Annotated in this window: 178 protein-coding genes, 4 tRNA genes and 1 riboswitch (1 of these 183 cut by a window edge); of the genes, 54 read left to right on the top strand and 128 right to left on the bottom strand. The window is 69.4% G+C overall.

Annotated features, from left to right (window positions below; genetic code table 11):
- From ASH02_RS27030 to ASH02_RS11430, 6 genes are all read right to left on the bottom strand, one after another.
- Positions 1-223, bottom strand: a 223-nt coding sequence (locus tag ASH02_RS27030) for a hypothetical protein (RefSeq protein WP_235539024.1), incomplete at its 3' end; no start/stop codon positions are given.
- Between the two features lie 770 nt (positions 224-993).
- Complete coding sequence (locus ASH02_RS11450; RefSeq protein ID WP_056891031.1) at positions 994-2,049, bottom strand: hypothetical protein; 1,056 nt, start codon at positions 2,047-2,049, stop codon at positions 994-996.
- A 247-nt stretch (positions 2,050-2,296) separates the two neighbouring features.
- Entirely contained in the window at positions 2,297-3,328 is a 1,032-nt protein-coding gene (locus tag ASH02_RS11445) for a hypothetical protein (RefSeq protein WP_056891030.1), read from the bottom strand.
- Between the two features lie 120 nt (positions 3,329-3,448).
- Entirely contained in the window at positions 3,449-4,537 is a 1,089-nt protein-coding gene (locus tag ASH02_RS27380; RefSeq protein WP_057294774.1) for a ferredoxin--NADP reductase, read from the bottom strand.
- Positions 4,527-4,829 (bottom strand): hypothetical protein, encoded by a 303-nt coding sequence (locus tag ASH02_RS11435; protein WP_056677774.1) that lies wholly within the window; start codon positions 4,827-4,829, stop codon positions 4,527-4,529. Before ASH02_RS11435 ends, ASH02_RS27380 begins: the two co-directional genes overlap by 11 nt.
- A complete protein-coding gene (locus ASH02_RS11430) occupies positions 4,829-5,998 on the bottom strand; it encodes a Rieske 2Fe-2S domain-containing protein (RefSeq protein WP_056891028.1) in 1,170 nt (389 codons plus the stop codon). The genes ASH02_RS11435 and ASH02_RS11430 overlap by 1 nt, the downstream gene beginning before the upstream one ends.
- A gap of 56 nt (positions 5,999-6,054) precedes the next feature.
- Here ASH02_RS11430 and ASH02_RS11425 point away from each other — a divergent pair, with 56 nt between their 5' ends.
- The 4 genes from ASH02_RS11425 to ASH02_RS11410 all read left to right on the top strand — a co-directional run bounded on the left by ASH02_RS11425 (position 6,055) and on the right by ASH02_RS11410 (position 9,473).
- Positions 6,055-7,248 (top strand): acyl-CoA dehydrogenase family protein, encoded by a 1,194-nt coding sequence (locus ASH02_RS11425; protein WP_057294773.1) that lies wholly within the window; start codon positions 6,055-6,057, stop codon positions 7,246-7,248.
- Between the two features lie 9 nt (positions 7,249-7,257).
- Positions 7,258-8,361, top strand: a complete 1,104-nt coding sequence (locus ASH02_RS11420) for an acyl-CoA dehydrogenase family protein (protein WP_056891026.1) — start codon at positions 7,258-7,260, stop codon at positions 8,359-8,361.
- Between the two features lie 83 nt (positions 8,362-8,444).
- Positions 8,445-8,822, top strand: a complete 378-nt coding sequence (locus tag ASH02_RS11415) for a YdeI/OmpD-associated family protein (RefSeq protein WP_056677762.1) — start codon at positions 8,445-8,447, stop codon at positions 8,820-8,822.
- A gap of 210 nt (positions 8,823-9,032) precedes the next feature.
- Positions 9,033-9,473: a PPOX class F420-dependent oxidoreductase gene (locus tag ASH02_RS11410; RefSeq protein ID WP_056677759.1), complete on the top strand. Its 441-nt coding sequence runs from the start codon at positions 9,033-9,035 to the stop codon at positions 9,471-9,473.
- A 16-nt stretch (positions 9,474-9,489) separates the two neighbouring features.
- Here the strand turns inward: ASH02_RS11410 and ASH02_RS11405 are convergent, their stop codons facing one another.
- Positions 9,490-10,587, bottom strand: a complete 1,098-nt coding sequence (locus ASH02_RS11405) for an NAD(P)H-dependent flavin oxidoreductase (RefSeq protein ID WP_056677756.1) — start codon at positions 10,585-10,587, stop codon at positions 9,490-9,492.
- An 8-nt stretch (positions 10,588-10,595) separates the two neighbouring features.
- A complete protein-coding gene (locus tag ASH02_RS11400; protein ID WP_056677753.1) occupies positions 10,596-12,221 on the bottom strand; it encodes an acyl-CoA synthetase in 1,626 nt (541 codons plus the stop codon).
- Positions 12,222-12,268: 47 nt separating this feature from the next.
- Between ASH02_RS11400 and ASH02_RS11395 the strand changes: the two genes are divergently transcribed.
- Positions 12,269-13,066 carry a crotonase/enoyl-CoA hydratase family protein gene (locus tag ASH02_RS11395; RefSeq protein ID WP_056677750.1) on the top strand — a complete coding sequence of 266 codons (798 nt, stop codon included), beginning with the start codon at positions 12,269-12,271 and terminating at the stop codon, positions 13,064-13,066.
- Positions 13,067-13,187: 121 nt separating this feature from the next.
- The gene (locus ASH02_RS11390; RefSeq protein ID WP_056677747.1) at positions 13,188-13,439 is read left to right on the top strand and encodes a DUF4242 domain-containing protein; all 252 of its coding nucleotides are present in this window, start codon (positions 13,188-13,190) and stop codon (positions 13,437-13,439) included.
- 129 nt (positions 13,440-13,568) lie between these two features.
- On the opposite strand, the gene fadD8 is transcribed toward ASH02_RS11390, so the two are convergent.
- Together fadD8 and ASH02_RS11380 are read right to left on the bottom strand one after the other, a co-directional pair.
- On the bottom strand, positions 13,569-15,146 hold the full coding sequence (gene fadD8, locus ASH02_RS11385; RefSeq protein ID WP_056677744.1) for a fatty-acid--CoA ligase FadD8: 1,578 nt from the start codon (positions 15,144-15,146) through the stop codon (positions 13,569-13,571).
- Positions 15,143-16,186, bottom strand: a complete 1,044-nt coding sequence (locus ASH02_RS11380; RefSeq protein WP_056677740.1) for an LLM class F420-dependent oxidoreductase — start codon at positions 16,184-16,186, stop codon at positions 15,143-15,145. Before ASH02_RS11380 ends, fadD8 begins: the two co-directional genes overlap by 4 nt.
- A gap of 60 nt (positions 16,187-16,246) precedes the next feature.
- Here ASH02_RS11380 and ASH02_RS11375 point away from each other — a divergent pair, with 60 nt between their 5' ends.
- Genes ASH02_RS11375 through map form a run of 4 tightly spaced genes read left to right on the top strand, consistent with a single transcriptional unit; the run spans position 16,247 to position 20,198 of the window.
- Positions 16,247-17,212 (top strand): Zn-ribbon domain-containing OB-fold protein, encoded by a 966-nt coding sequence (locus tag ASH02_RS11375; protein ID WP_056677737.1) that lies wholly within the window; start codon positions 16,247-16,249, stop codon positions 17,210-17,212.
- Complete coding sequence (locus ASH02_RS11370) at positions 17,209-18,264, top strand: thiolase domain-containing protein (protein ID WP_056677734.1); 1,056 nt, start codon at positions 17,209-17,211, stop codon at positions 18,262-18,264. Before ASH02_RS11375 ends, ASH02_RS11370 begins: the two co-directional genes overlap by 4 nt.
- A complete protein-coding gene (locus ASH02_RS11365; RefSeq protein WP_056677731.1) occupies positions 18,261-19,424 on the top strand; it encodes a thiolase domain-containing protein in 1,164 nt (387 codons plus the stop codon). Before ASH02_RS11370 ends, ASH02_RS11365 begins: the two co-directional genes overlap by 4 nt.
- Before the next feature lie 9 nt (positions 19,425-19,433).
- On the top strand, positions 19,434-20,198 hold the full coding sequence (gene map, locus ASH02_RS11360; RefSeq protein ID WP_056677729.1) for a type I methionyl aminopeptidase: 765 nt from the start codon (positions 19,434-19,436) through the stop codon (positions 20,196-20,198).
- A gap of 97 nt (positions 20,199-20,295) precedes the next feature.
- Here map and ASH02_RS11355 read toward each other — a convergent pair whose 3' ends face one another.
- Both ASH02_RS11355 and ASH02_RS11350 read right to left on the bottom strand, forming a co-directional pair.
- Positions 20,296-21,204: a type IV toxin-antitoxin system AbiEi family antitoxin gene (locus tag ASH02_RS11355; RefSeq protein WP_056677727.1), complete on the bottom strand. Its 909-nt coding sequence runs from the start codon at positions 21,202-21,204 to the stop codon at positions 20,296-20,298.
- A 195-nt stretch (positions 21,205-21,399) separates the two neighbouring features.
- Positions 21,400-22,656 carry a cytochrome P450 gene (locus ASH02_RS11350; RefSeq protein ID WP_321163503.1) on the bottom strand — a complete coding sequence of 419 codons (1,257 nt, stop codon included), beginning with the start codon at positions 22,654-22,656 and terminating at the stop codon, positions 21,400-21,402.
- 212 nt (positions 22,657-22,868) lie between these two features.
- Here ASH02_RS11350 and ASH02_RS11345 point away from each other — a divergent pair, with 212 nt between their 5' ends.
- Together ASH02_RS11345 and ASH02_RS11340 are read left to right on the top strand one after the other, a co-directional pair.
- Positions 22,869-24,032 (top strand): steroid 3-ketoacyl-CoA thiolase, encoded by a 1,164-nt coding sequence (locus ASH02_RS11345; protein WP_056677721.1) that lies wholly within the window; start codon positions 22,869-22,871, stop codon positions 24,030-24,032.
- A gap of 60 nt (positions 24,033-24,092) precedes the next feature.
- A complete protein-coding gene (locus tag ASH02_RS11340) occupies positions 24,093-24,533 on the top strand; it encodes a TM2 domain-containing protein (protein ID WP_056677717.1) in 441 nt (146 codons plus the stop codon).
- Between the two features lie 9 nt (positions 24,534-24,542).
- On the opposite strand, the gene ASH02_RS11335 is transcribed toward ASH02_RS11340, so the two are convergent.
- Together ASH02_RS11335 and ASH02_RS11330 are read right to left on the bottom strand one after the other, a co-directional pair.
- Positions 24,543-25,421 (bottom strand): SDR family oxidoreductase, encoded by an 879-nt coding sequence (locus ASH02_RS11335; protein ID WP_056677714.1) that lies wholly within the window; start codon positions 25,419-25,421, stop codon positions 24,543-24,545.
- Positions 25,422-25,447: 26 nt separating this feature from the next.
- Complete coding sequence (locus ASH02_RS11330; RefSeq protein ID WP_056677711.1) at positions 25,448-26,215, bottom strand: SDR family oxidoreductase; 768 nt, start codon at positions 26,213-26,215, stop codon at positions 25,448-25,450.
- A 128-nt stretch (positions 26,216-26,343) separates the two neighbouring features.
- Between ASH02_RS11330 and ASH02_RS11325 the strand changes: the two genes are divergently transcribed.
- From ASH02_RS11325 to ASH02_RS11305, 5 genes are all read left to right on the top strand, one after another.
- Positions 26,344-27,126 (top strand): enoyl-CoA hydratase family protein, encoded by a 783-nt coding sequence (locus tag ASH02_RS11325; protein ID WP_056677706.1) that lies wholly within the window; start codon positions 26,344-26,346, stop codon positions 27,124-27,126.
- Positions 27,123-28,019, top strand: a complete 897-nt coding sequence (locus ASH02_RS11320) for a CoA transferase subunit A (RefSeq protein ID WP_235530060.1) — start codon at positions 27,123-27,125, stop codon at positions 28,017-28,019. Before ASH02_RS11325 ends, ASH02_RS11320 begins: the two co-directional genes overlap by 4 nt.
- Entirely contained in the window at positions 28,016-28,789 is a 774-nt protein-coding gene (locus tag ASH02_RS11315; protein WP_056677701.1) for a CoA-transferase subunit beta, read from the top strand. The genes ASH02_RS11320 and ASH02_RS11315 overlap by 4 nt, the downstream gene beginning before the upstream one ends.
- Entirely contained in the window at positions 28,786-29,868 is a 1,083-nt protein-coding gene (locus tag ASH02_RS11310; RefSeq protein WP_056677698.1) for an NAD(P)H-dependent flavin oxidoreductase, read from the top strand. Before ASH02_RS11315 ends, ASH02_RS11310 begins: the two co-directional genes overlap by 4 nt.
- Positions 29,869-29,933: 65 nt before the next feature.
- Complete coding sequence (locus ASH02_RS11305) at positions 29,934-31,157, top strand: lipase family protein (protein ID WP_056677695.1); 1,224 nt, start codon at positions 29,934-29,936, stop codon at positions 31,155-31,157.
- Between the two features lie 56 nt (positions 31,158-31,213).
- On the opposite strand, the gene ASH02_RS11300 is transcribed toward ASH02_RS11305, so the two are convergent.
- Positions 31,214-32,200 carry a GNAT family N-acetyltransferase gene (locus ASH02_RS11300; RefSeq protein ID WP_235532499.1) on the bottom strand — a complete coding sequence of 329 codons (987 nt, stop codon included), beginning with the start codon at positions 32,198-32,200 and terminating at the stop codon, positions 31,214-31,216.
- 120 nt (positions 32,201-32,320) lie between these two features.
- Here ASH02_RS11300 and ASH02_RS11295 point away from each other — a divergent pair, with 120 nt between their 5' ends.
- Entirely contained in the window at positions 32,321-32,794 is a 474-nt protein-coding gene (locus tag ASH02_RS11295) for a hypothetical protein (protein ID WP_056677691.1), read from the top strand.
- Positions 32,795-32,806: 12 nt separating this feature from the next.
- Here ASH02_RS11295 and ASH02_RS11290 read toward each other — a convergent pair whose 3' ends face one another.
- On the bottom strand, positions 32,807-33,040 hold the full coding sequence (locus ASH02_RS11290; protein ID WP_056677688.1) for a WhiB family transcriptional regulator: 234 nt from the start codon (positions 33,038-33,040) through the stop codon (positions 32,807-32,809).
- A 172-nt stretch (positions 33,041-33,212) separates the two neighbouring features.
- On the opposite strand from ASH02_RS11290, the gene ASH02_RS11285 reads away from it, so the two are divergent.
- Both ASH02_RS11285 and ASH02_RS11280 read left to right on the top strand, forming a co-directional pair.
- A complete protein-coding gene (locus ASH02_RS11285) occupies positions 33,213-34,307 on the top strand; it encodes an HpcH/HpaI aldolase/citrate lyase family protein (RefSeq protein WP_056677685.1) in 1,095 nt (364 codons plus the stop codon).
- 1 nt (position 34,308) lies between these two features.
- Positions 34,309-35,175 carry an HpcH/HpaI aldolase/citrate lyase family protein gene (locus ASH02_RS11280; RefSeq protein ID WP_056677684.1) on the top strand — a complete coding sequence of 289 codons (867 nt, stop codon included), beginning with the start codon at positions 34,309-34,311 and terminating at the stop codon, positions 35,173-35,175.
- A 74-nt stretch (positions 35,176-35,249) separates the two neighbouring features.
- Here ASH02_RS11280 and ASH02_RS11275 read toward each other — a convergent pair whose 3' ends face one another.
- The 6 genes from ASH02_RS11275 to hsaA all read right to left on the bottom strand — a co-directional run bounded on the left by ASH02_RS11275 (position 35,250) and on the right by hsaA (position 40,228).
- Positions 35,250-36,011, bottom strand: a complete 762-nt coding sequence (locus ASH02_RS11275) for an enoyl-CoA hydratase-related protein (RefSeq protein WP_057294772.1) — start codon at positions 36,009-36,011, stop codon at positions 35,250-35,252.
- A gap of 68 nt (positions 36,012-36,079) precedes the next feature.
- A complete protein-coding gene (locus ASH02_RS11270) occupies positions 36,080-36,580 on the bottom strand; it encodes a TetR/AcrR family transcriptional regulator (protein ID WP_056677678.1) in 501 nt (166 codons plus the stop codon).
- A gap of 25 nt (positions 36,581-36,605) precedes the next feature.
- Positions 36,606-37,238, bottom strand: coding sequence for a flavin reductase family protein (locus tag ASH02_RS11265; protein ID WP_235530058.1), 633 nt, complete (start codon positions 37,236-37,238; stop codon positions 36,606-36,608).
- A gap of 16 nt (positions 37,239-37,254) precedes the next feature.
- Positions 37,255-38,157 carry an iron-dependent extradiol dioxygenase HsaC gene (hsaC, locus tag ASH02_RS11260; RefSeq protein ID WP_156388646.1) on the bottom strand — a complete coding sequence of 301 codons (903 nt, stop codon included), beginning with the start codon at positions 38,155-38,157 and terminating at the stop codon, positions 37,255-37,257.
- Complete coding sequence (hsaD, locus tag ASH02_RS11255; RefSeq protein ID WP_056677675.1) at positions 38,154-39,059, bottom strand: 4,5:9,10-diseco-3-hydroxy-5,9,17-trioxoandrosta-1(10),2-diene-4-oate hydrolase; 906 nt, start codon at positions 39,057-39,059, stop codon at positions 38,154-38,156. The genes hsaC and hsaD overlap by 4 nt, the downstream gene beginning before the upstream one ends.
- A 2-nt stretch (positions 39,060-39,061) precedes the next feature.
- Positions 39,062-40,228, bottom strand: coding sequence for a 3-hydroxy-9,10-secoandrosta-1,3,5(10)-triene-9,17-dione monooxygenase oxygenase subunit (gene hsaA, locus ASH02_RS11250; RefSeq protein ID WP_056677673.1), 1,167 nt, complete (start codon positions 40,226-40,228; stop codon positions 39,062-39,064).
- A 103-nt stretch (positions 40,229-40,331) separates the two neighbouring features.
- Here hsaA and ASH02_RS11245 point away from each other — a divergent pair, with 103 nt between their 5' ends.
- From ASH02_RS11245 to ASH02_RS11235, 3 genes are all read left to right on the top strand, one after another.
- Positions 40,332-40,685, top strand: a complete 354-nt coding sequence (locus tag ASH02_RS11245) for a GRAM domain-containing protein (protein ID WP_056677670.1) — start codon at positions 40,332-40,334, stop codon at positions 40,683-40,685.
- A gap of 99 nt (positions 40,686-40,784) precedes the next feature.
- Complete coding sequence (kstD, locus tag ASH02_RS11240) at positions 40,785-42,470, top strand: 3-oxosteroid 1-dehydrogenase (protein ID WP_056677666.1); 1,686 nt, start codon at positions 40,785-40,787, stop codon at positions 42,468-42,470.
- Positions 42,471-42,517: 47 nt separating this feature from the next.
- Positions 42,518-43,402 (top strand): MaoC/PaaZ C-terminal domain-containing protein, encoded by an 885-nt coding sequence (locus ASH02_RS11235; protein ID WP_056677664.1) that lies wholly within the window; start codon positions 42,518-42,520, stop codon positions 43,400-43,402.
- Here ASH02_RS11235 and ASH02_RS11230 read toward each other — a convergent pair.
- Positions 43,399-43,971, bottom strand: a complete 573-nt coding sequence (locus ASH02_RS11230) for a TOPRIM nucleotidyl transferase/hydrolase domain-containing protein (protein WP_056677661.1) — start codon at positions 43,969-43,971, stop codon at positions 43,399-43,401. The genes ASH02_RS11235 and ASH02_RS11230 overlap by 4 nt on opposite strands.
- Positions 43,968-44,708, bottom strand: a complete 741-nt coding sequence (locus ASH02_RS11225; RefSeq protein ID WP_082563553.1) for a class I SAM-dependent methyltransferase — start codon at positions 44,706-44,708, stop codon at positions 43,968-43,970. The genes ASH02_RS11230 and ASH02_RS11225 overlap by 4 nt, the downstream gene beginning before the upstream one ends.
- An 80-nt stretch (positions 44,709-44,788) precedes the next feature.
- Here ASH02_RS11225 and ASH02_RS11220 point away from each other — a divergent pair, with 80 nt between their 5' ends.
- Both ASH02_RS11220 and ASH02_RS11215 read left to right on the top strand, forming a co-directional pair.
- Positions 44,789-45,337 (top strand): AAA family ATPase, encoded by a 549-nt coding sequence (locus ASH02_RS11220; protein ID WP_082563552.1) that lies wholly within the window; start codon positions 44,789-44,791, stop codon positions 45,335-45,337.
- A gap of 108 nt (positions 45,338-45,445) precedes the next feature.
- Positions 45,446-46,867: an HNH endonuclease gene (locus ASH02_RS11215; protein ID WP_056677653.1), complete on the top strand. Its 1,422-nt coding sequence runs from the start codon at positions 45,446-45,448 to the stop codon at positions 46,865-46,867.
- 21 nt (positions 46,868-46,888) lie between these two features.
- On the opposite strand, the gene ASH02_RS11210 is transcribed toward ASH02_RS11215, so the two are convergent.
- The 18 genes from ASH02_RS11210 to ASH02_RS11125 form a co-directional block, all read right to left on the bottom strand.
- A complete protein-coding gene (locus ASH02_RS11210; RefSeq protein WP_056677649.1) occupies positions 46,889-47,545 on the bottom strand; it encodes a GNAT family N-acetyltransferase in 657 nt (218 codons plus the stop codon).
- A gap of 62 nt (positions 47,546-47,607) precedes the next feature.
- Positions 47,608-48,945 carry a serine hydrolase domain-containing protein gene (locus ASH02_RS11205; RefSeq protein WP_056677646.1) on the bottom strand — a complete coding sequence of 446 codons (1,338 nt, stop codon included), beginning with the start codon at positions 48,943-48,945 and terminating at the stop codon, positions 47,608-47,610.
- Positions 48,942-51,818: an aminomethyl-transferring glycine dehydrogenase gene (gcvP, locus tag ASH02_RS11200; RefSeq protein WP_057294771.1), complete on the bottom strand. Its 2,877-nt coding sequence runs from the start codon at positions 51,816-51,818 to the stop codon at positions 48,942-48,944. Before gcvP ends, ASH02_RS11205 begins: the two co-directional genes overlap by 4 nt.
- A gap of 94 nt (positions 51,819-51,912) precedes the next feature.
- Positions 51,913-52,019: riboswitch (glycine riboswitch) on the bottom strand.
- Positions 52,020-52,127: 108 nt separating this feature from the next.
- On the bottom strand, positions 52,128-52,673 hold the full coding sequence (locus tag ASH02_RS11195) for a MerR family transcriptional regulator (RefSeq protein WP_056677640.1): 546 nt from the start codon (positions 52,671-52,673) through the stop codon (positions 52,128-52,130).
- A 261-nt stretch (positions 52,674-52,934) separates the two neighbouring features.
- The gene (locus ASH02_RS11190) at positions 52,935-53,417 is read right to left on the bottom strand and encodes a bifunctional nuclease family protein (protein WP_056677637.1); all 483 of its coding nucleotides are present in this window, start codon (positions 53,415-53,417) and stop codon (positions 52,935-52,937) included.
- 57 nt (positions 53,418-53,474) lie between these two features.
- Complete coding sequence (gene ftsR, locus ASH02_RS11185; protein ID WP_056677634.1) at positions 53,475-54,167, bottom strand: transcriptional regulator FtsR; 693 nt, start codon at positions 54,165-54,167, stop codon at positions 53,475-53,477.
- Positions 54,168-54,203: 36 nt separating this feature from the next.
- The gene (locus tag ASH02_RS11180; RefSeq protein WP_056677631.1) at positions 54,204-54,728 is read right to left on the bottom strand and encodes an FHA domain-containing protein; all 525 of its coding nucleotides are present in this window, start codon (positions 54,726-54,728) and stop codon (positions 54,204-54,206) included.
- Between the two features lie 68 nt (positions 54,729-54,796).
- Positions 54,797-55,183 (bottom strand): glycine cleavage system protein GcvH, encoded by a 387-nt coding sequence (gcvH, locus tag ASH02_RS11175; RefSeq protein WP_056677629.1) that lies wholly within the window; start codon positions 55,181-55,183, stop codon positions 54,797-54,799.
- A gap of 81 nt (positions 55,184-55,264) precedes the next feature.
- Positions 55,265-56,128, bottom strand: a complete 864-nt coding sequence (locus ASH02_RS11170; RefSeq protein ID WP_235532498.1) for a DUF881 domain-containing protein — start codon at positions 56,126-56,128, stop codon at positions 55,265-55,267.
- Entirely contained in the window at positions 56,121-56,453 is a 333-nt protein-coding gene (locus ASH02_RS11165; RefSeq protein ID WP_056677626.1) for a small basic family protein, read from the bottom strand. The genes ASH02_RS11170 and ASH02_RS11165 overlap by 8 nt, the downstream gene beginning before the upstream one ends.
- Positions 56,450-57,334 (bottom strand): DUF881 domain-containing protein, encoded by an 885-nt coding sequence (locus tag ASH02_RS11160; protein ID WP_056677624.1) that lies wholly within the window; start codon positions 57,332-57,334, stop codon positions 56,450-56,452. Before ASH02_RS11160 ends, ASH02_RS11165 begins: the two co-directional genes overlap by 4 nt.
- A complete protein-coding gene (locus ASH02_RS11155; protein WP_235530117.1) occupies positions 57,327-57,872 on the bottom strand; it encodes a CDP-alcohol phosphatidyltransferase family protein in 546 nt (181 codons plus the stop codon). The genes ASH02_RS11160 and ASH02_RS11155 overlap by 8 nt, the downstream gene beginning before the upstream one ends.
- Positions 57,873-57,964: 92 nt before the next feature.
- A complete protein-coding gene (locus tag ASH02_RS11150; protein WP_056677616.1) occupies positions 57,965-59,026 on the bottom strand; it encodes a hemolysin family protein in 1,062 nt (353 codons plus the stop codon).
- Positions 59,019-60,374: a hemolysin family protein gene (locus ASH02_RS11145; RefSeq protein WP_056677612.1), complete on the bottom strand. Its 1,356-nt coding sequence runs from the start codon at positions 60,372-60,374 to the stop codon at positions 59,019-59,021. The genes ASH02_RS11150 and ASH02_RS11145 overlap by 8 nt, the downstream gene beginning before the upstream one ends.
- A gap of 139 nt (positions 60,375-60,513) precedes the next feature.
- Positions 60,514-60,897 carry a hypothetical protein gene (locus tag ASH02_RS11140; RefSeq protein ID WP_056677609.1) on the bottom strand — a complete coding sequence of 128 codons (384 nt, stop codon included), beginning with the start codon at positions 60,895-60,897 and terminating at the stop codon, positions 60,514-60,516.
- 3 nt (positions 60,898-60,900) lie between these two features.
- On the bottom strand, positions 60,901-61,377 hold the full coding sequence (locus tag ASH02_RS11135) for a hypothetical protein (protein ID WP_056677607.1): 477 nt from the start codon (positions 61,375-61,377) through the stop codon (positions 60,901-60,903).
- A gap of 47 nt (positions 61,378-61,424) precedes the next feature.
- On the bottom strand, positions 61,425-64,679 hold the full coding sequence (icmF, locus tag ASH02_RS11130; protein ID WP_056677604.1) for a fused isobutyryl-CoA mutase/GTPase IcmF: 3,255 nt from the start codon (positions 64,677-64,679) through the stop codon (positions 61,425-61,427).
- 100 nt (positions 64,680-64,779) lie between these two features.
- A complete protein-coding gene (locus ASH02_RS11125) occupies positions 64,780-65,535 on the bottom strand; it encodes a helical backbone metal receptor (RefSeq protein WP_056677601.1) in 756 nt (251 codons plus the stop codon).
- 37 nt (positions 65,536-65,572) lie between these two features.
- On the opposite strand from ASH02_RS11125, the gene ASH02_RS11120 reads away from it, so the two are divergent.
- Complete coding sequence (locus ASH02_RS11120; protein WP_056677598.1) at positions 65,573-66,835, top strand: SLC13 family permease; 1,263 nt, start codon at positions 65,573-65,575, stop codon at positions 66,833-66,835.
- 8 nt (positions 66,836-66,843) lie between these two features.
- On the opposite strand, the gene ASH02_RS11115 is transcribed toward ASH02_RS11120, so the two are convergent.
- The 3 genes from ASH02_RS11115 to ASH02_RS11105 are packed head-to-tail and all read right to left on the bottom strand — an operon-like array spanning position 66,844 to position 69,019.
- A complete protein-coding gene (locus ASH02_RS11115; protein WP_056677596.1) occupies positions 66,844-67,992 on the bottom strand; it encodes an NAD(P)/FAD-dependent oxidoreductase in 1,149 nt (382 codons plus the stop codon).
- Positions 67,989-68,597: a GTP cyclohydrolase I gene (folE, locus tag ASH02_RS11110; protein ID WP_056677594.1), complete on the bottom strand. Its 609-nt coding sequence runs from the start codon at positions 68,595-68,597 to the stop codon at positions 67,989-67,991. The genes ASH02_RS11115 and folE overlap by 4 nt, the downstream gene beginning before the upstream one ends.
- A complete protein-coding gene (locus tag ASH02_RS11105) occupies positions 68,594-69,019 on the bottom strand; it encodes a DoxX family membrane protein (protein ID WP_057294770.1) in 426 nt (141 codons plus the stop codon). Before ASH02_RS11105 ends, folE begins: the two co-directional genes overlap by 4 nt.
- 93 nt (positions 69,020-69,112) lie before the next feature.
- On the opposite strand from ASH02_RS11105, the gene ASH02_RS11100 reads away from it, so the two are divergent.
- The 3 genes from ASH02_RS11100 (at position 69,113) to ASH02_RS11090 (ending at position 71,972) form a co-directional block, all read left to right on the top strand.
- The gene (locus ASH02_RS11100) at positions 69,113-69,787 is read left to right on the top strand and encodes a helix-turn-helix transcriptional regulator (protein WP_235532497.1); all 675 of its coding nucleotides are present in this window, start codon (positions 69,113-69,115) and stop codon (positions 69,785-69,787) included.
- A gap of 70 nt (positions 69,788-69,857) precedes the next feature.
- Entirely contained in the window at positions 69,858-70,400 is a 543-nt protein-coding gene (locus ASH02_RS11095) for a DUF4232 domain-containing protein (RefSeq protein ID WP_057294769.1), read from the top strand.
- A gap of 54 nt (positions 70,401-70,454) precedes the next feature.
- On the top strand, positions 70,455-71,972 hold the full coding sequence (locus ASH02_RS11090) for an ATP-dependent DNA ligase (protein ID WP_057294768.1): 1,518 nt from the start codon (positions 70,455-70,457) through the stop codon (positions 71,970-71,972).
- 1 nt (position 71,973) lies between these two features.
- On the opposite strand, the gene ligD is transcribed toward ASH02_RS11090, so the two are convergent.
- A complete protein-coding gene (ligD, locus tag ASH02_RS11085) occupies positions 71,974-72,936 on the bottom strand; it encodes a non-homologous end-joining DNA ligase (RefSeq protein ID WP_057294767.1) in 963 nt (320 codons plus the stop codon).
- A gap of 93 nt (positions 72,937-73,029) precedes the next feature.
- On the opposite strand from ligD, the gene ASH02_RS11080 reads away from it, so the two are divergent.
- Both ASH02_RS11080 and ASH02_RS11075 read left to right on the top strand, forming a co-directional pair.
- Positions 73,030-73,542 (top strand): SigE family RNA polymerase sigma factor, encoded by a 513-nt coding sequence (locus ASH02_RS11080; RefSeq protein ID WP_057294806.1) that lies wholly within the window; start codon positions 73,030-73,032, stop codon positions 73,540-73,542.
- The gene (locus ASH02_RS11075; RefSeq protein ID WP_057294766.1) at positions 73,526-74,419 is read left to right on the top strand and encodes a hypothetical protein; all 894 of its coding nucleotides are present in this window, start codon (positions 73,526-73,528) and stop codon (positions 74,417-74,419) included. The genes ASH02_RS11080 and ASH02_RS11075 overlap by 17 nt, the downstream gene beginning before the upstream one ends.
- A 34-nt stretch (positions 74,420-74,453) precedes the next feature.
- On the opposite strand, the gene ASH02_RS11070 is transcribed toward ASH02_RS11075, so the two are convergent.
- From ASH02_RS11070 to ASH02_RS10965, 22 genes are all read right to left on the bottom strand, one after another.
- On the bottom strand, positions 74,454-75,899 hold the full coding sequence (locus ASH02_RS11070) for an RsmB/NOP family class I SAM-dependent RNA methyltransferase (RefSeq protein WP_057294765.1): 1,446 nt from the start codon (positions 75,897-75,899) through the stop codon (positions 74,454-74,456).
- Positions 75,892-76,320 carry an MmcQ/YjbR family DNA-binding protein gene (locus ASH02_RS11065; protein ID WP_057294764.1) on the bottom strand — a complete coding sequence of 143 codons (429 nt, stop codon included), beginning with the start codon at positions 76,318-76,320 and terminating at the stop codon, positions 75,892-75,894. Before ASH02_RS11065 ends, ASH02_RS11070 begins: the two co-directional genes overlap by 8 nt.
- Before the next feature lie 20 nt (positions 76,321-76,340).
- Entirely contained in the window at positions 76,341-77,273 is a 933-nt protein-coding gene (gene fmt / locus ASH02_RS11060) for a methionyl-tRNA formyltransferase (RefSeq protein ID WP_057294763.1), read from the bottom strand.
- Positions 77,273-77,818: a peptide deformylase gene (def, locus tag ASH02_RS11055; RefSeq protein WP_056677561.1), complete on the bottom strand. Its 546-nt coding sequence runs from the start codon at positions 77,816-77,818 to the stop codon at positions 77,273-77,275. The genes fmt and def overlap by 1 nt, the downstream gene beginning before the upstream one ends.
- An 81-nt stretch (positions 77,819-77,899) precedes the next feature.
- Positions 77,900-79,960: a primosomal protein N' gene (locus ASH02_RS11050; RefSeq protein WP_057294762.1), complete on the bottom strand. Its 2,061-nt coding sequence runs from the start codon at positions 79,958-79,960 to the stop codon at positions 77,900-77,902.
- A 181-nt stretch (positions 79,961-80,141) separates the two neighbouring features.
- Complete coding sequence (gene metK / locus ASH02_RS11045; RefSeq protein WP_057294761.1) at positions 80,142-81,344, bottom strand: methionine adenosyltransferase; 1,203 nt, start codon at positions 81,342-81,344, stop codon at positions 80,142-80,144.
- A 96-nt stretch (positions 81,345-81,440) separates the two neighbouring features.
- A complete protein-coding gene (gene coaBC, locus ASH02_RS11040) occupies positions 81,441-82,697 on the bottom strand; it encodes a bifunctional phosphopantothenoylcysteine decarboxylase/phosphopantothenate--cysteine ligase CoaBC (RefSeq protein ID WP_056677553.1) in 1,257 nt (418 codons plus the stop codon).
- A gap of 15 nt (positions 82,698-82,712) precedes the next feature.
- Positions 82,713-83,039, bottom strand: a complete 327-nt coding sequence (gene rpoZ, locus ASH02_RS11035) for a DNA-directed RNA polymerase subunit omega (protein WP_056679305.1) — start codon at positions 83,037-83,039, stop codon at positions 82,713-82,715.
- Positions 83,040-83,092: 53 nt separating this feature from the next.
- The gene (gene gmk / locus ASH02_RS11030) at positions 83,093-83,668 is read right to left on the bottom strand and encodes a guanylate kinase (protein ID WP_057294760.1); all 576 of its coding nucleotides are present in this window, start codon (positions 83,666-83,668) and stop codon (positions 83,093-83,095) included.
- Between the two features lie 4 nt (positions 83,669-83,672).
- Positions 83,673-83,993, bottom strand: coding sequence for an integration host factor, actinobacterial type (gene mihF / locus ASH02_RS11025; protein WP_056677546.1), 321 nt, complete (start codon positions 83,991-83,993; stop codon positions 83,673-83,675).
- A 95-nt stretch (positions 83,994-84,088) separates the two neighbouring features.
- Complete coding sequence (locus tag ASH02_RS11020) at positions 84,089-84,532, bottom strand: hypothetical protein (RefSeq protein ID WP_057294759.1); 444 nt, start codon at positions 84,530-84,532, stop codon at positions 84,089-84,091.
- Positions 84,532-85,365 carry an orotidine-5'-phosphate decarboxylase gene (gene pyrF, locus ASH02_RS11015; protein WP_057294758.1) on the bottom strand — a complete coding sequence of 278 codons (834 nt, stop codon included), beginning with the start codon at positions 85,363-85,365 and terminating at the stop codon, positions 84,532-84,534. Before pyrF ends, ASH02_RS11020 begins: the two co-directional genes overlap by 1 nt.
- On the bottom strand, positions 85,362-86,186 hold the full coding sequence (locus ASH02_RS11010) for a nitronate monooxygenase (RefSeq protein WP_056677537.1): 825 nt from the start codon (positions 86,184-86,186) through the stop codon (positions 85,362-85,364). Before ASH02_RS11010 ends, pyrF begins: the two co-directional genes overlap by 4 nt.
- The gene (locus ASH02_RS11005) at positions 86,183-87,010 is read right to left on the bottom strand and encodes an iron-sulfur cluster-binding protein (protein WP_156409753.1); all 828 of its coding nucleotides are present in this window, start codon (positions 87,008-87,010) and stop codon (positions 86,183-86,185) included. Before ASH02_RS11005 ends, ASH02_RS11010 begins: the two co-directional genes overlap by 4 nt.
- Positions 87,010-88,080, bottom strand: a complete 1,071-nt coding sequence (locus ASH02_RS11000; protein ID WP_057294756.1) for a quinone-dependent dihydroorotate dehydrogenase — start codon at positions 88,078-88,080, stop codon at positions 87,010-87,012. The genes ASH02_RS11005 and ASH02_RS11000 overlap by 1 nt, the downstream gene beginning before the upstream one ends.
- Entirely contained in the window at positions 88,077-91,409 is a 3,333-nt protein-coding gene (carB, locus tag ASH02_RS10995) for a carbamoyl-phosphate synthase large subunit (RefSeq protein ID WP_057294755.1), read from the bottom strand. Before carB ends, ASH02_RS11000 begins: the two co-directional genes overlap by 4 nt.
- A 1-nt stretch (position 91,410) precedes the next feature.
- Positions 91,411-92,529, bottom strand: coding sequence for a glutamine-hydrolyzing carbamoyl-phosphate synthase small subunit (gene carA / locus ASH02_RS10990; protein ID WP_057294754.1), 1,119 nt, complete (start codon positions 92,527-92,529; stop codon positions 91,411-91,413).
- Positions 92,526-93,833: a dihydroorotase gene (locus ASH02_RS10985; RefSeq protein ID WP_057294753.1), complete on the bottom strand. Its 1,308-nt coding sequence runs from the start codon at positions 93,831-93,833 to the stop codon at positions 92,526-92,528. The genes carA and ASH02_RS10985 overlap by 4 nt, the downstream gene beginning before the upstream one ends.
- Entirely contained in the window at positions 93,830-94,759 is a 930-nt protein-coding gene (locus tag ASH02_RS10980) for an aspartate carbamoyltransferase catalytic subunit (RefSeq protein WP_056677519.1), read from the bottom strand. The genes ASH02_RS10985 and ASH02_RS10980 overlap by 4 nt, the downstream gene beginning before the upstream one ends.
- A complete protein-coding gene (gene pyrR / locus ASH02_RS10975) occupies positions 94,756-95,337 on the bottom strand; it encodes a bifunctional pyr operon transcriptional regulator/uracil phosphoribosyltransferase PyrR (protein WP_057294752.1) in 582 nt (193 codons plus the stop codon). Before pyrR ends, ASH02_RS10980 begins: the two co-directional genes overlap by 4 nt.
- A 117-nt stretch (positions 95,338-95,454) precedes the next feature.
- Positions 95,455-96,285, bottom strand: coding sequence for a DUF1206 domain-containing protein (locus tag ASH02_RS10970; protein ID WP_057294751.1), 831 nt, complete (start codon positions 96,283-96,285; stop codon positions 95,455-95,457).
- 45 nt (positions 96,286-96,330) lie between these two features.
- Complete coding sequence (locus tag ASH02_RS10965) at positions 96,331-97,698, bottom strand: dihydrolipoyl dehydrogenase family protein (RefSeq protein WP_082620862.1); 1,368 nt, start codon at positions 97,696-97,698, stop codon at positions 96,331-96,333.
- 28 nt (positions 97,699-97,726) lie between these two features.
- Here ASH02_RS10965 and ASH02_RS10960 point away from each other — a divergent pair, with 28 nt between their 5' ends.
- A complete protein-coding gene (locus tag ASH02_RS10960) occupies positions 97,727-98,437 on the top strand; it encodes an acetoacetate decarboxylase family protein (RefSeq protein ID WP_162262585.1) in 711 nt (236 codons plus the stop codon).
- A 17-nt stretch (positions 98,438-98,454) separates the two neighbouring features.
- Here ASH02_RS10960 and ASH02_RS10955 read toward each other — a convergent pair whose 3' ends face one another.
- The 5 genes from ASH02_RS10955 to efp all read right to left on the bottom strand — a co-directional run bounded on the left by ASH02_RS10955 (position 98,455) and on the right by efp (position 102,713).
- Positions 98,455-100,200 carry a TIGR03767 family metallophosphoesterase gene (locus ASH02_RS10955; RefSeq protein WP_156409752.1) on the bottom strand — a complete coding sequence of 582 codons (1,746 nt, stop codon included), beginning with the start codon at positions 100,198-100,200 and terminating at the stop codon, positions 98,455-98,457.
- A gap of 30 nt (positions 100,201-100,230) precedes the next feature.
- Positions 100,231-101,004, bottom strand: coding sequence for a polyphosphate polymerase domain-containing protein (locus ASH02_RS10950; protein WP_057294748.1), 774 nt, complete (start codon positions 101,002-101,004; stop codon positions 100,231-100,233).
- Positions 101,001-101,660 carry a DUF4956 domain-containing protein gene (locus tag ASH02_RS10945; RefSeq protein ID WP_057294747.1) on the bottom strand — a complete coding sequence of 220 codons (660 nt, stop codon included), beginning with the start codon at positions 101,658-101,660 and terminating at the stop codon, positions 101,001-101,003. Before ASH02_RS10945 ends, ASH02_RS10950 begins: the two co-directional genes overlap by 4 nt.
- Before the next feature lie 94 nt (positions 101,661-101,754).
- Positions 101,755-102,153 carry a transcription antitermination factor NusB gene (gene nusB / locus ASH02_RS10940; protein ID WP_056677500.1) on the bottom strand — a complete coding sequence of 133 codons (399 nt, stop codon included), beginning with the start codon at positions 102,151-102,153 and terminating at the stop codon, positions 101,755-101,757.
- Entirely contained in the window at positions 102,150-102,713 is a 564-nt protein-coding gene (gene efp / locus ASH02_RS10935) for an elongation factor P (protein ID WP_056677498.1), read from the bottom strand. Before efp ends, nusB begins: the two co-directional genes overlap by 4 nt.
- Positions 102,714-102,966: 253 nt before the next feature.
- Between efp and ASH02_RS10930 the strand changes: the two genes are divergently transcribed.
- Positions 102,967-104,472: an amino acid permease gene (locus tag ASH02_RS10930; RefSeq protein WP_082620861.1), complete on the top strand. Its 1,506-nt coding sequence runs from the start codon at positions 102,967-102,969 to the stop codon at positions 104,470-104,472.
- Positions 104,473-104,493: 21 nt separating this feature from the next.
- Here the strand turns inward: ASH02_RS10930 and ASH02_RS10925 are convergent, their stop codons facing one another.
- The 8 genes from ASH02_RS10925 to ASH02_RS27540 form a co-directional block, all read right to left on the bottom strand.
- The gene (locus tag ASH02_RS10925; protein WP_057294746.1) at positions 104,494-105,279 is read right to left on the bottom strand and encodes an SIMPL domain-containing protein; all 786 of its coding nucleotides are present in this window, start codon (positions 105,277-105,279) and stop codon (positions 104,494-104,496) included.
- A gap of 68 nt (positions 105,280-105,347) precedes the next feature.
- On the bottom strand, positions 105,348-105,779 hold the full coding sequence (locus tag ASH02_RS10920) for a type II 3-dehydroquinate dehydratase (RefSeq protein ID WP_056677492.1): 432 nt from the start codon (positions 105,777-105,779) through the stop codon (positions 105,348-105,350).
- The gene (gene aroB / locus ASH02_RS10915; RefSeq protein WP_057294745.1) at positions 105,776-106,879 is read right to left on the bottom strand and encodes a 3-dehydroquinate synthase; all 1,104 of its coding nucleotides are present in this window, start codon (positions 106,877-106,879) and stop codon (positions 105,776-105,778) included. The genes ASH02_RS10920 and aroB overlap by 4 nt, the downstream gene beginning before the upstream one ends.
- The gene (locus ASH02_RS10910; protein ID WP_442938396.1) at positions 106,876-107,406 is read right to left on the bottom strand and encodes a shikimate kinase; all 531 of its coding nucleotides are present in this window, start codon (positions 107,404-107,406) and stop codon (positions 106,876-106,878) included. The genes aroB and ASH02_RS10910 overlap by 4 nt, the downstream gene beginning before the upstream one ends.
- On the bottom strand, positions 107,403-108,581 hold the full coding sequence (aroC, locus tag ASH02_RS10905) for a chorismate synthase (protein ID WP_200959121.1): 1,179 nt from the start codon (positions 108,579-108,581) through the stop codon (positions 107,403-107,405). Before aroC ends, ASH02_RS10910 begins: the two co-directional genes overlap by 4 nt.
- A gap of 34 nt (positions 108,582-108,615) precedes the next feature.
- Positions 108,616-109,386, bottom strand: coding sequence for a prepilin peptidase (locus ASH02_RS10900; RefSeq protein ID WP_057294744.1), 771 nt, complete (start codon positions 109,384-109,386; stop codon positions 108,616-108,618).
- A 69-nt stretch (positions 109,387-109,455) separates the two neighbouring features.
- Positions 109,456-110,061 carry a hypothetical protein gene (locus tag ASH02_RS10895; protein WP_082620873.1) on the bottom strand — a complete coding sequence of 202 codons (606 nt, stop codon included), beginning with the start codon at positions 110,059-110,061 and terminating at the stop codon, positions 109,456-109,458.
- A 236-nt stretch (positions 110,062-110,297) separates the two neighbouring features.
- Positions 110,298-111,231 (bottom strand): DUF222 domain-containing protein (locus tag ASH02_RS27540; protein ID WP_442938398.1); only part of this gene is annotated, 934 nt, incomplete at its 3' end.
- A 533-nt stretch (positions 111,232-111,764) separates the two neighbouring features.
- On the opposite strand from ASH02_RS27540, the gene ASH02_RS10885 reads away from it, so the two are divergent.
- Positions 111,765-112,778: a MerR family transcriptional regulator gene (locus tag ASH02_RS10885; RefSeq protein WP_057294741.1), complete on the top strand. Its 1,014-nt coding sequence runs from the start codon at positions 111,765-111,767 to the stop codon at positions 112,776-112,778.
- A gap of 26 nt (positions 112,779-112,804) precedes the next feature.
- On the opposite strand, the gene ASH02_RS10880 is transcribed toward ASH02_RS10885, so the two are convergent.
- From ASH02_RS10880 to ASH02_RS10805, 16 genes are all read right to left on the bottom strand, one after another.
- Positions 112,805-113,104, bottom strand: a complete 300-nt coding sequence (locus ASH02_RS10880) for a hypothetical protein (RefSeq protein ID WP_057294740.1) — start codon at positions 113,102-113,104, stop codon at positions 112,805-112,807.
- Entirely contained in the window at positions 113,101-113,946 is an 846-nt protein-coding gene (locus ASH02_RS10875; protein ID WP_057294739.1) for a shikimate dehydrogenase, read from the bottom strand. Before ASH02_RS10875 ends, ASH02_RS10880 begins: the two co-directional genes overlap by 4 nt.
- On the bottom strand, positions 113,946-115,172 hold the full coding sequence (gene mltG, locus ASH02_RS10870) for an endolytic transglycosylase MltG (protein WP_235539021.1): 1,227 nt from the start codon (positions 115,170-115,172) through the stop codon (positions 113,946-113,948). Before mltG ends, ASH02_RS10875 begins: the two co-directional genes overlap by 1 nt.
- Entirely contained in the window at positions 115,169-115,648 is a 480-nt protein-coding gene (gene ruvX, locus ASH02_RS10865; protein WP_057294738.1) for a Holliday junction resolvase RuvX, read from the bottom strand. The genes mltG and ruvX overlap by 4 nt, the downstream gene beginning before the upstream one ends.
- Positions 115,648-118,323 (bottom strand): alanine--tRNA ligase, encoded by a 2,676-nt coding sequence (gene alaS / locus ASH02_RS10860; RefSeq protein ID WP_057294737.1) that lies wholly within the window; start codon positions 118,321-118,323, stop codon positions 115,648-115,650. Before alaS ends, ruvX begins: the two co-directional genes overlap by 1 nt.
- On the bottom strand, positions 118,323-118,634 hold the full coding sequence (locus ASH02_RS10855) for a DUF6167 family protein (RefSeq protein ID WP_057294736.1): 312 nt from the start codon (positions 118,632-118,634) through the stop codon (positions 118,323-118,325). The genes alaS and ASH02_RS10855 overlap by 1 nt, the downstream gene beginning before the upstream one ends.
- Positions 118,635-118,647: 13 nt before the next feature.
- Positions 118,648-119,145, bottom strand: coding sequence for a hypothetical protein (locus ASH02_RS10850; RefSeq protein WP_057294735.1), 498 nt, complete (start codon positions 119,143-119,145; stop codon positions 118,648-118,650).
- 11 nt (positions 119,146-119,156) lie between these two features.
- Positions 119,157-120,548, bottom strand: coding sequence for a replication-associated recombination protein A (locus ASH02_RS10845; RefSeq protein ID WP_057294734.1), 1,392 nt, complete (start codon positions 120,546-120,548; stop codon positions 119,157-119,159).
- A gap of 24 nt (positions 120,549-120,572) precedes the next feature.
- Positions 120,573-121,814, bottom strand: coding sequence for a dipeptide ABC transporter ATP-binding protein (locus ASH02_RS10840; protein WP_082620859.1), 1,242 nt, complete (start codon positions 121,812-121,814; stop codon positions 120,573-120,575).
- Positions 121,811-122,878 carry an ABC transporter ATP-binding protein gene (locus ASH02_RS10835; RefSeq protein ID WP_057294733.1) on the bottom strand — a complete coding sequence of 356 codons (1,068 nt, stop codon included), beginning with the start codon at positions 122,876-122,878 and terminating at the stop codon, positions 121,811-121,813. The genes ASH02_RS10840 and ASH02_RS10835 overlap by 4 nt, the downstream gene beginning before the upstream one ends.
- Positions 122,875-123,882, bottom strand: coding sequence for an ABC transporter permease (locus ASH02_RS10830; protein ID WP_056677452.1), 1,008 nt, complete (start codon positions 123,880-123,882; stop codon positions 122,875-122,877). Before ASH02_RS10830 ends, ASH02_RS10835 begins: the two co-directional genes overlap by 4 nt.
- Before the next feature lie 110 nt (positions 123,883-123,992).
- Entirely contained in the window at positions 123,993-125,777 is a 1,785-nt protein-coding gene (locus tag ASH02_RS10825; protein ID WP_082620858.1) for an ABC transporter substrate-binding protein, read from the bottom strand.
- Positions 125,778-125,839: 62 nt separating this feature from the next.
- Entirely contained in the window at positions 125,840-126,844 is a 1,005-nt protein-coding gene (locus tag ASH02_RS10820; protein WP_156409750.1) for an ABC transporter permease, read from the bottom strand.
- A gap of 176 nt (positions 126,845-127,020) precedes the next feature.
- A complete protein-coding gene (aspS, locus tag ASH02_RS10815; protein WP_057294731.1) occupies positions 127,021-128,814 on the bottom strand; it encodes an aspartate--tRNA ligase in 1,794 nt (597 codons plus the stop codon).
- Between the two features lie 74 nt (positions 128,815-128,888).
- Positions 128,889-130,253, bottom strand: coding sequence for a histidine--tRNA ligase (gene hisS, locus ASH02_RS10810; RefSeq protein ID WP_057294730.1), 1,365 nt, complete (start codon positions 130,251-130,253; stop codon positions 128,889-128,891).
- Positions 130,250-130,951 carry an MBL fold metallo-hydrolase gene (locus ASH02_RS10805; protein WP_056677440.1) on the bottom strand — a complete coding sequence of 234 codons (702 nt, stop codon included), beginning with the start codon at positions 130,949-130,951 and terminating at the stop codon, positions 130,250-130,252. The genes hisS and ASH02_RS10805 overlap by 4 nt, the downstream gene beginning before the upstream one ends.
- Before the next feature lie 113 nt (positions 130,952-131,064).
- Between ASH02_RS10805 and ASH02_RS10800 the strand changes: the two genes are divergently transcribed.
- A complete protein-coding gene (locus ASH02_RS10800) occupies positions 131,065-132,303 on the top strand; it encodes a DUF349 domain-containing protein (RefSeq protein WP_057294729.1) in 1,239 nt (412 codons plus the stop codon).
- A 58-nt stretch (positions 132,304-132,361) separates the two neighbouring features.
- Here ASH02_RS10800 and ASH02_RS10795 read toward each other — a convergent pair whose 3' ends face one another.
- The 12 genes from ASH02_RS10795 to ASH02_RS10740 all read right to left on the bottom strand — a co-directional run bounded on the left by ASH02_RS10795 (position 132,362) and on the right by ASH02_RS10740 (position 143,565).
- Positions 132,362-133,030: a DUF998 domain-containing protein gene (locus tag ASH02_RS10795; protein ID WP_057294728.1), complete on the bottom strand. Its 669-nt coding sequence runs from the start codon at positions 133,028-133,030 to the stop codon at positions 132,362-132,364.
- Positions 133,027-135,258 carry a RelA/SpoT family protein gene (locus ASH02_RS10790; protein WP_057294799.1) on the bottom strand — a complete coding sequence of 744 codons (2,232 nt, stop codon included), beginning with the start codon at positions 135,256-135,258 and terminating at the stop codon, positions 133,027-133,029. The genes ASH02_RS10795 and ASH02_RS10790 overlap by 4 nt, the downstream gene beginning before the upstream one ends.
- 113 nt (positions 135,259-135,371) lie before the next feature.
- Positions 135,372-136,805 (bottom strand): glyceraldehyde-3-phosphate dehydrogenase, encoded by a 1,434-nt coding sequence (locus ASH02_RS10785; RefSeq protein ID WP_082620856.1) that lies wholly within the window; start codon positions 136,803-136,805, stop codon positions 135,372-135,374.
- Between the two features lie 34 nt (positions 136,806-136,839).
- Positions 136,840-137,391, bottom strand: coding sequence for an adenine phosphoribosyltransferase (locus tag ASH02_RS10780; RefSeq protein WP_056677429.1), 552 nt, complete (start codon positions 137,389-137,391; stop codon positions 136,840-136,842).
- 3 nt (positions 137,392-137,394) lie between these two features.
- Positions 137,395-137,793 (bottom strand): preprotein translocase subunit YajC, encoded by a 399-nt coding sequence (gene yajC, locus ASH02_RS10775; protein WP_056677427.1) that lies wholly within the window; start codon positions 137,791-137,793, stop codon positions 137,395-137,397.
- A gap of 62 nt (positions 137,794-137,855) precedes the next feature.
- Entirely contained in the window at positions 137,856-138,917 is a 1,062-nt protein-coding gene (ruvB, locus tag ASH02_RS10770; RefSeq protein ID WP_056677424.1) for a Holliday junction branch migration DNA helicase RuvB, read from the bottom strand.
- A gap of 2 nt (positions 138,918-138,919) precedes the next feature.
- Entirely contained in the window at positions 138,920-139,525 is a 606-nt protein-coding gene (gene ruvA, locus ASH02_RS10765) for a Holliday junction branch migration protein RuvA (RefSeq protein ID WP_056677421.1), read from the bottom strand.
- A gap of 13 nt (positions 139,526-139,538) precedes the next feature.
- Positions 139,539-140,060, bottom strand: a complete 522-nt coding sequence (gene ruvC / locus ASH02_RS10760; protein WP_056677418.1) for a crossover junction endodeoxyribonuclease RuvC — start codon at positions 140,058-140,060, stop codon at positions 139,539-139,541.
- 92 nt (positions 140,061-140,152) lie between these two features.
- A complete protein-coding gene (locus ASH02_RS10755; protein ID WP_156409749.1) occupies positions 140,153-141,286 on the bottom strand; it encodes a sialidase family protein in 1,134 nt (377 codons plus the stop codon).
- Between the two features lie 4 nt (positions 141,287-141,290).
- A complete protein-coding gene (locus tag ASH02_RS10750; RefSeq protein WP_056677412.1) occupies positions 141,291-142,064 on the bottom strand; it encodes a YebC/PmpR family DNA-binding transcriptional regulator in 774 nt (257 codons plus the stop codon).
- Positions 142,065-142,085: 21 nt separating this feature from the next.
- Positions 142,086-142,691 (bottom strand): pyridoxal 5'-phosphate synthase glutaminase subunit PdxT, encoded by a 606-nt coding sequence (gene pdxT / locus ASH02_RS10745; RefSeq protein WP_056677409.1) that lies wholly within the window; start codon positions 142,689-142,691, stop codon positions 142,086-142,088.
- A 25-nt stretch (positions 142,692-142,716) separates the two neighbouring features.
- The gene (locus tag ASH02_RS10740) at positions 142,717-143,565 is read right to left on the bottom strand and encodes a helix-turn-helix transcriptional regulator (RefSeq protein WP_057294726.1); all 849 of its coding nucleotides are present in this window, start codon (positions 143,563-143,565) and stop codon (positions 142,717-142,719) included.
- Positions 143,566-143,676: 111 nt separating this feature from the next.
- Here ASH02_RS10740 and ASH02_RS10735 point away from each other — a divergent pair, with 111 nt between their 5' ends.
- From ASH02_RS10735 to ASH02_RS10725, 3 genes are read left to right on the top strand one after another with little or no spacing between them, the layout of a single operon-like run.
- Positions 143,677-144,414, top strand: coding sequence for an SDR family NAD(P)-dependent oxidoreductase (locus ASH02_RS10735; protein WP_057294725.1), 738 nt, complete (start codon positions 143,677-143,679; stop codon positions 144,412-144,414).
- 49 nt (positions 144,415-144,463) lie between these two features.
- Positions 144,464-145,036: an AAA family ATPase gene (locus tag ASH02_RS10730; RefSeq protein ID WP_057294724.1), complete on the top strand. Its 573-nt coding sequence runs from the start codon at positions 144,464-144,466 to the stop codon at positions 145,034-145,036.
- Positions 145,033-146,043 (top strand): nitronate monooxygenase, encoded by a 1,011-nt coding sequence (locus ASH02_RS10725; RefSeq protein WP_200959119.1) that lies wholly within the window; start codon positions 145,033-145,035, stop codon positions 146,041-146,043. Before ASH02_RS10730 ends, ASH02_RS10725 begins: the two co-directional genes overlap by 4 nt.
- A 15-nt stretch (positions 146,044-146,058) precedes the next feature.
- Here ASH02_RS10725 and ASH02_RS10720 read toward each other — a convergent pair whose 3' ends face one another.
- From ASH02_RS10720 to pgsA, 8 genes are all read right to left on the bottom strand, one after another.
- The gene (locus ASH02_RS10720) at positions 146,059-147,090 is read right to left on the bottom strand and encodes a signal peptidase I (protein ID WP_082620855.1); all 1,032 of its coding nucleotides are present in this window, start codon (positions 147,088-147,090) and stop codon (positions 146,059-146,061) included.
- Positions 147,087-147,650, bottom strand: coding sequence for a SipW-dependent-type signal peptide-containing protein (locus ASH02_RS10715; protein WP_162262584.1), 564 nt, complete (start codon positions 147,648-147,650; stop codon positions 147,087-147,089). The genes ASH02_RS10720 and ASH02_RS10715 overlap by 4 nt, the downstream gene beginning before the upstream one ends.
- A gap of 55 nt (positions 147,651-147,705) precedes the next feature.
- Positions 147,706-148,308: a hypothetical protein gene (locus ASH02_RS10710; protein WP_156393506.1), complete on the bottom strand. Its 603-nt coding sequence runs from the start codon at positions 148,306-148,308 to the stop codon at positions 147,706-147,708.
- Between the two features lie 44 nt (positions 148,309-148,352).
- On the bottom strand, positions 148,353-148,886 hold the full coding sequence (locus ASH02_RS10705; protein WP_057294721.1) for a signal peptidase I: 534 nt from the start codon (positions 148,884-148,886) through the stop codon (positions 148,353-148,355).
- On the bottom strand, positions 148,886-149,440 hold the full coding sequence (locus ASH02_RS10700) for an alternate-type signal peptide domain-containing protein (RefSeq protein WP_056677388.1): 555 nt from the start codon (positions 149,438-149,440) through the stop codon (positions 148,886-148,888). The genes ASH02_RS10705 and ASH02_RS10700 overlap by 1 nt, the downstream gene beginning before the upstream one ends.
- A gap of 130 nt (positions 149,441-149,570) precedes the next feature.
- Positions 149,571-150,131, bottom strand: a complete 561-nt coding sequence (locus ASH02_RS10695; RefSeq protein ID WP_156393505.1) for a DUF6891 domain-containing protein — start codon at positions 150,129-150,131, stop codon at positions 149,571-149,573.
- A gap of 16 nt (positions 150,132-150,147) precedes the next feature.
- Positions 150,148-151,077: a pyridoxal 5'-phosphate synthase lyase subunit PdxS gene (gene pdxS / locus ASH02_RS10690; protein WP_056677384.1), complete on the bottom strand. Its 930-nt coding sequence runs from the start codon at positions 151,075-151,077 to the stop codon at positions 150,148-150,150.
- A 92-nt stretch (positions 151,078-151,169) separates the two neighbouring features.
- Positions 151,170-151,787, bottom strand: coding sequence for a phosphatidylinositol phosphate synthase (gene pgsA, locus ASH02_RS10685; protein WP_056677381.1), 618 nt, complete (start codon positions 151,785-151,787; stop codon positions 151,170-151,172).
- Between the two features lie 94 nt (positions 151,788-151,881).
- Between pgsA and ASH02_RS27280 the strand changes: the two genes are divergently transcribed.
- The 4 genes from ASH02_RS27280 (at position 151,882) to ASH02_RS10670 (ending at position 154,677) form a co-directional block, all read left to right on the top strand.
- Positions 151,882-152,013 (top strand): hypothetical protein, encoded by a 132-nt coding sequence (locus ASH02_RS27280; RefSeq protein WP_268788277.1) that lies wholly within the window; start codon positions 151,882-151,884, stop codon positions 152,011-152,013.
- On the top strand, positions 152,010-153,158 hold the full coding sequence (locus tag ASH02_RS10680) for a N(5)-(carboxyethyl)ornithine synthase (RefSeq protein WP_056677377.1): 1,149 nt from the start codon (positions 152,010-152,012) through the stop codon (positions 153,156-153,158). The genes ASH02_RS27280 and ASH02_RS10680 overlap by 4 nt, the downstream gene beginning before the upstream one ends.
- Positions 153,159-153,262: 104 nt before the next feature.
- Positions 153,263-153,895 (top strand): TetR/AcrR family transcriptional regulator, encoded by a 633-nt coding sequence (locus ASH02_RS10675; protein ID WP_082620853.1) that lies wholly within the window; start codon positions 153,263-153,265, stop codon positions 153,893-153,895.
- Complete coding sequence (locus ASH02_RS10670) at positions 153,892-154,677, top strand: maleylpyruvate isomerase family mycothiol-dependent enzyme (RefSeq protein ID WP_200959117.1); 786 nt, start codon at positions 153,892-153,894, stop codon at positions 154,675-154,677. The genes ASH02_RS10675 and ASH02_RS10670 overlap by 4 nt, the downstream gene beginning before the upstream one ends.
- Positions 154,678-154,687: 10 nt before the next feature.
- Here ASH02_RS10670 and ASH02_RS10665 read toward each other — a convergent pair whose 3' ends face one another.
- From ASH02_RS10665 to thrS, 3 genes are read right to left on the bottom strand one after another with little or no spacing between them, the layout of a single operon-like run.
- Positions 154,688-155,449, bottom strand: coding sequence for an inositol monophosphatase family protein (locus ASH02_RS10665; protein WP_057294719.1), 762 nt, complete (start codon positions 155,447-155,449; stop codon positions 154,688-154,690).
- Entirely contained in the window at positions 155,446-155,979 is a 534-nt protein-coding gene (locus ASH02_RS10660; protein ID WP_057294718.1) for an HIT family protein, read from the bottom strand. The genes ASH02_RS10665 and ASH02_RS10660 overlap by 4 nt, the downstream gene beginning before the upstream one ends.
- A 12-nt stretch (positions 155,980-155,991) precedes the next feature.
- Complete coding sequence (thrS, locus tag ASH02_RS10655) at positions 155,992-157,983, bottom strand: threonine--tRNA ligase (protein ID WP_057294717.1); 1,992 nt, start codon at positions 157,981-157,983, stop codon at positions 155,992-155,994.
- A 224-nt stretch (positions 157,984-158,207) separates the two neighbouring features.
- On the opposite strand from thrS, the gene ASH02_RS10650 reads away from it, so the two are divergent.
- Together ASH02_RS10650 and ASH02_RS10645 are read left to right on the top strand one after the other, a co-directional pair.
- Positions 158,208-160,163, top strand: a complete 1,956-nt coding sequence (locus ASH02_RS10650; protein WP_056677363.1) for a sulfatase family protein — start codon at positions 158,208-158,210, stop codon at positions 160,161-160,163.
- Positions 160,164-160,192: 29 nt separating this feature from the next.
- A complete protein-coding gene (locus ASH02_RS10645; RefSeq protein WP_056677360.1) occupies positions 160,193-160,765 on the top strand; it encodes a dihydrofolate reductase family protein in 573 nt (190 codons plus the stop codon).
- Between the two features lie 232 nt (positions 160,766-160,997).
- On the opposite strand, the gene ASH02_RS10640 is transcribed toward ASH02_RS10645, so the two are convergent.
- Positions 160,998-161,072, bottom strand: a tRNA-Val gene (locus ASH02_RS10640).
- Positions 161,073-161,223: 151 nt separating this feature from the next.
- On the opposite strand from ASH02_RS10640, the gene ASH02_RS10635 reads away from it, so the two are divergent.
- Complete coding sequence (locus tag ASH02_RS10635) at positions 161,224-161,655, top strand: SsgA family sporulation/cell division regulator (protein WP_162250913.1); 432 nt, start codon at positions 161,224-161,226, stop codon at positions 161,653-161,655.
- Positions 161,656-161,670: 15 nt separating this feature from the next.
- Here the strand turns inward: ASH02_RS10635 and ASH02_RS10630 are convergent, their stop codons facing one another.
- Positions 161,671-162,492 (bottom strand): aminotransferase class IV, encoded by an 822-nt coding sequence (locus tag ASH02_RS10630; protein ID WP_057294716.1) that lies wholly within the window; start codon positions 162,490-162,492, stop codon positions 161,671-161,673.
- 128 nt (positions 162,493-162,620) lie between these two features.
- On the opposite strand from ASH02_RS10630, the gene ASH02_RS10625 reads away from it, so the two are divergent.
- The 4 genes from ASH02_RS10625 to ASH02_RS10610 all read left to right on the top strand — a co-directional run bounded on the left by ASH02_RS10625 (position 162,621) and on the right by ASH02_RS10610 (position 164,068).
- A tRNA-Gly gene (locus tag ASH02_RS10625) sits at positions 162,621-162,693 on the top strand.
- A gap of 20 nt (positions 162,694-162,713) precedes the next feature.
- Positions 162,714-162,784 (top strand) — tRNA-Cys (locus tag ASH02_RS10620).
- Positions 162,785-162,826: 42 nt separating this feature from the next.
- Positions 162,827-162,898, top strand: a tRNA-Val gene (locus ASH02_RS10615).
- A gap of 192 nt (positions 162,899-163,090) precedes the next feature.
- Positions 163,091-164,068 (top strand): hypothetical protein, encoded by a 978-nt coding sequence (locus ASH02_RS10610; RefSeq protein ID WP_057294715.1) that lies wholly within the window; start codon positions 163,091-163,093, stop codon positions 164,066-164,068.
- 160 nt (positions 164,069-164,228) lie between these two features.
- Here ASH02_RS10610 and ASH02_RS10605 read toward each other — a convergent pair whose 3' ends face one another.
- Positions 164,229-164,843, bottom strand: coding sequence for a helix-turn-helix domain-containing protein (locus tag ASH02_RS10605; protein WP_056890965.1), 615 nt, complete (start codon positions 164,841-164,843; stop codon positions 164,229-164,231).
- A 4-nt stretch (positions 164,844-164,847) separates the two neighbouring features.
- A complete protein-coding gene (locus tag ASH02_RS10600; protein WP_056890964.1) occupies positions 164,848-165,279 on the bottom strand; it encodes a VOC family protein in 432 nt (143 codons plus the stop codon).
- A 152-nt stretch (positions 165,280-165,431) separates the two neighbouring features.
- On the opposite strand from ASH02_RS10600, the gene ASH02_RS10595 reads away from it, so the two are divergent.
- Positions 165,432-166,379, top strand: a complete 948-nt coding sequence (locus tag ASH02_RS10595) for an acyl-ACP desaturase (RefSeq protein WP_056890963.1) — start codon at positions 165,432-165,434, stop codon at positions 166,377-166,379.
- A 24-nt stretch (positions 166,380-166,403) separates the two neighbouring features.
- Here ASH02_RS10595 and ASH02_RS10590 read toward each other — a convergent pair whose 3' ends face one another.
- Positions 166,404-166,781 carry a winged helix-turn-helix transcriptional regulator gene (locus tag ASH02_RS10590; protein WP_235530051.1) on the bottom strand — a complete coding sequence of 126 codons (378 nt, stop codon included), beginning with the start codon at positions 166,779-166,781 and terminating at the stop codon, positions 166,404-166,406.
- A 96-nt stretch (positions 166,782-166,877) separates the two neighbouring features.
- On the opposite strand from ASH02_RS10590, the gene ASH02_RS10585 reads away from it, so the two are divergent.
- Positions 166,878-167,744, top strand: coding sequence for an SDR family oxidoreductase (locus ASH02_RS10585; protein ID WP_056677338.1), 867 nt, complete (start codon positions 166,878-166,880; stop codon positions 167,742-167,744).
- A 33-nt stretch (positions 167,745-167,777) separates the two neighbouring features.
- Here ASH02_RS10585 and ASH02_RS10580 read toward each other — a convergent pair whose 3' ends face one another.
- Together ASH02_RS10580 and ASH02_RS10575 are read right to left on the bottom strand one after the other, a co-directional pair.
- The gene (locus ASH02_RS10580; protein WP_056679267.1) at positions 167,778-168,872 is read right to left on the bottom strand and encodes a potassium channel family protein; all 1,095 of its coding nucleotides are present in this window, start codon (positions 168,870-168,872) and stop codon (positions 167,778-167,780) included.
- 91 nt (positions 168,873-168,963) lie between these two features.
- Positions 168,964-170,058 carry a YihY/virulence factor BrkB family protein gene (locus tag ASH02_RS10575; RefSeq protein ID WP_235530050.1) on the bottom strand — a complete coding sequence of 365 codons (1,095 nt, stop codon included), beginning with the start codon at positions 170,056-170,058 and terminating at the stop codon, positions 168,964-168,966.
- 17 nt (positions 170,059-170,075) lie between these two features.
- On the opposite strand from ASH02_RS10575, the gene ASH02_RS10570 reads away from it, so the two are divergent.
- From ASH02_RS10570 to ASH02_RS10560, 3 genes are all read left to right on the top strand, one after another.
- A complete protein-coding gene (locus tag ASH02_RS10570) occupies positions 170,076-171,710 on the top strand; it encodes an acyl-CoA dehydrogenase family protein (RefSeq protein ID WP_056890962.1) in 1,635 nt (544 codons plus the stop codon).
- Entirely contained in the window at positions 171,707-172,099 is a 393-nt protein-coding gene (locus ASH02_RS10565) for a hypothetical protein (protein WP_056677334.1), read from the top strand. The genes ASH02_RS10570 and ASH02_RS10565 overlap by 4 nt, the downstream gene beginning before the upstream one ends.
- Before the next feature lie 94 nt (positions 172,100-172,193).
- Complete coding sequence (locus ASH02_RS10560; RefSeq protein WP_057294714.1) at positions 172,194-172,544, top strand: YciI family protein; 351 nt, start codon at positions 172,194-172,196, stop codon at positions 172,542-172,544.
- 90 nt (positions 172,545-172,634) lie between these two features.
- Here ASH02_RS10560 and ASH02_RS10555 read toward each other — a convergent pair whose 3' ends face one another.
- Positions 172,635-173,526 carry the 3' portion of a cation:dicarboxylate symporter family transporter gene (locus tag ASH02_RS10555; RefSeq protein WP_056890959.1) on the bottom strand. The gene runs 518 nt beyond the window's last position, so the window shows 892 of its 1,410 coding nt (coding positions 519-1,410); the start codon falls outside the window, past its right edge; its stop codon occupies positions 172,635-172,637.

Here is a 173,526-nt window from a genome sequence, read left to right as displayed (position 1 = left end):
CGTTGTCGGAGCCGTCACCGTTCCCGTCACCGTTCCCGTTGCCGTTCCCGTTGTCGGAGCCGTTCCCGTTGTCGGAGCCGTCACCGTTGCCGTTGTCGGAGCCGTCACCGTTCCCGTTGCCGTTCCCGTTGTCGGAGCCGTCACCGTTCCCGTTGCCGTTCCCGTTGTCGGAGCCGTTTCCGTCATGAGGGCCATTCCCGTCGTCCTCGGGAGTGATCGCCACGCCATTCGGCCCGACCTCTAGCCCGCCAACCCCGTTCAGCGCCAGTTGTCCACGGACAGCCGGAACTGGAGCCCTGTCACCGTGATCCCAGGTCTCGGGAGTGAAGTGAAGACCTCTACCGTCAGCATCAATAACTCCCAAACCTGACACCGCGACGGACCCACTCAGGGCTGGCTCCATGACGTCGCCATCAGTGGAGCCGTCGCCATTGCCGGAACCGTTGTCGGATCCATCANCACCGCCGTTCCCGGAACCGTCACCGTTGTCATGGCCACCGCCGTTCCCGGAACCGTCACCGTCGTCGGACCCACCGCCGCCGTCGGTGCCATCACCGTTGTCGCCATTTCCCGGGCGCGCAAGCGAAGCAAGGACCTCGCGAGTCGCCTCGCCGGTCTTGACCAGCTCGTCTGACCCGGTATGAACAGCTTGCGATCCTGCATCGATCAGAGGCGTCACATCCGGTAGCGCCTTGCAGATGCAATTGCCCTTGTGTGGTTTCTCCACCGTTCCCTCTGGCTGTTGGCCAGTGGGCGCGTTCGTGTCCGCGACCGAGGTCGTGTGGACTGGTGGTCCTTCCGGCGTCCGTTCCTCATCCCCGTGAGCCGTTGCTGCGCCCAAGGCGATGATTCCGGCGGCCATGAAGGACGTGGTTGCTGCCCTTGCCATCCACGTACTCATTGCTCTGCCTCCCTGCTGCAAGTGACTTACACACGCGCTCCGGACGTGACACGTCCAGGCATGGTTGTGCTGCCGCGAACCTGCAGGAAGGTTCAGTCAGGGGCGACGCCCGGCTGGCGACCAGCCGAGCGCGGGACGTCAGAATCCGCGCCTGTGTTGATGCAGTCGGACCCGCCGATGAACGAGATCGCAGCGGGCACGATGGCCGTCATCGCGACACTCGAACCCGCACTGGATCCCCCAGCGGAACCATTGGCACACAGGGCCGTGGCCCCGGCCAGTTGGTCGTTGTCGTGCGAGGCACCTTCGTCAGACCTTGTCTCGGAACCCGCCTTCTGTTGCGGGGAGACGGCCTGAGTGTCGTGCGTGGTTGCGGAGTCGCGTACGACGACCTCGCGAGTCTGGTGGGTCCGAGCAATGGCCTGTGCGCGCACAGTTGTGACGACGGCTCGTTTGCGATCGACGGGCGCCGCGCCCTCTGCGCGAGCTACTGGGGCCACCGCGGGCGAGAGCCCAAGTTTGTTGCTGAGCACTTCGACGCCCACCTGGACCGGCCGCGTCGTCTGCTCGACGAGCGTTTCAACGTTGCGGGTCACCGTCTCGAGATCCCGGACGGCCTGCGTCAGCTGCGAATCCTTGCCAATCACAGGTTCGAGGTCGCGGGCCAGTTGACGTGTCGTCCCGTCGACTGAAGTGATCGCGGGGGTGACTCCGCGTTCGATTCCCTGTGCCACCTTGGTCAAGGTTTCGGACGCGCCCAAATCGTGGGAATTCCCTTGCACAGCAGGCGATTCTGGCTTCACGCGTGCCGGCTTCGAGGTCGTGGCGTCAGGCGCGTCGATGACGGCCGGCGCTGCAGCCTCGGAGGCTTCAGACTGCTCGGGAGTGGCCTGCTTCGCGGGTGCCTCCGCCGGCTCGCTGGACGCCGCCGGCGAGGGCTCCTGCGACTGCTCCGGGACCGGAGTGGAAGGATCTTCCGGCCCAGGCAGCAGAGACTCGTGCCCGGCCCGGTCCTGCGCTGCGTCATCGCGCCCCGGGTCCTGCGCTTCTGAGGCCTGAGCGGGCGAATCACCGTCCGTGTCGTCGGCGTGTGCGCTGGCCATCCCGAAGAAGAACGCGGCCGCCGCGGCGGCCAGAACGAAGCTCAACCGAAGCGCGACCGGGCTCAGCCCGCGCCGCGCTTGGGAGACAACTCGTTCATGATTCGCGTTCATACCGTTCCCCGAGAACTGTTGAACTTGAAAGCCGTACTCTCCAAGTTGTACGCCACGGAGCCGCGTCCGTCCATACCGAGATCAACATGTGTACTCGTTCGCGGCGATTCCGATGCCGTGACGGCGGGGCCACAGAGTGGTCGACGGGTGAGAATCGTCAAGCAGGTAAGGGATCTGGCGTCTAGTCCCTGAATACCACGAAGCCGGCGCTGGACTCGATGTCCTGTGCGCGGACGCACGACGAAGCCAGGGGGCAACGCACCAGATAGGAGCCCGCAGCAGTGTCTCGCGGCCCGAAGATCGCGCCGTTGCCGTCCCAGTCCATCCGGCCGGCAGTCCACGGCGTGGCCGGCTTGAGCGAACGGATCACGGCCCCGGTCCGCAGTCGGCGGACCTGGATGACACCCGTGCTCACTCCCTTGGAGTTCGTGGCGAGTCCCAGCACCCGCTGGCCATCGGGAGAAACCTCAACGGGCTGGAAGCGCAGCTTCCACAGCACGGCCTTCGGGTTCATCAGGTCGCGTGCAGTCGTGTAGCCGTCCTTGACCTTGCGCCACTGGACCCGGCCCTTCAGGTCGGCACCGTCAACGGTTCCGGAGACCACGGTGCGCACACCAGAGCCGAAGGTCCACACGTAGAGCTTCGGCGGGAAGCCCCAGCCACCCAGTCCACCAATCACGGCGCGATTGCCGTCCACGTCGAGGACGTCCACGCCGATCGGGAAGGAACGCTGGGCCAACCGGGTGCCGTCGAGCCTCTTGACGGTCACTGTCACCTGGCTGCCCCACATGTCGGTGTAGGACTCGTAGTAGGTGTCGCCCGAGTCGCTCAGGTCGACGGCCCAGCCGTCGTCGTCGTACAGACAGGTCACCTGGCCGGAGGCACGCGCTGCCGTGCCAGCGGTGTCGATGAACCACATCGTCTGGCGGTAGCAGATGTCTCCACTTCCGTCGTCATCGAGATACTCGCGACTGACCACCGCGAGCCGCCCGTCACTGGTGCGGCCGCGGCCTCCGATCGAGGCGTCGGCAGCGGGGGGCTCGGTGCCCCAGTCGATCGACAGCGCCTGACCGTTGACGTGCAGCGTGCCTCCGTCGAGGTACGGCGCGCGCACGACGGCCGCAGCGGGCGCCTGGTGCGCCACCGCCGGGATCGCCGGAGCGACGACCGTGGCAAATGCGGTGGCGAGGACCGCGAGGATTCGTGTCTTCATCTGTTCCCCCGAACTCGAGACCGATCTCAGCCGAGAGTAACAGGAGTTGGCCTGGTCAGCAGGGGGTGAAATGACCGCGCGACGGCCAGGCGGCAGGTCAGGATGACTCCGCCTGAAGCCTCAGCCGTTGTAGGTGATCCGCAGCTTCTCGGTGACCGGCAGGGACTGACAGGCGAGCCGGATGCCGTCCGCGAGGTCGGTGGCGTCGAGGACCTCGTTGTGCCGCATACGGACCTCCCCTTCGAGCACCATGCAGGCGCAGGCGCTGCAGTTGCCTTCGCGGCAGGAGAACGGCGCGTCGACGCCCTTCTCCTCGAGAAACTCCAGGATCGGCTTGTCGCCCGTGTAGTCGTCGAACTCATAGTGCTGGCCGTCGAGCTCGACCTCGAGGCGCACTGGTCCGACCAGGGCGGAGGGCGCATCGCCGTCCTCGTGGTCGTCGGCGTCAGCCAGCGTGGCCTCGGCCTTCTGAAGCTCCTCGACGTCACCGAACGGGTTGCCGCCCAGCGAGACGAACTTCTCCTGGTGTCGGCGGCCCCGCGGGAACTCCAGCTCACGCAGCGCCAAAGACACGCTCTTCATGAACGGCGCGGGACCACAGCAGAACGCGTCGTATGTCGAGAAGTGCGCGGCGAACGCCTTGAGCTGGTCCTGGGTGGGCAGCCCCTGCACGGTCTCGAGCCAGTGCACGACAACCAGCCTGTCGGGGTGCTCGACGGAGAGGCGTGCCCACTCGTCGGCGAAGATCACGGACTTCTCGTCGCGGTTGGCGTAGAACACCACGATCTTGCCGGCGCCACGCGCGAGCGCCGTCCGCGTGATCGAGATGATCGGCGTGACGCCACTGCCTCCGGCGAACAGCAGCAGGTCGTGGTCGAGGTCGGCGGGCGTGAAGATGCCGCTGGGCGGAAGGACCCGGATCGTGTCGCCGGCCTTGAGGTTGTCGCAGATCCAGTTGGACGCATAGCCCTCGGCGGTCCGCTTGACCGTCACCGTGAGCGGGCCGTCGTCCGCTGGCGAGCTGCTCAGCGAGTAGCACCGCGCGGCCAGGCCGGTCTCGTCACTGGGAACCGCAAGGGTGAGGAACTGCCCGGGCCTGTAGTCGAAGTGGCCTTCGGCCTCAGGGGTGAGGCCGAGCTGCACCGAACAGGCGTCGGCCGTCTCGTCGATGACGCCGAGGACCGGCAGAACGAAGGAGTCAGTATCCATCTTCGGCTCCAATGGGGATCTCACCCTCACGCACGGCAGCTTCGATGGTGCCGAGCAGGCGGGGACAGGCGGTGTGGACGGCGCGGCCGGCGGGCTGCGATGACATGCGGGCAAACTCCTGACACTGGCCCAGCGCCTCATGGTCCCACTGGATGGACGTGTGGTGGTCACTGTTCTTCTTCACACCCACACGCGCCAGACAGTCGAGGCACTGCACCTTTACAAGACGGGCCTGAGTGTACAGTCGCTGGTCCTCGAGAGTCTCCTCGTGTGTCGGGATGAAAGACGGCATCAGGACTCGTCGGGGGACTCGGCGGCCGGACCCGTCGAGACCAGCTCAGCTTCCTCGGCGGCCTTCCGGGCCAGGTTCTCCTCGACTTCGGCGCGCCAGTTCTCGTTGGCCCGCGTGGTGTCGACCTCGAACTCGAAGCGGTCGGTCATCTCGGCCGCCACGTCGACCTTGTCCACGTAGAACTGCTCGTACCAACGCCGCAACTGGTAGACGGGACCGTCCTCCTCACAGAGCAACGGATTCTGGACCGGCGCCTTGTTGAGCCAGATCGCCACGTCCTGCAGGAAGCCGTCACCGAACATGTCGGAATACTTCTTGCCGATGTAGTTCGCGGTCTTCTCGTCGAGCCCCTCGGGCTTCTCGACACAGAGGCCGTACTGCAGCTTGAACGAGTTGGGGCCGGTCGGGATGTGGCAGTTGACCAGGATGACCTTGGTCAGGAAGCCCTTGTAGTCGGTCTCCAGCCAGTTGATCATGTACGCCGGCCCGTAGTAGGTCGCCTCGGACTTGAGGATCAGGTCCTCGTCGCCGTACCCCTCGCCGGCCATGTCAGGTCGCCCGGTGGACTCCATGAACTGCGTCGCCATGTGGCCTTCGAACACGTTGCGGAAGTTCGTCGGGAAGGCGAAGTGGATGTAGAAGAAGTGCGCCATGTCGACGACGTTGTCGACGATCTCCCGACAGTGCGCGTTCGGGACGTCGATGACCTCCCAGGTCCAGTCGGTGTAGCGCTCGGTGCCGATGCCCTCAAGCTCGGGCGGCAGGATCTCCGTGTCGGCGGGACTGCCCTCGACGTCGTGCCACACGAGAACCTGACCGTTGCGGATCACCGTCGGGTAGGTCTGGGTGCGGGCCCGCATCGGCACCCGGCGGGCATAGGGAATGGCCTTGCACTTCCCGTCGCCGCCCCACCGCCAGTCGTGGAACGGGCAGGCGATCTCGTCGCCCTTGACCGTGCCCTGGGTGAGGTCGCCGCCCATGTGCCGGCAGTAGCCGTCGAGCACCTTGATCTCGCCCTGGCTGTCGGCCCAGACGACGAGCTTGCCGCCGAACGCCTCGACCGCGTGCGGCTTGCCGTCCTTGAAGCTGTCGGCCAGGCCCAGGCAGTGCCAGCCGCGGGCGAACCGCTCCGGGACCGTGCCCTTGTCGAGCAGACGGGTGTCACTCATGCGAACTACCTCCAGCGCGTCTGGACCAAAACGAGAACACGTTATAGTTTTACCACATGCGAGTCGCCCTGACACCAGCCCAACAACGCCTTCGCGACGAACTCCGCGACTATTTCGACCAGCTCGTGACGCCTGAGCGTCGCGCGGCCCTGGCGATGGCCACCGGTGAGTTCGGTGACGCCCGGATCTACCGCGAGGTGATCAAGCAGGTCGGCACCGACGGCTGGCTCGGCATCGGCTGGCCCAAGGAGTACGGCGGCCAGGCGCGCTCCATGATCGAGCAGCTGATCTTCACCGACGTCGCCGCCGTCGCCGGCGTCCCCATCCCCTACCTGACGCTCAACACGGTGGGCCCGACGATCATGCGCTACGGCAGCGACGAGCAGAAGGACTACTTCCTCCCGCGGATCCTCGCCGGCGACCTGCACTTCTCCATCGGCTACAGCGAGCCGGGTTCGGGCACAGACCTCGCGTCGTTGAAGACCCGCGCCGTGCGCGAGGCCACTCCTGACGGACGCAGTGAGTGGGTGATCAACGGACAGAAGATGTGGACCTCGCTCATCCAGTACGCCGACTGGATCTGGATGGCCTGCCGCACCGACCCGGATCTCCCCCGCCACAAGGGGCTCTCGATGATCCTGGTCCCGGCCGACTCCCCCGGCTTCTCCTACACGCCGGTCCACACCGTGGCCGGCGTGCACACCAGTGCGACGTACTTCGAGGACGTGCGGGTGCCGGCGTCCAACCTGGTCGGTGAGCTGAACGGCGGCTGGGGCCTGATGACCAACCAGCTCAACCACGAGCGCGTGGCGTTGACCTCGTCGGCGGCCCTGGTGCACTCGATCAAGCTCGTGCGCGAGTGGGCCGCCGAGACCCGCAATCCGGACGGCACGCGGGTGATCGACCAGGAATGGGTGCAGATCCTTCTCGGCCGGGCACACGCCCGCACGGATGCGCTGACCCTGGTCAACTGGAAGCTCGCCTCCGAGATCGACACCTTGTCCCCTGCCGATGCCTCGGCGACGAAGGTCTACGGCTCCGAGCTGGCCACCGAGGTCTACCGCGCGCTGATGGAGATCGTCGGACCGAACGCCGGTATCACCGCGGACTCCCCCGGAGCCGTGATCGCCGGCCGCCTCGAGCGGTACTACCGCTCGTCGCTGGTGATGACCTTCGGCGGCGGCACCAACGAGATCCAGCGCGACATCATCGGCTACGTCGGCCTCGGCCTCCCCGCCGCCAAGCGATAGGACAGCCTCATGGACTTCACCTTCACTCCCGAGCAGGACGAGGCCGCCGCCCTGGCCGCGAAGATCCTCACCGACAAGACCACGCCCGCGCAGATGCGCGCGGTCGAGGAGAAGGGCGACCGCTTCGACCGCGACCTGTGGTCCGCCATGGGCGAGGCCGGGCTGCTCTCCCTCGCCGTCCCCGAGCAGTACGGCGGAGCGGGCCTCGGTCTGGTCGAGCTGACCCGGGTGCTCATCGAGGCCGGACGTCGGGTCGCGCCGGTGCCGCTCGCCGTGCACGGCGCCTGCGCCCTGGTCCTCGCCGAGTGCGGAGCAGACGAGCCGAAGGAGCAGTGGTTGCCGGGTGCGGCAACCGGCACGCACGTGCTCACCGCGGCAGTCGCCGAGGAGCGTGCGCACCTGCCCGCGACCCCCACGACGACGGCGGTCGCTGACGGCGACGGGTTCGCGCTGACCGGGGTCAAGACGATCGTCCGGGCCGGTACGACGGCCGCCCTGTTCCTCGTCACCGCCACTGCACCCGAGGGAGTCGGAGTCTTCCTCGTGCGGCCGGATGACACGGGTGTCACGGTCGCCGCACAACGCACCAGCGATGGCGACGCCGTGGCCCTGGTCTCGTTCGACGGGGCCAGGGGGTTGCTCCTCGGTGCGCTCGACGGCGTGGTCGCCCACCGGCTGGGCCACCTGCTCACTGCGTGCGCCGCCGCCGAGCAGCTCGGCGTCGTGCGTGGAGCGGTGGAGCTGACCGCGGCGTACGCCAAGACGCGTGAACAGTTCGGCCGCCCGATCGGCACTTTCCAGGCCGTGTCGCAGCGCTTGGCCGACGGCTACATCGACGCATTGTTCGACGAGCTCACACTGTGGCAGGCGGTCTGGCGTCTCTCTGAGGGGCTGCCCGCCGACGTCGAGGTGGCCACCGCCAAGCTGTGGGCGGCCGACGCGGGGCACCGGGTCGCGCACACCGCGGTGCACGTGCACGGCGGCCACGGCATCGACCTCGAGGGTGAGGCCCATCGCTACTTCACCGCCGCCAAACGCTTCGAGTTCTCCTTCGGCGGTGCCACCGAGCAGGCGCTGGCCATCGGTCGCCATCTGGCCACGGATCCCGCGTGACCACGGTCGAGGTCACGTGCGGCCGGTCGGTGCGCTCTCACGGTTCCCGCGGAGCGACGTGCCGCGAGCCCTAGGCTGCTGGCATGGACCCGATCGACGGCGAGCCGGTGCTCGACCTGCCTTCGCGTGAGCAGTTCGACGACTGGCTCGAGGCCCAGCCCGCCCAGTCGCGGGCGGTGTGGATTCGTACGGCGAAGAAGTCGTCCGCGCTGGAGTCGGTCACCGAGGACGAAATGGTCGACGTCGGACTGTGCCACGGCTGGATCTCGGCCGTACGCCGACGCTGCGACGACGACACCTATCTCCAGCGCTACACGCGAAGGCGTCCCCGGAGCAGGTGGTCGCGGATCAACATCGCCAAGGTCGAGGACCTCACCGCGCGTGGTCTGATGCGCCCCGGCGGCCGGGCAGAAGTGGACTCGGCGAAGGCCGACGGCCGCTGGGACAACCCCTGGACCTGAGGTGCGCCGCATCGATCCCCGTCGAAGAGGAGTCGGGGCGCTTCTCGGGCCGCACTCGCCGGCACAACGGCTACTACGCCGGCGACTTCAGCGGACCTCGCGGCGACTTCTCGTCCACCCCGACGATGCCCTTCACGCCTCGCTTCGAGCCGTCGAACTGACCACGGCGCCGGGCAGGAATACCCGAAGCGACTCAGGCTTTGTGTCGGCATGGAACTGACACAGGCTCTCGACACCGCCCGTGCGACGCGCGAGGCAATCCTGACCACGGTCCGGCGCGACGGCCGTCCCCAGCAGTCCAACGTGCTGCACACGGTGGACGACGACGGCACCATCCGGATCTCCACCACGGCCGGACGGGCCAAGTTTCGCAACATGGAACGTGAGCCCTGGGTCGCCGTCCACGTGAACGGCGAGACCTTCTTCTCCTACGCGGTGATCGAGGGCGAGGCCGCACTGTCACCGGTCGCCGAGTCTCCGGACGACGCCGTGGTGGACGAGCTCGTCGACATCTACCGTGCACTCGTCGGCGAGCACGACGACTGGGCCGCCTACCGCAAGGCGATGGTCGACGAGGGGCGCGCCGTCGTACGCATCACGCCGAAGCGTGCCTACGGCATGCTCCAGCTTCCCAAGGCCAGCGGGACCTGACGCCGCGCGATCCGGCTCACGCCAGGGACTGCAGCCGCGCCACCGTCTCGTCGTACTCCTTGACCAACGACGCCATCACCTCGGCCACCGGACGCACCTCGTTGGTGCGCCCGACGATCTGGCCCGCCGGCATCGAGATCGTCTCGGGGTCGTCGCCGCGGTTCATCCGGTTGTGGGCGTCGGCGACGAGCAGGTTCTGCAACGGCATCATCAACGGCTCCGGCGCGTCCGGGGCCTCCCAGGCGTCGGTCCACTTCGTCTTCAGGAGACGCGCGGGCTTCCCGGTGTAGACGCGGGTGCGCACCGTGTCGCCCGAACCGGCGGCCAGCAGCGCGTCGCGGATGCCCGTGCCGGCCGACAGGTCGTACTCCTCGACGGTCAGCCAGAGCGAGCCCGTCCAGGCGCCCTGGGCGCCCAGTGCCATGGCGGCGGCCATCTGGCGGCCAGAGCCGATGCCGCCCGCGGCGAGCACAGGGACGTCGGGTCCCACCGCGTCGACGATCTCGGGAGTGAGCACCATGCCGGCGATCTCACCGGTGTGCCCGCCTGCTTCGTAGCCCTGGGCGACGATGATGTCGACGCCGTTGCGCACGTGCGAGAGCGCGTGCTTGGCCGCGCCGGCAAGAGCGGCGACCTTCACCCCCGCGGCATGCGCCTGCTCGATCACGTCGACCGGGGGCGAGCCCAATGCGTTGGCGATCAGCACCGGACGGTGTGACAGCGCCACGTCGACGTGTGAGCGGGCCACGGAATGCAGCCAGCCCAGCACGCCGTCGCGGCCCTCACCCTCCGGAAGAGGCGGTACGCCGAGCTGCTGCAGCGTCCGCTCCACGAATGAGAGGTGCTCCGGCGGAATCATCGCCTTGAGGTCGACCGCCTTGCCTTCGGTGGGCACCTTCATCGGCATCACCACGTCGACGCCGTAGGGCTTGCCGTCGGTGTTGTCGTCGAGCCACGTCAGGGCACGGTCGAGCTCGTCGGCGTCGTTGAACCGCACGGCCCCGAGCACCCCGAGCCCGCCGGCCTTCGAGACTGCCGCCGCCACGTGCTCGGAGGGCGTGAACGCGAAGATCGGGTAGTCGATGCCGAAGAGTTCACACAGGTCGCTGTGCATCGTCGTCCTCAGACCGCTGCCGCGACAGTGGCGCCGGCGAGCTTCTTCGCCCTGGGGTAGTTGGCCTTGCCCGTCGCGTGACGAGGGATCTCGTCGACCAGGGTGACCGAGCGCGGCAGCTTGTAGCCGGAGAGGCTGGTCCGGAGGAACGACCGCAGGCCCTCGAGCTCGGGCGCCGTGCCGGTGCGCGGCTGGATGACTGCGGCCACCTGCTGGCCGTAGCTCTCGTCCGCGATGCCGACGACGAGTACGTCGAACACGTCGGGGTGCGCCTTCAACGCGTTCTCGACCTCTTCGGGGTAGACCTTCTCGCCTCCGGTGTTGATGCAGTTGGAGCCCCGGCCCAGCAACGTGACCTTGTTGTCACCCTCGAGCCGCACGAAGTCGCCGGGCACCGAGTAGCGCGTGCCGTCGACCTCGATGAAGGTCTGCGCGGACTTCACCTCGTCCTTGTAGTAGCCGACCGGGACGCTGCCCGACCGCGCCAGGCGGCCGATCTCGCCGACCTGAGTGGCCGCGTCGAGCACCCGGTTCTTCTCGTCGAGGACGACGGACTCGAGGCCGAGACTGATGATCGCCCCCTCCCCCTTGATGTTGTCCTTGTCCTGGAGGCCGGTGCCCTGGAAGCCGGTCTCGGAGGCCCCGACGGAGTCAGTGAAGAACGTGTTCGGGAAGGCGCCCATCCAGCGTTCCTTCACCGGGCGACTGAAGATCGCGGCACTGCTGGCGACCGCGACCAGCGAGGTGCCGTCGTACGACGAGCGCTCGAACTCCTCGATCAGCGGGCGGGCCATCGCGTCGCCGGTCATGAAGATCAGCTGGACCTTCTCGCGGTCGACGATCTCCCAGACCTCACGCGGGTCGAACTTGGGCGCGAGGATGGTCAGGTGCCCGGCGAAGAGGTGCATCAGCATGGCCGCCTGCGCACCGCCGTGCATGAGCGGCGAGAGCGGGAAGGTGACCATCGGGGCGTTGGCCGCCGCCGACCTGGACTGGTCGAGCTCCTCGAGACGGTTGCCGGCCATGAAGTCGATGCCGCCGCCGAGCACGCGCCAGAAGTCCTCGTGGCGCCACATCACGCCCTTCGGGTAGCCCGTCGTACCACCCGTGTAGACGATGTAGAGGTCGTCGTTGCTGCGCGGTCCGAAGTCGCGGGCGTCGCTCTGGCCCTCGAGTGCCTCGGCCCAGGTGACCCCGCCGTACGACGAGATGTCGGCGTCGTTCGTCGGGTCGGTCGGGTCGACCATCGCGATGAGTGTCGTGAGCTTGTCGTGCTTGGGAGCGACCAGCGAGACCAGGGGCGCGTAGGTGCGCTCGTGCAGCAGGGCAACGAGGTCGGCGTTGTCGAAGAGGTAGTCGAGCTCGCCCTCGACGTAGCGGTAGTTCACGTTGATCGCGACGGCACGGATCTTGAAGATCGCAAGCAGTGCCACGACGTGCTCGACACTGTTCTTGGCGTAGACGCCGACGTGGTCGCCGACGCCGATCCCCTGTGCCTGCAGGTGGTGCGCCAGCTTGTTGGCGGAAGCCTCGAGCTCGGTGTAGTCCACCTTGCGGTCACCGACCTGGATGGCGTGGCGATCGGGGACTGCGTCGACGGCGTGCTCGAAGAGATCAGCGATGTTCAGGGCCATGCCGGAAAGACTAGAACACGTTCTCGTTTCTGACTAGAGTCCTCACCATGACTCGAGAAACGGAACCCCACTGCCTCGTGGAGCAGGTCGGGCACACCCTGGTCGTCACGATGAACCGCCCCGAGAAGCGCAACGCCCTCTCCGGCGAGATGCTCGCACTCATGGAGCAGGCGTGGGACCGGGTGAACGCCGACGACTCCGTGCGCGTGGCCATCCTGACCGGCGCCGGAGGCGCGTTCTGCGCCGGCGCCGATCTCACGGCGATGTCTCAGTCCGCGCCCTCCGACAAGTTCGAGTCCGGCGAGTTCGACCCGTCCGTGATCAAGTCGCTGCTCAAGGGATTCCGCCTCACCAAGCCGCTGATCGCCGCGGTCGAGGGGCCGGCCATCGCCGGCGGCACCGAGATCCTGCAGGCCACCGACATCCGGGTCGCCGGGGAGTCGGCGCGGTTCGGGGTCTCCGAACCCAAGTGGGGCCTCTATCCGCTCGGCGGCTCGGCGGTGCGACTCCCCCGCCAGCTGCCCTACACCGTGGCGGCCGACCTGTTGCTGACCGGGCGCCACATCAAGGCCCCCGAGGCGAAGGAGATCGGGCTGGTGGGACATGTGGTCCCCGACGGCGAGGCGTTGGCCAAGGCCCACGAGCTCGCGGACCTGATCGGTGCCAACGGCCCACTCGCCGTACAGGCGGTGCTCAAGACGATCCGCGACTCCGAAGGCAAGCACGAGGACGACTGCTGGGCCGACGACGCGAAGGTCGGCGCGGCCGTGTTCGCGTCCGACGACGCGAAGGAGGGGCCCCGCGCCTTCGCCGAGAAGCGTCCTCCCCGCTTCCAGGGCCGGTGACCCGGGGATCCCCGCCTGCGCGGTCGGCACCGTTCGTGGCCGCCAGATGCCCCGTTCAGGGGATGCGGCGGCTCACAAGGGGCTCCTAGCCTGAAGCGTCCCTCAACGAAGGAGTACGCCGATGACGCTCTACATGGACGTCCACAACGTCGGTGACGGGGTGACCGTCGACGGTGTGGCCAAAGCCCACGCCGCCGATCTGGCCATCCAGGACCAGCACGGAGTGAACTACCTGAAGTACTGGGTCGACGAGGCCAACGGCAAGATCTTCTGCCTGGTCGACGCACCGGATCCCGAGGCGGCCAACACCGTCCACCGCGAGGCGCACGGGCTCGTCGCCGACGAGATCTACGAGGTGAAGGAAGGGGCCTGACCAAACCGGCCTGCCTCGCGTTCACAGCATGCGCGAGAGCAGGCGGTCGCGGTCCACTACCTGGTGCTTGACGACCACACCCGACGTGCGCGGCCAGTGCGACGAAGAAGCAGGCGTGCACGCCGACGATCAGCCGGCGTACTGAGCCCGCAGTGCCTTCTTGTCCGGCTTTCCCAGGCCAGTCAGCGGAATCGCGTCCACGGCGATCACGTGCTTCGGTGCGTGGACCGATCCCTTGCGCTGCTTGACCAGCGCGGTGATCGACTGCGTCGTCTCGTCGGTGAGCACCTCGCCGTCGCGGAGTACGACGAGGGCGGTGACCGCCTCACCCCACCTCTCGTCGGGTGTGCCGATGACCGCCACCTGGGCGACGGAGGGGTGCTCCGCGACGACGTCCTCGATCTCGCGCGGGAACACGTTGAAGCCGCCGGTCACGATCATGTCCTTCGTGCGGTCGACGATGAACCAGAAGCCGTCCTCGTCCTCCCTGGCCACGTCGCCCGTGTGCATCCAGCCGTCGCGGAAGGTCGCCGCGGTCTCGTCGGGCAGCTGCCAGTAGCCGGACGCGACCAGCGGACCGGCCACGCAGATCTCTCCCGGCTCCCCCTGGGCGACGGACGATCCGTCCTCGTCGAGCAGGGCGGCACGGATGAACGCCGACGGGCGTCCGCACGCGCTCAGCCTGGCCTTGTCGTGGTCGCCCTTGGCGAGATAGGTGATCGCCATCGGCGCTTCGGACTGGCCGTAGTACTGCGCGAAGATCGGGCCGAAGCGGTCGATCGCCTCCTGCAGCCGCACCGGGTTGATCGACGAGGCGCCGTAGTAGACGGTCTCCAGCGAGGAGAGGTCGCGGGTGCGCGAGTCGGGGTGGTCGAGCAGGGCGTAGAGCATCGACGGCACCAGCATCGTGGCGGTGATCCGCTGCTCCTCGATCGTGCGCAGCACCTCGGCCGGGTCGAACTTCGGCAGCACGACCAGGCAGCCACCCTTCATCACGGTCGGCACGAAGAACGCGGCGCCGGCGTGCGAGAGCGGTGTGCACATCAGGAACCGCGGGTTGTCCGGCCACTCCCACTCGGCCAGCTGGATCTGCGCCATCGTGTTCATCGACCGCGCGGTGCCCATCACACCCTTCGGCCTGCCGGTCGTGCCGCCGGTGTAGGTGATCGACACGAGGTGGTCGCCGGGCAGCAGCCGTGCGGTCAAGGCTTGGGGCTGGTACGACGCAGCGGCCGCGACGAGGTCCGTGCCGACCTGCCTGAGCACCTCGGGCACAGGGCCGATCGTCAGCACCTGCGTCAGGCCGGGGCACTTGTCGAGCAGGCCCAGGGCACGCTCGGCGAAGGCCGGGTCGGCGATCAGCGTGGTGATGCCGGCGTCGTTGATCACGTAGGCATGGTCGTCGAGCGACCCCAGCGGGTGCAACGACGTACGGCGGAAGCCCTGGGTCTGGCCGGCACCGAGGATGAACAGCACCTCGGGTCGGTTGAGCGCCAGCAGCGCCGACGCCGAGCCGGTGCCGGCGCCGAGCGCCTCGAAGGCCTGGACGTACTGGCTGATCCGGCTCTCCACCTCGCCGCCGGTGAGGGTGACGTCGCCGAGGTACATCACCGGGTCGTCGCGGTGCCGCTTCAGGGCGCTGACCATCAGATGGCCGTTGTGGGTGCCGGCGTGGAGGTCGGCCCCCGTCGAGCTGGACGCAGTCACGCCAGCACCTCCGCGACTCCGCGCACCTCGCTCGTCGTACGGCAGCTCAGCAACAGCTCGGTGACACCCGTCGACTCCCACTCGGCGACGCGTTCCTTCACGTACGCCGCGCTGCCGACAATGTGCATGTCGTCGACCAGGTCGTCGGGGATCAGCGCGGTAGCCTCGTCGCGCTTCCCGGCCAGGAAGAGCTCCTGCACCTTGCCCGAGATCGCCTCGTGGCCCATTCGGTCGAAGACCGCCTTGTGGAAGTTCTGCTCCTTGGCGCCCATACCGCCCATGTACAAGGCGATCGTGGGCTTGATCGCGTCGATCACGGCCCGACGCTCCTCCTCCGAGGAGGTGACCTGCAGGTGGCAGCTGGCGGCGATCTCGAAGTCCGCCCGCGATCGCCGAGCCCCTTGGCGTGCGAAACCCTCGTCCAGCCACGGCTGGTACATCTCCGCCGACTTCGGGGTGTAGAACAACGGGATCCAGCCGTCCGCGATCTCGGCGGTCTGGGCCACGTTCTTCGGCCCCTCGGCACCGAGCCAGATCGGGATGTCTGCGCGCAGCGGGTGCACGATCGACTTGAGCGGCTTGCCCAGTCCGACCGACCCAGGGCCGTCGTACGGCATCTGGTGGTGCGGACCGGCATTGGTGACAGGTGCCTCGCGGGCCAGCACCTTCCGGATGATCTCGACAACCTCGCGGGTGCGGGCGAGTGGCTTGGAGAAGGGCTGGCCGTACCAGCCCTCGACGACCTGCGGACCACTGACGCCCATGCCGAGCACCACCCGGCCACCCGAGAGATGGTCGAGGGTCAGCGCATGCATCGCGATGGACGCCGGAGTGCGGCCCGACATCTGCACGATCGACGTGCCTAGCCGCAGTCGACTGGTCTCGCGGCCCCACCAGGTCAGCGGGGTGAACGCGTCGGACCCCCACGCCTCCGCGGTGAACAGCGCATCGAACCCGGAGTCCTCCGCAGCCGCGACGAGCTCGGCGACGTCGGTCGGTGGCTGCGCTCCCCAGTACCCCAGTTGCAGGCCCAGCTTCATGTGCATCTCCTCACCAGAATTGCTTGTGCCCCACACTAGAACATGTTTCACTTTTGGACCATGACCACTTCGCAGGCCCGGACCCTCAGTGCGCCGCTGCGCGTCAGCTTCGACTACACCAGATCTGTCGGCCCCACGCTCGGTGCGTTCTTCGCGGGTCTCCGCGAACGCCGCCTCGTCGCCGGCCGACTTGCCGACGGCAGTGTCGTCCTTCCGCCGCCCGAGTTCGACCCTGCCACCCACGAACCGGTCACCGATTTCGTCGAGGTCGGCCCCGCCGGCACCGTCCAGTCGTGGACGTGGGTCCCCGAGCCGGTCGCCGAGCAGCCCTTTGACCGCCCCTTCGCGTGGGCCCTGGTCCTGCTGGACGGCGCCACCGCCCCCTTCCTCCACGCGTTGGACATCCCGTACGACGACCTGCGCGTCGGCATGCGAGTCCGGGCACGCTGGGTGAACGAGCCAGTGGGAGCCATCACCGACATCGCCTGTTTCGAGAAGCTTCGCGATCAGGAAGACCCCCCGCGCGACGCCGCAGGTGACCCACCGACGCACGGCAGGCTGATCACCCCGGTCAACCTCGACTACACCTACGCCGCCAGCCCCGAGGAGAGCGCCTTCTTCCGCGGGCTCGAGCAGGGGCGGATCCTCGGCCAGCGCTGCCCCGCGTGCGGCAAGGTCTACGTGCCCCCGCGTGGTGCGTGCCCGGTCGACGGCGTACCCACCACCGACGAGGTCGAGCTCCCGGGCACCGGCACGGTCACGACGTTCTGCATCGTCAACGTGCCATTCCTGGGCCAGAAGATCACCCCGCCGTACGTGTCGGCGTACGTCCTGCTGGACGGCGCCGACATCGCCTTCCTGCACCTGATCCTCGGCATCGAGGCGAGCGAGGTGCGCATGGGAATGCGGGTCGAGGCGGTGTGGCGGCCGCGCGATGAGTGGGGCACGACCGTCGAGAACATCAGTCACTTCGCGCCGACCGACGAGCCGGACGCGGACTTCGAGAGCTACAAGGTGCACCTGTGAGAAACGTGGCAGTGGTGGGCTTCGCCCAACGTCAGATGCTGGAGTTCGACGGCTCCCCCACGATGGTCGAGCTGCTGGTCCCGCTCTTCGCGGAGCTCTACGAGCAGACCGGGTTCACCCGCAAGGACATTGGCTTCTGGTGCTCCGGATCCTCCGACTACCTGGCCGGCCGGTCGTTCTCGTTCGTCTCCGCGGTCGACGCGATCGGGGCCCTGCCGCCGGTCAACGAGTCGCACGTCGAGATGGACGCGGCATGGGCGCTCTACGAGGCCTGGGTGAAGATCCAGACCGGGGAGATCGACACCGCACTGGTCTACGGGTTCGGCAAGTCGTCGGCCGGCGTCCTGCGCCGCACCCTCGCCCTGCAGCTCGATCCCTACACGATGACGCCGTTGTGGCCCGACAGCGTGTCCCTCGCCGGACTCCAGGCCAGGTTGGGCATCGAGGCCGAGCTCTGGGACGAGACGGCGATGGCGTCGGTGGCCCAGAGGTCGCTCACTGACGCCGAGACCAACCCCCACGCCGTACGCCGCGGCGGCTCGTCGGTCGAGGAGCTCCTGGCCCGTCCGATGTACGCCGACCCGCTGCGCAAGCACGACTGTGCGCCCGTGACCGACGGAGCCTCGGCGATCGTGCTGGCCGCCGACGACCGTGCGCGGGACGCCGCCGAGCGACCAGCATGGATCACCGGCCTCGCGCACAACGTCGATCCGCTCCAGCTCGGCGCCCGCGACCTCACCGCCTCGAAGTCCGCGACACGGGCCGCGGAGTCCGCGGTCATCGACGATGTCGAGGTCGCCGAGCTCCACGCACCGTTCAGCCACCAGGAGCTCATCCTGCGTCACGCGCTGGGCCTCGCGTCCGACGTACGCATCAACCCGTCGGGAGGTGCGCTCACCTCGAACCCGATGTTCACCGCCGGCCTCAATCGCATCGGCGAGGCGGCCGACCGGATCCGCAACGGTGAGGTCACGCGTGCGCTCGGCCACGCGACGTCCGGTCCACTCCTGCAACAGAACCTCGTCTGCGTCATGGACGGAGCCACGAAATGAGCAAGCAACCTGCCGCCGTCGTCGGTGTCGGCCAGACCCACCACCGTGCCAAGCGCGAAGACGTCTCGATGGCCGGCCTGTGCCGCGAGGCGATCGACCGGGCGCTGCTCGATGCCAACCTGTCGTTCGACGACATCGACGCGATCGTGGTCGGCAAGGCGCCCGACCTGTTCGAGGGCGTGATGATGCCCGAGCTCTACCTGGCCGAGGCGCTCGGCGCCGCGGGCAAGCCGTTGCTCCGCGTGCACACGGCCGGGTCGGTCGGCGGATCGACCGCCATCGTCGCCGCGTCACTCGTGCAGTCCGGGGTGCACAAGCGAGTGCTGACCGTGGCGTTCGAGAAGCAGTCGGAGTCGAACGCGATGTGGGCACTCTCGGTGCCGGTTCCGTTCATCATGCCGGTCCATGCCGGCGCGGGTGGCTACTTCGCGCCCCACGTCCGTTCCTACATCCGCCGGTCGAACGCCCCGCTCCACATCGGCGCGGTGGTGGCGGCCAAGGACCGCCAGAACGCGCTGAAGAATCCCTTCGCGCACCTGCAGAACAAGGACACCACGGTCGAGTCGGTGCTGGCCTCACAGATGTTGTGGGACCCGATCCGCTACGACGAGACCTGCCCGTCCTCCGACGGGGCGTGCGCGTTGGTCATCGCCGACGCCGACACCGCCGCCTCGGTCGACAACCCGGCCTGGATCCACGCCACGGCGATGAGGTCCGAGCCCACCACCGCCGCCGAACGTGACCAGGTGAACCCGCAGGCGGGCCGCGATGCGGCGGCGTACCTCTGGAAGCAGGCGGGCATCACCAACCCGCGGCGCGAGATCGACGCGGTCGAGATGTACGTGCCGTTCTCGTGGTTCGAGCCGATGTGGCTGGAGAACCTCGGCTTCGCCGACGAGGGTGAGGGCTGGAAGCTGACCGAGTCCGGCGTGACCGCGATGACGGGTGACCTGCCGGTCAACTGCTCCGGCGGAGTGCTCAGCTCGAACCCGATCGGGGCGTCCGGCATGCTGCGCTTCGCCGAGGCCGCACTGCAGGTGCGCGGCCGGGCCGGCGAGCACCAGGTCGACGGCGTACGACGTGCGCTCGGTCACGCGTACGGCGGCGGCTCGCAGTTCTTCGCCATGTGGGTGGTCGGGGCGGACAAGCCCGCCCTCTAGGCTGGGCGCATGATCGAGCTCCGCACCCCCACCCAGATCGACGAGATGCGTCCCGCCGGTGTCTTCGTCGGCGAAGTCCTCACCGCGCTCGCCGCCGCCGCCGACGTCGGGGTGAACCTGCTCGAGCTCGACGCCCTGGCCCATCGGATGATCAAGGACCGCGGCGCGGAGTCCTGCTACATCGACTACCACCCGTCGTTCGGGGCCTCGCCGTTCGGCAAGGTCCTGTGCACGTCCGTCAACGACGCCGTGCTGCACGGCCTCCCCCACGACTACGTGCTCAAGGACGGCGACCTGCTCAGTCTCGACTTCGCCTGCGCCGTCGACGGCTGGGTCTCCGACTCGGCGATCAGTGTCGTCGTCGGCACGCCGCGGCCCGAGGACCTCGCCCTGATCGAGACCACGCAGGTGGCACTCGCGGCCGGCATCGACGCGGCCCGTGCAGGCAACAAGATCGGCGACATCAGCTTCGCGATCGGCCAGGTGGCCCGCGCCGCCAACCTCAAGGTGAACCTCCAGTTCGGCGGCCACGGAGTCGGGCGCACCATGCACGGCGACCCGCACGTGGCCAACGACGGACGCGCCGGACGCGGCTACCCGCTCAAGCCCGGACTCGTCATCGCGATCGAGCCGTGGTTCCTGCACACCACCGACGAGATCTACACCGACGCCGACGGCTGGACCCTGCGCAGCGCCGACGGATCACGGGGCGCCCACTCCGAGCACACCATCGCCATCACCGACGCGGATCCCATCGTCCTCACCGCCCGCTGACGCGAACTGCGTGCTCTTGATGCCCGAACCGTGCATTCTTGACGCGCGAACCGCGTGCTCTTGATGCCCGAACCGTGCATTTCTGATCGCGCCGGACTCACTGCGCGGGGACCCAGGGCACGCGACTCCGGGCGTACTTCCGCTTCTGTGGCGCACTGCGTGCAGCAATGATCGCGCCGAGCTCGTCAAGCCACTGCTCGCGCGCCCGACCCGCCAGCTGATGCTTGCGTACGACGATGACGTACCAACCACGTTCGCGCAGCCAGTCACGCCTGGCCTCGTCGTGCTCTGCCTGTTCCTCGGCGTGGAACTCCTCCCCGTCGTACTCGACCGCGATCCGGAGACGCCGATAGGCCAGGTCGATGCGCGCCATGACTACGCCGTCCTCCCGGATCTCCACCTGAGGTTCGGGCATCAGCAGGCCGGAGTCGTGAATGGCGCCACGCACCCACGACTCCCCCTGCGATTCGGACAACGGAGAAGCCAACGGGTACAGCTCTCGCGCTTGCGTGACACCGCGCCGTCCGGAGAGTCGCACGACGGCAGTTCCGAATTCTTCGTGCGTCAGCTCGTGCTCACGCATGAAGGCGTCGAGCGTGGCCAACGCTCGCCATCGACCACGGAGGCAGGCAACGTCGAGAGCAGTGCGCACCGGCGTCGTGACCTTCACGCCATGAACCTGGATCACCTCCTCCTCGGCCAACTCCCGCTCGACGCCGCGCACCGCTTTGCGACGTGGCGGCGTGTGCCCGGGCTTGACCGCCACTTCCAGGTCCGGTACGGCGAAACGCTCGTCCGGCTCATGCACGTCCACGCCCCACAGCCAGGCGGCTGACCGGTCGCACACCACCGCATCCTCTGGCAGGACAAGGGCGGCGCAACTGGCGCGGAGCTCGAGGGTGTCCTCGACAGACGCCGAGCAATAGACGCCCGTGAGCGGTCGTCGTACGACGCCGGACCTGAGCCAGCGTCGGAGGGTGAACTCGGAGACGCCGAGTTCGGCCAAGTCACTCCATCTGAATGGATCTGTTGGGGGTTGTTCTGACATGTCGACGAGGCTTGCCGATCGACGTCGTCATGAAACGACGAAGTCCGCCGCCTGTGGAAAACTCACGGGCAGCGGACTTCGACGGCATCAAGAATCCATGGTTCGGACGTCAATAATCCACGGTTCGCGCATCAGAAATGCACGGTTCGCGCATCAAGAATCCACGGTTGGCGAGTAGGTGACCTGGAGCTCCTTGATGCCGTTGATCCAGGCACTGCGGAGGCGCCGGGGCGCACCGGCACGGGCGATGTCGGGGACCTGGTCGGCGATCTCGTTGAAGATCAGCTCGATCTCCAGGCGGGCCAGGTTGGCGCCGATGCAGTAGTGCGCGCCGTGGCCGCCGAACCCCAGGTGCGGGTTGTCCTCACGAGAGACGTCGAACCGGTAGGGGTCCTCGAAGACGTCCTCGTCGAAGTTGCCACTGGCGTAGAACAGTCCGACCCGGTCGCCCTCCTTGACGTCGACGCCGTTCAGCGTGACGTCCTCGAGGGCGACCCGCTGGAACACGGTGACCGGCGTCGCCCACCGGACGATCTCGTCGACCGCCGACGCCGGACGCGTGGCCTTGAACAGCTCCCACTGGTCAGGGTTGTCGAAGAAGGCGTCCATGCCGTGCGTGATCGCGTTGCGCGTCGTCTCGTTGCCGGCGACGGCCAACAGGATCACGAAGAAGCCGAACTCGTCGTCGGTCAGCGCGTGCCCGTTCACGTCGGCGGTGATCAGCTTGGTGACGATGTCGTCCTTCGGGTTGCGCCGCCGCTCGTCGGCCAGCCCGGCGGCGTACATCAGGATCTCGATCGACGCCGCCTCGGCGTCTCCCTCGATCTCGGGGTCGTCGTAGGACAGCATCTGGTTGGACCAGTCGAAGAGCTTGCCGCGGTCCTCCTGGGGCACACCCATCAGCTCGGCGATCGCCTGCAGCGGCAGCTCGGCGGCGATGTCCTCCACGAAGTTGCCCGACCCCTTCGCCGCGGCGTCGGCCACGATCCGGCGGGCCCGCTCCTCGAGAGCGTCGTGCAGCGCGGCGATGGCGCGTGGGGTGAACCCGCGCGAGATGACCTGGCGCAGCTTGGTGTGGTCCGGCGGGTCCTGGTTGATCAGCATCACCCCCTGCAGGTCGATCTGCTCGGGCGTCATGTCCGGGGCGAAGCGGATGATCGCGCCCTGCTTGGCGGTCGAGAACGACTTGCTGTTCTTCGACACGGCGGCGATGTCCTCGTGCTTGGTCAGGGCCCAGTAGCCCTCGGCACCTCGGAACCCGGCCCGCGCCTCCTGGGGCTGCGCCACCCAGTGCACCGGTGATCCCTGGCGCATCGCGCGGAACTCCTCGTGCGGGATGCGCTCCTCGATGAGCCCGGGGTCGGTGGGGTCGAATCCCACTGGCAACGAATCGGGCAACTGCGTCGTCACGGTCACTTGCTTCCTCCACGATGCTAGAACACGTTCTAGTGACGATCGTTACATACTCTCGGAATGTTCGGAAGACCCGCACACGAATTCGTCCCCGAACTCCCACCAGCCGGGACTCGCCTTGCCGGCGATCAAGAACGTGTTCTACTTTCGGGTGGTACGTCGCCACTGGAGCGACGTACGTCGAGTGCGTTCGGACAGCGAGGCAATCCATGGGCAATCCGGTCATCGTCGAAGCAGTGCGTACGCCGCAGGGCCGGCGCCGCGGCTGGTTGGCCGGCGTCCATCCGGCGGTACTCCTGGGTGCAGCGCAGATCGAGGTCCTGGACCGCGCCGGGCTCGACCCGGAGCTGGTCGACCAGGTGATCGGCGGCTGCGTGTCACAGGCCGGTGAACAGTCCAACAACATGGTCCGGCGTGCGTGGATGCATGCGGGCCTGCCCAACCACACGGCCTCCACCGTCATCGACGCCCAGTGCTCCTCGGCCCAGCAGGCAGTGCACCTGATCAACGCGATGATCGCCGGCGGGGCGATTCGCGCAGGTGTCGCCTGCGGTGTCGAGTCGATGTCACGCATCCCGCTCGGCGCGAACGTGCCCAAGGGCACCGGCAGCCCCCGGCCCGACGACTGGAACATCGACCTGCCCGACCAGTTCCTCGGCGCCGACCGCATCGCCCGCGATCGTGGCTTCACCCGTGCGGACGTCGACGCCTTCGGGCTCTGGTCGCAGCAGAAGGCGAGAGTCGCGGTGGACGAAGGCCGTTTCGACCGCGAGGTCTTCGGCGTGGAGGCACCGGTGCTCGACGACGAGGGCACGGCCACCGGCGTGACCCGCACCGTCACCGAGGACCAGGGCCTGCGCGACACCACGCTCGAGGGCCTGGCCGCACTCACGCCCGTGCTTCCCGACGGCATCCACACCGCCGGCACCTCGTCCCAGATCTCCGACGGCGCCTCCGCGCTGCTCCTGATGGACGAGTCGCTCGCCGCCGAGCTCGGCCTCAAGCCGCGCGCCCGGATCATCACCTCGTGCCTCGTCGGTGCGGACCCCTACTACCACCTCGACGGACCGGTCCAGGCCACCGAGAAGGTGCTCGCCGACAGCGGCATGGGCATCGCCGACATCGACCTCTGCGAGGTCAACGAGGCGTTCGCCGCCGTGGTGATGTCCTGGGCGACCGTGCACAAGGTGCCCGAGGACAAGATCAACGTCAACGGCGGCGCGATCGCGCTCGGCCACCCGGTCGGCTCGACCGGGACCCGGCTGCTGACCACCGCCCTGCACGAGCTCGAACGCCGCGACGCGACCACGGCGCTCGTCGCCATGTGCGCGGGCGGGGCCCAGGCCTCCGGCACCATCATCGAGCGTCTCTGACCACCCGCTGAACCCGTGGCGCACGCACGGGGTCACCGCGGGCATGGCACGATCTGGCATGTGAGCGACACCGGAGACCAGCCCGAGGGAACCGACCCGAACCGCGGCGCGCAGGGCGAGCAGCCCCAGCAACCCGGGTGGGGACAACCAGCACCCCCGCCCTACGGCCAGGCGCCCCAGGGCCAGCCGCCCTACGGGCAGGCACCCTACGGCCAGCCGGCGTACGGACAGCCCGCCTACTACGGCGCCGACCCGAGTGCGCCGTACGGCCGCGACCCCCGCACCGGCGAGCCGTACGGCGACAAGAGCAAGGTCATCGCCGGCGTGCTGCAGATCCTCATCCCGCTGGGCATCGGTCGCTTCTACACCGGCCACACAGGCATGGCGCTCGCCCAGCTCTTCACCCTCGGCGGGTGCGGCATCTGGAGCCTGATCGACGGCATCCTGCTCCTGGTCAACGACCAGCAGCGCGACGCGGACGGTCGCCTGCTCAAGCCCTGACCGACAGGGTCAGCTGCCGTAGACCGGCTCCGGGTCAGCACCCTCGGCGATCAGCGAGTCGACGACCTCACCCAGCTCGGTGGCGTCCCAGCGTCGCCCGGCATCACGCGAGGCGCCGTGGCGCCAACCCTCCTCGAGGGTGAGCAGCGAGCCGTCGCTCTCGAACACGCGGCCGGTGACGTGGCCGGCATCCACGGAGGCGAGCCACGCCACGATCGGCGAGTTGTCCTCGGGGAGCGCCATCTCGGAGGTGTCGAAGGCACCTTCGGTCATGCGTGTCTTGGCGACCGGGGCGAGCGCGTTGACGGTGACTCCCACGCGCCCGAGCTCGGCGGCCGCGACCAGGGTCATCGACGCGATCCCGGCCTTGGCGGTCGAGTAGGCGACCTGCCCCACGGAGCCCTGGAGGCCGGCGCCCGAGGTGGTGTTGATGACGCGGGCGGCACGCTGACGGTCGGCCTTGGACTCGGCACGCCAGTACGCCGCAGCATGGCGCAGCATCGCGAAGTGGCCCTTGACGTGCACCCGGATGACCGCGTCCCACTCGTCCTCGGTGGCGTTGAACAGCATCCGGTCGCGCACGAAGCCGGCGTTGTTGACCAGGATGTCGAGGCCGCCGAAGGCGTCGACAGCCTGCTGGACCAGTGCGGCCGACTGTTCGAAGTCGGCGACGTCGGCGCCGTTCGCGACCGCGTGGCCGCCGAGCGCCTCGATCTCCGCGACGACCTGTTGGGCGGGAGAGTCCTCCTTGACCCCGTTGTTCGAGACGCCGTAGTCGTTGACGACCACGGTGGCGCCCTGGCGGGCGAGCTCGAGGGCGTGGGCGCGGCCGATGCCACGGCCCGCGCCGGTCACGATGGCGATGCGTCCTTCGAGAAGTCGGGTCACGTCGTTGCTCCTGGTGTGGAAGGTGGTCAGGACTGGTTCTGGTTCAGGACCGAGAGGAAGACCGGCGGCTCGCCGCCGCCGTGGCACTCGATCGCCGCACCGGTGACGTAGCTGGCCAGGTCCGAGGCCAGGAAGACTGCCACGTTGCCGACCTCGCGCGGCCGGCCCATCCTGCCCAGAGGGATCGTCTTCTCGATGGCGGCCACGGTCTCGTCCCCGCCGTAGTGGTCGGCGGTGTCCGGGGTGCGGCACAGCCCCACGTTGATCGCGTTGACCCTGACCTTCGGCGCCCACTCCATGCCGAGCGACTTGGTGAGCGAGTCGACGCCGGCCTTGGCGGCGCCGTAGGCCGCGGTGCCCGGCGAGGGCCGTTGGGCGCTGACGGACGAGATGTTCACGATCACCCCGCCGGTCTCCTGCTGCTGCATGACCGCATTGGCGGCCTGGGCGACGAGGAGCGGTGCCGTCAGGTTGAGGCCGAGGATCTTGTCGTGCAGCCGAGGAGAGGCGTCGGCGGCCAGGGCGTACGGCCCTCCCCCGGCGTTGTTCACCACGATGTCGAGGCGGCCGTGGCTGTCCACGATCCCGTCGACCAGGGCCCGCACGGCCTCCGGGTCGCGTACGTCGCACGTCACGTGCGTCGTGCCCGCCGGCGGGTCGGTGACCTCTGAGCGAGCGCAGGTGACCACGGACGCGCCGGCCGCCACGAGCGCTTCGGCGATGCCGAGCCCGATCCCCTGCGAACCGCCGGTGACCAGTGCCACCCGACCGGAGAGGTCGATTCCGATTGCCATGCCACTCCTCCACGCACACCCAGGTGCGGTTTCGTCCGACGTCGGTCCGGGACACCGGACCAAGCAAGTGCTAGGGTACCAAGCAAACGTTAGGTTTGTTAGCCCGGGGCAGAATCCGTAGGAGAGAAATGCCGATCACCTCTGAACTGCGTGACGACCACGTCCGCGTCATCACGATGGCCCACCCGCCGGTCAACGCACTGCCCGTGCAGGGTTGGTACGACGTGGCCGACGCGCTCGACAAGGCGAGCCGCGACCTCGAGACCCATGTGGTCGTGCTGCGCGCCGAGGGCAAGGGCTTCAACGCCGGCGTCGACATCAAGGAGATGCAGAACTCCGAGGGCTTCGACGCGCTCCTCGGCGCCAACCGGGGCTGCTACGCGGCGTTCAAGGCGGTCTACGAGTGCGCCGTACCCGTGATCGCGGCGGTGAACGGCTTCTGCGTCGGCGGCGGCGTCGGCCTCGTCGGCAACGCCGACTGTGTGATCGCCAGCGACGACGCCTACTTCGGCGTCCCCGAGGTCAACCAGGGCGCCCTCGGTGCCGCCACCCACATGGCCCGCCTCGTGCCGCAGCACCTCATGCGCACTCTCTACTTCACCGCCCGCACGATCAAGGCCGCCGACCTCGTGCAGCACGGTTCCGTGCTCGAGGTGGTCCCCCGCGACCAGCTCGACGACGCGGCACTGAAGGTGGCGCAGGAGATCGCGGCCAAGGACACCCGGGTGATCCGCGCGGCCAAGGAGGCCCTCAACGGGATCGACCCGTGCGACGTCAACAAGAGCTACCGGTTCGAGCAGGGCTTCACCATGGAGCTGAACCTGATGGGCGTCTCCGACGACCTCCGGGACGCCTTCGCCGGGACGGCGAAGAGTGCACAGAGCGCCGGAACCGAGAAGGGGAACAAGTGAACGGCACACCACGCGACAAGCGGATGACCATCGACGAGGTCGTCGCCTCCCTCGAGGACGGCATGACCATCGGCATCGGCGGCTGGGGCCCGCGGCGCAAGCCGATGGCCCTGGTCCGCGCGATCCTGCGCAGCGACCTCAAGGACCTGACCATCGTGTCGTGGGGCGGCGCCGACGTCGGCCTCCTCGCGCGCGCCGGCAAGATCCGCAAGCTGGTCTACGCGTTCGTCTCCCTCGACACCGTGCCGCTCGAGCCGAACTTCCAGAAGGCCCGCCAGGAGAAGTCGATCCCCGAGATCGTCGAGCTCGACGAGGGCATGTTCCAGACCGGCCTGCTGGCCGCGTCGCAGCGCCTGCCGTTCCTGCCGATGCGCGCCGGACTCGGCTCCGACATCCTGGTCAACAACCCGCACATCAAGACCGTCGCCAGCCCGTACGCCGATGAGGACGGCAACGTCGAGGACCTCGTCGCCGTGCCCGCGCTCAGGCTCGACGTCGCACTGGTGCACCTGAACCGGGCCGACCAGCACGGCAACGCGACGTACCTCGGGCCCGATCCCTTCTTCGACGACCTCTTCGCGATGGCCGCCGAGCGCACCTACGTCACTTGCGAGCAGGTCGTCGACACCGCCGGCCTGACCGTCGACACCCCGGTCCAGCGCCTCCTGCTGAACCGGATGATGGTGACCGGCGTCGTCGAGACCCCCAACGGCGCGCACTTCACCAACTGCGCGCCCGACTACGAACGTGACGAGAAGTTCCAGAAGGCGTACGCCGCGGCCGCCAAGGACGACGAGTCGTGGACCCGGTTCGAGGAGCGCTTCCTCAGCGGCGACGAGGCCGCCTACCAGGACGCCGTCCGCGAGTTCCACGACGAGGAGCAGACCCGATGACCGACTTCACCCGCGCCGAGGTGTGCGCCACCGCGATCGCCGACGCCTTCAAGGACGACGGCGAGATCTTCGGCTCCCCGATGGGCATGCTGCCGATGCTCGGCGTACGCCTGGCCAAGCTGACCAGCAACCCCGACCTCGTGCTCTCCGACGGTGAGTCGCTGTTCCTGGGCGGTGTCCCGCCCTTGTTCGCCAAGGCCGACGTGGTCGAGGGCTGGATCCCGTTCCGCCGGGTCTTCGACGTGGTCGCCTACGGAAAGCGGCACGTGATGATGGGCGCCACACAGGTCGACCGGCACGGCAACCAGAACATCTCCGCGATCGGCGACTTCGCCCAGCCGAAGCGCCAGCTGCTCGGCTCGCGCGGCGCCCCCGGCAACACGGTGAACAACCGCACGTCCTACTGGGTGCCCAAGCACTCCGACCGGGTCTTCGTCGAGGAGGTCGACATCGTCTCCGGAGTCGGCCCCAAGCGGGCCCGCGAGGCCGGCGTCGGCGCCGCGAAGTACAACGACATCCACCGCATCGTGACGAACCTGGCCGTCTTCGACGTCTTGGGCGCCGACGACACCGTGCGCCTCCTCTCGGTGCACCCGGGCGTCACGGTCGACGACGTGGTCGCGGCGACCGGCTTCGACCTGGCGGTCGAGGGCGACGTCCCCGAGACGCGTACGCCGACCGCGGAGGAGCTCACCCTGATCCGTGAGGTGCTCGACCCCAGGACGCTGCGCGACCGCGAGGTCCCGCCGGTCGAGGCGGTCGCGTCGTGACCACCGCACAGGTGCTGCGCACTCCCCTGACCGAGCTGGCCGGGGTGCGGCACCCCGTGGTCCAGACCGGCATGGGCTGGGTGGCTGGCCCGCGCCTGGTGGTCGGTACGGCGAACGCCGGCGGACTCGGCATCCTGGCCAGCGCCACCATGGGCTTCGAGGAGCTCGAGAGGGCGATCCTCGAGGTGAAGTCGCGCACCGACCAGCCGTTCGGCGTCAACCTGCGCGCCGACGCCGCCGACGCGGGTGACCGCTGCGACCTGCTGATCATGCACGGCGTCAAGGTGGCCTCGTTCGCGCTGGCCCCGAAGAAGGACCTGATCGCCAGGCTCAAGGACCACGGCATCATGGTGATGCCCTCGGTCGGACTCCCCCGTCACGCCGAGAAGGTGGCCTCGTGGGGCGCCGACGCGGTGATGATCCAGGGCGGCGAGGGCGGTGGCCACACCGGCTCCGTCCCGACCACCCTCCTGCTGCCGAGCGTGCTCGACGCCGTTGACATCCCGGTCGTCGCGGCCGGCGGCTTCTTCGACGGACGCGGCCTCGCCGCCGCACTGTCCTACGGAGCGGCCGGCATCGGCATGGGCACCCGCTTCCTGCTGACCCGTGACAGCGCCGTGCCCGACGCGGTGAAGCAGCTCTACCTGTCGTACGACGTCAACGGCACGGTGGTCACCGACAAGGTCGACGGCATGCCGCACCGCATGCTGCGCACCGAGCTCGTGGAGGAGATCGAGGAGTCGAGTCGCCTCAAGCGGCTGACGCCCACGCTCAGGCGCACGCTGGAGTTCAAGAAGATGTCCGGCATGAGCTGGCTCGACCTCGCCCGCGACGGCCGGACCATGAAGAAGACCCAGGGGCGCTCACTCGCGCAGATGTCGCTGGCCGCCAACACGCCCATGATGCTCAAGGCCGGACTCGTCGACGGCGACACCTCCGCCGGAGTGCTCGCCTCCGGGCAGGTGGTCGGCGTCCTCGACGACCTGCCGTCGTGCGAGGAGCTGGTCGACCGGGTCGTCACCGAGGCGGTGGACCACCTCAGGGGCGCCCACGAAATGCTCGTGGCCATTGACGTGTGACGTTCGTTACTCGAAAGTAACTCCTCGGGAGTCCACATGTGGGGGACACAAGAGGGAGTTGCCGAATGAGGAAGAACACCTGGGCCCGCGTGGCCGCAGGCGCGCTGCTGGCGTTGTCACTGAGTCCGCTGGCCACGGCGTCGCCGGCACAGGCCGACGGCACGTCGTTCTACGACACACCGACGACGCTGCCGGCCAACAACGGCGACATCGTCAGGTCGGAGCCGTCCGAGTTCTACGTCGATCCGGTCAAGCTGATCAAGGCCGACGCCGTCGTGCAGCGGATCATGTACCGCTCCACCGACCGCACCGGAGTGCCGGTCGCGGTCACCGGCACGGTGTTGACGCCGAAGACCCCGTGGGTCGGCGCCGGCAAGCGCCCCCTCATCGGGTACGCCGTCGGCACCCAGGGCATGGGCGACCAGTGTGCGCCGTCGCGCACGCTGGGCAAGGGCCTGGAGTACGAAGGCCCGTTCATCGCCGGACTGCTGGCCCGCGGCTACGCCATCGTCGTCACCGACTACGAGGGCCTCGGCACCGAGGGCGAGCACACCTACATGATGCGCGAGACCCAGGGCCACGCCGTCCTCGACTCGGTCCGTGCCGCCCAGCGCCTGCCCGGCTCCGGGGTCACCGCCGCGAACCCGGTCGCGATCAGCGGGTTCTCCCAGGGTGGCGGCGCCGCTGCGTCCGCCGGTGAGCTGGCTCCGACGTACGCCCCGGAGATCAACCTGAAGGCGGTCGCCGCCGGCGCGGTCCCCGCGGACCTCAGCCAGGTGGCCATCAACCTCGACGGGTCCCTGTACGTCTCGTTCATGGGGTACGCCGTCTCGGCCCTGGCGAACAGCTATGGCATCGACATGACCCCGATGCTCAACGCGAAGGGCCAGGCCATGATGGCCACGCTGTCGACCCAGTGCACCCTGGACTCGCTGGCCACCTTCCCGTTCGTGAAGTCGAAGGACCTGACCACCAACGGCCTGCCGGTCACGGACCTGTTGACCAAGGCGCCGTTCAACCAGATGGTGGCCGACCAGCTGATCGGCAACGGACGCAAGCCCAACGTGCCCGTGCTGATCACCCACTCGGCGCTGGACGACGTGATCCCCTACAAGACCGGCAAGCAGCTGGCCCAGCGATGGTGCGGCCAGGGCACGAAGGTGCAGTTCGACACCAACTTCGCACCCACCCACGTGGGTGACTACGTGGCGTCGATCCCGACCATCTTCCTGTTCCTCGAGGCCCGATTCGCCGGCCTGCCCGCGTTGAACAGCTGCTGGCGCCTCTGATCCTGCGCCGAGACCGGGCCCGCCTTCGCACGGTGCGCAGGCGGGCCCGACCCGCGTCAGAGCCCGCGCTGGTACTGCACCTCGCGACCCATCACGCGATAGCCGAGCTGCTCGTTGACCGAGATCATGTAGTCGTTCGACTCGGCGTTCCAGGTGTCGATCGTGGCCAGCTGTGGCTCGACCTCGTGGAGCCACAGGAGCATCGCCGACTTCAACACCAGTCCGAGCCGATGGCCCCGATGGGCGCGCACCACCGAGGTGTCGTGCTGGTGACCGATCCACGGTCGCTCGGACTCCACGACCACCACCGACTGTCCCGCCAGCTCGCCCGTCGTCCGGTTGCGCACCATCAGGCGACGGAGACGGCCGCCGCTGCTGAGCTGGGCGTGCTCGTAGTTGCGCACCCGCTCGCCGGTGAAGACCTCGTCCTCGATCTCGAGGTCATCGGTCGGAGCGTCGTTGATGGCCGCGGTCATCTCGGCCAGCTTGTCGAGCTCGTCGTCGGGTGTGAACCCGATGCGGCGGACGAGCTCGTAGTCGGCGGCCCCGGCCCCGGCGTGGTCGTGCAGGCCCCGGACGACGTTCCAGTCGACGTCGGCCAGCACCTGGCGACGGTTGATTGCCTGCGACTTCTGCTCGAGGCCGTGGCGCGCGGTGAACGCCCGTGCCGCCTCGGACTCCCAGGCGTCGGAGCCGACGCTGGTGCGCCCCTCCGCCCGAGCCCGGTCGAGCAGGAACTCCAACAGGGCGGTGCCGTGGCCCCGGCGGCGGTGCGCCGGGTGCACCTCGACGCCCACCCAGGCGAGCTCGAGGTTGTCCCACTCGCTCGTGCCGTACGTCGCGTGGGCAACGGGCAGACCCTCGACCGTCGCCAGGAACGGCACCGACGGTTCGCCGTCCCAGCCGTTGCGCAGCATCCCGTCGTACGACGTCATGGTGGCGGGGTGCGACCAGGGCGCGTCGACCGCGATCGTGGCGTTCGCGACGTCGACCATGCCCTGGAGCGGGACCCTGTCGTCAGGGCCGAACTGCGTGATCTCCATGGCGTTGACGATCCTCTGCCGGGGCCCTCGGCGCCACGGGTTTTCCGGCGACGATCCTCCTGGCAAGGATGAGTACGCGTACCGGGTTCGAACCACGCGCCGACCGGACAGGATGGGGGCATGCAGAGTTTCGGACGGTTCCTGTTCTTCGCCAACCTCCCCCTGACCATCGCCCTCCTGTTCTGGGCGTGGGCCGGCCGGGTGCTCTTCGGCGTCGGCGGCTGGTTCCTGCTGATCCTGCCGCTGCTCGTGGGTCCGTTCGTGGTGGTGGCCCTGATCATCTCGAACGTCGTGGCCTACACCGTCGCGACGCGTCCGCGCCGCTTCACCAGCGCCCAGTCGATCGCGCACGTGGCCATGTGGGTCGGCCTCGCCGGCTTCGGGCTGTTCCTGCCCGACTTCGGCGACAGCGAGGAGAGTGAGCTGTCGTTCCTCACCCAGGTCTTCGGCCACTCAGACCGGCTGATCGACCTCAGCGGCCAGCTCGCCGCTGCCTTCGCCTTCCTCACGGTCGCCGGCTGGGTGGCGACCCTGGTCACCGCGATCGTCGCGAGGGCGAGCGCGAACCGGCCGCAGTACACCTACGCCGGCTGAGGCCGAGGCGGGTCAGGCCGCCTCGTCCTTGCGCGGGCGGCCTCGGCCGCGCTTGTGCGCCACGACGGCACCGTCGATCACGATCTGGCCGCCCCAGACGCCGTACGGCTCGCCCCGCTCGAGGGCCCCGGTCAGGCACTCCAGCGCCAGGGGGCACTGTGCGCACAGCTGCCTGGCGCGGTCGAGAGCAGCCGGGTGCTCGGCGAAGAACAGGTGGGGAGACTGGGTGCAGGGCGGCGACGTCACTCATCGAGAGTGACCGTCTGAGGTAGTTGGTTGCATCGGGCAGATGCCTTAGACGCGACGACCGTCTCGCGTGACGCCGGTCATGACGACCCGGCCTGCAGCCCTGCTAGGTTCGCCGGTGAATCCGGTACGCCGTCCCTCTGGGCGTGCCCGCACACTGAGGAGCAGATCGTTGCGAACCGCCAAGGACTTCTTCGCCCCCCTCGCCGTCGGTGCACCCGCGCCGCTGCGTGAGATGCCGGCCCGCCCGTCGAGGGCGATCCACTTCTTCGACCCCGGCAACGAGAAGATGGCGGCGAAGGTGCCCGCGATGGTCGGCACCACCGACGTCCTCCTCGGCAACCTCGAGGACGCGGTCAAGGCCGAGAACAAGGAGAAGGCCCGCAACGGCCTCGTGAAGATCGGCCAGGAGGTTGCCAATCTTGGTTCAGCCAGTGGGCCGACCCAGTTCTGGACCCGGATCAACTCCCTCGACTCCCCCTGGGTGCTCGACGACCTGACCACGCTGGTCCCCGCGATCGGCGACAAGCTCGACGTGATCATGGTCCCGAAGGTGCAGGGCGCCGAGGACATCCACTACATCGACCGGATCCTGGCCCAGCTCGAGGCCAAGGCCGGCATCACCAAGCCGCTCCAGGTGCACGCGATCCTCGAGACCGCCCGCGGGGTGGCGAACGTCGAGGAGATCTGCGCCGCCTCGCCGCGCATGCAGGGCCTCTCGCTCGGCCCGGCCGACCTGGCCGCGGACCGTCGGATGAAGACCACGCGTGTCGGCGGCGGCCACCCCGGCTACCTCGTGCGCGAGGACGCCCCGCGTGACGCCGAGGGCAACAGCCAGATCGACGCCCCGCGTCCGACGTACCAGCAGGACCTGTGGCACTACACGATCGCCCGCATGGTCGACGCCTGCGCAATGCACGGGATCTTCCCGTACTACGGCCCCTTCGGCGACATCGCCGACGTGGTCGGCTGCGAGGACCAGTTCCGCAACGCGTTCCTGCTCGGCTGTGTCGGCGCCTGGTCGCTGCACCCCAAGCAGATCGCGATTGCGAACAAGGTCTTCTCCCCCAGTGTCGAGGACGTCACCCACGCACGTCGCGTCATCGCGGCCATGGGCGACGGCACCGGTGCGGTGATGCTCGACGGCAAGATGGAGGACGACGCCTCCGTCAAGCAGTGCAAGGTGATGGTCGCCCTGGCCGAGGAACTGGCCGCCATCGACCCCGAGCTCAAGAAGCAGTACGACGCGATCTCCGTGGAGGCCTGACATGACTGAGTTCACCCCGCTGCGCTCGGTCCTCTACATGCCCAGCTCCAACGAGCGGGCCCTCGAGAAGGCCAAGTCGATCGCCTGTGACGGCCTCATCCTCGACCTCGAGGACGCGGTCGCCCCCGATGCCAAGCCGGCCGCGCGCGAGTCCGCCGCGGCCGCTGCGTCGAGCGGTGAGTACGGCCGCCGTACGGTCACCATCCGGGTCAACGGCATCGGCACCGAGTGGCACGACGCCGACATCGTCGCCGCCTCGCAGGCCGGACCGGCCGCCATCGTCGTGCCCAAGGTCAACTCGGCCGACGAGGTCAAGCAGCTCGTCGCCGCGATGGAGAAGGCCGGCGCCCCGGAGCACACCAAGCTGTGGGCCATGGTCGAGACCCCGATCGCGATCCTCGACGCCCTCTCGATCGCCCGCGCCTCCGAGCGTCTCGGTGCGTTCGTGCTCGGCACCAACGACCTGGTCAAGGAGCTCTACGCCGAGCACGTGCCCGGCCGCGCGCCGATCCTGCCCAGCCTGCACACCGCCCTCCTCGCCGGCCGGGCCGCCGGCATCGCGGTGATCGACGGCGTCTACAACGACGTGAAGAACACCGAGGGCTTCCTGGCCGAGTGCCAGCAGGGCCGCGAGATGGGCTTCGACGGCAAGACGCTGATCCACCCCGGCCAGGTCGCCGGCGCCAACGAGGCGTTCGCCCCGTCGGAGCAGGCGATCGAGGACGCGCGTGGCCTGATCCAGGCGTTCGAGGACGGCAAGGGCGCCGGCGTCGTGACCTACAACGGCAAGATGGTCGAGAACCTGCACGTCGAGTCCGCCCAGCGCACCCTCTCGATCGCCGAGGCGATCAGCGCCCTCGACGCCTGACTGGGTCGACCCGTCGTGAACTTCACGACGGGTCGATCGGAACTGGCGACGGGTCGATATGAACTGGCGACAGGTCAGGCCTTGAAGGCCGGCTTCTCCTTCGCCAGGAACGCCCGCACGCCCTCGGCGAAGTCACTGCCGGTGTAGACCTCTCGGAGCACGTCGTCGTCATCCGACGGCGCTGCTTCGAGGGTCTCGGCGCGAGCGGTCAGCTGGGCCTTCGTGGTGCGCAGCGTGACCCCGGAGGCCTTGCCGATGCCGTCGACCAGGGTGGACAGCTCGGCGTCCAGGTCGTCAGTGACCGACATCACCGCGCCCACGGCGTACGCCCGGTCGGCGTCGACGAGGCGCGAGGCGAGCAGCATCTCCCGGGTCAGCGACTCCCCGAAGACCGACGAGCAGCGATAGACGATCGGTGCCGACAGGGCGTTGCCGAGGGTGCGGGCGATCGGGTAGCCGAAACGCGACCCCGGGGTGGCGATGCGGAGGTCGCAGTGTGTGGCCACGGCCAGTCCGCCACCGACGCAGACGCCCTCGACCGCGGCGATCGTGACCTGCGGCAGCTCGAAGAGCGCCTGGAGCAGCTCGCGGATCCAGGTCTCGTAGGCCACCGCGTCGGCGTTCACGAAGTCGGAGATCTCGTTGCCCGCGGCGAACGCGCGGCCACCGGCACCGCGGAGCACGAGCACCTTGACCGAGGTGTCCTGGCGCAGCTCGCTGCACAGGTCACGGAGACCTGCGTACATCGCCGTGGTGAAGGCGTTGTGGCGCTCCGGGCGGTTGAAGGTGACGGTGACGACGCCGTCACCCCGGCTGATCTGGAGTTCTTCTGGCACGCAGGCAGGGTACGGCGACCACGACCCCGCCCCTGACACAGGACTCGACGGCGAGACGGCGAGCCCGGTCAGAGCGGGCGGCCGGTGGCCTTGTAGGGCAGCAGGGCCTCGGCGGGGTTTCCCTCAACTGGTGCGGCCTCTGCAGCGAGCACGCCGGGCTGACTACGGAGCACGCCACGCACCCCGGCGGCCACCATCGGGGCCAGCTCATCGATCGACATCGAGGCGATCGGCTCGACCTTCAGCACGTAGCGCAGCATGGCCATCCCCATCAGCTGGGAGCCGATCAGCTCCATGCGCGACGTGGAGATCTGCACCCGGCGGCGGCGTCCGACCAGACCGCCCATCCGGTTGTTGAGGAAGCTGTAGAAGCGCTGGGCGGAACGGGCGTCGGAGACACTGGCCTGCACCATGCGCAGCATGCGGTCGCGGGTGATCGGGTTCTCGCACAACCGCAGGAACCGCCGGACCAGGCGGTCGGAGAAATCAGCACCAGCGGGTTCGTCGCGACCCACGTCGTCGTCGAGGGCCTCACCCAGGCCGTCGAGGTCCGCCTCCGTGTCGCTCACGCGGTCATCCTGCCACCGGCTGCGGTCACGTGACGGTGCGGTACGCACCCTGGAAGTAGAGCAACGGGTCGGGGGTCTCGCCAGATGCACCGACGGTGAAGTCCATGTCCTGGACCCTGCCGATGACGACGTAGTGGTCGCCCGCCTCGTGCACGGCGTGCACGGTGCAGTCGACGTACCCGACGATGCCGTCGAACAGCGGGGCGCCGGTCTTCGACAGCGACCACTCGAGGCCGGCGAACTTGTCGGTGCCCCGGCTGGCCATCACGTTCGACAGGTCTTCCTGGCCCGCGGCCAGGAAGTTCACGCAGAAGTGACCGGAGCGCTGGATCAGCGGCCAGGCGCGCGACGTCTTGGCCGGGCTGAACATCACCAGCGGCGGGTCGAGCGAGATCGAGGAGAACGACTGGCAGGTCATGCCGACCGGCTCGTCGCCGGCGACCGAGGTGATCACGGTGACGCCACTGGCGAAGCGACCGAGTACGTCGCGGAACCGACGGGCCGCTTCCTGGGCGGCCGCGGTGTCGGCGATGTCGGTCGCTTCACCCGGGCGGAACTCGAAGTCGAAGTTGCCCAGGAAGGAGTCGATCAGCTCCCGCGGCGGCCAGGACTCACGCGCGTCGGCACGCATGCCGGTCGGGATGTCGTGGTCGGTCATGGTGTCCATTGTCCCGTCAGCCACCGCCGCCGCCGAAATCGTGGCCCCAGTATGAGACCGCGGTCGACTCCCTGGCCACCCAGCGCGCGTCGTCGACCTGGAGACCCTCGGTACCGAACTCGACGTCGAAACCGCCGGGCGACTTCACGTAGAACGACACCATCTCGTCGTTCATGTGACGTCCGAGGGTGGCCGAGAGTGGCGCCTTGTGCTTGCGCACGCGCTCCAGCGCGCGACCGACGTCGTCGAGCTTCTCGACCTCAAGCATGATGTGCACGCACTTGCTCGGGTTTGGCATCGGGAGGAACGCCAGCGAGTGGTGCCGCGGGTTCACGCCGAGGAACCGCAACCACACCTTCGAGCCGGGCTCCTTGCCGACGAACTCCCCCGGCATGCTCATCGAGTCGCGCAGCCGGAAGCCGAGCACCTCGGTGTAGAAGCGCAGCGCCTCCACGTCGTCGGTGACCGGTACGACGATGTGCCCCATGCCCTGGTCGCCGGTGACGAACGTCGCGGCGTACGGCGTGACGACCGGGCGTGACTCGTAGGTGATGCCGTGGAAGAGCTCGAAGACGTTCTGCCACGGGTCCTCGAAACGGACCAGCTCCTGCACGCGCCACTCGGCAAGCTCGTCGGGCGTCCCTTCCTCGAAGGCGACGCCCGCCTTCTCGAGGTGCTCGCGGGCCTCTTGCAGCGCCTGGTGGTCGGCGACCTCCCAGCCGGTGGCCTCGAGCCGGTCGACGTCGGAGGGGAACACCACGAGCCGGGCCGAGACCTGGTCGATGCGGTAGTAGAGGTTGTCCGGGGACGGCCCACGACCCTCACCGAGACCGAGCACCTTGCCCGCGAAGTGGCGCCACTGGTCGAGGTCGGTGGAGGCCACGCGCACGTAGCCCATGGACTTGATGTCGATCGTCACTTGGCACGCTCCACATGGTTGTCGAGGAACTGTGTGGTCACCTGGCGGAACTCCTCGGCCGCCTCGATCTGCGCCCAGTGGCCGCAGTTCGGGAAGACGTGCAGCTGCGCCTTCGGGATCAGCTTCAGCGCCACCAGTGCACCGTCGAGCGGGTTCACCCTGTCCTCGCGCCCCCACGTGAGCAGCGTGTGCTGGCGCAGCTTGTAGGCCTCGCGCCAGAGCATGCCGTCCTCGAACGTGTCGGGATTCCAGAACGACGCGCCCATCGACGCCATCGCCTCGCGGGACCCCGGCGCCGTGGCGTCGGCGAAGCGCTCCTCGACCAGCTCGTCGGTGACCAGCGCCTGGTTGACCACCATCGTCGAGATGAATGCCTTCAGGGCCTCACGGGTCGGGTCGGCGCCGAACTCCATCAACCGCTTGACGCCCTCGGTGGGGTCGGCGTGGAACAGGTTGAGCGAGAGCCCGCCCGGCCCCATCAGCACGAGCCGCGCGACCCGCTCGGGGTGTTCGAGGGCCAGCCGCATCGCCGTGCCGCCGCCGAGGCTGTTGCCGAGCAGGTGGCAGCGGTCGATGCCGAGCTTGTCGAGCAGGCCCACGACGTACGACGCGGCGAAGCGGTAGTAGTTGCCCTCGACCGGCGGCTTGTCGGAGCCACCGAAGCCGGGCTGGTCGACGAGGATCGTGCGGAAGTCCTTGGCGAATCCGGGCAGCGCGGCACCGAAGTTCGACCACGCGGAGGCACCCGGTCCACCGCCGTGCAGCATCACCAGCGGCAGCGGCCCTGTCGTGGGTTGAGCAAGGCCTTCTGCGCCTGTCTCGAAATCAGCCGAGTCGTAGTAGTTGATCGTGAGCCCGTCGACCGTGGCCGTGCGGCGTACGTCGTCCTGTGCCAGCGTCACGATCAGTACATCCCCGGGTCGATCTTGTGCCCGAACTCGAGGTCGCCGTACATCTTCAGTGCGCGCTCGGGATCGTTGGCCGCGTGCACGCGGCCGGCGTGCGCGTCGCGCCAGGCGCGCTGCAGGTACGTGCCCTCGGCCAGCGCCCTGCCACCCGAGGCCTCGAACAGCGCGTCGATCGCGTCGATCGCGCGCTGCGTGCCGAGCACCTGGTCGCGGCGCACCCTCAGGCGCAGCTGGAGCGGGATCTTCTCCCCGCGCTCGACCTGGGCCTGCTCCTCGCGGATGTTGGCCATGCACAGGGCCCACGCCGCGTCGATCTCCGAGCCGGCGCGGGCGATGCGCACCGCCGCGAACGGGTCCGAGGACGCCTTCTCACCGAGGTACGCCGCACGCACCCGCTTCTGCTGCATGTCGACGTGCTCGGCGTACGCCCCCGACGCCATGCCGATGATCGGGGAGCTGATCGTCGTGGTGAACAGCGAGTGGAAGGGCAGCTTGTAGAGGTTGCCGGGGTTCTGTTCCTGGCCCGGGCCGAAGCAGCGGCCGGTGTCGCTCATCGACAAGGTGAACGCCTCCGGCACGAAGACGTCGTCGACGACGATGTCGTTGGAGCCGGTGCCCTTGAGCCCGACCACGTTCCAGACGTCGACGATCTCGTACTTGTCGCGCGGGACGAGAAAGGTCTTGAAGTCGACCACGTTGCCGTCCGCGTCGAAGACCAGGCCGCCGAGCAGCACCCAGCTGGCGTGGGCGGAGCCGGAGGAGAACGACCACTTTCCCGAGAGCGTGTAGCCACCGTCGGTCAGCACGGCCTTGCCGGTCGGCGCGTACGACGACGAGAGGCGGGTCGCGGTGTCCGAGCCCCACACCGCCTGCTGCGCGTCGTCGGGGAAGAGCGCGACCTGCCAGGGGTGTACGCCGAGCACCGACGAGATCCAGCCGGTGGAGCCGTCGGCCGAGGCGATCTCCTTCACTGCGGTGAAGAAGTCGACCGGGTCGGCCTCGAGCCCGTCGAAGCGCCGGGGCTGCAGGAGACGGAAGAAGCCGGTCTCCTCGAGCGCCTTCACGGAGGCTTCGGGAACCTGGCGCAGCTTCTCGGCCTCGTCGGCCCGCTCGCGGAACGTCGGCAGCAGGTCGCGCACTCCGTCGAGGACTTCCTTCGACATCTCTTGTCTCCTGGCTTGGTGGGATCTCTCGACCAATACTAGAACACGTTCTCATTTTCCGCGAGGACGCTGCCTCTTCGACGGCGCGGCTACGATCGCCGCCGTGAGGAAACCCAAGAGCACCCTTCGAGCCGACGAGACCGTCATCGCCAGCTGGCGGGCCAACCATTCGGTACACAGCCAGCGCGCCCTGGGCGGCCACCTGGTGCTGACCTCACACCGCCTGATCTTCGAGCCGCACGCCCTGGACGCGAACCTCGGCGGTCGGGTCTGGCAGGTTCCACTCAGCTCGATCTCCGACGTCGGGAAGTCGCCGATCAGCCTTGCGGACTTCTTCGGCGGCGGGTTGCGCTCCCGACTCCGGATCGGGCTCGACGACGGATCCCAGCAGCTGTTCGTGGTGAACGCGAAGAGCAAGAAGGCCGACGCGATCCGACGCGCGCTGCCCCGGCGCTGATCCCACCAAGCGTCGACCAAGGGCTCTGCGCTACTGGTAGAACCTGTTACAGTTTTGCGGTGTAGGAGCCCGCACAGCGGGACTGACAGCGGAGGCAGTGTGGGCGAGAAGACCGAGTACGACGTGATCGTCGTCGGCACCGGCGGCGGTGGCTTCACCGCGGCGCTGGCCGCGCACGAGCGTGGCCTGGACACCCTGGTCATCGAGAGCACCGACGGGTTCGGCGGCTCCACGGCCCGGTCGGGAGGCGGGGTCTGGATCCCCAACAACCATGCGCTCAAGAAGGCCGGCCAGACCCAGTCCGTGGCCGAGGTCAAGGAGTACCTCTACTCGATCATCGGCGACTCGGTCCCCCGCGACCGGATCGACGCGTTCGTCGAGAACGGACCGGCCGCCCTGGAGTTCGTGCGCAACAACTCCGCCGCAGACTTCACCTGGGTCCCGCACTACAGCGACTACTACCCCGAGGCACCGGGCGGGAAGGCAAGCGGCCGCAGCGTCGAGCCGAAGCCGATCGACGGCAAGGTGATCGGCGACGAGCTCGACCGGCTCACGAAGTCCTACACCAAGGCACCGGCCGGCATGGTGGTCACGCAGGCCGACTTCCGCAAGATCTCGCTCGGCATGCGCACCCTTCGCGGACCGCTCACCATGATCAAGGTCCTCCTGACCCGCATCCTGACGATGGCCCTCGGCAAGCGGATGTACGGCATGGGCATGGCGATGATGATCGGCATGCGCAAGGGCCTCCTCGACCGCGACATCCCGGTCTGGTACGAAACGCCGCTCACCGACCTCGAGGTCCGCGACGGGCGGGTGAGCGGCGTCGTGGTCACCCGCGACGGCACCGAGCAGGTGCTGACCGCTCGGCACGGCGTGATCCTCGCCTGCGGCGGGTTCGAGCACAACGCCGAGATGCGACAGAAGCACCAACGTGCGCCGATCGGCTCCGACTGGACCACCGGCGCGGCCGGCAACACCGGCGCCGGGATCCTGGCCGGCGAGAAGATCGGCGCCGAGCTGGCGTTGATGGACGACGCCTGGTGGGGGCCCTCCATCCCACTGCCGAGTGGCCCGTGGTTCTGCCTCGCCGAGCGCAACCTCCCCGGCTCGATGATCGTCAACCAGGCCGGCCTGCGGTTCGGCAACGAGGCCGCGCCGTACGTCGACGCGGTGCACGCGATGTACGACTCCGCCGAGCGCACCGGCATCGACCACTTCCCCAGCTGGATGATCATCGACCAGCGCTACCGCAACCGCTACCTCTTCGCCGGGCTCGGCCCGCGGCAGCCGTTCCCGGGCCGATGGTTCAAGTCGGGCGTGATCGTGAAGGCAGGCACTCTGGAGGCGCTGGCCGAGAAGATCAGCGTGCCCGCAGATGCCCTCACTGACACGGTCGCCACGTTCAACGGCTATGCGCGGACCGGCAAGGACTTCGACTTCGGTCGCGGCGACTCGGCGTACGACCGCTACTACGGCGACCCGCGGGTCAAGCCCAACCCGTCGCTGGGCGCGATCGAGGAGGGGCCGTTCTACGCGGTGAAGATGGTGCCCGGCGACCTCGGCACCAAGGGCGGCATCGTCACCGACGCGAAGGCGCGGGCGCTGCGGCCCGACGGCTCGGTGATCGAGGGCCTCTACGCCACCGGCAACGTCTCCTCGGCCGTGATGGGCCACACGTACGCCGGCGCCGGCGCGACCATCGGCCCCGCGATCACGTTCGGGTGGATCGCCGCCAACGCGATTGCTGACTCCATCGGCGCCGACCGCGCCCCTTCCCGGTGATCGGGAGCCCGCTCCATTCGCTCGCCCACCACTGAGAAGGTCTGCCCATGCCCATCGACACCCAGGTCGCCGTCGGCGCCTCCCTCCCCGACCGCACGTTCTCGTGGAACGAGTCAGACGTGCTGCTCTACCACCTCGGCATCGGCGCCGGCTCCCGGGCCGGCGACAACACCGACGCCGGAGCGCTGCGCTACACGCTCGACGACGACAACCTCCAGGTGCTGCCGTCGTTCGGGGTCGTCGCGCCGACGTTCCACGAGACGAACCCACCCGCCCTCGACCTGCCCGGCTGCGACATCGACCTCCAGATGGTGCTGCACGGATCGCAGGAGGTCGTCGTGCACGCGCCGATCCCGGCCTCCGGCTCGGCCACCCTGAAGACGAAGATCTCCGACGTCTGGGACAAGGGCAAAGCCGCCGTCATCGTGCAGGAGGGCGAGGCCCACACCGAGTCCGGCGAGCACCTCTGGACCGTGCGCTCCAGCATCTTCGTGCGCAACGAGGGCGGCTGGGGTGGCGAGCGCGGTCCGTCGACCAAGGTCGAGCTCCCGACGCGAGACGCCGACGCCGAGTCGTCGTACGCCGTCACGCCCCAGCAGGCGCTTCTCTACCGCCTCTGCGGCGACCGCAACCCTCTGCACGCCGATCCGGCGTTCGCCAAGGGCGCGGGCTTCCCGGCGCCGATCCTGCACGGCCTGTGCTCCTACGGCATCGTGCTGCGCGAGGTGACCGACCTGCTGCTCGACGGCGACGCGTCGCGCGTGGGTGGCTTCGCGGCCCGCTTCGCCGGCATCGTGTTCCCGGGCGAGACGATCCGTGTGCAGGCCTGGGACGAGGGTGATCGCGTGCTCGTCAGTGCCACGATCGCCAGCGAGCACGAGCAGCGCGACGGCTCCCCCGTGCTTGCGGACTGCGTGCTGACGAAGGCCTAGGCAAGACCCTCCAGCAGGTCGGCCAGCGGATCGGGCACCCGGTCGAGATCGAGTGCCGCGACCAGCAGGCCGCCGTACCTGATCTTGCGGCCGGACCTGGTGCCCATGAAGCGCCGAAGCTGGTCCTGCATCGGGCGTCCGGCCCGGTCGGGTTGGGAGAGGAAGCGCCCCCACGACCGGGCCTCCCCCTCGGACTCGATGATCGCCTCGACCGCTGGTACGCCGAGCGCCCGCACGAGCTCGTCCTCCAGGTCGACGACGCAGCAGTGGAACCCGAGCTCCGCCAACTGGGCGCGGTCCAGGTCGGCGCCGAGGCCGACGCGTTCGAGGCCGCGGCGGAAGAACCGCTCCTCGCCCTCGTCGTAGAGGCCGTGCAGCTCGAGGTCCCGCCCGCCGGGGCCGTACTCCTCGAGCGCGTGACCGATGTTGGTCGCGCCGCCCATGGCCACCACCTCGACCCGTTCCGCGAGCAGGTCGCGTCCCAGCCTCTCGGCCAGCGTGAGCACGGCGTTGCGGTCACTGTCGCCTTCGACCAGCACCACCGCCCTTGCCTCCGACGTGCTGGTCATGGGGCCGGGGTCCAGCGGAAGCAGGCGGCCGTGTGATGCATCGCGACGCTCGTCGTACCGAGGGCCTGGCAGGCGTGGCGCACGACGACCTCGGCCGCGTCGAGCCTCTCCTGCCGCTCCCCCGGCTCCATCATGATGAGTGCGGAGTTCGTGGCCAGGTATCCCCGGAACGACTCGGGGTCGACCGGCCAGGCCCACGGGAAGTTCTCACGCGTGCTCTCGTCGTCAGGGAACGGACCGAAGCCCGCGCGGTCGGCGGGTGACGACTCCTTCTTGTCCGGGTCGACTCCCGCGAGCTCGAACTCCCAGGTGGATTGGGGTGCGGGCACGTTACACGCCAGGCCGAGCCATCCGCCCGGTCTGAGCACGCGGCGCACCTCGGCCACCGTCTCCTCGACCGGGAACCAGTGCCAGGCGTCAGCGCTGACCACCGCGTCGACGCTGTGGTCGGCGAGCGGGATGCTGTCGGCGGACTCGTGGTGTGCCAGCGCAGCGGGGAACTCCCTGCGGAGCACGGCGAGCATGCGTTCGTCGGGCTCCACCGCGTGCACCGTCATGGCCCGCTCCAGCAGCTTCCCGGTGAGCTGGCCGGTGCCCGCACCGAGCTCGGCCACGACCGAGGCGCCGTCCGTCAGCCAGTCCACCGCTGCGTCCGGACAGGCCGGTCGGAAGCGCGCGTAGTCCGCGGCGACCTGGCCGAACACCAGTGCCCGTCGTGGGTCCACATGGTTGGGCATGACAGCCAGTCTGCACCGACCGTGGGTGGATCCCCGGAAAGTGAGTGGCCCCGCAGCCTCGCGTGCGCAAGGGTCGAGACATGGTTTCTCCTCCCGTCCTGCACCTCATGGTCGGCCTGCCCGGAGCCGGGAAGACGGCACAGGCCCGCAGGATCGAAGCGGACACGGGCGCCCTCCGACTGACCCCGGACGAGTGGATGGTGCCCCTCTTCGGTCACACCGACGAGGCCGAGAAGCGCGCCCTGCTCGAGGGCCGGTTCATATGGGTCGCCCATCAGTCACTTCGCGGCGGACTCTCTGTGATCCTGGACTTCGGGTGCTGGTCGATCGAGGAGCGTTACGCCATCCGGGATGTCGCCGCGCGCGCCGAAGCCTCGTTCTCGCTTCACCACCTCGAGGTCGGGGAAGCCGAACGCAGGGCACGCGCCGAGGTCCGTTGGCAGCGTGACACCACGTCGGCCTATGAGATGAGCTCCGACGATCACGACGGGTTTCTGGCGTCCTTCACGCCGCCCACGGCGGCAGAGGTGGCAGGCGAGCCGCTACCTGCCGCACCGCGGACCTTCGAGAGCTGGTCGCACTGGGCATCGCAGCGCTGGCCGTCGCTTCCACGTCTCGACCTCTCCTGAGCGCAAGCGCCCGGGACCTGAAAAATACTTCTCGAGTTGTCTCACATTTCGGGATCAAGGGCTGGTTTCCAGGGTCCGTTGTCAGTGGGCACGGCTTGACTGGATCACATGACAACCACGGCAGCTCCGCTCCTCGAACAGGTCGCACCCGGCGTCCTGCGGGTGAGCGAGCATGCCGCGCCGGCCATGCTCGACCACATGATCGAGGCGATCGCCCGACTCGACGGAGACCCGCAGCTCGACGGCCCCGGCAACGACATCGCCCGGGTCGACCAGCTGACCCTGCTCGAACGGTTGAAGGCCGCCACCGCCGCGGCCCAGGCCCGCATCACGCAGGCGTTCGAGCAGTCGCAACTGTCTCGGCAGCGCGACGCCGCCGATGAGGCGAGAGCAGCTGGGCTGGAGGCAAAGGCCGAGCGCATCGAACGCGACCTCGGCCGGGGCATCGGCGACCAGGTCGCGCTGGCCCGCGGATGCTCCACGTCACTCGGCTCACGTCACCTTGGCTTCGCGAAGGCGATGGCCGAGATGCCTCACACCCATGACCTCCTGACGCGCGGGCAGATCAGCGAGTGGGTCGCGACCCTGTTGGTCAAGGAGACCGCGATCCTCAAGTTCAAGGACCGCGCCGCTGTCGACCAGTCGCTGTGCGCCACGACCGTCGACACGAAGACGGGCGAGGTCTTCAGCCCCGAGGTCCTCGGCCTCACACCGCGTCGAGCCGGCGACCGGGCACGTGCCCTCGGCAACGAGCTCGACCCCAAGGCCGCCGTGCGCCGCGCCGCGAAGTCGGCGCAGCAGCGCAGGGTGACGATCCGCCCGACCCCGAACACGATGACCTACGTGACCGGGCTGCTACCGGTGGCCAAGGGCGTTTCCGTCTACGCCAACCTCAAGGCCTCGGCCGAGGCGATCAAGGCCGGCGGCGACCTGCGCACGATCAACCAGCTGATGGCCGACCTGTTCGTCGAGCGGCTCACCGGCCAGAAGTCGGCCGAACTGGTGCCCGTCGAGGTGGGTCTCGTGATGACCCCCGACACCCTGCTCGGCTTCTCCGATCGCCCGGCCCGCATGAACGACGGAATGCCCGTGCCCGCGCAGACGGCGCGCGATCTCGCCAACCAGCCTGGTGCGCCCGTGTGGTTGCGCCGCATCTTCACCGACCCGGTCACCGGTGTCGCCACCGACCGCGATCCCAGGCGCCGCCGGCACACCGAAGCCGACAAGGCCTTCATCCGCGATCGCGATCAGGAATGCCGCATGCCGGGCTGTGAGCGACTCATCGACGACATCGACCACCCTGTGCGCCACGCCGACGGGGGCGAGAGCACGCGGGTCAACGGGCAGGGGCTCTGCGAGGGCCACAACCTGGCCAAGGAAGCACCCGAATGGCGCACCAGGGTGAGCGATCCGCGACCGGGGGGTCACGAGGTCGAGTTCATCACGCCCACCGGACACGTCTACCGCTCGAAAGCCCCGCCCGCGTTGCCTCCCGATGCCGAGCGCGCCGACCTGCCGCCGCCAGCCTGAGCAAGCCGGGCGTCAAGACACTCACCTGTCGGCCTGGTCGAGCCCGATGAACGAGCGGAACGCCTCGATGCCGGTCACGGTGATCGGCTCGCCGCGCCTGAAGTCGTCGGGGCCGACGATGAGGCGCTGCACCTGCGCCAGCTCACCCGGTCGCCGTTGCCGGCGCTCGACACCGTTGGGCCGGTAGCCGACCTTGCGGCTGACCGCGAGCGAGGCCGGGTTGTCGGTGAAGGCGCCCGACGTCATCTCGGTGGCGCCGAGCTCGTCGAACGCGAAGGCGAGGATCGTCTGGCGCATGCGTGTCCCGATGCCGTGCCCCTGGTGCTTCGACGCCAGCCACGACCCGGTCTCAGCCGTGCGCGTCACGGCGAAGTCGCGCGTGGAGACGTCCTGGCAGCCGACCAGCTCGCCGGAGTGGCGCACCGCCAGGTGCAGCGACCAGGCGGCAGGCGAGAAGGTCGCGCGACCCTGCCAGTAGAACTGCGCCATGTTGCGGCCCAGCTCCTCGCGCGGCGCGGTGCTCCACGGCACGTAGAACGGCATGGCGTCGGGGGCATGGATTCCGTCGAGCGCGAGCTCCACCAGGCCGGGGATCACGTCGTCCGTGATCGGCACCAGCTCGAGTTCACCACAGTGGATGCGGAGCCCGAACGGCGGGAACTGGTCGGCGAGGGTCATGGCGACCACCCTGTCGGCGGCCGTGCCCGTTCGCAAACGACATGGCCGGGCCCGGTTCGAGACTACGGAAGCCCGCCGGGAATCGGCGCGTTCGGGTCGTACGGCGTGCGCGTGAAGATGAACGTGGCCAGGTCGAGGTGGTTGACCGAGCCGTCGTCGTTGCGCACCACCCGGAGCGTCTCCCCCATCTGGTAGCCGGCAGTGCCGACCAACGAACCGTCGAGCAGGCGATAGCGGTAGGCGACCACGCCGTCCCTGGAGACCACCAGCTCGTCGTGCTCCCAGCGGAACACGAACATCTTGGGTCCCCAGTGCCACACGCCGAGCACCTCGCGCACCTCCGCGGGCACGTCGGTCGACGGGCGCCACGCCTGCGGCAAGGTCGGCTCGCTCGCCTCGAGCTCCTCGAGCAGTGTGGTGGCCAGCGAGTCCGCGGGCATGCCGCTCATCGCGTTGGCGAAGCCGACCACGCCGGTGCGGCGCACCCGGTCGACGAAGCAGGTCGCCACGAAGCCGGGCATCGAGCCGGTGTGGCCGACCAGGGTGCCCGAGCCGCCGCGGTGCATCTGGAAGCCCAGGCCGTGACCGGACGCGAGGCCCGAGGCGAGGGCGCCGGACTGCGGGATGTAGGCCGTCTCGAGCCGCTCCTTCGAGAGCACGTCGGGGTGACCCTCGAGCAGGAAGCTGCAGTACGTCGCCAGGTCGGTGACCGTGCTCCAGAGCTGGCCCGCTGGCGCCATCGCACCGGTGTCGGGGTGCGGCTCGTCGGTCGCCTCGCCGGAGTAGGGATCGATGCTGGTGCCCTGTGCGTGGACGCCCTCGGCCTGGTACGACGTCCGCGTCATGCCGAGCGGCTTGAGGATGCGGGACTGCACGTTGGACCACCAGGTGTCACCACGCAGCCGGGCGACGACCTCGCCGAGCAGGCCGTAGGCGAGGTTCGTGTAGTGGAACTGCTGCCCGACCGGGAGGACGCCCGCGGAGTCGGCGTTGGCGGCCGCGAGCTCGTCGAACGAGAGCCCGGGGCTGCGCTCCCACCACGAGCCGTTGGGCTCGGCCTGCATGCCGGAGTTGTGCGCGAGCAGGCCGCGAATCGTGCGGTCGCCGTAGCCGACGTCGCCCAGCACCGAGCCAGCGGTGTCCTCCAGCGACAGGGACCCCTCGTCGACGAGCTGCAGGATCAGCACTGCGGTCAGCGTCTTGGTGATCGAGCCGATCTTGTACTGCACGTCGGCGGGCTCACCCGGCACGTCGCCGTACCCGTCGCACCACACCAGGGCGCCGTCACGGACGACGCCTGCCACGATCGAGGGCAGGCGACCGTTGACCTGGACGTGCGCGATCTTCGCCAACAGGCGACGCGCGGTCACCGCCTCGACCGGCCGGACCGGCAGGCTCATTCGGCGACCTCGGCGAACGCCTCCGGCGGCGGGCACGCGCAGACCAGGTTGCGGTCGCCGTACGCCTGGTCGATGCGGGCCACCGGCGGCCAGTACTTGTCGGGGTCGGGGCCGGTCGGGAAGACCGCCTGCTCGCGGGAGTAGGCGCGGTCCCAGTCAGCGACCAGCGCGCGCGAGGTGTGCGGGGCACCACGAAGCGGCGAGTTCTCAGGGGTCCACTCCCCTGCCTCGACGCGCGCGATCTCCTCGCGGATCGCGATCATCGCGTCGCAGAACCGGTCGATCTCGGCGAGGTCCTCGGACTCGGTCGGCTCGACCATCAGGGTTCCGGCGACCGGGAACGACATGGTCGGCGCGTGGAAGCCGTAGTCGATCAGGCGCTTGGCGACGTCGTCGACACTGACGCCGCTGTCCTTGGTGAGGCCGCGCAGGTCGAGGATGCACTCGTGGGCGACCAGCCCGCCGTGGCCCTTGTAGAGCACCGGGTAGTGCTCGCCGAGTCGAGCGGCGACGTAGTTGGCCGCGAGGACCGCCACCGCGGTGGCGCGGGTGAGCCCGGCGCCGCCCATCAACCGGATGTAGGCCCACGAGATCGGCAGGATGCCGGCCGAGCCGTACGGCGCGGCGCTGATCGCGCCGATGCCGGAGCGCATCGCCTCGACCGGGTGCTGCCCGTGCGAGGGGAGGTACGGCGCCAGGTGCGCACGCACGGCGACCGGGCCGACCCCGGGACCGCCACCGCCGTGCGGGATGCAGAAGGTCTTGTGCAGGTTGAGGTGCGACACGTCGCCGCCGAACTCGCCCGGCTTGGCGTAGCCGAGGAGCGCGTTGAGGTTGGCGCCGTCGACGTACACCTGGCCGCCGTGGTCGTGCACGAGCTTGGTGAGGTCGGTGATGGAGTCCTCGTAGGCGCCGTGGGTCGACGGGTAGGTCACCATGATCGCGGCGAGGTCGTCGGAGTGCTCCTCGCACTGGGCGCGCAGGTCGTCGAGGTCGATCGAGCCGTCGTCGGCGGCCTTGACGACCACGACGCGCATGCCGGCCATCACGGCGGAGGCCGCGTTGGTGCCGTGGGCCGACGACGGGATCAGGCAGATGTCGCGCTCGGCCTGGCCGTTGGCGCGGTGGAAACCACGGATCGCGAGCAGTCCGGCCAGCTCGCCCTGCGAGCCGGCGTTGGGCTGGATCGACACCCGGTCGTAACCGGTCACCTCGGCCAGCCAGCCCTCGAGGTCGTTGACCAGGCGCTGGTAGCCCGCGGCGTCTGCGGCCGGGGCGAACGGGTGCAGGTCGGCGAAGCCGGGCAGGCTGATCGGCTCCATCTCAGTGGTCGCGTTGAGCTTCATCGTGCACGAGCCCAGCGGGATCATGCCGCGGTCGAGCGCGTAGTCACGGGCCGAGAGCTTGCGCAGGTAGCGCAGCATCGCGGTCTCGCTGTGGTGGGTGTTGAACACCTCGTGGTCGAGGTAGCCGGTCTCGCGGAGCAGGCCGGCAGGCAGTGCGTCGTCCGTCGCGCGGTCGAGCGCGTCGAGATCGCCCGGGGCGCCGAACGCCTTCAGCACGCTGGTGACCGTCGAGCGGGTCGTGGTCTCGGAGGTGGTCAGGCCGATGTGGTCGTCGTCGATGTGGCGCAGGTGCAGGCCGAGGGCGCGTGCGGAGGCGATCACCTCGGCGGCCCTGCCCGGCACCCGCACGGTCAGGGTGTCGAAGAAGTCGGAGTGCACGACCTCCACGCCTGCGCCGGCCAGCGCGGCCGCGATCACCGTCGCGTAGCGGTGGGCACGGGTCGCGATCGCCTTGAGGCCGGCGGGGCCGTGGTAGACGGCGTACATCGACGCGGCCACGGCGAGCAGCACCTGGGCGGTGCAGATGTTGGAGGTGGCCTTGTCGCGGCGGATGTGCTGCTCACGGGTCTGGAGGGCCAGGCGGTACGCCGGGCGCCCTTCGGCGTCGACGGACACACCGACCAGGCGGCCGGGCAGGTGGCGCTCGAGCCCGGCCTTGACCGCCATGAAGCCGGCGTGCGGGCCGCCGTAGAACAGCGGCACCCCGAAGCGCTGGGAGGAGCCGACGGCCACGTCGGCCCCGAGCTCGCCGGGCGACTCGAGGAGGGTCAGGGCGAGCAGGTCGGCAGCCACGACGGCCAGGCCGTTGCGGGCGTGGGTCTCCTCGATGACCGCGCGAGGGTCGAGCACGCGACCCGAGGCTCCGGGGTACTGCACGAGCACGCCGCACAGGTCACCGTCGGGGAGGCCCTCGGCCAGGTCGGCGACGACGACCTCGATGCCCATCGCCTCGGCGCGGGTGCGGACCACCTCGATGGTCTGCGGCAGCGCGTCGGCGTCGACGACGAACGGGCCCTTTGCCTTCTTGTTCGCCCGGCGGACCAGGGTCATAGCCTCGGCGGCCGCGGTGCCCTCGTCGAGCAGGGACGAGTTGGCGGTGGGCAGGCCGGTCAGGTCACCGACCATGGTCTGGAAGTTGATCAGGGCCTCGAGCCGGCCCTGCGAGATCTCCGGCTGGTACGGCGTGTAGGCGGTGTACCAGCTCGGGTCCTCGAGCACGTTGCGGCGTACGACCGGAGGGGTGATGGTGCCGTGGTAACCCAGCCCGATCAACGATTCCGCGGGCCGGTTGCTGGCCGCCAGTTCGCGCAGCTCCTTGGCGACGGCCGACTCGGTCGCGGCGGTCGGCAGCTCGAGCTCAGCGGCGCTGCGGATGCCTCCGGGCACCGCGGCACTCATCAGCTCGTCGAGGCCGGCGTAGCCGAGGCGGGCGAGCATCGTCTCGATCTCGTCGGCCTGCGGGCCGATGTGGCGCTCGGTGAACGGCAGCGCGTTGTCGAGATCGGCGAGCGTCTGGCGGTCTGACACGTGGACTCCAAGTGGCTGGCAGGGGGAATGCGGTTGCACACCCCACCTCCCCCTCTGTCATCGCGCGCAGGGTGCGCGCGCCACTCCAGAGTCGCCAGCCCGCACGGTCCTTGGCGCCTGAGAGGTTCCGGGGAGGGGTTGCCCCTTCGGCGCTCCACGACCACCAGCCGGCAGCCGAGAAGACTCTCCCGTGCGGGATTGTCAGCGCGGCAAACCTATCACCGGCGCGACGGATCCCGGCCTTGGCAGCCACCCNCCCGCCACATCGAGTGTGGCGGGCCGGACCGGAGGGTGTGGGATCGGGCTGGGTCAGCCGATCTTGCGTGCCGCGCGGCGGGCGGCGAGTTCGTCGGCCGCACTGGTGCTCTCGGCGGCGGGGTCGGCAGCGCGTTCGCTGGGCAGTGCGGCGAGCGAGCCTTCGATCTCGCGCCAGACACCGCCGATGGCGATGCCGAAGACACCCTGGCCGCCCTGGAGCAGGTCGATGACCTCGTCGTTGCTGGTGCACTCGTAGACCGAGGCGCCGTCGCTCATCAGCGTGACGCGGGTCAGGTCGTCGGTGCCGCGCTCGCGCAGGTGCTGGACGGCCGTGCGGATCTGCTGGAGCGAGATGCCGGCGTCGAGGAGGCGCTTGATCACCTTGAGGATCAGGATGTCGCGGAAGCTGTAGAGGCGCTGGGTGCCGGAGCCGGTCGCACCGCGCACGGTGGGCTCGACGAGACCGGTGCGGGCCCAGTAGTCGAGCTGGCGGTAGGTGATGCCTGCGGCGTTGCACGCCGTCGGACCGCGGTAGCCCTGGTCACTGGGCAGCGGCGAGACGTCATCGGTGAAGAGCAGTCCCTGCTCATCGGCCATGCCGGCTGCCACCTCGTGTTCGGCGGACTGCCTGTCCGCCGATCCGGTTTCGTTTGATGCCACGTCGACCCTCCGGTCAGATACTTCGTTCAGCGTAACCCCGGCGGGGGAAGGTCGTCAGGATCAACCAGGCAGTCGAGCCGGGGTCAACCACAACGGTGGAGTTACAACGAAGACACTCCAAGGTAGGCCCCCGCCTGAGGGTGGTCAATCTGCTGGGCCGCGTGTCGCAACCCTAAACCTCAGATTGAGGGTGAGGGTTCAGCCCTCGTTCTGGTCGCCGCTCTCGAAGTCTTCGGGCGTCACGTGGTCGAGGAACTCGCGGAACCGCTCGACCTCGTCCTCCTGCTCCTCGGGCACGGCGAGACCAGCTTCCTCGAGGACGTCCTCGGCGCAGACGATGCGGGTGCCGGTGCGCAGCGCCAGCGCGATCGAGTCGGAAGGACGCGCGCTCACCTCGAGCCCCGACTCGAAGGCCAGGATCGCGTAGAAGACACCGCCCTGCATCTCGGTGATCCGCACCTCGGCCAACGGGTTGCCGGTCTCTTCGAGGATGGTCTTCATCAGGTCGTGGGTCAGCGGTCGCGGGGGCACGACGCCCTGTTGGGCGAACGCGATCGCCGTCGCCTCGACCGCACCGATCCAGATCGGGAGGTAACGCTCCCCCGACGCCTCCCGGAGCAGGACGATCGGCTGGTTCGACGGCATCTCGACCCTGACTCCGATGACATCCACTTCACGCATGCAGCAACCCTACTCGCCTTGCGGTGGGTCGCGCGCCGCAGCCGGTGTGGCAGTCCGTCAGGACTGCAGGCCGGCCTTGACCAGGGTGGCGTGCAGCTTCACCGAGAGCGCTGCGATCTCGGCCACGGCCTCCTCGGCGCGGGCCTGTGCGGAGGCGTCACGACCGCGTCGCAGCGGCGCGATGACCTGCTCCACCAGGCCCACCTCGCGGTCGGCAGCGGTCTTGAACGCGCGCAGGTGGCGGGGCTCGAATCCGAAGCCGGCGAGCTCTGAGGCGGTCTTGGCGACCACGAGGTCGTCGGCGTCGAAATGGCCGGTGCGGCCGGCGGCGACGAGTCCGTAGGTCTCCAGCTGGGCGAGGAGGTCCTCGTCGATCTCGGCCACCTTGAGCAGCTCGCGGCGCGAGATGCGCAGGTCGGAGCTGGCCCGGAACGAGTCCACGGACGGCAGCCCGTCGTTGGCCAGTGCCACCTTCGGCACCCGCGGCCCGACCTCCTCGATGGCCGGCGGCTCGAGGCCGCGGTCCATGGCGTCGAGGTGCTCCCCGATGACCTTGAGCGGCAGGTAGTGGTCGCGCTGCATCCGCAGGACGTAGCGCAGGCGCTCGACGTCGTGGGCGGAGAACTTTCGGTAGCCGGCCGACGTGCGTTCCGGGTCGATGAGGCCCTTGTCCTCGAGGAACCGGATCTTCGAGTGGGAGATGCCGGGGAAGTCGCCACTCAACTGGGAGAGGACCTCCCCGATGTTCATCCGGCGACGCTGTGAAGCAGCTGGCGTCGCCATCGGTCAGCCGTTCACGGATTCGTGGCCGGCGAAGAACACGAGGCGGTACTTGCCGATCTGGACCTCGTCGCCGTCCTGGAGTGTCACCTCGTCGATCCGGTCACGGTTGACGTAGGTGCCGTTGAGGCTGCCGACGTCGGAGACCGAGTAGCCCTCGTCGACCCGTCGGAACTCCGCATGGCGACGCGACACCGTCACGTCGTCGAGGAAGATCTCGCTCTCGGGGTGACGACCGGCACTGACCAGGTCGGTGTCGAGCAGGAAGCGCGACCCGGCACTGGGTCCGCGCTGGACCACCAGGAGGGCGTGGCCGACCGGCAGTGCGTCGACCGCGGCGGACTCCGCCGGGTTGAGCGAGCGTTCGTCGGTCTCGGCCTTCTCGGGAGCACCGAAGGTGATGGTCGCGGTCGACTCCACCGGGCTCTCCGCGTGGTCCTGCGGCTCCTCGCTCACGAGGCGGTGGCCGCACTGGGCACAGAACCGTGCGTCCTCCGGGTTCTGCTTGCCACAGCTAGTGCAGAACGGCATGTACAACCCTCCCGGTCATCGATCCACGAACCCTCAACACTTGGTCGAGGTTGACGGTTTCCAACCTATCAGCCGTCGAGTGAGGCCTGGTACGCCTTGGCGTCCATGAGCCCGTCGATCTCGGCGGTGTCGCCGACGGCGACCTCGAACAGCCAGCCGTCGCCGTACGGGTCGGAGTTGACCAGCTCGGGGGTGGCGTCGAGGGCCTCGTTGCGGGCAACCACCTCACCGGTCACCGGCGAGTAGACGTCGCTGACGGACTTGGTCGACTCCAGCTCGCCCACCGTGGTGCCCGCGGCGATGGTCTCGCCCAGCTCGGGAAGCGACGCGTAGACGATGTCGCCGAGCGCGTCCTGGGCGAAGTGCGTGATGCCGATGCGCACCGACCCTTCGGTCTCGCCGGGCTGCCGCACCCACTCGTGCTCGCTGCTGTACTTCAGGTCCTCGGGGTACATGGGGGTCTCCCTGCTGTCGCGGTGTCTTGGGTGGGTGGTGCTCTGCGGTGGGTGGTGCGTGGTGCTGGGTTCGGTGGAACGCTACTGGCCCTCGCGGGGCTCTGCGAAGTCCCCCTCCGAGGAATCCACGACGCTCTCGATGTCGACGCTCTCCAACTCCTCGAACGTGACGGTGCCGCCGCTCTCCTCGACCGCCTCCGTCGGGCCGTCCGGGAAGTCGAGTGAGCCCGCGAGGGTGGTCGGCTCACCGATCACGTCGATGACGTACGGAGCCTCGAGCAGTTGGCCGTCGATCTCGATGCCCGCAGAGGTCTCCTCGATGGAGCTCTGCGCGATCACCCGCACCCGGTCGTTGAACTCGAGCACCTCGGCACCTGCGGCCCGCAGCTCCTGGAGGGCGTCGAGCAGGATCTCGGAGCCCACCTTGCCCTCGTCGTCGGTGATCGTGATGCGTACGCCGGGGCCGGTGGCGGGCAGCGTCCCGGCCAGGATGCCGTAGACCTCGGTGTCCTGGCGGGCCTGGTCGAGGGCGGCCTCGCGGCTGGACGACTCGTCCTGCAGGTCGTCGCGGATTCCGGTGAGCCGGTCGATCTCGTTCTCCGCGCGCTGCTGGCTCGCCGACAGGCCGTCGAACACGCGGATCAGGTCGGACTGGCGCAGCCCGGTGTAGTCGTCGTCGCGCTCGTTGTTCTGCACCTGGGTCATCGCGGCGAAGCCGACCGCGGCCAGGAGTACGGCGACCAGCACCTGCCCGCGGGACGGTCGCGCCATGAACGCGGCCCGGATGCGCTCGCGCGGATCGGGTCGGGCCGGGTCGGGCGCGGCGGTCCCGGGCGCAGCCGTGTCAGGCGCGGGTTTGGCGGGCGCGGGCTTGGCGGGCGCGGGCTTGGTGGGACGGGCCTTGTCGGCCCCACCCTTGCCTGGCGGCGGCTTCTTCTCAGGCATGGAAGACGTGCCGCCTGATCGCCGCGACGTTGGAGAAGATGCGGATGCCCAGGACCACGATGACGCCGGTGGAGAGCTGGCCGCCGACCCCGAGCTTGTCGCCGAGGAACACGATCGCCGCGGCGATGACGACGTTGCTGAAGAACGACACGACGAACACCTTGTCGTCGAAGATGCCGTCGAGGTAGGCGCGCAGGCCACCGAAGACGGCGTCCAGGGCGGCCACCACCGCGATCGGCAGGTAGGGCTCGAGCCACAGGGGCACGTCGGGCTGGAGGATGAGCCCTGCCACGATTCCGACGAGCAGTCCGAGTGCTGCGATCACGGAATGGCCTCCTTCTTGTTGAGTGGTTCGGGTTCGGCGACACGTGCGGAACGCAGGAGCGCCCGTCGGCTCGCCGGGAGGGACAGGTCGGAGGTCGAGTTCTCGATCTCGAACTCGAAGCCGAAGGTGTTGCGCAAGGAGATCCACTGGAGCCCGGGCCGCGACTCGGCGAACAGGGCCTGCAAGGTGTTGGGGTCGCCGACGGCCAGGATCTCGTACGGCGGCTTGAGCGGCTGGGTGCGCACATGGATGGCGTCACCCACGCTGCGGATGCTGCTGATGCTGGTCAACCGCTGGCCGTTGATCGAGATCGCCTCGGCCCCGGCCACCCAGAGCCCGTCGATGAGCATGGCCAGGTCTTCGTCACGCACCCGTCCGTCGTCGGTGCCGTCGGGTGAGTTGTCGACGGTGATCCGGACGCCGGGGCCGCGCACGGGTGCGAACCCACTGGCCCCGCGGGCCTGGAGCAGTCGCCGCGTGACGCTGCCCTCGAGGCGTTCGAGGTCGTCGGCCCGCTCACTGAGGTCGCCGTTGGTGGCGCGCAGGTCGCTGATGGTGTCCTGGGCGTCTCCGAGGTCGGAGCGCTCCAGACTGATCTGCCGGATCAGCTCCTGCCGCCCCTCCTCGGTCGCGGCGGCGTCCCGTGAGGTCTGTACGGCGGCGATCACGATCATCAGGCCGAACAGGGCGACCACCAGGGCGGTGTTGCGGGTGATGCGTCGGCCCGCGCGCTCCTCGCCGTCGGCCTTGCGGCGTTCGGCGACGTGCTGGTAGTCGCCGTCCATGCTCTGCCGGGTGATCAGGCTCAGCAGGGGCAGGGTGACGTGCTCCGGCAGGGTCTTGCCGGGCTCGGGTGCGGTGGCGGGGCGACGCTCAGCCATCGGGCACCGGGGCCCTTCGGTCGGTCTCCTTCAGCAGCTTGCGCACCTGCCAGGCGTAGAGCACGCCGGCCCACCAGTAGAGGCCGATCCCCCAGATCGCGAACGCCCATCCGAAGACGTCGGCCAGCGTCGCCACGGTGCTGTCACCGTGGCCCAGCAGGATCAACGGGAAGGCGTAGAGCAGGTTGAAGGTGGCCGCCTTGCCCAGGAAGTGCACGGGCAGCGCGCTGTAACCGCGCGTGCGCAGGAACGGCACCAGTCCCCAGAGCAGGAGGTCACGCAGCGGCAGCAGGAGCGCCAGCCACCACGGGATGATGTCGCGCAGGGCCAGACCGATCACCACGGCCAGGATGTAGAGCCGGTCGGCCACCGGGTCGAGGATCTCGCCCAGGGTCGAGCGCTGGTCGAGCTTGCGGGCCAGGTAGCCGTCGAGCCAGTCGGTCACCCCGGAGACCATCAGGACGGCGATCGCCCATTCGTCCTCTTCGGGACCCAGCACCAGCCAGAGGAACAGCGGGACTCCGAGGAGCCGCGCCATGCTCAGTATGTTGGGCACCGTCCAGACGCGTGAGGTGCGCTGTTCGTCCTGCACTTCTCCGTGACCATCTCTCGCCGTGGGGTTGCCGGATGTCACCCTAACTGGCCGGGGGTGTCTTCGAGGTGTGCGGCATCGCGGATCTCGCCGACGAGTTCCTCGAGCACGTCCTCCATGGTGGCCAACCCGAGCGTGCGGCCCTCGGTGTCGACCACGCGGGCCATGTGTGCGCCCTTGCGCTGCAGTGTCTCGAGTGCGTCGTGCAGGACGTCGTCGGGACGGACCGTCGCGAAGGCGTGGATCCACTTGTCGTCGATCACGCGGGTACGCCGACGCGGGTCGGTCTCGAGCACGTCCTTGATGTGGAGGTAGCCGATCGGCTCGCCCTCGCTGTCGCAGATCGGGAAGCGGGAGTAGCCCGTGGCGGCACAGAGGTCCTCCACGTCGGCCGCCGTACAGCCGCGGGGCAGGGTGCTGAGCTCGGCCATCGGCAGCAGCACCGACTCCATCGACCGCTCGGTGAACCCGAGGGCGCCGGCCAGCCGGTCGTACTCCTCGTCGGCGAGCAGTCCTTCACCGCGTGACTCCTCGACCAGCGCGGCCACCTCTTCGCGGGTGAAGGTCGAGGAGACCTCGTCCTTCGGCTCCACGCGGAGCAGCCGCAGCGTGACGTTGGCGATCCAGTTGAGGCCCACGATGATCGGGTGCAGCACGGTGACGATGGCCATCATCGGCGGGCCCAGGACCAGCGCGGCACGGTCGGGTCCGGCCAGCGCGATGTTCTTGGGAACCATCTCTCCGAGGACGACGTGGAGGTAGACCACGATGGTCATCGCCACCACGAACGACACCGGGTGGAGCAGGTTCTCCGGCACGTGGAGGGCGTGGAAACCGGGCTCGAGCAGGTGCGCCACCGCCGGCTCACCGACGGCACCGAGGCCGAGCGAACAGATCGTGATGCCCAACTGGGCGCCGGCCATCATCAGGGAGACGTTCTCCATGGCCCGCAGCGTGGTCCGCGCCACGGAGGACCCGGCCTGGGCGCGGGGCTCGATCTGCGTGCGCCGTGCGGAGACGAGCGCGAACTCGGCACCGACGAAGAACGCGTTGAAGCCCAGCAGCACCACGGCGATCACGACTCCGGTGAGGTCACCCATCGTGCACCTCCTCGGTCCGGACCGAGAGCCGGATCCGGTCGACCCGCAGTCCGTCCATGTGCTCGACCTTCAGCACCGCGATCTTCCGCGGCAGCTCGTCGTCATCGTCGTCGAGCTCGACCGGGAGCGGCACCTCGGCGACGTCACCGGCGACCGGGATGCGGCCGAGCTCGCGCAGCACGAGGCCGGCGATGGTGTCGTAGTCCTCGTTGGCGGGCAGGTCGACCCCGGTGACGTCCTCGACCTCGTCGGGCCGGAGCAGGCCGCTCAGCGACCACGTGCCGTCGCGTCGCTGGCGCACCCGCGCACCGAGGCGGTCGTGCTCGTCGGAGATGTCGCCGACGATCTCCTCGACGACGTCCTCGAGGGTCACGATGCCCGCCTGGCCGCCGTACTCGTCGAGGACGACGGCCATCTGGAACCCGTCACGGCGCAGCAGCGCCAGCAGCGGGTCGAGCTTGAGGGAGTCGGGAACCACGATCGGCTTCACCATGATGTGCTTGATGCGGGTCGTGGCCCGCTCGTGCAGCGGCAGGGCCACGGCGTGCTTCACGTGCACCGTGCCGACCACGGCGTCGGCGTCGTCGAGCACCGGGAAGCGGGAGTGGCCGGTGCCGCGGGCCAGCTCGATCACCGTGCTCGCCCGGTCGGTGGCCTCGACACTGGTCGTGCGCACCCGCGGCGTCATGATCTCGCCGGCGGTGCGCGTGCCGAACTCCACGGAGCGCTCCATCAGCTCGGCGGTGTCGGGGTCGAGGGTGCCCTGGTCGGCGGACCGGGCGATCAACGAGGCCAGCTCGTTGGTGCTGCGGGCCGAGCGCAGCTCCTCCTGCGGCTCGATGCCGAGGCGACGCACCAGCACGTTCGCCGATCCGTTCAGCACCCGGATCGGGTACTTCATGGCGGTCGTGAAGCCGCGCTGCAGACGGGCCGTGGCCCGGGCCGTCTCGAGGGGCATCGCGATCGCGAGGTTCTTGGGGACCAGCTCTCCGAAGATCATCGTCAGCGCCGTGCTCAGTGCCAACGCGAAGCCGATCGCCGTCGGGTGGACGGCACCGTCGGGCAGCCCCATGGCGCCGAGCGGGTCGCGGATCAGCTCGGCGATCGCGGGCTCGGCCAGGAAACCGATGGCGAGGTTCGTGACCGTGATGCCGACCTGTGCCCCGGAGAGCTGGGTCGACAGGGACCGCAGGGCCTTCTGCACGCCGATCGCGCCGGCGTCACCGGCCGCGGCGGCCTTGTCGACCGCGTTGCGGTCGACGGTCACCAACGCGAACTCCGCCGCGACGAACACACCGCAGGCGAGGATGAGGAGCACGGCAAGGCCGAGCAACAACCAGGCAGTCATCGTGGCTCTCCCCCGTTCGGCACGGGATCAATGAGCTGGGGACTTTGAGAACCGTCCATGAGTGGTGTGCGTCAGCTGCTTTCGAATCGGGGCCGGACGCGGATCAGCGTACAGAAGTCGGCCACACGATCGCCAACCGTTACGCGTCGGTCGTGCCCCGTGGCCCGGCCAGGGCTGCGGCCACCGACCAGAGGCCCACTGCCACGGCGCCGACCAGTGCGGGCCACGCCCACGCCGACAGCCAGTGCTCGACGCGGACCGTTGCCGCCACCACGCTGGCCAGATGGAGCACCACGGCGGTGATCCAAGGCCACGGTGTGCGTCGTACGCCGACCGCGGCGGCGAGCAGCACGAGCGGGGTGAGCAGCACTGCGACGTACCACCACGCGTAGCCGTCGGCACCGAGGCCGCGCAGCGTGCCGACCACGTGTCCCGGTGCGCCACCGAGTCGCAGGACACCGGCACCGGCGATCACCGAAGTGGTGATCGTCAGCGTGGCGGAGAGGCGGAAGCTGCCCGACATCCCTTACGGGCGGGGGCCGTCGCGCTGGTCGATGTCGACGTCGGCGATGCAGGACCTGTCGCCGTCCTTCTCGACCTCCACCTCGACCACGCCGTAGCCCTCGGCGAGGCCACCGTCGTCGCTCCAGATGGTCAGCACGAAGGAGCCCTCGGCCTCGCCCTCGACGTCGGAGGCCTCGACGTGGATCTCCGGGTCGTCGGTGCCGGCCTCGTCCTTGCCGGCGTCGACGAACTCCTCGACCTTCTCGCGCTGCTCGTCGGTCGGCGCATCGCAGAGCAGGTCGATGCCGGCGTCGACGTCGATGTCCTCGCCGGCCTCGACCGCCGCGTCCGCGACGTCCTGGACGGACTCCGCTCCCCCGCGGTTGACCGCCCAGACGACGGCCGCCGTGCCGAACAGGATCACCAGGATGCCCGCGAGCACGAAGGCGATCTTGCGGTTGTTCGGCGGCGTGGGTGAGGGGCTCACGTTGTGGCTCATGCCCGCATTCTCACCCGCGCCGCCCCTGTTCACACCTCAGGCGCACCTCACACGTTGCGGCGGTACTGGCCGCCCACCTCGAAGAACGCCTCGGTCACCTGCTGGAGCGAGCACACCCGAGCGGCGTCCATCAGCACGGCGAAGACGTTCTCGCCGCCGATCGCGGCCTCCTTCAACCGGGCGATGGCCCGGTCGGCCTCGCTGCGGTGCGTGTCCTGGAAGGCGTGCACACGGTCGAGCTGCGACTTCTTCTCCGCCTCGGTCGCGCGGGCCAGCTCGACGGTGTGGTCCTCCTCGCCCGCACTCTCGGGGCGACGGAACGTGTTGACGCCGATGATCGGCAGCGAGCCGTCGTGCTTGCGGTGTTCGTAGAGCATCGACTCGTCCTGGATGCGGCCACGCTGGTAGCCGGTCTCCATGGCGCCGAGCACACCGCCGCGCTCGTTGATCCGGTCGAACTCGGCCAGCACCGCCGCCTCGACCAGGTCGGTGAGCTCGTCGATGATGAAGGAGCCCTGGAGCTGGTTCTCGTTCATCGAGAGGCCCCACTCCTTGTTGATGATCATCTGGATCGCCAGGGCCCGGCGCACGGACTCCTCGCTCGGCGTGGTGACCGCCTCGTCGAACGCGTTGGTGTGCAGCGAGTTGGCGTTGTCGTTGATCGCGATGAGCGCCTGGAGCGTGGTGCGGATGTCGTTGAAGTCCATCTCCTGCGCGTGGAGCGAACGACCCGAGGTCTGCACGTGGTACTTCAGCTTCTGCGAGCGCTCGTTGGCCCCGTACTTCTCCTTCATCGCGACCGCCCAGATGCGTCGGGCGACACGGCCGATCACGGAGTACTCCGGGTCCATGCCGTTGGAGAAGAAGAACGACAGGTTCGGCGCGAAGTCGTCGATGTCCATGCCACGCGCGAGGTAGGCCTCGACGTAGGTGAAGCCGTTGGCCAGCGTGAACGCGAGCTGGCTGATCGGGTTCGCCCCGGCCTCGGCGATGTGGTAGCCGGAGATGGAGACCGAGTAGAAGTTGCGGACCTGGTTCTGGATGAACCACTCCTGGATGTCGGCCATCATGCGCAGGCTGAACTCGGTGGAGAACAGGCAGGTGTTCTGGCCCTGGTCCTCCTTGAGGATGTCGGCCTGCACGGTGCCGCGCACGTTGGCGAGGGCGTACGCCGCGAGCATGGCGCGCTCGTCGTCGTTGGGCGCGCGGCCCTCCTTCTCATGGAACGCGTCGACCTGCTGGTCGATGACCGTGTTGAGGAAGAACGCCAGCACCGTCGGCGCCGGACCGTTGATCGTCATGCTGACGCTGGTGGACGGGGCGACCAGGTCGAAGCCGCCGTACAGCACCTTCATGTCGTCGAGGGTGGCGACCGAGACACCGGAGGTGCCGACCTTGCCGTAGACGTCGGGGCGCAGGTCGGGGTCGCGACCGTAGAGGGTCACCGAGTCGAACGCGGTGGACAGGCGGGTGGCCTCGCCCTCGTGGCTGAGGATCTTGAACCGGCGGTTGGTGCGGGCCGGGTCGCCCTCGCCCGCGAACATCCGGGCCGGGTCCTCCCCGTCACGCTTGAACGGGAACACGCCCGCGGTGAAGGGGTAGTAGCCGGGCAGGTTCTCCTTGCGCCAGTAGCGCACCAGCTCACCGTGGTCGTCGAACTTCGGCAGCGAGACCCGCGGGATCTTGTTGCCCGACAGCGACTCCTTGGTCAGGCGCGTGTGGATCTCCTTGTCGCGGACCTTCACGACCTGCTCGTCGCCGGAGTAGGACTCCACGACCTTGGGCCAGTTCTCGATCTGGTCGGCGACCTCGTGGGGCAGCTGCTTGCGTGCGCTCGCGAGCAGTTCGGGCACACCGCCCGCCTCGGCCTTCGCTTCGGCCAGCGCTGCCTGGACGGCCTCGACCTGCTGCACCTTGCGCGCTGCGGCGACGAGGTCCTCGGTCTCGGCGTGGTACTTGCGGACGGTCTCGGTGATCTCGGCCAGGTAGCGCACCCGTTGGGTCGGCACGACCTGGGCGATGCCCGAGGAGTGGCGTACGTCGACCCGCGGCAGCACGCCCTCGGCGACCGGGAGCCCGAGCTCGCCGAGCGAGGCCAGGAGGTGCTGGTAGAGCGCGGTGACGCCGTCGTCGTTGAACGTGGCGGCACTGGTGCCGAAGACCGGCATGTCCTCCGGCTTCTTGCCGAACGCCTCCTTGTTGCGGACCAACTGGCGGCCGACGTCGCGCAGGGCGTCCATCGCCCCGCGGCGCTCGAACTTGTTGATCGCGACGGTGTCGGCGAAGTCGAGCATGTCGATCTTCTCGAGCTGGGAGGCGGCACCGAACTCGGGCGTCATGACGTACATGGAGGTGTCGACGAAGGGCAGGATGCCCGCGTCGCCCTGGCCGATGCCGGGGGTCTCGACGACGACGAGGTCGAACCCGGCGGCCTTCACGACCGTGATCACGTCGGCGAGGCCTTCAGGGATCTCGTGACTCCCGCGGGTGGCCAGCGAGCGGAACATCGTGCGCTCGCCGTCGAGCGAGTTCATCCGGATGCGGTCACCGAGCAGGGCGCCACCGCCGCGCCGACGGGTCGGGTCGACCGCGATCACGGCGACCCGCAGCTTGTCCTCCTGGTCGACCCGGAAGCGACGTACGAGCTCGTCGGTGAGGCTGGACTTGCCGGAACCACCGGTGCCGGTGATGCCCAGCACGGGTGCGGTGCGCGCGTTCGCGGCGTCCTGCAGTGCGGAGAGGACGTCGGCCGGCAGCTCGCCGAGCTCGGCACCGGTCAGCGCACGGGCCACGGCGAAGCGGTCGCCGGCGATGACGGCGTCGGCGGTGACCGCGCTGTCCTTCCAGAGGTCGATGTCGCACTCGCGGATCATCTGGTTGATCATGCCGACGAGGCCGAGGCGCTGGCCGTCCTCGGGCGAGAAGATGACGACGCCGCTCTTCTTCAGGCGGGCGATCTCCTCGGGGACGATGACGCCGCCGCCCCCGCCGTAGACCTTGATGTGGCCGGCGCCGCGCTCGCGCAGCGACTCGACGAGGTATTCGAAGTACTCGACGTGGCCGCCCTGGTACGACGACACGGCGACGCCCTGCACGTCTTCCTCGATCGCGGCCTCGACGACCTCCTGGACCGATCGGTTGTGGCCGAGGTGGATGACCTCCGCGCCCTGGCTCTGGAGGATCCGCCGCATGATGTTGATCGATGCGTCGTGCCCGTCGAAGAGGCTCGAGGCGGTGACGAACCGAACCGGGTTCACGGGCTTGTGGAGTTCGGGCTTGTGGAGGTCGGTCGAAGTGCTCACGTTTCGGCTCCAGAACAGAGATAGTTGGACGTCCTAGTTAAATAGTAGGACGTCCTAGGAATTGTGCAAAGCCACCGTGGCACGGCTCACACGAGGGCACTCAGCAGAGTCGTCCCAGCTCGGTGTGCGCCTCCACCAGCGATGGGCCGTACCAGGTGAGCAGTCGTCCGCTGACCAGTCGGGTCGTCGCGTCGGCGAAGGCCTCGGGTCCGTCGTCGGCGGTGAAGACGTAGGGCTCGTCGGGCAGGAGCACGAGGTCCGGCGTGCGCCCTTCGATGTCGGCCACCGTCACCGACGGGTAGCGGTCCTCATGGTCGTCGTAGACGTTGACCAGGCCGAGGCGGCGCAGCACGTCGCCGGTGAAGGTGTGCGACCCGACCACCATCCACGGGTCACGCCAGATCGCCACGGCCGCGGTCGCCACCGCCTCCGGCACCTCGCGCCCCCACAGCCGCCGCGCCTCCACGAGCCAGTCCGGCACGTCGAGCGCCAGCGCCTCCGCGAACAGGCGCTCCATGCTGTCGAGTGCCTGCGGCACGGACTCGGTGACGGTCACCCACACAGCGATGCCGCGCTCGCGGAGCCGGCGTACGTCGAGCTCGCGGTTCTCCTCCTTGTTGGCGATCACCAGGTCGGGCTCGAGCTTCGCGATGTGATCGAGGTTGGGGTTCTTGGTGCCGCGCACACGTGCGACGTCCAGGTCCCCCGGGTGGGTGCACCAGTCGGTGGCGCCGACGAGAACGCCGGGTGCCGACGTGGCCAGGGCCTCGGTGAGTGACGGGACCAGCGAGACCACACGCCGCGCGTGCTGTCGGAGGGGAACCTCGTGGTCCAGGTCGTCGAGTAGGGGCGACATGGACGTGAGACTAGTGGCCGGCGTCTAGGCTTCGGCGGTGCCGTTCGTCGTGGACCTCGTCGGGGTCGCCTGCCTGGTCGCCCTGCTGGCGGTGGCGTTCCTGCACCCGCGCGGTCGCCACGAGCTGCTCGCGGGGGTGGCCTGCGCGGGCGCCGTGCTGGCCGTCGGTGCCGTGTCGTTCGCCGAGGTCGGCGACCAGGTCCGGACCCTGTTGCCGGTCGTGCTGTTCCTCGCCGCGATCCTCGTGGTCGCGGAGCTGTGCGCGGCCGAGGGCCTCTTCGCGGCGGTGGGCCAGCGAGTTCGCCGAGCAGGCCGGGGCAGCCCGCGCAGGCTCGTGGTGCTGACGTTCGTGGTGGCGTCGGCGGTCACGGCCGTCCTCAGCCTGGACGCGACCGTCGTGCTGCTGACTCCGGTCATCGCAGCCGCGGCCACCGGCACCGGTGCACAGCGAGCAGGCATGCACGCGTGCGTCCGGCTGGCCAACTCTGCCTCGCTGCTGCTGCCGGTCTCGAACCTGACGAACCTGCTGGCACTCCCCCACCTGGACCTCTCGTTCACCACGTGGGTGCTGCTGATGGCACCGGTGTGGGTCGTCGTGATCCTGGTCGAGTACGCCGGTGTGCTGCTGGTCTTCCCGGAGGCCCGGCGGCGCCGTTCGTCTTCCGGGGTGGTGCCGGACCCGGCCGAGCCTCTTCGGATGCCGCTGGTTCCGCTGGTCACGGTCGTCGCGATGCTCGCCGGCTTCGCCGCGGGATCGGCCATCGACGTCGACCCGTTCTGGGTGGCCGGCGCCGCTGCAGTCGTGCTTGTCGTGCACGCACTCTCACGGCGTGCCACGCGCGCGATCGCCGTCGTACATGCTGCACATCTGCCGTTCGTGGTCTTCGTGCTGTGCCTGGGCGTGGTGGTCCTCGCGGTCACCGACTCGTTCCTGGGCGAGGCGGTGGCCGGCCTCATCCCGTCGAGCGACGGCCTCGTCTCCCTGCTGCTGGTCGCCGTCCTCGCCACGGCCTTGGCGAACCTGGTCAACAACCTGCCCGCGACGTTGCTGCTGGTCCCGTTGGTCGCGCCCCTCGGCCCGGTGGCCGTGCTGGCGGCACTGATCGGGCTCGACGTCGGCTCGGGGCTCACCTACCCCGGATCGTTGGCCAACCTGTTGTGGCGGCGTACGTTGCGACGGCACGGGTCGTCCGTGGACACCCGGCTGTTCCACCTCCATGCCGCGGTCGTGACGCCGGTCGCCGTACTCGTGGGCACCACGGTGCTCTGGGCCTGGGCGGCCGGGACAGGTCTGGCCTGAGGCCTCGCTCAGCGCGGCTTGCCGACTGCGGCGCGGATCTCGTCGGTGGCGTCCCAGTCGTTGACGTGCATGCCCGCCACGACCAGCCCGTCGCGGATCCAGAAGGCGCGGTAGGTGCCGGAGGCGGGGTCGCCCTCGAACTCCACGGACGTGTAGCCGTCGGGGCCGACGCTGCCGACGTACTCCATGCCGAGGTCGTACTGATCGGTGAAGAAGTAGGGCAGCCGGTCGTAGTCGACGTCCTCGCCGAGCAGGACGCGGGCCGCGTGCCGGCCCTGGTGGATCGCGGTGTCCCAGTGCTCGACGCGGATCCGCCTGCCCAGCGTCGGGTGCAACTGGTTGGCGACGTCGCCGGCCGCGAAGACCCGCGGGTCGGAGCTGCGCAGGTCCTGGCCGACCAGGATGCCGTTGTCGACCGAGAGGCCCGCGGCCCTGGCCAGGTCGTCGACGGGCTCGACCCCGATGCCGACCACGATCAGGTCGGACCCGATCGCCTCGCCGTCGGCCAGGTGCACCGTGCCGTCGGCGTCGATGCTCGTGACGCTGGCCGACAGGCGGAGGTCGACACCGTGGGAGCGGTGCAGGTCGGCGAAGTGCCCGGCCACCTCGGGGCCGAGGACTCGAAGCAGGGGCAGCTCGAGCGACTCGACGATCGTGACCTCCGTGCCGGCCTCGCGAGCGGCGGCGGCGACCTCGAGCCCGATCCAGCCACCGCCGATGATGACGAGGCGGCGGCCCTCACCGAACGACGACTTGAGGGCGGCGCTGTCCTCGAAGGTACGCAGGTAGGCCACCGGCGCACCGCTCTCGTCGGCCATCGCAAGGTGACGGGGCCGGGATCCGGTGGCCAGGAGCAGGCGGTCGAACACCAGCCGCTCCTCCCCTGCCAGGACGGCGCCGGTGTCGAGGTCGAGCGCGTCGACGGCCGTCGCAGTACGCAGGTCGACCTCGTGGTCGGCGTACCACTCCTTGGTGTGGACGATGGCCGAGTCGGGTTCGTCCTTGCCGAGGAGAACACCCTTGGAGAGCGGCGGTCGTTCGTAGGGGAGGTGCGCCTCGTCGGCGAAGACGGTGAGCTCCCCGAGGTGCCCGCGGTCTCGCAGTTCGGCGGCTGCGTTCGCGGCAGCGAGGCCGCCCCCGACGATCACGATCTTCATGTCTTCTCCCTCGCTGGTCTGGTCAGGGTCAGGAACTCGGCCCTGCCTGACGGGTCCTCGCGCAACCTGCCGGACAGGGCGGACGTCACGGTGCGGGCCCCCGAGACGCGGGCACCGCGGAGGCTCATGCAGGTGTGCTCGGCTTCGATCACCACACCCACCCCCTTCGGCGACAGGGCACGCTGCAGGTGGTCGGCGACCTCCTGCGTCAGTCGTTCCTGAGTCTGGGCCCTGCGCGCATGGAACTCAACGAGTCTGGCGAACTTCGAGAGGCCCAGGATCCGGTCACCGGGCAGGTAGCCGACGTGTGCCACACCCCAGAAGGGAAGCATGTGGTGCTCGCACAGGGACTGGACCGGGATGTCCTGCACGAGCACGAGCTCGTCGTACCCCTGCTCGTTGGGGAACGTCGTGAGGTCGAAGTCGCGGGCCCTCAGCATCTCGAGATAGGCATCGGCCATACGACGTGGGGTGTCGAGCATGGCCGGGGTCTCGATGGGGAGCCCGAGGGCGGTGAGGAAGCGGGCGCAGGACTCCTCCACCGCCCTCGGGTCGATGTCGCCCCGGGCATGCGTGATGCGGGGACGCAGTGGGGTCGCGGTCATCGGCCGGTCGCCGAGTGCCGGGCGCGGGCAAGGAGGGCCAGGGCGAGGGCGCCGACCAGGAGGCCGAAGTCGCGGAGGGCCACGTCGTAGTACTCCCCCATGGTGAGCAGGTTGAGGATGATGCCGGCCAGCCAGGCCGCGACGAGCAGCGCACCGAACCGCGGCGCGAGGGCGACCGCGAGGCCGGCGACGATCTCGATGACACCGACCGCCAGCATGGCCTGGTGGGCAGATCCCGGCACGAGGTCGTTGATCCACGGAGCCAGGTAGTCCTCCCAGTCAGTGAGGAGACCGGCGAACTTGTCCAGCCCGAAGGCGATCGGGGCGATGGTGAAGACGGTGCGGAGCAGGAAGAACGCCTGCTCCACCGGCGAGTTCGTGGCCCACTGCGAGGTGGGGGCGGGAGACTGCTGAGTGGTCATGGTGACCTCCGGTTTTCTAAAGTAGACTTTTCTCTACGTTAGACCTTCCGGGAGTGTAAGGTCAATGATCATCTCCTTTAGAAGGGCGCGATCGTGGTGGATCTGGCAGGACAGGCCTCGAGCATCGGTGCGCTCGCCGAGCCGGTACGCCGAGCGCTCTACGAGTACGTCGCCACGCAGGCCGATCCGGTCAGCCGGGAGCAGGCCGCGAGCGCGGTCGACGTACCGGCCCACACCGCGAAGTTCCACCTGGACAAGCTGGTCGACGAGGGGCTGCTGGAGACCGAGTTCCGCCGCCTGTCGGGTCGCACCGGTCCGGGGGCCGGACGGCCCAGCAAGCTCTACCAGCGCAGCGCCCGCGAGTTCGCGGTGTCGCTGCCCGAGCGCCACTACGACCTGGTCGGGCACATCCTCGCGTCGGCCGTCGAGCAGGCGGCGCGCGGCACGTCGCTCGACGACGCGCTCAGCAGTGCCGCCACCGAGCACGGCCGCGTCGACGGCCAGTCCGCGGAGTCGGGAGTCGAGGACCCACTCGACCGACTTGCCGAGACCCTGTCCGGACGCGGCTACGAGGCCCGCCGCGAGGACGACACCGTCACGCTGGCCAACTGCCCGTTCGACAGCCTGGCCAAGCAGCACACCGAGCTCGTGTGCGGCCTCAACCGTGACTACGTGCAGGGTGTGGCCGACGGCCTCGGTTGCACCGGCGTCGAGGCCTGCCTCGAACCCGAGGACGGCCTCTGCTGCGTGAAGTCCCACCGTCGCTGACGAACCGGATCGCGATCGATTGCGTCCTACCCGTGAAGGGACTCTCCCTCACTCACGGAAGGACCGCACCATGAAGATCATGATCCGCGCCGCGGCTGCCGCGGCAGCGCTCTCCTGTCTCGCGCTGACCGCGCCCACCCAGGCCGCGCCCACCCAGGCCGCACCGGCCCCGGCCGCCTCGTCGCAGACCACTCCGGCCTGCACCAACGCCGACCTGCACGTCGACTATCGCTACAGCGACAGTGGGGCCGGCAGCAGCTACGGCTGGATCCGCGTCACCAACGTGTCGCGCCACGCCTGCCGTACCGGCGGCTACGGCGGCGTCTCGTACGTCGGGGACGGTGACGGCACGCAGATCGGGCACGCGGCGATCCGGGTGAACCGGGCAGCCGTGCGCCAGTACGTCGTACGCCCCGGCCAGAGGCTGGTCAGCTCACTGCAGATGGTCAGGGCCGGCAACTACTCGAAGTCGACCTGTCGACCGGCCCGCGTGGACGGCTTCCGGGTCTACGTGCCGAACGCCTACCGCTCGCAGTTCGTCGCGCACCGCACGACCGGCTGCCGCAACACAGCTGTCCACCTGTTGTGGCAGCGGCCGTACCACCGCCCCTGAGCCCCACCGGCGCCGAGAGTCCCGACTGTCGGCGCACTCGGGCATGCTGGTCGCATGCAGCTCGCACGAGTGATCGCCACGTCGGCGGCGGTGGCCGCGACCCGGTCCCGCAACGAGAAGGTGGCCGCCCTGTCCGACACGCTCCGTGAGGCCGTGGAGTCGGGCGCGCCGGTCGAGGTGGTCACCGACTACCTCGCCGGGGTGCTCCCCCAGCGCCGCATCGGAGTCGGCTGGCGGGGCATGGCGAAGCTGCCCGAGCCGGCCGAGTCGCCGTCGCTCCTCGTCACCGAGGTCGACGCCGCCCTGACCGCGATCGGCGTGCTCTCCGGGCAGGGGTCGACGGCCCAGCGCAGCGCTGCGGTCGCCGAGCTCTTCGGCCGGGCGACCGCCGATGAGCAGGCCTGGTTGCGCGGGCTGATCACCGGAGAGATGCGCCAGGGCGCGGGTGACGGCGTGATGCTGAAGGCGATCGCGGTCGCCGCCGAGGTCGACGAGCTGGCCGTGCGCCGGGCGGTGATGCTGGCCGGGTTCGCCGGACCGGTGGCCGCGGCAGCGCTCACCGGCGGAAGCGCGGCCCTCGACGAGGTGCTCCTCGAGGTCGGTCGCCCGCTGCGTCCGATGCTGGCCGCGTCGGCGCCCGACATCGCCTCGGCGCTCGCCGACGGTGTCGAGGTGGCCCTCGACTCCAAGCTCGACGGCATCCGCATCCAGGCGCATCTCGACCACGGCACCGTGCGCCTGTTCACCCGCACCCTCGACGACGTCACCGACCGACTGCCCGAGGTGGTCGAGGCGGTGGCCGCTCTCTCGGCCGACACGGCAGTGCTCGACGGCGAGGTGATCGCGGAGGCCGACGGCCGCCCCCAGCCGTTCCAGGTCACCGGCTCCCGCACCATGAGCAGCGCCGACCCCGATCGCATGCGCACCGAGATCCCGCTGTCGACGTACTTCTTCGACCTCCTGCACCTCGACGGCCGCGACCTCGTCGACGTGCCGGCGCTCGAGCGCTGGAGGCTGCTCTCGGAGGTCGCACCAAGGCACGTCGTCCCCCGCCTGCTGACCTCCGACGTCACCGAGGCCGAACAGTTCTTCGCCGACCGGCTCACCGCCGGCCACGAGGGCGTCGTGGTGAAGGACCCGCAGGCGCCGTACGCCGCCGGCCGTCGCGGTGCCGGTTGGGTGAAGGTCAAGCCGCGGCACACGCTCGACCTGGTCGTGCTGGCCGTCGAGTGGGGCAGCGGGCGGCGACGCGGCTGGCTGTCCAACATCCACCTCGGTGCGCGTGATGCCGAGACGGGCGAGCCGGTGATGTTGGGCAAGACGTTCAAGGGGATGACCGACGAGATGCTGGCCTGGCAGACCGAGCGGTTCCTCGAGCTCGAGACGCACCGCGAGGGACACGTCGTGTTCGTGCGGCCGGAGCAGGTCGTGGAGATCGCCTTCGACGGCGTGCAGAGATCGTCGCGCTATCCGGGTGGTGTGGCCCTGCGGTTCGCGCGCGTGTTGCGCTACCGCGACGACAAGCCAGTCGGCGAGATCGACACGGTCGAGCAGGTGCGCGGGCTCCTCTGAGTCACGCGTCGGGCTCGGCGGGGGTCTCCTTGCCCTCACGCTCGTCGCGGTCGGCCCACTCCCGCAGCACCTCGATGTCGAAGACGTGGTCGTCGATGTCGGCGTGCAGGTCGCCGATCTCCGCGAAGCGCGCGGGCATCGTCTGGATGGTGAAGTCGTTGGGCTCGACGTCGTCGATCTCGTCCCACGTCACCGGGGCCGAGACGCGGGCCTCCGGCACACCGCGCACGGAGTAGGCCGCGGCGATCGTGTGGTCGCGGGCGTTCTGGTTGTAGTCGACGAAGAGGTGGTGCGGGTCGCGGTCCTTGCGCCACCACGTGGTGGTCACGTCGTCGGGCATCCGGCGCTCGACCTCGCGTGCGAAGGCCAACGCTGCCCGGCGTACCTCCTTGTGACCGTGGTCGGGACGGATCCGCACGTAGACGTGCAGGCCGGACCCGCCGCTGGTCTTCGGGAACCCGGTGGCACCGAGCTCGTCGAGGATCTCGTGCGCCACCCCGGCCACCCGCTGCACCTGCGGCCAGTCCGACAGCGGACCGGGATCGAGGTCGATGCGCCACTCGTCGGGCTTCTCGGTGTCCTCGCGGCGACTGTTCCACGGGTGGAACTCGACGGTCGACATCTGCACCGCCCAGATCACGTGGGCCAGCTCGGTCACGCAGAGCTCGTCGGCGGTCCGGTTCCACCGCGGGAAGTGCAGCTGCACGGTCTCGATCCAGGGCGGTGCTCCCTGCGGGATCCGCTTCTGGTGCACCTTGTCGCCGGCCAGGCCCTTGGGGAAGCGGTGCAGCATGCACGGTCGTTCGAAGAGGGCGTTGACGATGCCCGGGCCGACGGCGAGGTAGTACTCCACCAGGTCGAGCTTGGTCGCGCCGAGCTCCGGGAAGTAGACGCGCTCGGGGTTGCTGACCCGCACGAGGCGATCGTCGACCTCGAGCTCGACTGCGGGCGATGAGGAGGCCATGCCCACAACGTAGCGTCCGGCAGCCCCGAGGCGTCGCAGAAATACTTCGGCGCGAACCGTCACGTGATCGGGCGCCCGACACGTCAAGTGGGTGTGAAGGAAGACAGGACGGGCCCCGGGACCGTCGAGTTCGAGGAGTTCGCCCGTGCGACGGGCCAGCGTCTCTACCGTGCGGCGATGCTGCTGACCGGCGACCACCACCTGGCCGAGGACCTGACCCAGGCGACGTACGCCCGACTCTTCGCATCCTGGCGTCGGGTACGGCGCACCGACACCCCGGTCGCGTATGCCCGCACCGCGCTGTTCAACGAGTTCATGTCGCACAAGCGCCTGCGTCGCAACTCCGAGCGACCGGTCGACGTCCTGCCGGAGGCACCGGTCGACTCCCCCGGCTCCGACGAGCGGCTCGACCTGATGGCTGCTCTTGCCCACCTGTCGCGGGCCGACCGGCTCATCCTCGTCTGCCGCTACTGGGAGGACCGCAGCGTCACCCAGACCGCCGGCGACCTGTCGCTGACCGAGGCCACCGTCCGCTCCCGTTCCCGTCGGGCCCTCGCCCGGCTCCGCCACCACCTCGAGAAGGAAGACCATGACGCACTCCGATGACCACGACCTGCGCACCCGCATGCACGACTCGCTCGCCGGTGCCTCCCTCGACCTCGACACCCTCGTCGACGTGGCCACGCACGCCGGCACCCGAATCCGCCGTCGTCGTACCATCGGCACCTGCCTCGCCGCCGCGGCCTGTGTCAGCGTCCTTGCTGTCGGCGGGACGGTACTCGGGCTGCCGGGTGGTGGATCCGGGAACGGCGCGGTGGCCGCGGCCCCCAGCGCAACCTCGACGCCGTCACCCTCCACGCCGTCGCCCACCGTCAGCCCGGTGGTCCGCACCCGCACTCTCACCGCGGCCCTGGTCGCGAAGGTGTCCGACCTGGTGCCCGGGACGACCAAGGCGTACGGCGGCCAGGACGATCACCTGATCCTCTCCTACGTGAACCGGACCCAGGCTGAGGGGAACGGCGCCTTCGATTTCACGCCCACCGCCACCGGCGATGCCGGACGCGTCTTCGTCGGGTTCCAGCCGACCGCGCCCGACCCCACTCTGTTCACGTGTCAGCGGCAGAGCGGCAAGTACTCCGACGACGTCGGCTCATGCACGCGCACCGTGACGGACAGCGGGAGCACGGTGATCACGTTCGAGGAGCAGGTCCCGCAGGTCGACGGCAGCACCCTGGTGATCCGCACCGCCGACGCGCTGCAGGCCGACGGCTCCCGGGTGACCATCCGGGCCAGCAACTCGGTCGAGCCCAGTGACGACGCCAAGGGCCAGCAGGTGTTCACGGTGGAGGGCGACCCCGGACTCACCCTGGCGCAGCTACGCACCCTGGTCGCCCAGGACGGGTGGAGCCTCCAGGGCATCGAGCAGTACGCCGACGCCGGCAACGCACTCGCGCCGTTCGACGACTTCTCCCAGAAGAGCTGATCAGCCAGAAGAACTGATCAGCCGGAGGAGCTGATCAACGCCTGCGCAGCAGGGCCAGGAACATCGCGTCGGTCTGGTGCCGGTGCGGCCACAGCTGCACGGTCCCCGGCATCGGCCCGGCGACGTCGTCGAGGTGCACGCCCGGCACCGATCCGAGGATCGCGGGGGCGTCGAGGAGCTCGACGTCGTCGCGGGTGGCGAGCAGGTGCTCCACCACCTCACGGGTCTCGGCCATCACCGGCGAGCACGTGACGTAGCCGACGACTCCCCCTGCGCGCGTGGCGATGACCGCCTGCTCGAGCAAGGCCCGCTGCAGCGGCACCAGCCCGGCGACGTCTTCCGGCGTGCGCCGCCAGCGGGACTCCGGGCGTCGGCGCAGGGCACCCAGGCCCGAGCACGGCACGTCGACCAGCACCCGGTCGAACGTGCCCGGCGCCCAGGCCGGTCGGGTTCCGTCGGCAACGACGATGCCGGCCATGCCCGCTCCGACCTGCGCGGTGGCGCGACGCACCAGGCCGGCCCGGTGCTCCTGACGCTCGGAGGCCAGCAGTCGGGCGTCGCGGCCGGCGGCCACTGCGGCCACCAGGGCGGACTTGCCACCCGGGCCGGCGCAGGCGTCGAGCCAGCGTTCGTCGCGACCCTCGACGGGTGCCGCGGCCCAGGCCAGGGCCACCGCCTGGGAGCCCTCGTCCTGGACGCCGGCCCGCCCCTGCGCCACGGCTTCCACCGCGCCGGGGTCGCCACCGGGCAGGGCGACTGCGTACGGCGTACGCCCGGTCGCCTCGCCACCGGCTTCGGTGAGCTCGTCGACGGTCACCAGACCGGGACGGGCCACCAGGGTCACCTTGGGCGAGGCGTTGTCGGCGGCCAGCAGCGCGTCGAGCTCCTCGCGCCGTTTGCCCGCGGCGAGGGCATGGCCGAGCTGCTCGACCACCCAGCGCGGGTGCGAGTGCGCGATCGTGGCGAAGCCGAGGGTGTCAGCGGGTGCGAGCAGGCGGATCCACTCGTCGAGGTCGTGCTCGGTGACGCGACGCAGCACGGCATTGGTGAACCCGGCAGGACCCTGACCCACGCGGGCGCGGACCAGGTCGACCGTGGTGCTGATCGCGGCGTGGGTCGGCACCCGCATCGACAGCAGCTGGTGGGTACCGAGCCGCAGCGCGTCGAGCACCTTGGCCTCCACCTTCGGGCGGTCGAGACAGGCGCGGATGATCGCGTCGTAGGTGCCCTGCCGACGGATCGTGCCGGAGACCAGCTCGGTCACGAACGCGGCGTCGCGGCCACTCAGGCCCTGCTCGGCCAGGACGTGCGGGAGCACCAGGTTGGTGTAGGCGTCCTCGAGTCGGACCAGCTTCAGCACGTCGTACGCAGCCGCCCGAGGCGGGTCGACCTTGGCCTTGGGTGCCGGGGGCCGACCGCCGGAGCTCGTGGTCGGACGCCGCGCACCACGTGCTGCACCGCCGCGGCGCGGGTCAGCCATCCGTGGACCGCTCGGCGAAGAACTCCTTGGCCAGCCGCTTGGGCGCCTTGGACGCCCAGGCGTCGGTGATGATCTCGGTCAGCTCGTCGAGGTCGATCTCGCCGAGGCGCGACTCCTGCACCAGCACCGCCCGGAAACCGTTGAAGTGGTCGACGGTGAAGAACGGCAGGCGTTCGTCGGCGACGAGGGCTTCCTTGTCCTCGAGCGTCGGGGTGTGGATCACCAGCAGGTCGTCGTACATCTCACCGGTCTCGGGATCGATCGCGGTCCTGTGCGGCATGCGGTGGAGCACGAAGCCCTTGCCCTTGTCACCCTTCGGCACCTTGTACGTCGGGCGGTCGCCCCACGACGTGCCGAACTCGACCTCGGGCAGCGACAGGCAGATCGTCTTGATGTCCTCAGGCCTGGCCCCGCGCGTCATGGCAACGACGGTAGTCGCACTCACCCGTCACCGAAACGGGTGCCCGGCTCGAGGCGGACGCCGCGGGCCCAGTCGGCCGCGTTCATCTGCTTCTTCCCGAACGCCTTGACCTCGCCGAGCTTCACCGGGTCGGTGCCGGTGCCGACGTGCACGGAGTTCTTGCCGACGGCCAGCACGCCGGGGGCCAGCGGCTCGTGATCGGCGTCGATGGTCACCGGGCCGATCTTGATCCGCTGCTCGTCGTGGGTCGACCAGGCACCCGGGCCGGGCGTGCAGGCCCGGACGCGGCGGTCGACGCGTACGGCGGGCTCGGTCCAGTCGACGGCGGCGTCGTCAACGAGGATCTTCGGCGCGATGCTGACGCCCTCGCCGGGCTGCTCGCGGGCCTCGAGCTGGCCGTCGGCGATGCCGTCGAGGGTGGCCACCAGCAGGCCCGCCCCGCCTTGGGCCAGCCGGCCGAGGAGGTCGCCGGCGGTGTCGGTCGGCCAGATGGTCTCGGTCATCACGCCGAAGACGGGTCCGGCGTCGAGCGCCTTGACGATGCGGAACGTGGTGGCCCCGGTCATCTCGTCGCCGGCCCAGATGGAGTGCTGCACCGGGGCGGCTCCGCGCCAGGCGGGCAGCAGCGAGAAGTGCAGGTTGATCCAGCCGTGCTCGGGGATGTCGAGGGCCGACTGCGGCAGGAGTGCGCCGTACGCCACGACGGGGCAGCAGTCGGGTGCGAGGGCCTTCAGCTGCTCCTGGAAGTCGGGGTCGCGGGGGTGCTCCGGCTTGAGCACCGGGATGCCGAGCTCCTCGGCGCGCTGGGCGACGGGCGAGGCGACCAGCTTGCGCCCCCGGCCCGAGGGGGCGTCGGGGCGGGTGACCACGCCGACCAGCTCGTGGGGGCTGGCCGCGATCGCCTCGAGCGCGGGTACGGCGACCTCGGGGGTGCCGGCGAAGACGACCCGCATCAGAGACCGAACCCGTTCGTGGCGTGGGGCGAGACCTTGACCTTGGGCTTCTCGAGGCCGAACCAGTCGGACTCGCGGATCGTGCGCATGGCGTCCTTGCGGGCCTCGGTGTCGAGCTTGTCGATGAACAGCACGCCGTCGAGGTGGTCGGTCTCGTGCTGGATCGCGCGGGCCAGCAGCTCGGAGCCCTCGATCCTCACCGGCTCGCCGTGCATGTTGAACCCCGACGCCACCACCGACATCGCGCGTCGGCAGTCGTAGGTCAGCTCGGGCAGGGACAGGCAGCCCTCGGGGCCGAACTGGGTCTCCTCGGAGAGGTCGAGCACCGGGTTGACCAGGTGGCCGAGCTCGCCGTCGACGTTCCAGGTGAAGACGCGGACTCCCACACCGATCTGCGGTGCGGCCAGGCCAGCCCCCGGGGCCTCCAGCATGGTGTCGGTCAGGTCCGCGACGAGAGCGCGCAGTTCCTTGTCGAACGTGGTGACCTCGAGGGCGCGGCTGCGCAGGATCGGGTCACCGAAGAGTCGGATCGGCTGGATGGCCACGGTTCTCCTTGGTGGGTCGAGTGCGCGGGCAAGTGTAGACGTCTGCGGCCTGTGGGGGCATTCCCCCGGTGGGGGGTGACGTCAGAGGCCCGGTGGGTCGACGTGCACCCTCACGGCATCGAGCTTGCGGGCCGAGCGGAGCCGTTGCAGCTCGCCGAGTGAATCACTGAGTGCGGGTCCGTGACTGCGCGGCACCCGCAGCACGGCCCGGAACTCCGGACTCTCGGGAGCCGTGTGGCCCGGAGCGGCCGGGACCTCGATCGGACCCAGCAGCTCGGCGCCCTCGGGCTTGCTCAGGAGGGTCAGGGCGTCGTCGAGGGCTCCGGCAGAGCCGGTGATCGTGGCCATCCGGCTGGCCGGCGGCAGGTGTGCGGAGCGCCGTTCCTCCATCTCGCGTCGGGCGAAGCCGCCCGGGTCCCACCGCACCAGTGCCTGGAGGGTCGGCTCGGCCGGGTCGCCGACCGCCACGACCTTCCCACCGGGGGCGGCGAGGGCTGCGGCGTTCATCCAGCGGCGCAGGGCCTCCTCGGCGGTGCGGAGGTCGAGGCGGGCCAGCACGAGCCAGGTGTCGAGCAGGATCACGGCGGCGTATCCCCCGTCGGCGACCGGTTCGGCCCCGGGTGTGGCGACCACGATCGCCGGCTTGGCGTCGACCCGGCTCAGCACCCGGTCTCCGCTGGAGCTGCGCACCACCGTGCGCGGGAAGGTGCGGCCGAGCTCCTCCGCCGTACGCGCGTCGCCACGCACCGGTGCCCGAAGGCCGCGGTGACCGCAGGTGGTGCAGGCGAAGTCGGGGTGGACCGTGCCGCACCAGGCGCAGGCGACGGCCTGCTCGCTGCTGGCCTGGCGCAGCGGGCCCGTGCAGCTGCTGCAGCGGGCCGGGGTGCGGCAGCGTTCGCAGGCCAGGGAGGCCGCGTAGCCGGCCCGGGGAGCCTGGACCAGGACGGGTCCGTCGGCCAGGGCCGAGCGGATCGTGTCGAACGCGAGCGCCGGGAAGCGGGTGGCGCGGGCCATCGGGTCGCGTTCGAGCTCGCGGTCGGTGGCGCCGGTGACCGCGACCGTGAGGCCGTCGCGCAGCGCTTGGCGGGTCGGCAGGATCTCGGCCGCCCAGCCCGTGGTGAGGAGGTATTCGGCCTCGACGGTGCGGGCGAACCCGCCGACCAGGGCCGCGGCACCCTCGGCCTCGGCGCGCATCAGCAGCACCTCACGGGTGTGCGGGTAGGGCGCGCGGGGCTCGGCGTAGAGGTCGTCGCCGTCGTCCCAGATCACCAGCAGGCCGAGATCGTGGACCGGCGCGAAGACCGCTGCCCGGGTGCCGACCACGATGCGGCGGGTGCCACGGGAGACGGAGAGGAAGTCGCGGTAGCGGGCGGCCGGCCCGCTGTCGGCGGTGAGCGTGACGTGGTGACCGGTGCCGAGCACGGCCGTCAGGGCGGCGTCGACCCGGGCGACGTCCTTGCCGTCAGGCACGCAGATGATGCTGCCGCGGCCCGAGGCGTACGTCGCAGCAGCCGCGTGGGCGAGCCTCGTGGGCCAGTCGGTGCCCGGTGCGGCGGACCAGACGGCACGCGGGGAACGGCCGTCGGCCAGTGCCTCGACGAAGCCGGCACCGTGGGTGTCCGCGGACCAGGCCAGGCCGGCCTCGGCAGCGCCCTCGGGTCGGCGCACCGGTGCCGGCTCCGACGACTCCTTCTCGGTGGTGGCGTGCCGTGGCGGCACCGCAAGTCGCAGCACGTCGGCGCGACTGCCCGCGTATCTCCGGGCGACCTGCTCGCTCAGCGCGGCGATCGCCGGGGCGAGCACCGGCTCCGCGCTGACCACGCGACGCAGGGGCTGGAGCCGGCCGGTGTGGTCGCTGCTGGCCACCCGGGCCACGACGAACGCGTCGACGTCCTGTCCGGCGAACCTGACCTTCACCCGGGCACCGGGCACGGCGGTGTCGGCCATCGCCGAGGGCACCGCGTAGTCGAAGGGTCGGTCGAGGTGGGCCAGCGGCAGGTCGACCAGCACCTGCGCGACCGGGTCGACGTCGGCGAACTCGATCGCCTTCTTGGCCGGGGCCTTGCCCTTGGCCCGCGCACGCACGAGTCCGGGCAACAGCTCGGGCTGCCCGGTGAGGTCGTCGTACGTCGGCTTGGTCATCGGGGCATTCCTACCAGTCACGGCCGACAGGCCCCGTCGTGCGCCGGCAGTTGGTCGGCGTACGGGCCGGGGGTGGGGCGAGGGTCGAGCCGACTCCCCACAGAAAACGCGCACTCCCCACGCGAAATCTCGCGTGGGGAGTGCAGGTTTCCCCGGTGCACCGGGGAATGCTACAAACGGATCAGCCGGAGGCGGCGGCCTTGAGGGCGTCGGCGCGGTCGGTGCGCTCCCAGGTGAACTCGGGGAGCTCGCGACCGAAGTGGCCGTAGGCAGCGGTCTTGGCGTAGATCGGGCGGAGCAGGTCGAGGTCGCGGATGATCGCGGCCGGGCGCAGGTCGAAGACCTGGAGCACGGCTTCCTGGATCTTCTCGTCCGGGACGGTGCCGGTGCCGAAGGTCTCGATGAAGACACCCACCGGGTGCGCCTTGCCGATGGCGTAGGCGACCTGTGCCTCGCACTGACGGGCCAGGCCCGCGGCGACGACGTTCTTGGCCACCCAGCGCATGGCGTACGCCGCGGAGCGGTCGACCTTCGACGGGTCCTTGCCGGAGAACGCGCCGCCACCGTGACGGGCCATGCCGCCGTAGGTGTCGACGATGATCTTGCGACCGGTCAGGCCGGCGTCACCCATCGGGCCACCGACCACGAACTTGCCGGTCGGGTTGACCAGCATGCGGTAGTCGTCGGAGGGGATGTCGAAGCCCTCGAGCACCGCGTCGATGACGTGCTTCTTGATGTCGCCCTCGAGCGTGGGGTGGTCGATCTCGGCGGAGTGCTGCGTGGAGAGCACCACCGTGTCGATGCGCACCGGACGGTTGTCGGCGTCGTACTCGATGGTGACCTGGGTCTTGCCGTCGGGACGCAGGTAGGGCAGCGTGCCGTCCTTGCGGACCTCGGAGAGCTTCTCCGAGAGGGTCTGCGCGATCTTGATCGGCAGCGGGAACAGCTCGGGGGTGTCGTCGTTGGCGTAGCCGAACATCAGGCCCTGGTCGCCGGCACCACGCTTGTCGAGGTCGTCGTCCGAGGAGCCGACCCGCGACTCGTGGCCGTCGTCGACACCGGCGGCGATGTCGACCGACTGGCCGCCGATCGCGACCTGGACGCCACAGGTGGTGCCGTCGAAGCCCTTGTCGGAGTGGTCGTAGCCGATCTCGAGGATCTTCTTGCGGACCAGCTCGGCGACCGGGGCGTAGGCGTTGGTGCGCACCTCACCGGCGACGACGACGAGGCCCGTGGTCAACAGGGTCTCGACGGCGACGCGCAGGTTCTCCTTGTCGGCGTCGTTCTCCATGAGGTAGTCAAGAACGGTGTCGCTGATCTGGTCAGCGATCTTGTCGGGGTGACCCTCGGTCACCGACTCCGACGTGAAAAGGCGTCCAGCCACAGTGGATCTCACTCCCGAATTGTTGGTGTGCTCTCAAAACGATAGTCCAGCGGTGGAGTTACGTGCTCGTGTCTCACCGCAATCTTGCCCTGACGGTCAGGTCAGTCGCCGTGCCACCTGGTCCCAGATGGCGTGGGCCAGGGCTCCCTTGGTGCCGCGCGGGACCTCGGTCGCCTCCCCCTCCCGGGACAGGATCACCGCTTCGTTGTCGGGGCTGCCGAACACGGCTCCCCCGCTGACGTCGTTGACCACCAGCAGGTCGCAGCCCTTGCGGGCCAGCTTGGCGAGGGCGAGCTCACGCACCGTGCCGGTGTCGTCGCCGGTCTCGGCAGCGAAGCCGACGATCACCTGCGCCTCACGGGTCCGGTGGTGCGAGATCTCCTTGAGGATGTCGGGGTTCTGCTCCAGCTCGATGGCCGGCGCAGAGCCGTCGGCGGCCTTCTTGATCTTGTCGCTGCTGACGCTGGTCGGCCGGAAGTCGGCGGGCGCGGCCGCCATCACGACGGCGTCGGCGGACGCCGTGGCGCTCACCACCGCGTCGCGCAGCTCGGCCGTGGTCGACACGGGCACCACCTTGACTCCGGCCGGGTCGGGCAGCGTGACGTTGGCCGCGACCAGGGTCACCTCCGCGCCCCGGGCGGCGGCCGTGCGGGCGAGCGCGTAGCCCTGGAGGCCCGAGGAACGGTTGCCCAGGAAGCGCACGGGGTCGAGGTACTCGCGGGTGCCGCCGGCGGACACGACGACCTGCCGGCCGGTCAGGTCGGCGGGTACGGCGCCGCGCGCCAGCACGTCGGTGCAGAACTCGAAGATCTCGGCGGGCTCGGGGAGGCGCCCCTTGCCGGTGTCCTTGCCGGTGAGCCGGCCTTCGGCCGGCTCGATGACCAGGATGCCGCGGGACCGCAGGGTGGCGACGTTGGCGACCGTGGCCGGGTGCTCCCACATCTCGGTGTGCATCGCCGGGGCGAACACGATCGGGGAACGCGCCGTGAGCAACGTGTTGGTGAGCAGGTCGTCGGCGAGGCCGTGTGCCGCCTTGGCGATCAGGTCGGCGGTGGCCGGGGCGACCACGACGAGGTCTGCCGACTGCCCGATGCGGACGTGCGGCACCTGCTCGACGCCAGTCCAGACGTCGGTGGCCACCGACTTGCCGGACAACGCCGCCCACGTCGGGGCACCGACGAACTCCAGGGCGGCGGCGGTGGGTACGACAGTGACGTCGTGGCCGGACTCGGTGAAGCGGCGCAGCAGCTCACATGCCTTGTAGGCCGCGATGCCGCCACTGACTCCGAGGACGACACGAGGCCGCTCCCGCACAGCGGAAGCGGCCACGTCGTGGTGCAAGGATTCCGTCATCGGAACTCCGGGGAGTTACTCGGACGCAGTGAGATCGGGCTCCGCGGCGGCGGCAGCAGCAGCGGCCTCTTCAGCGGCGAGCTCGGCCGGGTCGATGTCGGTGCAGGTCAGGAGGTCCTCGTTGATCTCGCGCAGGGCGATCGAGAGGGGCTTCTCCTGGACGTGGGTGTCGACCAGCGGGCCGACGTACTCGAGCAGGCCCTCGCCGAGCTGGGAGTAGTAGGCGTTGATCTGCCGGGCGCGCTTGGCGCTGTAGAGGACCAGCTTGTACTTCGAGTCCGTCTTGGTGAGCAGATCGTCGATGGAAGGGTTGGTGACACCCTCGCCGGTGGGGACAGACACGTGCACACGCCTCACAAGTAGTTGGAATTGCACCCAGCGATGGCTGGATTTCATCAGGCCCGCAGAGGGGCCTTCATCAAGGTTACCAACTCGTGGGCTGCAGCGTGAACTTCGCGGTTCACGATGGTCTTGTCGAACTCGGCCTCGGCGGCGAGTTCGACCCGCGCCGTCTCGAGGCGACGCTCGCGTTCGCGCTCGTCCTCGGTGCCGCGGCCGACCAGTCGGCGGACGAGTTCGTCCCAGCTGGGCGGGGCCAGGAAGACGAAGAGCGCCTCCGGCATGTTCACCTTGACCTGGCGTGCACCCTGCAGGTCGATCTCGAGCAGGGCCGGCCGGCCGGACGCCAGTGCCTCGTCGACGGGGCCGCGCGGGGTGCCGTAGCGGGCCGCCTTGTGCACGACCGCCCACTCGAGCAGCTCGCCACGCTCGACCATCTCGTCGAAGCGCTCGTCGGAGACGAAGTGGTAGTGCACACCCTCGACCTCGCCGGGGCGGGCCGGGCGGGTGGTCACCGACACGGAGATCCACACGTCGGGGTGGTCGTCGCGGATCACCGAGGCCACGGTGCCCTTGCCGACCGCGGTGGGTCCGGCCAGGACGACGAGCCGGTTGGACTGGGGTGCCGTCAAGTCCTCAGCCCCGCGAGGAGAACTCGGCCTCGAGGGCAGCGACCTGCTTGCTGCCCAGGCCGCGGACGCGGCGGCTCTCGGCAATGCTCAGGCGCTCCATCAGCTGACGCGCGCGGACCTTGCCCAGGCCCGGCATCGACTGGAGCAGGTCGACGACCTTCATCTTGCCGATGACCTCGTTGGACTGGCCCTCGTGGAGGACGTCGACGATCGAGGCACCGGAGTTCTTCAGCCGGTTCTTGACCTCGGCGCGTTCCCGACGCGAAGCGGCGGCCTTGTCCAGGGCAGCCTGGCGTTGTTCAGGTGTGAGCGGGGGCAGGGCCACGGGTGGGAATCCTCGATCGATCGTGCGGTGGCGGACGTGGTGGTCAATCTAGTCACAGGCCTTGTGCCTCGGCAACGCTGGGGTGCCCCGTCACCTCACAGCAATGACGTGCCGCACACGTCGAGTGCCTGTTGCTCGATGCCCTCGGAGGCCGCCTTGACGTCGTCACCCTGCACCACCGAGATCGCCCCGAGCACTCGCTGACGCTCCTCGCGGGAGAGCCCCTCGGGCAGGCCCTTGGCGACGTCCTCGGGGTCCAGCCCGGCGTCGTCCAGTGCGTCGCGCCAGCCACGCAGGGCGTTGAGGTAGGTCTGCCACTCGTCCTTCAGGTCGTCCGGGGACTCCTCGGCCAGGCCCTCCAGGGTCGGCAGCAGGTCGAGGGCCGCACCGGCGCCGCCCTCATCGACCTTGCGGGTGATCGACTCGCTCTCGGCCTTCACCTTCTTGCAGTAGGCGTCGCGCGCCTCCTCCTTGCTCTGCGCGCACCCGGTGGGGAGCACCAGCAGGGCGGCGAGGAGCGCAGGCAACAGGCGACGCATCAGACCGCCAGGGCCCGGAACTCGTCGTTGGTGCGGCGTACGGCGTCACGCAGTCTCGACGCGTCGGGGCCCTGCAGCAGCAGCTGCCGTGAGCTGCTGGGTGTCACGTTGCGCGCGGCGGAGCCGAAGATGCGGCGTACGTCGTCGACGGTGCCGCCCTGGGCGCCGACACCGGGCGCGAGGATCGGGCCGTTGAAGTCGAAGTCCTCCCCCGTGTCGCCGATGGTCGCGCCGATCACGGCACCGATCGAGCCGAGCGGGTCGGCTCCGGCGTTGAGCTCACGCAGCCTGGCCAGCACTCCCCCGGCGACGGTGCGCCCGTCGGCGTCGACCGCGTGCTGCACCTCGGGAGCCTCCTTGTTGGAGGTGAGTGCGAGCACGAAGACGCCGGCCTCGTTGCGCAGCGCGGTCTCGATCATCGGCGTCACCGAGCCGAAGCCGAGGTAGGGGCTGACCGTGATCGCGTCGGAGAAGAGCGGCGAGGAGGGGTCGAGGTAGGCGTCGGCGTAGGCCTGCGACGTGGAGCCGATGTCGCCGCGCTTCACGTCGAGCAGCACCAGGGTGCCGGCGGCCCGGCTCTCGCTGATCACCTTCTCGAGGACGGCGATGCCGCGGCTGCCGAAGCGCTCGTAGAACGCCGACTGCGGCTTGACCACGGCCACCTCGCCGGCCACCGCCTCCACGACGGTCATCGCGAAGCGCTCGAGGCCGGCCACGTCGTCGTCGAGGCCCCAGTCGAGGAGCAGTGAGGAGTGCGGGTCGATGCCGACGCAGAGCGGGCCCCGGGTGTCGAGCGCGGCCCGGTAGCGGGCGCCGAAGCTGGTGCTGGTCATGTGGGTTCTCCCTGGAGTTCGGCCGCGATGCGGGCGGCGGTGGTCGGGTCGTGGAGCAGTGCGGTGCCGATCTGTACGGCGAACGCACCGGCGGCGAGGAAGGCCCTGGCGTCGTCGGCGGTCGTGATGCCGCCGGTGCCGATGAGCGGGAGGTCGGGCAGCTCGGCGTGGACGTCGTGCACGCAGCGCAGGGCGAGCGGGCGGATCGCCGGGCCGCTCAGCCCCGCGGGTCGACCGTCGGGCATCAGGGCCGGGGCGGCGTTGCCGAGCACGACGGCGTCGGCGCCCGCCTCGGCGATCGCCCGCGCGGTCTCGACGATGCGGGTCGGGTCGGGCGCGAGCTTGGCGATCACCGGGAGGCCCGGCGGCAGGTCGCGGCGTACGGCCTGCACCACCCGGGCGGCCTGGAACGGCTCACGGGTGTCGAACAGGCCGAGGTCGCCCGGCTCCGAGAGGTTCACCTCGATGCCGGTGACTCCCGGGGAACGTCCGAGCCGGCGGCCGAGGTCGGCGTACTCCCCCAGGGTCGAGCCGGCGACCGAGACGAAGGTGCGGGTCCGCCGGGCGGCCAGCCAGGGCAGCTCGCGGGTGAGGAACTGGTCGAGCCCGGGGTTCTGCAGGCCGATCGTGTGCACCAGTCCGGACGGCGTCTCCACGACGCGGGGCGGCAGCGACCCGGGGCGCGGGTCGAGGGTGATCGAGCGGGTGACGAACGCCCCGACCGCGTCGAGCGCGTCGAAGTCGGCGAGCTCACGGCCGGTGCCACCGCACCCCGAGGCGGTCATGACCGGGTTCGCCAGGGTGACGCTGCCGAGGTTCATGAGACCCCCAGGTCGGCCCAGCGGACCCGGTCTCCCCGGATCACCGGACCCTCGGCGCAGGCCCGCACCACGCGAGCCACGCCGTCCTCGCCGACGACGGGCAGGGGGCAGCCCTGGCACAGGCCGGTGCCACAGGCCTGGGGCGTCTCGACGGCGACCTGGCTCCAGGCGCCGTGCTGCTCCGCGGCGGCGGCGACCGCGTGGAGGGCCCCGTGGGACCCGGTCGCGTAGACCACCTCGATGCCGTCCATCACCTCGGGCAGGGCGCCGGCGATGTCGCCGCGGCGGCCCACCGAGCCGTCACCGGTGACCACCGAGACGGCGCGAGCGGCTCGCCGGGCATCGAGTGCGCCGAGCAGGTGGACCTCGTCGGGTGCGCCGAGCAGCATCGTGACGGTGCACGAACGCGCCCGGAGCCGCTCGGCCAGCGGGAAGAGCGCACCGGCGGCGTACCCCTCACCGACCAGCAGGCAGGACACCGGCTCCTTGGGCAGCGCGAACGGGCGGCCCAGGGGTCCGGTCAGCTCGAGGTGGTCGCCCTGGCGCCGGTCGGCGAGCCAGGTCGAGCCGACGCCGCGTGGCTCGACGACGAGCTCGATGGTCGGTCCGTGGCTGCCGGTCGGCCGGACGCCGGTGATCCAGAAGCTGCGGCGGGCGAGGTGGGCGCGCGGGGTGAGGTCGCCGATGGACACCGCGACGAACGTGCCCGGGCGGTAGCGCTCGGCGATGCCGGAGGCCGCGATGGTGAGGTGGCGGTAGGCACCGATCTTCTTCACCACCAGCACTTCGCCGGTGACGTGGAGCGGATCGCGTGCGCTGCTCATCAGTCGGCCAGGCCTCGCAGCACCCGCCGCGGCCACAGCGGGCCCTCGTAGATGAACGCGGTGTAGCCCTGCAGCAGTGCGGCCCCGGCGTCGAGGCGGGCCCGCGCGTCGTCGGGCGTCGTGAGGCCGCCGACGGAGACCAGGTCGAGGTCGTCGCCGACGCGGCCCTTGAGCAGGCGCAGCACGTCGAGGGAGCGGTCGGCGAGGGGCCGTCCGGAGAGCCCGCCGGCACCGATCGCGTCGACCTTGTCGCGGGGGCTGCGCAGTCCGTCGCGGGAGATCGTCGTGTTGGTGGCGATGACGCCGTCGAGGCCGAGGGCCTTGGCGAGGTCGGCGACCGCCAGGACGTCGTCGTCGCTGAGGTCGGGTGCGATCTTCACCAGCAGCGGCAGGTGCTGCTCGGTGACCGCGTCGGCCTGCCGGCGTACGGCGGCCAGCAGCGGCTCGAGCTTCTCGACGGCCTGCAGGTTGCGCAGGCCGGGGGTGTTCGGTGAGCTCACGTTGACGACGAGGTAGTCGGCCTCGGGGGCCAGCAGCCGCGTGGACTTCTCGTAGTCGGCGATCGCGTCGTCCTCGGGCACGACCTTGGTCTTGCCGATGTTCACCCCGAGAACTGTTCTCGATCCGTCCTGCGCGAACCGTGGACTCTTGATGCGCGAACCGTGGATTCTTGCGCGCCGAGCCGCGAGTCGTCGGGCGACCACTTCGGCGCCGTCGTTGTTGAAGCCCATGCGGTTGACCACCGCGCGGTCCTCGGGCAGCCGGAACAGCCGCGGCTTCGGGTTGCCCGGCTGCGGTTCCCCGGTCACCGTGCCGATCTCGACGTGGCCGAAGCCGAGCCCGGCCAGCGCGTCGATGCCGAGGGCGTTCTTGTCGAAGCCGGCGGCCAGCCCCAGCCGGTTGGCGAACGTGAGGCCGAACGCGGTCACCGGCTGGTCGGGCACGAGCCGTCGGCGGACTGCACCCGTCACCGGACGACCCGCCCGGATCGCGGCGAAGGCCGCGTGGTGGGCCCGCTCCGGATCGGTGCGGGTCAGCACGTGGTCGAAGAGCAGCGCGTAAGGCTTCACGCGGTCGGCTCCTCCTTCTTCGTGTTGCTGGTGAGGAGCTTCGCCCAGTCCTGCAACGACCGGACGCCGATGCTGCCGGCCTGCATCGCCTGGATGCCTTGTACGGCGGCACCGAGGCCCTGGATCGTGGTGATGCAGGGGATGTCGGTCATGATCGCCGCGGCCCGGATCTCGTAGCCGTCGACGCGTGGCGAGCCACCGCTGGTGGTGCCGTGCGGCGTGTTCACGACCAGGGCGATCTCGCCGTCGTGGATGCGTCCGACGATGGTCTGCTCACCCCCGGGGCCGTCGCCCTCGAAGTGCTTGCGGGCCACGGTGGAGGTGACGCCGTTGCGGCGCAGCACCTCGGCCGTGCCGGCGGTGGCGACGATCTCGAAGCCCATCTCGGCGAGCTGCTTGATCGGGAAGATCATGTGCCGCTTGTCGCGGTTGGCGACCGAGACGAACACCTTGCCCTGCAGCGGGAGCGACCCGTAGGCGGCTGCCTCGGCCTTGGCGAAGGCGGTGCCGAAGTCGGCGTCGAAGCCCATCACCTCACCGGTCGAGCGCATCTCCGGCCCGAGCACGGCGTCGACCATGGTGCCCTCCGGCGTACGGAACCGGTTGAACGGCATGACCGCCTCCTTGACCGCGATCGGCGAGCCGTCGGGCAGCAGGCCGCCGTCGCCGGCCGGGAGCAGGCCCTCGGCACGCAGGTCGGCGATCGAGGCACCGAGCATCACCCGGGCCGCGGCCTTGGCCAACGGAGTGGCGGTCGCCTTGGAGACGAACGGCACGGTGCGGGAGGCGCGCGGGTTGGCCTCGAGCACGTAGAGCACGTCGGAGGCCATTGCATACTGGATGTTGAGCAGGCCGCGCACGCCGATGCCGCGGGCGATCGCCTCGGTGGACTTGCGGATCCGCTCGATCTCCGAGCTGCCCAGGGTGATCGGCGGCAGCGCGCACGAGGAGTCACCGGAGTGGATGCCGGCCTCCTCGATGTGCTCCATCACGCCGCCGAGGAAGAGCTCCTCGCCGTCGAACAGCGCGTCGACGTCGATCTCGACCGCGTCGTCGAGGAACCGGTCGACCAGCACCGGCTGCTTCTCGTTGATCAGGCCGTTGGCGACGTACTTCTCGAGGTAGGACTCCAGCGCGCCCTCGTCGTACACGATCTCCATGCCGCGGCCGCCCAGGACGTACGACGGCCGCACCAGCACCGGGTAGCCGATCTCCTCGGCGATCTCGCGGGCCTGGCCGAAGGTCGTCGCCGTGCCGTGCTTGGGGGCGGGCAGGCCGGCCTCGTGCAGGACCCGGCCGAACGCGCCCCGCTCCTCGGCCAGGTCGATCGCGGCCGGCGAGGTGCCGACGATCTTCACGCCGGCCTCCTCGAGTCCGCGGGCCAGGCCGAGAGGGGTCTGTCCCCCGAGCTGGCAGATGACCCCGGCGATCGGGCCGGCGGCGCGCTCGGCGTCGACGATCTCGAGGACGTCCTCGAGGGTGAGCGGCTCGAAGTAGAGCCGGTCGGAGGTGTCGTAGTCGGTCGAGACGGTCTCGGGGTTGCAGTTGACCATGATCGTCTCGTAGCCGGCCTCGCTCAGCGCCATGCTGGCGTGCACGCACGAGTAGTCGAACTCGATGCCCTGGCCGATGCGGTTCGGGCCCGAGCCGAGGATGATCACCGCTTCCTTCTCGCGCGGGAGCACCTCGGACTCCTCGTCGTAGGACGAGTAGTAGTACGGCGTCTGGGCGGCGAACTCGGCGGCACAGGTGTCGACGGTCTTGAACACCGGGCGTACGCCGAGGGCGTGGCGCACTCCGCGGACCACGTCGGCACCCATGTTGCGGATCTTGCCGATCTGGGCGTCGGAGAAGCCGTGCCGCTTTGCCCTGCGCAGCAGGCTCGGCGTGAGACCGTCGGCGGCGGCGATCTCGCCGGCCACCTCGTTGATCAGCACGAGCTGGTCGAGGAACCAGGGGTCGATCTTGGTGGACTCGAAGATCTCCTCGGGGGTGGCCTCGGCACGGATCGCGTCCATCACCTTGCGCAGGCGGCCGTCGTGGGGCACCCGGATCTCGTCGAGCAGTGCGGACTTGTCGAGGTCGACCCACTGGTGGCTCCAGTCGAAGACCGCGTCCTTGCTCTCGAGCGAGCGCAGTGCCTTCTGCAGGGCCTCGGTGAAGTTGCGGCCGATCGCCATCGCCTCGCCGACCGACTTCATGTGCGTGGTGAGCACCGGGTCGGCGCCGGGGAACTTCTCGAACGCGAACCGCGGCACCTTCACCACGACGTAGTCGAGGCTCGGCTCGAAGCTCGCCGGCGTCTCCTTGGTGATGTCGTTGGGGATCTCGTCGAGCGTGTAGCCGATGGCCACCTTGGCCGCGATCTTCGCGATCGGGAAGCCGGTCGCCTTCGAGGCCAGTGCGGAGGAACGCGAGACCCGGGGGTTCATCTCGATGACGATCAGGCGGCCGTCGGCCGGGTTGACGGCGTACTGGATGTTGCAGCCGCCGGTGTCGACGCCGACCGCGCGGATGATGCCGATCGCGAGGTCGCGCATCTTCTGGTACTCGCGGTCGGTGAGCGTCATCGCCGGCGCGACGGTGATCGAGTCACCCGTGTGCACGCCCATCGGGTCGACGTTCTCGATCGAGCAGATGATCACCACGTTGTCGGCGGTGTCGCGCATGACCTCGAGCTCGTACTCCTTCCAGCCGAGGATCGACTCCTCGAGGAGCACCTCGGTGGTCGGGCTGGCGGCCAGGCCGGAGCCGCCGATGCGGCGCAGGTCGGCCTCGTTGTAGGCCATGCCGGAGCCGGTGCCGCCCATCGTGAACGACGGACGCACCACCATCGGGTAGCCGAGCTCGTCGGCCGCCGCGAGCAGGTCGTCCATGGAGTGGCAGATGATCGACTTGGCGCTCTCGCCGCCCAGCTCGTCGACGATCTTCTTGAACACCTGGCGGTTCTCGCCGCGGTCGATGGCCTCGATGCTGGCGCCGATCAGCTCGACACCGTACTTCTCGAGGACGCCGTTGGCGTCGAGGGCGACCGCGCAGTTCAAGGCGGTCTGGCCACCGAGTGTGGCCAGCAGCGCGTCGGGGCGCTCCTTGGCGATCACCTTCTCGACGAACTCGGCCGTGATCGGCTCGACGTACGTCGCGTCGGCGAACTCGGGGTCGGTCATGATCGTGGCCGGGTTGGAGTTGACCAGGATCACCCGCAGGCCCTCGGCCTTGAGCACCCGGCAGGCCTGGGTGCCGGAGTAGTCGAACTCGCAGGCCTGGCCGATGATGATCGGCCCGGAGCCGATGACCAGGACCGACTTGATGTCTTCACGCTTCGGCATCTCAGGCCTGCCCTTCCATGAGGTCGATGAACCGGTCGAAGAGGTACGCCGCATCGTGCGGGCCGGCGGCGGCCTCGGGGTGGTACTGCACCGAGAAGCTCTTCAGGTTGCCGGTGTCGTCGCGCAGCTCGAGGCCCTCGACGACGTCGTCGTTGAGGCACACGTGGCTCACGGTGACGGTGCCGAAGTCGGTCTCGGTCGCCCTGTCGAGCGGGGCGTCGACAGCGAACCCGTGGTTGTGCGCGGTGACCTCGACCTTGTTCGTCGTACGGTCCATCACCGGCTGGTTGATGCCGCGGTGGCCGTACTTCAGCTTGTAGGTGCCGAAGCCGAGTGCGCGACCGAAGAGCTGGTTGCCGAAGCAGATGCCGAAGAAGGGCAGCCCGCGCTCGAGTGCGGTCCTGAGCAGCTCGACCTGACCGGTCGTGGCGGCCGGGTCGCCGGGGCCGTTGGAGAAGAAGAGGCCGTCGGGCTTGACGGCGAGCACGTCGTCGATGCTCGAGTTCGCCGGCAGCACGTGCACCTCGATGCCACGCTCAGCCATCATCCGCGGCGTGTTCGCCTTGATGCCGAGGTCGAGGGCGGCGACGGTGAACCGCTTGTCCCCGACCGCGGGTACGACGTACGCCTCGCTGGTCGAGACCTCGCCGGAGAGCTCGGCGCCGGCCATCTCGCCGGACGCGCGGACCTTCTCCAGGAGGGCCTCGACGCTGCCGCCGGTCGAGGAGATGCCGACCCGCATGGCGCCGCGCTCGCGCAGGTGTCGGGTCAGCGCACGGGTGTCGATGCCGGAGATGCCGACGACGCCCTGGTCGCGGAGCGCGTCGTCGAGCGAGCGCACCGAGCGCCAGTTCGACGGGACGCGGGCGGGGTCGCGGACCACGTAGCCCGACACCCAGATGCGCGAGGACTCGGGGTCCTCGTCGTTGACGCCGGTGTTGCCGACGTGCGGGGCGGTCATCACGACCACCTGGCGGTGGTACGACGGGTCGGTGAGCGTCTCCTGGTAGCCGGTCATGCCGGTGGAGAACACCGCCTCGCCGAACGTCTCGCCTTCGGCGCCGTAGGACTCGCCATGGAAGACCCGGCCGTCCTCGAGCACCAGCACAGCCTCAGTCATACGAGCTTTCCTTCCAGGACGGTGGGCACTCCACGCAACAGGGTGGCGTGCACCGCACCGGCGAGGGTACGGCCGTGCCACGGGTTGTTGCGGGAGAGGGAGACGGAGGCGTCGCGGTCGACGGTGACCTGGGCCTCGGGGTCGATCAGGGTGAGGTTCGCCGGGGCGCCGACCTGGAGGGCCTGGCCCTGGTCGGCGAGACCGGCGATGCGTGCGGGGTTGGCCGACATGACGCGGGCCACGCCGGCCCAGTCGAGCAGGTCGTTGCCGCGCATGACCGTGTTGACCACGCCGAGCGCGGTCTCCAGGCCGAGCATGCCGAAGGCCGCGTCGACGAAGGCGTGCTCCTTGTCGTGGCGGGCGTGCGGTGCGTGGTCGGTGGCCACCGCGTCGATCGTGCCGTCGGCCAGGGCGGCACGCAGCGCCTCGACGTCCTCGACCGGACGCAGCGGCGGGTTCACCTTGTACGTCGGGTCGTAGCCGGTGAGCAGGTCGGTGGTGAGCAGCAGGTGGTGCGGCGTGACCTCGGCGGTGACGTCGATGCCCTGGGCCCTGGCCCAGCGGATCACCTCGACGCTGCCCGCCGTACTCACATGGGCGACGTGGACGCGGGAGCCGGTGTGACGGGCCAGCATCACGTCGCGGGCGACGATGACCTCCTCGGCGATGCCGGGCCAGCCGGGCAGGCCGAGCTGGCCGGAGACCTCGCCCTCGTGGCAGCACGCGGAGGCGCCGGCCAGTGAGGAGTCCTGGGAGTGCTGGCTGATCACGCCGCCGAACGCCTTGACGTATTCGAGGGCCCGGCGCATCACGCGGGCGTCGCCGACGCACTTGCCGTCGTCGGAGAAGACCCGCACGCGGGCCCGGCTGGTGGCCATCAGGCCGAGCTCGGCGAGCTCTTCCCCGGCCAGGCCGCGGGTGACCGCGCCCACCGGGTGTACGTCGACCAGCCCGGCCGCACGACCCAGGTCGAAGACCCGCTCGGCGTTCTCGGCGGTGTCGGTGACCGGGCTCGTGTTGGCCATCGCCAGCACCGCGGTGTAGCCGCCGACCGCAGCGGCAGCGGAGCCGGTGCGGATCGTCTCGGCGTCCTCGCGACCGGGCTCACGCAGATGGGTGTGCAGGTCGACGAGCCCGGGCAGGGCGACCAGGCCGTCGGCCTCGATCACGCGGGCGCCCTTCTCGGAGACGGAGCCGATCTCGCGGATCACGCCGTCCTCGAGCAGCAGGTCGGTCGCCTGCTCACCGAGCAGGGACGCTCCCTTGACGACGATCTTGTCGCCGGGGCTGGTGTGGGTGCTCATGCGGTTTCCTCTCCGGCGAGCAGGTGGTAGAGCACGGACATGCGCACCGCGACTCCGGCCGAGACCTGGTCGAGGACCAGCGACTGGGCGGCGTCGGCAGCGTCGGCGGCGATCTCGAGGCCGCGGTTCATCGGGCCGGGGTGCAGGATCGGGGTGTCCGGCTTGAGGGTGGCCAGTCGGTCACGGGTCAGCCCGTAGCGGACCGTGTATTCGCGGGCGGTCGGGAAGAACGCGCCGTTCATGCGCTCGCGCTGCACGCGCAGCATCATCACCGCGTCGGCGCCGGGCAGGACCTCGTCGAGGTCGTAGGACGTCGAGAAGCCGCTCGCCTTCGCCCAGGCGTCGATGCCACTGGGCATCAGGGTCGGTGGCGCCACGACGGTGACGTCGGCGCCGAGCTTGGTCAGGGCCAGCACGTTGCTGCGGAAGACCCGGCTGTGGGTGAGGTCTCCGACGATCGCGATGCGGCGACCCTCGAGGCTGCCCAGCTTCAGCTCGAGCGCGTAGGCGTCGAGAAGCGCCTGGGTGGGGTGCTCGTGGGTTCCGTCACCGGCGTTGATCACGACCGCGTCGACCCATTCGCTGACCTGCTGCGCCGACCCACTCGCGTGGTGGCGCATGACCAGCGCGTCGACGCCCATCGCGCAGACGGTGAGCACGGTGTCGCGCAGGCTCTCGCCCTTCGACGTGGAGGAGCCCTTGCCGGTGATGTTGATGGTGTCTGCCGAGAGCCACTTGCCGGCGATCTCGAAGCTCGACCGGGTGCGGGTGGAGTCCTCGAAGAACAGGTTGATCACCGTGCGGCCACGCAGGGCGGGCAGCTTCTTGACCTCGCGGTGCTGCACGTCGTGCATCTCGGCGGCGGTGTCGAAGATCATCCGCATCGCGTCGACGTCGAGGTCGTTGATGGACAGCAGGTGCTTCACGGCTTGGCTCCGATCTGGGAGATGCGGACCTCGTCGTGGCCGTCGATCTCGTCGAGGCGCACGCTGACCCGTTCGCTGCGGGCGCTGGGGAGGTTCTTGCCGACGTGGTCGGCCCGGATCGGCAGCTCACGGTGGCCGCGGTCGACCAGCACGGCGAGCCGGACCGTCGAGGGGCGGCCCAGGTCGTTGACCGCGTCGAGGGCCGAGCGGATTGTGCGGCCGGAGAACAGCACGTCGTCGACCAGCACGACGGTGCGACCATCGATGCCGCCAGCCGGCACCACGGTCTTCTGCGGCCCGCGGGTCGGGTGCGAGCGCAGGTCGTCGCGGTACATAGTGACGTCGAGCGAGCCGACCGCGATCGGCGTGCCCTCGACGGACTCGATGCGCTCCGCGATCCGCTTGGCCAGCGGGACGCCGCGGGTGTGCAGGCCGAGGAGGACCAGGTCTTCGGGGCCCTTGTTGCGTTCAAGGATCTCGTGGCTGATGCGAGTCAGCGCCCGGGAGATGTCACGGGCATCGAGCACGATGTGACCCTCGGGAGTGGCGTCATCGCCGGGCTGGGTCGGGGCAGGCATGTGCTTGCCGGACCTCCTTCTCCGCCTCACGGGACGGCTCGTTAAAGGATGTCGAACGACCCGAACTCTAGCAGCCGATCGACCACGCCGCGGCACCGGTCCAGCGTCGGCGCGACGTCATCGTGAGAGGTGCCGTGCCCGGGCCAGGGCGAAGAGGCCGTAGCTCGCGATGCCCAGGCCGACCGCCACCAGCAGCGGCGTACCGAACGGCTGGTGCAGGATCTCCCGCACGGCGCCGTCCACCCCACTGGAGTCCTTCGGCTCGTGCGTGATCGCCGCGTAGACGAACAGCGCGCCGACCAGCCCGACCACCAGCCCCTTGGACACGTAGCCGACCTTGCCGAGGAGCAGGTACGCCGATCCTGCGTTGCCACTGCGGCCCTCGTGCGCCAGGTGCTCGCGGTGCTTGTTGCTGAGACCCTTCCAGAGGTTGGCGACTCCGTAGCCGACGATCGCGAGCCCGATCGCGCCCACGAGGACCCGGCCCATCGGCAGGTCCATGATCCGTGCGGTGAGCACCTTGGTGCCTCCACTCGACGAGCTCTCCGTGGCCAGTCCGAACGCCTTCCACCCGAGGAATCCGTAAATTGCGGACTTGAGCAGGTCTGCGCCGCGTCCACGCCACAGGTCAGCGCCCTCCTCGTCGCGGTGCCCCACGAACAGGTCGAGCAGCCGCCACAGCACGAGCACGACCATGCCCGCGGCGACCACCACGAGCAGGACGTCGCCGAACGGCTGCTCCGCGACCTCCTTGAGCGCGCCCTTGGTCGAGACAGAACCTCGCCGCTCGCCCAGTGCCAGCTGGACGATCAGCCAGGCGACGAGGAGATACACGAGCCCGTAGACCACCAGCCCGAACCTCACCGCGTGGTCGACGGTGTCGCTGTTGTCGGCACGCCGACCGAGCTCGTCGGCCTTCTCCCCCAGGTCGTCGCCCTGATCTCCCATGGAGGAAGTACACCAGTGTTGGCGCGTGAGGTGCAGCCGAACGGATCAGGCCAGCTCCTGCACGGCCGTGGCGACCGCGCGGTGGAAGGTGGGGTAGGCGTAGTGCATCGATGCCAGGGTCGCGATCGGGACCCGTGCGTGCACGGCCGTGGTCAGCATAGAGAGCACCTCTCCCCCGCTGGGCCCGACCGCGGTGGCACCCACGAGCACGTCACCGTCCGCGACGAGCTTGATCAGGCCCTCGCCCTTGGCGATCCAGCCGCGAGTGCCGAGGTCGGCGGAGAGGCCGACGCGTACGTCGCCACCGCGCTCGCGGGCCTGGTGCTCGGTGAGGCCGACCGACCCGACTTCGGGGTCGGTGAACGTCACGCGCGAGACCGCGCGGTAGTCGGCGGCCGGACCGTCCTGGTCGAGGATGTCGCGCACCGCCACGTCGGCCTGGTACATCGACATGTGGGTGAAGGCGCCCTTCCCGGTGATGTCGCCGATCGCCCAGAGCCGCTCGCCGGCCCGCATCCGCCCGTCGGTCTCCAGGCTGCGCGCGGTCTCGTCGAGGCCGAGCGTGTCGAGCCCGATGCCGGCGAGGTTGGTGCGCCGACCCGCGGCGACCAGCAGCTGGTCCGTCTCGACGCTGTCGCCGTCGACCGTGAGGTGGAACCGCCCGTCGTGGCGCACCTGGTCGATCCGCACCCCGGTGCGCACGTGGACACCGTCCGCCTCCAGCGCCCGGGTGACCAGCGCCGACGCTTCGGGTTCTTCGGGGGCCAGGATCCGGTCGGCCACCTCGAGCAGGGTCACCTCGACGCCGAACCTGGCGAAGGCCTGGGTCAGCTCGACGCCGATGGCGCCACCACCGATGACGGCCATCGACGCCGGCAGCTCGGTGACCCGCACCGCTTCGCGGTTCGTCCAGTACGGCGACCCGGAGAGCCCGTCGATCGGCAGCACGGCCGGTTCGGTGCCGGTGTTGAGCACCACGCCGCGCGACGCGACGTACGTCGTGCCGTCGACCTCGACCCGGCCAGGTCCGGTGATCCGGGCCTCTCCCCTCACGAAGACCGCGCCGGCGGCCTCCAGCCGCTCGACGGCGACCTGGTCGTCCCAGTCGTCGGTGGCCTCGTCGCGGATCCGGTCGGCGACCACCGACCAGTCGGGGCGTACGTCGGCGGAACCGGCCAGTCCCTGGATCCGCCGGGCCTCGGCGAGCACGTCAGCCGCCCTGATCATCATCTTCGACGGGATGCAGCCGAAGTAGGGGCACTCACCGCCGACCAGTCTTCGGTCGATGCCGACCACCTTGAGTCCCGCCTTCGCGAGCTGGGTGGCCGCGGACTCGCCGCCCGGGCCGAGTCCGATCACGATCACGTCGACGTCCATGGCTCCACTCAAGTCGGTGACGGCCGCGATGTCCATGGCACCGGTGGTGCGTCATGCTGTCGGCATGGACAGCTTCGACCCGACCGACGTGTACGGCGTGCCCGAGACCGACCTCCCACCCGAGCTGGTCGGCACACTTCCCGGAAATTCCGCACCGGCTCCCTGGTCCGTCAGGGCCTCCGCCGTCGTGTGGTGGTCGAAGGCGACTCCCGCGGCGACGGCAGCGCTTCCCGCCTCGGTGCGCGACCGGGGTAGGGCTGTCGCAGTCGTCGGCGGACTCGTGCGTTACGCCGACACCCCGGTCGGCACCTACGACGAGGTGTTCGGCGCCGTCGCTGTCCTGTTCGGGCGGGGACTCGGCCGACGCCTCGTGGCGACCATCCCGTTCATGGCGGTCGACTCCCCCAGCAGCCTGGTCGGCGGACGCGCCAACTGGTCGATCCCCAAGACCCTGGCCGACTTCTCCGGCGCCCCCGCCGACGGAACGCCGTTCACCGCGTCCAGCGCCACTGGCGCCGGTTGGCAGGTGTCGGCCACGGCCCGCGCAAAGGGGCCGCGGCTCCCTGTGGTCAGCAGGGCCCGCGTGGCCCAGGAGTTCCCGGACCACTCCCTTCGCGGGACCCGGCTCAAGGCGCGTGGCCGGATGCGGCTGTCCAGGGTCGAGGCCGACGTGTCATCCGTCGGCGAGCTGCCCGGGTGGCTGCCGTCGGGCCGTCACCCCGGCGCGCTGCTGGACGACGTCCACTTCTCCCTGGACGCCCCCCGCCCGATGTGACCCCGCCCGGCTCGACCTCAGGCCAGCGCGGGCGCCTCGATCAGCAGCTCCACGTTGCGTGCGTCAGTGGCGCCACGACGGTCCTGGGACCGCTCCTGCCAGTCGTTGGCGCTGAGCTCACGGGCCAGCCCGGCCAGCGCCACCGGGTCGTGCAGGCGACCGCCGTACGCCGCCGGGCCGGCGTGGTCGAGCATCGTGCTGAAGATCGAGAGCGATCCATCGAGGTTGTCGACGATCTCGACAAGTCGTGACTGCTGCGGGAAGTCGGCGTGCGACGCGGTGTTGATCTCCCAGAACGCACCCGGCAGACCTTCCTGCCGGCGTGCCCACACCTGGTTGCGGTGAGTGTGGCCGTTGATCCATGCGATGACCTGCGGATGCCCGAGGAGCAGCGTGACGACCTCGGGCCCGAGAACCCGAGGTGTCACCTCTCCCCCCGCGGCCACCAGCGGATTGGTCATCGTGTCGCTGGTGTGATGGCTCGAGATGACGACGAGGCGGTCCCGCGAGGCGGCCAGCTGGGCCGCCAACCAGTCGAACTGTGGCCGGTCGAGGGAGCCGTCGGAGTAGCCGTTCTGGTTCACGGTGTCGAGCACCAGGAAGCGCACCGGTCCCTGGTCGAACGCGTAGTAGGCCGTGTCCTGGGCCCGGTTCTGCTCGGTGAAACCGTGGCCCACCGGGAAGCCTGTGGTGGTGAAGTGTTCGTCCACGACCTCGCCCCGGGTCAGGATCCGGCGTTCCGGGTCGGGCGTCACCGCCCGCACGAACGGCGTCAGGGCCAGGCCCTGCAGGAAGCCCTGGTAGTCCTGCCCGAGCAGACGCATCAGGTCGGCCAAGGAGACTCCGAGTGGCGGTGAGATCAGCTTCAGGCCGCCCGTGGCGACCGCACTCATCGCGAGTCCCAGGCTGCCCGGCGGGAAGTTCCCCTGCACCAGGCCGTCGTGGTTGCCGAACGCGGAGTACCACGGGATGCCAAGGCCCTGCGCCACGAACGGTGTTCGCGCTGCGGCGAGCAAGCCGGGGACCGACGGGAAGCCGTACAGCCGGCGGGGTTGGTCGGCCTGGGTGAGTGGCGGGTTGCCGTCGGGATGCCAGTAGTGGACGTCGTAGTGGAGGCGGTCGTTGTCGGCCACGCCTTCCCACCGGGTCAGGTCGCCGGAGTCGGGGGTCACCGTGGTCCCACCGCTGAGCAGGTCGATGTTCCAGCGGACCTCGTTGCGCTGGGCGTTGTCGGAGTTGTCGCCGGTCTGCAGGGCGAAGGCGAGCGGCGCACCGGTGACCGGCCCGACCCCGACGTCGTTGACCGCGCGCACCATCGACTCCGCGACGTGGGCGCTGAGCATCTCCTGCGGTCGGTACGCCGAGGAGGCCAGTCCCGTCGTCGGGTCGCCGGGCTTGTCCTGGTCGTCGAAGCGGTCGAGCCACTCCAGGCGCATCGGCGACTGGGCGTCGACCACGTGGAGGTCGGTGAGGTGGGCGAAGGCCAGGAGTCCCCGGCGCCGACCGTCGCGCCCGGCGCTCGCCGGCGTACCCAGGTCGGTGCGCACGACGTGCGGCTCCCCCGGCCCGTGGACGACCTGCCGGTACCCGCCCCCACCGGCCGGACCGCGCAGCAAGGTGCGTTCGAGGGTCGTACCGGCCGCCGCGATCGGCACGCCCGGAGCCGCACGTGCGGGGTCGACGACGAGGCCGGCACCGCCCAAGGAGGCGACCGCACCCACGGCCAGTCCGGATCTCAGCAGGTCACGACGGGAGATCTCCACGAGCCGCTCAACGAGCCGGTGTGTCCCAGGTCACGCCGGACGCCATCCGAAGTAGCGCCGCAGCGTCCGGTTCCAGCGGTTGGCCGGCAGCCGCGGGTCGACCGCGGCCATCCCGACGCAGTACTTGCTGATCGGCACCGGTCGGTGCCCGAGCCGCCACAGCAACCGGTCGGCCGGCCCGGCCCCGCGCAGGGACTTGGTCTCGACCAGCACGTGGTCGGTCATCTCGACCACGGTGCCGGCCCGGTCGCTCAGGCGGAGGCCGGCGTCGCACGTCATCCGGAAGCCGGCGTCCGCGTCGACCAGGGTGGCCCGGTGGTAGGTGGTCGTGAGCACCGGCCGCAGCCCGCACGCCGGAACGTCGATGCGTGCGTCCACGAACGCGAGGCCCGCCGGGTCGAGGCTGTCGCGCTGCGCCGCGGTCGTGGCCAGTCGGTCCTTGACGGTCTCCTCCCGGCCGCCCTCGGTCTTCACCTCGAGCACGGTGCCTCCCGAGTCGAGATAGCTACGGGTGCGCACCTTGAACTTGCGGCGGCGACCGGTCGCCGCGCGGCGGTAGGAGTCCAGCCCGGCGGTGTCGAAGTAGACCGACTCGTAGCGGAAGTCGCGCAGCCCGTCGATCTCCAGCACGCGACAGGTCCCGACCAGCCCCTGCATCAGGACCGCGAAGGCGTCCGGAGGGATCAGGTACTTCCGGTCCACCCGGGTCTGCAGCGAGGCCGCCTCCACCACCTCGGCCAGGGTGATCGGGGCGAAGGCACCGACCCCGACCCGCTGGGCAACGGCTGCGGGTCCCCGGTTCATCGCACGCCCGGCCGCTGGTCGCGCAGGGCGGTGGCGGGGTACGGCGTCGACTCCGGCTCGAGGCGGTCGTGCTCGGGCTGGTCGTCCCGCCCGGCGTCGAGCGGTCGGCGTTGCGGGTGCACGCGGTAGCGGACGTCGACGACCGTGACGTCACGCACCAGGTCGGTCTCGGTGACGATGAACCGCTGGATCTCCGCCCCGAGCAGCTCGCCGAGCCGGGCGACCAGGACGCGTTCGTCGGTGATGGCGCGGTCCAGCGTCAGCTCCTGCTGGCGGTTGTGCACGTGCATCCGCGGGTGGTCGGCGACGTACATGACCGCGACCAACAGGACACCGACCAGCGGTGCCACCCACACCGGGTCGGGGCGCAGCCCACAGATCAGTCCCAGCGCGAGGGAGGCGAAGTAGTAGCCGACCTCCTCCTGGGTCAACGCCGAGGAACGGAGTCTGATGATCGACAGCACCCCGAACAGCCCGAGCCCGAGACCCGCCGCCACGGTCGAGGTGGCCAGCACCATCGCCACGGCCATCACACCGACGTTGAGGGCGGTGTAGGCGATCAGCATGTCCCGGCGACGGTGCCGCCGGAAGTAGATGCCGTGTGCCAGGACGGCGATGGCCGCGACGTCGAACGCCAGGATCAGGACGGTGTTCATGAACTGTTCTCCTCCGAGTAGTGAGGAGAACAGGTTCACGGCCGCCGATGAGCCGCAGGTGAAGGCCCGGTGAGAGCCTTCACATGTTCGCGGATCAGGCCTTCGTGCGCTGGATGGTGCCGAGGATTCCGTTGACGTAGCCGGGCGACTCGTCGGTGGAGAGGTCACGCACGAGGTTGACCGCCTCGGAGACCGCCACGGCGTCGGGGACGTCGTCGGCGTACAGCAGCTCCCACGTGCCGATGCGCAGGACGTTGCGGTCGACCGCCGGCATCCGGTCGAGGGTCCAGCCCTCGGCCGCACCCGAGAGCAGCGCGTCGATCTCTTCCTGGTGCTCGACCACGCCGCGCACCAGCGTGGCGGTGTAGTCGTTCGTCGGTCCCTCGCCGTCGGCGATCGACCGGTCGAGTGCGATCACGGGACCCTCGTTGCGCAGTTCGCTGGCGAACAGGACGTCGAGGGCGCGCTTGCGGGCCTTGGTGCGGGCGCTCAAGACTTGACGCGACCGAGGTACGACGAGTCGCGGGTGTCGACCTTGACCTTCTCGCCCGAGCTGATGAACAGCGGGACCTGGATCTCGTGGCCGGTCTCGAGGGTGGCCGGCTTGGTGCCACCGGTGGAACGGTCGCCCTGGAGGCCGGGGTCGGTCTGGCTGATCAGCAGCTCGACCGAGGCGGGTAGCTCGACGAAGAGCACGCGGCCCTCGTTGGTCGCCACGATGGCTTCCTGGTTCTCGAGCATGAAGTTCGCGGCGTCACCGACGATCTCGGGGGTCACCTCGAGCTGGTCGTAGGTGGAGGTGTCCATGAAGACGTAGGACGTGCCGTCGTTGTAGAGGTACTGCATGGTGCGCTTGTCAACGTTGGCAGTCTCGACCTTGGTGCCGGCGTTGAAGGTCTTGTCGACGTTCTTGCCCGACTCGACGTTCTTGAGCTTGGTGCGCACGAAGGCCGGGCCCTTGCCGGGCTTGACGTGCTGGAACTCGACGACGGTCCAGAGCTGGCCCTCGAGCTTGAGAACCATGCCGTTCTTCAGGTCGTTCGTTGTTGCCATGCGCGCGTGAGCCTCTTCGAGTCGGGGGTGTCGGAGTCGCCCGCGCCGGAGGCCAGCGGGCAGCAGCCGCCAATTCTATACGTCCCACTGCCCGTAGCCGCCAATCTCGTCGTCCTCCCGGGACCAGACCTCCGGTTCCACCTCCGTGATCCCACCGGCACCGGGACCTGACAAATCGGACCGTCGAGGGATAGCGTGCGCTCCTTGAGGCTCTTTGTCCGCACAGCGGACACCCCCGAACCATGAGGTGAGTATGACTCGGCATACGTCCCCGGGCCGCAGGCTGCCCGCTGAGGTCGCGATCCATCGCGTCGACGCCGGCCGGCATCGTCTCCCCCGGGTCTTCGGCACCGCTCACCTGGTGATGCTCGGCCTCGGTGTGATGATCGGCGCCGGCATCTTCGGCCTGGCCGGCCAGCAGGCCGCGACCGCGGCCGGACCGGCGGTGATCATCTCGTTCGGCATCGCCTCGCTGGTCTGCCTGCTCGCGGCGTTCAGCTACGCCGAGCTCTCCTCGACCATCCCGGCGGCCGGCAGCGTCTACACCTTCAGCTACGTCGCCATCGGTGAGGTCTGGGCGTGGCTGGTGGGCTGGGCCCTGGTCCTGGAGCTCGTGGTCGCCGCGGCGCTGGTCGGTCGCTTCTGGGCGACGTACTTCGTGGCCACCCTGGACGGGTTCGGCCTCGAGGTCCCCGCCTGGCTGGGTGAGCACGCCTCGGCCGACACCGGCACCAACTGGGTCGCGTTCGTCGCGGTCGCCGTGATCGGCCTGCTGGTGGTCACCGGCACCAAGCTCTCCGCCCGGGTGCTGACCTGGGTCGTGGCCGCCAAGCTCGCGGTGATCGGCTTCGTGATCGCGGTCGGCGCGGCGTACGTCACTCCCGGCAACTACACCCCGTTCGTCCCCCAGGGCCGCGAGGCCGAGGCCACCGACGGGCCACGCACCGTGTTGCAGATGCTGGTCGGTTCCACCGAGCAGTTCGGCGCGGTCGGCGTGTTCAGTGCCGCCGGCGTGATCGTGTTCGCCTACATCGGCTTCGACCTGATCGCGACTGCCGCCGAGGACGCGCACGAGCCGCGGCGCAGCATCCCCCGCAGCATGATGATCTCGCTGGCGATCGTCACCCTGCTCTACGTGGCGATGGCTGTCGTCCTGGTCGGGCTGCGACCCTCGGCCGAGCTCGGCTCGCCGGCGCCCGTCTCCGATGCTCTCGAGGCGGTCGGTGTGGGATGGGCCGCCCAGGTGGTCAACCTCGGTGCCCTGCTTGCGCTGACCACCGTGATCATGGTGGTGCTGATCGCCCAGAGCCGGGTGCTGTTCGCGATGGGCCGCGACGGCCTGCTCCCGCCGTCACTCGGCCGGGTCAGCCCGACCTTCCTGGCCCCCAGCACCGCTGCCCTGGTCGCCGGCTCGATCGCCGCCGTGCTCGCGCTGTGGCCGGGGCTCTTCCAGCTCGAGCAGCTGCTGGTGATCGGCGCCCTCTTCTCGTTCCTGTTCTGCGCCCTGGCGGTGATCGTGCTGCGGCGCACGCAGCCCGACCTCGAGCGTGGGTTCCGGGTGCCGATGATGCCCCTGCTGCCGGTGCTGTCCGCGACCGCCACCGGCTGGCTGATGCTCAACCTGACCGGCGAGACCTGGCGCAACTTCGCGATCTGGATGGCCGGCGGCCTGGTGCTGTACGTGGCGTACGGCCGCCGGCACAGCCACCTGGCCGCCGCCACTGAACCCCGTCCTCTGCAGGGGTCCCACCGGCGCTGACCCGGCGTCCGGGTCGAGGCGTCAACCGAGCTGCCACACCACCTGCACCCGCACCGCCAGCTCGTCCTCGCCGGCCCGGATCGGCACCTTCGCGGCCAGGTCGCTGGCGGCCATCCGGTAGGACTGCATGTCCAGCAGCTCGGTGCTCGGGGTGCTGGTGGACACCTCCTTGAGGGTCACCACGTCGCCGAGGTCCTGTCCGGCCGCGTCGGCGTACTCCTCCGCCTTCGCGGTGGCCTGCTCGACGGCGGCCTTGCGGGCCTCGGCCAGCACGGCCTCCCGGTCGGAGACCTCGAGGTCGATGTTGCTGACCCGCACACGGTTGCCGCCGGCATCGACGGCCGCGGTGATCGCCTTGCCGCCCTCCTTCAGCTCCGGCACCAGCACGCGTGCCTTCTGGTTGACCCGGTAGCCCTTGAACACCGGACTCCCGTAGCTCGGGTAGTCGTACTCCCGGTTCATCGAGAGGCCGGTGGTCTGCATGTCCTTCGCGGTCACGCCGTGTTCCTCGAGCCGGTCCAGCACCACCTTCATCGTGGCGCTCGCCTCGGCCAGCGCCGTCTCCAGGTCGGGGTCGAGGTGGCTCACCGAGACCGTGAACGAGATCTGGTCGGGCACGGCGGTCGCCGTGCCCGTGCCGACCATGGTCATCTGTCGTTGCGTCGCCGCGCCGTCACCCTCGTCGGCGCGCGCGGTCGTCCCCGGCGAGTCGCCGGCCCCGCCGAGCAGGTACGCCGTCACCAGTGCGAGCAGCACCAGGCCTGCAAGCAGGATCCCCTTGACGCTCAGCGTCACTGACTTGTCCATCGTGCTCTCCTCGTCCTCCGCGGCCGGACGGCCGAACCTTGGACGAGCAGCGCTCGGGAACGGTTCCCTCAGCTCGGCGCGAGCAGCTCGAGGGCTTCGCGGTAGCCGTCGATCCCACGGCCGGCGATGACCCGCACCGCATGGGGCGTCACGACGGAGGTGTGGCGGAACTCCTCCGGGCGCTGCGACGGGTCGGAGATGTGCACCTCGACCAGCGGCGCGGTCAGCTGCGCACAGGCGTCGAAGAGCGCCCACGAGTAGTGCGTCCAAGCGGCCGCGTTGAGCACCACCGGCGTCGCCTCGTCGGCCGCGGTGTTGAGCCAGTCGAGCAGCTCGCCCTCGTGGTTGGTCTGGCGCACCTCGACGTCCAGCCCCAGCTCGGTGCCCCACTGCACGCACAGGTCCGACAGCTCGGCGTACGTCGTGTGGCCGTAGATCTCGGGCTGGCGCTTGCCGAGCCGGCCCAGGTTGGGCCCGTTGAGCACGAGGACCCGGGTCACTGCGCACCTCCGGTCATCACGTCGTACGCCGCGCGCAGGTCGGCTTCCGAAGGGCCGGCCAGGACGCGCGGTGTGGCCAGCTCGTCGAGCACGACGAAGCGGAGCTGCGAGCCGCGCGACTTCTTGTCGACCTTCATCGCATCGTGCAGCTCGTCGAACCCGGCGCCGGACCACGAGGTCGGCAGTCCGACCAGGCCGAACGTGGCGGCGTGGCGGTCGGCGAGATCGTCGGCGAGCACCCCCGCGCGACGCGCCAGCTCGGCGACGTAGACGCAGCCGATGGCCACGGCCTCGCCGTGCCGGATCTCGTAGTCGGTGGCCCGCTCGATGGCGTGCGCCATGGTGTGGCCGTAGTTGAGCGCCTCGCGACCGGGGTGCCCCTCGACGCCGCCGGTCTCCTTGAGGTCGGCGACCACCACGTCGATCTTCACCTGGATGGCGCGGGTGATCAGCTCACGCAGCACCGGCGATGCCGGGTCCTGGGCCGCAGCCGGGTCGTCCTCGACGAGGCGCAGGATCTCGGGGTCGGCGATGAAGCCGCACTTGATGACCTCGCCGAGGCCGGCCCGCAGCTCCTGGGCAGGCAGGGTGGCCAGGAGCGACAGGTCGCAGAGCACTCCCGCGGGTTCGTGGAAGGCGCCGACCAGGTTCTTCCCGGCGCCGGTGTTGATGCCGGTCTTGCCACCGACCGCGGCGTCGACCATGCCGAGCAGCGTGGTCGGCACGTGCACGACCTTGACGCCGCGCAACCAGCTGGCGGCCACGAAGCCACCCAGGTCGGTGGTCGCGCCACCTCCCACCGTGACCACGACGTCGGAGCGGGTGAAGCCGCGCTCCCCCAGTGCCTCCCAGCAGTCGTTGGCGACCGAGGCGGTCTTGGCGTTCTCGCCGTCGGGCAGGCCGAGCGCGAGCACGTCGTACTCCTCGACCAGCGCGCGCAGCACCGGCTCGGCCAGCTCACCGAGCTCACCGGGGAAGAGGAGCGCCACCCGCTCGACACCTTCGCCGATCAGGCCGGGCAGGCGGTCGATGAGGTCGTGCCCGATGACGACGTCGTACGGCGAAGCACCGCCGACGTGCAGGACGGTGGGTTCACTCATGACTGTTCCTCGATTCGGGTGACGATCTCGTCCGCGATCTCGTCGGGGGTGCGTCCGTCTGTGTCGACGGCGAAGGTCGCGGCGGCCTCGTAGACCGGTGTGCGCTCGTCGAGCAGGGCCTTGATCCGGCTGCGCACGTTGCCGAGCAGCAACGGTCGCGACGTGCCGAGCCCGACCCGCTTGACGGCGTCGGCCAGTCCGACGCGCAGGAAGACGACGGTGTGTCCGGCCAGCGCCGCGCGGGTCTGCTCGTCGACGACGGCGCCTCCGCCCAGTGCGAGGACACCGTCGTGCTCCTCGAGCGCCCGCTTCACGGCGGCGCGTTCGAGCGCGCGGAAGTGCGCCTCTCCCGACTCCACGAAGATGTCCGAGATGGCCCGGCCCTCGGCGACCTCGACGTCGTGGTCGGTGTCGCGGGACGACACGCCCCAGTGCCGGGCCAGCCGGCCGGCCACCGTGGTCTTGCCCGACCCCATCGGGCCGATCAGGACGACGCGCGGTCGGTGATCGAGCTTGTCGAGATTCACTTGAAGGCGATGGCGTCGAGGTAGGACGCACAGTTGCGCGCGGTCTCGGCGACCGAGTCGCCGCCGAACTTCTCGATCACGGCGTCGGCCACGACCAGCGCGACCATGGCCTCGGCGACGATGCCGGCGGCCGGCACGGCACAGACGTCGGAGCGCTGGTGGTGAGCCACCGCCTCTTCGCCGGTGGCGACGTCGATGGTCTTGAGGGCCCGCGGCACCGTGGCGATCGGCTTCATCGCCGCCCGGACCCGCAGGATCTCACCGGTGGTCATGCCGCCCTCGGTGCCGCCCGAGCGACCCGACGTACGCCGGATGCCCTCGGGTGACGGCACGATCTCGTCGTGGGCCTGCGAGCCGGGAACGGCGGCCAGGCCGAAGCCGTCGCCGACCTCGACACCCTTGATCGCCTGGATGCCCATCAGGGCGCCGGCCAGGCGCGAGTCGAGGCGACGGTCCCAGTGCACGTGCGAGCCGAGGCCCGGCGGAAGTCCGTGGACGACCACCTCGACGACGCCGCCGAGGGTGTCGCCGTCCTTGTGGGCCTGGTCGATCGCCGCAACCATCTGCTTGCTGGCATCGGGGTCGAGGCAGCGCACCTCGTCCGCGTCGAGCCGTTCGACGTCCTCAGGGCTGGGCACGCTGCCGTAGGGCGCGGCCACTCCCCCGAGCTCGACGACGTGGGAGACGATGCGCGCACCGATGGTCTGCTCGATGAAGTTGCTGGCCACCCGACCGAGCGCCACCCGGGCGGCGGTCTCGCGGGCGGAGGCGCGCTCGAGGATCGGGCGGGCCTCGTCGAAGCCGTACTTCTGCATGCCGGCCAGGTCGGCATGGCCGGGACGCGGCCGGGTGAGCGGCGCGTTGCGGGCCAGGCTGTCCAAGATCTCGGGGTCGACCGGGTCGGCCGACATGACCTGCTCCCACTTGGGCCACTCGGTGTTGCCGACCTGGATCGCGACCGGTCCGCCCTGGGTCCTGCCGTGCCGGACGCCGCCGATGATGGTGACCTGGTCCTGCTCGAACTTCATGCGGGCGCCGCGGCCGTAGCCGAGTCGGCGCCGGGCCAACGCGTCGGCGATGTCGGTCGAGGTCACCTCCACATGGGCAGGGAGGCCTTCGAGGATCGCGACAAGGGACGGGCCGTGGGATTCGCCCGCAGTGAGCCAACGCAGCATGGGTGCAGTCTTTCACGCGCCCCGCGCGCGCTCGTCAGCCCTGCCGGTCGGCGAGATAGCCGCCGATGTCGGCGCCCCACAGCACGCCGACCACCGCGCCCACCAACATGAACGGACCGAACGGGAAGGTGCGGTCGCTGGTGATCCGCAGCACTCGCAGCGGGATCCAGCCGACCACGCCGATCACGAACCCGGCGTAGGTGCCGACGGCGAACTCCGCCCAGCCGAGGTAGGCCAGCGCCATGCCGAGGATGCCGGACAGGCGTACGTCGCCGTAGCCCATGCCGGGCGTGAAACGCCACAGGAACCAGTAGACGAAGCCGGCGACGAGCCAGCCGATCCCGGCACGGATCAACGCGTCGGCGTCGCCCTGGGCGAGGGCGCAGACCAGCAGCAGCACGACGGTCAGCAGGTAGGTGGGTCCGACGATCAGCTTCGGCAGCAGGCGGGTCCGCAGGTCGACCCACCCCAGCGCGACGCCGATCGGCACCAGCGGCACGAGGTAGAGCAACGGCCAGTCCCACCCGATTCGTGCGCCGATGAGGCCGGCGACGAGGGCGGACCAGCCCGCGGTCCACGTCGCCATGTGTGGTGCAGCAGCCAGGTCGGCGTACAACGGCTTGGGTTCCTCGGGCTCGGCCGTGGTCTCCCCGCCCGCGTCGTCGTGCGCCTCACCGTCGGTTTCTTCCTCGGCGAACGGGACGGGTTCGGGCAGCCTCGCCACGACGCGTGGAACGAACCATCCGGTGATCGCTCCGAGGACGACACAGACGATCACCGTGTCGAGATGTGCTGCCCAGTCCATGGCTGGTCACCCTACGGCCTGCGCCGACCTGTCGTGAGTTCTGTTTGACCTTCGTGGTCGACGAGGCGGTCACTCGGCCAAAAGATTGATGTGCAACCAGGAGAAGGCCTGGAGATCCGAGCCCTCGAGCGAATCGGGACCGCCAATGCTCGTGCGCGGGACGAACTCAACGGAGGTGCCCGAGTCGCTTGCCGCGCGAAGCGAGCAAAGAGCCGCTTCCGGAACGCCGTGGCGATAGGTCTGCGACCACGACCCTTCGGCGCGATGGTTCTCATGGACCAGGACGGAGCTCAGCGCCGACACGGTCGACATTCCGCGTCGCGGGAGGCCGTCGGGCAACAGGGGTCCGTCGAGGCCGTCGAAGAACCGGAGGTCCTTGGTAGCCATCACCGGCTTGCGGACAACGGCGCCGACGGAGTCCACCCGGGTGTCGGTCCCGCGGCCGTCATCGGACACGCGCACCCTCCCGTCGTCATGGAACGTGACCACCGCATGTCCCACTCGTCCGATGGACTCGGCTTCGTCATTCGCGTAGGCGAGCACTTCCAGGATCATGTGGCGTCGGCCGCCGGCGCCGTAGCGATCCGTGTGATCCCGGACCTCAGCAAGGTGAGCGAGGTCGAGATCCCTTGACCAGTCGTGGGTGGTCACGGTCCAGCTCTTGCGCTCGCTCACAGACCCGACTGTAGGCGCAGCCACCATCAGTGACGATCAGGCGGCTTCCACGTCGATGAGCTCGTACTCGGCGAGGAGATCGGTGGGGTCTTCCGGTTCCGGTACGGCGAGCAGGCGTCTCGGCTCAAGTTCGGCCCAGCCGGGTAGGGGTGGTGCGGTGGAGACGTAGGTGTGACCGGTCGGTGTGGTGGTGGTGACTTGATGTCGCCCGTGGGGTGAGTGGTGGCCAGAAGCGNCCGTCTGCCCGCCGTTGGCGATGCCGGTGGCGTGGTCGATGTGGCGGATGGGTGCGTCGCAGTAGAGGGTGCGGCAGATGCCGCCGTCTCTGGTGCGGATGAGGGTGGCGAGTCCGTGGGGGACGATCCGGGACCTCGAGTCCATGGCGGTGAGGCCGCCGTGGGGTGAGGCGTAGACCTTGCGTAGCCAGGTCTGCAGCCCCGTCTTGGCGCCGGCTTCCAGTGCGGTGGCGACGAGGTGGCGGGCCAGGTCGGCGGGGATGGTGCCGTGCCCGTCGAGGTGCGCCGGGTCGTGACTGGTGCCGAGGAGCGTCTGGTCGGAGACGACGAGGTTGATCATCACCGGCACCGCCGGGGCCTGGGTCTTGCCGGTGACGCGTTCGACGAGGGTGTCGGCCATGATCTGTGCCCGGGAGCGTTCGTCACCACCGGCGATCAAGGTGTCGGCGGCCTTCTTCAACGCCGCGTACACCTGCACGCCTTGCCCGACCGGCAGGTGGCCGGTGAGGTAGGTCATCGTGTCCGGTGCCGGGCGGATGGTGACCCGGCGGTCCTTCTCCGCCTTCGCCCGCCGGTGCGCGACCGAGGCGGGGTCGAGCTTCGCGGCGAGCTTGCGGGCCTGGTCACCGACCTGCTTCTCCGACAACTTCGCGACCTTCTCGAGGTCACCGGCGATCTCCTTGTCCACCTTCGCCCGGTCGTCGACCTCGAGGCAGGCGGTCTCCTTGGCCAGCAGGGTGGCGGCCCATTCGGTGATCCGTCCGGCCCGGAACGCGGCCCGGGTGTGCGGCAGCTCCTTGCGCAGGAGCTTCGCCAACCCGAGGTGACGCTTCCCGCGGTACGGCGACTCCCGGCGCGCCAACGCGAGTTGTTCGGGGATGCCGCGACCCTGGCGGCGCTTCCCGACACCGGAGGCGGCGGCCTTGGCGCGCATCGACTCGTCGAAGTCGACCGAGAGCTCGGCCTGGGCCGCGGCGATGGCCGACTTCAGGGTTTCGAGTGCCCCGATGACGTCGATGCGGGCGTCGTCGTCGCCCACCGCCTCCGAGATGTCCTGCAGGGCTGAGATCCACGCGGTCACTGTGGCGGCGTCCAGGGGCGTGTCAGGACCGGGAGCGGCCTGCTCCGGGACGGGGTCCTTCGACGTTTCGAACATGTATTCGAGTTTATCGAGTTTCGTCAACCCTGGCAAGGGATTCTCGACATCTGTGGACAAGCAATCAGGCCATCGGGAACCGGCCATCGCGGGCCGCTGGGCACCCACAGCACGACGCCTGACGAGTGGACGATGGCGTGGTTCGCCGCGCTCCCCCTCGCCCTTGACGGCATCCGGATCGACCACTACCTGCGCCGATTCATGCAGCACGGCATCCGGCAGGGCCATCACGAAGCCGACTCTTGACCTTGTCCCAACGGGAAGGCCCAACCTCTGTTTCACCGGTGACCGACACCGGGAGGATGGTGACCATGACGCTCATGACGATCGGCGACTTCGCCCGCGCTGCGGGACTGACGCCCAAGGCGTTGAGGCTGTACGACGACCTCGGCCTGCTGTGTCCGGCCGAGGTGGACCCGCACTCGGGGTACCGCAGGTACGCCCCGGCGCAGCTCGAGCGGGCCCGGCTGGTGGCGACGCTCAGGATCCTGGGGATGCCACTGTTGCGGATCAAGAACGTCGTCAACGGTTCGAACGCTGCGGCGGCTCGGGAGATCGAGGCGTACTGGCGCCAGATCGAGGCCGACACCGCGACTCGGCGCGGCATCGTCACCACCCTCGTCCATCAGTTGAGGAACGAGGCACACGAAATGACCACAGCCACCAGGACCTTGCACTCCGAACACGGCTCCAGTCACCGCCAGGGGCGACGCGACGCACAGCAGGACGCGCTCCTCGTCACCACCGGCCTGATCGCCGTCGCCGACGGCTTCGGTGACCGCGACGACGTGGCCGCGGCCGCACTGGCCGCCTTTGCGGAGAGCGGGCTCGCCGGGGCGATCTCCGAGATCGCCGCGGACGTCAGCGCAGCCCTGCCTGAGCTGCCGGCCTCCGGTACGACGCTCACCGCCGTCGCGTTCACGGGTGGGACCGCGCAGGTCACGCACATCGGCGATGGCCGGGTCTGGCTCGTGCGCGATGGGGAGGTCCGGCAGGTCACCCACGACCACACGGTCGTGGCGGCGCTGATCGAGGCCGGTGAGCTGACCGCGGACGAGGCCCGCGCACACGAGCACCGCAACCTGCTCAACCGGGCGTTGGCGCCCGGTGTGGTGGCCGACGAGATCGTGCTCGACCTTCACGAGGGCGACCGGCTCGTGCTGACCACTGACGGGGTCCACTCCCACATCGACGATCTCGGCCGCCTGCTCACGCTCGACGGAACCCCGCAGGAGGTGGCCGACGCAGTCGCGACGGCCGTCGCCGAGGCAGGCGAGCCCGACAACCACACGATCGTCGTGGTCGACCTGGGCCGTGCAGCCTGAGGTCTGGGCCACGAAACGTGCAGTGGTCAGACCGGATCGGTGAACGAGATCGGCTTGCCGGTGGCCCGGGCATGGGCGATCTCCCTACTCGTGGACTCGCCGACATACCCGCCCGGGTTGACGACCAGAACCCGGTCAGCCAGGTCGATCTTGCGCAGGTGAAGGGCATCCAGCGCGGTCTTCTGCTCGGGGGTGACCAACTCGTCAGCCTCACCTGGCGCGACGACGATGACACCGGCGAAGGTCAGGTCACGGTTTGCCGCACGCATCTCGTCCGCGAACCGGATGGAACCGCAGATGCAGACGATCTCAGGTCGGTCGGTCACGGCTCAACGGCTTCCTCTGGCAACCCGATCTGGTCTGACTGCTGCAGTGCGGCAAGCCCTGCCGTGCGCATGACCTCGACCGCCACCGACTGCCCGGTGAACATCTCGAACTGCAGGGCTGCCTGGTGCACGAGCAGGTCGAGCCCGCCGACCAGCGGCCGGTCGGCGGCCGCGCTGGCCAGCGGCGTCGGCCACGGGTCGTACAACGCCTCGAAGACGACGGGTACGTCGCCGCAACGGCGCACCAGGTCGACGGTCTGGGCCCCGGCCGGGATGGTCGAGGCGACCACGTCACCCGTGACTGCCGCGGTGGCGAGGTCCCCCACCTCCACCTGCGGGGACGAGGGCAGCGAGCTCAGCACCTCGAGGGTCTCGGCGGCACGGTCCGCGGAGCGCACCAGCACGTCGATGTGGGTGGCACCCAGCTCGACCAGCGCCATGCCCAGCGAGGTGGCCGTGGCTCCCCCGCCCAGGATCGTCGCGCGCGACACCGCTCCGGCGTACTGCTCGCGGAGTGCGGCGATCGCCCCGGGGATGTCGGTGTTGTGCGCGGACGCCCGCCCGTCGCGGAACACCAGTGTGTTGGCTGCGTGCGCCACCCGCACCCGGTCACTGACCTCGTCGGCCAGTGGCAGCACTGCGCGCTTGAGCGGCATGGTCAGCGACAGCCCACGCCACGAATGGTCAAGCCCCGCGAGGAACTCCGGCAACGAGGACTCGTCGACCCGATGTGCGTCGTAGGACCAGTCGTCGAGGCCGCACGCGGCGTAGCCCGCCCGGTGCAGCACCGGCGAGAGCGAGTGCGCGATCGGGTCCCCGAGGACCCCACAACGCGGTCCCATCAACAGGCGTCCGAGGTCGCGCAGTATTCGCGGAACTCCGCCTTGTAGCGCAGGAACTCGTCGTACGTCGACGCGAACTTCGTCTCGCCGGTCTTGAGGTCGACCGTCACGTAGTAGTACCAGTCGCCCTCGGCCGGCTTTAGCGCCGCGCGGATCGCGTCGTCACCCGGAGCCTCGATCGGCCCCGGCGGCAGACCCGTCTGGCGCCGCGTGTTGTACGGCGAGCCGGCGACCGAGTCGATGTCCTCGGTGGTGATTCCGACGCCCAGGTTGCGCCCGAGTGCGTAGTTGACCGTGGCATCGATCTCGAGCCGCCCGATGGTGCCCGCGGTGCCGGGGTTCTCGAGACGGTTGTAGATGACCCGGGCGATCTTCGGCATGTCCTTGCCACGCCCCTCGGCCTCGACCAGCGCGGCGACCGTCATGATCTCGTGCGGCGTGTAGCCCAGGGCCTGGGCCGACTCCTCGAGGCCGGCGTCGTCCGCGGCCTGTCGCCAGCGGTCGACCATGGCGCGCAGCATCTCGACCGGCTTCGCCTTCGGGCCGAACTCGTAGGTGGCCGGGAAGAGGTAGCCCTCCGGGTTGCCCTTGGCGTACGCCGGCAGCCCAAGCGCCGCGGGCTTGGCCAGCGCCCGGTTGAACTGCCTCTTGTTGAAGTCAGTGTTCTTGCTCAGCAACGCGACGATGTCGACGACGCGTAGCCCCTCGGGGATCGTCACCCGGTTCTGGACCCGGTTCTTCGGGTCGATCAGGACGGTGAGGGCGTCGGACGCCTTCATCTTCTGCTTCAACGTGTAGGAGCCGGGCTGGATGCGAGCCGCCTCGTCGGCGCGTGCGCTGGCGGCCTTCGTGAAGGCCTCGACGGAGGCGACCACGTCGGCGTCCTTGAGGGTGCGCCCGATGTCGGTCGCGGTGTCTCCGCTCTCGACGATGATCGAGACCTCCCCGGTGCCCGGGCCCGAGTAGTCCTCACCCTCCCCGAACTGGTCCTTGACCCAGTCGATGCCCTTCACGCCGAGCAGGGCCAGGCCCGCGGCGATCAGGCCGACCACCACGAGCGCGATCAGACAGCCGAACGGGCCACGCCGCCGCTTGCCGCGCCGCGAGACCGGCGCCCGGCGTACGGGCTCCTCGTCATGCGCAGCCTCGTCGTCGGGGTCGTGCCGGAGCCCGAGCTGGTCGATCCCCTCGTGGGAGGGCTGATGCTCGCCTTGCTGCTCGGTCACTGCTGGTCCAACCCCTCTGTCGGTGGCACCGTGACCACTTCTCCCGGCGCGCTCCCCCGAGCACGCTCCGCGTCCAGCGCGTGCTGGAGGATCACGACTGCGGCGGCCTGGTCGACCACCGCTCTTCTCTTGGCGCCCTTCTTCCCGCGTTCCCGAAGCATCGACTCCGCGGTGACGGTCGTCAAGCGTTCATCAAAGAGCCTCACCGGCATCGGGGCAACCAGCCGCGCCAGTTGGCCGGCGAATTCCCGGGCCTTGGCCGCGGCCGGCCCCTCGGCACCCGAGAGCGAACGGGGCAGACCGACGATGATCTCGAACGCGTTCTCCTCGTCGACGATCTGGCGCAACCGGGCGAGGTCGCCCTCGCCACGCTGCACCGTCTCGACGGGTGTCGCCAGGAAGCCGCTGGGGTCGCTGCGGGCCACACCGATCCGGGCGTCTCCGGGGTCGAGGCCGAGGCGTACGCCGTTGCGCATCACGCCTGGCCGACGGCCCGGTGCACCTCGGACTCGACCAGGGCCAGTGCCTCGTCGATCCGGGTGGCGTCGGTGCCGCCGCCCTGCGCGACGTCGTCCTTGCCACCTCCCTTGCCACCGAGCAACGGACCGATCGCACGGATCAGCGCGTTGGCACTCAGCCCCCGCGCGCGGCCCTCGTCGTTGACGGCGGCGACCGCGGCCACCTTTCCCTCGGCGGCGCCGATGACCACCACCGCACCGGGCTGGCCCTGCGGCAGGCGGCCGCGGATGTCGAGCGCCAGGGTGCGTACGTCGCCACCGCCGGCACCGTCGGCGCGATGCGCCACGAGGTGCACGCCGTCGACGACCGTGGCCCCGGCGGCGAGCTCTCCCGCGGCAGCCAGCAGCTGGCCGACCCGGACCTTCTCGATCTCCTTCTCCGCGGTGCGCAGGCGCTCGACGAGGTCGCCGACGCGCCCGACCAGGTCGTCGGGCTGGGTCTTGAGCAGCCCGGTCAGCTGCGCCACCACGTCACGCTCGCGCGCGAGGTAGGCGAAGCCCTCGACGCCGGTCAGCGCCTCGATGCGCCGGTTGCCGGAGCCGACCGATGCCTCACCGGTCAGCACGATCGTGCCGATCTGCGACGAGTGGTCGACGTGCGTGCCACCGCAGAGCTCGCGCGACCAGGGGCCGCCGATCTCGACGACCCGCACCTTGGTGTTGTCGTAGGTCTCGCCGAAGAGCGCGATGGCGCCCCAGTCCTTGGCCTCCGGCAGGGTCATGTAGTCCCAGCCGACGGCGAGGTCGGCACGCAACGCGTTGTTCGCGACCTGCTCGAGGTCGGCGTACTGCTCGGGAGTCAGGGCCTGCGTCCAGCCGAAGTCGAGGCGCAGGTATCCGGGCCGGTTGTAGGAACCGGACTGCAGCGCCGTGGGGCCGAGCACCTCACGCAGCGCCGCGTGCACCACGTGGGTGCCCGAGTGCGCCTGCCGGGCACCGAGCCGCCAGTCGGGGTCGACCTGCGCATGCAGCTGCGAGCCGGGGTGGAACTCACCGTCGATGACCCGCACCTGGTGCACCACCAGTCCACGCACAGGGCGCTGGACGTCGACCACCTCGAGCCGTCCACCGTCGAACTCGATGATGCCCGCATCGGCGGCCTGGCCACCGGACTCGGCGTAGAACGGCGTGCGGTCGAGCACGATCTCGCCGATCTCGCCGTTGCCCAGTGCGGGGACGGGCTGTCCTTCCCGGAGCACGGCCAGAGCGGACGACTCGGTCTCGAGGGTCTCGTAGGCCAGCCACTCGGTCGGACCGTTGGCGTCGAGGATGCCGCGGTAGACCCCGGTGTCGGCGTGCTGCCCCTTCTTGGAGCGCGCGTCGGCCTTGGCCCGCTCGCGCTGCTCGGTCATCAGCTTGCGGAAGCCGTCGTGGTCGACGGTGAGCCCGGCCTCGGACGCCATCTCGAGGGTGAGGTCGATCGGGAAGCCGTAGGTGTCGTGCAGTGCGAACGCCTGGTCACCCGACAGCTTCGAGCCGCCGGACTTCTTCACGTCGGTCGCGGCCAGGTCGAAGATCTGCGTGCCGGACTGGAGCGTCTTGCGGAACGCCTCCTCCTCGGCGTACGCGACCCGCGAGATGCGCTCCCAGTCGGAGATCAGCTCGGTGTAGGTCTCGCCCATCTTGTCGCGGCTGATCGGCATCAGCTCGGGCAGCGCCGGGTCCTCGTAGCCGAGCAGGCGCACCGAGCGGACCGCGCGACGCAGCAGGCGACGCAGCACGTAGCCGCGGGCCTCGTTGCCGGGCGTCACGCCGTCACCGATCAGCATCATCGAGCTGCGCACGTGGTCGGCGACCACCCGGAAGCGCACGTCGTCCTCGTGGTTGGCGCCGTACTTCTTGCCGGTCAGCTCCATCGCCCGCTCGATGACCGGGAACATCACGTCGATCTCGTACATGTTCTCGACGCCCTGGGTCATGAACGCGACCCGCTCGAGGCCCATGCCGGTGTCGATGTTCTTCTTCGGCAGCGGGCCGGCGATGTCGAAGTCCTCCTTGCTGCGGACCGCGCTCAGCTCGTCCTGCATGAAGACCAGGTTCCAGAACTCGAGGTAGCGGTCCTCGGCGGAGAAGTCGCCGTCCGCGCCGTACGCCGGACCGCGGTCGATCAGGATCTCCGAGCACGGGCCACCGGGGCCGGGCACGCCCATCGACCAGTAGTTCTCGGACTTGCCGAGCCGCGCGATGCGGTCGTCGGGCAGGCCGGTGATCTTCTTCCAGAGCGCGACCGCCTCGGCGTCGTCGACGTACACGCTCGGGTAGAGCTTGTCCTCGGGGAAGCCCCAGCCGCCCTCGGACTGCGGCTTGGTGACCAGCTCCCAGGCGAGCTCGATGGCCCGCTCCTTGAAGTAGTCACCGAACGAGAAGTTGCCGCACATCTCGAAGAACGTGCCGTGGCGGGTGGTCTTGCCGACGTCCTCGATGTCGGGCGTGCGCACGCACTTCTGCACGCTGGTGGCCGTCGCGTACGGCGGCGTCTCCTGGCCCAGGAAGTAGGGCTTGAACGGCACCATGCCTGCAGGGACGAAGAGCAGGTTCGGGTCGTCGGCCAGGAGCGAGGCCGACGGCACGGCCGTGTGCCCGGCGTTCTCGAAGTGGGTCAAGAACCGCCGTCGGATCTCCGCGGTGTCCATCAGTTCGTGCCTTCCTGGTTCGTGCCCGAGCGTTCGTGGTGAGTGATGCTTCTTGGTTCGGTGGCCGCGCTGGGCCCGGCGCCGAGGGCCGGGGTTCCATCAGGGACCAGTCCCAGTCGCTCGCGCAACTCGGTTTCCTTGTCGTGACGCCCCTGTGCCACCTCGTCGCGGAACATGCGGACACCCACCGCGAGGCTGCTGGCCCGGTCGCGCAGGCCGTCGACGGTGAAGGACTCGCGCAGTCGGCGAGCCCGGTTCATCGCATAGACCGTCGCTCCGGCACCGGCCGCGAACCACAGTGTGCGGCTCATCTGTCGTTCCTGGTCATGCTGCGCCTTCTTGCGAGCGTTGCCGGGCCGCCATCTCCCGGCGTACGTCGCGAATCTCGATGCGGCGCTGCTTGCGGGAGCGCTTGATCTCCTGCTTCATCTGGAAGCGGATCCGGTTGCGGGACTCGGGGGCCAGGGCGCGGCGTACGCCGTGGGTCAGCGCGGCCGCCTTGACCACCGACTCGCGCAGGACCAGGTCGGCAAAGAGCCGGCCCTCGATGCGCTGGGGTTCAGAAACGGGTTCATCAGAGGCTGTGGGGTCGCCGACGGCGGTGATCACGAACTCGTCGGGGGCGTGACGGGGCTGCACCGAACGGGCCAGCGCGTCGACGCGCTCACGCAACTGGGCGGCCTCGGCTCGCGTGGCCTCGAGCTCGGCGCGGGCGCCGACCCGCTCGCGGCGCAAGGCGAGGACGGCTAGCGCCAGGCAGGCCAGCAGCACGAGCACGACCACGCCCAGCACGACGGGCAGAAGGAGGTCGGCACTGGTCATGGTGCCCGACCCTATCGCGCACCACGGATCAACTTGCGCACACGTTCCCAGCGCTCCTTGATCGTCGCTTCGGCACCCAGGCTGGTGGGTCGGTAGTAGGCCGCGTCACCGATCTCGTCGGGCGCGTACTGCTGCTCGGCGATCCCGAACGGCTCGTCGTGGGAGTACTTGTACGGCTGCGGGGCACCGCGTCCGTGACCGATCTTCTCGGAGCCGGCGTAGTGGCCATCGCGCAGGTGAGGTGGCACCTGGCCGATCTTGCCCGCGCGTACGTCGGCACTGGCCGCGTCGATCGCCTTGATCACCGCGTTCGACTTCGGCGCGACGGCCAGGGCGATCACCGCCTGGGCGAGGTTGAGGCGCGCCTCGGGCATGCCGATCAGCTGCACGGCCTGGGCGGCCGCCACGGCGGTGGTCAACGCCGTCGGATCGGCGAGGCCGATGTCCTCGCTGGCCAGGATCACCAACCTGCGGGCGATGAACCGCGGGTCCTCGCCGGCCTCCATCATGCGGGCCAGGTAGTGCAGTGCGGCGTCCGCGTCGGAGCCACGGATCGACTTGATGAACGCGGAGATGACGTCGTAGTGCTGGTCGCCCTGCCGGTCGTAGCGGACCGCGGCCTGGTCGACCGCGGTCTCCGCAGCGGCCAGGTCGACCGTGGTCGAGCCCTTGGCCTCGGCGGCTCCGGCCGCGGCCTCGAGGTAGGTCAGGGAACGGCGGGCGTCTCCCCCGGCCAACCGGACCAGGTGCTCCAGGGCGTCGTCGTCGACCGTGACCTCACCCGCGAGTCCACGCTCGTCCACCAGGGCCTGCCGCATGACCTCGCGCACGTCGTCGTCGGTCAACGACTCGAGCCGCAGCAGGAGGGAACGGGAGAGCAGCGGCGAGATCACCGAGAAGAAGGGGTTCTCGGTGGTCGCGGCGACCAGGGTCACCCAACGGTTCTCGACGCCCGGAAGCAGGGCGTCCTGCTGGGCCTTGGTGAAACGGTGCACCTCGTCGACGAAGAGGACGGTCTCGCGGCCGCTGCGCACGAGGTCGGAGCGCGCCATGTCGATGGCTGCCCGCACCTCCTTCACGCCGGCGGCCACCGCCGAGACCTCCACGAACTGCCGGTCGGTCTGCTGGGAGAGGATCGAGGCGATCGTCGTCTTGCCGGTGCCGGGCGGTCCCCACAGCAGCAGGGACATCGAGCGGTCACCTTCGATCAGCTGCCGCAGCGGCGAACCCTCGGCGCGCAGCTGCTGCTGCCCGACCAGCTCGTCGAGCGTGCGCGGGCGCATGCGCACGGCAAGGGGCGCTGACGCGTGCGTGTTGCCGGTCAGCGATCCCTTGCCCTGTGCACCTGCGCCGGCCCTGGCCGACGTACCGGCGGGAGCATCGACCTCGAACAGACCATCCACACCCGCCACCCTACGTTCGCGGGGTCACGGCTTGACGGTGCGGCGTTCCTTGAGGTCGAACCACACGTCGGAGAAGCCGGGCTCGTTGCCGATGTCGGAGGGGCTGGCACCGGGGTCGGGGCTGCCTTCGTTGTCGACGCCGAGCATGCGCGCGGTCACCGGGTCGTGCGGGTGGTTGCCCAGCTCGCCGGCGAAGTGGCAGGCCACCTTGTGCCGCGGACCGACCTGCAGCATCGGCGGTTCGACCTTCGCGCAGATCTCACGGGCCAACGGGCAGCGGGTGCGGAACCGGCAACCCGAGGGCGGGTTGATCGGGCTGGGCACGTCACCCTCGAGCATGATGCGCTCGCGGCGACCGCCGATGGCCGCCTGCTTCACGTCGGGCACGGCGGAGAGCAGGGCCTGCGTATAGGGGTGGTGCGAGCGCGAGTAGAGCGTGTCGCGGTCGGCGATCTCCACGATCTTGCCGAGGTACATCACCGCCACCTCGGGGCAGAAGTGGCGTACGACGGCCAGGTCGTGGGCGATGAACAGGAACGCGATGTCGAATTCCTTCTGCAGGTCCTGCAGGAGGTTGATCACCTGTGCCTGGATCGACACGTCGAGCGCCGAGACCGGCTCGTCGGCCACCATCAGCTTCGGCTGCAGAGCCAGCGCCCGGGCGATGCCGACACGCTGCCGCTGGCCACCGGAGAACTCGTTGGGGTAGCGGTTGTAGTGCTCCGGGTTGAGGCCCACGACCTCGAGGAGCTCCTGGACCCGCGAGAGGATCTTCTTCTTCGGCACCACGTTGTGCACCGCGAGCGGAGAGCCGATGATGGAACCGACCGTGTGCCGCGGGTTCAGCGACGTGTAGGGGTCCTGGAAGATCATCTGGATGTCCTTGCGCAGCGGCTTCATCTGCCGGTTGGACATCTGCGCCAGGTCGTGGCCCTCGAACATCATCGAGCCACCGGTCGGCTTGTAGAGCCGGGTGATCAGCTGGCCCGTCGTCGACTTGCCGCAGCCCGACTCACCCACCAGACCGAGGGATCCGCCCTTGGGCACCTGGAACGACACACCGTCGACGGCCTGCACGTGCCCGACCGTGCGCCGCATCAGCGAGCTGCGGATCGGGAAGTACATCCGCACGTTGTCCATCGTCAGCACAGGCTCGGCGGTCGGGTCGAGCGTGGCAGCCGCGTGGGCGTGTCCGACGATGCTCTCGAAGGACACGGTGCCCGCCGGGCTCTTCGTGAGGTCGTCGGCCGGCAGCTCGGGCGTCATCGGTTCTCCTCAGCGAGGTGGATGGCGAGGTCGGGGGCCACTTCGGGAAGGACCTCGGTGGCGTAGATGGTCTCCGAGTCGACCAGGTGGCACCGCTTCAGGTGACCCTGGCGGGCACCCACGGTCAGCTCGGGCATGGTCGTCGCGCACAGGTCACCGGGCACCTTGGAGCTGTGCACGCAACGCGGGTGGAACGCGCATCCGGGCGGCGGGTCGAGCAGGCTCGGCGGGTTGCCCGGAATCGGGATCATGCGGGCGTTGGGGTCACCGGTCACGTCAGGGACGCTCGAGAGCAGGCCCCACGTGTAGGGCATCTCCGGGTGGGTCAGGATCTCCTTGCACGCGCCGTACTCGACACAGCGGCCGCCGTACATCACGAGCACGTCGTCGGCCATCTCGGCGACCACACCGAGGTCGTGGGTGATGATCACGATCGCGGAGTTGAACTCCTTCTGGAGGTCCTGGAGCAGGTCGAGGATCTGCGCCTGCACCGTGACGTCGAGAGCCGTGGTGGGCTCATCGGCGATCAGCAGCGACGGGTCGTTGATCAGGCCCATCGCGATCATGGCGCGCTGCCTCATGCCACCGGAGAACTGGTGGGGGTAGTCGTCGACGCGACGGTCCGGCTGCGGGATGCCGACCCGCTCGAGCATCTCGATCGAGCGCCTGCGGGCCTCCTTCTTGCTGGCCTTGGGGTGGTGCACCTGGTAGGCCTCACCGAGCTGCGCGCCGATCTTGTAGAACGGGTGCAGTGCGGCCAGCGCGTCCTGGAAGATCATCGCGACGCTGTTGCCACGCAGGCTCCGCATCTTGTCCTCGGCCAGGCCGACCACCTCGGTGCCGCCGACCTTGATCGAGCCCTCGATGCGTGCGGCCTTGGGGTCGTGCAGGCCCAGCACAGCCATGCTGGAGACCGACTTGCCCGAACCCGACTCCCCCACGATGCCGAGGGTCTTGCCCAGTTCGACGCTGTAGGTCAGTCCGTTGACTGCCTGCACGAGTCCGTCGCTGGTCGGGAACCGGACACTCAGGTCGGTCACCTCCAGGTACGGGTCGCCGCTCATGAAAGCCTCACTCTCGGGTCAAGCACGCTGTAGACGATGTCGACGATGATGTTGGCCATGACCACGGCCACGGCGAGGACCAGTGCTGTCGCCTGCACGACGGGAAGGTCCTTGATGTAGGTCGCCTCGAGGCCCCACTTGCCGATGCCGTCGAGGTCGAAGATCTGCTCGGTGAAGACGGTGCCCGACAGGAGGAAGGCCACGTCGAGGCCGAAGATGGTCACCACCGGCACCAGCGCGGACCGTAGGGCATGTCGGATTACCACGACGCGGTCCTTGAGCCCCTTGGCCTTCGCGGTGCGGACGTAGTCCTCGTTGAGCACTTCGACCATCGACCCGCGCGAATATCGGGTGTAGGCGGTGGCGCCGTAGAGGCCCATCACCAGCCACACGAGCAGGAATCCTGAGAACCACTTGAACGGGTTGTCGAGGAACGGGTGGTAGGCGACGGTCGGGAACACGTGCGTACTCAAGGTCAGCAGCAGCATGCTCAGCAGCGCGACCAGGTAGTACGGGATGGAGCTGAAGACGAGGGTGGAAGAGACCAGCGCCTTGTCGGCGAAGCTGCCTCTTCGTCTGGCGGCCAGCACACCGATGGGCACGCCGATCATCAGATAGAGCAAGGAGGCCCCGACAGCCAGGCTCAGGGTGATCGGGAATCTCTCCTTGAGCTGGTCGGTGACCAGGGTCCGGTCGCGGTAGGAGAGGCCCAGGCACGGCGCCTCGCACTTGTAGCCGGTCGAACCGATGTAGATGGTGCGGTCCTGGACGAGTCCCTTGGCCCACTTGCCGTACTCCGAGTAGACGGGGTTGTTGTAGCCCAGCCGCTCTTCGTACTGCTCGAGCCGTGGGGAGGTCTCACCACATCGACCGTGGGTGTCACGACGGCACAGCTCCAGGGCAGGGCTCTTCGGGCCGTAGAAGAACAGCAGGAACACCATCATCGAGACAAGAACCACGATCATCGCTCCAGACAGGAGACGCTTGACCAGGAACGAGAACATGCGGGGGCCTCTCAGGAAGTGATCGCGGCCTCCGGGCCGGACGAGGCGTGCCTCGCCCGGCCCGGAGGGTTGTGCGTTTTCAGTGCACGATCAGATCAGTGCGAATGCACTCACTTGATGGACATCGTGCGGTAGTCCGGCGCTCCACCGACGGAGATGTCGTTGTTGAAGCCAGCAACGTTGCTTCCGACGCCGTAGATGGTGTTGTAGAAGCCGGTGTTGATCACGGGCTGGTACTCGTTCATGACCTTCTGCTCGAGCTCACCCCATGCCGCTGCCTGCTCGTCCTGGGGCATCGCGCTGATGGCGTCCATCTCGTCGTCGATCGCCTTCTCCGAGAAGGCGCCCGTGTTGTAGGCAGCACCCGTCTTGACGATCGGCGGGAGGAACGTCGCCGACGACGGCCAGTCCTGGCACCAGGCCGTACCGAGAAGGTTGATCTTCTTGTACAGCTTGCTGTCCGGGTTGGTCCAGACGTCGTAGAGGCTGCCCGCGGTGTAGGGGTACATCTTCACCTTGAAGCCGGACTCCTCGTAGCCGTTCTTGCGCTGCTCGGCGGCGGCCTCACCCTGAGGGGTGGTGGCGTCGTAGACGAAGGAGACTTCGTACTGACCGGGCTCGTAGCCGGCTGCCTTGAGGAGCTCCTTGGACTTTGCCGGGTCGAACGTGATGGCCGGCTGGCCCTCGGGGCCGTTCCAGACCTTGCGACCGACCATGCCGGGGGGCAGCAGGTTGAAGCCGAGGTCGGGGTTGCTGACACCGTTGGCGCGGGTGACACCCGGGATCTCGCCACCGGCGGCCCAGACGTTCTGGTAGTCGTAGGCGTAGGCGAGAGCCTGACGGACCTCGAGCTCCTTGACCTTGGTGTAGTTCGGCATCACGAAGCTGGTGCAGGGCTGCGGACCGATCGGGGTCTGCGCTTCCTTGCCGTCCTTGCGTGCCTGGCTGTACGTCGGCGACTCGAGTGCGGTCACGACCGTGTTCTTGCCGGAGTCGCTGAGCACCGTCTTGCCGGCGACCGTCGGGTCGACACCGAACTTGAAGGTGTACTTGTCGAGCAGCTGGCGACGGGCCGGGTCGGTCTTGGCGTCCCAGTTCTCGTTCTTGACCAGGATGAGCTCCTGGTTGGGGGTGTACTTCTCGATCTTGTACGGGCCGGTGGACAGCGGCTTGAGGCCGTAGTCGGCGGCCGGCGCGTCGAGCGGGACCGGACCGATGGCCGGGAAGATGGAGTAGAAGTCCATCTCGGGGAACGGCTTGGCCATGTGGAGGACGATCTTGTTGCCGTCGACCTCGACGCCCGGGAAGTCAGCCGGGGCACCCTTGGCGTAGGGGCCGTTGTAGTCCTCGCCACCCTCGAAGAAGGGCTTGGAGTAGGACGTGCCGGGGCCGGTGGCGAAGGTGTCGCCGTCGAAGGAGCGCTTGATGCCGAAGGCGACCTCCTCAGCGGTGACGGGCTTGCCGTTCTCCCACTTGATGCCGTCCTTGAGCGTGAACGTCCAGGTCTTGAAGTCCTCGCTGGGCGTGCCCAGGTCGGTGGCGAGGTCGGGAACGAGCTCGTAGCCGCCCTTGCCGTTCTGGCGGAACGTGGTCAACGACCGGAACAGGAGGTCCTGGGCGATGCCGTTGTCGGTCACCGACCACAGGCCTGCAGGGTCAAGGCTGGTGGGGCCGTCGTCCGGGTCCGGAGCGAGGACGGTCATCTCGCCACCGGGCTTGGCGCCCTCGAGAGCAGGAGCGGGCCCGACTGCCGAGGCGTTCTTGCCACCGGCCGCCGTACCTCCCTCGTTGAAGGAATCCTTGCTTCCTTCATCGTCACTGCCGCCACAGGCGGCAAGCCCGAGCACGAGGGTCATCGCGCTCACGCCGGCGAACAACGCCTTATTGCGCTTCATCTGTCCAGCCTTTCTCTGTTTGTTTCGTTGGCACGCTTGGGCGTGGCCGACGTCTTCACGACTCAGCGTCGTGTCTTCGGGTCGAACGCGTCACGGATCGCGTCACCGAGGAGGTTGAGGGCAACCACCAGGACGGCGATCCCGATCACGGGTTCGAGCAGGAACAGGGGGTATTCCTCCCAGTACTTCGTGGCTGCCGCGATCGAGCGGCCCCACGACTCGCGCCCGAAGACGCCGATACCGAGGAACGACAGCCCGGCTTCGGCGGAGACGTACGCCGGCAGTCCGAGGGAGAACGAGACCACGATCGGGGCGATCAGGTTCGGCAGCATCTCGCGGATGAGGATGCGGTGCGTGGGCACACCGATCACGCGCGCTGCCTTGACGAACTCGCGTTCGCGCAGGGAGAGCACCTCGCCGCGCACGAGTCGGGCCACACCCATCCAGCCGAAGAACACCAGGATCGCCACCAGCGCGTAGAAGCTGACGAACTTGAGCTTCTCGGTGTCGGTGGCGAAGCGCTCGTTGATGATCGGCGCGACCGCAAGTGCGGCCAGGAGGAAGGGGAAGCAGAGGAACAGGTCGGTCATGAACGAGATGACCGTGTCGAAGATGCCGCCGAGGAAGCCGGCCAGCAGGCCCAGGGTCACGCCGATGATCGTGGAGAGGATCGCCGAGACGGACGCGAGGTACATCGACGTGCGGCAACCCTCGATCCAGACGGCGAGGTTGTCGGTGCCCGAACCGGGCGCGACGCCGAACGGGTGCTCCGGGTCGAAGCCGTGGTTGGGCGGGCCCTTCAACGGCATCAGCGTGACGAGGTCGATGCGGGTGCTGGCCCGCACGGTCTCGGTCGAGACACCGAGCAGGTCGGTGATCTGACCGGCGAAGACCGCGATGATCACGAACAGCAGGACGAACGCGAAGCAGACGACGGCGATCGGGTCCTTGCGCAGTCGGTCGATCGCAATGCGAGTGGGGGAACGTCCGGCGATCTTCTTGCGTTCGCCTTCGCCCACCGGGCCAATCGGGTCCTCCGTGGAGAGTTCCGCCACCGGCAGAGTCATACCGTTCCCTTCACACCGAAACCGCCTGTCACCCAGTCGGGATCTGCGGCGCCGGGTGGCACCGCGTCCGCAACTTTAAGGGACTCAGGGGGTGACGGTGGTCACTGAGCGGTAACGATCTGGTCTCGAGAACCACTGCTGCCGTCCGGCCCGTAGGCCGGACGGCTTCACGCCGATCAGGCGTCGGCCGGGACATCCTTCACGGGCTTGGCGTCCACGCCGGCTTCCTTGCGCTGCTCCGCGGTGATGGGTGCCGGGGCCTCGGTGAGCGGGTCGAAACCGCCACCGGACTTCGGGAACGCGATGACGTCGCGGATCGAGTCGGTACCGGCGAGGAGCGCCACGATGCGGTCCATGCCGACCGCGATGCCGCCGTGCGGCGGTGCGCCGTACTTGAACGCGTCGAGCAGGAAGCCGAACTTCTCCTGGGCCTCGTCCTCGTCGATGCCCATCACCTTGAAGACGCGCTTCTGGATGTCACCACGGTGGATTCGGATCGAGCCGCCACCGAGCTCGTTGCCGTTGCACACGATGTCGTAGGCGTAGGCCAGCGCCGGGCCGGGGTCGGTGTCGAAGGTGTCGAGGAACTCGTCCTTGGGGCTGGTGAACGCGTGGTGCACGGCCGTCCAGGCGCCGGCCCCCACCGCGACGTCACCACTGGCGACGGCGTCGGAGCTCGGCTCGAACAGCGGGGCGTCGATCACCCAGGTGAATGCGAAGGCGTCCTCGTCGATCAGGTCGCACCTGCGTCCGATCTCGAGACGCGCCGCGCCGAGCAGTGCCCGGCTCGGCTTGGCCGCCCCGGCAGCGAAGAAGACGCAGTCCCCCGGCTTGGCGCCCACGTGGGCGGCGATGCCCTCGCGCTCGGAGTCGGAGATGTTCTTTGCCACCGGGCCGGTGATCTCGCCGTCCTCCTTGATCAAGAGGTAGGCCAGGCCCTTGGCGCCGCGCTGCTTGGCCCACTCCTGCCAGGCGTCGAGCTGCTTGCGGGGCTGGCTCGCACCGCCGGGCATGACCACGGCGCCGACGTAGTCGGCCTGGAACACCCGGAACGGGGTGTCCTTGAAGTAGTCGGCGCACTCCACCAGCTCGTTGCCCATGCGCAGGTCGGGCTTGTCGGAGCCGTACTTGGCCATCGCCTCGGCGTAGGTCATGCGCGGGATGGGTCGCGGGATCTCCTGGCCGACGAGTCCCCACATCGCGGCGAGGATGTCTTCCATCAGGGCGATCACGTCGTCCTGGTCGACGAAGCTCATCTCGATGTCGAGCTGGGTGAACTCGGGCTGGCGGTCGGCGCGGAAGTCCTCGTCGCGGTAGCAGCGGGCGATCTGGTAGTAGCGCTCCATGCCGGCCACCATCAGCAGCTGCTTGAACAGCTGCGGGCTCTGCGGCAGGGCGTACCAGCTGCCCGGGCGGAGGCGGGCCGGCACCAGGAAGTCGCGGGCGCCCTCGGGAGTCGACCGGGTCAGCGTGGGGGTCTCGATCTCGACGAACTCGTGGTTGTCGAGGACGTCGCGGGCGGCCTTGTTCACCTTGCTGCGCAGGCGAAGTGCGGCCGCCGGGCCGCTGCGGCGCAGGTCGAGGTAGCGGTGCTTGAGGCGCGCCTCCTCCCCCACGTCGCCGCCCTTGCTGGAGCCGGCGTCGTCGATCGGGAACGGCAGGGGTGCGGCGGCGCTGAGCACCTCGAGGTCGCTCACCACGACCTCGATCTCGCCGGTGGCGAGGTTGGGGTTCTGGTTGCCCTCCTTGCGGGCCACCACCTCACCGGTCACCTTGAGGCAGAACTCGCTGCGCAGGCTGTGCGCCACGGCCTCGTCGCGGATCACCACCTGTACGACGCCGCTGGCCTCACGCAGGTCGATGAAGGCCACGCCCCCGTGATCGCGCCGTCGGGCCACCCAACCAGCGAGGGTGACGGTCTGACCGACGTGCTCGGCGCGCAGTGCGCCGGCGTCATGGGTGCGGATCACGGGTGATGCTCCTAGCTCCTGTGGTCGAGGTCGTTCTGCGACCGTCGAACCACGCGTGGTTGATGGGTGTTGCTCTACTGATTGTCGGTGTGGACGATCGTCGGCTTCAAATCGTTTGTCGGCGGGACCCAGGTCGACGGGTCCGCCGGCACCTGGTCGCCGGACCGGATGTCCTTGACCTGGTGGCCGCCCTCGCGGTCGGTGAACCAGACGTAGGGGATGCCACGGCGCTCGGCGTACCTGATCTGCTTGCCGAACTTCTGCGGACTGGCCGCGACCTCGCAGGGGACGTCGTTGGCGCGCAGCTGGTCGGCGATCGCGTCGCTCGCCGCGCGCGACTCCTCGTCGGGCAGTGCGACCAGGACGACGCTGGGCACCGAGCGGTCGGCGACCACGAGGCCCTTGTTGACCAGGGGCACCAGCACCCGGCTCACGCCGAGGGAGATGCCGACGCCCGGGTACGTCGTACGCCCGTCACTGGCCAGCGAGTCGTAGCGCCCGCCGGAGCAGATCGAGCCGAGGTTCTCGTAGCCGTCGAGACGGGTCTCGAAGACGGTGCCGGTGTAGTAGTCGAGACCGCGGGCGATCTTGAGCTCGGCCCGGATCCGCACGCGGTCGGTGGCCACCCCGGCGCAGGCCCGGACCAGCTCGGCCAGCTCGGCCAGCCCCTCGTCGAGCAGGTCGTTGCTGACGCCGAGAGCACGCACCTGCCCGACGAACGAGTCGTCGTCAGTGCTGATCGCGGCCAGGGCCAGGCACTGGTCGGCCTGTTCGTCGGTCAGGCCGGCCTCGTCACGCAGGAGCTTGCGGATCACGTCGGCCGGCATCTTGTCGAGCTTGTCGATGAGGCGCATGGCCTCGTCGACGTCGGTGACGCCGAGCCCCTGGTAGAAACCCTGGATCAGCTTGCGGTTGTTGACCTGCAGCGTGAACCCGGGCAGGCCGATGGAGCCCGGGTCGGCGAGCCGCCCGAGGGCCTGCAGCATCACCCGGGTCACCTCGACGTCGTGGTGGAACGGCAGCTCGCCCTGTCCGACGACGTCGATGTCGGCCTGGACGAACTCGCGGAAGCGGCCGTCCTGGGGACGCTCCCCGCGCCAGACCTTCTGGATCTGGTAGCGACGGAAGGGGAACTCGAGCTTGCCGGCGTTCTCGAGCACGTAGCGCGCGAACGGCACGGTCAGGTCGAAGTGCAGGCCGATGCCGGCGTGTCCCTCGTCGGACTCCTCGTTGAGCCGACGCAGGACGTAGACCTCCTTGGAGGTGTCGCCCTTGCGGAGCAGCTGGTCCATCGGCTCGACGGCCCGCGTCTCGACGTTGGCGAACCCGTGCAGCTCGAAGGTGCGCGACAGGGTGTCGATGACCTGGCGCTCGACCTCGCGCTGCGCCGGGAGGAACTCGGGGAAGCCGCTCATCGGCTTGGGAGTGGTGCGGCTCATGCGTCGTCCTGCAGCTCGAGGAGGAAGGGGTTGGTGGCGCGCTCGCGACCGATGGAGGTCTGCTCGCCGTGGCCCGGCAGCACCACGATGTTGTCCGCGAGCGGCAACACCTTGCTGCGCAGGCTCTCGAGCATCTCGGAGTGGTCGCCGCCCACGAGGTCGGTGCGTCCGATCGACCCCTGGAAGAGGAAGTCGCCGGAGAACATCACCTGGGAGATGTCCTCGGGACCGGCGTACTCCATGCGGTAGAGCACGGTGCCCGGGGTGTGGCCGGGAGCGTGGTCGACCACGACCGTGAGTCCCTCGATCTCGATGACCGACCCCTCGACCGCCTCGTGGACCTTGCCCGGCTCGCGGAAGTCGGGCAGGTCGTTCATGCCGAACTGGGCACGCAGCATCGCCGCGGACTGGCCCGAGATGGCCGCCATCGGGTCCTTGAGCAGGTGGCGGTCGGCGGCGCCGATCCACAGCGGGGCGTCGTACTTGTCGGCCACGACCTGCGCCTGCCACATGTGGTCGAAGTGACCGTGGGTGACCAGGACCGCGGCGGGCTTGAGGGAGTGCTCCTCGACGAGTCGGTCGACGCCCTCGGCGGAGTCCTGGCCCGGGTCGATGATCACGCACTCGCCGCCGGCCTCGGCACCGACGAAGTAGCAGTTCGCAGCCAGCTGGCCAGCGGGGAAGCCGGCAATGAACACGTCAGGATTCCTTCGTTGCTGGGGATGAGGAGCCGTCCGGGAGTCACGATCCGGTGGCAATGTGGGTGTCAGCCTACCGATGCCCCCCGGAGCTTTGACTACGATGGGCGACCATGAGCGCGCAGCAGGAGTCACCATGGGGTCGGGTAGCCGACGACGGCACCGTATTCGTCCGTACGTCCGAGGGTGAAAGGTCCGTCGGGCAGTACCCGGAGGGCACGCCGGAGGAGGCCCTGAAGTTCTTCACCGACCGGTTCGACGCACTGGCCTTCGAGGTCGAACTCCTCGAGAAGCGGGTGCGCGGGGGTGCGATGTCGCCCGACGAGGCCGCGGGCTCGGTGAAGACGGTGCGAGCCCAGGTGGCCGACGCACATGCGGTCGGTGACCTCGACTCCCTCGCCGCCCGGCTCGACAGCCTGGGCCCGGTGATCGCCTCCCAGCGCGAGGCCCGCAAGGCCGAGCGTGCGGCCAAGGTGGCCGAGTCGAAGGAACGCAAAGACGCCATCGTCGCCGAGGCCGAGAAGCTCGCCGAGTCCAACGACTGGCGCAACGGCGCCAACCGGCTCCGCGACCTCCTGGAGGAGTGGAAGGCGCTCCCCCGCCTCGACCGCTCCACCGACGACAGCCTCTGGCGCCGCTTCTCGTCCGCGCGTACGGCGTACACCCGTCGCCGCAAGTCCCACTTCGCCGAGCAGCACGAGAAGCGTGACGCCGCCCGTGGGGTCAAGGAGAAACTCGCCACCGAGGCCGAGTCCTTGGCCGACTCCACCGAGTGGGGCCCGACCGCCGGCAGGTTCCGCGACCTGATGCGTGACTGGAAGGCCGCCGGCCCGGCGCCCCGCGACGTCGACGAGGCGCTCTGGAAGCGCTTCCGCGGCGCCCAGGACGCCTTCTTCGGTGCCCGCGACGCCGCCAACGCCGAGCTCGACAAGGAGTTCGCCGCCAACGCCGAGGTCAAGGAGGCCCTGCTCGTCGAGGCCGAGGCCCTGCTGCCGGTCACCGACGTCGAGGCCGCCAAGCGCGCCTTCCGCGACATCGCCGACAAGTGGGACGCCGCGGGCAAGGTGCCCCGCGACAAGATCAAGCCGCTCGAGGCCCGTATCCGCAAGGTCGAGACGGCGATCCGCGGCGTCGAGGACGAGCAGTGGAAGAAGTCCGACCCCGAGAAGTCGGCGCGCGCCGACGACATGATCGGCAAGCTCGAGTCCGCGATCGACGAGATCTCCGCCGACCTCGACAAGGCACGCTCCGACGGGAACGACAAGCTGGTCAAGGACCTCGAGGAGAACCTCGCCTCACGGCGGGCGTTCCTCGACATGGCCCGCAAGGCCGCCCAGGACTTCTCCGGCTGACTGACCTCTCGCGCGACGGCCTGCGTCGAGGTCGCTCCGGCGGCCGGGCCGCAGGACGTCAGGCGGGGGCGTGGGCGTCTGTACGACGGCGTGCCAGCACCACGACGGCGATGACCAGGAACCAGGCCGCGTGCGAGCCGAGCCAGACCCGCTCCCACAGGCCGTCGGAGTGCCCGCCCTGCGCGAGCCAGCGGCTGGCGGCGTACGTCGAGAGCAGCCAGGTGGGGATCGCCAGCAGGGCGCTGATCCGGTGGACACCGCGCTCCCGGATCGCCGAGACCGCGGCGACCAGCAGGCCGATAAGCATGGTCCAGAGGTAGAGGTTGCCGAAGACCGAGTGCAAGGTGGTGCCGAGGTCGACCACGTGGTTCGCGCCGCGACCGCACCCGGCCTCGCCCTGCGGGCAGTTGCCGCGGAAGAGCAGGATGCCGGCCATCAGGAAGGCGCCCTGCCCGACGAACGCACCGGCCACCTTGGTGCGCCACGCGCGCAGCATCAGCACGCACGCCGAGGTGTGCCCCACGACGTACGCCGCGATCGCCAGCTCGCCGAGCCAGCCGACGGACGAGCCCCGGCCGGCCAGGGACGAGACCAGGTCCCGCCGGGCGGAGTAGTCGTCGGCGGACAGGAGCACCGCCAGGGCGTCGAACGCCCAGAAGGCGAGGCAGCCGGCGAGGCAGGCGTGCGCCCAGGACCGGTTCGGCGCTCCCGAGTGCGCCCGGCTCACTGGGTGATGCGATAGGCGTCGAAGACTCCCGGCACCGAGCGGACGGCACGCAGCACCGAGTCGAGGTGCATGGCATCGGCCATCTCGAAGGAGAACTTGCTCTTCGCGACGCGGTCGCGGGTGGTGGTCAGCGAGGCGCTGAGGATGTTCACGTGCACGTCGGACAGCGCCATCGTGATGTCGGAGAGCAGGCGGGCCCGGTCGAGCGCCTCGACCTGGATGTTGACCAGGTACGTCGACTTCGTGGTCGGCTCCCAGATGACCTCGACCAGCCGCTCGGGCTGGGCCTTCAGGCTGGCGGCGTTCGTGCAGTCGGAGCGGTGCACCGAGACTCCCCCACCCTTGGTCACGAAGCCGAGGATGTCGTCGGGTGGCACCGGGGTGCAGCACTTGGCCAGCTTCACCCAGAGGCCGTCGGCGCCCTTGACCACGACGCCCGCGTCGGTCCCGTGGGTGAGCCGGCTGCGGCCGCGGCGGCCCGTGATCGTGACGCCCTCGGCGAGGTCCTCTGCAGCGCCCTGGTCGCCGCCGTGCAGGTCGATGACCCGGCGTACGACGGTTTGCGCACCGAGATTGCCCTCTCCCACGGCAGCGTAGAGCGCAGTCACGTCGGGGAGCTTCAGCTGGCCCGCGACCAGCATGAGCGACTCGTGGGAGAGCAGCCTCTTGAGCGGCAGCCCCTCCTTGCGCATCAGCTTGGCGATCTGCTCCTTGCCGTGCTCGATCGCCTCCTCGCGCCGCTCCTTGGTGAACCAGTGGCGGATCTTGGAACGCGCCCGGGGCGAGCGCACGAAGTTCAGCCAGTCGCGCGATGGGCCCGCGTTCGGCGCCTTGGAGGTGAAGACCTCGATCACGTCGCCGTTGTCGAGCGTCGACTCCAGCGGCACCAACCGGCCGTTGACCCGGGCCCCGATGGTGTGGTGCCCGACCTCGGTGTGCACGGCGTACGCGAAGTCGACGGGTGTGGCCCCGGCGGGAAGGGCGATCACGTCGCCACGCGGGGTGAAGACGTAGACCTCGGTGCGGTTGATCTCGAAGCGCAGGGACTCCAGGAACTCCCCCGGGTCCTCCACGTCGTGCTGCCAGTCGAGCAACTGGCGCACCCAGGTCATGTCGTCGCCCTCGGCACGACGATCGGTGTCGACGCCGTTGCGACCGTCTTCCTTGTACTTCCAGTGCGCCGCGACGCCGTACTCGGCGCGACGGTGCATCGCGAAGGTGCGGATCTGGATCTCGACCGGCTTGCCCTGCGGACCGATCACCGTGGTGTGCAGTGACTGGTACATGTTGAACTTCGGCATCGCGATGTAGTCCTTGAACCGCCCCAGCACAGGGTTCCATCGCGCATGGATCGCACCGAGCGCCGTGTAGCAGTCGCGGTCGTCGTCGACCAGCACCCGGATGCCCACCAGGTCGTAGATGTCGGAGAAGTCACGACCTCCCACGATCATCTTCTGGTAGATCGAGTAGTAGTGCTTGGGGCGTCCGGAGACCCGCGCGCTGAGCTTGGACTCCTTCAGGTCCTCCTCGACGCCGGCGATCACCTCGGCGAGGAACTGGTCGCGTGAGGGCGCCCGCTCGGCCACCATGCGCACGATCTCGTCGTAGATCTTGGGGTGCAGGGTGGCGAACGCGAGGTCCTCGAGCTCCCACTTGATGGTGTTCATGCCCAGGCGGTGGGCCAGGGGCGCGTAGATGTCGAGAGTCTCGCGGGCCTTGCGTTCCTGGGTCTCCTGCTTGACGTAGCGCAGGGTCCGCATGTTGTGCAGCCGGTCGGCCAGCTTGATCACGAGCACCCGGATGTCGCGCGACATCGCCACGATCATCTTGCGGATCGTCTCGGCCTGGGCGGAGTCGCCGTACTGCACCTTGTCGAGCTTGGTGACGCCGTCGACCAGCTGGGCGACCTCGTCGCCGAAGTCGGAGCGCAGCTCGTCGAGGCTGTACGGCGTGTCCTCGACGGTGTCGTGCAGGAGCGCAGCGACCAGGGTCGGCTCGGTCATGCCGATGTCGGCCAGGATCGTGGTGACCGCGAGCGGGTGGGTGATGTAGGGGTCACCGCTCTTGCGCATCTGGGTGCCGTGCTGCTTCTCGGCGATCAGGTAGGCGCGTTCGAGGAGGGCCAGGTCGGCCTTCGGGTGGTTGGCCTTGACCGAGCGGAACAGGGGCTCGAGGACGGGGTTCCCGACCGGCGGGCGGGACCCGATCCGGGCCAGCCGGGCGCGCATGCGGCGCCCGGTCTGGGACCCGATCGGCTCGGAGGCGCGCGTCGGCACGGCAGGCTCGACGGGCGTCTCCTCAGTCATTCGACCAGTCTAGAGGCCGATGGTCGATGATCTCGTCAGTCCTGCGGGAAGAGCGGGTACTCGACGCCGGTGACGTGCTGGACGACGCGGACCACCTGGCAGCTGTAGCCGAACTCGTTGTCGTACCAGGCGTAGAGCACCACGTGCTTGCCGTTCACGATCAGCGCGTTGGCGTCGATGATGCAGGCCGCGCGGGAGCCGACGAAGTCGGTGGACACCGAGTCGGGCGAGGCGACGAAGTCGATCTGCCGCTTCATCGTGGAGTGCAGCGACGTGTGGCGGAGGTACTCGAGCATCTCCTCGCGCGTCGTCTCCTTGTCCATCGTCAGGTTCAGGATCGCCATCGACACGTCGGGGGTGGGGACGCGGATCGAGGAGCCGGAGATGTGACCGGTCAGCTCGGGCAGCGCCTTCGCGACGGCCGAGGCGGCACCGGTCTCGGTGAGCACCATGTTCAGCGGCGCGGACCGGCCGCGGCGGTTGCCCTTGTGGTAGTTGTCGAGCAGGTTCTGGTCGTTGGTGAACGAGTGCACGGTCTCGACGTGCCCGTGCACGACGCCGTACTCGTCGTTGATCGCCTTGAGGGCCGGAACGATGGCATTGGTGGTGCAGGAGGCGCAGGACAGGATGTTGTCGTCCTCGCGCAGCGTCAGGTGGTTGACGCCGTGGACGATGTTCTTCACGTCGCCCTTGCCGGGCGCGGTGAGCACGACCTTCGAGACGCCGGGACGCAGGTGCTTGGAGAGGCCCTCACGGTCGCGCCACTTGCCGGTGTTGTCGATGAGGACGGCGTTGTCGATGCCGTAGTCGGTGTAGTCGATCTCCGTCGGGTCGTTGGCGTAGATCACCTTGATAGTGTTGCCGTTGGCGCAGATCGTGTTGTTGTCGGCGTCGATGTGGATCGAGCCGTTGAACTGGCCGTGGATCGAGTCGCGACGCAGCAGGGAGGCGCGCTTCTTGAGGTCGTCCTCGCCGCCCTTGCGTACGACGACCGCACGCAGGCGCAGGCCGTTGCCCGAACCGGACTTCTCGACCAGCAGGCGGGCCAGCAGGCGACCGATGCGACCGAAGCCGTAGAGCACCACGTCACGCGGGCCCTCCTGGACCAGCTTGTTCTCGCCGGTGGCGCCCTCGACGGCCTTGGCGGTGAACTCCTCGACGGTGAGGCCCTGGGAGTCCTCGGCGTACGAGACGGCGAGCCGGCCGATGTCGACGCGGCAGGGACCGAGATCGAGCGTGGTGAGCGCCTTCAGGATCGGGAAGGTGTCCTCGATCGCGAGCTCGCGGCCCTCGATCTGGCGCACGTAGCGGTGCGTCTTGAGGATGCTGATCACCGACTTGTTGACCAGTGAGCGGCTGTGCACCAGCACGGTCACGTCACGCTCGCGGTAGAGGCGCCCGATCATCGGGATCATCTCTTCGGCGAGGGCCTCACGGCTCTTCCAGGTGGCGAAGTGGTCAGACGTCACGGCTGCGTTCCTCGGTCTTTCGTGGGGGTGCGGTTCAGACCTGCCCCAGCGCGAGCAGCGGCAGGTCGCCGATGGTCTCGCGTCCGGGCAGGAAAGTCAGTTCCAGGAGTACGGCGACGGCGTGGGAGACACCGCCGCACTGGTCGATCAGCTGGCGGGTCGCGGCCACGGTGCCTCCGGTGGCCAGCACGTCGTCGACGAGCAGGACGCGTTCACCGGGGGCGACCGCGTCGGCGTGCACCTCGAGCGTCGCCTCGGCGTACTCGAGGGCGTAGGAGACGGCGTGGGTCTCACGCGGCAGCTTGCCGGCCTTGCGGACCGGGACGAAGCCGACACCGAGGGCCAGCGCGACCGGCGCGGCGAGGATGAACCCGCGCGCTTCCATGCCGACCACCTTGTCGACCACCACGTTGCCGTCGTCGTCGCGGCCGGCGTCGGCGAGGGCCTCGACCACCGCGGTGAAGGCCGCGTGGTCGGCGAGCAGCGGAGTGATGTCCTTGAACAGGACGCCGGGCTCGGGATAGTCGGGGACGTCACGGACCAGGCGGGTCAACGCCTCCGCGACGTCGACGCCGGGGTGCGACAAGGCCTACTTCTCCTGCTCGGGGGCGCGGGACTCCTCGGCCTCGCCGGTCGAGTCGACCTCGCCGGTCGAGTCGGCCTCGTCCGTCACGGCGGAGTCGTCCGTCGAGTCGTCGGCGTCCCCGACGACGGGAGCGTCGTCGTTGTCGTCGCGGGGCAGGCCGACGATGGCCGCACGCGCGACCGTCAGGACGACGCCGGTCGCGACCTCGAGCCCGATCTTGTCGTCGTCGATGGAGCGGATGGTTCCGAAGATGCCGCTGTTGGTGATCACGTCGTCACCGACCTCCAGGCTGCGCTGGACGGACTGCATCTCCTTCTGGCGACGCGACGCGGGCCGGATCACCAGCAACCAGAAGATCAGGAAGATGCCGATGATGGGCAGCAAGGACAGCAGGTCCTTCAAGTGGATCCGACCTCTCGAGGCGTTGACAGTCTGGGCTTGATCGCCCGAAGTCTAACCGGCGATCAGTCTTCGAAGAGAGTCGAGTCCACGACCCCCTGAGTGGGCGGGGTGAGTCCGAGGTGCTGCCAGGCCGCCGGGGTGGCGATTCGCCCCCGCGGAGTGCGGGCCAGCAGGCCGTTGCGCACCAGGAACGGCTCGGCCACCTCTTCGACGGTCTCGCGCTCCTCGCCCACGGCGACGGCCAGCGTCGAGAGCCCCACCGGTCCCCCGCCGAACCGCCGGCAGAGCACGTCGAGGACGCCGCGGTCGAGCCGGTCGAGCCCGGAGGCGTCGACCTCGTAGAGCTCGAGGGCCTGCTGCGCCACGTCGATCGTGACCACCCCGTCGGCGCGCACCTGGGCATAGTCGCGGACCCGTCGCAGCAGCCGGTTGGCGATGCGCGGCGTGCCCCGGGACCGGCCGGCGATCTCGGCCGAGCCCTCCTCGGTGAGGGGTACGTCGAGCAGGCCGGCGGAGCGGTGCACGATCAGGTCGAGGTCTTCGGGCTCGTAGAACTCGAGGTGGGCGGTGAAGCCGAACCGGTCGCGCAGCGGGCCGGGCAGCAGTCCGGCCCGGGTGGTGGCGCCGACCAGGGTGAACGGTGGGATCTCGAGCGGGATCGCCGTCGCGCCCGGTCCCTTGCCGATGATGACGTCGACCCGGAAGTCCTCCATGGCCATGTAGAGCATCTCTTCGGCGGCGCGCGACATGCGGTGGATCTCGTCGACGAACAGCACGTCGCCCTCGTTGAGCCCCGAGATGATCGCCGCCAGGTCGCCGGCGTGGGTGATCGCCGGGCCGCTGGTCAGCCGCAACGGCACCGACATCTCGGCGGCGATGATCATCGCCAGGGTGGTCTTGCCGAGCCCGGGAGGACCGGAGAGGAGCACGTGGTCGGGGGCACGTCCGCGCGCCTTGGCGGCGTCGAGCACGAGGCCGAGCTGCTCTCGGACCCGCTGCTGGCCGATCACCTCGTCGAGAGACTTGGGGCGCAGTGCGGCCTCGATGGCGCGCTCGTCGCCGGTGGCGTCGGCGGAGGTGAGCCGGGCGATCTCGGCTTCCTCGGCGGCACTGAACTGGTCCATGCTCAGGCCTTGCGCAGCGTCTGGAGGGCGGCCCGGAGCAGTGCGCCGACGTCAGGGGTCGGGCCGGCGTCCGGCTCGACGGAGTCGACGGCCTTGTCGGCCTCCTTGGCCGACCAGCCGAGTCCGACAAGACCTTCGCGGACCTGGTCACGCCAGGCGGCACCGCTGGCGGCGAGTCCGGTGCGGGTGGCCTGCCCCGCACCGATGGCCGGACCGAGCCGGTCACGCAGCTCGAGGATGATGCGCTGGGCGCCCTTCTGGCCGATGCCGGGCACCTTGGTCAGCGTCTTGACGTCCTCGTTCGCGACCGCCTGTCGCAGGTCGTCGGGGGTGAGCACGGCAAGCATCGCCTGGGCCAGCTTGGGCCCGACTCCGCTGGCGGTCTGGAGCAGCTCGAAGCACGACTTCTCGTCGTCGTCGAGGAAGCCGAACAAGGTCAGGGAGTCCTCCCTCACGACCATGCTGGTCGGCAGGGTCGCCTGCTCGCCCGTGCGCAGGGTGGCGAGCGTGTTGGGCGTGCACATCACCTGAAGGCCGACGCCACCCACCTCGACGACGGCCGTGTTGAGGGTGACTGCGGCGACGGTGCCACGGACGAATGCGATCACAGAGCTCTCCCGATCAACGTTGCTTGCCTGCCTTGAGCAGCGCGGCCTCGATCCGCGACTGGGCGCCACCGCGCCAGATGTGGGTGATGGCCAGCGCCAGCGCGTCAGCCGCATCGGCCGGCTTCGGCGGCGCGGCCAGCCGGAGGATGCGGGTGACCATGGCGCCGACCTGGGCCTTGTCGGCCCGGCCACTGCCGGAGACTGCTGCCTTGACCTCGCTGGGCGTGTGGAGCGCGACCGGGATGCCTCGTCGGGCCGCGCAGACCATCGCGATGCCGCTGGCCTGGGCGGTGCCCATGACGGTGCTCACGTCGGAGCGGGCGAAGACCCGCTCGATGGCCACCGCGTCGGGTGCGTACTCGTCGATCCAGGCGTCGATGCCCTTCTCGATCGTGACCAGCCGGATCGGCACCGGCTCGGACGACGACGTGCGCAGCACGTTGACGTCGACCATGGTCAGCGGGCGCCCCACGTCACCGTCGACCACGCCCATGCCGCAGCGGGTCAGGCCGGGGTCGATCCCGAGCACGCGCATCGTGAGTCCTTCATGTCGTCCGAACACCTGTTCGGACACAACGTAGCAACCGGCCACCGGCCTGATCGGCGCGACACCCCGAGCCGTGCGATTCAGCCGACGCGCTTCTTGCTGATGAGGTTGTCCCAGGTCCGGCCGCCGTCGCGGGTGGCGAAGAGACCCCTCGGCCCACCCAGATAGATCGTCTGCTCGTCGATGAAGCGGCCACTCCACTCGTGGAGACCTCCCGTCGACGGCACCTTCGAGGTCGTCCCGTCCGAGATGAGCACTCCCTGACCGCCGGCGAGCACGAGGAAGTGACCCTTCGGGCCGGCCACGACGGCCTCGACGTTGCGCGGCGTGCTGTGGATCGTGCGCCAGGTCCGGCCACGGTCCTCACTCACCTCGACCTCCCCACCCGGCTCCCCCTGGTCGCTGGTCTGGCATGCGGCGGCCAGCACGTCGGGGGTCCCGTCGGCCGGCAGGCACAGCCCGCCGAACCTCCCGAGCGGAGTCCTTTCCCAGTCCGCACCGTCGCGGCTCGTGTGCACGGCTCCGGTCCCCAGGTCCTCGGCCCACAGGCCGGCGTCACTGGCGCTGAGCTCGAAGATGCCCTCGGAACCCTCGGGTGTGACCTCGGTCCATTCGCTCTCGCCGAGGCCGGTCCGCCACACCGTGTTCGGGCACTCGTCACTCTCACACTGGGCGAGCAAGACGAGGTAGAGGTGGTCCTCGTGGACCGCTATCTCGCCGGTGGCCCGCTCGTCGGGGTCCTGGGGCGACGGCAGGTGGCGCCAGGACCGGCCGCCGTCCTCGGTGGCGAGGATGCCGTCGGTGTCCCAGCGGAACCAGCCGTGGAGTCCGTCGGGGGCCATCACCAGCGACGTGGCGCTCACCGGAGGGAACGGGCCGTATCCGTCGTCCTGCCCGGCCTCGGCCGGCTCGGCGAAGGTGTGCACCCGCTTCCATCCACGCGTCGACCCGGGCGCGTACGACCACAGGGCGGCGCACGAGGCGCAGGTCTTCTCGGCCGTGGTCACCGCCCAGACCCGGTCGGCCGTGGGTGCCGACCAGGACAGGAGCCTGCCGAACGGCGAGTCCGGCAGGTCGCTGTCAGGTTCGGCGCGGTCGACCTGGACCTGCCCGGCCGGGTTCGCGTCCGTGTCCGACTCGTTGCCACAGGCTGCGAGCAGCCCGACCACTGATGCCAGTGCCGCCAGCCACGCCAGCGGTCTCCCCCGGTTCACGGGATCAGTCGTCGGACTCTTCGAGCTCGGCGAGCACCGAGTCGGGGACGTCGACGTTGCTGAAGACGTTCTGCACGTCGTCGAGGTCCTCCAGGGCGTCGACCAGCTTGAAGACCTTGACCGCGGCGTCCTTGTCGACCGGGATCTCGAGGCTGGCCACGAACTCGACGTCCGCCGAGTCGTAGTCGAGGCTCGCGGTCTGGAGCGCCGTACGGACGCCGACGACGTCGCCGGCCTCGGACAGCACCTGGAAGGCTTCGCCGAGGTCGTTCACGTCGTCGGCACCGGCGTCGAGGGTGGCCTCGAGCACGTCGTCCTCGCCGACCTCACGCGCTTCCTGCACCTTGGGCACCACGACGACGCCCTTGCGGTCGAAGAGCCGCGAGACGGAGCCCGGGTCGGCCAGCGTGCCGCCGTTGCGGGTGACCGCGGTGCGGACCTCCATGGCGGCACGGTTGCGGTTGTCGGTGAGGCACTCCACCAGGATCGCGACGCCCTGGGGTCCGTAGACCTCGTACATGATGGTCTCGTAGTCGACCGCGCCACCCTCGAGCCCGCCGCCGCGCTTGACCGCGGAGTCGATGTTCTTGTTCGGCACCGACTGCTTCTTCGCCTTCTGGATGGCGTCGAAGAGGGTCGGGTTGCCGGAGGGGTCGGGGCCACCCATCTTCGCGGCGATCTCGATGTTCTTGATCAGCTTGGCGAAGAGCTTGCCGCGCTTGGCGTCGATGGCGGCCTTCTTGTGCTTCGTGGTCGCCCATTTGGAGTGGCCGGACATGCGAGATCCTCTTCCGTTGCTTCAGCGCTGTGACGTCGTGACGAGATCCACGAAGTAGCGGTGGATGCGGTCGTCCTTGCCCACTTCAGGATGGAACGACGTCGCCATCACGTTCCGTTCGCGAACGGCGACGATCCTACCCGCTGCCTCACCGCCCTCGACGCGGGCAAGGACCTCGACGTCCTCACCGACCTGCTCGACCCACGGGGCCCGGATGAACACGGCGTGCACCTTGTCGGCGAACCCGTCAAACTCCAACTGGCCCTCGAACGAGTCGACCTGGCGACCGAACGCGTTGCGACGCACGGTGATGTCGAGGCCGCCCAGGGTCTCCTGGTCGGCGGTGCCGCCCTCGACCCGGTCGGCCAGCATGATCATGCCGGCGCAGGTGCCGAAGGTCGGCATGCCGCCACGGATCCGCTCCTGCAACGGCTCGAACAGGTCGAACGTGCGGGCCAGCTTGTACATCGTGGTCGACTCGCCGCCGGGGATGACGAACCCGTCGCAACGGTCGAGCTCCACCGGTCGGCGTACGGCGATCGCCTCGGCGCCGAGGTCGGAGAGGATGCGCAGGTGCTCGCGCACGTCGCCCTGGAGGGCGAACACGCCGATGGTGGGGAAAGGCATGTGCGCATCGTAGGAGTGGGTCGGGTCAGCCTCGCGACTGACCCGAGAACTGCATGCCGATGACCCGCAACAGGTCGAGCTTCTCGGCCGCCTCCGACCCGGGCTCGGCCGAATACACGATGACCGACTGGTCGGTGTCGGGCAGCACCATGGAGTCGCACTCGAGGGTGAGGTCGCCGACCTCCGGATGCCGGATCGTCTTGGTGTGGCTGCGCCAGGGGGCGACGTCGGTCTCGGTCCAGAGCCGCCGGAAGTCGGCACTGGCCTCACGCAACCTGTCGATCAGGTCGCGCAGCCCGGCGTCGTGGGGATACTTCGCGGCGGCGGCGCGCAGGCTGCCCACCGACTGTCCGGCACTCTGCGCCGCCTCCTCCGGGGTGTTGGCGACGCGTCCCTGCTCGCCCAGGAACCGCTGCCACACGATGTTGCGCTCTCGCACGGGCAGCCGGGTCCAGTCACCGAGGAGCGCCGACGCCATGGAGTTCCACGCCAGGAAGTCACCCTTGGCGCTCATCACGATGACCGGCAGGTCGTTGAGCCGGTCGAGCAGGCGCTGGATGCTGGGGCGCACGTGCAGGTCGATCGTGTCCGTGCGCGGCAGGCGCACGTCGGCCAGCTCGAACAGCTCTGCCCGGGCGTCGTCGTTGAGCCGAAGCGCCCGGGCCAGCGCGGAGAGCACCCCGGGCGACGGGTGCGGACCACGTGCCTGCTCGAGGCGTACGACGTAGTCGACGCTGACTCCTGCCAGGGCGGCCACCTCTTCGCGTCGCAGTCCCGGCACCCTCCGGCGTTCGCCGGAGGGCATGCCCACGTCGTCGGGGCTGATCCGCGAACGCGCCTGTCTGAGCAGCCGGGCGATCTCGGGACGGTTCACCTGACCAGTCTCGCTCACGACGGTCCGGGAGACACCCCGTGAAGGTAGGACTGCGCGTCCCAGGCTCGTCAGGCACTGGAGCCCGTCCGCCGTCGCGCGCACGGTTGCCGCATGACCACTGAACACGACACACCTGGACACACCACGACAAGGGCGCTGGTCACCGGCGCCAACAAGGGCATCGGCTTCGAGACGGTGCGTCAGCTGCTCGGCCTCGGCTGGCAGGTCTGGCTCGGCGCACGCGACGAAGAGCTCGGAGCGAAGGCCGTCGCCGAGCTCGCACCGCTCGGCGACGTACGACTGCTGGTCGTCGACGTCACCTCGGACCAGTCGGTCGAGGCGGCGGTCGCCACGATCACCGAGGACGGCGGCCTCGACGTCCTGGTCAACAACGCGGGCATCGCCGGGGCCCTGGCCGCACCGGGTGAGACCGTCCCGACGGACTTCATCCCCGTCTATGGCGTGAACGTGCTCGGGCCGGTCCGGATGACGCACGCGTTCCTGCCTCTGCTTCGCGACTCCGCCAACCCGCGGATCGTCAACGTGTCCAGCGGCATGGGGTCGTTCGGCGTCACCACCGACTCGGGCCGGCTCGAGTCGACCCTCTATGGCCTGGTCTACCCGTCGTCGAAGAGCGCACTGAACATGATCACCACGATGTACGCCAAGTCCCTGCCCTGGTTGAAGATCAACGCCGTCGACCCGGGCTACACAGCCACCGACCTCAACGGCCACAACGGTGTGCAGTCGGTCGAGACGGGGGCAGTTCCCGTCGTACGGATGGCGAGCATCGGCACGGACGGCCCGACCGGCACGTTCACCGGGCAGGAGGGCGATCTCCCCTGGTGAGCCGGTAAATCCCGTTGCCCGCCGGACCGGCTGCTGACACCGTGGCGCCATGCACCTCGTCGTACTCTTCGGTCCCCCGGCCGCCGGCAAGATGACCGTCGGCCAGGAACTCGCGCGACGCACCGGCTACAAGCTGTTCCACAACCACATGTCGATCGAGCCGGTGCTCGACGTCTTCGACTTCGGCACCCCGTCGTTCAACCGGCTCACCCGCCAGCTGCGCGCGGACGTCATCAAGGAGTCGGTGGTGGCCGGGCTTCCGGGACTGATCTTCACGCTGGTCCTGGCGCTGGACCTCGACGAGGACACCAGCGGTGTGGCCGACCTGGTCGCGCCGGTCGTCGACGCCGGGGAGCGGGTCGACTTCGTCGAGCTGGTGGCTCCCCTCGAGATCTGCCTCGCCCGCGAGGGCACCGAGAACCGCCTGCGCCACAAGAGGTACAAGACCGATGTGGACTGGGCGACCGCGCACAACCAGGAGATGCACGAGAAGCACCGGTTCAACACGGAGGGCGACTTCCCCCTGGACTTTCCCCACTCGGTCGTGGAGAACGTCGGGTCGTCACCGAGTGACACGGCCGTGAAGATCATCGACCTGCTCGGGCTAACCTCGATCGGGTGAGCTTCCTCGAGCGACCGAACCCGATCATCAGCGCGCCGATGGCCGGCGCCAGCACACCGGCCCTCGCGGCAGCCGTGTCCGAGGCCGGTGGCCTGGGCTTCCTCGCCGCCGGCTACCTGTCGGTCGACGCGATGGCCGACGAGGTGACGGTATACCGCTCACTCACCGACGCGCCGGTGGCGATCAACCTCTTCACGCCGCAGACCGACCGCTCGCTGGAGCTCGGCTCCCGCCTGGACGCCTACCGGGCCGAGGTGGCCGAGACCGCGGGCAGGTACGGCGTCACACCGGGCGACCCGTCGTTCGACGACGACACGTTCGAGGGCAAGGTCGCGTGGCTGGTTGCCCACCCGGTCGACGTCGTCACCTTCACGTTCGGGCCCGTTCCGCCCGCCACTGTCTTCCGGTTGCAGGAGGTCGGCACGACGGTCGGGTTCACCGTCACCTCGGCCCACGAGGCGCAGCAGGCGACCGGGCTGGGCGCCGACTTCGTGGTCGCGCAGGGGTGCGAGGCGGGCGGTCACCGCGGCACGTGGCACCTCTCCGACCGGCCCAACGAAATGTCCGCCCTCGAGGTCACCGCTGCGGCGGTCGATGCGTCGGGACTACCCGTGATCGCGGCCGGTGGCGTCGACGGACCGGCCGCCGTGCGCGCACTCCTCGATGCCGGCGCCGAGTCTGTCGCCGTGGGCACGCTGTTCCTCGCCGCGGAGGAGAGCAAGGCACCGGCCGCGCACCAGGACGCGTTGACGTCCGGCGCGTTCACCTCGGCCACGGTCACCCGCGCATTCAGTGGTCGTTTCGCGCGGGCGCTGGTCAACGACTTCGTCCGCGCCCACGACGGCCACGCCCCCTCGGCGTACCCGAACGTGCACCACCTCACGAAACCGATCCGTACGGCGGCCGCGTCGGCCGGCGACCCACAGGCGATGGCCCTGTGGGCCGGCTCGGGACATGCGGCGGCCACGCGACGGAGTGCAGCCGAGATCGTCTCCGCCCTGCTGTGACGGACCCTCTGCGCATCAGAAGTGACCGCAGTCCGTACCGAGACCGAGGGTGCGCGTGCGGAAGTTCGAGGTGATCGAGCCGCTGGAGAGCCACGCGTTGGTCCCGGTGGGCACGGCACGGATGCGGGCCACGAAGTTGGTGCTGAGCAAATTGCCGAGCAACCCGGTGGTGAAGGTGATGCTGGTGCTCGTCTGGAAACCCGAGTAGGCGACGGCTCCATCGCTCACCCGGGTGGCCGTCACGTAGTAGCTGTAGTTCGGGCCGGCCGAGGTCCACGAGACTGTGGCGTTGACCCCTGGGGTGCAGACCGGTGCTGTCGGTGCCGGAACTGTCAACGCGGTGAGTGAACCGCCCGTCACGACGGCCGTGTCGGAGAAGGTCGCCATGGTGCTGATCGGGGCCAGGCAGACTCCCCCGGCGACGAGCATGCCGGTCGTGCTCACAGCCGCGGCCCTTCGTGTCGCCCTGCGCACGGATCTCCGCGGTTTCTTGCGCACACCACCGATGCGAGTACCGCCCCCGTCCCCTGCGCCGTCGCTGTCGCCGTCGTCCTTCTCGCGCCGGCCCCGGCCGAACGCCGAGACCAGCAGGAACGTCACGAACCCGCCGCACACCAGCAGGCCCCACGGCGTACTGGCCGCGTTGACGACGTGACCGGCCCACGGCACGTCGGCGAAGACCCGGTAGGCGGAGTCGACGGGATACGCCTCGGCGTCGGGCGCAGCGTTGGCGTCGCCCTTCAGGTGGAGGACGGTGCCGTCCTCGGTGCGGTCGATGGAGACGATGCGGTGGGTGATGCGCACGTTGCGGCCACTCATGACGCTGACCACGTCACCGACCTCGAGCTCCGACGCGGGTACGTCACGCGCCAGCCCCAGGGCACCGGACTCGATCCCGGGCGACATCGACCCGGACTTGAAGACCAGCGGTCGCACGTCGAGGACCAGGGCCAGTGCACCCAGCACGAGGCAGAGCACTCCCAGGCCGGCGCCGAGCCACAGCGCACCCTCACGCAACCGGCCGGCCCACGTCGTACGCGCGCTCATGACGTCTTCTGGCTCGCGGTGAAGGTCAGCGCGATCGAACCGGTCTTGCCCTGGTTGAGGTTGTCTGCCGCCTGGTCGAGGCCCACGACGATGCACAGCCCCTGGGTGCCGCCCGCGGGGATCTCCTGTGCGGTGGTGATGACCGACTTGTTGGTGGCGTCGACGGCCTGGGCAGTGCCCAGCGACGCGCCCGTGCAGGTGTCCTGCTGCGGGTAGGTGGTGTCCGCGACGGCCGTGCCGGAGTACACCTGCACCGTGATCGGGGTTCCGGAGAACGTCCAGGTGGGCGAGACACCACGAGTCGCGGTCGCGACGTAGGTGAACGGCGGGTTCCCAACGTTCTTGACGCTGAGGTCGAAGGCCTTGCGCTCCCCGGGAGCGAGGTTGCTCCACGTGATTGCCGTCTTCGCGTAGTTCGCTCCCGTGCCGACGGCACCGGTGGTGTCGAACTGCAGGTCCATCGCGCCCGAGGTGATCGGTCCCCCGGAGACCACGGCGGTGTCGCTCCAATAGGCGTACGTGCCGATCGACCCGAACCCCACCAAGAGCCCCAGGCTCAACAACGCCCGCACCTTGCCGTTCCCGGAAGCCCCCCGCGTCCTCGACCTCCTGCCCTCAGCGTGCCGTGCCATGACCTGTCTCCCCTCGCCTTCCACGCTTCATCAGCGCCAGCCCCGTGCCGATCGCGATCCCTGCCACCACGAGCGTCCAGCCCACAGCGGGCGCGCCGGTGTCCGGCAGCCCTGCGCCCGGCAAGCCGTCACCACCGTCGTCACCAGGCCCTGCGCCGGCATCCGCATCCGCCAGGGTCACCATGAAGCGGAACCCGACGTGGTCACGCTGGCTGTCGTTGGCGGAGGCCGGATCGAAGCTGGCCCGCACCTGCACCCTGCGGGAGTCGCCGGCCGGAAGCGCGCTGTGCTCCCACCGGTAGGCCCCGTCCCTCTGCTCGAGGGCGACCCATCCTTGATCCCCCACGCGGGTCTCGATGCGCAGGTCGTCGTCGCGCAGCAGCCTGTCGGGGTCACGACTCTCGACGCTGATCGTCAACGTGCCCGAGTCGTCTGCCTGGTTGCGCACGTAGAACGCCGCCGTGCGCACGTCGCCCGGCACCCACAGCAGCCGCGAGTCGAACAGCGAACCGTCGAGATGGTCGGCCCAGGTTCGGCCGTCCCGGCTGACGCCGAGCTCGTCGGCTGCGTGAGCCGACGAAGGCATGAGGCTGAGTAGACACATCGTGACGACCACCAGGGACCTGATCATCAGCTCGCCCGTTCCTTGCGGCGGTCGCGCACGGCACCGGTCAGCATGAACGCGGCATACCCGAGAAGGAATGCAGCAACGGCGTAGACCGCCATCTGCCTCTCCTTTCCGTTCAGCATGTTGTTCACGTAGCCGAGGTATCTCACCGAGTACCACTTCTCGCCCTTGACCTGGACCGGTCTGACCCACTCCTCGTCAGCTGTGTCGTTCGCGTCGCCCTGCGTCTGGAACTGGATCTCGCCCACGCTGTTGAACCCCTTGGCAACCACCCGGTGCGTCACCACGGTCGCCTTGCCCGACTCGCGCTGGTAGGTGATCACGGAGCCGACCCGGACGTCGTCCTCGTCGACCGGCCTGACCACCACGAGCGTTCCCGGCGGCATGTCCGGCTTCATCGAACCCGTCAGGATCGTGTACGGCGTTGCCCCGCCGAGCCTGGGGATGAGAACCGCCACCACCAGGATCACCACGACGCTCAGGATCACCAGCCAGGAGAGGACCCGGCCGACCCACCCGAGTGGGCCCCGGACCATCAGGCTTCGGTCTGGGTCAACGTCACCGTGATGGCGTCGAGAGTCGCCGCGAGGTTCTGGGTGTCGTTGGCGTTGATCGCGGCCACGTCACCGAAGGGGAACTCCACGGCCAGCGTCGCGGTCACGACGTCGCCGTCGTTCGCACTGGTGACCTGCACCGGAAGAGGTGCGTCGTCCTGGTCGACGTAGGTGGCGTCGACGTTGAGCACCAACGTGGTCGGCTCCGGAGTGCTGGTCACGGTCACGTCGGCGGTGTCCGGCGTCGTGAGCGTCGCAGTGAGGTTGTCACCGGCTGCGGCAATGGTGAACTCGCAGTCCTTGACGATCGTGTCGCCGGGCACGATCAAGCCCACGGCCTGGCCGGCCTTGGCATTGCCCGGCCCGTAGACCCATCCTGCGTCGCAGGTGGCGTCGCTCAGCGAGAGCTCCCCGGAATCGATGTCACCGCCGCTCAACGGGGTCGAGTCGCTCCAGTAGGCCAGCGAACCGGCCCCACCGAGCAACAACACTGCCGCAGCCGCCGCGGCGATCGAACCCTTGGTCGACTTCTTCATTTCTGCTCCCTGTCATCAGTCGTAGTGCAGGGAAGTACAGTCCCCTGTCACGACTACTCAACGGTGGTCTAGACCCCTCCTGACGCCAGACTCGCAGAAATAGTCATATCGGGCCATGGTGCCTAGTCATTCATGGGGCGGGGCGGCGTTGCCAGAACGCGGTGACCTCGATGCGGCCCTCGTCGAACCTGGCAGTCAGTCCGTGGCGTGAGAAGCAGGAGAGGACTGCGTCGAGCAGGTGGTCACCAGGTGCCGCGTTGGCCGTGGAGGCGTGCCAGAGGTTGACCTCGAGCATGCCCTCGTCGATGGCGTGCCAGACGTCGGGGGGTGTGAACCACAAGATGCCGCGCAGGCTCGCTCCGTCACGCTCGAGCTCTGCCTTTGCCGCCCAGTGGTCGGCCACGCCCTGCAGAACGCGTACGCCGTGCGACGCGCACTCGGCGAAGACGGCCTGGAGCCGGTCGAAGTCCGTCGTCTCGGGCCAGGCGCCCGACTCCGAGCGCAGGTCGGCTCCCGCCTTGGCCAGCCAGGCCCGGGCCAGGATGGTCGCGTCGGTGCCGGGCATCTCTGCGTCGATCGCCTGCACGACCTCGGCCAGCATGTCGGGAGATGACAGGAGCCCGGCACGCACCTGGAGGCGGGCGAAGTCGACCAACTCCTCCTCGGGCGTACGCCGGGCTCCTCGAGTCACCATGTGATGCGGCAGGTCACCAGCCGCGCTCGGCGAGGCGGTGTGGCTGCGGGATGTCCTCGACGTTGATGCCGACCATCGCCTCGCCGAGACCGCGGGAGACCTTGGCGACCACGTCGGGGTCGTCGTAGAAGGTGGTGGCCTTGACGATCGCCTCGGCGCGTTGGGCCGGGTTGCCGGACTTGAAGATGCCCGAGCCGACGAACACGCCCTCGGCGCCGAGCTGCATCATCATCGCCGCGTCGGCCGGAGTGGCGATGCCACCCGCGGTGAACAGCACGACCGGGAGCTTGCCGTGGGCGGCAACCTCCTTGACCAGCTCGTAGGGTGCCTGCAGCTCCTTCGCGGCGACGTAGAGCTCGTCGGCGCTGAGCGCGCCGAGCCGGCGGATCTCCCCGTTGATCGTGCGCATGTGGGTGACCGCGTTGGAGACGTCGCCGGTGCCGGCCTCGCCCTTGGAGCGGATCATCGCCGCACCCTCGGTGATGCGGCGCAGCGCCTCACCGAGGTTGGTCGCACCGCAGACGAAGGGGACCGTGAAGGTCCACTTGTCGATGTGGTTGGCGTAGTCGGCCGGGGTGAGCACCTCGGACTCGTCGATGTAGTCGACACCGAGGGACTGCAGGATCTGTGCCTCGGCGAAGTGACCGATGCGGGCCTTGGCCATCACCGGGATCGAGACGGCGGCAATGATGGAGTCGATCATGTCGGGGTCGCTCATCCGCGACACGCCACCCTGGGCGCGGATGTCGGCGGGAACGCGCTCGAGCGCCATCACCGCCACGGCGCCGGCGTCCTCGGCGATCTTGGCCTGCTCGGCGTTGACGACGTCCATGATCACGCCGCCCTTGAGCATCTCGGCCATGCCGCGCTTGACGCCGGACGTGCCCGTCGCCTGCGCCTGCTGCGCGGGGACGACGGTGGTTTCGGGGGAATCAGTTGCCATGGCTCCAGCCTAGTCGCCTGTACACCGTTCAGTTCACCCGGGCCGGTGGTACGGCCGGCCCCGTCGACCGACCGGCTTCCGCGGTGGTGGGATCAGGAGTTCGCGGCCTCGGCGTACGCCTGCTGGCGGACCGTCCAGACCCGCTGGAAGACGGTGACGGTGCTGGCCACGGCCAGCGCCCAGAGGGTGACCTCCATCAGGATGGGCAGGTCGAAGATCGCGCTGAAGCCGGTCATCACGAGGATCGAGACCAGCCGGTCGGAGCGCTCCGCGATGCCGACCTTGGCATGGAAGCCCATGCCCTCGGCCTTGGCCCGGGCGTACGACGTCACCGAACCCATCACCAGGCACAGCAGGGAGAGCACCAGGTAGAGGCGGCTGTCACCGGGGCCGGCGTAGTAGAGCACCAGGCCACCGAAGATCGCGCCGTCCCCGATGCGGTCGAGGGTCGAGTCGAGGAAGGCACCGAAGCGGTTCGTCTTCCCGGTGACCCGCGCCATGTGGCCGTCGATGAGGTCGCTGAAGACGAACGCGGTGATGAACAGCACCCCGGTCAGCAGCTTGCCCTGGGGGAAGAACACCAGGGCGCCGGTGCAGACCCCGAGAGTGCCGACGAAGGTCACCGCGTCGGCACTGATGCCGAGCTTGATGAACAACCTCGCAATGGGGTTGAGCAACTTGGTCCAGAACGCGCGAAATCTCTCCAACATGGCGGGTGCAGGGTATCGCCCCACCGGCGGGGTTGCAGCGTCGGCGTAGCGTGGAGGGCACGGAGCCAACCAGGCTTTCAATCAGGGAGCCACCATGGCCGACAAGTCGCCACGGCAAGGAATGTCCAAGAAGTCCGCAAAGTCCATCAAGGAGAAGCGGGCCGACAAGCACGCAAAGACCGCCGCCGCCTCCGACATGCACAAGCTCGCCGAAAAGAAACGGTGACTGCGCCACAGGCCCTGAGCCTGGGTGTCGTCGCGACCTCCGCCAAGGAGAACGAGCGGCGACTGCCGATCCACCCCGAGCACTTCCGGCGCCTCGCCCCGGAGGTGCGCGCCCGCATCACCCTCGAGCACGGGTACGGCGAACGCTTCGGCCACACCGACGCCTCGTTGGCCGACCAGGTGGCCGGGTTCGCCACGCGTGAGGAGCTGCTCGCCACCTCCGACGTCGTCCTTCTTCCGAAGCCACAGCTGGCAGACGTCGAGGCCCTGCACGACGGCCAGGTCCTCTGGGGCTGGCCGCACTGTGTGCAGGACACCGCGCTCACCCAGGCAGCGATCGACCGCAAGCTGACCCTGGTCGCGTTCGAGGCGATGAACCACTGGACCCGCGACGGCACCGTCGGCCTGCACGTCTTCCACAAGAACAACGAGCTGGCCGGCTACTGCTCCGTGATCCACGCCCTGACGCTGGGCGGCATCACCGGCAGCTACGGGCGCAAGCTCACCGCCGTGGTCATCGGGTTCGGCGCCACCGCTCGTGGCGCGGTGACCGCCCTGAGCGCCAGCGGCATCCACGACGTCCGGGTGCTGACCATCCGTGACGTGGCCGCCGTGGCGTCGCCGATCCACTCGGTGCGCATCCACCGCTTCGAGCACGACCCGGAAGCGCCGGCCCTCAGCCAGGTCTTCACCGACGCCGGCAAGGTGCCGCTGGCGCCGTTCCTCGCGGAGAGCGACATCGTCGTCAACTGCACGCTGCAGGACACCGCGGCGCCGCTGACCTACCTGCGCACCGAGGACCTCGACGCCTTCCGGCCCGGCAGCCTGATCGTCGACGTCTCGTGCGACGAGGAGATGGGCTTCAGCTGGGCCCGGCCGACCACCTTCGACGACCCGATGTTCAACGTGGGCAACCACATCGGCTACTACGCGGTCGACCACACCCCGTCGTACCTCTGGAGCTCGGCCACGTGGGAGAACAGTGAGGCGCTGCTGCCGTTCGTGCCCACGGTCCTGGCCGGACCCGAGGCCTGGGCCGCCGACGAGACCATCCGGCGGTCGATCGAGATCCAGGACGGGCAGATCGTGAACCCGGCGATCCTGGCGTTCCAGGGCCGCACCGATGCAGGAGTCCTCATCAGCTGAGTGGACCCGCGGTGGCTGCGGGCTCGAGAAGGGCCCGCGCCGCCGTGGCATCCGAGGTCGCCCACCCCTTGACACGGAGGCGATCCCGGCGCACGCTCCTAACTATGTTAGATGCGCCTAACCGCGATAGGAACGCCGAACGTCGCGAGGCCACGCGGCGCGAGATCGTCGAAGCCGCATGGGCGATCGCCCGCGAGTCGGGTCTCGCCGAGCTGACCCTGCGCGACGTCGCTGCTCGCGTCGGGATGCGAGCACCGTCGCTCTACTCCCACTTCGCCTCGAAGAACGCGATCTACGACGCCATGTTCGGTCAGGCATGGAGCGAGTACGAGTCGTCGGTGCTGGCCTTGGAAGGCGCGCTGCCCCAGCACCCCCGCGCCGCCGCCAAGCAGTACGGGCGCCATTTCTTCGACTTCGCCGTCGACGACCTCCCGCGCCACCAGTTGATGAACCAGCGGGTCATCCCGGGGTTCGAACCGAGCCCTGAGTCCTACGCCCCCGCCGTACGCGTTCTCGAGCGCGCGGCCGCGAACGTCCGCGAGCTCGGGGTCACCTCCGAGGACGACTTCGCGATCCTGATCGCCCTGATCGGTGGTCTGATCAACCAGCACCACGCCAACGACCCCGGTGGCGACAGGTACGCCGGGCTCCTCGACCGCGCGATCGACATGTGGGCCGATGCCGTCGGCCTTCCCGCCGAAGATCCCGCTCCTCCCTCGAGAAAGTCCGCCCCATGAACCACGCGGCCCCCCTTGCCCCCACACGCGCCCCACGGCGCTCACAGCTGCCCCGTCACACGGCGATGCAGCTGGCCGCCACCGAGTACGACCGCATGTCCGCAATGCTCGCCGAGCTGCGGCCCGACGACTGGAGCCTGCGCACGGACTGCGCCGAATGGGATGTGCGACAACTCGCCTCGCACCTTCTCGGGATGGCGAGCATGGTCACCAGCCCGATGGAAGTCGCCCGTCAGCAGAAGGCTGCCAAGAAGGTGCACGCCACGCGCGGTGGCCAGATGATCGACTCACTGACCCAGGTCCAGGTCGACGAGCGCGCCGACCGCGGTCCGGCCGAGCTCGTCGCAGAGGCCGAGAGGATCGGCCGCAGGGCCGTCCGGGGCCGCCGACTGCTGGCCATCGCCGGAGGCCGCATGAAGCTGCCCGAGCCGGAGCAGGTCGACGGCCGCTCCGAGTACTGGACGGTGGGCTACCTGATGGGCACCATCCTCACCCGCGACCCGTGGATGCACCGGATCGACCTGGCCCGGGCCACCGGCCACGCACTCGAGCTCACGCCCGAGCACGACGGTGTGATCGTCGACGACGTGGTGCGCGAGTGGGCAGAACGGCACGGGCAGGCGTACCACCTCGAACTCACCGGCCCAGCGGGGGGTCAGTGGGCGTCCGACGAGCTGCGTTCCGGCACCGACACGATCGCGATGGACGCCGTCGAGTTCTGCCGCATCCTCTCAGGCAGGGCCACCGGCACGGGGCTGCTGACCACGTCGGTCCCGTTCTGATCCCGACAGGTCAACCCGCGTCGAGAGCCGCGCACACCTCGTCGACGGCAGTGGGCACCCCGGCCACGGACCAGACCACTCCTGCTGCCGTCGTACGGCGGGCGGCGCCGCCCACACCCCGCACGATCGCAGAGCCGGGCAACCAGTCCCATGCGGGCACCGAGTGCTGGAAGAGCACGTCCATCTGCCCCCTGGCCACGGCCATGTGGTCCATCGTCCCGGAGCCGAGCATCCGCAGCGTCGCGGCGCCGTCGACCGCCCGTGTGAAGGCGGCGCCGACCTCGCCGGCGTAGAACGGGGGATGCAGGTACGTCGAGGCGCACGACTCCGCCAGCGGCCTGTCCTCGATCCGGGGAAGCAGCTCCCCGTTGCGAGTCGACGGGAGGTCCGGCCCGCCGACGTACACCTCGTCACGCGCCGGGTGGTGCACCGCGCCGAGCAGCACGTCGTCGCGGTCCGTCAGGGCCACGGCGGAGCACCACCAGTCCATGCCGCGGAAGAAGTTGTAGGTGCCGTCCACAGGGTCGATCACCCACGTGCGACCGGACGTACCGAGGTGGTCGGTGCCCTCCTCCCCCACGATCGAGTCGTCGGGGCGGGCCTCGCGAAGGGCGCGGACGATCAGGGCCTCGGCGGCGTGGTCGGCGGCCGTGACGATGTCGGCCACGTTCGTCTTCTGCTGCGAGCCGAGACCGTCGGACCGCATGCGCGCGGCCAGTTGCCCGGCCTCACGCACGAGCCGGGCGGCGAGTTCCGCGTCCGGGACCGTCATTCGGCTCTGGCCCACGCCTCGGCCAGCAGACGTCGGGTGTCCTGGAGGAGCTGCGGAAGGGTCTTGGTGCCGCCGACGACGGTGATGAAGTTGGAGTCGCCCGACCAGCGGGGTACGACGTGCTGGTGCAGGTGGTCGGCCAAGGAACCGCCGGCCGGGCCGCCCAGGTTGAGCCCGACGTTGAAGGCGTGCGGGTTGCTGACGCCCCTGATCACCCGGATGGCCCGCTGGGTGAGGGCCATCAGCTCGGAGGACTCCGGTTCGGTCAGCTCCTCGAGCCCGGCCACGTGCCGGTAGGGAACCACCATCAGGTGACCCGGGTTGTAGGGATGCAGATTGAGGACGGCGTACGCCTGCTCACCCCGGGCGACCACCAGGGACTCCTCGTCGGGCAGTCCCGGGATCGAGCAGAACGGGCAGCCGTCACCCTCCGTCGCCGTGCGGACGTAGGCCATCCGGTGGGGGGTCCAGATCCGTTCCAGGCCGTCCTGCTCCCCCGGCCCCTGCTGGTGGAACCCTTCCGACGCCACCGCGGCGCCCCCTCAGACCTGTTCGCGTGACTCGACGGCGGCGGCCACCCGGGCGATCGCCTCGGCCAACGGCACCCCGTTGTCCTGGCGGCCGTCGCGGTAGCGGAACGACACCGCACCGGCCTCCACGTCGGCGTCGCCGGCGATCATCATGAACGGCACCTTCTGCAGCTGCGCGTTGCGGATCTTCTTCTGCATCCGGTCGTCGGACAGGTCGACCTCGGCGCGCAGTCCCTGCGCCTTCATGGTGCGGGCCACCTCGAGGAGATAGTCGTTGTGGCGCTCCGCGATCGGGATGCCCTGCACCTGCACCGGTGCGAGCCAGGGCGGGAACGCGCCGGCGTAGTGCTCGACCAGCACGCCCATGAACCGCTCGATCGAGCCGAACTTGGCCGAGTGGATCATCACCGGCTGCTGACGCGTGCCGTCGGCGGCGACGTACTCGAGGTTGAACCGGTCGGCCGACGGCTGGTTGAAGTCGTACTGGACGGTGCCCATCTGCCAGGTGCGGCCGATCGCGTCACGCGCCTGCACGGAGATCTTCGGGCCGTAGTACGCCGCGCCGCCGGGGTCGGGAACCAGCTCCAGGCCGGTGGCCGTGGCCACCTCCTCGAGGACCTTGGTGGCGATCGCCCAGTCCTCGTCGGAGCCGATGAACTTGTCCTTCGACGCGTCTCGGGTCGACAGCTCCAGGTAGAAGTCGTCGATCCCGAAGTCGCGGAGGAGCGACAACATGAAGTTCAGCAGGTGCGCCACCTCGTCGGGTGCCTGCTCGGGGGTCACGTAGGAGTGCGAGTCGTCCTGCGCGAAGCCGCGCACGCGGGTCAGGCCGTGGATCACGCCGGACTTCTCGTGCCGGTAGACGTGGCCGAACTCGAACAGGCGCAGCGGCAGCTCGCGGTACGAGCGCTGCCGCGAGCGGTAGATCAGGTTGTGCATCGGGCAGTTCATCGCCTTGAGGCGGTAGTCCATGCCGTCGACGTCGAGGGGCGGGTACATGCCCTCGCCGTAGTAGGGCAGGTGCCCGGAAGTGTGGAACAGTTCCTCCTTGGCGATGTGCGGCGTACCGACGTAGTCGAAGCCCTCCTCGATGTGCCGCTCGCGGACGTAGTCCTCCATGGCCCGCTTGATCACGCCGCCCTTGGGGTGGAAGACCGGCAGGCCCGACCCGATCTCGTCGGGGAAGCTGAACAGGTCCAGCTCGCGGCCGAGCTTGCGGTGGTCTCGGCGCTCGGCCTCCTCGATGCGGTGGAGGTGCTCCTCGAGGGCCTCCTTGGTCTCCCAGGCGGTGCCGTAGATGCGCTGGAGCTGCTTGTTCTTCTCGTCGCCGCGCCAGTAGGCCGCCGCGCTGCGCATCAGCTTGAACGCCGGGATGCGCTTGGTGGTGGGCAGGTGCGGGCCACGGCAGAGGTCCTTCCAGACCGTCTCGCCGTTGCGGTTCAGGTTGTCGTAAATGGTCAGCTCGCCCTCGCCGACCTCGACGCTCGCCCCTTCGGCCGCATCCTCGGCCTTGCCGCCGCCCTTGAGGCCGATCAGCTCGATCTTGTAGGGCTCGTCCTGGAGCTCGTTGATCGCCTCGGCGTCCGGGATCGGACGGCGGGAGAACTTCTGGCCCTCCTTGATGATCTTGCGCATCCGCGACTCGATCTTGACGAGGTCCTCGGGGTGGAACGGGGTCTCGACGTCGAAGTCGTAGTAGAAGCCGTTCTCGATCGGCGGCCCGATGCCGAGCTTGGCGTCGGGGAAGAGGTCCTGGACGGCCTGGGCCAGCACGTGCGCGGTGGAGTGGCGCAGGATGTCGCGGCCGTCGGCGCTCTCGATGACCACGCCCTCGACGACGTCACCGTCACCGAGCTCGTAGGCGAGGTCCTTGAGGGCGTCGCCGACCCGGGCCGCGATCACGGTCGGGTCGTCCTTGAACAGCTCCCAGGCCCGGGTGCCCGTCGTCACGGTCTGCTCCTCGCGCGCATCGGCGTGGGCGAGGACGACGTGGATGTCGGACACTGGTTCTCCTTGGTGGGGCGTGCGGTGGTGTCGCCGGTCCGGCGACAGGGCGATCGTATCGGCCCGGCCAGCCGTGGCGCCCTCGGGTTTCCGTCCCGCCGACGGCGCACCCGCGCGACTGTCCACGGGTCGGTGGGTCAGCCGTTCCGTCTTTCCACGGACGCCTACCATCGGCATGTGCTCGGGCGAACTTGTGCGGGCGTATCCCGCGGACTGAGGACTTGATGCAGAAGAGCAAGCGCGCGTTGCTGGTCGGACTCGCCGTGGCCCTGGTGGCCTGCGGTGGATATGTCGTCTACGACAGGGTCAACGACGACGGACCGGTGAAGAAGACCGAGGTGGTCCTGCCGCAGTCGCCGTACGACTCCGGCAAGGACGAGCCCCGCAAGACGCGGGTCTACGTCGACAACTCGGGCCCGACGGTCAGCGTCTCGGTGCGTACGGCGACGAAGCCGTGGACCGACCAGCTCTCCGTGACGGTCAACGGCAGGACCACGGAGCTGCGGCGGGGCCGGATCCCACTCGGCGGCTGCGCCCCGCATGTGGTGGCCGAGCCCACCTCGATGCTGACCCGCCTCGACTTCGACCGCACGTGTGTCAAGAAGTCGGCGGACCTCAAGGTCTCGGTGGCCGTCGACGGTGCCGGTCCGGTGCGCGCCACGGCGGCCGAGACCGCGAAGCCGAACGTCCTGATGATCATGGTCGACGACATGCGCGCCGACGACCTGCGCTACATGCCCAACGTGCAGAAGCTGATCGGCAAGCAGGGCGTCAACTTCACCAACGCGTTCGCCAGCTTCCCGTTGTGCTGCCCTGCCCGCGCCTCGGTGATGTCGGGCCAGTACCCGCACAACCACGGCGTCTGGTCCCATGACCCGCCGTGGGGCTTCCCGTCGTTCGACGACGCGGAGACCTTCCCGGTGTGGCTGACGGCCGCCGGCTACCGCACGACGTACCTCGGCAAGTACCTCAACGGCTACGGCAGCCAGCCCGAGCCGGGCAGGACCACGGGCACGTCCACGCAGTACGTGCCCCAGGGCTGGGCGCTCTGGAACGGATCCATCGACGGCGGCCTCTCCCCCTCGGACCCCGACGACGGCGGTACCTACCGCTACTGGGACACCACGCTCAACAACAACGGTGACGGCTACATCTCGCTCAAGGGCAAGTACCAGACCAACGCGTACGCCGACATGACCAACGAGATGGTCTCGGAGTCCGCAGCCGCTGACGACCCGTTCTTCCACTACGTCTCGTTCACCGCACCCCACCACGGCGGTCCGCACGAGTCCGACGACCCGCCGGACGTCAAGACGCCGGCCCGGCCCAAGCGCATGCGCGGTGCCTTCGACGACATCATCAAGAAGGCACCCGGTGCGACTTGGAAGGACCCCGACCGCCAGGCCGACAAGCCGAAGCGGCTCCAGGGCCACCCGTCCAAGGACAAGATGAAGCAGGTCCTCCAGCTCACCCGCCAGCGCGCCGAGTCGTTGTACGTCGTCGACGGCGCCGTGAAGCGGATGATCGCCAACCTGAAGAAGACCGGCAAGCTCGACAACACCGTGGTCGTCTTCACCAGCGACAACGGCTACTTCCTCGGCGAGCAGGGCATCCCCACCGGCAAGGTGCTCCCCTACGAGCCGTCCCTGCGGGTGCCGCTGCTGATGCGCGGGCCGGGCATCCCCAAGGGCGAGGTGCGCACCGACCCGTTCCTCTCGATCGACTACGCCTCGACGTTCTCCGACCTCGGCGACGCAAAGGTCGGCCCGGCCGTCGACGGTCGCAGCATGCTCGACGTGGTCCGCCTGGGCGACGAGACGAGCGGCGACTCCTGGAGCCGGGTCGTCCTCACCGAGACCACGCCGACCAACGCGGTCCGCGACGCCCTGGCCGCGAAGCAGCCGGTCGGAGCCCGCACCGCCGAGATGATGCTGGGCAAGGTCACCGGCATCCGGACCGGGCAGTACCTCTACACCGAGTGGCAGGCCGAGCCGGGCGACCCGAAGTCCAACATCCGCCAGGAGCTGTACGACGTCCGCAGCGACCCCAACGAGTACAAGAACCTGGCCCTCGACCCGAAGCAGGAGTCGCTCCTCGCCGAGTTCCACAAGATCCTCGTGCGGGCCCGCACCTGCGTCGGGCCCGAGTGCGAGTTCCTGCTGCCGCGCAACCTGCGCTGAGCCCCACTCACGGGGCGTAGCGTCGGGCCATGGCCCGGACGCAGTACTACACCGCAACGAGCGCCGACGGGTTCATCGCCGACGCCGACAACTCGCTGGACTGGCTCTTCGAGGTCCCGCACGACGAGGACGCCGACGCCGGCGGCTGGGACGAGTTCATCGCCGGCGTCGGCGTCATGGCGATGGGGTCGACGACCTACGAGTGGGTCCTCGAGCACGACCAGATCCTGGCCGACCCGGCGAAGTGGAAGTCCTTCTACGACGAGCGCCCGTGCTGGGTGTTCACGCACCGGGAGCTGCCACCGATCCCCGGCGTCGACATCCGCTTCGTCTCCGGCCCGGTCGAGTCGTCGTACGACGACATGGTGGCGGCCTCCGACGGCCGCAACCTCTGGGTCGTGGGCGGCGGCGACCTGGTCGGGCAGTTCGACGACGCCCGGCTCCTCGACGAGATCATCCTCAACCTGACGCCGGTGTTCCTCGGCTCCGGCGCCCCGCTGCTCCCCCGCCGGATCACGTCGTCGCGGGTCCGGCTGCGGTCGGCGTACGCCGAGGGCCAGCGTGTCCGCATCACCTTCGACGTCAGTCGCGACCCGTCGTGAGTCCCAATCGACCTGTCGTGAGTTCCAATCGACCTGTCGCCAGTTTCGATCGACCCGTCGCCAGTTCGGCCGGGCTCCAAGAAATCACGACAGGTCACCCGGAACGCAGCACGACAGAGGCCGGCTTCCCGTGGGGAAACCGGCCTCTGACCTGCAAGAACGTGGTGGGCGATACTGGGTTCGAACCAGTGACCTCTTCGGTGCAAACGGCAGAGCCGCGCTACCTCTGCGGTGGTGGGCGATACTGGGTTCGAACCAGTGACCTCTTCGGTGTGAACGAAGCGCGCTACCACTGCGCCAATCGCCCGCAGGTGCGCCGGAAACACTAGCGCATGGTCCCGGGCATCACGGAATCCACCCCCGTTCGGAATGTGACCCAGATTTCATCTTGACACGCGTCATGATTTTCGCGGCTGTGCGTTTCATCCCTGACACCCCAGTTCCAGGGAGGACCCGAGATGCACTTCGACCGAAGCCGCTCAGCCGACACCGTGACGCAGGAGATCACCATGCGTTGTGTCGACGCCGACGGCGAGACCGTCGTCCTCGAAGCGACCCTCGGGTACGACGCGGCCGACCCCTACGCCGTCACCGCGACGTTCCGCACCGAGATCTGCGAGGTCGTGTGGACCTTCGCCCGCGACCTCCTGACCCGCGGCCTGACCGATCCGACCGGCGAGGGCGACGTGCACGTCTGGCCGTGCCTCGACGCCAACGGCCGGGCGGTCGTCATCATCGAGCTCTGCTCCCCCGACGGCGAGCTGCTCGTGCAGGCGCCGACGACCGAGATCACCAAGTTCGTGAACCGGACCCTGGCCCGCGTGCCGGTCGGCACCGAGAGCACCCGCATCGACGTCGACGAGCTGATTGACCAGCTGCTCGCCGTCTGAGCATACTGAGCTGACTCACGGGTCGAGCTGAGCGACCTCCTGGCGAGCCCACACCTCGGCGACCTCCTTGGTGACCGGACCGGGCGCCGGGTAGTCACGTCCGTCGAGCTGGTGCACGCCCTGCACGTCACGGGTCGTCGAGACCAGGAACATCTCACTGGCCCCCTCCAGCACGGACAGCGGCTCGTCGACCTCGCGACCGCCGTACCACTCGAGCACGAGCGCCCGGGTGACGCCGGCGAGGCAGCCGCTGGCCAGGGTCGGCGTCCGCAGCTCGCCGTCGACGACGTAGAAGAGGTTGCTGCCGGTGCCCTCACAGATGTTGCCGGCGAGGTTGCCGAACAGCGCCTCGGTCGCCCCCTTCTCGGCCGCGTGGGCCAGCGCGACGACGTTCTCGGCGTACGACGTGGTCTTCAGCCCGGCCAGCGCCCCGCGCTCGTTGCGCGGCCACGGCACCGTCACCAGCGACGTCGTCGGTGGGTAGGGGTCCATCGACGCCGCCACGACGACGAGCGTCGCGGGCGCGTCGCCACGCCCGGACCCGAGCGGCGCGACTCCCCCGGTGTAGGTGATCCGGATCCGGCCCAACGGCAGGTCCTGACCCTCGAGCGCCTCGGCGACCGCACCCCGCACCTGGTCGAGGTCGACCGGCGGCAGACCGAGGCCCTTGGCACTACGAGCCAGGCGCTCGACATGCCGCGTCAGCGCGAACGCCTGACCGTCCATGACCTTGATCGCCTCGAAGACTCCGTCGCCGACCGTGAAGCCGTGGTCGGACACGGTCACCGCCGGAGCCTGCGGGTCGGTGAGCAGATTGCCGTTGATCCATACGCGCATGACTGCAATCTATCGGGGCGTACGGCGACCCGACAGACCGGCAACACGCAGTTCCGGACCCCGATTTTGCGTGTCTGGGGGTCTCGGCTAATGTTCTCTTCGCACCGCCGGTCAGCCGGAGGTCGCAAGCGGACATAGCTCAGTTGGTAGAGCGCAACCTTGCCAAGGTTGAGGTCGCGAGTTCGAGTCTCGTTGTCCGCTCGGAGAGTTTCTGCCTCCACGGTGGAGTGGCCGAGAGGCGAGGCAACGGACTGCAAATCCGTCTACACGGGTTCAAATCCCGTCTCCACCTCGATAGCCCGATCTGCCGGAATGTGGGATCTTGGGACATCACGGGCGATTGGCGCAGCGGTAGCGCGCTTCCCTGACACGGAAGAGGTCACTGGTTCAAACCCAGTATCGCCCACAGAGAAACAGCAGGTCAGAGGCCCTCTCGAGGGCCTCTTTCCAATTCTGGGAGCATACCTGGCGCGGTCGGGCTCGGCCGTTCCTCGCCAGCCGCAGTGGCCGCACTTTCGATCCAGTCGTCCTGCGGAGTAGCGACGCGGCCACCGAAATCGGCGCGCCGATCGGGACTTCTGTCACTACGGTTCGAGTCATGGCGATCTTCCAAAAGCGCAAGCGTGCCGAGCATCGGTTCGAGCACGTCGGGGCGCTCCAATCACCTCCTGGCTTCGACGAGCTAATCACCGTGAGCGCCGGACCATCGGGTTCCGTCGCTCTCTGGGCGGATGCCACTGCCCGGAGCGATATCGAGGCGCACTTCGAAAGCCTTGGCTCTGCCAGCTTCCCCGAGACTCGCACGTCGTCTCGGCCCCAGGTGGCCCTGTGCGCGTACCGCTCTGCCTCCATGGCACCCGCGCACGCTGTGGTCCTGGAGGAGCTGCCGATTGCCCATCCGCTCATACAGGAGCTGCCCAACGGAGACTTCCTCGTCGTTGGCGCAAGGTGTGCGTGGCGTCCTGAAGGACCAGAGCGCAACGCCCTGATCGTCGGGCACGACGGCGCAGTCGTGCACGAGGGCACGCTGGGCGACGGAATCGAGCACATGCTCGTTGACGACAGCGGGGGGATCTGGGTCGGCTACTTCGACGAAGGGATCTTCGGCAACTTCGGCTGGGGCAGCCCCGGACCCGAGCCCCTGGGATCGGCGGGCATAGTCCGATGGTCACCCATGTTCGAGAAGCTGTGGGAGTACGAGGCGATCGACGACTACTGGCTCGCCGACTGTTATGCGCTCAACGTCGATTCCGATCGAGTCTGGGCTTGCCCCTACACGGATTTCTCGATCCTGGAGATCGCCTCCGACCAGGCCACCGCTCGCGCGACGACTGACGTCAGTGGCCCGCGCGCGCTGCTTATAGCCGGTGAGAAGGTGGCGCTGATGGGCGACTACAAGTTCGGCGGATCGCTTCTGCTCGGGAACCTGGACAACCTGAGTCGTCTCAAGAAGAGCGAAATCGGGATACCTGACGGCCGTCGGATGCCTCCCGGCACGCTGGTCTGTCGCGGCAGCGTTGCCCACTTCTTCGTCGACGCGGACTGGTTCACCTTCGACCTGGCACGAGCGATCTGACCACACGGGGAGTCCATGACCCAGGAGAGGACGGGATGAGGAATTGAGATGAGGCGAAGACGGAGACAGTTCCAGTGACCTCGGATTCCGCCTTCGGTACTCGTCACCCAGGCGGCGCGCAGCGACGTAGTCGCCATTCGAAAGCGTTGTCCTGAAGGGTTCAGGTGGACAGCAGGACGGACCGCACGAACTCCACAGGCGTCTTCGCGGAGTTCTCGTAGGAGTAGGGCCGATCGCTGCGCAACAGAGCCGACTCCCCCGCACGGATGACCACTCGCTGGTCGTCGACGAAGACAGTCAACTCGCCCTTGAGCACGTAGAACAGCTCCTGCGAACGCGCGGGGTCGGCGTGGCCGCGGTAGCTGTCCCCGGGCACCAGCCTCCAGCGCCACAGGTCGACCACTCGCTCGTCGGCGGACTCGAGCAGGTGCGCGGCACTGCCCGGCTCACCGGTCCACACCAGGACGTGCGCGTCGCCACCGTGCACCGTGATCGGCTGCTCGGGCTCGCGGGCAGCAACGAGGGCAGCGAAGTCAGTGTCGAGCTGACGCGCGATCCGAGTCACCGTCACGAGGCTGGGGTTCGCCTGACCCAGCTCGATCTGGGTCATCAGCCGGCGACTGATCCCGGATCGCTCGGCGAGCTGCTGGACCGTCATCGACTTCCCGGCGCGCAGCTCCCGGACCCTGCCGCCGAGTCGACCCAGCAGGTCGTCGTCGAGCGCTCCGTGATCGGTGAGGTGTGCGGCATCGGTCGCACCCCCGGAGTGCTCCATGCGTCTACTCCGCGAACAGCTGGTCGATGTCGCGGAACGCCTTGAACTCCAGCGCGTTTCCGGACGGGTCGAGGAAGAACATCGTCCACTGCTCTCCGGGCTCCCCCTCGAACCGCACGTAGGGCTCGATGACGAAGTCGGTGCCCGCTGCTGTGAGTCGGTCAGCCAGCTCGCGGAACGCGTCGACAGCCAGGACCAGCCCGAAGTGCGGGACGGGCACCTGATGGCCGTCGACAAGATTGGTGCCGGCCACGGCGTTCACGTGCTCGTCGACCTGGTGCGTGACGACCTGGTGGCCGGCCACGTTCCAGTCGGTCCATCGCTCGGCCGAGCGCCCTCGATCGAAGCCGAGCACCTCCCCGTAGAAGCGACGAGCCGCGTCGATGTCGTGGACCGGGAGCGCGAGATGGAAGGGTGGAAGCGTCGTGGAAGTCATGTGCGCACGATACTGCTCACCTGTGACACTTTCAATGCGCATCTAGCTCCTAGGTGCTCCCCGGCTCCCTGCCCGCTCCGGCCTGCGAGTCCCCGCACGACATCGCCCCGGGGCCTCTGGTCACCGAACCACGGTGGGTGTAGGCATGGTTCATGGCTGCTCTCGAAAGTGCCCACCTGCTCGCAGAACTCGAATCGACGGTCGAGGACAACCTCAACCGACACCTGGCCACGGCAGACGAGTGGATGCCGCACGAGTACGTGCCCTGGAGCCTCGGCCGCGACTTCGCCGACCTCGGTGGCGAGCCGTGGGAGCTCGCGCAGTCACGACTGTCCCCCATCGCTCGTACGGCGCTCGAGGTCAACCTGCTGACCGAGGACAACCTGCCGAGCTACCACCGCGAGATCGACCGGGCCTTCGGTCGCGAGAGCGCCTGGGGCACCTGGGTCAACCGCTGGACCGCCGAGGAGGGTCGCCACGCCTTCTGCATCCGCGACTACCTCCTCGTCACTCGCGGTGTCGATCCGGTCGAGCTCGAGCGGGCCCGGATGGAGACCATGGAGGTCGGCTACGACTCCGTCGACAAGCCGTTGCTCAACGTCTGCGCCTACGTGTCCTTCCAGGAGCTCGCAACCCGGGTCTCGCACCGCAACACCGGGCGCTACACCGAGGAGCCGGTCGCCGAGAAGCTGCTCTCCCGGGTCGCCAAGGACGAGAACCTGCACATGATCTTCTACCGCAACATCGTCACCGCGGCCCTCCAGCTCACGCCGAGCCAGACGATGCGCGCGATCACCGAGGAGGTCGTCGGCTTCCAGATGCCCGGCAACATCATCCCCGGCTTCTCGCGCAAGGCGGTGGCGATGGCCAAGGCAGGGATCTACGACCTGCGGATCCACCACGACGACATCGTCACTCCGCTGCTGCGACAGTGGGGCGTCTGGGATCTCGAGGGCCTCGACGCCGACGGGGAGAAGGCGCGCGAGGAGCTCGCGGCCGCGGTCGCCGCCCTGGACGCCGAGGCGGCCAGGTTCGTGGAGCGCCGAGCCGAGGCAGCCGCCAAGAAGGCAGCCCGTACGTCGGCACCGCAGGTCACCTGATCGCGCAGTGCCCGGGCCTCGTGCTCAGGTCCGCGCAGAGATGATCCGGTCGGCGTTGGTGCCGACCCAGCGCATCAGGGGCAGCAGGTGCCCGTGGACCTCCCGGCCGGCCTCGGTCAGGTTGTACTCGACATGTGGGGGCACGACCGGCTGCGCGACCCGGCGGACCAGCCCGTCGGCCTCCAGGGTCTTCAGCGTCTGGGCGAGCATCTTCTCGCTGATCCCCTCGATGCAACGGCGCAGCTCGCTCCAGCGCAGGGTGTCGGTGCCCAGCGACAGGAGCACCAGCACGCCCCACTTGCTCGTGACGTGATCGAGGAGGGTGCGGCTCGGACACTGGGCCTGGAAGACTCCGCCCTCCAGGCCCGGGATGTCCCTCAACGGCGACTCGCTAACTTTCACGTCAGTACCTTACTCCAAAGTGCGTACTGTGGATTGGGAAGTATGGCGACCGGTCGCTCGTTCCAGTCGGTGAAAGCATCCACCGAAAGGAACCCCATGTCCTACATCGTCATCGGCGCCACGGGCCAGCTCGGCACACTCACCGTCGACGCGCTGCTCGACCGCGGCGCCGCGCCGCACGACATCGTTGCCGCCGGACGCAATGCCGACAGGCTCGCCGCCCTCGCGGCCCGGGGTGTCCACACCCGGTCGATCGACCTCAGCGATCCCGCGAGCCTGGCCGACCTGTTCTCCCGCGACGACACCGTGCTGCTGATCTCGGGCAACGAGCTGGGCCAGCGCGTCGTACAGCACGGCAACGTGATCGACGCCGCCAAGGCAGCGGGCGTCAAGCGCCTCGTCTACACGAGCGCGCCGAAGGCCGACGACACGGCGCTCGTCCTGGCCCCGGAGCACAAGGCCACCGAGGAGCTCATCGCCGCCTCCGGACTGCCGGCCACCATCCTGCGCAACGGTTGGTACACCGAGAACTACCTCCAGGCCGCCGAGCAGGCCCGCCAGACCGGCGTACTCCTCACCAGCGCCGGCGAGGGCCGCATCTCCAGCGCCAGCCGCAGCGACTACGCCGAGGCGGCCGCGGTGGTCCTGCTCGACGACAGCACGGCCGGCCGGACCTTCGAGCTGTCGGGTGACACCTCGTGGGACCAGCAGGAGCTGGCAGACGCGATCGGGCAGGCGACCGGTCGCGAGGTCGCCCTCCAGTCGGTCACGCCCGACGAGCACCAGCGGCTGCTGGTCGCCGCCGGCCTCGACGAGGGCACGGCCGGATTCGTGGTCGCCCTCGACGGCAACACCCGCGACGGGCTGCTCGGGGTCACGAACGGCGAGCTGAGCGCGCTGATCGGCCACCCGACCACGCCCCTGGTCGACGGACTGCGTGCGGGCGTCGCCGCGACGGTCTGAGACCGGCCGGCGAGGACGACTCAGCCTCGAGGCTCAGTCGTCCTCGTCGGCGGTGTCCTCGTCGTGGGTGCCGGGACGCGGCGCCCACGGCTGCTCCTTGGCCGGGCGTACGACGATCAGCCGGTCGCCGCGCGCCAGCTGGGTCACCACCGGGTCGAAGTAGCGGTAGACCTGCTCGTCGCGGACCACCGCGATGACCTGGTCGGGAAGCGACTGCGGCTGCTTGCCGACCTCCTTGACCAGGAGGTCGCGCTCGGCGACCTCGAGGCCGGCGCCGTAGGTCATCAGGTCCTCCATGACCTCCCCCAGCGTCGGCGACATGGACGAGAGGCCCAGCAGGCGACCCACGGCCTCGCTGGAGGTGACCACCGCGTCGGCACCACTCTGGCGGACCAGGGGCACGTTGTCCTGCTCGCGGACCGCGGCCACGATGTAGGCGTCGGGGTTGATCTGGCGCACGGTGAGGGTCGCCATCATCGTGTTGGCGTCGTGGTCGGTCGTGATGATCACCTGGCTGGCCCGGCCCACACCGGCGCGACGCAGCACGTCACGGCGGGTGGCATCGCCGGCGAGCACGGCCAGGCCGTCGGCGTTGGCCTCGTCGCGTGCGCTCGACCTGGGGTCGACCACCACGATCGTCTCGGGGTCCCTGCCGTTCTGGACCAACGTGTTGGCGGCACTGCGGCCCTTGGTGCCGTAACCGATGACGACGACGTGATCCTGCATCTTCTTCCTCCACCGGGCAACCCGGAACATCTCTCGGCCCTGGGCAGCGAGCACCTCGAGCGTCGTACCGATCAAGAGCACCAGGAACGCGATGCGTGCCGGCGTGATCACGAAGGCGTTCACCAGTCGTGCTGACGTCTCCACTGGCGTGATGTCGCCGTACCCGGTCGTGCTCAGTGTGACGGTCGTGTAGTAGATCGCATCGACCAGGTCCACGGCGCCCGTCGGGTCGTTGGCGTCGCGGTATCCCTTGCGGTCGAGCCACACCAGGAGCACGGTGCCGGCCAGGATCCCGAAGGCCAGCAGGAGACGCCGGCCCAGCTCCCACCACGGGGAGCGGGCACGGGCCGGGAGCGCGACGCCCTGGAGCACTCGTTGGACCGTCTGCTCGTCGTGCTGCATCACCACACCCCGCTCGAGGGCGCGGCAGCCACCCCGGGGACGCCGTCGAATCGTGTGGACACGGGCGTCAGTGTGACACGGCTCGGAGGCCTCATTGCGGCGGCGTGCCCTCCACGGGGCGCTCGACAAGGCGCTTCGCCTGGCGTTCGGGCGTGGCCTTCGCCGGGCGTTCGTCCTTGGGCTTCGCCGGCGCCTCCTGGTCGGGCTTCGCCGGGCGCTCGTCCTTGGGCGAGGTGTAGCGCTCAGTGAGGCGCGACGGGAGCACGGCATTGATCCGCTTCATCAGCTCGGTGCGGGCCCGCTGCGTGGAGTTCTGTGGGAAGACCGCGTCACACGCCGCGTTCAGCGCGGCCCCGATCAGCACGGCGATCGAGACCAGGTAGAGCCACAGGAGTACGGCGATGGGCGCGGCGAGTGGTCCGTAGACGGACTTGGAGTCGGCGGCGGTCACAGTGAGGACCCAACGGAGCAGGTAGGAGCCGAAGACCCAGCTGACCAGGCTGAACGTGGCGCCCGGCAGGTTGTATCGCCAGGCCGTCCGCACCGGGACGGACACGTGGTAGAGGGTCGCGAGGAAGCAGATGCACAGCACGATCACGATCGGCCAGTAGAGATCGGCCAGGAAGCCCAGGCGCTCGGGCAGCCAGTGACCGACCAACTGCGGCCCGGCCACCACGAGTGGGATCGTGATCACGCCGGTGACCAGTCCGAGCACGTAGAGGCCGAACGAGAGCGCCCGGGTCTTGACGATCCCGCGGTGCCCGCCGAGTCCGTGCATGATCGTGATGGTGTCGACGAAGACGTTCAACGCCCGGGAGCCCGACCACAGGGCCAGGATGAATCCGATCGAGATGACGTCGAAGCGTCCGCCCGCCAGCACGTCGTCGAAGGTCTTGACGATGATGTTGTTGACCGCACTGTCGGTCAGGGCCCGGCTGGAGAGATCGATCACCGCCTGCCGCACGTCTTCGACCTGTGCGTCGGTGAAGTTCTCCCCCACGTAGCCGATCGAGCCGGCCAGCGCGAAGATCAGCGGCGGCATGGAAAGGACGGCGAAGAACGCGGCCTCGGCGGCCAGTCCGGTCACGCGATAGCGCATGCAGGTCGACACCGTCGTCACGACCAGTCGCCAGAACAGCCGGGCCAGGCGACGCGTGAGCCCGTCCTGCTTGATCGTGGCGGACATGGGCCTACGGTATCGACATGGGCACCGACATTCGCGCAACGACGAACCAGGCACCACCACTTTCCGGTCACAACGTGGTGGCGTCCGACACGGCACTCACCGACGCGGTCACCCGCCACGCGGACGCCTCGGTCGTCGGCGACCTGCTCGACCTCGGTGCCGAGGCCGGCTCCGAGGAGGCCCGGGAGCACGGCATGCTGGCCAACAGGTTCCACCCCGAGCTGACGCCGTACGACCGCTACGGCAACCGGATCGACGAAGTGGAGTTCCACCCGTCGTGGCACTGGCTGATGGAGCGCGCGGTCGGCCACGCCCTCGCCGCGGCGCCCTGGGAGTCCGATGCGGCCCACGCCCACGTACGCCGGGCCGCCGGCTTCTTCGCGTGGTCGCAGACCGAACCGGGCCACGGCTGCCCGATCTCGATGACCTACGCCTCCATCCCCGCCCTGCGCGCCGACGAGTCGATCGCCAAGGCGTGGTCGCCCCTGCTCGCCTCGACGACGTACGACCCCGGTGTCCGGGCCCCGTCGTCCAAGAAGGGCGCCCTGGCCGGCATGGGCATGACCGAGAAGCAGGGCGGCTCCGACGTCCGCGCCAACGTGACCGAGGCGCGGCCCACGTCGGTCGAGGGCGAGTACACCCTGCACGGCCACAAGTGGTTCACCTCGGCGCCGATGAACGACATGTTCCTGGTGCTCGCACAGACGGCCGGTGGCGTGACCTGCTTCGTCGTACCTCGGGTGCTGGAGGACGGCACCCGCAACCGACTCGACGTCGTGCGTCTCAAGGACAAGCTCGGCAACCGGTCGAATGCGTCGTCCGAGCTGGAGTTCAATGGCACGTGGGCCCAGCGGCTCGGCGACGAGGGCCGCGGGGTGCGCACGATCATCGAGATGGTGGCCGCCACCCGACTCGACTGCGTGATCGGATCGGCGTCGCTGATGCGCCGCTCGCTGGCAGAGGCCGCCTGGCACGTGTCGCACCGGTCGGCCTTCGGCTCCCTGCTCGTCGACAAACCGCTCATGCAGAACGTCATCGCCGATCTCGCCGTGGAGTCGGAGGCCGCAACAGCACTGGCGATTCGTCTCGCCGCGGCCGTCGACCGGCCCCACGACCCGCACGAGGCGGCACTGCGTCGCATCGCGTTGCCCCTGGCGAAGTTCTGGGTCTGCAAGCGGACTCCGTTCATGGTGGCCGAGGCGCTCGAGTGCCTGGGCGGCAACGGGTACGTCGAGGAGTCGGGCATGCCACTGCTGTTCCGCGAGTCGCCGCTGAACTCGATCTGGGAGGGCTCGGGCAACGTCAACGCGCTCGACGTCCTGCGTGCCCTGGCGAAGGAACCCGAAGCGCTCAACGCGTGGATCACCGAGGTGGGGCTGGCCCACGGCGCCGACCCGCGCCTCGACGCAGCGGTGGCCAACACCCTTTCCCTGCTGGGAGATTCGGGTTCGCTCGAGGTCTCCGCCCGGCGCCTGGCCGGCCAGATGGCCGCCTGCCTTCAGGGATCGCTGCTGGTGCGCTTCGCTCCTCCGGAGGTCGCCGATGCGTTCTGCGCGTCGCGCCTCGGCACGACGTACAACGGCACGTTCGGCACGCTGCCCGGTGGCGACCTGCGCGCCATCGTCGACCGCACGACGCCCACGCTCCCTTGAGCCTGTCGACCGAGGCACACCTCGCCATTGCCGGAGCAGGGCTCGCCGTCGGCATCGGCGGTGTGCTCCTCGCCCGACGCGCGCCCCGGCACGTCGGCCCGGTGCTGCTCCACTTCCTCGGCTTCGGCACCTTCGCCGGCGCCAGCCTCAATGCGATGGACAGTGCACGCCTCAGTGATCGGGCCCAGGGTCTGTGGCTCTACGGCTTCGTGGCCGTGGTCGCGTGGGCCGTCCTCTTCCTGGCACGGCACTCGGAGCCGAATCGCGGAACCCGGGCCGCGGTCCTGGCGATCGCGGCGTTGATGACGGTCTCCTTCGCCTGCCTGCTGCTCTGGGACTTCGACCTCGGCCGCTGGCTGCCGAACCGCGTCGGCATCGGCTCCGACTGAAACTCCCCGGAGTGGCCTGTCGATTTCCAAGGTCGTCGTCCGTCAGGGTGATGAGGTCGCCACCGCGGCCCGCACCCACTCGGAAGGAAACACCATGAGCCGCTACCTGATCCTGCTGCCCGCTCCCGAGGCGGAGTGGGCCAACCTGCCGCCCGAGGTGCACGAGAAGGGCATGGCCTCGCACGGCCAGTTCCACATGGACCTGGCCGAGGGCGGCCACACCTTGGTGCTCGGCCATCCCCTCGAGCCCTCTGCCCAGGCCACCTCGATGCGCCCCGACGGCGCGGGTGGCGCGTTGGTCACCGCCGGACCGTTCACCGAGTCGGCGGAGCAGATCGTGGGCTTCTACCTTGTCGAGACCGACGACGAGGCCGGCCTGCGCAAGGCGTGCGAGGAGTTCTCGGCCCGGGGCGAGCTGATCGAGTTCCGCAAGCTGGCCGAGTGAGTCCACGACCGACGGCCTGACGCACCGACGGGCTCGACGCCCGGGGTCTCCCCCGAGCGTCGAGCCCGTCCGCGTAATCGCCCGTCCTGGCTAGACGTCGGCGGTCTCGCGGCGTACGGCGGGCACCTGGACGTCCGAGGCCTGCTCGGCGGGCGCCTGCGGCTCCGCGGTCTCGTGGTCGTCGACCATCGTGGTCTCGTCGAACGGCTCCTGGCCGGCCAGCACCCGGTCCATCCGCGCCCTGTCGAGGCCCCCGGTCCATGAGCCGACGAGCACCGTGGCCACGGCGTTGCCGGCGAAGTTCGTGACCGCGCGGGCCTCGGACATGAACCGGTCGATGCCGACGATCAGGCCGACTCCGTCGAGCAGCTCCGGCCGGTGCGAGCTGAGCCCGCCGGCCAGGGTGGCCATGCCGGCACCCGTGACGCCGGCCGCGCCCTTCGAGGCGATCATCATGAACAGAAGCAACGAGACCTGCTCGCCGATCGACAGCGGGTCCCCCAGCGCGCTGGCGATGAAGAGAGACGCCATCGTCAGGTAGATCGCCGTGCCGTCGAGGTTGAACGAGTAGCCGGTCGGTACGACGACGCCGACGGTCGGCTTGTCGACACCGGCATGCTCCATCTTGGCGATGAGCCGCGGCAGGGCGGACTCCGACGAGGAGGTCGACACGATCAGGAGGAACTCCCGGGCCAGGTAGCGCAGCAGGGAGAAGATGTTGATGCCGGTGGTGACCTTGAGCAGCGTGCCGAGCACGACGAAGACGAAGAGCGCGCAGGTGACGTAGAAGCCGATCATCAGGACGGCCAGGCTCTTGAGGGCGCCCGCGCCGGTCTCGCCGACGACTGCGGCGATGGCACCGAAGGCACCGATGGGAGCCGCCCACATGATCATCGAGAGGACCCGGAAGACCAAGCGCTGCAGGTGACCGACCCCGCGGAGCACCGGCTCACCGCTCCGGCCCATGGCCTGGAGGGCGAAG

This window comes from Nocardioides sp. Soil796 (assembly GCF_001429525.1).
Taxonomy (GTDB): Bacteria; Actinomycetota; Actinomycetes; order Propionibacteriales; family Nocardioidaceae; genus Nocardioides.
Note: the sequence above shows the minus strand (reverse complement) of the source record. Positions and strands in the feature narration are given on the sequence as shown.

Excerpts from the sequence above, each read along its gene's own strand:
- ASH02_RS11445 (WP_056891030.1), bottom strand. The coding sequence starts at position 3,328 with ATGAAGACACGAATCCTCGCGGTCCTCGCCACCGCATTTGCCACGGTC.
- ASH02_RS27380 (WP_057294774.1), bottom strand. The coding sequence starts at position 4,537 with ATGGATACTGACTCCTTCGTTCTGCCGGTCCTCGGCGTCATCGACGAG.
- ASH02_RS11435 (WP_056677774.1), bottom strand. The coding sequence starts at position 4,829 with ATGCCGTCTTTCATCCCGACACACGAGGAGACTCTCGAGGACCAGCGA.
- ASH02_RS11430 (WP_056891028.1), bottom strand. The coding sequence starts at position 5,998 with ATGAGTGACACCCGTCTGCTCGACAAGGGCACGGTCCCGGAGCGGTTC.
- ASH02_RS11425 (WP_057294773.1), top strand. The coding sequence starts at position 6,055 with ATGCGAGTCGCCCTGACACCAGCCCAACAACGCCTTCGCGACGAACTC.
- ASH02_RS11420 (WP_056891026.1), top strand. The coding sequence starts at position 7,258 with ATGGACTTCACCTTCACTCCCGAGCAGGACGAGGCCGCCGCCCTGGCC.
- ASH02_RS11415 (WP_056677762.1), top strand. The coding sequence starts at position 8,445 with ATGGACCCGATCGACGGCGAGCCGGTGCTCGACCTGCCTTCGCGTGAG.
- ASH02_RS11410 (WP_056677759.1), top strand. The coding sequence starts at position 9,033 with ATGGAACTGACACAGGCTCTCGACACCGCCCGTGCGACGCGCGAGGCA.
- ASH02_RS11405 (WP_056677756.1), bottom strand. The coding sequence starts at position 10,587 with ATGCACAGCGACCTGTGTGAACTCTTCGGCATCGACTACCCGATCTTC.
- ASH02_RS11400 (WP_056677753.1), bottom strand. The coding sequence starts at position 12,221 with ATGGCCCTGAACATCGCTGATCTCTTCGAGCACGCCGTCGACGCAGTC.
- ASH02_RS11395 (WP_056677750.1), top strand. The coding sequence starts at position 12,269 with ATGACTCGAGAAACGGAACCCCACTGCCTCGTGGAGCAGGTCGGGCAC.
- ASH02_RS11390 (WP_056677747.1), top strand. The coding sequence starts at position 13,188 with ATGACGCTCTACATGGACGTCCACAACGTCGGTGACGGGGTGACCGTC.
- ASH02_RS11380 (WP_056677740.1), bottom strand. The coding sequence starts at position 16,186 with ATGAAGCTGGGCCTGCAACTGGGGTACTGGGGAGCGCAGCCACCGACC.
- ASH02_RS11375 (WP_056677737.1), top strand. The coding sequence starts at position 16,247 with ATGACCACTTCGCAGGCCCGGACCCTCAGTGCGCCGCTGCGCGTCAGC.
- ASH02_RS11365 (WP_056677731.1), top strand. The coding sequence starts at position 18,261 with ATGAGCAAGCAACCTGCCGCCGTCGTCGGTGTCGGCCAGACCCACCAC.
- map (WP_056677729.1), top strand. The coding sequence starts at position 19,434 with ATGATCGAGCTCCGCACCCCCACCCAGATCGACGAGATGCGTCCCGCC.
- ASH02_RS11345 (WP_056677721.1), top strand. The coding sequence starts at position 22,869 with ATGGGCAATCCGGTCATCGTCGAAGCAGTGCGTACGCCGCAGGGCCGG.
- ASH02_RS11330 (WP_056677711.1), bottom strand. The coding sequence starts at position 26,215 with ATGGCAATCGGAATCGACCTCTCCGGTCGGGTGGCACTGGTCACCGGC.
- ASH02_RS11325 (WP_056677706.1), top strand. The coding sequence starts at position 26,344 with ATGCCGATCACCTCTGAACTGCGTGACGACCACGTCCGCGTCATCACG.
- ASH02_RS11315 (WP_056677701.1), top strand. The coding sequence starts at position 28,016 with ATGACCGACTTCACCCGCGCCGAGGTGTGCGCCACCGCGATCGCCGAC.
- ASH02_RS11305 (WP_056677695.1), top strand. The coding sequence starts at position 29,934 with ATGAGGAAGAACACCTGGGCCCGCGTGGCCGCAGGCGCGCTGCTGGCG.
- ASH02_RS11300 (WP_235532499.1), bottom strand. The coding sequence starts at position 32,200 with ATGGAGATCACGCAGTTCGGCCCTGACGACAGGGTCCCGCTCCAGGGC.
- ASH02_RS11295 (WP_056677691.1), top strand. The coding sequence starts at position 32,321 with ATGCAGAGTTTCGGACGGTTCCTGTTCTTCGCCAACCTCCCCCTGACC.
- ASH02_RS11280 (WP_056677684.1), top strand. The coding sequence starts at position 34,309 with ATGACTGAGTTCACCCCGCTGCGCTCGGTCCTCTACATGCCCAGCTCC.
- ASH02_RS11265 (WP_235530058.1), bottom strand. The coding sequence starts at position 37,238 with ATGACCGACCACGACATCCCGACCGGCATGCGTGCCGACGCGCGTGAG.
- hsaA (WP_056677673.1), bottom strand. The coding sequence starts at position 40,228 with ATGTCGAAGGAAGTCCTCGACGGAGTGCGCGACCTGCTGCCGACGTTC.
- ASH02_RS11235 (WP_056677664.1), top strand. The coding sequence starts at position 42,518 with ATGCCCATCGACACCCAGGTCGCCGTCGGCGCCTCCCTCCCCGACCGC.
- ASH02_RS11230 (WP_056677661.1), bottom strand. The coding sequence starts at position 43,971 with ATGACCAGCACGTCGGAGGCAAGGGCGGTGGTGCTGGTCGAAGGCGAC.
- ASH02_RS11225 (WP_082563553.1), bottom strand. The coding sequence starts at position 44,708 with ATGCCCAACCATGTGGACCCACGACGGGCACTGGTGTTCGGCCAGGTC.
- ASH02_RS11220 (WP_082563552.1), top strand. The coding sequence starts at position 44,789 with ATGGTTTCTCCTCCCGTCCTGCACCTCATGGTCGGCCTGCCCGGAGCC.
- ASH02_RS11215 (WP_056677653.1), top strand. The coding sequence starts at position 45,446 with ATGACAACCACGGCAGCTCCGCTCCTCGAACAGGTCGCACCCGGCGTC.
- ASH02_RS11210 (WP_056677649.1), bottom strand. The coding sequence starts at position 47,545 with ATGACCCTCGCCGACCAGTTCCCGCCGTTCGGGCTCCGCATCCACTGT.
- ASH02_RS11205 (WP_056677646.1), bottom strand. The coding sequence starts at position 48,945 with ATGAGCCTGCCGGTCCGGCCGGTCGAGGCGGTGACCGCGCGTCGCCTG.
- ASH02_RS11195 (WP_056677640.1), bottom strand. The coding sequence starts at position 52,673 with ATGGCCGATGAGCAGGGACTGCTCTTCACCGATGACGTCTCGCCGCTG.
- ASH02_RS11190 (WP_056677637.1), bottom strand. The coding sequence starts at position 53,417 with ATGCGTGAAGTGGATGTCATCGGAGTCAGGGTCGAGATGCCGTCGAAC.
- ftsR (WP_056677634.1), bottom strand. The coding sequence starts at position 54,167 with ATGAACATCGGGGAGGTCCTCTCCCAGTTGAGTGGCGACTTCCCCGGC.
- ASH02_RS11180 (WP_056677631.1), bottom strand. The coding sequence starts at position 54,728 with ATGCCGTTCTGCACTAGCTGTGGCAAGCAGAACCCGGAGGACGCACGG.
- gcvH (WP_056677629.1), bottom strand. The coding sequence starts at position 55,183 with ATGTACCCCGAGGACCTGAAGTACAGCAGCGAGCACGAGTGGGTGCGG.
- ASH02_RS11170 (WP_235532498.1), bottom strand. The coding sequence starts at position 56,128 with ATGCCTGAGAAGAAGCCGCCGCCAGGCAAGGGTGGGGCCGACAAGGCC.
- ASH02_RS11160 (WP_056677624.1), bottom strand. The coding sequence starts at position 57,334 with ATGGCTGAGCGTCGCCCCGCCACCGCACCCGAGCCCGGCAAGACCCTG.
- ASH02_RS11155 (WP_235530117.1), bottom strand. The coding sequence starts at position 57,872 with ATGGCGCGGCTCCTCGGAGTCCCGCTGTTCCTCTGGCTGGTGCTGGGT.
- ASH02_RS11150 (WP_056677616.1), bottom strand. The coding sequence starts at position 59,026 with ATGGGTGACCTCACCGGAGTCGTGATCGCCGTGGTGCTGCTGGGCTTC.
- ASH02_RS11145 (WP_056677612.1), bottom strand. The coding sequence starts at position 60,374 with ATGACTGCCTGGTTGTTGCTCGGCCTTGCCGTGCTCCTCATCCTCGCC.
- ASH02_RS11140 (WP_056677609.1), bottom strand. The coding sequence starts at position 60,897 with ATGTCGGGCAGCTTCCGCCTCTCCGCCACGCTGACGATCACCACTTCG.
- ASH02_RS11135 (WP_056677607.1), bottom strand. The coding sequence starts at position 61,377 with ATGAGCCACAACGTGAGCCCCTCACCCACGCCGCCGAACAACCGCAAG.
- ASH02_RS11125 (WP_056677601.1), bottom strand. The coding sequence starts at position 65,535 with ATGTCGCCCCTACTCGACGACCTGGACCACGAGGTTCCCCTCCGACAG.
- ASH02_RS11115 (WP_056677596.1), bottom strand. The coding sequence starts at position 67,992 with ATGAAGATCGTGATCGTCGGGGGCGGCCTCGCTGCCGCGAACGCAGCC.
- folE (WP_056677594.1), bottom strand. The coding sequence starts at position 68,597 with ATGACCGCGACCCCACTGCGTCCCCGCATCACGCATGCCCGGGGCGAC.
- ASH02_RS11105 (WP_057294770.1), bottom strand. The coding sequence starts at position 69,019 with ATGACCACTCAGCAGTCTCCCGCCCCCACCTCGCAGTGGGCCACGAAC.
- ASH02_RS11095 (WP_057294769.1), top strand. The coding sequence starts at position 69,858 with ATGAAGATCATGATCCGCGCCGCGGCTGCCGCGGCAGCGCTCTCCTGT.
- ASH02_RS11090 (WP_057294768.1), top strand. The coding sequence starts at position 70,455 with ATGCAGCTCGCACGAGTGATCGCCACGTCGGCGGCGGTGGCCGCGACC.
- ligD (WP_057294767.1), bottom strand. The coding sequence starts at position 72,936 with ATGGCCTCCTCATCGCCCGCAGTCGAGCTCGAGGTCGACGATCGCCTC.
- ASH02_RS11075 (WP_057294766.1), top strand. The coding sequence starts at position 73,526 with ATGACGCACTCCGATGACCACGACCTGCGCACCCGCATGCACGACTCG.
- ASH02_RS11070 (WP_057294765.1), bottom strand. The coding sequence starts at position 75,899 with ATGGCTGACCCGCGCCGCGGCGGTGCAGCACGTGGTGCGCGGCGTCCG.
- ASH02_RS11065 (WP_057294764.1), bottom strand. The coding sequence starts at position 76,320 with ATGACGCGCGGGGCCAGGCCTGAGGACATCAAGACGATCTGCCTGTCG.
- fmt (WP_057294763.1), bottom strand. The coding sequence starts at position 77,273 with ATGCGGGTCGTCTTCGCCGGCACCCCCGAGGTCGCCGTACCCGCGCTC.
- ASH02_RS11050 (WP_057294762.1), bottom strand. The coding sequence starts at position 79,960 with ATGACCAAGCCGACGTACGACGACCTCACCGGGCAGCCCGAGCTGTTG.
- coaBC (WP_056677553.1), bottom strand. The coding sequence starts at position 82,697 with ATGACGGAATCCTTGCACCACGACGTGGCCGCTTCCGCTGTGCGGGAG.
- ASH02_RS11020 (WP_057294759.1), bottom strand. The coding sequence starts at position 84,532 with ATGCGTCGCCTGTTGCCTGCGCTCCTCGCCGCCCTGCTGGTGCTCCCC.
- pyrF (WP_057294758.1), bottom strand. The coding sequence starts at position 85,365 with ATGACCAGCACCAGCTTCGGCGCCCGCTACCGGGCCGCGCTCGACACC.
- ASH02_RS11010 (WP_056677537.1), bottom strand. The coding sequence starts at position 86,186 with ATGAACCTCGGCAGCGTCACCCTGGCGAACCCGGTCATGACCGCCTCG.
- ASH02_RS11005 (WP_156409753.1), bottom strand. The coding sequence starts at position 87,010 with ATGAGCAGCGCACGCGATCCGCTCCACGTCACCGGCGAAGTGCTGGTG.
- carB (WP_057294755.1), bottom strand. The coding sequence starts at position 91,409 with ATGCCGAAGCGTGAAGACATCAAGTCGGTCCTGGTCATCGGCTCCGGG.
- carA (WP_057294754.1), bottom strand. The coding sequence starts at position 92,529 with ATGACTGAGGCTGTGCTGGTGCTCGAGGACGGCCGGGTCTTCCATGGC.
- ASH02_RS10985 (WP_057294753.1), bottom strand. The coding sequence starts at position 93,833 with ATGAGCACCCACACCAGCCCCGGCGACAAGATCGTCGTCAAGGGAGCG.
- pyrR (WP_057294752.1), bottom strand. The coding sequence starts at position 95,337 with ATGCCTGCCCCGACCCAGCCCGGCGATGACGCCACTCCCGAGGGTCAC.
- ASH02_RS10970 (WP_057294751.1), bottom strand. The coding sequence starts at position 96,285 with ATGGGAGATCAGGGCGACGACCTGGGGGAGAAGGCCGACGAGCTCGGT.
- ASH02_RS10965 (WP_082620862.1), bottom strand. The coding sequence starts at position 97,698 with ATGGACATCGCGGCCGTCACCGACTTGAGTGGAGCCATGGACGTCGAC.
- ASH02_RS10960 (WP_162262585.1), top strand. The coding sequence starts at position 97,727 with ATGGACAGCTTCGACCCGACCGACGTGTACGGCGTGCCCGAGACCGAC.
- ASH02_RS10950 (WP_057294748.1), bottom strand. The coding sequence starts at position 101,004 with ATGAACCGGGGACCCGCAGCCGTTGCCCAGCGGGTCGGGGTCGGTGCC.
- ASH02_RS10945 (WP_057294747.1), bottom strand. The coding sequence starts at position 101,660 with ATGAACACCGTCCTGATCCTGGCGTTCGACGTCGCGGCCATCGCCGTC.
- efp (WP_056677498.1), bottom strand. The coding sequence starts at position 102,713 with ATGGCAACAACGAACGACCTGAAGAACGGCATGGTTCTCAAGCTCGAG.
- ASH02_RS10930 (WP_082620861.1), top strand. The coding sequence starts at position 102,967 with ATGACTCGGCATACGTCCCCGGGCCGCAGGCTGCCCGCTGAGGTCGCG.
- ASH02_RS10925 (WP_057294746.1), bottom strand. The coding sequence starts at position 105,279 with ATGGACAAGTCAGTGACGCTGAGCGTCAAGGGGATCCTGCTTGCAGGC.
- aroB (WP_057294745.1), bottom strand. The coding sequence starts at position 106,879 with ATGAGTGAACCCACCGTCCTGCACGTCGGCGGTGCTTCGCCGTACGAC.
- aroC (WP_200959121.1), bottom strand. The coding sequence starts at position 108,581 with ATGCTGCGTTGGCTCACTGCGGGCGAATCCCACGGCCCGTCCCTTGTC.
- ASH02_RS10900 (WP_057294744.1), bottom strand. The coding sequence starts at position 109,386 with ATGGACTGGGCAGCACATCTCGACACGGTGATCGTCTGTGTCGTCCTC.
- ASH02_RS10885 (WP_057294741.1), top strand. The coding sequence starts at position 111,765 with ATGACGCTCATGACGATCGGCGACTTCGCCCGCGCTGCGGGACTGACG.
- ASH02_RS10875 (WP_057294739.1), bottom strand. The coding sequence starts at position 113,946 with ATGGGACCGCGTTGTGGGGTCCTCGGGGACCCGATCGCGCACTCGCTC.
- ruvX (WP_057294738.1), bottom strand. The coding sequence starts at position 115,648 with ATGCGCAACGGCGTACGCCTCGGCCTCGACCCCGGAGACGCCCGGATC.
- alaS (WP_057294737.1), bottom strand. The coding sequence starts at position 118,323 with ATGGACACCGCGGAGATCCGACGGCGGTTCTTGACCCACTTCGAGAAC.
- ASH02_RS10855 (WP_057294736.1), bottom strand. The coding sequence starts at position 118,634 with ATGAGCCGCACACTGTGGTTCGCGGCCGGTGCCGGAGCGACGGTCTAT.
- ASH02_RS10850 (WP_057294735.1), bottom strand. The coding sequence starts at position 119,145 with ATGACCAGTGCCGACCTCCTTCTGCCCGTCGTGCTGGGCGTGGTCGTG.
- ASH02_RS10840 (WP_082620859.1), bottom strand. The coding sequence starts at position 121,814 with ATGACGCCCGAGCTGCCGGCCGACGACCTCACGAAGAGCCCGGCGGGC.
- ASH02_RS10835 (WP_057294733.1), bottom strand. The coding sequence starts at position 122,878 with ATGAGCGGCGACCCGTACCTGGAGGTGACCGACCTGAGTGTCCGGTTC.
- ASH02_RS10830 (WP_056677452.1), bottom strand. The coding sequence starts at position 123,882 with ATGTTCTCGTTCCTGGTCAAGCGTCTCCTGTCTGGAGCGATGATCGTG.
- ASH02_RS10825 (WP_082620858.1), bottom strand. The coding sequence starts at position 125,777 with ATGAAGCGCAATAAGGCGTTGTTCGCCGGCGTGAGCGCGATGACCCTC.
- ASH02_RS10820 (WP_156409750.1), bottom strand. The coding sequence starts at position 126,844 with ATGACTCTGCCGGTGGCGGAACTCTCCACGGAGGACCCGATTGGCCCG.
- hisS (WP_057294730.1), bottom strand. The coding sequence starts at position 130,253 with ATGAGCCGCACCACTCCCAAGCCGATGAGCGGCTTCCCCGAGTTCCTC.
- ASH02_RS10800 (WP_057294729.1), top strand. The coding sequence starts at position 131,065 with ATGAGCGCGCAGCAGGAGTCACCATGGGGTCGGGTAGCCGACGACGGC.
- ASH02_RS10790 (WP_057294799.1), bottom strand. The coding sequence starts at position 135,258 with ATGCGCGCCCGGCTGGCCCGGATCGGGTCCCGCCCGCCGGTCGGGAAC.
- ruvB (WP_056677424.1), bottom strand. The coding sequence starts at position 138,917 with ATGGACCAGTTCAGTGCCGCCGAGGAAGCCGAGATCGCCCGGCTCACC.
- ruvC (WP_056677418.1), bottom strand. The coding sequence starts at position 140,060 with ATGCGCGTGCTCGGGATCGACCCCGGCCTGACCCGCTGCGGCATGGGC.
- ASH02_RS10750 (WP_056677412.1), bottom strand. The coding sequence starts at position 142,064 with ATGTCCGGCCACTCCAAATGGGCGACCACGAAGCACAAGAAGGCCGCC.
- pdxT (WP_056677409.1), bottom strand. The coding sequence starts at position 142,691 with ATGCCTTTCCCCACCATCGGCGTGTTCGCCCTCCAGGGCGACGTGCGC.
- ASH02_RS10735 (WP_057294725.1), top strand. The coding sequence starts at position 143,677 with ATGACCACTGAACACGACACACCTGGACACACCACGACAAGGGCGCTG.
- ASH02_RS10730 (WP_057294724.1), top strand. The coding sequence starts at position 144,464 with ATGCACCTCGTCGTACTCTTCGGTCCCCCGGCCGCCGGCAAGATGACC.
- ASH02_RS10720 (WP_082620855.1), bottom strand. The coding sequence starts at position 147,090 with ATGAGCGCGCGTACGACGTGGGCCGGCCGGTTGCGTGAGGGTGCGCTG.
- ASH02_RS10710 (WP_156393506.1), bottom strand. The coding sequence starts at position 148,308 with ATGCCTTCGTCGGCTCACGCAGCCGACGAGCTCGGCGTCAGCCGGGAC.
- ASH02_RS10705 (WP_057294721.1), bottom strand. The coding sequence starts at position 148,886 with ATGGTCCGGGGCCCACTCGGGTGGGTCGGCCGGGTCCTCTCCTGGCTG.
- ASH02_RS10700 (WP_056677388.1), bottom strand. The coding sequence starts at position 149,440 with ATGAAGAAGTCGACCAAGGGTTCGATCGCCGCGGCGGCTGCGGCAGTG.
- pdxS (WP_056677384.1), bottom strand. The coding sequence starts at position 151,077 with ATGGCAACTGATTCCCCCGAAACCACCGTCGTCCCCGCGCAGCAGGCG.
- pgsA (WP_056677381.1), bottom strand. The coding sequence starts at position 151,787 with ATGTTGGAGAGATTTCGCGCGTTCTGGACCAAGTTGCTCAACCCCATT.
- ASH02_RS27280 (WP_268788277.1), top strand. The coding sequence starts at position 151,882 with ATGGCCGACAAGTCGCCACGGCAAGGAATGTCCAAGAAGTCCGCAAAG.
- ASH02_RS10675 (WP_082620853.1), top strand. The coding sequence starts at position 153,263 with ATGTTAGATGCGCCTAACCGCGATAGGAACGCCGAACGTCGCGAGGCC.
- ASH02_RS10670 (WP_200959117.1), top strand. The coding sequence starts at position 153,892 with ATGAACCACGCGGCCCCCCTTGCCCCCACACGCGCCCCACGGCGCTCA.
- ASH02_RS10665 (WP_057294719.1), bottom strand. The coding sequence starts at position 155,449 with ATGACGGTCCCGGACGCGGAACTCGCCGCCCGGCTCGTGCGTGAGGCC.
- ASH02_RS10650 (WP_056677363.1), top strand. The coding sequence starts at position 158,208 with ATGCAGAAGAGCAAGCGCGCGTTGCTGGTCGGACTCGCCGTGGCCCTG.
- ASH02_RS10645 (WP_056677360.1), top strand. The coding sequence starts at position 160,193 with ATGGCCCGGACGCAGTACTACACCGCAACGAGCGCCGACGGGTTCATC.
- ASH02_RS10635 (WP_162250913.1), top strand. The coding sequence starts at position 161,224 with ATGCACTTCGACCGAAGCCGCTCAGCCGACACCGTGACGCAGGAGATC.
- ASH02_RS10630 (WP_057294716.1), bottom strand. The coding sequence starts at position 162,492 with ATGCGCGTATGGATCAACGGCAATCTGCTCACCGACCCGCAGGCTCCG.
- ASH02_RS10610 (WP_057294715.1), top strand. The coding sequence starts at position 163,091 with ATGGCGATCTTCCAAAAGCGCAAGCGTGCCGAGCATCGGTTCGAGCAC.
- ASH02_RS10605 (WP_056890965.1), bottom strand. The coding sequence starts at position 164,843 with ATGGAGCACTCCGGGGGTGCGACCGATGCCGCACACCTCACCGATCAC.
- ASH02_RS10600 (WP_056890964.1), bottom strand. The coding sequence starts at position 165,279 with ATGACTTCCACGACGCTTCCACCCTTCCATCTCGCGCTCCCGGTCCAC.
- ASH02_RS10595 (WP_056890963.1), top strand. The coding sequence starts at position 165,432 with ATGGCTGCTCTCGAAAGTGCCCACCTGCTCGCAGAACTCGAATCGACG.
- ASH02_RS10585 (WP_056677338.1), top strand. The coding sequence starts at position 166,878 with ATGTCCTACATCGTCATCGGCGCCACGGGCCAGCTCGGCACACTCACC.
- ASH02_RS10580 (WP_056679267.1), bottom strand. The coding sequence starts at position 168,872 with ATGCAGCACGACGAGCAGACGGTCCAACGAGTGCTCCAGGGCGTCGCG.
- ASH02_RS10575 (WP_235530050.1), bottom strand. The coding sequence starts at position 170,058 with ATGTCCGCCACGATCAAGCAGGACGGGCTCACGCGTCGCCTGGCCCGG.
- ASH02_RS10570 (WP_056890962.1), top strand. The coding sequence starts at position 170,076 with ATGGGCACCGACATTCGCGCAACGACGAACCAGGCACCACCACTTTCC.
- ASH02_RS10560 (WP_057294714.1), top strand. The coding sequence starts at position 172,194 with ATGAGCCGCTACCTGATCCTGCTGCCCGCTCCCGAGGCGGAGTGGGCC.